Origin of the sequence: Pseudomonas sp. FeS53a, from assembly GCF_000931385.1 — a bacterium.
GTDB lineage: Bacteria > Pseudomonadota > Gammaproteobacteria > Pseudomonadales > Pseudomonadaceae > Metapseudomonas > Metapseudomonas otitidis.
This window is the reverse complement of record NZ_JYFT01000063.1, coordinates 1-215,824: the sequence shown is the minus strand read 5'-3', so window position 1 is coordinate 215,824 and position 215,824 is coordinate 1. Positions and strand designations below refer to the sequence as shown.

197 protein-coding genes, 3 tRNA genes and 2 pseudogenes are annotated in these 215,824 nt (G+C 66.6%); 103 read left to right on the top strand and 99 right to left on the bottom strand.

What is annotated here, in order from left to right; all coding sequences use genetic code 11:
• A partial coding sequence (locus tag SZ55_RS20690; protein ID WP_044410835.1) for an aldehyde dehydrogenase family protein occupies positions 1 to 495 on the bottom strand: 495 nt, incomplete at its 3' end.
• 323 nt (positions 496 to 818) lie between these two features.
• Here SZ55_RS20690 and SZ55_RS20685 point away from each other — a divergent pair.
• Complete coding sequence (locus SZ55_RS20685; protein ID WP_044410832.1) at positions 819 to 2,723, top strand: sigma-54-dependent Fis family transcriptional regulator; 1,905 nt, start codon at positions 819 to 821, stop codon at positions 2,721 to 2,723.
• 185 nt (positions 2,724 to 2,908) lie between these two features.
• Here the strand turns inward: SZ55_RS20685 and phnX are convergent, their stop codons facing one another.
• The 3 genes from phnX to SZ55_RS20670 form a co-directional block, all read right to left on the bottom strand.
• On the bottom strand, positions 2,909 to 3,736 hold the full coding sequence (gene phnX, locus SZ55_RS20680) for a phosphonoacetaldehyde hydrolase (RefSeq protein ID WP_044410829.1): 828 nt from the start codon (positions 3,734 to 3,736) through the stop codon (positions 2,909 to 2,911).
• Between the two features lie 19 nt (positions 3,737 to 3,755).
• Positions 3,756 to 5,081 carry an MFS transporter gene (locus SZ55_RS20675; protein WP_044410825.1) on the bottom strand — a complete coding sequence of 442 codons (1,326 nt, stop codon included), beginning with the start codon at positions 5,079 to 5,081 and terminating at the stop codon, positions 3,756 to 3,758.
• A gap of 188 nt (positions 5,082 to 5,269) precedes the next feature.
• Entirely contained in the window at positions 5,270 to 6,439 is a 1,170-nt protein-coding gene (locus SZ55_RS20670) for a 2-aminoethylphosphonate--pyruvate transaminase (RefSeq protein ID WP_044410821.1), read from the bottom strand.
• A 120-nt stretch (positions 6,440 to 6,559) separates the two neighbouring features.
• Here SZ55_RS20670 and SZ55_RS20665 point away from each other — a divergent pair, with 120 nt between their 5' ends.
• From SZ55_RS20665 to SZ55_RS20650, 4 genes are all read left to right on the top strand, one after another.
• The gene (locus SZ55_RS20665) at positions 6,560 to 7,435 is read left to right on the top strand and encodes a LysR substrate-binding domain-containing protein (RefSeq protein WP_044410818.1); all 876 of its coding nucleotides are present in this window, start codon (positions 6,560 to 6,562) and stop codon (positions 7,433 to 7,435) included.
• 84 nt (positions 7,436 to 7,519) lie between these two features.
• Positions 7,520 to 8,872, top strand: coding sequence for a UDP-N-acetylmuramate:L-alanyl-gamma-D-glutamyl-meso-diaminopimelate ligase (gene mpl / locus SZ55_RS20660; protein ID WP_044410815.1), 1,353 nt, complete (start codon positions 7,520 to 7,522; stop codon positions 8,870 to 8,872).
• Position 8,873: 1 nt separating this feature from the next.
• Positions 8,874 to 9,503, top strand: a complete 630-nt coding sequence (gene ubiX, locus SZ55_RS20655; RefSeq protein ID WP_044410813.1) for a flavin prenyltransferase UbiX — start codon at positions 8,874 to 8,876, stop codon at positions 9,501 to 9,503.
• A complete protein-coding gene (locus SZ55_RS20650; protein ID WP_044410811.1) occupies positions 9,496 to 9,783 on the top strand; it encodes a YceK/YidQ family lipoprotein in 288 nt (95 codons plus the stop codon). The genes ubiX and SZ55_RS20650 overlap by 8 nt, the downstream gene beginning before the upstream one ends.
• 71 nt (positions 9,784 to 9,854) lie before the next feature.
• On the opposite strand, the gene SZ55_RS20645 is transcribed toward SZ55_RS20650, so the two are convergent.
• The 6 genes from SZ55_RS20645 to SZ55_RS20620 all read right to left on the bottom strand — a co-directional run bounded on the left by SZ55_RS20645 (position 9,855) and on the right by SZ55_RS20620 (position 14,987).
• On the bottom strand, positions 9,855 to 10,322 hold the full coding sequence (locus SZ55_RS20645) for a YbaK/EbsC family protein (RefSeq protein ID WP_044410808.1): 468 nt from the start codon (positions 10,320 to 10,322) through the stop codon (positions 9,855 to 9,857).
• A 22-nt stretch (positions 10,323 to 10,344) separates the two neighbouring features.
• Complete coding sequence (locus tag SZ55_RS20640) at positions 10,345 to 11,211, bottom strand: MBL fold metallo-hydrolase (RefSeq protein WP_044410805.1); 867 nt, start codon at positions 11,209 to 11,211, stop codon at positions 10,345 to 10,347.
• A 57-nt stretch (positions 11,212 to 11,268) separates the two neighbouring features.
• Positions 11,269 to 11,880, bottom strand: coding sequence for a class I SAM-dependent methyltransferase (locus tag SZ55_RS20635; RefSeq protein ID WP_044410802.1), 612 nt, complete (start codon positions 11,878 to 11,880; stop codon positions 11,269 to 11,271).
• A gap of 91 nt (positions 11,881 to 11,971) precedes the next feature.
• Positions 11,972 to 12,613 carry an oxidoreductase gene (locus SZ55_RS20630; protein ID WP_044410799.1) on the bottom strand — a complete coding sequence of 214 codons (642 nt, stop codon included), beginning with the start codon at positions 12,611 to 12,613 and terminating at the stop codon, positions 11,972 to 11,974.
• 32 nt (positions 12,614 to 12,645) lie between these two features.
• Positions 12,646 to 14,370: a C13 family peptidase gene (locus SZ55_RS20625; RefSeq protein ID WP_044410796.1), complete on the bottom strand. Its 1,725-nt coding sequence runs from the start codon at positions 14,368 to 14,370 to the stop codon at positions 12,646 to 12,648.
• A gap of 161 nt (positions 14,371 to 14,531) precedes the next feature.
• Positions 14,532 to 14,987, bottom strand: coding sequence for a MaoC family dehydratase (locus tag SZ55_RS20620; protein WP_044410793.1), 456 nt, complete (start codon positions 14,985 to 14,987; stop codon positions 14,532 to 14,534).
• A 232-nt stretch (positions 14,988 to 15,219) separates the two neighbouring features.
• On the opposite strand from SZ55_RS20620, the gene SZ55_RS20615 reads away from it, so the two are divergent.
• The 3 genes from SZ55_RS20615 to SZ55_RS20605 are packed head-to-tail and all read left to right on the top strand — an operon-like array spanning position 15,220 to position 16,896.
• Positions 15,220 to 15,582: a CidA/LrgA family protein gene (locus SZ55_RS20615; RefSeq protein ID WP_044410789.1), complete on the top strand. Its 363-nt coding sequence runs from the start codon at positions 15,220 to 15,222 to the stop codon at positions 15,580 to 15,582.
• A gap of 2 nt (positions 15,583 to 15,584) precedes the next feature.
• Positions 15,585 to 16,295 carry an LrgB family protein gene (locus SZ55_RS20610; RefSeq protein WP_139233705.1) on the top strand — a complete coding sequence of 237 codons (711 nt, stop codon included), beginning with the start codon at positions 15,585 to 15,587 and terminating at the stop codon, positions 16,293 to 16,295.
• 10 nt (positions 16,296 to 16,305) lie between these two features.
• The gene (locus SZ55_RS20605) at positions 16,306 to 16,896 is read left to right on the top strand and encodes an LON peptidase substrate-binding domain-containing protein (RefSeq protein WP_044410785.1); all 591 of its coding nucleotides are present in this window, start codon (positions 16,306 to 16,308) and stop codon (positions 16,894 to 16,896) included.
• A gap of 41 nt (positions 16,897 to 16,937) precedes the next feature.
• Here SZ55_RS20605 and SZ55_RS20600 read toward each other — a convergent pair whose 3' ends face one another.
• Positions 16,938 to 18,257: a bifunctional DedA family/phosphatase PAP2 family protein gene (locus tag SZ55_RS20600; protein ID WP_044410782.1), complete on the bottom strand. Its 1,320-nt coding sequence runs from the start codon at positions 18,255 to 18,257 to the stop codon at positions 16,938 to 16,940.
• Positions 18,254 to 18,964, bottom strand: a complete 711-nt coding sequence (locus SZ55_RS20595; RefSeq protein ID WP_044410779.1) for a DNA-3-methyladenine glycosylase — start codon at positions 18,962 to 18,964, stop codon at positions 18,254 to 18,256. Before SZ55_RS20595 ends, SZ55_RS20600 begins: the two co-directional genes overlap by 4 nt.
• Positions 18,965 to 19,077: 113 nt before the next feature.
• Between SZ55_RS20595 and SZ55_RS20590 the strand changes: the two genes are divergently transcribed.
• The gene (locus tag SZ55_RS20590) at positions 19,078 to 19,938 is read left to right on the top strand and encodes a class I SAM-dependent methyltransferase (protein WP_044410778.1); all 861 of its coding nucleotides are present in this window, start codon (positions 19,078 to 19,080) and stop codon (positions 19,936 to 19,938) included.
• Positions 19,939 to 19,956: 18 nt separating this feature from the next.
• Here the strand turns inward: SZ55_RS20590 and SZ55_RS20585 are convergent, their stop codons facing one another.
• Positions 19,957 to 21,180, bottom strand: coding sequence for an alpha/beta fold hydrolase (locus SZ55_RS20585; protein WP_044410776.1), 1,224 nt, complete (start codon positions 21,178 to 21,180; stop codon positions 19,957 to 19,959).
• Between the two features lie 299 nt (positions 21,181 to 21,479).
• Here SZ55_RS20585 and SZ55_RS20580 point away from each other — a divergent pair, with 299 nt between their 5' ends.
• From SZ55_RS20580 to lipB, 11 genes are all read left to right on the top strand, one after another.
• Complete coding sequence (locus SZ55_RS20580; RefSeq protein ID WP_044410774.1) at positions 21,480 to 22,745, top strand: glutamate-5-semialdehyde dehydrogenase; 1,266 nt, start codon at positions 21,480 to 21,482, stop codon at positions 22,743 to 22,745.
• Positions 22,745 to 23,389 (top strand): nicotinate-nucleotide adenylyltransferase, encoded by a 645-nt coding sequence (gene nadD, locus SZ55_RS20575; protein WP_044410772.1) that lies wholly within the window; start codon positions 22,745 to 22,747, stop codon positions 23,387 to 23,389. Before SZ55_RS20580 ends, nadD begins: the two co-directional genes overlap by 1 nt.
• Before the next feature lie 22 nt (positions 23,390 to 23,411).
• Positions 23,412 to 23,765, top strand: a complete 354-nt coding sequence (gene rsfS / locus SZ55_RS20570) for a ribosome silencing factor (protein ID WP_044410769.1) — start codon at positions 23,412 to 23,414, stop codon at positions 23,763 to 23,765.
• Positions 23,766 to 23,777: 12 nt separating this feature from the next.
• Positions 23,778 to 24,245 (top strand): 23S rRNA (pseudouridine(1915)-N(3))-methyltransferase RlmH, encoded by a 468-nt coding sequence (gene rlmH / locus SZ55_RS20565; RefSeq protein WP_044410767.1) that lies wholly within the window; start codon positions 23,778 to 23,780, stop codon positions 24,243 to 24,245.
• A 9-nt stretch (positions 24,246 to 24,254) separates the two neighbouring features.
• Positions 24,255 to 26,156 (top strand): penicillin-binding protein 2, encoded by a 1,902-nt coding sequence (gene mrdA / locus SZ55_RS20560; RefSeq protein WP_044410764.1) that lies wholly within the window; start codon positions 24,255 to 24,257, stop codon positions 26,154 to 26,156.
• A gap of 38 nt (positions 26,157 to 26,194) precedes the next feature.
• Positions 26,195 to 27,298: a rod shape-determining protein RodA gene (gene rodA / locus SZ55_RS20555; RefSeq protein ID WP_172435039.1), complete on the top strand. Its 1,104-nt coding sequence runs from the start codon at positions 26,195 to 26,197 to the stop codon at positions 27,296 to 27,298.
• A 14-nt stretch (positions 27,299 to 27,312) separates the two neighbouring features.
• Positions 27,313 to 28,323, top strand: coding sequence for a lytic murein transglycosylase B (gene mltB, locus SZ55_RS20550; protein ID WP_044410758.1), 1,011 nt, complete (start codon positions 27,313 to 27,315; stop codon positions 28,321 to 28,323).
• A gap of 3 nt (positions 28,324 to 28,326) precedes the next feature.
• Entirely contained in the window at positions 28,327 to 29,337 is a 1,011-nt protein-coding gene (locus SZ55_RS20545) for a septal ring lytic transglycosylase RlpA family protein (RefSeq protein WP_044410755.1), read from the top strand.
• Positions 29,338 to 29,433: 96 nt separating this feature from the next.
• Positions 29,434 to 30,597, top strand: a complete 1,164-nt coding sequence (locus SZ55_RS20540) for a D-alanyl-D-alanine carboxypeptidase family protein (RefSeq protein WP_044410753.1) — start codon at positions 29,434 to 29,436, stop codon at positions 30,595 to 30,597.
• Between the two features lie 89 nt (positions 30,598 to 30,686).
• Entirely contained in the window at positions 30,687 to 30,965 is a 279-nt protein-coding gene (locus SZ55_RS20535) for a DUF493 domain-containing protein (RefSeq protein WP_044410750.1), read from the top strand.
• Positions 30,965 to 31,588, top strand: coding sequence for a lipoyl(octanoyl) transferase LipB (gene lipB, locus SZ55_RS20530; RefSeq protein WP_082078305.1), 624 nt, complete (start codon positions 30,965 to 30,967; stop codon positions 31,586 to 31,588). Before SZ55_RS20535 ends, lipB begins: the two co-directional genes overlap by 1 nt.
• A 69-nt stretch (positions 31,589 to 31,657) precedes the next feature.
• On the opposite strand, the gene lipA is transcribed toward lipB, so the two are convergent.
• The 6 genes from lipA to leuS form a co-directional block, all read right to left on the bottom strand.
• Positions 31,658 to 32,710, bottom strand: coding sequence for a lipoyl synthase (lipA, locus tag SZ55_RS20525; RefSeq protein WP_044410747.1), 1,053 nt, complete (start codon positions 32,708 to 32,710; stop codon positions 31,658 to 31,660).
• 124 nt (positions 32,711 to 32,834) lie between these two features.
• Positions 32,835 to 34,157, bottom strand: coding sequence for a lytic murein transglycosylase (locus SZ55_RS20520; RefSeq protein WP_044410744.1), 1,323 nt, complete (start codon positions 34,155 to 34,157; stop codon positions 32,835 to 32,837).
• Between the two features lie 57 nt (positions 34,158 to 34,214).
• A complete protein-coding gene (arfA, locus tag SZ55_RS20515) occupies positions 34,215 to 34,367 on the bottom strand; it encodes an alternative ribosome rescue factor ArfA (protein ID WP_044410741.1) in 153 nt (50 codons plus the stop codon).
• 75 nt (positions 34,368 to 34,442) lie between these two features.
• Positions 34,443 to 35,480 carry a DNA polymerase III subunit delta gene (holA, locus tag SZ55_RS20510; protein WP_044410738.1) on the bottom strand — a complete coding sequence of 346 codons (1,038 nt, stop codon included), beginning with the start codon at positions 35,478 to 35,480 and terminating at the stop codon, positions 34,443 to 34,445.
• A 46-nt stretch (positions 35,481 to 35,526) separates the two neighbouring features.
• Positions 35,527 to 36,138 (bottom strand): LPS-assembly lipoprotein LptE, encoded by a 612-nt coding sequence (locus SZ55_RS20505; RefSeq protein WP_044410736.1) that lies wholly within the window; start codon positions 36,136 to 36,138, stop codon positions 35,527 to 35,529.
• A gap of 55 nt (positions 36,139 to 36,193) precedes the next feature.
• Complete coding sequence (gene leuS / locus SZ55_RS20500) at positions 36,194 to 38,815, bottom strand: leucine--tRNA ligase (protein ID WP_044410734.1); 2,622 nt, start codon at positions 38,813 to 38,815, stop codon at positions 36,194 to 36,196.
• A 231-nt stretch (positions 38,816 to 39,046) separates the two neighbouring features.
• Between leuS and SZ55_RS20490 the strand changes: the two genes are divergently transcribed.
• Both SZ55_RS20490 and SZ55_RS20485 read left to right on the top strand, forming a co-directional pair.
• Complete coding sequence (locus tag SZ55_RS20490; RefSeq protein ID WP_044410729.1) at positions 39,047 to 39,487, top strand: hypothetical protein; 441 nt, start codon at positions 39,047 to 39,049, stop codon at positions 39,485 to 39,487.
• 24 nt (positions 39,488 to 39,511) lie between these two features.
• Positions 39,512 to 40,294: a YdcF family protein gene (locus SZ55_RS20485; protein ID WP_044410726.1), complete on the top strand. Its 783-nt coding sequence runs from the start codon at positions 39,512 to 39,514 to the stop codon at positions 40,292 to 40,294.
• Between the two features lie 6 nt (positions 40,295 to 40,300).
• Here the strand turns inward: SZ55_RS20485 and lnt are convergent, their stop codons facing one another.
• The 5 genes from lnt to miaB form a co-directional block, all read right to left on the bottom strand.
• A complete protein-coding gene (lnt, locus tag SZ55_RS20480) occupies positions 40,301 to 41,821 on the bottom strand; it encodes an apolipoprotein N-acyltransferase (protein ID WP_044410724.1) in 1,521 nt (506 codons plus the stop codon).
• A 93-nt stretch (positions 41,822 to 41,914) separates the two neighbouring features.
• Positions 41,915 to 42,754, bottom strand: coding sequence for an HlyC/CorC family transporter (locus tag SZ55_RS20475; RefSeq protein WP_044410721.1), 840 nt, complete (start codon positions 42,752 to 42,754; stop codon positions 41,915 to 41,917).
• Between the two features lie 19 nt (positions 42,755 to 42,773).
• Positions 42,774 to 43,232 (bottom strand): rRNA maturation RNase YbeY, encoded by a 459-nt coding sequence (ybeY, locus tag SZ55_RS20470; RefSeq protein WP_044410718.1) that lies wholly within the window; start codon positions 43,230 to 43,232, stop codon positions 42,774 to 42,776.
• The gene (locus tag SZ55_RS20465) at positions 43,225 to 44,244 is read right to left on the bottom strand and encodes a PhoH family protein (protein WP_044410715.1); all 1,020 of its coding nucleotides are present in this window, start codon (positions 44,242 to 44,244) and stop codon (positions 43,225 to 43,227) included. Before SZ55_RS20465 ends, ybeY begins: the two co-directional genes overlap by 8 nt.
• 87 nt (positions 44,245 to 44,331) lie before the next feature.
• Complete coding sequence (miaB, locus tag SZ55_RS20460; RefSeq protein WP_044410879.1) at positions 44,332 to 45,672, bottom strand: tRNA (N6-isopentenyl adenosine(37)-C2)-methylthiotransferase MiaB; 1,341 nt, start codon at positions 45,670 to 45,672, stop codon at positions 44,332 to 44,334.
• A gap of 128 nt (positions 45,673 to 45,800) precedes the next feature.
• Here miaB and SZ55_RS20455 point away from each other — a divergent pair, with 128 nt between their 5' ends.
• Positions 45,801 to 46,133, top strand: coding sequence for a DUF1820 family protein (locus SZ55_RS20455; RefSeq protein ID WP_044410713.1), 333 nt, complete (start codon positions 45,801 to 45,803; stop codon positions 46,131 to 46,133).
• Between the two features lie 12 nt (positions 46,134 to 46,145).
• On the opposite strand, the gene SZ55_RS20450 is transcribed toward SZ55_RS20455, so the two are convergent.
• The 4 genes from SZ55_RS20450 to SZ55_RS20435 form a co-directional block, all read right to left on the bottom strand.
• On the bottom strand, positions 46,146 to 46,694 hold the full coding sequence (locus SZ55_RS20450) for a tetratricopeptide repeat protein (protein WP_044410710.1): 549 nt from the start codon (positions 46,692 to 46,694) through the stop codon (positions 46,146 to 46,148).
• A gap of 174 nt (positions 46,695 to 46,868) precedes the next feature.
• Entirely contained in the window at positions 46,869 to 48,158 is a 1,290-nt protein-coding gene (gene hemL / locus SZ55_RS20445; RefSeq protein WP_044410707.1) for a glutamate-1-semialdehyde 2,1-aminomutase, read from the bottom strand.
• A gap of 32 nt (positions 48,159 to 48,190) precedes the next feature.
• Positions 48,191 to 48,820 carry a thiamine phosphate synthase gene (gene thiE / locus SZ55_RS20440; protein ID WP_044410704.1) on the bottom strand — a complete coding sequence of 210 codons (630 nt, stop codon included), beginning with the start codon at positions 48,818 to 48,820 and terminating at the stop codon, positions 48,191 to 48,193.
• Positions 48,817 to 49,614 (bottom strand): hydroxymethylpyrimidine/phosphomethylpyrimidine kinase, encoded by a 798-nt coding sequence (locus SZ55_RS20435; protein ID WP_044410701.1) that lies wholly within the window; start codon positions 49,612 to 49,614, stop codon positions 48,817 to 48,819. Before SZ55_RS20435 ends, thiE begins: the two co-directional genes overlap by 4 nt.
• 265 nt (positions 49,615 to 49,879) lie before the next feature.
• On the opposite strand from SZ55_RS20435, the gene SZ55_RS20430 reads away from it, so the two are divergent.
• The 3 genes from SZ55_RS20430 to SZ55_RS20420 all read left to right on the top strand — a co-directional run bounded on the left by SZ55_RS20430 (position 49,880) and on the right by SZ55_RS20420 (position 54,672).
• The gene (locus SZ55_RS20430) at positions 49,880 to 52,270 is read left to right on the top strand and encodes a hybrid sensor histidine kinase/response regulator (RefSeq protein WP_044410876.1); all 2,391 of its coding nucleotides are present in this window, start codon (positions 49,880 to 49,882) and stop codon (positions 52,268 to 52,270) included.
• A gap of 105 nt (positions 52,271 to 52,375) precedes the next feature.
• Positions 52,376 to 53,026 (top strand): TetR/AcrR family transcriptional regulator, encoded by a 651-nt coding sequence (locus SZ55_RS20425; RefSeq protein ID WP_044410698.1) that lies wholly within the window; start codon positions 52,376 to 52,378, stop codon positions 53,024 to 53,026.
• Entirely contained in the window at positions 53,023 to 54,672 is a 1,650-nt protein-coding gene (locus SZ55_RS20420; RefSeq protein ID WP_044410695.1) for an acyl-CoA dehydrogenase family protein, read from the top strand. Before SZ55_RS20425 ends, SZ55_RS20420 begins: the two co-directional genes overlap by 4 nt.
• Before the next feature lie 332 nt (positions 54,673 to 55,004).
• On the opposite strand, the gene SZ55_RS20415 is transcribed toward SZ55_RS20420, so the two are convergent.
• From SZ55_RS20415 to SZ55_RS20410, 3 genes are all read right to left on the bottom strand, one after another.
• Entirely contained in the window at positions 55,005 to 56,156 is a 1,152-nt protein-coding gene (locus tag SZ55_RS20415; RefSeq protein ID WP_044410692.1) for an MFS transporter, read from the bottom strand.
• A 118-nt stretch (positions 56,157 to 56,274) separates the two neighbouring features.
• On the bottom strand, positions 56,275 to 56,418 hold the full coding sequence (locus tag SZ55_RS28360; protein WP_160158606.1) for a hypothetical protein: 144 nt from the start codon (positions 56,416 to 56,418) through the stop codon (positions 56,275 to 56,277).
• Positions 56,419 to 56,531: 113 nt separating this feature from the next.
• A complete protein-coding gene (locus tag SZ55_RS20410) occupies positions 56,532 to 57,260 on the bottom strand; it encodes a hypothetical protein (RefSeq protein WP_044410690.1) in 729 nt (242 codons plus the stop codon).
• Between the two features lie 125 nt (positions 57,261 to 57,385).
• Here SZ55_RS20410 and amn point away from each other — a divergent pair, with 125 nt between their 5' ends.
• Positions 57,386 to 58,858, top strand: a complete 1,473-nt coding sequence (gene amn, locus SZ55_RS20405) for an AMP nucleosidase (protein WP_044410687.1) — start codon at positions 57,386 to 57,388, stop codon at positions 58,856 to 58,858.
• 148 nt (positions 58,859 to 59,006) lie between these two features.
• Positions 59,007 to 59,816 carry a hypothetical protein gene (locus SZ55_RS20400; protein WP_044410685.1) on the top strand — a complete coding sequence of 270 codons (810 nt, stop codon included), beginning with the start codon at positions 59,007 to 59,009 and terminating at the stop codon, positions 59,814 to 59,816.
• A gap of 66 nt (positions 59,817 to 59,882) precedes the next feature.
• Here the strand turns inward: SZ55_RS20400 and SZ55_RS20395 are convergent, their stop codons facing one another.
• Complete coding sequence (locus SZ55_RS20395; RefSeq protein ID WP_044410682.1) at positions 59,883 to 60,965, bottom strand: MBL fold metallo-hydrolase; 1,083 nt, start codon at positions 60,963 to 60,965, stop codon at positions 59,883 to 59,885.
• A gap of 145 nt (positions 60,966 to 61,110) precedes the next feature.
• Between SZ55_RS20395 and SZ55_RS20390 the strand changes: the two genes are divergently transcribed.
• Entirely contained in the window at positions 61,111 to 61,680 is a 570-nt protein-coding gene (locus SZ55_RS20390; protein ID WP_162484941.1) for a pseudouridine synthase, read from the top strand.
• Between the two features lie 32 nt (positions 61,681 to 61,712).
• On the opposite strand, the gene SZ55_RS20385 is transcribed toward SZ55_RS20390, so the two are convergent.
• The 6 genes from SZ55_RS20385 to SZ55_RS20360 all read right to left on the bottom strand — a co-directional run bounded on the left by SZ55_RS20385 (position 61,713) and on the right by SZ55_RS20360 (position 65,232).
• Entirely contained in the window at positions 61,713 to 62,105 is a 393-nt protein-coding gene (locus tag SZ55_RS20385; protein ID WP_044410677.1) for a globin, read from the bottom strand.
• A gap of 78 nt (positions 62,106 to 62,183) precedes the next feature.
• Positions 62,184 to 62,387: a DUF2788 domain-containing protein gene (locus SZ55_RS20380; RefSeq protein WP_021221994.1), complete on the bottom strand. Its 204-nt coding sequence runs from the start codon at positions 62,385 to 62,387 to the stop codon at positions 62,184 to 62,186.
• Between the two features lie 191 nt (positions 62,388 to 62,578).
• The gene (locus SZ55_RS20375; protein ID WP_044410664.1) at positions 62,579 to 63,058 is read right to left on the bottom strand and encodes an Lrp/AsnC family transcriptional regulator; all 480 of its coding nucleotides are present in this window, start codon (positions 63,056 to 63,058) and stop codon (positions 62,579 to 62,581) included.
• Between the two features lie 365 nt (positions 63,059 to 63,423).
• Entirely contained in the window at positions 63,424 to 64,311 is an 888-nt protein-coding gene (locus SZ55_RS20370) for a cation diffusion facilitator family transporter (RefSeq protein WP_044410660.1), read from the bottom strand.
• Positions 64,308 to 64,811, bottom strand: a complete 504-nt coding sequence (locus SZ55_RS20365) for a DinB family protein (protein WP_044410658.1) — start codon at positions 64,809 to 64,811, stop codon at positions 64,308 to 64,310. Before SZ55_RS20365 ends, SZ55_RS20370 begins: the two co-directional genes overlap by 4 nt.
• 1 nt (position 64,812) lies before the next feature.
• Positions 64,813 to 65,232: a hypothetical protein gene (locus SZ55_RS20360; protein WP_044410656.1), complete on the bottom strand. Its 420-nt coding sequence runs from the start codon at positions 65,230 to 65,232 to the stop codon at positions 64,813 to 64,815.
• A 129-nt stretch (positions 65,233 to 65,361) separates the two neighbouring features.
• On the opposite strand from SZ55_RS20360, the gene hrpB reads away from it, so the two are divergent.
• Entirely contained in the window at positions 65,362 to 67,878 is a 2,517-nt protein-coding gene (hrpB, locus tag SZ55_RS20355; RefSeq protein ID WP_044410654.1) for an ATP-dependent helicase HrpB, read from the top strand.
• Here hrpB and SZ55_RS20350 read toward each other — a convergent pair whose 3' ends face one another.
• The gene (locus tag SZ55_RS20350; protein WP_044410650.1) at positions 67,879 to 68,922 is read right to left on the bottom strand and encodes an endonuclease/exonuclease/phosphatase family protein; all 1,044 of its coding nucleotides are present in this window, start codon (positions 68,920 to 68,922) and stop codon (positions 67,879 to 67,881) included.
• A 213-nt stretch (positions 68,923 to 69,135) separates the two neighbouring features.
• Here SZ55_RS20350 and SZ55_RS20345 point away from each other — a divergent pair, with 213 nt between their 5' ends.
• On the top strand, positions 69,136 to 69,897 hold the full coding sequence (locus SZ55_RS20345; RefSeq protein WP_373874427.1) for a substrate-binding periplasmic protein: 762 nt from the start codon (positions 69,136 to 69,138) through the stop codon (positions 69,895 to 69,897).
• A gap of 4 nt (positions 69,898 to 69,901) precedes the next feature.
• Here SZ55_RS20345 and SZ55_RS20340 read toward each other — a convergent pair whose 3' ends face one another.
• The 3 genes from SZ55_RS20340 to SZ55_RS20330 all read right to left on the bottom strand — a co-directional run bounded on the left by SZ55_RS20340 (position 69,902) and on the right by SZ55_RS20330 (position 71,794).
• Positions 69,902 to 70,321 carry a VOC family protein gene (locus SZ55_RS20340; protein ID WP_044410647.1) on the bottom strand — a complete coding sequence of 140 codons (420 nt, stop codon included), beginning with the start codon at positions 70,319 to 70,321 and terminating at the stop codon, positions 69,902 to 69,904.
• Positions 70,322 to 70,448: 127 nt separating this feature from the next.
• Positions 70,449 to 71,111, bottom strand: a complete 663-nt coding sequence (locus tag SZ55_RS20335; RefSeq protein WP_044410644.1) for a membrane protein — start codon at positions 71,109 to 71,111, stop codon at positions 70,449 to 70,451.
• Between the two features lie 128 nt (positions 71,112 to 71,239).
• On the bottom strand, positions 71,240 to 71,794 hold the full coding sequence (locus tag SZ55_RS20330; RefSeq protein ID WP_044410642.1) for a cysteine hydrolase family protein: 555 nt from the start codon (positions 71,792 to 71,794) through the stop codon (positions 71,240 to 71,242).
• Between the two features lie 155 nt (positions 71,795 to 71,949).
• Here SZ55_RS20330 and SZ55_RS20325 point away from each other — a divergent pair, with 155 nt between their 5' ends.
• A complete protein-coding gene (locus tag SZ55_RS20325; RefSeq protein WP_044410639.1) occupies positions 71,950 to 72,423 on the top strand; it encodes an NYN domain-containing protein in 474 nt (157 codons plus the stop codon).
• Here the strand turns inward: SZ55_RS20325 and SZ55_RS20320 are convergent.
• Complete coding sequence (locus SZ55_RS20320) at positions 72,387 to 72,905, bottom strand: Lrp/AsnC family transcriptional regulator (RefSeq protein WP_044410636.1); 519 nt, start codon at positions 72,903 to 72,905, stop codon at positions 72,387 to 72,389. The two genes, SZ55_RS20325 and SZ55_RS20320, sit on opposite strands and share 37 nt — an antisense overlap.
• Positions 72,906 to 73,062: 157 nt before the next feature.
• Between SZ55_RS20320 and yedA the strand changes: the two genes are divergently transcribed.
• Positions 73,063 to 73,959 (top strand): drug/metabolite exporter YedA, encoded by an 897-nt coding sequence (gene yedA, locus SZ55_RS20315; protein ID WP_044410633.1) that lies wholly within the window; start codon positions 73,063 to 73,065, stop codon positions 73,957 to 73,959.
• 89 nt (positions 73,960 to 74,048) lie between these two features.
• Positions 74,049 to 75,365 carry a DEAD/DEAH box helicase gene (locus SZ55_RS20310; RefSeq protein ID WP_044410630.1) on the top strand — a complete coding sequence of 439 codons (1,317 nt, stop codon included), beginning with the start codon at positions 74,049 to 74,051 and terminating at the stop codon, positions 75,363 to 75,365.
• A 573-nt stretch (positions 75,366 to 75,938) separates the two neighbouring features.
• Here SZ55_RS20310 and SZ55_RS20305 read toward each other — a convergent pair.
• From SZ55_RS20305 to SZ55_RS20275, 11 genes are all read right to left on the bottom strand, one after another.
• The gene (locus SZ55_RS20305; protein ID WP_044410628.1) at positions 75,939 to 76,406 is read right to left on the bottom strand and encodes a PAS domain-containing protein; all 468 of its coding nucleotides are present in this window, start codon (positions 76,404 to 76,406) and stop codon (positions 75,939 to 75,941) included.
• 3 nt (positions 76,407 to 76,409) lie between these two features.
• Positions 76,410 to 77,417, bottom strand: a complete 1,008-nt coding sequence (locus tag SZ55_RS20300; protein ID WP_044410626.1) for a response regulator — start codon at positions 77,415 to 77,417, stop codon at positions 76,410 to 76,412.
• 99 nt (positions 77,418 to 77,516) lie between these two features.
• Positions 77,517 to 78,128: a GNAT family N-acetyltransferase gene (locus tag SZ55_RS20295; protein WP_044410624.1), complete on the bottom strand. Its 612-nt coding sequence runs from the start codon at positions 78,126 to 78,128 to the stop codon at positions 77,517 to 77,519.
• 65 nt (positions 78,129 to 78,193) lie between these two features.
• Positions 78,194 to 79,429 carry a TIGR03862 family flavoprotein gene (locus SZ55_RS20290; protein ID WP_044410621.1) on the bottom strand — a complete coding sequence of 412 codons (1,236 nt, stop codon included), beginning with the start codon at positions 79,427 to 79,429 and terminating at the stop codon, positions 78,194 to 78,196.
• Positions 79,430 to 79,579: 150 nt separating this feature from the next.
• Positions 79,580 to 80,116 carry a hypothetical protein gene (locus SZ55_RS28170; RefSeq protein WP_152644526.1) on the bottom strand — a complete coding sequence of 179 codons (537 nt, stop codon included), beginning with the start codon at positions 80,114 to 80,116 and terminating at the stop codon, positions 79,580 to 79,582.
• A 372-nt stretch (positions 80,117 to 80,488) separates the two neighbouring features.
• Positions 80,489 to 81,019, bottom strand: a complete 531-nt coding sequence (locus SZ55_RS28165; protein WP_152644525.1) for a hypothetical protein — start codon at positions 81,017 to 81,019, stop codon at positions 80,489 to 80,491.
• A gap of 1,976 nt (positions 81,020 to 82,995) precedes the next feature.
• Positions 82,996 to 83,661 (bottom strand): hypothetical protein, encoded by a 666-nt coding sequence (locus SZ55_RS28160; RefSeq protein ID WP_152644524.1) that lies wholly within the window; start codon positions 83,659 to 83,661, stop codon positions 82,996 to 82,998.
• Between the two features lie 146 nt (positions 83,662 to 83,807).
• Positions 83,808 to 84,218, bottom strand: a complete 411-nt coding sequence (locus tag SZ55_RS27650) for a lysozyme inhibitor LprI family protein (protein WP_082078304.1) — start codon at positions 84,216 to 84,218, stop codon at positions 83,808 to 83,810.
• Between the two features lie 10 nt (positions 84,219 to 84,228).
• Positions 84,229 to 86,835: a hypothetical protein gene (locus SZ55_RS28530; protein WP_044410619.1), complete on the bottom strand. Its 2,607-nt coding sequence runs from the start codon at positions 86,833 to 86,835 to the stop codon at positions 84,229 to 84,231.
• A 35-nt stretch (positions 86,836 to 86,870) separates the two neighbouring features.
• Complete coding sequence (gene tssI / locus SZ55_RS20280; RefSeq protein ID WP_044410616.1) at positions 86,871 to 89,003, bottom strand: type VI secretion system Vgr family protein; 2,133 nt, start codon at positions 89,001 to 89,003, stop codon at positions 86,871 to 86,873.
• A gap of 165 nt (positions 89,004 to 89,168) precedes the next feature.
• Entirely contained in the window at positions 89,169 to 90,089 is a 921-nt protein-coding gene (locus tag SZ55_RS20275; RefSeq protein WP_044410613.1) for a histone deacetylase family protein, read from the bottom strand.
• Positions 90,090 to 90,154: 65 nt separating this feature from the next.
• Between SZ55_RS20275 and SZ55_RS20270 the strand changes: the two genes are divergently transcribed.
• From SZ55_RS20270 to SZ55_RS20260, 3 genes are all read left to right on the top strand, one after another.
• Complete coding sequence (locus SZ55_RS20270) at positions 90,155 to 90,715, top strand: GNAT family N-acetyltransferase (protein WP_044410610.1); 561 nt, start codon at positions 90,155 to 90,157, stop codon at positions 90,713 to 90,715.
• Positions 90,716 to 90,915: 200 nt separating this feature from the next.
• Entirely contained in the window at positions 90,916 to 91,785 is an 870-nt protein-coding gene (gene tesB, locus SZ55_RS20265; protein ID WP_044410606.1) for an acyl-CoA thioesterase II, read from the top strand.
• The gene (locus SZ55_RS20260; RefSeq protein ID WP_269082612.1) at positions 91,782 to 92,411 is read left to right on the top strand and encodes an HAD family hydrolase; all 630 of its coding nucleotides are present in this window, start codon (positions 91,782 to 91,784) and stop codon (positions 92,409 to 92,411) included. The genes tesB and SZ55_RS20260 overlap by 4 nt, the downstream gene beginning before the upstream one ends.
• Positions 92,412 to 92,418: 7 nt before the next feature.
• On the opposite strand, the gene ypfJ is transcribed toward SZ55_RS20260, so the two are convergent.
• From ypfJ to SZ55_RS20240, 4 genes are all read right to left on the bottom strand, one after another.
• Positions 92,419 to 93,273, bottom strand: coding sequence for a KPN_02809 family neutral zinc metallopeptidase (ypfJ, locus tag SZ55_RS20255; RefSeq protein ID WP_044410603.1), 855 nt, complete (start codon positions 93,271 to 93,273; stop codon positions 92,419 to 92,421).
• A gap of 66 nt (positions 93,274 to 93,339) precedes the next feature.
• Positions 93,340 to 94,197 carry a PhzF family phenazine biosynthesis protein gene (locus SZ55_RS20250; protein ID WP_044410601.1) on the bottom strand — a complete coding sequence of 286 codons (858 nt, stop codon included), beginning with the start codon at positions 94,195 to 94,197 and terminating at the stop codon, positions 93,340 to 93,342.
• Positions 94,198 to 94,256: 59 nt separating this feature from the next.
• Positions 94,257 to 94,691, bottom strand: coding sequence for a DUF411 domain-containing protein (locus SZ55_RS20245; RefSeq protein WP_044410598.1), 435 nt, complete (start codon positions 94,689 to 94,691; stop codon positions 94,257 to 94,259).
• A gap of 82 nt (positions 94,692 to 94,773) precedes the next feature.
• Complete coding sequence (locus tag SZ55_RS20240; protein ID WP_044410595.1) at positions 94,774 to 95,193, bottom strand: DUF4136 domain-containing protein; 420 nt, start codon at positions 95,191 to 95,193, stop codon at positions 94,774 to 94,776.
• Positions 95,194 to 95,330: 137 nt separating this feature from the next.
• Here SZ55_RS20240 and SZ55_RS20235 point away from each other — a divergent pair, with 137 nt between their 5' ends.
• The 4 genes from SZ55_RS20235 to ilvA all read left to right on the top strand — a co-directional run bounded on the left by SZ55_RS20235 (position 95,331) and on the right by ilvA (position 98,902).
• Complete coding sequence (locus SZ55_RS20235) at positions 95,331 to 95,846, top strand: DUF4345 domain-containing protein (protein ID WP_044410592.1); 516 nt, start codon at positions 95,331 to 95,333, stop codon at positions 95,844 to 95,846.
• A gap of 93 nt (positions 95,847 to 95,939) precedes the next feature.
• Positions 95,940 to 96,761 (top strand): HDOD domain-containing protein, encoded by an 822-nt coding sequence (locus SZ55_RS20230; protein ID WP_044410589.1) that lies wholly within the window; start codon positions 95,940 to 95,942, stop codon positions 96,759 to 96,761.
• A gap of 201 nt (positions 96,762 to 96,962) precedes the next feature.
• Positions 96,963 to 97,379: a YybH family protein gene (locus SZ55_RS20225; protein ID WP_044410586.1), complete on the top strand. Its 417-nt coding sequence runs from the start codon at positions 96,963 to 96,965 to the stop codon at positions 97,377 to 97,379.
• A gap of 8 nt (positions 97,380 to 97,387) precedes the next feature.
• Entirely contained in the window at positions 97,388 to 98,902 is a 1,515-nt protein-coding gene (gene ilvA, locus SZ55_RS20220; RefSeq protein WP_044410867.1) for a threonine ammonia-lyase, biosynthetic, read from the top strand.
• 68 nt (positions 98,903 to 98,970) lie between these two features.
• Here the strand turns inward: ilvA and trmA are convergent, their stop codons facing one another.
• From trmA to SZ55_RS20210, 3 genes are all read right to left on the bottom strand, one after another.
• Positions 98,971 to 100,065: a tRNA (uridine(54)-C5)-methyltransferase TrmA gene (trmA, locus tag SZ55_RS20215; protein WP_044410583.1), complete on the bottom strand. Its 1,095-nt coding sequence runs from the start codon at positions 100,063 to 100,065 to the stop codon at positions 98,971 to 98,973.
• Between the two features lie 53 nt (positions 100,066 to 100,118).
• Positions 100,119 to 100,259, bottom strand: coding sequence for an SEC-C metal-binding domain-containing protein (locus tag SZ55_RS29175; RefSeq protein WP_366519979.1), 141 nt, complete (start codon positions 100,257 to 100,259; stop codon positions 100,119 to 100,121).
• A gap of 171 nt (positions 100,260 to 100,430) precedes the next feature.
• Complete coding sequence (locus SZ55_RS20210; RefSeq protein ID WP_044410577.1) at positions 100,431 to 101,723, bottom strand: NCS2 family permease; 1,293 nt, start codon at positions 101,721 to 101,723, stop codon at positions 100,431 to 100,433.
• A gap of 293 nt (positions 101,724 to 102,016) precedes the next feature.
• On the opposite strand from SZ55_RS20210, the gene SZ55_RS20205 reads away from it, so the two are divergent.
• From SZ55_RS20205 to SZ55_RS20195, 3 genes are read left to right on the top strand one after another with little or no spacing between them, the layout of a single operon-like run.
• Positions 102,017 to 102,547, top strand: coding sequence for a (2Fe-2S)-binding protein (locus tag SZ55_RS20205; protein WP_044410574.1), 531 nt, complete (start codon positions 102,017 to 102,019; stop codon positions 102,545 to 102,547).
• On the top strand, positions 102,544 to 103,530 hold the full coding sequence (locus tag SZ55_RS20200) for an FAD binding domain-containing protein (RefSeq protein WP_044410572.1): 987 nt from the start codon (positions 102,544 to 102,546) through the stop codon (positions 103,528 to 103,530). Before SZ55_RS20205 ends, SZ55_RS20200 begins: the two co-directional genes overlap by 4 nt.
• Positions 103,527 to 105,734 (top strand): xanthine dehydrogenase family protein molybdopterin-binding subunit, encoded by a 2,208-nt coding sequence (locus tag SZ55_RS20195; protein ID WP_044410570.1) that lies wholly within the window; start codon positions 103,527 to 103,529, stop codon positions 105,732 to 105,734. The genes SZ55_RS20200 and SZ55_RS20195 overlap by 4 nt, the downstream gene beginning before the upstream one ends.
• Here SZ55_RS20195 and SZ55_RS20190 read toward each other — a convergent pair whose 3' ends face one another.
• Positions 105,735 to 106,952: an MFS transporter gene (locus tag SZ55_RS20190; RefSeq protein ID WP_044410567.1), complete on the bottom strand. Its 1,218-nt coding sequence runs from the start codon at positions 106,950 to 106,952 to the stop codon at positions 105,735 to 105,737.
• A gap of 326 nt (positions 106,953 to 107,278) precedes the next feature.
• On the opposite strand from SZ55_RS20190, the gene SZ55_RS20185 reads away from it, so the two are divergent.
• The 8 genes from SZ55_RS20185 (at position 107,279) to SZ55_RS20150 (ending at position 116,544) form a co-directional block, all read left to right on the top strand.
• Positions 107,279 to 110,110, top strand: a complete 2,832-nt coding sequence (locus SZ55_RS20185) for a xanthine dehydrogenase family protein molybdopterin-binding subunit (RefSeq protein WP_044410564.1) — start codon at positions 107,279 to 107,281, stop codon at positions 110,108 to 110,110.
• Complete coding sequence (locus SZ55_RS20180; protein WP_044410561.1) at positions 110,103 to 110,642, top strand: (2Fe-2S)-binding protein; 540 nt, start codon at positions 110,103 to 110,105, stop codon at positions 110,640 to 110,642. The genes SZ55_RS20185 and SZ55_RS20180 overlap by 8 nt, the downstream gene beginning before the upstream one ends.
• 2 nt (positions 110,643 to 110,644) lie before the next feature.
• Positions 110,645 to 111,868, top strand: coding sequence for a cytochrome c (locus SZ55_RS20175; protein ID WP_044410558.1), 1,224 nt, complete (start codon positions 110,645 to 110,647; stop codon positions 111,866 to 111,868).
• A 13-nt stretch (positions 111,869 to 111,881) separates the two neighbouring features.
• Entirely contained in the window at positions 111,882 to 112,853 is a 972-nt protein-coding gene (locus SZ55_RS20170) for an XdhC family protein (protein ID WP_044410555.1), read from the top strand.
• Positions 112,854 to 113,071: 218 nt separating this feature from the next.
• Positions 113,072 to 113,644, top strand: coding sequence for a nucleotidyltransferase family protein (locus tag SZ55_RS20165; protein WP_044410552.1), 573 nt, complete (start codon positions 113,072 to 113,074; stop codon positions 113,642 to 113,644).
• A 283-nt stretch (positions 113,645 to 113,927) separates the two neighbouring features.
• Positions 113,928 to 115,370, top strand: a complete 1,443-nt coding sequence (locus SZ55_RS20160; protein ID WP_044410549.1) for a cytochrome ubiquinol oxidase subunit I — start codon at positions 113,928 to 113,930, stop codon at positions 115,368 to 115,370.
• 2 nt (positions 115,371 to 115,372) lie between these two features.
• Positions 115,373 to 116,380, top strand: a complete 1,008-nt coding sequence (gene cydB / locus SZ55_RS20155) for a cytochrome d ubiquinol oxidase subunit II (protein WP_044410546.1) — start codon at positions 115,373 to 115,375, stop codon at positions 116,378 to 116,380.
• 17 nt (positions 116,381 to 116,397) lie between these two features.
• Positions 116,398 to 116,544: a DUF2474 domain-containing protein gene (locus SZ55_RS20150; protein ID WP_044410543.1), complete on the top strand. Its 147-nt coding sequence runs from the start codon at positions 116,398 to 116,400 to the stop codon at positions 116,542 to 116,544.
• Positions 116,545 to 116,897: 353 nt separating this feature from the next.
• On the opposite strand, the gene SZ55_RS20145 is transcribed toward SZ55_RS20150, so the two are convergent.
• Positions 116,898 to 118,022 carry a methyltransferase gene (locus tag SZ55_RS20145; protein WP_044410540.1) on the bottom strand — a complete coding sequence of 375 codons (1,125 nt, stop codon included), beginning with the start codon at positions 118,020 to 118,022 and terminating at the stop codon, positions 116,898 to 116,900.
• A 297-nt stretch (positions 118,023 to 118,319) separates the two neighbouring features.
• Between SZ55_RS20145 and SZ55_RS20140 the strand changes: the two genes are divergently transcribed.
• Both SZ55_RS20140 and SZ55_RS20135 read left to right on the top strand, forming a co-directional pair.
• Positions 118,320 to 119,312, top strand: a complete 993-nt coding sequence (locus SZ55_RS20140) for a TRAP transporter substrate-binding protein (protein ID WP_044410538.1) — start codon at positions 118,320 to 118,322, stop codon at positions 119,310 to 119,312.
• A 105-nt stretch (positions 119,313 to 119,417) separates the two neighbouring features.
• The gene (locus tag SZ55_RS20135) at positions 119,418 to 120,194 is read left to right on the top strand and encodes a ferredoxin--NADP reductase (protein ID WP_044410535.1); all 777 of its coding nucleotides are present in this window, start codon (positions 119,418 to 119,420) and stop codon (positions 120,192 to 120,194) included.
• Between the two features lie 119 nt (positions 120,195 to 120,313).
• Here SZ55_RS20135 and fabV read toward each other — a convergent pair whose 3' ends face one another.
• From fabV to SZ55_RS28355, 4 genes are all read right to left on the bottom strand, one after another.
• The gene (gene fabV / locus SZ55_RS20130) at positions 120,314 to 121,510 is read right to left on the bottom strand and encodes an enoyl-ACP reductase FabV (protein ID WP_044410532.1); all 1,197 of its coding nucleotides are present in this window, start codon (positions 121,508 to 121,510) and stop codon (positions 120,314 to 120,316) included.
• A gap of 175 nt (positions 121,511 to 121,685) precedes the next feature.
• Entirely contained in the window at positions 121,686 to 121,928 is a 243-nt protein-coding gene (locus SZ55_RS20125) for a cytochrome Cbb oxidase CcoQ (protein ID WP_107328859.1), read from the bottom strand.
• A 10-nt stretch (positions 121,929 to 121,938) separates the two neighbouring features.
• Entirely contained in the window at positions 121,939 to 123,363 is a 1,425-nt protein-coding gene (gene ccoN / locus SZ55_RS20120) for a cytochrome-c oxidase, cbb3-type subunit I (RefSeq protein WP_044410529.1), read from the bottom strand.
• Positions 123,364 to 123,473: 110 nt separating this feature from the next.
• Positions 123,474 to 123,632, bottom strand: a complete 159-nt coding sequence (locus SZ55_RS28355) for a hypothetical protein (RefSeq protein ID WP_160298850.1) — start codon at positions 123,630 to 123,632, stop codon at positions 123,474 to 123,476.
• Here SZ55_RS28355 and SZ55_RS20115 point away from each other — a divergent pair.
• The 3 genes from SZ55_RS20115 (at position 123,631) to SZ55_RS20105 (ending at position 127,635) form a co-directional block, all read left to right on the top strand.
• Entirely contained in the window at positions 123,631 to 125,301 is a 1,671-nt protein-coding gene (locus tag SZ55_RS20115; protein WP_044410526.1) for a nitrite/sulfite reductase, read from the top strand. The two genes, SZ55_RS28355 and SZ55_RS20115, sit on opposite strands and share 2 nt — an antisense overlap.
• Entirely contained in the window at positions 125,298 to 125,834 is a 537-nt protein-coding gene (locus tag SZ55_RS20110; RefSeq protein ID WP_044410523.1) for a DUF934 domain-containing protein, read from the top strand. Before SZ55_RS20115 ends, SZ55_RS20110 begins: the two co-directional genes overlap by 4 nt.
• Positions 125,835 to 126,060: 226 nt before the next feature.
• Positions 126,061 to 127,635 carry a TerC family protein gene (locus SZ55_RS20105; protein WP_044410519.1) on the top strand — a complete coding sequence of 525 codons (1,575 nt, stop codon included), beginning with the start codon at positions 126,061 to 126,063 and terminating at the stop codon, positions 127,633 to 127,635.
• Between the two features lie 55 nt (positions 127,636 to 127,690).
• On the opposite strand, the gene mscL is transcribed toward SZ55_RS20105, so the two are convergent.
• Both mscL and SZ55_RS20095 read right to left on the bottom strand, forming a co-directional pair.
• Positions 127,691 to 128,107 (bottom strand): large-conductance mechanosensitive channel protein MscL, encoded by a 417-nt coding sequence (gene mscL / locus SZ55_RS20100; RefSeq protein ID WP_044410517.1) that lies wholly within the window; start codon positions 128,105 to 128,107, stop codon positions 127,691 to 127,693.
• A 65-nt stretch (positions 128,108 to 128,172) separates the two neighbouring features.
• Positions 128,173 to 128,460 carry a DUF1272 domain-containing protein gene (locus SZ55_RS20095; protein WP_044410514.1) on the bottom strand — a complete coding sequence of 96 codons (288 nt, stop codon included), beginning with the start codon at positions 128,458 to 128,460 and terminating at the stop codon, positions 128,173 to 128,175.
• 158 nt (positions 128,461 to 128,618) lie between these two features.
• Between SZ55_RS20095 and SZ55_RS20090 the strand changes: the two genes are divergently transcribed.
• The 3 genes from SZ55_RS20090 (at position 128,619) to radA (ending at position 130,617) form a co-directional block, all read left to right on the top strand.
• On the top strand, positions 128,619 to 128,867 hold the full coding sequence (locus SZ55_RS20090) for a YdcH family protein (RefSeq protein ID WP_044410511.1): 249 nt from the start codon (positions 128,619 to 128,621) through the stop codon (positions 128,865 to 128,867).
• A 67-nt stretch (positions 128,868 to 128,934) separates the two neighbouring features.
• Positions 128,935 to 129,207 (top strand): hypothetical protein, encoded by a 273-nt coding sequence (locus SZ55_RS20085; RefSeq protein ID WP_044410508.1) that lies wholly within the window; start codon positions 128,935 to 128,937, stop codon positions 129,205 to 129,207.
• A 42-nt stretch (positions 129,208 to 129,249) separates the two neighbouring features.
• Positions 129,250 to 130,617, top strand: coding sequence for a DNA repair protein RadA (radA, locus tag SZ55_RS20080; protein ID WP_044410504.1), 1,368 nt, complete (start codon positions 129,250 to 129,252; stop codon positions 130,615 to 130,617).
• Positions 130,618 to 130,620: 3 nt separating this feature from the next.
• On the opposite strand, the gene SZ55_RS20075 is transcribed toward radA, so the two are convergent.
• Genes SZ55_RS20075 through SZ55_RS20065 form a run of 3 tightly spaced genes read right to left on the bottom strand, consistent with a single transcriptional unit; the run spans position 130,621 to position 134,426 of the window.
• Entirely contained in the window at positions 130,621 to 130,989 is a 369-nt protein-coding gene (locus SZ55_RS20075) for a PilZ domain-containing protein (protein ID WP_044410501.1), read from the bottom strand.
• Positions 130,990 to 131,044: 55 nt separating this feature from the next.
• A complete protein-coding gene (locus SZ55_RS20070; RefSeq protein WP_044410498.1) occupies positions 131,045 to 133,225 on the bottom strand; it encodes a hypothetical protein in 2,181 nt (726 codons plus the stop codon).
• Positions 133,212 to 134,426, bottom strand: coding sequence for a DUF3142 domain-containing protein (locus tag SZ55_RS20065; RefSeq protein ID WP_044410495.1), 1,215 nt, complete (start codon positions 134,424 to 134,426; stop codon positions 133,212 to 133,214). Before SZ55_RS20065 ends, SZ55_RS20070 begins: the two co-directional genes overlap by 14 nt.
• 210 nt (positions 134,427 to 134,636) lie before the next feature.
• On the opposite strand from SZ55_RS20065, the gene SZ55_RS20060 reads away from it, so the two are divergent.
• The 7 genes from SZ55_RS20060 to SZ55_RS20030 all read left to right on the top strand — a co-directional run bounded on the left by SZ55_RS20060 (position 134,637) and on the right by SZ55_RS20030 (position 142,917).
• A complete protein-coding gene (locus SZ55_RS20060; RefSeq protein WP_044410492.1) occupies positions 134,637 to 135,143 on the top strand; it encodes a DUF3015 domain-containing protein in 507 nt (168 codons plus the stop codon).
• A gap of 273 nt (positions 135,144 to 135,416) precedes the next feature.
• Positions 135,417 to 137,483, top strand: coding sequence for a carbon starvation CstA family protein (locus tag SZ55_RS20055; RefSeq protein ID WP_044410490.1), 2,067 nt, complete (start codon positions 135,417 to 135,419; stop codon positions 137,481 to 137,483).
• Positions 137,484 to 137,496: 13 nt separating this feature from the next.
• Entirely contained in the window at positions 137,497 to 137,700 is a 204-nt protein-coding gene (locus tag SZ55_RS20050; protein ID WP_044410488.1) for a YbdD/YjiX family protein, read from the top strand.
• 257 nt (positions 137,701 to 137,957) lie between these two features.
• The gene (yjiA, locus tag SZ55_RS20045; protein WP_044410485.1) at positions 137,958 to 138,932 is read left to right on the top strand and encodes a GTPase; all 975 of its coding nucleotides are present in this window, start codon (positions 137,958 to 137,960) and stop codon (positions 138,930 to 138,932) included.
• Between the two features lie 82 nt (positions 138,933 to 139,014).
• A complete protein-coding gene (locus tag SZ55_RS20040) occupies positions 139,015 to 139,530 on the top strand; it encodes a sigma-70 family RNA polymerase sigma factor (RefSeq protein ID WP_044410482.1) in 516 nt (171 codons plus the stop codon).
• Positions 139,527 to 140,462: a DUF4880 domain-containing protein gene (locus tag SZ55_RS20035; protein ID WP_044410479.1), complete on the top strand. Its 936-nt coding sequence runs from the start codon at positions 139,527 to 139,529 to the stop codon at positions 140,460 to 140,462. Before SZ55_RS20040 ends, SZ55_RS20035 begins: the two co-directional genes overlap by 4 nt.
• A gap of 64 nt (positions 140,463 to 140,526) precedes the next feature.
• Positions 140,527 to 142,917 carry a TonB-dependent receptor gene (locus SZ55_RS20030; protein WP_044410475.1) on the top strand — a complete coding sequence of 797 codons (2,391 nt, stop codon included), beginning with the start codon at positions 140,527 to 140,529 and terminating at the stop codon, positions 142,915 to 142,917.
• Between the two features lie 350 nt (positions 142,918 to 143,267).
• Here SZ55_RS20030 and glyA read toward each other — a convergent pair whose 3' ends face one another.
• From glyA to SZ55_RS19990, 8 genes are all read right to left on the bottom strand, one after another.
• The gene (glyA, locus tag SZ55_RS20025) at positions 143,268 to 144,521 is read right to left on the bottom strand and encodes a serine hydroxymethyltransferase (RefSeq protein WP_044410472.1); all 1,254 of its coding nucleotides are present in this window, start codon (positions 144,519 to 144,521) and stop codon (positions 143,268 to 143,270) included.
• Positions 144,522 to 144,621: 100 nt separating this feature from the next.
• A complete protein-coding gene (locus SZ55_RS20020) occupies positions 144,622 to 146,502 on the bottom strand; it encodes a hypothetical protein (RefSeq protein ID WP_044410469.1) in 1,881 nt (626 codons plus the stop codon).
• Between the two features lie 122 nt (positions 146,503 to 146,624).
• Complete coding sequence (locus SZ55_RS20015; protein ID WP_082078306.1) at positions 146,625 to 150,836, bottom strand: EAL domain-containing protein; 4,212 nt, start codon at positions 150,834 to 150,836, stop codon at positions 146,625 to 146,627.
• Positions 150,837 to 151,029: 193 nt separating this feature from the next.
• Positions 151,030 to 151,992 carry an AraC family transcriptional regulator ligand-binding domain-containing protein gene (locus tag SZ55_RS27640; protein WP_082078303.1) on the bottom strand — a complete coding sequence of 321 codons (963 nt, stop codon included), beginning with the start codon at positions 151,990 to 151,992 and terminating at the stop codon, positions 151,030 to 151,032.
• Between the two features lie 8 nt (positions 151,993 to 152,000).
• A complete protein-coding gene (locus SZ55_RS20005) occupies positions 152,001 to 152,996 on the bottom strand; it encodes a fimbrial protein (protein ID WP_044410467.1) in 996 nt (331 codons plus the stop codon).
• A 13-nt stretch (positions 152,997 to 153,009) separates the two neighbouring features.
• Positions 153,010 to 155,481, bottom strand: a complete 2,472-nt coding sequence (locus SZ55_RS20000; protein WP_052807636.1) for a fimbria/pilus outer membrane usher protein — start codon at positions 155,479 to 155,481, stop codon at positions 153,010 to 153,012.
• Between the two features lie 6 nt (positions 155,482 to 155,487).
• Positions 155,488 to 156,198, bottom strand: a complete 711-nt coding sequence (locus SZ55_RS19995) for a fimbrial biogenesis chaperone (RefSeq protein WP_044410464.1) — start codon at positions 156,196 to 156,198, stop codon at positions 155,488 to 155,490.
• A gap of 61 nt (positions 156,199 to 156,259) precedes the next feature.
• Positions 156,260 to 156,799 carry a fimbrial protein gene (locus SZ55_RS19990; RefSeq protein ID WP_044410461.1) on the bottom strand — a complete coding sequence of 180 codons (540 nt, stop codon included), beginning with the start codon at positions 156,797 to 156,799 and terminating at the stop codon, positions 156,260 to 156,262.
• A 332-nt stretch (positions 156,800 to 157,131) separates the two neighbouring features.
• Here SZ55_RS19990 and ettA point away from each other — a divergent pair, with 332 nt between their 5' ends.
• The gene (gene ettA, locus SZ55_RS19985; protein ID WP_044410459.1) at positions 157,132 to 158,799 is read left to right on the top strand and encodes an energy-dependent translational throttle protein EttA; all 1,668 of its coding nucleotides are present in this window, start codon (positions 157,132 to 157,134) and stop codon (positions 158,797 to 158,799) included.
• A 57-nt stretch (positions 158,800 to 158,856) separates the two neighbouring features.
• On the opposite strand, the gene SZ55_RS19980 is transcribed toward ettA, so the two are convergent.
• On the bottom strand, positions 158,857 to 159,492 hold the full coding sequence (locus tag SZ55_RS19980; protein ID WP_044410456.1) for a hypothetical protein: 636 nt from the start codon (positions 159,490 to 159,492) through the stop codon (positions 158,857 to 158,859).
• 403 nt (positions 159,493 to 159,895) lie between these two features.
• On the opposite strand from SZ55_RS19980, the gene gdhA reads away from it, so the two are divergent.
• Positions 159,896 to 161,230 carry an NADP-specific glutamate dehydrogenase gene (gene gdhA / locus SZ55_RS19975; protein WP_044410853.1) on the top strand — a complete coding sequence of 445 codons (1,335 nt, stop codon included), beginning with the start codon at positions 159,896 to 159,898 and terminating at the stop codon, positions 161,228 to 161,230.
• Between the two features lie 119 nt (positions 161,231 to 161,349).
• Here gdhA and SZ55_RS19970 read toward each other — a convergent pair whose 3' ends face one another.
• The 7 genes from SZ55_RS19970 to SZ55_RS19940 form a co-directional block, all read right to left on the bottom strand.
• Positions 161,350 to 161,724: a hypothetical protein gene (locus SZ55_RS19970; protein WP_044410453.1), complete on the bottom strand. Its 375-nt coding sequence runs from the start codon at positions 161,722 to 161,724 to the stop codon at positions 161,350 to 161,352.
• Between the two features lie 102 nt (positions 161,725 to 161,826).
• Positions 161,827 to 162,852 (bottom strand): RNA 3'-terminal phosphate cyclase, encoded by a 1,026-nt coding sequence (gene rtcA / locus SZ55_RS19965; RefSeq protein ID WP_044410449.1) that lies wholly within the window; start codon positions 162,850 to 162,852, stop codon positions 161,827 to 161,829.
• 209 nt (positions 162,853 to 163,061) lie between these two features.
• The gene (locus SZ55_RS19960; RefSeq protein WP_044410446.1) at positions 163,062 to 163,964 is read right to left on the bottom strand and encodes a hypothetical protein; all 903 of its coding nucleotides are present in this window, start codon (positions 163,962 to 163,964) and stop codon (positions 163,062 to 163,064) included.
• Positions 163,965 to 163,993: 29 nt separating this feature from the next.
• The gene (locus SZ55_RS19955) at positions 163,994 to 164,791 is read right to left on the bottom strand and encodes a nucleotidyltransferase domain-containing protein (protein ID WP_044410443.1); all 798 of its coding nucleotides are present in this window, start codon (positions 164,789 to 164,791) and stop codon (positions 163,994 to 163,996) included.
• Positions 164,792 to 164,812: 21 nt separating this feature from the next.
• Positions 164,813 to 165,391 carry a hypothetical protein gene (locus SZ55_RS19950; protein ID WP_044410441.1) on the bottom strand — a complete coding sequence of 193 codons (579 nt, stop codon included), beginning with the start codon at positions 165,389 to 165,391 and terminating at the stop codon, positions 164,813 to 164,815.
• A 54-nt stretch (positions 165,392 to 165,445) separates the two neighbouring features.
• Positions 165,446 to 166,669: an RtcB family protein gene (locus SZ55_RS19945; RefSeq protein WP_044410438.1), complete on the bottom strand. Its 1,224-nt coding sequence runs from the start codon at positions 166,667 to 166,669 to the stop codon at positions 165,446 to 165,448.
• A gap of 802 nt (positions 166,670 to 167,471) precedes the next feature.
• Positions 167,472 to 169,022 (bottom strand): TROVE domain-containing protein, encoded by a 1,551-nt coding sequence (locus tag SZ55_RS19940; protein WP_044410436.1) that lies wholly within the window; start codon positions 169,020 to 169,022, stop codon positions 167,472 to 167,474.
• A gap of 265 nt (positions 169,023 to 169,287) precedes the next feature.
• On the opposite strand from SZ55_RS19940, the gene rtcR reads away from it, so the two are divergent.
• From rtcR to SZ55_RS19925, 3 genes are all read left to right on the top strand, one after another.
• Positions 169,288 to 170,889: an RNA repair transcriptional activator RtcR gene (rtcR, locus tag SZ55_RS19935; protein ID WP_044410433.1), complete on the top strand. Its 1,602-nt coding sequence runs from the start codon at positions 169,288 to 169,290 to the stop codon at positions 170,887 to 170,889.
• A gap of 107 nt (positions 170,890 to 170,996) precedes the next feature.
• The gene (locus tag SZ55_RS19930) at positions 170,997 to 171,578 is read left to right on the top strand and encodes an NADAR family protein (RefSeq protein ID WP_044410430.1); all 582 of its coding nucleotides are present in this window, start codon (positions 170,997 to 170,999) and stop codon (positions 171,576 to 171,578) included.
• On the top strand, positions 171,575 to 172,519 hold the full coding sequence (locus SZ55_RS19925; protein ID WP_052807635.1) for an SMI1/KNR4 family protein: 945 nt from the start codon (positions 171,575 to 171,577) through the stop codon (positions 172,517 to 172,519). The genes SZ55_RS19930 and SZ55_RS19925 overlap by 4 nt, the downstream gene beginning before the upstream one ends.
• On the opposite strand, the gene SZ55_RS19920 is transcribed toward SZ55_RS19925, so the two are convergent.
• Positions 172,513 to 174,366, bottom strand: a complete 1,854-nt coding sequence (locus SZ55_RS19920) for an Lnb N-terminal periplasmic domain-containing protein (protein ID WP_044410427.1) — start codon at positions 174,364 to 174,366, stop codon at positions 172,513 to 172,515. The two genes, SZ55_RS19925 and SZ55_RS19920, sit on opposite strands and share 7 nt — an antisense overlap.
• Positions 174,367 to 174,555: 189 nt before the next feature.
• Here SZ55_RS19920 and SZ55_RS19915 point away from each other — a divergent pair, with 189 nt between their 5' ends.
• The 4 genes from SZ55_RS19915 to SZ55_RS19900 all read left to right on the top strand — a co-directional run bounded on the left by SZ55_RS19915 (position 174,556) and on the right by SZ55_RS19900 (position 179,035).
• On the top strand, positions 174,556 to 177,069 hold the full coding sequence (locus tag SZ55_RS19915; protein WP_044410424.1) for a Lon protease family protein: 2,514 nt from the start codon (positions 174,556 to 174,558) through the stop codon (positions 177,067 to 177,069).
• 208 nt (positions 177,070 to 177,277) lie between these two features.
• Positions 177,278 to 177,619, top strand: a complete 342-nt coding sequence (locus tag SZ55_RS19910; RefSeq protein ID WP_044410422.1) for a PA4575 family protein — start codon at positions 177,278 to 177,280, stop codon at positions 177,617 to 177,619.
• A 181-nt stretch (positions 177,620 to 177,800) separates the two neighbouring features.
• Positions 177,801 to 178,295, top strand: coding sequence for a TIGR00645 family protein (locus SZ55_RS19905; protein WP_044410420.1), 495 nt, complete (start codon positions 177,801 to 177,803; stop codon positions 178,293 to 178,295).
• A 122-nt stretch (positions 178,296 to 178,417) separates the two neighbouring features.
• Positions 178,418 to 179,035 (top strand): FKBP-type peptidyl-prolyl cis-trans isomerase, encoded by a 618-nt coding sequence (locus SZ55_RS19900; protein ID WP_044410417.1) that lies wholly within the window; start codon positions 178,418 to 178,420, stop codon positions 179,033 to 179,035.
• 136 nt (positions 179,036 to 179,171) lie between these two features.
• On the opposite strand, the gene SZ55_RS19895 is transcribed toward SZ55_RS19900, so the two are convergent.
• Both SZ55_RS19895 and SZ55_RS19890 read right to left on the bottom strand, forming a co-directional pair.
• The gene (locus tag SZ55_RS19895) at positions 179,172 to 179,420 is read right to left on the bottom strand and encodes a PA4570 family protein (protein WP_044410414.1); all 249 of its coding nucleotides are present in this window, start codon (positions 179,418 to 179,420) and stop codon (positions 179,172 to 179,174) included.
• Positions 179,421 to 179,567: 147 nt separating this feature from the next.
• Positions 179,568 to 180,536, bottom strand: coding sequence for a polyprenyl synthetase family protein (locus SZ55_RS19890; protein ID WP_044410411.1), 969 nt, complete (start codon positions 180,534 to 180,536; stop codon positions 179,568 to 179,570).
• Positions 180,537 to 180,780: 244 nt separating this feature from the next.
• On the opposite strand from SZ55_RS19890, the gene rplU reads away from it, so the two are divergent.
• From rplU to SZ55_RS19865, 5 genes are all read left to right on the top strand, one after another.
• Positions 180,781 to 181,092 carry a 50S ribosomal protein L21 gene (rplU, locus tag SZ55_RS19885; protein WP_044410409.1) on the top strand — a complete coding sequence of 104 codons (312 nt, stop codon included), beginning with the start codon at positions 180,781 to 180,783 and terminating at the stop codon, positions 181,090 to 181,092.
• A 24-nt stretch (positions 181,093 to 181,116) separates the two neighbouring features.
• Positions 181,117 to 181,374: a 50S ribosomal protein L27 gene (gene rpmA, locus SZ55_RS19880; protein WP_044410405.1), complete on the top strand. Its 258-nt coding sequence runs from the start codon at positions 181,117 to 181,119 to the stop codon at positions 181,372 to 181,374.
• A gap of 137 nt (positions 181,375 to 181,511) precedes the next feature.
• On the top strand, positions 181,512 to 182,732 hold the full coding sequence (gene cgtA / locus SZ55_RS19875) for an Obg family GTPase CgtA (protein WP_044410402.1): 1,221 nt from the start codon (positions 181,512 to 181,514) through the stop codon (positions 182,730 to 182,732).
• Positions 182,733 to 182,815: 83 nt separating this feature from the next.
• On the top strand, positions 182,816 to 183,934 hold the full coding sequence (gene proB, locus SZ55_RS19870; protein ID WP_044410399.1) for a glutamate 5-kinase: 1,119 nt from the start codon (positions 182,816 to 182,818) through the stop codon (positions 183,932 to 183,934).
• Between the two features lie 12 nt (positions 183,935 to 183,946).
• Positions 183,947 to 184,411: a CreA family protein gene (locus tag SZ55_RS19865; RefSeq protein ID WP_044410397.1), complete on the top strand. Its 465-nt coding sequence runs from the start codon at positions 183,947 to 183,949 to the stop codon at positions 184,409 to 184,411.
• Positions 184,412 to 184,526: 115 nt separating this feature from the next.
• Here SZ55_RS19865 and rpsT read toward each other — a convergent pair whose 3' ends face one another.
• Positions 184,527 to 184,802, bottom strand: a complete 276-nt coding sequence (gene rpsT, locus SZ55_RS19860; RefSeq protein WP_028629627.1) for a 30S ribosomal protein S20 — start codon at positions 184,800 to 184,802, stop codon at positions 184,527 to 184,529.
• A 233-nt stretch (positions 184,803 to 185,035) separates the two neighbouring features.
• On the opposite strand from rpsT, the gene murJ reads away from it, so the two are divergent.
• The 6 genes from murJ to ispH all read left to right on the top strand — a co-directional run bounded on the left by murJ (position 185,036) and on the right by ispH (position 192,403).
• Positions 185,036 to 186,574: a murein biosynthesis integral membrane protein MurJ gene (gene murJ, locus SZ55_RS19855; RefSeq protein WP_044410389.1), complete on the top strand. Its 1,539-nt coding sequence runs from the start codon at positions 185,036 to 185,038 to the stop codon at positions 186,572 to 186,574.
• A 105-nt stretch (positions 186,575 to 186,679) separates the two neighbouring features.
• On the top strand, positions 186,680 to 187,618 hold the full coding sequence (ribF, locus tag SZ55_RS19850) for a bifunctional riboflavin kinase/FAD synthetase (RefSeq protein ID WP_044410386.1): 939 nt from the start codon (positions 186,680 to 186,682) through the stop codon (positions 187,616 to 187,618).
• 15 nt (positions 187,619 to 187,633) lie between these two features.
• Positions 187,634 to 190,465 (top strand): isoleucine--tRNA ligase, encoded by a 2,832-nt coding sequence (gene ileS, locus SZ55_RS19845; RefSeq protein WP_044410383.1) that lies wholly within the window; start codon positions 187,634 to 187,636, stop codon positions 190,463 to 190,465.
• The gene (lspA, locus tag SZ55_RS19840; protein WP_044410378.1) at positions 190,458 to 190,964 is read left to right on the top strand and encodes a signal peptidase II; all 507 of its coding nucleotides are present in this window, start codon (positions 190,458 to 190,460) and stop codon (positions 190,962 to 190,964) included. The genes ileS and lspA overlap by 8 nt, the downstream gene beginning before the upstream one ends.
• Positions 190,957 to 191,409: an FKBP-type peptidyl-prolyl cis-trans isomerase gene (locus SZ55_RS19835; RefSeq protein ID WP_044410376.1), complete on the top strand. Its 453-nt coding sequence runs from the start codon at positions 190,957 to 190,959 to the stop codon at positions 191,407 to 191,409. The genes lspA and SZ55_RS19835 overlap by 8 nt, the downstream gene beginning before the upstream one ends.
• A gap of 49 nt (positions 191,410 to 191,458) precedes the next feature.
• Positions 191,459 to 192,403 (top strand): 4-hydroxy-3-methylbut-2-enyl diphosphate reductase, encoded by a 945-nt coding sequence (ispH, locus tag SZ55_RS19830; protein ID WP_044410372.1) that lies wholly within the window; start codon positions 191,459 to 191,461, stop codon positions 192,401 to 192,403.
• A gap of 99 nt (positions 192,404 to 192,502) precedes the next feature.
• On the opposite strand, the gene clpB is transcribed toward ispH, so the two are convergent.
• The 3 genes from clpB to rluD form a co-directional block, all read right to left on the bottom strand.
• A complete protein-coding gene (clpB, locus tag SZ55_RS19825; RefSeq protein WP_044410370.1) occupies positions 192,503 to 195,067 on the bottom strand; it encodes an ATP-dependent chaperone ClpB in 2,565 nt (854 codons plus the stop codon).
• Between the two features lie 132 nt (positions 195,068 to 195,199).
• On the bottom strand, positions 195,200 to 195,925 hold the full coding sequence (gene pgeF / locus SZ55_RS19820; RefSeq protein WP_044410367.1) for a peptidoglycan editing factor PgeF: 726 nt from the start codon (positions 195,923 to 195,925) through the stop codon (positions 195,200 to 195,202).
• On the bottom strand, positions 195,925 to 196,896 hold the full coding sequence (gene rluD, locus SZ55_RS19815; RefSeq protein ID WP_044410847.1) for a 23S rRNA pseudouridine(1911/1915/1917) synthase RluD: 972 nt from the start codon (positions 196,894 to 196,896) through the stop codon (positions 195,925 to 195,927). Before rluD ends, pgeF begins: the two co-directional genes overlap by 1 nt.
• A 147-nt stretch (positions 196,897 to 197,043) precedes the next feature.
• Here rluD and SZ55_RS19810 point away from each other — a divergent pair, with 147 nt between their 5' ends.
• The 4 genes from SZ55_RS19810 to SZ55_RS19795 all read left to right on the top strand — a co-directional run bounded on the left by SZ55_RS19810 (position 197,044) and on the right by SZ55_RS19795 (position 201,350).
• Complete coding sequence (locus SZ55_RS19810; protein WP_044410365.1) at positions 197,044 to 198,042, top strand: outer membrane protein assembly factor BamD; 999 nt, start codon at positions 197,044 to 197,046, stop codon at positions 198,040 to 198,042.
• Between the two features lie 146 nt (positions 198,043 to 198,188).
• Complete coding sequence (locus SZ55_RS19805; RefSeq protein ID WP_044410363.1) at positions 198,189 to 198,425, top strand: PP0621 family protein; 237 nt, start codon at positions 198,189 to 198,191, stop codon at positions 198,423 to 198,425.
• A complete protein-coding gene (locus SZ55_RS19800) occupies positions 198,412 to 200,007 on the top strand; it encodes a sensor histidine kinase (protein WP_044410360.1) in 1,596 nt (531 codons plus the stop codon). The genes SZ55_RS19805 and SZ55_RS19800 overlap by 14 nt, the downstream gene beginning before the upstream one ends.
• Positions 200,008 to 200,009: 2 nt before the next feature.
• On the top strand, positions 200,010 to 201,350 hold the full coding sequence (locus SZ55_RS19795; RefSeq protein ID WP_044410357.1) for a sigma-54-dependent transcriptional regulator: 1,341 nt from the start codon (positions 200,010 to 200,012) through the stop codon (positions 201,348 to 201,350).
• Between the two features lie 12 nt (positions 201,351 to 201,362).
• Here SZ55_RS19795 and thiO read toward each other — a convergent pair whose 3' ends face one another.
• A complete protein-coding gene (gene thiO / locus SZ55_RS19790; RefSeq protein ID WP_044410354.1) occupies positions 201,363 to 202,445 on the bottom strand; it encodes a glycine oxidase ThiO in 1,083 nt (360 codons plus the stop codon).
• Between the two features lie 105 nt (positions 202,446 to 202,550).
• Here thiO and SZ55_RS27635 point away from each other — a divergent pair, with 105 nt between their 5' ends.
• The gene (locus SZ55_RS27635) at positions 202,551 to 203,036 is read left to right on the top strand and encodes a GspH/FimT family pseudopilin (protein WP_160298849.1); all 486 of its coding nucleotides are present in this window, start codon (positions 202,551 to 202,553) and stop codon (positions 203,034 to 203,036) included.
• A 212-nt stretch (positions 203,037 to 203,248) separates the two neighbouring features.
• Here SZ55_RS27635 and SZ55_RS29170 read toward each other — a convergent pair.
• Positions 203,249 to 203,744 (bottom strand): annotated as a pseudogene (locus SZ55_RS29170) (transposase); the annotation flags it as partial.
• Between the two features lie 358 nt (positions 203,745 to 204,102).
• On the opposite strand from SZ55_RS29170, the pseudogene SZ55_RS19780 reads away from it, so the two are divergent.
• From SZ55_RS19780 to SZ55_RS19755, 8 genes and pseudogenes are all read left to right on the top strand, one after another.
• A pseudogene (locus SZ55_RS19780) lies at positions 204,103 to 205,266 on the top strand (IS3 family transposase).
• A gap of 354 nt (positions 205,267 to 205,620) precedes the next feature.
• Complete coding sequence (locus SZ55_RS27630) at positions 205,621 to 206,094, top strand: pilus assembly FimT family protein (protein ID WP_082078299.1); 474 nt, start codon at positions 205,621 to 205,623, stop codon at positions 206,092 to 206,094.
• 7 nt (positions 206,095 to 206,101) lie between these two features.
• Positions 206,102 to 206,674, top strand: coding sequence for a type IV pilus modification protein PilV (gene pilV / locus SZ55_RS29165; protein ID WP_044410348.1), 573 nt, complete (start codon positions 206,102 to 206,104; stop codon positions 206,672 to 206,674).
• On the top strand, positions 206,671 to 207,411 hold the full coding sequence (locus SZ55_RS27620) for a PilW family protein (protein ID WP_082078298.1): 741 nt from the start codon (positions 206,671 to 206,673) through the stop codon (positions 207,409 to 207,411). Before pilV ends, SZ55_RS27620 begins: the two co-directional genes overlap by 4 nt.
• Complete coding sequence (locus SZ55_RS27615; RefSeq protein ID WP_082078297.1) at positions 207,408 to 207,983, top strand: pilus assembly PilX family protein; 576 nt, start codon at positions 207,408 to 207,410, stop codon at positions 207,981 to 207,983. Before SZ55_RS27620 ends, SZ55_RS27615 begins: the two co-directional genes overlap by 4 nt.
• A 9-nt stretch (positions 207,984 to 207,992) precedes the next feature.
• Positions 207,993 to 211,499, top strand: coding sequence for a pilus assembly protein (locus SZ55_RS19760; protein ID WP_044410838.1), 3,507 nt, complete (start codon positions 207,993 to 207,995; stop codon positions 211,497 to 211,499).
• 3 nt (positions 211,500 to 211,502) lie between these two features.
• Positions 211,503 to 211,832 (top strand): PilY2 family type 4a fimbrial biogenesis protein, encoded by a 330-nt coding sequence (locus SZ55_RS28145; RefSeq protein WP_152644523.1) that lies wholly within the window; start codon positions 211,503 to 211,505, stop codon positions 211,830 to 211,832.
• Positions 211,822 to 212,235 carry a type IV pilin protein gene (locus tag SZ55_RS19755; RefSeq protein WP_044410346.1) on the top strand — a complete coding sequence of 138 codons (414 nt, stop codon included), beginning with the start codon at positions 211,822 to 211,824 and terminating at the stop codon, positions 212,233 to 212,235. The genes SZ55_RS28145 and SZ55_RS19755 overlap by 11 nt, the downstream gene beginning before the upstream one ends.
• Before the next feature lie 45 nt (positions 212,236 to 212,280).
• On the opposite strand, the gene SZ55_RS19750 is transcribed toward SZ55_RS19755, so the two are convergent.
• Positions 212,281 to 212,613, bottom strand: coding sequence for a PilZ domain-containing protein (locus SZ55_RS19750; RefSeq protein ID WP_044410343.1), 333 nt, complete (start codon positions 212,611 to 212,613; stop codon positions 212,281 to 212,283).
• A 9-nt stretch (positions 212,614 to 212,622) separates the two neighbouring features.
• Positions 212,623 to 214,920 (bottom strand): DUF1631 domain-containing protein, encoded by a 2,298-nt coding sequence (locus tag SZ55_RS19745; protein WP_044410340.1) that lies wholly within the window; start codon positions 214,918 to 214,920, stop codon positions 212,623 to 212,625.
• 202 nt (positions 214,921 to 215,122) lie between these two features.
• Here SZ55_RS19745 and SZ55_RS19740 point away from each other — a divergent pair.
• The 3 genes from SZ55_RS19740 (at position 215,123) to SZ55_RS19730 (ending at position 215,372) form a co-directional block, all read left to right on the top strand.
• Positions 215,123 to 215,198, top strand: a tRNA-Asn gene (locus SZ55_RS19740).
• A 10-nt stretch (positions 215,199 to 215,208) separates the two neighbouring features.
• Positions 215,209 to 215,285: transfer RNA gene (locus SZ55_RS19735), tRNA-Pro, on the top strand.
• Positions 215,286 to 215,296: 11 nt separating this feature from the next.
• Positions 215,297 to 215,372: transfer RNA gene (locus tag SZ55_RS19730), tRNA-Lys, on the top strand.
• Positions 215,373 to 215,824: the final 452 nt, after the last annotated feature.

Here is a 215,824-nt window from a genome sequence, read left to right as displayed (position 1 = left end):
GTTCCAGGGGATGATCTGGCCGACCACGCCGAGGGGTTCGTGGATGTGGTAGGCGACGGTGCCGTCGTTGATTTCGGCGGCGCCGCCTTCCTGGGCGCGGATGCAGCCGGCGAAGTAGCGGAAGTGGTCGGCGGCGAGCGGGATGTCGGCGTTGAGGGTTTCGCGCACGGCCTTGCCGTTGTCCCAGGTTTCGGTGACGGCGAGGACTTCGAGGTTCTGTTCGATGCGGTCGGCGATCTTCAGCAGGATGTTGGAGCGGTCCTGCACGGAGGTGCGGCCCCAGGCATCGGCGGCGGCATGGGCGGCGTCGAGGGCCTTGTCGATGTCTTCGGCGGTGGAGCGGGGGAATTCGGCGATGGGCTGGCCGTTCACCGGGGAGGTGTTGGTGAAGTACTGGCCTTTGACCGGGGGCACGAATTCGCCGCCGATGTAGTTGCCGTAGCGGTCCTTGAAGGAAACGACGGCGCCGGGGGTGCCGGGTTGTGCGTAACGCATGGTCTATCTCCTTGGCTCTTGTGCTTGTTGGTGGAGGACGCGCCGAAGCGCTGTGAGCAGCATAGAGCAAGGGGCGGGCCAGGCCAGCGCAAGCCCCGGCCGGCGTGGCCTGCGGCCATTGCCGGGGATATCGCGTCGGTGTGGCTGTGGCAGGGCTGGTACAGGCCGGGTGACAGTTTGTCACGCATCTGGCACAGCCCGATGACCCATGGGTCATCCGGGCGTTGCAAAGGGCGTGGCGCTGGAGGATGCTGCGGCGACGTGGGTGCCCGTCCTGGGCGCCGGGCTGCCTCCCGGACCCCCGCTGCGGAGAACAACAAGACATGCACGACCACCTGAGCCGCCATGCTCAGCAAGTGCTGACCCTGGCGCAGGGCAAGGCCCAGTCGAGCGGGCCCGCTGCCGACCCTTCCATCGCCCGCTCCTGGCTGCGTTGCCTGGAGGACTACAACCTGGACCCGGCCCTGCCGCGCCCGCCCGCCGTGCTGGAGCACGCGCGGATGCTGGAATGCCGCGAGCGCATGCAGCAGGTGCTGGAGATCGCCAACGGCGAGATGAACAGCCTCTATCACCAGCTCTCCGGCACCGGCCACGCGGTGCTGCTGACCGATGCCCGTGGGGTGATCCTCAACTGTGTGACGGCCGCGGCCGAGCGCAACGCTTTCGAGCAGGCCGGCCTGTGGCTGGGCGCCGACTGGAGCGAGGCCCGCGAGGGCACCAACGGCATCGGCACCTGCCTGGTGGAGCGCCAGGCGCTGACCATCCACCAGGACGAGCACTTCCGCAGCCTGCACACCGGGCTGACCTGCTCGGCGAGCCCGGTGTTCGACCCCCATGGCGAGCTGCTGGCGGTGCTCGACGTCTCCTCGGCGCGGCGTGCCATGTCCCGCCAGAGCCAGTTCCACACCATGGCGCTGGTCAACCTCTCGGCGAAGATGATCGAGAGCTGCTACTTCCTGCGCCGCTTCGAAGGCGAGTGGCTGCTGCGCTTCCACCTGCAGGCCGAGTACGTCGGCCTGTTCAGCGAAGGGCTGATGGCCTTCGACGGCGAGGGGCGCATCCGCGCGGTGAACCAGGGCGCCATCAACCTGCTGGACAGCAGCCGCGAGCGCCTGTTGGGCACCACGGTGGAGGCCTGCTTCGACTGCCGTCTGGACGACCTGCTGGCCCGCGCCCAGCCCCAACCCAATGCCAGCTGGCCGCTGCGGGCACGCAATGGCCGGGTGCTGCATGCGGCGCTGCGCGGCCAGGCGCCCCGGCCGATGCCGGTGGCCCCGCTGGTGGTGGAGCGCCCGGCGGCACCGGGCCTGTGCCTGGGGGATGCGGCGCTGCAGGCGGACTTCCGCCGGGCCGTGAAGGTCTACGAGCGGGACGTGCCGTTGCTGGTCAACGGCGAGACCGGCTCCGGCAAGGAGGCCTTCGCCAAGGCCGTGCACCGGGCCAGCTCCCGGGCCGAGCGGCCCTTCATCGCGCTGAACTGCGCGGCGATCCCGGAATCCCTGATCGAGAGCGAGCTGTTCGGCTATCGCGGCGGCAGCTTCACCGGAGCCCGCAAGGAAGGCATGCGCGGCAAGCTGCAGCAGGCCGACGGCGGCACACTGTTCCTCGACGAGATCGGCGACATGCCCCTGGCCTTGCAGACCCGCCTGCTGCGGGTGCTGGAAGAGCGCCAGGTGGTGCCCATCGGCGGAGAGGCCCAGGCGGTGGACGTGCGCATCATCAGCGCCACCCACCGTGCACTGGAGGCCCGCGTGCAGGCCGGCGACTTCCGTGAGGACCTGTACTACCGGCTCAACGGCCTGGTCATCGACCTGCCGCCGCTGCGGGAGCGCAGCGACCGGGAACCGCTGCTGGAGCACCTGTTGCGGGAGGAGGCGCGTGGCCAAGTGGTGCGCCTCGACGATGCCGCCCGCCAGGCCCTGCTGGCGCATCCCTGGCCGGGCAACGTGCGCCAGTTGCGCAACGTGCTGCGCACCCTGGTGGCGTTGTGCGAGGACGGGGTGATCCGCCTGGCCGACCTGCCCCGGGACATCCGCGAGCAGGCTGCACCGGTGACGCGGGCCGAAACGCCGGCCAACCCGCTGGACGATGCCGAGCGCGCCGCGCTGCTGGGCGCGCTGGAAAGCCAGCGCTGGCACATGACCCGCACCGCCGAGCAACTGGGCATCAGCCGCAACACGCTGTACCGCAAGCTGCGCAAGCACGCCATCGAGACCCGCAGCCTGTGACACGGCCTGCGTAGCCCGGGCTTCAGCCCGGGAACCTCCCGCACGTGAAGAACCCGCCGATTGGCGGGTTCGTTCATTACCGGGGTCACCTGGTGGCAGGGGGATGACGCGCTGTTCATCCGCCAGGTGATGTCGCCGGGGGAGTCTCTGCGAGGGCCGCCCCTACGGGGTGCCTCGACAGGGCTTCAAACGGCCTGTGGCATTTCCCCCCGTGCCAGCCGGGCGTTGATGGCGTCGATCACCTTCGGCAGGTCGGCGATGGTGTCGATCAGGTAGTGCGGGCGGGCGCCTTCGAAGAGCTGGCCGATGCGCTGGCGCGCCCGCTCCAGTTCCGTGGGCGAGAGGGCCTTGAACTGGTCCCAGGTCAGGCCCAGGGCGTTGCCGGAGCAGGTGAGGGCCACCGTCCACATGCCGGCCCGGCGGCCTTCGAGGATGCCCGGCCAGGTGTCGTCCACCTTCACGCAGGCGGCCACGTCCTCGATGCCGAGGGCGATGACGTTGGCCAGGGCCTGGGCCGGGTGCGGGCGGCCGTTGGGCACTTCGTCGGTGGCCACCACGTGGTCGGCGACGTAGCCGTTGCTCCGGGCCAGCTCCACCACCTTGTCCATCACCGCCGTGGGGTAGCCGGAGCAGGAACCGATCTTCAGGCCGCGCTGGCGCAGCGCGGCGATGGCCTCCAGGGCGCCGGGGATGAGCGCCGAGTGGACGCCGATCTTCTCGATCTGCAGCGGCATGAAGCGTTCGTAGATGGCCGTGACGTCGTCGTCGGTCGGCAGCCGGCCGAAGGCGGCGCGGTAGCGTTCGGCGATGGCGGGCAGGTTGCAGAGCGTGCGGATGTGGTCCCACTTGCCCATGCCCATCGGGCCACGGGCCTCTTCCAGGGAGACGGCGACGCCGAACTCGGCGAAGGCCTCGACGAAGATCTGCGTCGGGGCGAAGGAGCCGAAGTCGACCACGGTGCCGGCCCAGTCGAGCACGGCGGCCTGCAGGCGGGTGGGGTGTTGGTAGTTCATGGTGATTCTCCGTCGGGGTTCAGGTTCGGGCGTTGGCCAGGCCGCCTGGGAGCGGTATGGCAGGGGGTGTTTCGGGTTGCGGCCGGCTGTTCCAGAACGGCACCAGCAGCAGGCTGGCCAGCAGGGCGGCGAAGGTGAAGGCGAGGAACACGGTGGTGGTGTCGAAGTAGCCCGGCAGCAGGCCGCCGAGGATGGCGCCCACCGAGCCGCAGCCGTTGACGAAGCCGGCGGCGGTGCCGGCCGCTTCCTGGGTGCCGAAGTCGACGGCGGCGGAGCTGCTGATCATCGAGTCCGGGCCGTAGAGGGTCATGCCCATGAGGAACAGCAGGCCCACCACCAGGTACAGGCTGCCGCTCTGCATGGCCGGCACGAACAGCGCGAGGCACAGGGTGAGGGCTGCCAGGCTGAATACGCAGGCGGGCATGCGGCGGGCGCCGAAGAGCTTGTCCGAGGCAATGCCGATGAGGATCGGCCCCACCAGCCCGGCCACTTCGAACGCCGCGGGGACGACGGCAGAGGCCACCTTGCCGATGGCCGGCATGCGTTCGTAGACGATCACCGGGCCCCACAGGAGGATCGCGTAGCGCGCCGGCTTGAGCAGGAAGTAGGCCAGGCCCAGGGCCAGCACCGGGCGGTTGGCCAGCACCCTGCGCAGCACCCGCCAGTGCCCGGGGCGCACGGCGGTCGGGTCGGCGGCCGCTGCGCTTTCCAGCGGTGGCAGGCCGACGTCCTCCGGGCGGTTGCGCTGCAGCAGCCAGAACAGCACGGCCACGCCCAGCACCACCAGTGCGCAGGAGACGAACGCCGCGCGCCAGTCGTGGAATACCTCGTAGGCCCACCAGCCGGCGAAGGGCGTGGCCACCAGGCCGCCGAAGGCGTAGCAGGTGCTCCAGTAGCCCAGCACCCGGCCGCGCTCCTGGGTGGCGAAGAAGCTGCCGATGTTCTTGCACAGCCCCGACCAGCCGGTGGACTGCGCCAGGCCCTGGACGAGCATGCAGCTGACGAAGATCGGCAGGGTGGCGAAGGTGCCCATGGCCAGTGCCGCCAGGGCCGAGATCAGCAGGCCGCCGAAGACCACGACCCGTGGGCCGAAGCGGTCGGCGAACAGCCCCCAGGTGAACTGGCCCACGGCGTAGGCGCCGAGGTAGAGCGCATCGAGGTTGGCCATGGCGGCCTTGTCCAGCTCGAAGGTCGGGTCCTCGGCGATGCCGAGCTTGGCCACCGAGAAGGCCTTGCGGGTGAAGTAGAAGGCGGCGTAGGCCAGCCAGGTGATGAGGAAGATCTGGACCCGCCAGCGGTGCAGCGATTGCCAGCCGCGGGCGGTGGAGCCGGGTGAGGTGTGCATGGGTTCTGACCCCTGTGGACAGTGCATGAGGAGAGGTTGTTGTTCTTGTGGTGTGTCCTGGCTGTCTAAACGCCCGGCCTGGTCAGAAGGGCAGCGGTCGGGGCGTCAGGCGTGGGTGGGCTGTGCGCTAGGCAACTCCTCGCCGGCATGGCCGGCAGTGGGCCGCGCCGGGGCGCGGCCGGTGGGGTTCAGGCCGCCTGGCCGGGGAGGGTGACCTGCATGGCGGCGAGGCTGTCGGCGATGGCGGCCAGCAACTGGCGGACGATGGCCTCGTCGATCTGGCCGATGCAGCCGATGCGGAAGCTCTCCGCTTCGGTGAGCTTGCCGGGGTAGATGACGAAGTGGCGGGCCTTGAGTTCGTCGTAGAAGCGCTTGAAGGCGAAGCGGGGATGATCGGGGCTAAAGAAGGTGGTGATGATCGGCGACAGCCAGCGGTCCTCCAGCAGCGTGCGGAAGCCCATCTGGCGCATGCCGGCCACCAGCACGTCGCGGTTGCGGGTGTAGCGCGCCAGGCGCCCGGCCACGCCGCCTTCCGCCGCGTGCTGGGCCAGTGCGGCACGGAACGCCACCACGCTGTGGGTGGGCGGGGTGAAGCGCCACTGGCCGGTGCGCTCCATGTAGCGCCACTGCTCCAGCAGGTCGAGGCTGAGGGAGTGGGCGCGCCCGGCGGAGGCCTCCAGCAGGCTGCGGCGGATGATCACGAAGCCGAAGCCGGGAATGCCTTCGATGCATTTGTTGGCCGAGGACACCAGCACGTCGAAGTCCACCGCCTGCACCGTGAGCGGCACGGCGCCGAACGAACTCATGGCATCGACGATCAGCACCTTGCCGTGGCGACGCACCACGGCGGCGATCTCGGCCAGGGGGTTGAGGATGCCGGAGCTGGTCTCGCAATGGACCAGGAACACGCTGGTGACCTCCGGGTGGTCGCGCAGCAGGGCGTCCACTTCCTCCGGCTGGGGCGGCAGGTAGTCGCCCTTGTCGAGGCTGATGTGGGCACGGCCGAGGTAGTCGAGGATCTTGCCGGCACGCTGGCCGTAGGCACCGTTCATCAGCACCAGGGCCTTGCCGTCACGGGGGATGGCGGTGGCCAGGGCGGCCTCGACGGCGAAGGTGCCACTGCCCTGCAGCGGCACGCAGGCGTAGCGGTCGTCGTGCACGCCGGCCATGGCCAGGAGCTGCTGGCGCACCTCGGCGGTGACGCGGTTGAAGTCGGCATCCCAGGAGCCCCAGTCCTGCAGCATGGCCTCCTTGGTGGCGCGGGAGGTGGTCAGCGGGCCGGGGGTCAGCAGGTAGGGCTCGCCCAGCGCCGGAGCGGCCAGCGGGGCATGGGCAGTGGGGAATTCGGCGTGGGTCATGGTCGTCTCCAGCGGATGCGGGGTGGCGGTGCTGGAGGGGATGAGACCCGTTTCAGTGCGATAACTGAAATCGATTTATGGTATTTCACTCAGAAGCTGAGCTTATTTATCGGGGGTGATATGTCGGTTTCCCAGGCCCAACTCAAGGCCTTCCATGCCGTGGCCGTGCACGGCAATTTCACCCGTGCGGCGGAGCAGCTGTTCCTCAGCCAGCCGGCGGTGTCCGACCAGGTGCGCAAGCTGGAGGAGCGCTTCGGCGTGCTGCTGTTCAACCGCAACAAGCGCTCGGTGCAATTGACCGAACTGGGCGGGCAACTTTTGGCCATCACCCAGCGCCTGTTCGCCGCCGAGCGCGAGGCACTGGAGCTGCTCACCTGCTCCCGCGCCCTGGAGAGCGGCAGCCTGACCCTTGCGGTGGACGCGCCCATGCACCTGCTGCCGCACCTGGCGCGCTTCTGCGAGCGCTACCCCGGCATCCGCGTGCGGCTGGTGACGGGCAACAGTGACGAATCCCTGCGCCGGCTGTTCGACTACCAGGCCGACTTCGCCGTGCTCGGCCGCCCGGTGGACGACGAGCGGTTGATCAGCCACGTCCTCAGCAGCGGCCCCCTGGTGGCCTTCGTCGCCGACAGCCACCCCTGGGCCCAGCGCGAGTCCCTGCACCTGGCCGACCTGCACCGCACCCCGCTGGTGCTGCGGGAGGAAGGCTCCATGACCCGGCAGATGCTGGAGGACGAAATGCACCGCGCCGGCCTGGAGGTCCTCCCCGCCATCGAAGTGGAAGGCCGCGAGGCGGTGTTCGAGATGGTCATGGCCGGCCTCGGCGTCGGCATCGTCTCCGCCGCCGAACTCGGCGCCGGGCGCGGCGTGCGTGTCCTGCCTATCCTCGACTTCGAATCGCGCATGACGGAAACGCTGGTGTGCCTGAAGGAGCAGGGGGCGAGGCGGGTGATTGGGGCGTTTTTGGCATCACTTGACCAAGGGGGACAACCGTAGCCGGCCCGCATTCCACGGCGGGCCCCTGTGCTAACCTGCGCCAAGTTTTCCCGGGCCCCGTCGGCCCGTTTCCAGAGGTCATCCATGCATATCCACATCCTCGGCATCTGCGGCACCTTCATGGGGTCGCTGGCGGTGCTGGCCAAGGAGCTGGGCCATCGCGTCACCGGCTCCGATGCGAACGTCTACCCCCCCATGAGTACCCAGTTGGAGGCCCAGGGCATCGAGCTGATGCAGGGCTATGACCCGGCTCACCTGGAGCCGGCGCCGGACCTGGTGGTGATCGGCAACGCGCTGTCCCGCGGCAACCCGGCGGTGGAGCACGTGTTGAACAAGGGGCTGCCCTACGTCTCCGGCCCGCAATGGCTGGCGGACCATGTGCTGCAGGGGCGTTGGGTGATGGCGGTTGCCGGCACTCACGGCAAGACCACCACCACCAGCATGCTGGCCTGGGTGCTGGAGCATGCGGGCATGAGTCCGGGCTTCCTCATCGGCGGGGTGCCGCAGAACTTCGGCGTTTCCGCGCGCCTGGGCGGCACGCCGTTCTTCGTGGTGGAGGCGGACGAGTACGACAGCGCCTTCTTCGACAAGCGCTCGAAGTTCGTCCACTACCGCCCGCGCACCGCGATCCTCAACAACCTCGAGTTCGACCATGCGGACATCTTCCCGGACCTGGCGGCCATCGAGCGGCAGTTCCATCACCTGGTGCGGACCATCCCCGGCGAGGGGCTGATCATCCATCCCACTGCCGAGAGCGCCCTGGTGCGGGTGCTGGGCATGGGCTGCTGGACCCCGGTGCAGACCACCGGCGAGGGCGGCCAGTGGCAGGCGCGCCTGCACAGCGAGGACGGCTCGCGCTTCGAGGTGCTGTTCGAGGGGCAGGTCGCCGGCACGGTGGACTGGAGCCTCACCGGCCAGCACAACGTGGCCAACGCCCTGGCGACCCTGGCTGCGGCCCGCCATGTGGGCGTGGTGCCGGAGCTGGGCGTGGCGGCACTGTCGGCCTTCCAGAGCGTCAAGCGACGCATGGAGAAGGTGGCCGAGGTCAGGGGCGTGACCGTCTACGACGACTTCGCCCACCACCCCACCGCCATCGCCACCACCCTGGACGGCCTGCGCAAGCGCGTGGGCGATGCGCCGGTGATCGCGGTGATCGAGCCGCGCTCCAATTCCATGAAGCTGGGCGCCCACCGCGACGGGCTGCCCGAGTCGGTGAAGCTGGCCGACCAGGTGTTCTGGTACGCGCCGCCGAACCTCGGCTGGGACCTCGCCGCCACGGTGGCCGGCTCCAGCGTGCCGACCCGGGTGTGCGATTCGCTGGAGGCCATCATCGAGGGCGTGAAGGCACTCGCGGTGCCGGGCACCCAGGTGGTGATCATGAGCAACGGTGGCTTCGGCGGCCTGCACGGCAAGCTGGCCCAGGCGCTGGAGGGCTGAGATGAGCGGCCCTGAACGCGTCACCCTGGCGATGACCGGCGCCTCCGGAGCCCAGTACGGCCTGCGCCTGCTGGACTGCCTGGTGCGGGAGGATCGCGAGGTGCACTTCCTCATCTCCAAGGCCGCGCAGCTGGTGATGGCGACGGAGACCGACGTCACCCTGCCGGCCAAGCCCCAGGCCATGCAGGCGTTCCTCAACGAGTACACCGGCGCCACGCCGGGGCAGATCCGTGTGTACGGCAAGGAGGACTGGATGGCCCCGGTGGCCTCCGGTTCCGGCGCACCGGCGGCGATGGTGGTGGTGCCCTGTTCCACCGGCACCCTCTCGGCCATCGCCACCGGGGCCTGCAACAACCTGATCGAGCGGGCGGCCGATGTGGCCCTGAAGGAGCGCCGCCAGCTGATCCTGGTCCCCCGCGAGGCGCCGTACTCCAGCATCCACCTGGAGAACATGCTCAAGCTGTCCAACCTCGGCGCGGTGATCCTGCCGGCGTCGCCGGGTTTCTACCACCAGCCGCAGACCCTCGATGACCTGGTGGACTTCGTGGTCGCGCGCATCCTCAATCTGCTGGACATCCCCCAGGACATGCTGCCGCGCTGGGGCGAGCACCACCGGGTGAGCGATGAATAAAGGCGCACTCGCGCTGTTGCTGGCGCTGGCCCTGCCGGGCTGCGCCAGCGTCACCACCCTCAACGCCGCCAAGCCCGGCGCGCCGATCATCTACTCCGGCACCCGGCTCGATTGGTACGCCCTCCATGACGGTTGTTGCCCCATCGACCGTTTCGGCACCGAACCTCCGGCCTACCCGGCCGTCGATCTGCCCGCCAGCGCGTTGCTGGACACCCTGCTGCTGCCGCTTTCCTTGGCGGCGGAGCTGGGGATAGGGCTGGGGATTCGCGGCGGCAACTGATTGGGCGTGTTGCGTGCTCCCGGGCTGAAGCCCGGGCTACGTCGCTGTCTGGCGCGAGCGTGAGCCGAGGCTCAGGCCAGGTCCTGGCACACGTCCACCCATTGGGCGGCGACGAGGTCGGCCAGGCGTTCGGGGGTGATGCGGACGGCGCTGTGGATGGCGCCGGCGGCGGGGACGACTTCTTCGAAGGCTTGCAGCGAGCGGTCGCAGTAGACCGGCAGCGGGGTGGGCAGGCCGAAGGGGCAGACGCCGCCCACCGGGTGGCTGGTGAGGGCTTCGACGGTTTCGGCGTCGAGCATCCGCGCCTTGGCGCCGAAGGTTTCCTTGAACTTGCGGTTGTCGATGCGGGCGTCGCCGCGGGCCACCACCAGCACGGCATCCTCGCCGACGCGGAACGCCAGGGTCTTGGCGATGCGGCCGGGCTCGACACCGTGGGCCTCGGCGGCCAGGGCGACGGTGGCGGTGCTGGTTTCGAGTTCGATGATGGCGATGTCCGGCGCCTTGCTGGCGAAGAAGGCGCGCACGGATTCCAGGCTCATGGGATCGGTCCTTGGTCGGGGGTCAGCACGCCAGGTCGCGGACGTCTGGCAGGCTGCCGGCGAGCCCGTAGCGACCCTTGGCGTCGCGGGTCACCCGGCCGATGGCGACGGCCGGGTCGTGGGTGAAGACCAGGCGGCCATTGCGGGCCAGGAGGTCGGCCAGCAGGGCTTCCTTCTCTTCGATCAGGCCCTCGGGGAAGCGGTCGTAGCCCATGGTGATGGGCAGGTGGACCCAGGGGGCGCCGGGGATCAGGTCGCCGCTGAACACCACCGGGCCGTCGGGCATCTGCACTTCCGGCAGGAGCTGGCCGGGGGTGTGGCCATCGCTCCAGTGGAAGCGCCAGTCGGCGCCGAGGGTGGCGCTCTGTTCGCCGTCTTCCAGCAGCTCCAGCCGCTCGCTGGCCTGCAGCAGCTCCAGCAGTTCGGGAATGTAGGAGGCGCGGTCGCGGGCGTGGGGCGTGCAGGCGCGCTGCCACTGGCGGCGGCCGGTGATGAAGCGGGCATTGGGGAACAGCAGGCGCAGCGGCTGGCCGTCTTCCCAGGGGGCGAGCAGGCCGCCGGCGTGGTCGAAGTGCAGGTGGGTGAGCAGCACCACGTCGATGTCGGCATGGCCGAGGCCCACGGCCGCCAGGCTGTCGAGCAGCACGTGGTGGCTCTCCTGCACGCCGTAGCGCTGCTTCAGGTCCGGGGAGAAGAAGGCGCCGATGCCGGTTTCCACCAGCACGTTGCGTTCGCCTTCACGCACCAGCAGGGCGCGGCAACCGAGGTCGATGCGGTTGAGGGCATCCGGGGCCATCCAGCGTTCCCAGAGGGCGCGCGGGGCGTTGCCGAACATGGCGCCGCCGTCGAGTTTCTGGCTGTTGCCGGTGAGGGTGGTGAGGGTGCGCATGTCGGTCCCTGTCTGCGGGCGGAGCGGGCAAGGCTAACCCGAATGCCGGGGCGCCGGTCAATCCGCCCAGCCGCTGTAGACGAAGGTCATGGGGCGCGGGCCGGGCAGGTAGCGGGTGTTCAACTCGCCGATGCGGAAGCCGCCGGCTTCGATCAGGCGGGGGATGTCGCGGTCCAGGTGGCAGCCCCCGGCCAGCGGTTTCCACAGCGGCGTGAGGCGTTGCTGCCAACGCACCACGCCGGGGTCCGGGGCCAGGCCGTGCTCGGCAAAATGCAGGCGGCCGCCGGGCTTGAGCACGCGGCGCATTTCCCGCAGGGCGGCGACGGCGTCGGGGATGGTGCAGAGGGTGAAGGTGCAGACGATGCTGTCGAAGCGGCCGTCGTCAGCGCGGATCTCGCCCAGTTCCAGGGCGATGGTCTCCACCGGGATGGCGATGGCGGCGGCGCGCTGCCGGGCCAGGGCCTGCATCTGCGCGGCGGGGTCGACGCCGGTCACCCGGCTGACCCGCTGCGGGTCGTAGAAGGCGAGGTTGAGGCCGGTGCCGATGCCGATCTCCAGCACCTCGCCCTCGGCGTTGGGCACCACCTGGGAGCGGGTCTTCATGACGTGGCCCATGCCGCAGGCGTAGTCGATCAGGCGCGGCAGGATGTGGCGGTCGTAGAACTGCATGGGCGTTCCCTTCCTGGGGCTGCGGAGCTGTCCACCCTACAGGCGCGGTCGGTTGGGTGTCGCGGGCGTTCCGGCCAAGGCCTGGGGCGCTTCAGCGGCCCAGGCGGCGCAGCTCGTCCGACTCCACCACGCGGGTGCCTTCGCCGGTCTCCAGGGCCAGGCGCCAGAGCGCGCGGGCTAGGGTGCAGGCTTCGATGCCCCGGTACTTGCCGGGGATCAGGCGCATCAGCGGGGCGGCGAGACGTTCGCCGAGGCGGAACTCCTGGCGCGGGCCGAGCAGCAGGGAGGGGCGGGCAAGGGTGAGTTGCGGCCAGCCCTGGTCGCGCAGGGCGTCTTCCATCTCGCCCTTGACGCGGTTGTAGAAGACCGAGGAGCCGCGGTCCGCGCCGAGGGCGCTGATGACCAGGTAGTGCCGTGCCCCCAGCTCCCGGGCGCGGCGGCCGACGGCCACCACCAGGTCGAGGTCGATGGCGCGGAAGGCCTCCTGGGAGCCGGCCTGGCGGATGGTGCTGCCCAGGCAGCAGAAGGCGGTGTCGACGGGGCCGCCGAGCTGGGGCAGCAGGTCGGCCAGCTCGCCCACCGGATTTTCCAGGCGTGGGTGGGCGGCGAGCGGGCGGCGCGAGGGGGCGAGCACGCGCTCGACGGTGCGCTCGTTGAGCAGGCGGTCGAGCAGGTGCTCGCCGGTGAGGCCGGTGGCGCCGGCGAGCAGGATGTGCTGGGGCGTCAGGTGCATGGTGGCTGTCTCTCCGCTGACACAGGTACAGCTTAGTGGCTGGCCGGGGTTTTGGCCCCGTCCGCCGGCTTGTCGGCCAGTGCCTGCAGGGCCTGGTTGGCGCGCAGGCGCTTCCAGTGGGCGAGCACGGCCTTGGGGGCCCAGATCTGCGGTTCGGAGGGTTCGAAGTCGTCCTCCTTCTCCCATTTGGCGACTTCCTCGCGGGCGAGCTTGAAGGCGCGCTCGAGGTCGTCGGTCTGGTTCAGGGCGTCGGCCAGCAGGGCGCGGCCGAAGTAGGTGAAGTCGTTGTCGTCGGAGCAGCCGAAGGACACGCGATCGGCGCGGGCGGCGGTCATCACCAGGGTCTTGTCATCCTTCAGGGCGGGGATGAAGCCGCCGGAATAGCAGGCGGAGATCACCAGCACCTTGTGACGGTCACGCAGGGGGGCGAGGAGGGTAGCCAGGTCGGCGGCGGCAAGGTCGGACAGTTGCAGGCCGGGTTGCTCCAGGGCGAGCTGGTGGTCGGCGGAGCCGTGGCTGGTGAGGTAGATGAACACCAGGTCTTCCGGGCCGGTGCGCTTGGCCAGGGTCTCGACGGCGCGGGCGAGGCTTTCGCGGGTGGCCAGGGGGCGGTCGGCCATGTGGTCGCGGTGGTTCACCAGGGTGATGTGGCCACGGGCGGCGAAGCGGTCGCTCATCAGCTTGGCGGCGTAGTCGGCTTCCCGCAGGAACACGCTCTGGCGGCCATCGCCACCCAGGCTCAGGCTATACAGCTCGGGGGCCGGGGTGGACGGCGGGACGGCGGCGAGGGCTTCGTCCAGCAGGCGCCCCTGTTGCAGCAGGCCGACCTCCAGTGGATCGGGCAGTGCCTGGCCGGCGGCATCCCGCACGCGGCGGCCGTTGCGCCAGGTGCCGCGCTCCTGCTCGCCACTGGCCAGGGTGAGGGTGCCGTCGCCGGCGTAGCGGCCGTTGGCGAAACCGCCGACGTAGTGGCTGCCGTCGGCCAGGCGCAGGTCGCCCTGGCCGTGGTAGCGCCAGGTGCGGAAGGCGCCCTGGTAGTGCTCGCCGTCTGCCCCCTTGTATTCGCCCTTGCCGGTCAGTGCGCCGTTGCGGAACTCGCCGCTCCACACCGCGCCTTCGGCGTTCTGGTAGCGGCCCTTGCCGTTGAAACGGTTGCTGGCGAAGCCGCCGCTGTAGCGGTCTCCGTCGCTGCCCTGGTAGTCGCCTTCACCGTTCAGCTGGCCCTGCTTGAAGGTGCCGCTGAAGCGGTTGCCTTCGCTGTCGGTGAGCACGCCGGGGCCGTCGGGCTGGCCGTTGCGGAAACGGCCCTGGTGTTCGCTGCCGTCGGGCATGCGCAGGGTGCCGAGGCCGTGGTACTGGTCGTTGCGGAAGCCGCCCTGGTAGACCATCTCGCCCCGTGCGAGGCGGCCTTCGCCGTCGAAGCGGTTGCCCTTGAAGCTGCCTTCGTAGACGGTACCGTCGCGGTAGGTCATGCGGCCCTTGCCGTCGAACAGGCCGTTGCGGAACTCGCCTTCGTACTCCACGCCTTCCGGGCCGTGCCAGCGACCCTGGCCATTGGCCTGGCCGTCCTTGAAGCGGCCTTCGAACCAGGTGCCGTTGGTGTAGTCGAGGCGGCCGGGGCCTTGCAGCAGGCCGTCGACCACCTCGCCCCGGTAGCGGGCGCCATCGGGCAGTCGGGCGTCGGGCGGGGTGATGGGCTCGCCTTCGCCGCAGGCGGCGAGCAACACGGCAAGGCTGAGGGGAAGAAGGGCTTTCATCGGCAGTCCCTGGCTGAATGGCTGCCCTAGTGTGGCGTAAAAAAGCCCGCGTGAGCGGGCTTTTGTAGCGGACGTGCGAGACCGGTCAGGTCCACTGGGTGATCTTGTTGCCCTGTTTGTCGGTGAAGGCGCCGGCTGCTTTCGCAGCGGCGCCGGGGGCGTCAGACGAAGCAGAGGCTGAGGGACTCGGCGACGTAGGCCGGCTTGGCCTGGCCTTCGATCTCGAGGGTGGCGCGGGCCTTGATCAGCCACTGGCCGGGGTTCTTCTCGGTGACGTCGAGCACGGTGAGGGCCAGGCGTACCCGCGAGTTCACCGGCACCGGCTGGATGAAGCGGACGCTGTCCAGGCCGTAGTTGATGCCCATCTTCAGGCCTTCGGGCAGCACCAGCAGTTTTTCCGACAGCACCGGGATCAGCGACAGGCTGAGGAAACCGTGGGCGATGGTGGTGCCGAAGGGGGTGCGCTTGGCCTTTTCCGGGTCGACATGGATGAACTGGTGGTCGCCGGTGCATTCAGCGAACTGGTTGATGCGTTCCTGGTCGATGGTCAGCCACTCGGAGTGACCCAGGTCCTTGCCAATGTAGCTTTTCAGTTCTGCAACAGGTACGAACGGCATGCTTCATCCTCCGTGGACGGTTTTTTCTTCTTCTTGTGGCGGGCTGGCTCGCCCGGCGCGTTGGCGTAGATCAGCACGGGCCCGGGGCCCGGTCAAGCCGGCATGGCCCCTGCGAATGGCGGGTTATAGCGGGCGGGGCAGGCGTGCCTATAATGGCCCACCCTGGCTCCGGCCCGTCTGCGACGGGCCTGTGGAGACGGAGCAGGGACGGAAGACTGTCTGGAGACCCCTCATGCTGCTGCGTGGCTTGACCTGGCTGGTGCTGTTCCAGTTGCTCGGCACCGGGCTGAACGCCCTGTTCCTGCACATGCTGCCCGGGCCCATCATCGGGCTGGTGCTGCTGTTCGTGTTCCTCGTCGTCCGGGGCGAGGTCGGGGAGCCGCTGACGGTGGCGTCCGGCGCCCTGCTGCGCTACCTGCCGCTGCTGCTGGTGCCGCCGGCGGTGGGGGTGATGGTCTACGCGCGGGCGATCTGGGAAGACGCCTGGGCGGTGGTCGGTGCGCTGGGGCTGTCGGTTTTCTTCTCGTTGCTGTTCGTGGGCTGGCTGATGCAGCGGCTGATCGACCGCCGCGGCGCCGAGGAGGGCAAGGCATGAGCCTGGCATGGCAATCGGCCTGGCAGGCCGTGGCCCACCACCCGCTGTTCGGCGTGGGGCTGACCCTCGCCGCCTACCAGTTGGCCAGCTCGCTGTACGAGCGCTCCCGGCTGATGTTCCTGCAGCCGGTGCTGGTGTCGATGGCACTGGTGATCGCGGTGCTGGTGCCGCTGGGCATCGGCTATGACGAGTACCGCCAGAGCACCACGCTGCTCAACCTGCTGCTGGGCCCCGCCACGGTGGCGTTGGCGGTGCCGCTGTTCCTCAACCTCAAGCGCATTCGCCAGCTGTTCTGGCCGACATTGCTGACCCTGGCCCTCGGCGGGCTGGTGGCGACGGTGATGGGCGTCGGCCTGGCCTGGGCGTTCGGCGCCGAGCACATGGTGCTGATGACCATGGCGCCCAAGTCGGTCACCTCGCCCATCGCCATGCTGGTGGCCGAGCAGATCGGCGGCGTGGCGGCGCTGGCGGCAGTGTTCGTGCTCATCACCGGGGTGATCGGGGCCATGCTCGGTCCGGAGATGCTGCGCCGCATCGGCGTTCACCACCCGGCTGCGCAAGGCATGGCGCTGGGCATCACCGCCCATGCGGTGGGTACGGCCCGCGCGCTGCAGGAGGGCGAGGAGTGCGGCGCCTTCGCGGCGCTGGCGATGAGCCTGATGGGGGTGGCGACGGCGGTGCTGCTGCCGTTGGCCGTGGCGATGATCGTGTGAGGGACGAGGGATGGAACTGCCGCTGTTTCCGCTAAATACCGTGCTGTTTCCCGGCTGCATGCTCGACCTGCAGCTGTTCGAGGCGCGCTACCTGGACATGATCGGGCGCTGCATGAAGCAGGGCACCGGCTTTGGCGTGGTGGGCATCCTCGAAGGCGAGGAGGTCGGCAGCGCCGCCCAGCGCATTGCGCCCCTGGGCTGCGAGGCGCTGATCCGTGACTGGCAGCAACTGCCCAACGGGCTGCTGGGCATCCGGGTCGAGGGCGGCCGGCGCTTCACGGTCGAAGGCACGCGTGTGCAGGCCGACCAGCTCACCCTGGGGGATATCGCCTGGCTGGACGACGATGCCGACCGGCCGCTGCTGCCGGAGCACGCCGACCTGGCCGCGCTGCTCAATGCCCTGGCCGAGCACCCGCTGGTGAAGGGGCTGGGCATGGGCGGCCTGGCCCACGGCCAGCAGGAGCTGGCCAACCAGTTGGCCTACCTGCTGCCCTTTTCCCTCGACGAGAAGCTGGAGCTGCTGGCCCTGGGCAGCCCGGATGCGCGGCTCGATCACCTGCAGACGCTGCTGAACCGCCTGCAGGGCGACGTCATCGCCTGATCACGCCGGGCGTGGCCCTTCCGCCACGCCCAGGCGCCTTCCTATTTGTAGCGATACAGGCTGAAGGCCTCCGGCAGCGCCCAGGTGGCGAAGCCGCCGAGCAGGGCCAGCGCGGCCGGCAGCAACAGCCACCAGACCCGTGGGCTAATCGCCGGCAGCGAGGCCTGGCGCTGGATCAGCGCCAGCCAACCGGCACACACGCAGCTGGCCAGCAGGGCGCCGGCGATGATGTCGGTCGGCCAGTGCACCCCGAGGTAGACCCGCGACAGCGCGATGCTGGCAGCCGGCAGGCAGGCCAGCAGCATCCAGGTCAGGCGCAGGCGCGGCGGTTGGCCACGGCCTGCCAGCACCCCCAGCACCAGGAAGAAGGCGAACGCGGCGGAGCTGTGGCCGCTGGGGAAGCTGAAGCTGCTCAGCGGTTCGGCCAGTACGTCCGGTCGGGCGCGGGCGAACAGGTGCTTGAGGGCGCCGTTGGCCAGGGCGGTGGTGATCAGCGTGCCCCCGGCGAACAGCGCGTGGCGCCATTGCCGGGCCAGGAGCAGCAGGCCGGTGATCAGCGCGCCGGCGAAGAACTGGGTGCGGAAATCGCCCAGGCGCGTCACCAGCACCGCCAGGCTGTCGAGGGTGGCCTGGCGCTGTTCCTGCACCAGCGCCATCAGGCCCTGGTCGAAGTCATGCAGCGACGACCAGCCGAAGAACAGTGCCACCAGCAGCACCAGGCTCAGGCCGGCGGCGAGCGAGGTGGCCCAGCGCTTGTGCCGCAGGCTGCCCTGGACGATCAGGCCGATCATCACCAGCACCGCGACCACCACCACGGCGGCCTCGCTCCAGAACCCCTCCGGCAACGGCAGGCGCAAGGCCGCCCCGGTGGCCCAGCCGGGCAGCAGGTAGGCCACGGACCAGCCGGCCGCCGCCACCAGGCTGACGGCGATGAAGCGCGGCAGCGGCATGTCCAGCATGCCGGCCACCATGGGCAGCATGGGCCGCAGCGGGCCGATGAAGCGCCCCACCAGCAGGCTGGCCACGCCGTAGCGCTGGAAATAGGTCTCGGCCCCGGCCAGCCACTCCGGGTGGTGGCGCAAACCGGGTAGCCGGCGGATGTTCTGGTGGAAGCGCCGCCCCAGTCCATAGGAGATGGCGTCTCCCAGCAGGCCGCCGAGGTAGCCCAGCAGCAGCGTCTCGCCCAGGCCCAGGGCGCCGCTGCCGGCCAGGGCCGCCACGGCGAACAGCAGCACGGTGCCGGGCACGATGATGCCGGCGATGGCCAGGCATTCGACGCAGGCGATGGTGAAGATGGCCAGGCCCAACCATTGCGGGTTGGCGCTGAGCCAGTCGGTGATGGCGTGCAGCCATTCGGTCATGCGGGCGTTCCTTCGATCAGGTGGTAGTGCTCGCCTTCGACCTGCCCCCGGCGCAACGGGTTGCGCGTGCAGTGGCGGGCGTAGGTGGCGTCGACGAAGCGGTAGGGCAGGTGCTCGTCGCGGCCGCTGGGGATGCCGAGGCGGGTGGTCTGGATGATGGCGGTGGGGCGTGCGCCCGTGTCGTCGACGAACAGCCGGGCGGGGTCGAAGCGTTGTGCGTCCCAGTCCGGCACCTTCAGCCCCAGCGCCTTGCACAGCAGCGTCTGACCGTTGCAGAGGCGCTCGGGCGGGCGCGGGCGACCCTGGGCATCGGGGTTGTTGGCCTGCATCACGGCCATGGCCTCGGGGCCGGACACGGCATCCACCCAGGGGTAGGCGGATTTGATCAGCACCGCGTTGCCGGGCCCCTGGGCGCTGAAGTTCAGCGAGTCGCCACCCCGGGCGTAATACATGTAGATGTGGCCGCCATCGAGGAACAGCGCCCGGCGCTTCTCGGTGTAGCCGAGGGAGGCGTGGCTGCCTTTCTCGGCCAGGTAATAGGCTTCGGTCTCGATGATGCGGGCCGACAGCCAGCGCCCGTTGACGCGGTGGCGGATGACCTTGCCCAGCAACTCACGGGCCAGCAGTTGTGCGTCGCGGTCGAAGAACCCGTCCGCCAGGGGGCGGGCGCCGGGCCAGGGCAAACTTAGGGTGGGATCGTCGGGCATGGGCTGTTGGTGGGCTATGGCTCGGAATAGGCTGGCGATTATACGGAAGCCCCGCTTGATCGAAGCTGAACGGCGGGGCGGGAACACACCCAGAAAAACAATAAGAGCCCGCCATGCCCCGAGCCGTTCGCGCCGACAGTGCCCACATCACCCCCAGTGCCCATTACACCGGCTACGTCTGGTACCGCCATCGCCTGGCCGAGGCGCCCTTTGCCACGGCGTTCGGGCGCTGGGTCCACGGCGCGCTCAGCCCCATCGCCTGGGGCGCGCGAGCGCTGTTCGGGCTGGACATCGAGCAGCTCCTGCTGCAGCGCCACCTGCTGATCGACGCCCGCCTGGAGCAGGCGATCCGCGACGAGGGCGTGGTGCAGGTGGTGGAGATCGCCTGCGGGCTGTCGCCCCGAGGGCGGCGTTTCTGCCTGCGCCATCCGCAGTTGCGCTACCTGGAGGCGGACCTGCCGCCGATGGCCGCGCGCAAGCGCCTGCTGCTGCATGCCGAAGGCTGGCTGAACAGCCGTCACCAGGTGCGTGCGGTGGACATCCTTGCCGGGGAGGGCGCCCAAGGGCTGGAGGCGCTGTTCTCCGGGCTGGATACCGGGCTGCCGGTGGTGGTGATCACCGAGGGGCTGGTGAACTACTTCCAGTTGCCGGTGATCGAGGGCTTCTGGCGGCGCCTGGCCGAGCAGATGCGCCGCTTCCCCCGCGCCACCTACCTCACCGACCTCTACCCGGACCTGCGCGAGCACCCGCGCTACCGCCAGGTGCGCTGGGGCGTCGGGTTGGTGGGGCGGCTCACGCGTGGGCACTACCCGCTGCACTACCGCAGTGCCGAGGCCATCGTCGAGGGCTTTTCCGCCTGCGGTTTCGACCGGGTCTCGGTGCTGGACCCGGCTGAACAGGGGGCCGGGCTTGGTTTGCCACCCGGGCGCTGGCCTGCCCTGGTGCGGGTGGTGGAGGCTCGCACCGGGGCCTGAGCCCCGGTGGCCTGCCCGTCAGGCGGCGGCCGCCAGTTGCGCCGGGCGAACGTGCTCAGCTAGGGCGGTGCTGGCGGCGGCGTCCATGTGGGTGAACACCAGGGACAGTGCGTCACCGGCCTGGCGCAGGGGCAGCAGGTCCAGCATTGGCAGGCCCTCCATCGCCAGTTGCCAGCCCCGTACCGGCAACCCCGTCGGGAATGCGGCCTGCAGGCGGGCACCGAAGAAGCCCAGCTCCTGAACCTCCACGGTGAAGCTGCCCAGCTCGGCGTGGTGCAGCCACCCGGCACGCTGGGCCGGCGCGAGTCGGGGCTCCTGGCGGCGCTCCACCTCATTGAGGCGGCTTCGGGCCAGACGGGTCGCGCCGATGGGTGCGGCTGGCAACGCCTGGTCGAGGAAGAAGGGGCGGTACAGCTGGGCGCAGGCGTCGCGTCGCTCGAACTGGGCGAGGTGGTCGCCGTCGTGGATCAGCGCGCAGTCGGCCTGGGTGCAGGCGGCGGCGAAGGCGGCGTGCTCCCAGGGCTGGGTGAAGTGGTCGAACTCGCCGGCCAGCACCAGGGTCGGGCAGCTGGGGTAGTGCGTGAACCCGGCGAAGTCCAGCAGGCGGCGGCTGTTCTGCCGGTAGCGCTCGCGCTCGGCGCCGGTCAGGCGTTGCAGCTGGCGCAGCATGGCCTTGCGAAAGCCGGGGCTGATGCCGGTGCGTTCCAGCCGCAGCGGGTTGATCAGGCCGGTCAGCGAACCCTGGGCGAACTCCGCCAGGCGCTCCTCTTCCAGCAGGTGCAGGCTCTCCTCCAGCAGGGCGCGGGCGCCGGGGCGGCCGAAGGTGGTCACGCCCGCCAGCAGCAGGCGTGCACAGCGCTGGGGATGGCGGCTGGCGAACAGCGCTGCCAGGGCCGAGCCGTAGGACAGGCCGATGGGCATCAGCGGCGGCAGCGCGAGGGCCTCGGCGAAGTCGGCGATCAGGTCGGCCAGCGCCTCCAGCCCCAGTTCCGGGGCCAGTTGCAGGTTGCCGCCCTGGCCGGGCAGGTCGAGGAGGATCACGGGGTGGTGCTCCAGCAGTTCCTCCACCTCGGCGGCGAAGGAGCGGAAGCTCTGGAACGCACCTCCCAGCATCAGGACGGGAGGGCGGGTGTCGTGGGCGTTGCGGGACCAGGCCTGGTAATGCAGGCGCCAGGGCCCTGTTTCGAGGACGGACGGGGGGGTGCCGAGCTGGTCGGCGTGGTAACCGGTGCGGTAATGCATGGCGATTCTCCGGCGCTCGGGCGCCTTGTCGTTGTTCTCGCCGCGGTTCGGGGCGCGGTGGCACGCTTTGAAGGTAAACACCGGTGACGATTTTGTTTACCCATCCTTCGGGCGGGTTCGGTGGGGGGCGGTGTGGCCGGGTGTCACCGTCTCGCCCCGGCCTGCCTGGCCTGGGCGTTCGGGTGGGGTTCGCCGGGGCGCCGGAACGGGCTGTCTACCATCCGCCCGGCGCCGCTGGGCGGCGGCGGCGCGCGCGGGCTATAATCGCCCACTTTTCCCAACCGCCAGACGCCGAGACCATGACCGAGTCCGTTCTCGATTACATGACCCGCCTGGGCCGCGCCGCGCGCGCCGCCTCGCGCGTGGCCGCCCGTGCCAGCACCGCGCAGAAGAACCGCGCCCTGCTGGCCGCCGCCGATGCCCTGGACGCCGCCCGTGCGGAGCTGTCCGCTGCCAACGAGCTGGACCTGGCCAATGGCCGGGCCAACGGCCTGGAGCCAGCCATGCTGGACCGCCTGGCGCTCACCCCGGCACGCATCGACGACATGATCGAGGGCCTGCGCCAGGTGGCCGGGCTGCCGGACCCGATCGGCGAGATCCGCGACATGCGCTACCTGCCCTCCGGCATCCAGGTGGGCAAGATGCGCGTGCCGCTCGGTGTGATCGGCATCATCTACGAGTCGCGCCCGAACGTGACCATCGACGCGGCCAGCCTGTGCCTGAAGTCGGGCAACGCCACCATCCTGCGCGGCGGCTCCGAGGCCATCCACTCCAACCAGGCCATCGCCCGCTGCATCCAGCAGGGCCTGGCGGACGCCGGCCTGCCCGCCGAGCTGGTGCAGGTGGTGGAAACCACCGACCGCGCCGCCGTGGGCGCGCTGATCAGCATGCCGGAGTACGTTGACGTGATCGTCCCCCGTGGCGGCAAAGGCCTGATCGAGCGCATCAGCCGCGACGCCAAGGTGCCGGTGATCAAGCACCTGGACGGCATCTGCCACGTCTACATCGACGTCGCCGCCGACATCGACAAGGCCATCCGCGTGGCGGACAACGCCAAGACCCAGCGCTACGCGCCTTGCAACACCATGGAGACCCTGCTGGTGCACCGCAGCATCGCCGAGCGCGTGCTGCCGCCGCTGGCCGCCATCTACCGCGACAAGGGCGTCGAGCTGCGTGGCGATGCGGCCACCCGCGCGCTGCTGGGCAGCGACGTGCTGGAGGCGACCGAGGACGACTGGCGCACCGAGTACAACGCGCCGATCCTGTCCATCCGCATCGTCGATGGGCTGGAGCAGGCCATCGAGCACATCAACACCTACGGCTCGCAACACACCGACGCGATCATCACCGAGAACTTCAGTGATGCGCGGCGCTTCCTCACCGAGGTGGATTCCGCCTCGGTGATGGTGAATGCCTCCACCCGCTTCGCCGACGGCTTCGAGTACGGCCTGGGCGCGGAGATCGGCATCTCCACCGACAAGCTGCACGCACGCGGCCCGGTCGGCCTGGAAGGGCTGACCAGCGAGAAGTACGTGGTCTTCGGCGACGGGCATATCCGCACCTGATGAGCCAGCGTATCGGCCTCTTCGGCGGCACCTTCGACCCGGTCCACATCGGCCATCTGCGGGGCGCCCTCGAGGTGGCTGAGCTGATGGCGTTCGACCAGCTGCGCCTGATCCCCAGCGCCCGCCCGCCGCACCGCGAGGCGCCGCAGGTGTCGGCGGACGACCGGCTGGCGATGGTGGAGCTGGCGGTGGCCGACCTGCCGCCGCTGCGGGTGGACGACCGCGAGCTGCGCCGCGAGCGGCCGTCCTGGACCATCGACACCCTGGAGTCGCTGCGCGCCGAAGTGGGCGAGTCCGACCAGTTGTTCCTGATGCTCGGCTGGGACGCCTTCTGCGGCTTGCCGGGCTGGCACCGCTGGGAAGAGTTGCTGAACCACTGCCACATCCTGGTGCTGCAGCGGCCGGATGCGGACGCCGAGCCGCCCGAGGAGCTGCGCGACCTGCTGGCGGCGCGCAGCGTGGCCGATCCCCTGGGCCTGAGCGGGCCTGGCGGGCAGATTTCATTCGTCTGGCAGTCCCCGCTGGCGGTTTCCGCCACGCAGGTCCGCCAGTTGCTGGCCGACGGGCGCTCGGTGCGCTTCCTTGTGCCCGACGCGGTGCTGGCCTATATCCACGCGCACGGCCTGTACCGTGCGGCGAACTGATTCATCCGAGGTAATTGAACCGATGCAAAACGAAGAACTGGTCAAGATCGCCCTCGCGGCGCTTGAAGACATGAAGGCCCAGGACATCACCACCATCGATGTACGCGGCAAGACCAGCGTCACCGACTTCATGGTGATCGCCAGCGGCTCCTCCAGCCGCCACGTCAAGTCCCTGGCGGAGAACGTGCTGGAGAAGGTCAAGGAAAACGGCGTGCGCGCCCTGGGCAGCGAAGGCCTGGACGGCGGCGAGTGGGCCCTGCTGGACCTGGGGGATGTGGTCGTGCACGTGATGCAGGTCGCCACCCGCCAGTTCTACGACCTGGAGCGCCTGTGGCAGGGCGCCGAGCAGAGCCGCGCCCAGCATCCCCAGGAATAACGGAGCACCGCCTTGCGTCTGCGTCTGATCGCCGTCGGCTCACGCATGCCCCGCTGGGTGGAGGAGGGCTGGAACGAGTACGCCAAGCGCCTGCCGTCCGAGCTGTCCCTCGACCTGGTGGAGATCCCCCTGACCACGCGCGGCAAGAATGCCGACGTGGCGCGGATGATCCGCCAGGAAGGCGAGGCGATGCTGGCCAAGGTCCAGCCTGGGGAACGCATCGTCACCCTGGAAGTCGAAGGGCGCGCCTGGAGCACCGAGCAACTGGCTGCCGAGCTCGACCGCTGGCGCCTCGATGCGCGCACCGTGAACCTCATGGTGGGCGGCCCCGAGGGGTTGGCACCTGAGGTTTGCGCGCGCAGCGAGCAGCGCTGGTCGCTGTCGCCGCTGACCTTGCCGCACCCGCTCGTGCGGATCCTGGTGGGCGAGCAGATCTACCGCGCCTGGACCGTGCTCTCCGGGCACCCCTATCACAAGTAAGCCGTACCGATGCCGCAACCGATCCGCCTGAAGGACCACGAGAAGGATGCCCGCCTGGTGCGTCGGCGCGTCGTGGTGGGCGCCGTTGCGGTGCTGCTGCTGACCTGCACGCTGATCGCCCGCCTGTATTACCTGCAGGTGATCCAGTACGAGTACCACTCCACGCTGTCGGAAAATAACCGGGTGCACGTGCAGCCGATCCCGCCGACACGGGGGCTGATCTTCGACCGCAACGGCCTGATCATCGCCGACAACCGCCCCAGCTTCAGCCTCACCGTGACCCGCGAGCGCGCCGGCGACTGGAAGAGCGTGCTGGACGTGATCGTCGAGGTGCTGGAGCTGACGCCGGACGACCGGGCGCTGTTCGAGAAGCGCATGAAGCAGGGCCGGCGCCCCTTCGAACCGGTGCCGGTGCTGTTCGAGCTGACCGAAGAGCAGATCGCCCGCATCGCGGTGAACCAGTTCCGCCTGCCCGGCGTGGAGGTGGCGGCCCAGCTGGTGCGCCACTACCCGCAGGGTGCGCACTTCGCCCACTCGGTGGGCTACGTCGGGCGGATCAACGAGAAGGAGCTCAAGGAGCTCGACCCGATCAACTACAGCGGCACCCACCACATCGGCAAGACCGGCATCGAGCGCTTCTACGAAGACACGCTGCACGGCGAAGTGGGTTACGAGGAAGTCGAGACCAACGCCCGTGGCCGTGTGCTGCGGGTGCTCAAGCGCACCGACCCGAAGCCCGGCAAGGACCTGGTGCTGACCCTCGACGCACACCTGCAGGAAGCGGCGGAGAACGCGCTGGGTGGGCGCCGTGGCGCCATCGTGGCCATCGAGCCCTCCAGCGGCGACGTGCTGGCCATGGTCAGCCAGCCGAGCTTCGACCCGAACCCCTTCGTCACCGGCATCAGCTTCAAGCAGTACGCCGAGCTGCGCGACTCCATCGACCGGCCGCTGTACAACCGTGTGCTGCGCGGGCTCTACCCGCCGGGTTCGACGGTCAAGCCGATGGTGGCGGTGTCCGGCCTCGAGGCCGGGGTCGTGACGCCGGATTCGCGGGTGTTCGACCCGGGCTATTACCAACTGCCCAACTACGACCACAAGTACCGCAACTGGAACCGCTCTGGTGACGGCTGGGTGAACCTGGAGACCGCGATCATGCGGTCCAACGACACCTACTTCTACGACCTTGCCCACAAGATGGGCATTGATCGCCTGCACAAGTCCATGAGCCGCTTCGGCTTCGGCCAGAAGGTGGCGCTGGACATGTTCGAGGAAACGCCGGGCCTGATGCCTTCCCGCGACTGGAAGCGTGCGCGCTATCGCCAGGCCTGGTTCCCGGGGGAGACGCTGATCCTCGGCATCGGCCAGGGCTACATGCAGGCCACGCCGTTGCAGCTGGCCCAGGCCACCGCGCTGATGGCCAGCCGTGGCAAGTGGATCCGCCCGCACCTGGCCAAGAGCATCGGCGGTGAGCTGCCGGTGGACGAGAACCCGATGCCCGACATCACCCTGCGCGACCCGAAGTACTGGGACTACGCACGTTCCGGCATGGAGCAGGTGGTGCACGGCGCGCGAGGCACCGCCCGCAAGGTCGGCGACACCTCGGTCTACCGCATCGCCGGCAAGTCTGGTACCGCCCAGGTGGTGGCCATCAAGCAGGGCGAGAAGTACGACCGCTCGAAGGTCCAGGAGCGCCACCGCGACCACGCGCTGTTCATCGGCTTCGCCCCCGCTGACGACCCCAGGATCGCCGTGGCGGTGATGGTGGAGAACGGTGAGTCCGGCTCCGGGGTGGCGGCGCCGGTGGTCAAGCAGGTGATGGACGCCTGGCTGCTCGGCCCGGATGGCCAGCTCAAGCCTGAATTCCGTCCCGCAGGCGCGCCTGCGACCGCTGATGCGAGTGTTCGCCGATGAACAGCAACTTCGACCGCACCCTGTCCAACGAAGACGTGATGCGCCGCCGGGCCAGCCTGCTGCAGCGCCTGCACATCGACGGCCAGTTGCTGCTCCTGTTGCTGCTGCTGGCAGTGGGCAGCCTGTTCGTCCTCTATTCCGCCAGCGGCAAGCACTGGGACCTGCTGATGAAGCAGGCCTCGTCCTTCGGCATCGGGCTGGCGGCCATGTGCGCCATCGCCCAGTTCGAGCCACGCTTCCTCGCCCGCTGGGTGCCCCTGGGCTATGCCGGCGGCGTGCTGTTGCTGGTGGCGGTGGACGTGATGGGCCACAACGCGATGGGCGCGACCCGCTGGATCAACATCCCCGGGGTGATCCGCTTCCAGCCGGCGGAATTCATGAAGATCCTCATGCCGGCGATGATCGCCTGGTACCTGTCCAAGCGGACCTTGCCGCCCAAGCTCAAGCACATCGTGGTCAGCCTGGCGCTGATCGCCGTGCCCTTCGTGCTGGTGGTGCGCCAGCCGGACCTGGGCACGGCGCTGCTGATCCTGGCCTCGGGGGCCTTCGTGCTGTTCATGGCCGGCCTGCAGTGGCGCTGGATCCTCGGCGCGGTGGCGGCGGTGGTCCCGGTGGCGGTGGGCATGTGGTACTTCGTGATGCACGACTACCAGAAGCAGCGCGTGCTGACCTTCCTCGACCCCGAGAGCGACCCGCTGGGCACGGGCTGGAACATCATCCAGTCCAAGGCGGCCATCGGGTCCGGCGGGGTGTTCGGCAAGGGCTGGCTGCTGGGTACCCAGTCGCACCTGGATTTTTTGCCCGAAAGCCACACGGACTTTATCATTGCCGTCCTCGGCGAAGAGTTCGGGCTCGTGGGCATCTGCATCCTGTTGCTGGTCTACCTGCTGCTGATCGGGCGCGGGCTGGTCATCACCGCCCAGGCCCAGACGCTGTTCGGCAAGCTGCTGGCGGGCAGCCTGACCATGACCTTCTTCGTCTACGTATTCGTCAACATCGGCATGGTCAGCGGTCTGCTGCCGGTCGTGGGGGTACCCCTTCCCTTCATCAGCTACGGTGGCACCCACCTGGTGACGCTGCTGTCGGGCTTCGGGATTTTGATGGCGGTCCATACCCATCGCAAATGGATCGCTCAGGTTTGAAACGAGTGGAAGCATTGAACGTACTGCGTAGCTGGATGGTGCAAGGCGCCGCCGGAATCGGCCTGGCAGGCCTGCTGGGCCTCGCCGGCCCGGCATCGGCAGGGGATTACGACGGCAGCCCGCAGGTCGCCGAGTTCGTCTCGGAGATGACCCGCGACTACGGCTTCGCCGGGGAGCAACTGGTCGCCCTGTTCCGCGAGGTGCAGCGCAAGCAGGCCATCCTCGATGCGATCTCGCGCCCGGCCGAGCGGGTCAAGCCGTGGAAGGAATACCGGCCGATCTTCATCACCGATGCTCGCATCCAGAAGGGCGTGGCGTTCTGGAACCAGCACGCCGAGGCCCTGGCCCGTGCGGAGCAGGAGTACGGCGTGCCGGCCCAGGTGATCGTCGCCATCATCGGCGTCGAGACCTTCTACGGCGGTAACACCGGCAGCTACCGGGTGATGGATGCGCTGTCCACTCTGGGCTTCGACTACCCGCCCCGTGCGGACTTCTTCCGCAAGCAGCTCAAGGAGTTCCTGCTGCTGGCCCGTGAAGAGCAGATCGATCCGCTCAGCGTGAAAGGCTCCTACGCCGGCGCCATGGGCCTGCCGCAGTTCATGCCGAGCAGCTTCCGTGCCTATGCCGTGGATTTCGACGGCGACGGCCACATCGACATCTGGGGCAACCCGGTGGACGCCATCGGTAGCGTCGCCAGCTACTTCAAGCGCCATGGCTGGGTCGCCGGTGCACAGGTGGTCAGCCGCGCCCAGGTGCGTGGCGAGCAGGCCGAACAGGGCCTGAGCGAAGGCCTGGAACCGACGAAAAGCGTGGGTGAACTGCGTGCCCTGGGCTGGGCAAGCGGCGATGCCTTGCGCGATGATCTCGCGGTCACTGCGTTCAAGCTCGACGGCGCCGATGGCCTGGAGTACTGGATGGGGCTTCCCAACTTCTACGTGATCACCCGCTACAATCGCAGCGCGATGTATGCCATGGCGGTGCATCAGCTTTCCGAATCCCTGGTCAAAGCGCGGGGCGGGCGTTAATCCATGCGGTCTCTTCCGATCCGAATTGCCACCTACGGCACCCTGGCCCTGTTGCTGGCCAGCTGTTCCAGCAGCCGCAGCCCCCAGTACACCCAGCCGGGCGGCCAGATCTCCGGCCCCGGTGACTACTCCCGCCCGCACAGGGACGGCGCGCCCTGGTGGGACGTGGACGTCTCGCGCATCCCCGACGCGGTGCCGATGCCCCACTACGGCAGCATCAAGGCCAACCCCTACACCGTGATGGGCAAGACCTATTACCCGATGGCCGACGCCCGCCGCTACCAGGCCGTGGGCACCGCCTCCTGGTACGGCACCAAGTTCCACGGCCAGGCCACCGCCAACGGCGAGGCCTATGACCTCTATGGCATGACCGCCGCCCACAAGACCCTGCCGCTGCCCAGCTACGTCCGCGTGACCAACCTGGAGAACGGCCGCAGCGTGATCCTGCGGGTCAACGACCGCGGGCCGTTCTACTCCGACCGCATCATCGACCTGTCCTTCGCCGCAGCGAAGAAGCTCGGCTATGCCGAGGTCGGTACCGCGCGGGTGAAGGTCGAGGGCATCGACCCCCATGAGTGGTGGGCTGCCCAGGGGCGTCCGGTGCCGATGGTGCTGGCCCAGCCGCAGCAGGTGGCCAAGCCCCAGCCAGCGCCTGCTGCCCAGGCGCCCATCGTGGCCGCCTCCACGGTCGAGCAGTACACCCCGCCGCCGGAGCAGCACGCCGCTGCCGTGCTGCCGGTGCAGATCGACTCAAAAAAAAACGCTTCACTCGGAGCCTCTGGCCTGTATCTCCAGGTTGGCGCCTTCGCCAATCCGGACGCTGCGGAACTCCTGAAGGACAAGCTCAGCTCGATGGTGGCTGCCCCGGTGTTCATCAGCTCGGTGGCCCGCAACCAGCAGATCTTGCATCGGGTGCGCCTGGGGCCGATCGACACCCAGGGTGAAGCCCAGCAGCTCCAGGACAGCATCAGGCTGGCGAACCTGGGTCAACCGACCCTGGTCAAACCGGACTGACGCCGGATGGCGGACCCGGAGCAGTGCGCGGTTCCGGGGTCGCCCTCCTTCTTCCCGCAAGGGACTGTTTCACCTTCAACCAATTCAGAGAGACGGATGAACATCATCAGCTTCGCGAAACGCCTCCTACTGCCAGCCGCTCTGCTCATCGCCATGCCGGTGTCGCAGGCCGCCGAGCAGATCCTTCCCGCCCCCCCGCAACTGGCTGCCAAGTCCTATGTGCTGATGGACGCGCAGAGCGGCCAGGTGCTGGTGGAGAACAACGGTGACGAGCGCCTGCCGCCCGCCAGCCTGACCAAGCTGATGACCGCCTACATCGCCACCCTGGAGATCCGCAAGGGCCAGATCGGCGAGAACGACCCGGTCACCATCAGCGAGCACGCCTGGCGCACCGGCGGCTCCCGCATGTTCGTCAAGGTCAACACCCAGGTGGCCCTGAGCGACCTGCTGCACGGCATCATCATCCAGTCCGGCAACGACGCCAGCGTCGCGGTGTCCGAGCACATCGCCGGCAGCGAAGACGCCTTCGCCGACATGATGAACACCACGGCGGAAAAGCTGGGCATGAAGAACAGCCACTTCATGAACGCCACCGGCCTGCCCAATCCGGAGCACTACTCCTCTGCCCACGACATGGCCCTGCTGGCCCGCGCGATCATCTACGAGGACCCGGCCCACTACGCCATCTACTCCCAGAAGGAGTTCTTCTGGAACAACATCAAGCAGCCCAACCGCAACCTGCTGCTGTGGCGTGACAAGACCGTCGACGGCCTGAAGACCGGCCACACCGACGAGGCCGGCTACTGCCTGGTGGCCTCCGCCGTGCGTGACAACCAGCGCCTGATCGCCGTGGTGTTCGGCACCAACAGCGAGCAGGCCCGCGCCGCCGAGACCCAGAAGCTGCTGACCTACGGCTTCCGCTTCTTCGAGACCAAGACCTTCTATCAGAAGGGCACCGAGCTGGCCAAAGCCCAGGTCTGGAAGGGCACCGCCCGCGAAGTGAAGGCCGGCCTGGCCAACGACCTGACCATGACCCTGCCGAAGGGCCAGCTGCAGAAGCTGCAGGCCGCCATGACCCTGTCGCCCCAACTGGTCGCCCCGATTAAGCAGGGTGACGTGATCGGCAAGGTCGAGGTGAAGCTGGACGACAAGGTGGTGCACAGCGCCGACCTGGTTGCCCTGGAAGCTGTCGAGGAGGGTGGTTTCTTCCGCCGCCTGTGGGATAGCATCCGCCTGTTCTTCTTCGGCCTGTTCAACTGAGCCGATCCCTCCACTGACCCAGTGCCGAAGCCCCGTACTCCGCCCGGAGACGGGGCTTCCGCCTCGCGGACTACGGGTCCGCCGCCGCCATGACCGATACCGACGTACAAGCCCCGAAAATCGAATTCCCCTGCGAGCGCTACCCGATCAAGGTGATCGGCGATGCCGGTGAAGGCTTCGCCGACCTGGTGATCGAAGTGATCCAGCGCCACGCCCCCGACCTCGATGTCACCACCCTGGTGGCCCGCGACAGCCGCAACGGTCGCTTCCTCTCCGTGCAGGTGCTGATCACCGCCACCAGCGTCGACCAGCTGCAGGCGATCCACGTCGACCTGCGCGCCACCGGCCGCGTGCACATGGTGCTGTAGTGGCGCCCGAGCTGATCGTGCGTCGCCTCGGGCTGGTCGAGTACCTGCCCACCTTCGAGGCGATGCGCCGCCTGACGGCAGAGCGTAACGAGCAGACGCCCGACGAGATCTGGCTGCTGCAGCACCCCCAGGTGTTCACCCAGGGCCAGGCCGGCAAGGCCGAGCACCTGCTGGCACCGGGGGACATCCCGGTGATCCAGGTGGACCGGGGTGGCCAGGTGACCTACCACGGCCCTGGCCAGCTGGTGGCCTACCTGATGCTGGACCTGCGCCGCCTCGGCCTCGGTGTGCGTGAGCTGGTCACCGCCATGGAGCAGAGCCTGGTGGACGTGCTGGCCACCTACGGCATCGAGGCGGCCCCCAAGGCCGACGCGCCGGGCGTCTACGTGAACGGCGGCAAGATCGCCTCGCTGGGTCTGCGGGTCAGTCGTGGCTGTTCCTTCCACGGCCTGGCACTGAACGTCGACATGGACATGTCGCCCTTCTGGCGCATCAACCCCTGTGGCTATGCCGGGCTGAAGATGGTCCAGCTGAAGGACCTGCTGGCGCAGCCCGCGCCCTTCGACGAGGTGGCGGAGCGTCTGGAGCAGGCCCTGCGTGTCCGGCTCGGCTACGCCGGCTGACCTCATTGCCGTTGACATGAAAAAGCCCCCGCCGGCCTGCGCCGACGGGGGCTTTTTACTGAGCGCGGATCAGTTCAGGTTGAGGGCCGGGATCAGGCTCTCGTCGGTGGACTGGCCGGGAACCGGTACCGGCGCCGCGAGGCCCAGGTTGTTCTTCTCGAATACGCGGTCGGCGCGGTAGCTGGAGCGCACCAGCGGGCCGGCGGCGACCTCCATGAAGCCCTTCTCCAGGCCGATGTCGCGGAAGCGGTTGAACTCTTCCGGGCTGACCCAGCGCTGCACCGGCAGGTGGTTGCGGGTCGGCTGCAGGTACTGGCCGAGGGTGAGGATGTCGACACCGATGGCGCGCAGGTCGTCCATGGTCTCGATGATTTCCTCATCGGTCTCGCCGAGGCCCAGCATCAGGCTGGTCTTGGTCAGGACCGACGGGCGATGGCGCTTGGCGTGGGCCAGCACGTCGAGGGTCTTCTCGTAGCCGGCGCGGGGGTCACGGACGATGTGGGTGAGGCGCTTCACCGTCTCGACGTTCTGGGCGAACACTTCCAGCCCCGAATCCACCACGCGCTCGATGGACGGCAGGTCGCCGTCGAAGTCCGGCGTCAGCGCCTCGACCACCACCTGGGGGGTGCGCTCCTTGATGGCGCGCACGCAGGCGGCGTAGTGACTGGCGCCGCCGTCGTCGAGGTCATCGCGGTCCACCGAGGTCAGCACGATGTAGCGCAGGGCCATCAGCTCGACGGATTTGGCGGTGTTCTGCGGCTCTTCCAGGTCCAGCCAGCCGTTGGGGTTGCCGGTGTCCACGGCGCAGAAGCGGCAGGCCCGGGTGCACACCGAGCCCATCAGCATGATGGTGGCGGTGCCGTTGGACCAGCATTCGCCCATGTTCGGGCAGTGGGATTCCTGGCACACGGTGCTCAGGCGGTGTTCGCCGACGTTGCGCTTGACCGCCTCGAAGCGGCTGCCACCGGGTGCCTTGACCCGCAGCCACTTGGGCTTGGGTTCGAACACCTGCGGCTCGGCGGAGTTGCGGCGCTTCTGGCCGTCCTTGATTGCGGTGATCCCCTGGGCCGTACGGAACTTCTCGCCACTGGCGACGGGTTTGGACGGGCTGGTATCGGACATCGGACGGGCTCCGCTAGAGGCTGATCAGGCTGCCGCAGGGGGCAAGGAGGGTGGCGGATTCTACCACAAAGGCGGTGCTGGTCTGGCAGCCGCCGGGCCGCTCGGGCCCGGCGACAGGAGGGTGTCAGCGGCCGTTGCGCAGTTGCAGCAGCAGGGCTGGCGTGGGGTAGCCGTCGGCGGGCCAACCCAGGCGCTGCTGGTAGCCGCGGATGGCCTTGCGGGTGTTGGCGCCAATGATGCCGTCGGCGCTACCCGGGCTGTAGCCGCTGCTGGCAAGGGCTTCCTGAAGCTCGATGCGCTCGGTGCGGCTGAGGGGGCGATCCTCCTTCGGCCAGGCGCCGGCGATCTGCCCCGCGCCGTCGAAGCGCTGGGCCAGCAGGCCCACGGCCAGGGCGTAGGAGGAGGAGTTGTTGTAGCGCAGGATGGCGCGGAAGTTGTCCAGCACCAGGAAGGCCGGGCCGCGATGGCCGGCGGGCACCAGCAGCGAGGCGCGGTCCTGGTCGAGGCCCGGTGCCAGGGGCACCTGGACCCCGAGCTGGCGCCATTCGCTGACCGTCTTGCGGATGTCCGCGTCGGCCTGGGCGTAGTCGAAGCCGGCCGGCAGCCGCACCTCGGCGCCCCAGGGCTTGCCCATCTGCCAGCCGGAGGCCTTGAGGTAGTGGGCGGTGGACGCCAGGGCGTCGGCGGTGGAGTTCCAGATGTCGCGGCGACCGTCGCCGTCGAAGTCCACGGCGTGGCTGTTGTAGGTGGTGGGGATGAACTGGGTCTGGCCCATGGCGCCGGCCCAGGAGCCGCGCATGCCGGCGGGCTGGATGTCGCCGTGCTGGATGATGCCGAGGGCGGCGATCAGCTGTTCGTGGGCGAAGGCCGGGCGACGTCCTTCATACGCCAGGGTGGCGAGGGAGCGGATCACCGACTTGTCGCCCATGAACTGGCCGAAGCTGCTCTCCATGCCCCACACCGCCACCAGGGCCTGGCGGTCGACGCCGTAGCGGCTCTCGATGGCACTGAGCAGGGTGGCATGCTGTTTCAGCAGGCCCTGGCCCTTGCGCACGCGGTAGGGCGACAGTGCGCCGTCGAGGTATTCCCATACGGGGCGGGTGAACTCGGGCTGGCTCTGGTCGGCGGCCACCACGCTCGGGTCGGGGGTGACGCCGACGAAGGCCTGGTCGAGGATGGTGGCGCGGATGCCGGCTGCCAGGGCTTCCTGGCGGAAACGGTCACGCCATTGTTCGAAGCTCTCGCTGGGCTGTGCGAGTACCGGGGACGGGGTTGCGGCCGTGCTCGACGGGCCGGGCGTGGCCAGCACGGTGGTGGCCGTGGCGGTATTGGGCTGCGGGGCGGGCGCGGTGGCAGTGGGTGTTTCGGCGCAGGCGCTCAGGGCTGCGAGGGTGGAAGCCACGGCCAGGCTGCGGAGCATGGGGCCGGGGGCTGGTGCGCGGAACATGGAGAGGTCTCGACGGCAGGCCAAACAAGCCGCGACCTTAGCACGGATGCCGGGTTTTCAGGCGGCCAGAAGCGAAGAAGCCTCCCAGTTACGGGAGGCTTCTCTGCGGTAGCTGCCTTTGCCTTTCAGTGGCTGTTCCTGGCGGCTGCGGAACAGGGGCTGGGCGACGATGCTCTTCGCTTTGTTGGGTTTCTTGCGTTGCTTGGCCATGGCCGGTTCTCCACTGGGCGCCTGCGGGGTTGCAGGCGCGCGCATCTTGCGCCCGCGTGCGGGCGATGTCCAGTGTCAGGCGGCGGGGATGGGCAGGCGCTGGCCGGCGAGGCTGAGGGCCAGGTGTGCCAGGCCGATCCACGGATCGCCGGGGACCTGGCCCTTGATCTGCGCATCGATGCGCTGGGCATCGCTGAGCAGCTGGTTCCAGCGTGAGGCCGGGTGGCGTTGCAGGGCGCGGCTGACCAGGGGGCGGCGCTTGTCCCAGATGGGGGGGCGGGCCGAGGCGAAGGCTTTCTCCAGCGGGACGCCCTGGGCGTACTGCTGGGCGATGCCGGCCAGCTGGCGCAGCTCACGGGCGAGGGCCCAGAGGATCACCGGGGTTTCCACCCCTTCGCCCCGCAGGCCTTCGAGGGTGCGCAGGGTGTGCGCGGGTTCGCCGTTGAGTGCGGCGTCGATCAGGCCGAAGACATCGAAACGGGCGCTGTCGGCAACGGCCGCCTGGACCGTGGCGGCATCCACCTGGGCACCTTCGGCGAGCAGCTTGAGCTTTTCGATCTCCTGGGCGGCGGCCAGCAGGTTGCCTTCCACCCGGGCGGCGATCAGGTCCACCGCTTCCTGGCTCGCGGCCAGGCCGGCCTGGGCCATGCGCTGGCGGATCCACTGGGGCAGCTGGTGGGCGTCCACCGGCCAGATCTGGATGAACTGGGCGTCCGCGCCGTCGATCAGGGCCTTGGCCCATTTGGTCTTCTGCGTGCTGCCATCCAGCTTGGGCAGGCTGACCAGCAGGACGGTGTCTTCCGGCGGTCGGGCCAGGTATTCCATCAGGGCTGCTGCGCCCTTGTCGCCGGGCTTGCCGGAGGGCAGGCGCAGCTCGATCAGGCGGCGCTCGGCGAACAGCGACAGGCTGGCTCCGGCCTCCAGCAGCAGGCCCCAGTCGAAGTTGTTCTCGGCGTTGAACACCTGGCGCTCGCTGAAGTCGCGGGCGCGGCAGGCGCTGCGGATGGCGTCGCAGGCTTCCTGGCAGAGCAGGGGCTCGTCACCGCTGACGACATAGACAGGGGCGAGGTTGCCTTGCAGGTGCTTGCTGAGCTGGGCGGCGTTGAGCTTCATGGGGGAGGGCTGCCCGGCGGCGCGATCGCGCAACCGGGCGGGGCGCTTACTTGATGGGCAGTTGCAGCGGGGATTGCTGCGGCTGCTGCGCTTCTTCCGCGCGACGGGCGGCTTCCAGCGCTTCTGCTTCGGCCTGGGCCTTGGCTTCCGCCTGGGCCTGCAGCGTGTCCAGCTGCTCAGGGGTGATCAGCTGCAGGCGCATGGCCACTTGCTGGATCAGGTCGCGGCGCATTTCCTGGCGCAGTTGCGCGGACTCCTGGTCGGAGGCGATCAGGTTGTTGCTGTCGTGGGTGTAGTAGCGCTGGACGTCGACGCGGTCCTGCAGCAGCAGCAGGTCTTTCTGGCCGCCACGGATCTCGTAGTCCAGGGTGTTGCTCAGCTGGTATTCGGAGGTGCGCGAGTTGCCGCTGTAGCTGGCGGAGCGGCTTTCTTCCTGTTCGCGGGTCAGGACGATGCGGTAGGGCGCACCGGCATGCACCTTGACGTGGCTGTGCTTGAGCAGCTGGCGCAGTTGCTTGACGGTTTCGCCGTAGGAGTTGCGGGCGGTGACGTCCACTTCCTTGAGGGCGAACTGGGTGTCGCCGGTGCCGCGCAGCTGGAAGCCGCAGGCGCCGAGTGTCAGCGTCAGGCCCAGGACCAGCAGATTCCGTTTCTTCATCGTTGGTTTTCCCCTTGGCGAATCGCCGGGGCTGCGCGGCAGCCCCGGTGTGAAGTCAGTTGGCGACAATGTTGACCAGCTTGCCCGGGACCACGATCACCTTGCGGATGGTCAGGCCTTCGGTGAAGCGCAGCACGTTCTCGTTGGCGCGGGCGATTGCCTCGACGGTCTCGCGGCTGGCGTCGGCCGCCACCTCGATCTGGCCACGGAGCTTGCCGTTGACCTGCACCACCAGTTGCAGGGTGTCCTGCACCAGGGCGCTCTCGTCGACCTTCGGCCAGGCGGCGTCGATGACGGCGTCCGCATGGCCCAGTTCACGCCAGAGTTCGTGGCAGATGTGCGGGGTGATCGGGGCCAGCAGCAGGGCCACGGTCTCCAGGCCTTCCTGGAGCAGGGCGCGGTCCTGGGTGTCGGTCTGGGGCGCTTTCTCCAGCACGTTCATCAGGGTCATCACGGCGGCGATGGCGGTGTTGAACTTGTGGTGCTGGCCGACATCCTGGCTGGCCTGCTTGATGGCCAGGTGGATGGCGCGGCGCACGTCCTTCTGGGCGTCGGAGAGGGCGGCGGTGTCCAGCGCAGCCGGCAGGCCGGCATTGACGTGGGCCTGGGCCAGACGCCAGACGCGGCGCAGGAAGCGGCTGGCGCCTTCGACGCCGGCGTCGGACCATTCCAGGCTCATGTCCGGCGGGGAGGCGAACATCATGAACAGGCGGCAGGTGTCGGCGCCGTAGGCGTCGATCATGGCCTGCGGGTCCACGCCGTTGTTCTTCGACTTGGACATCTTCTCGGTGCCGCCGATTTCCACCGGCAGGCCGTCGGTCTTCAGGCGCGCGCCGATGACCTTGGCCTTGGCATCGCGCTCGACTTCGACGTCGGCCGGGTTGAACCAGTCCTTACCGCCGTTGGAGGCGGTGCGGTAGTAGGTCTCGGCGACCACCATGCCCTGGGTCAGCAGGTTCTTGAACGGCTCGTCGGAGCTGACCAGGCCTTCGTCACGCATCAGCTTGTGGAAGAAGCGCGCGTAGAGCAGGTGCAGGATGGCGTGCTCGATGCCGCCGATGTACTGGTCCACCGGCAGCCAGTGGTTGGCGGCAGCCGGGTCGACCATGCCCTTGTCATAGGTGGGCGAGGCGTAGCGGGCGAAGTACCAGGAGCTTTCCACGAAGGTGTCCATGGTGTCGGTTTCGCGCTTGGCCGCCGTGCCGCATTTCGGGCAGGTGCATTCGTAGAACTCGGGCATCTTCGCCAGCGGGCTGCCGGCGCCGTCCGGTACCACGTCTTCGGGCAGCACCACAGGCAGCTGGTCCTCGGGGACCGGAACGTCGCCGCAGCTCGGGCAATGGATGATCGGGATCGGGCAGCCCCAGTAGCGCTGGCGGCTGATGCCCCAGTCGCGCAGGCGGAACTGGGTGCGCGACTGGCCGAGGCCCTTCTTCTGCAGGGCCACTTCGATGGCGTCGAAGGCGCCCTGGAAGTCCAGGCCGTCGAATGCGCCGGAGTTGATCAGCTGGCCGTGCTCGCCGTAGGCGTCCTGCCAGGGGGCGGGGGTCTCGTCACCGGCGCTGGTGCGCACCACCGGCTTGACCGGCAGGTTGTACTTGGCGGCGAAGGCGAAGTCGCGCTCGTCGTGGGCCGGGACGGCCATCACGGCGCCTTCGCCGTAGTTCATCAGCACGTAGTTGGCGACCCAAACCGGGAGCTTCTCGCCGGTCAGCGGGTGCTCGACGAACAGCGGGGTGGCCAGGCCTTTCTTCTCCTGGGTGGCGATGTCGGCTTCGGCGACGCCGCCACGCTTGCACTCGTCGATGAAGGCCTGCAGCTCGGCAGCCTTGTCGGCCGGCAGCTTGGTCAGGGCGATGGCGGCCAGCGGGTGCTCGGCGGCTACGGCCACGTAGGTGGCGCCCATCAGGGTGTCGGGGCGGGTGGTGAAGACCTTCAGCGCGCCGTCCTGGCCGATGCTGGCGGCGTCATAGGGGAAGCTGACTTCCATCCCGCGGGACTTGCCGATCCAGTTGCGCTGCATGGTCTTGACCTGCTCGGGCCAGCCCGGCAGGTCGTCGAGGCTGCTGAGCAGCTCTTCGGCGTAGGCGGTGATCTTGAAGTAGTACATCGGGATTTCGCGCTTCTCGATCAGCGCGCCCGAACGCCAGCCACGGCCGTCGATGACCTGCTCGTTGGCCAGCACGGTCTGGTCCACCGGGTCCCAGTTCACGGTGCCGTTCTTGCGGTAGATCACGCCCTTCTCGAACAGGCGGGTGAACAGCCACTGTTCCCAGCGGTAGTAGTCCGGCTTGCAGGTGGTGACCTCGCGGGACCAGTCGATCGCCAGGCCCAGGCTCTTCAGCTGGGCCTTCATGTAGGCGATGTTCTCGTAGGTCCACTTGGCGGGGGCGACGTTGTTCTTCATGGCGGCGTTTTCCGCCGGCATGCCGAAGGCGTCCCAGCCCATGGGCTGCAGCACGTTCTTGCCCTGCATGCGGTGGTAGCGGGCAATCACGTCGCCGATGGTGTAGTTGCGCACGTGCCCCATGTGTAGCTTGCCGCTCGGGTAGGGGAACATGGACAGGCAATAGAAGGTGTCCTTGCCGGCCTGTTCGCTCACTTCAAAGGATTTGTGCGCGTCCCAATGGGCCTGCGCGGCGGCTTCGATATCACGGGGCTGGTAGTTTTCGTGCATGGCTACTTGCGCTGATAAATGGGCATCGGATCGGGGCCGCGAAGGGCGCTGAACCGCGTGCGAAACGTAAATTCAAGCGCCGTAGCATACATGAGCGCCATTGGCAGAGGGAAACCCTGATTGCGCGCGGGCCGCGCCCCGCCGCCGTTTGTCGCGGCCACCCTGCGGGGGGCCTCGTGACCGCTAAGCTTCTGCTTCATGAGGGCGCTGCAGTGTGTATCGAGGTGCTGCATGGTGGAGACGAGGCGAGCAGAAACGGCGGGTGGGCTCTATGAGCGTCTGCTGCATCGTCTGGCCCTGGCGCTGGACGAGGCGGACACGGCTGAGCGCCTGCGCAACGAACACCCGAGCGAACTGGAGCTCAAGGGGCTGAGCCCCGCCGAGCTGGCGTTGATTCGGGCTTATCTCGACAAGGACCTGAACTGGTTGCGCGGCTGGCACGCGGCAGCCGAGGAACTCGCCCTCATCGAGCAGCAACCCACCCGTGCGGCGAAGCCCGTGCGCAATCCCAAGAGCGCTCCGCCCGCCCGCGCGGCCCGTCCGCTGTTCAAGCGTCGGCAGCAACTGCTCTGTGCCCTCTGTGGCGCGCCGGCCAACTGGCAACGTGGCCAGGGCGTCCAGGCCTGCGGTACCTGCGGGTCCCAGCTTTTCCGCGCCGGCAATCCCCGATAGGCTTCGCGCACCCTGGAGGTGCCGATGCCGATTCGCTATCTGTTCAAACAACTGTTGATGCCGCCGGGCATCCTTTTGGTCCTGCTGTTGCTGGCCTGGTGGTGGCGTGCGCGTCGCCCCCGCCTGGCGCTCGCCTGTTTCCTGATGGGGTTCGGTGGCCTGTGGACGATGAGCCTGCCGGTGACGGTGGAAACCCTGGCCGGCTGGCTGGAAACCGAACCGCCCTTGCAGGAGGCGCGCTGGGCCGAACTGCCCGGGCGCGCCCAGGCCATCGTCGTGCTGGGTGCCGGGCGGGTTCGCGATGACCCCGCCTGGGACGGCGACCAGCCCAGCCTGCTGGCCATGGAGCGCATGCGCTACGCCGCGCGGATCGCCAAGGCCACTCAACTACCGGTGCTGGTCACTGGCGGGTTCCACTACGGCCAGCCGCCCAGTGAGGCGGCGATCATGGCCGAGTCGTTCGAGCGTGATCTGGGCGTGCCGGTGCGCTGGCGGGAAGAGGCGAGCCGGACCACCTGGGAGAACGCCGTGGAGTCGGCGCGCATCCTCAAGGCCGAGGGCGTCGAGCGGGTGGTGCTGGTGACCCAGGGCTTCCACATGCAGCGCGCACGCTGGTGCTTCGAGCAGGCGGGGCTGGAGGTGGTCACGGCGCCGTCGTCGTTCCTGTCCTCGCCCAATTCACGGCCGTTCGGCGGTTGGCTGCCGGAGACGGTGGCGGTGTGGCACAGCGGGATGTTGCTCAACGAGGCGCTGGGCCTGTTGGCCTACCCGCTGGCATACCGCCCGGGAGCGGTTGCCAGCGAGTGAGCCGGGTCAGACGGTCTTGGCGATGCGGCTGGCCAGCAGGGCCCAGCCGAACAGCAGACCGCAGAGGATGGCCAGCGGCCAGGAGCGCCATTTCAGGTACGGGGTGAGGCCTTGCATGGGCTCCACCTGGCCGTAGAGCGAGGCCTTCTCGAACTGCGGGATGGCGGTTTCGATGCGGCCGAAGGGGTCGATCAGCACGGTGACGCCGTTGTTGGTGGCGCGGATCATCCAGCGTCCGGCCTCCAATGCCCGCATCTGCGCCATCTGCAGGTGTTGCAGCGGGCCGATGGAGGTGCCGAACCAGGTGTCGTTGGACACGGTCAGCAGCAGGTCGCTCTGGGCGGCCAGGTTGGCGGCGAACTCGGGGTAGACCACTTCGTAGCAGATGTACGGCGCGATCCTGTAGCCCTTGGCCAGCAGCGGCGGCTGGTCGGCGGGACCGCGAGCGAAGTCGGACATGGGCAGGTCGAAGAAGGCGATCAGCCCACGCAGCATATCCTGCAGCGGAACGTATTCGCCGAACGGCACCAGTTGCTGCTTGAGGTAGGTGCCCTGGCCGTCGCCGACCACGGTGATGCCGTTGTAGTAGCGCTTCTCGCCCCGCTCGTTGGCCTGGCGGATCGGCACACCGGTGATCAGTGCGGCCTGGCGGTCGTGGGCGACGCGGCCCATGACGGAGAGGAAGCCTTCGGCGTGTTCCTTCAGTACCGGTACGGCGGTTTCCGGCCAGATGATCAGGTCGGTGCGGCGCGCCGCCAGGGTCATGTCGCGGTAGAGCGCCAGCTGGGCTTCCAGCTGTGCCGGGTCCCATTTCAGGTTCTGCTCCACGTTGCCCTGCAGGGCGACCACGTCGAGCTTCTCGCCCAGCGGCCGGGTCCAGGCGTGGTCCTTGAGGGCCAGCCCGGTGATCCAGGGGGCCGCCAGCAGACCCAGGGCGGCGACCAGGAAGGCCGGGGCCCGGCGCAGGCGCACCAGGTTGACCAGCAGGGCAGCGCTCAGGGCGAGGGCAAACGACACCAGCCAGACACCGCCGAGCGGGGCCAGGCCCGCCAGGGGGCCGTCCAGCTGGCTGTAGCCGGCGTAGAGCCAGGGGAAACCGGTGAGGAACCAGCCGCGGAAGGCCTCCTGGGCCAGCCACAGCGCGGCGAAGGCCAGGGCGTCGGCCAGCGGGGCCTCGTTGCGGCGGAACCAGCGTGCCCAGAGCGCGGCGGGAATGGCGAAGAACAAGGCCACGCCGGCGCTGAAGCCGCCGGTGAGCAGTGCCGCCAGCGGCGCCGAGGCGCCGCCGTAGTCATGGATGCTGACGTAGATCCAGCTGGTGCCGGCGATGAACAGGCCGAAGCCGTAGCACCAGCCCCGGCCGAAGGCGGCCTTGGGGCCGAGCCCGCGCAGGCCGAGGTAGAACAGGGCGAGGGACAGCAGCGACAGCGGCCAGTAGTCGAAGGGCGCCATGGCCAGCGGGGTGAGGGCGCCGGCAGCCAGGGCCAGCAGGTTGCCCGGCCAGCCGGGGCGGGTGATCCAGTTCATGCGCAATCCTTGGGCGGGGCAGTGGAGGGCCCGGAACGCCGCGCAGTCTAGCCGGGCCACGCCCGCGCCGGGAAGCGACGGGCGTGGTGGCGGTCAGCGGTTGATCGGGCTGAGGCGCAGCAGGTGCAGGCGGCGGCTGTCGGCGTTGAGCACGCGGAAGCGGAAGCCGCCGATTTCGGTGGTCTCGTTGCGCTTGGGCAGGTGCCCGAAGGCGCCCATGACCAGACCGCCGATGGTGTCGAACTCGTCTTCGGAGAAGTCGGTTTCGAAAAAGCTGTTGAAGGCATCCACCGGGGTCAGCGCCTTGACGATGAAGTCGCCGCTGGGCAGCGGCTTGATGTAGCTGTCTTCCTCGACGTCGTGCTCGTCCTCGATGTCGCCGACGATCTGCTCCAGCACGTCCTCGATGGTCACCAGGCCCGCCACGCCGCCGTATTCGTCGATGACCACGGCCATGTGGTTGTGGTTGGCGCGGAATTCGCGAAGCAGCACGTTGAGGCGCTTGGACTCGGGCACGAAGGTGGCCGGGCGCAGCAGCTCCTTGATGTTGAAGGGGCGCTCGGGGTCCTGGAGGATCAGCGGCAGCAGGTCCTTGGCCAGGAGGATGCCCATGACGTCGTCCAGGCCTTCGCCGATCACCGGGTAGCGCGAGTGCGCGGCGTCGATGATGGCGGGGAGGAACTCGCGGGGTGTCTGGGTGGCCTTGATGCTGATCATCTGCGAGCGCGGCACCATGATGTCGCGCACCTGCAGGTCAGCCACCTGGATGGCGCCCTCGACGATGGACAGCGCTTCGCTGTCCAGCAGTTTGTTCTGGTGGGCTTCGCGCAGCAGCTCCAGCAGCTCCTGGCGGCTTTTCGGCTCATGGGCAAAGGCCTGGGTCAGCTTTTCCAGCCAGGACCTGTGCCCGTTGCTCGATCGATCTTCGCTCATATGTCCTTGCTCGGGTTTCTCACTCGTCGTCGCGGTACGGGTCGGGGTGGCCGAGTTCGGCCAGCAACTCCCGTTCCAGCGCTTCCATTTCTTCGGCTTCCTCGTCCTCGATGTGGTCGTAACCCAGGAGGTGCAGGCAGCCGTGAATCACCAGGTGCGCCCAGTGGGCATCGAGGGCCTTGCCCTGCTCGGCAGCCTCGCGGGCCACCACCGGGGCGCAGATCACCAGGTCGCCCAGCAGCGGGATGTCGAGGAACTCCTCGGGCACGTCGGCGGGGAAGGACAGCACGTTGGTGGCGTAGTCCTTGTGCCGCCAGGTGCGGTTCAGCTCGCGGCCCTCGGGCTCGTCCACCAGGCGGATGGTCAGCTCCGAGTCGCCCTGGCGCTGGCGCAGGGCCAGGGTGCACCAGCGGCGGAAGTCGGCTTCGCCGGGCAGGTCACTGGCCTCGCTGGCCAGTTGCAGGTCGAGTTCAAGCATCGGGATTGATCGCACCCGGATCGTTGTCGGCAGGACGCGGCTTGGCCTGGGCGCGGTTGTCGTAGCGGTCGTAGGCTTCGACGATGCGCTGCACCAGCGGGTGGCGGACCACGTCGTGGGACTTGAAGTGGGTGAAGGCGATGCCGGGCACGTCACGCAGCACGTCGATCACGTGGGCCAGGCCGGAGCGGGTGCCCCGGGGCAGGTCGACCTGGGTGATGTCGCCGGTGATGACGGCCGTGGAGCCGAAGCCGATACGGGTCAGGAACATCTTCATCTGCTCGACGGTGGTGTTCTGACTCTCGTCGAGAATGATGAAGCTGTTGTTAAGGGTGCGGCCACGCATGTAGGCCAGCGGGGCGACCTCGATCACCTGCTTTTCGATCAGCTTGGCCACCTGCTCGAAGCCGAGCATCTCGTAGAGGGCGTCGTAGAGCGGGCGCAGGTAGGGGTCGATCTTCTGGGTCAGGTCGCCGGGGAGGAAGCCCAGCTTCTCGCCGGCTTCCACCGCCGGGCGTACCAGCAGGATGCGGCGCACCTGCTCGCGCTCCAAGGCGTCCACGGCGCAGGCGACGGCCAGGTAGGTCTTGCCGGTGCCGGCCGGGCCGATGCCGAAGTTGATGTCGTGGTCGAGGATGGACTTCACGTAGCGCTGCTGGTTGATGCCGCGCGGACGGATCATGCCCTTGCGGGTGCGCAGGGCGACGCTGGCTTCCATCTTGGGGTTGGCCAGCTCGTCCATGCCGGTTTCCCGGAGGAACAGGTGGACCATGTCCGGGGACAGCTCGGTGGCTTCGGTCTCACGGTAGAGGCGGCGCAGCAGGTGCTCGGTGGCCTGGGTGCGCTGGGGGTCGCCCACCAGCTCGAACTGGTTGCCGCGGTTGCGGATCTCGATGGCCATGCGCTGTTCGATCAGCCGCAGGTGTTCGTCGAACTGGCCACAGAGGTTGGCGAATCGACGTGCTTCGAAGGGCTCCAGGGTGAAGCGGTGCAAATCCAGGGGTGCGTTCAATGTCGTGGGTTCTTGGTCGCCGTTGGCAGGTCAGGAGTTGGAGCATAAACCCAGGTGCCCGGCTGCGGAAGCACGGGCACCGGGATTTCAGTGCAGGGTGTCCTCGATCAGCGTGCCGCGCAGGGAGTGGGGCAGGGCGTCGTCGATGTGCACGTCGACGAACTGGCCGATCAGGCGCGGGTTGGCGCTGCGGAAGTTGACGATGCGGTTGTTCTCGGTGCGGCCCTGGAGCATGCCCGGGTCCTTCTTGGAGAAGTCGCTCACCAGGATGCGCTGGACGGTGCCGACCATGCGGCGGCTGTTCTCGAAGCCCTGCTGGTGGATGCGGGCCTGGAGGATCTGCAGGCGCTGCTTCTTCACTTCTTCCGGGGTGTCGTCGGGCAGGTCGGCGGCCGGGGTGCCGGGGCGCGAGCTGTAGACGAAGGAGAAGGAGAAGTCGAAGCCGACGTCTTCCACCAGCTTCATGGTGGCCTCGAAGTCCTTGTCGGTCTCGCCGGGGAAACCGACGATGAAGTCGGAGCTGATGCAGATGTCCGGTACCGCTGCCTTGAGCTTGCGGATGCGCGACTTGTATTCCAGCGCGGTGTGGTTGCGCTTCATCGCCGCGAGGATGCGGTCCGAACCGGCCTGCACCGGCAGGTGGACGAACTTCACCAGCTCCGGCACTTCGGCGTGGGCCTGGATCAGCGCGTCGGAGAACTCCAGCGGGTGGGAGGTGGTGTAGCGGATGCGGTCGATGCCGTCGACGGCGGCCACCACGCGGATCAGCTCGGCGAAGTCGGCGATGCGCCCGTCGTGGGTCTGGCCGCGGTAGCCGTTGACGTTCTGGCCCAGCAGGGTGACCTCGCGCACGCCGTTCTCGGCCAGGTGGATCACCTCGGCCAGCACGTCGTCGAAGGGCCGGCTGACTTCCTCGCCCCGGGTGTAGGGCACCACGCAGAAGGTGCAGTACTTGCTGCAGCCTTCCATCACCGAGACGAAGGCGCTGGGGCCGTCTACGCGGGGCTCGGGCAGGCGGTCGAACTTCTCGATCTCGGGGAAGCTGATGTCCACCTGGGGCGCGCGGGTGGTGCGCGCGGCGTCGATCATCTCCGGCAGGCGGTGCAGGGTCTGCGGGCCGAAGACCACGTCGACGTAGGGCGCGCGCTCACGGATGGCGGCGCCTTCCTGGCTGGCCACGCAGCCACCGACGCCGATCACCAGCTCGGGGTTCTGGCGTTTCAGCTCCCGCCAGCGACCGAGTTGCGAGAACACCTTCTCCTGCGCCTTCTCGCGGATGGAGCAGGTGTTGAGCAGGATGACGTCGGCCTCCTCGGCACGTTCGGTCATTTCCAGCGCCTGGTGTTCGCCCAGCAGGTCGGCCATGCGCGAGGAGTCGTACTCGTTCATCTGGCAGCCGTGGGTTTCGATATAGAGCTTCTTGGCCATGCAGGTCAGGGTCGGGTGGTTCGAAGAACCGCGCATTATAGTCGCGGCCTGCCCGCGTTCCTAGGGTGGTGCGACCGGTCGCCGTGCTATGCTTCGCGCCCCCATTTTCCTGCCGTACCGACCTTTACATGAGCAAGCACGAACCGATCTTCAAGGTGATCTTCCTCAACCAGGGCCAGGTCTACGAGATCTACGCCCGGCAGATCTTCCAGAGCGAGCTGTGGGGGTTCCTGGAGATCGAGGAGCTGGTCTTCGGCGAGCGCAACCAACTGGTGGTGGACCCCAGCGAGGAGAAGCTCAAGGCGCAGTTCGAGGGCGTGGTGCGCAGCTTCGTGCCGATGCACGCGATCATCCGCATCGACGAGGTGGAACGCCTGGGCACGGCGAAGATCAGCGAGGCCAAGGGCACGGGCAACGTCATGCCGTTCCCCATGCCGCCCATGCCGGACAAACGCAGCTAGGCGGCGCGGTATTCAGGGCAGGGGGGCGAAGGGCGATCCGCCGTCGGCGGTCTGCAGTTCGATGAGGTAGTTGCGGAAGATCTGCCCCAGCACCTGGGTGGCGATCTCCAGCTCGTCGGCGCGCATCTGCCCGGCCACCACGTCCGCCGAGTCCATCGCCTCGTCCGAGCCGTTCACCGCCGCCATCTTCAGCACGATGTAGGCCTGCACGTTGCTGGCCGGCACGCCTTCACCCCGGAAGAACATGTTGCCCAGGCGGAATTGCGCCTGGGCGTTGCCTTTCAGCGAGGCCTGCTCGAACCAGTTGAGGGCTTGTTGCAGGTCGCGCGGGGCGCGCTTGCCGTCGTAGTAGAACTCGCCCAGCTCGTATTGCGCGCCGGTGTCGCCGGCCTTGGCAGCCTGCTGGCAGTTGGAGAGGGCTTCCTGGAGGTCTTCGGGGCGTGTGTTGAGGTTGCAGCGGCCGGACGCCGGGATCAGCAGCGAGTTGCCGCCGGCTTCGGCCAGCAGGGGAGAAAGGAGCAACAGGCTGCCCAATGTCAGGATGCGGCCGGTGCGGTTCATCAGATCACATCGCCTCGGAAAGCAGAGCGGGCTCCCGCCCGGTCGGCGAAACGCGCCGACCGTCACATTATGAAATAAGCAGGGCGCTACTTACAAAGTCTTTGCACGCTTTTCCCGCACCCGGGCGGCAAGGCCGGTGGCCTGCACGCCCGGGCGTAGGGGGGGCGTAACGGATCAGCCCTTTTTCAGCTCTGCGAAGGCGCGTTCGGCGGCGTCCAGGGTGATGGCCAGTTCCTTGTCGCCGTGGGCGATGGAGGTGAAGCCGGCCTCGAAGGCGCTGGGGGCGAGGTAGACGCCGCCGTCCAGCATCAGGTGGAAGAAGCGCTTGAAGCGCTCGACGTCGCTGGCCATCACATCGTCGAAGGTGACGATGTCATCGGCGCCGCTGAAGTACAGGCCGAACATGCCGCCCGCCTGGGTTGTCACGAAGGGAATGCCGGCGGCGTCGGCGCGCTGCTGCAGGCCGTCGAGCATGCGGGTGGTGTAGTCGGTCAGCTCGGCGTGGAAGCCCGGGCGGCTGATCAGCTTCAGGGTGGTCAGGCCGGCGGCCATGGCCAGCGGGTTACCGGACAGGGTGCCGGCCTGGTAGACCGGGCCCAGTGGGGCGATGCAGGACATGATCTCGCGCTTGCCGCCGAAGCAGCCCACCGGCATGCCGCCGCCGACGATCTTGCCGAAGGTGGAGAGGTCCGGGGTCACGCCGTAGTGGGCCTGTGCGCCACCCAGGGCGACGCGGAAGCCGGTCATCACTTCGTCGAAGATCAGCACCACGCCGTGCTGGTCGCACAGGCGGCGCAGGCCTTCGAGGAAGCCGGGCGCCGGCGGTACGCAGTTCATGTTGCCGGCGACCGGCTCGACGATGATGCAGGCCACGCTCTGGCCGACTTCGCCGAGGGTCTTCTCCACCGCGCCGATGTCGTTGAAGGGCAGGGTCAGGGTGTGCTTGGCGAAGTCCGCCGGCACGCCGGCCGAGCTGGGCACGCCCTGGGTCAGCAGGCCGGAGCCGGCCTTGACCAGCAGGCTGTCGGAGTGACCGTGGTAGCAGCCTTCGAACTTGATGATCGCGTCGCGACCGGTGAAGCCGCGGGCCAGGCGGATGGCGCTCATGGTCGCCTCGGTACCGGAGCTGACCATGCGCACCATCTCCATGGACGGCACCAGGGAGCAGACCAGGTCAGCCATCTCGGTTTCCATGGCGGTGGGTGCGCCGTAGGAGAGGCCGTGCTGCAGCTGGTTGCGCACCGCGTCGAGCACGTCCGGGTGGCCGTGGCCGAGGATCATCGGGCCCCAGGAGCCGACGTAGTCCACGTAGCGCTTGTCGTCCTCGTCCGTCACGTAGGCGCCTTCCGCGTGCTTGAAGAACAGCGGCGTGCCGCCGACGCTCCGGAAGGCGCGGACCGGCGAGTTGACGCCACCGGGGATGTGTTTCTGGGCGTTGGCGAACAGGGTTTCGGAACGGGACATGTCGAACTCTCTATGCAAGCGGTTGAAAGGGCTCAGGCCGACGCGAACAGCGCACTGAAGGCGCGGGCGCGGCGTTCCACCTCGGCAGGGCCGTCGGCGGCGAACAGGGCGTGGATCACCGCCACCATGCTCGCGCCACGGGCGATCAGCGCCGGAGCGGTGTCCAGGGTGACGCCGCCGATGGCAACGATGGGCTGCTGGAAGCGCTGGCGCGCCTCGTCCAGCAGCTCCACCGTGGCGGCCGGCGCACCGGGTTTGGTCTGGGAATTGAAGAAGCGACCGAAGGCCACGTAGCTGGCGCCTTCGGCCAGGGCCGACTCGGCCAGGTCCAGGCGCGCATGGCAGGTGGCACCGATGACCGCGTGACGGCCCAGCAGGGCGCGCGCTGCCGCGATGGAGCCATCGGTCTGGCCCAGGTGCACGCCCACGCCCAGGCGGGCGGCCAGCTCGGCGTCGTCGTTGATCAGCATCTGCGCGCCGTAGCGGGTGCACAGCTCGCGCAGCGCCTCGGCCTCACGCAGACGGCGGGCCTCGTCGGAGGACTTGTCGCGGTACTGCAGCAAACGGGCGCCGCCCTTCAGGGCCGCCTCCACGTAGGGCAGCAGCCGGCCATCGGCGAGCAACTGGCTGTCGGTGATGGCGTAGAGGCCGCGCAGCTTCATGAGCAGAAGTCCAGCGGCAGGCGGCGGGGCACGAACTGACCGTGGCCCGGTTGCTCGGCGTCACGCAGGGTGCGCCAGGTGTAGTCCAGTGCCGAGCGAACCGCGCTGGGCAGGGCTTCGCCCAGGGCCAGGCGACCGGCCAGGGTGCTGGCCAGGGTGCAGCCGGAGCCGTGGTAGCTGCCGGGCAGGCGCTGGCAGGTGAAGGTGTGGCGTTCGCCATCCTCGGTGTAGAGGCGGTTGTGGACCTCGGCCTCGTCGCCGTGGCCACCGGTGATCAGCAGGTTGCGGCAGAAAGGCAGCAGCTTCTCGGCGCATTCGTCGGCCGTGCCTTCGGGGAGTTCGGCGAGGATGCGCGCTTCCGGCAGGTTCGGCGTGGCGATGAGCGCCACCGGCAGCAGGCGCTCGCGCATCGCGTAGCCCACTTCGTCCTTGCCCAGTGCACCGCCGCCGCCGGCACGCAGCACCGGGTCGCAGACCAGCGGCACACCCGGCAGGCCCTGCATGATCTCCAGCACGGTCTCCACCATCTCCACCGAGCCGAGCATGCCCAGCTTGACGGCGGAGACCGGCAGGTCGGCGATCACCGCACGGGCCTGGGCCAGCACCCATTCGCGGTCGAGCACGCGGAAGTCGGAAACGTTGACGGTGTCCTGGACAGTCAGGGCGGTCACGGCAGGAGCCGCGTGGCAGCCTTGGGCGATCAGGGCTTCGATGTCCGCCTGCAGACCGGCGCCGCCGCTGGGGTCGTGGCCGGAAAGACAGAGGACGATAGGGCGAGAGGGGGTCGTTTTCATGGTGCGCGAGCTTACCACCTTTCCGCCGTCGGGTCGGCCCGCCGGGCAGGGTGCCCGCCATCCGTCGAAAAGCGCCGAACAGCCTGGCGGGATAGGCCTGTAACGCCCATTCCAGAGCGGTTTACGCGAGATGGCAGAGTGCCTCCTATGGCGCCCCGATGCTGTGCTAGAGTGTGCGCATTCGAACAACCAGGCCCTGCGTGACGCTTCGGCTCCGGGAAGGAAAGGGACTTCCCGAGGCGTGCGACGGCCTTTGCGGGGCTTCATGCGTCACGTTCTCCTTTTCCTGTCCCTTTTCCTCTCCACCGCCGTGTTCGGCGTGGAGTTCGACGAGCACACCCGCCAGCTGCCCCTCGGGCTGCACATGGACGTCTTCGAAGACGTCCGCGGCGATGCCACCCTCGCCGACATCACCTCCCCCGCGCTGGATCGCAGCTTCCGCCGCAGCGACAAGCCTGTGCTCAACGCCGGCTATTCGCGCTCGGTGTTCTGGATCCGGCTCGACCTCAGCTACCGCCCCCGTGACCTCGGCGGCCAGCAGCCCTGGCTGCTGGAGCTGGCCTACCCGCCGCTGGACCACATCGAGCTCTACCTGCCCGACAGCGAGGGCGGCTACCGGCTCGCCCAGCGCACCGGCGATGCCTTGCCCTTCGCCAGCCGCGAGATCAGGCAGAACAACTACCTGTTCAACCTCAATCTGCAGCCCAACCAGCCCCAGCGCCTGTACCTGCGGGTCAACAGCCAGGGCTCGATCCAGGTGCCGCTCACCCTCTGGTCGCCCCAGGCCTACATGGAGGAGCAGCCCGGGCGCGTCTACGTGCTCGGCATCATCTACGGCGTGCTGCTGGTGATGCTCATCTACAACCTGTTCATCTACCTCAGCGTCCGCGACACCAGCTACCTCTACTACATCCTCTATATCGCCTCGTTCGGCCTGTACCAGATATCCGTCAACGGTGCCGGCATCCAGTACTTCTGGCCCGACAACCCCTGGTGGGCCAACGCCTCCACCCCGTTCCTGATCGGCTCGGCCGGGCTGTTCGGCTGCCAGTTCGCCCGCAGCTTCCTGCACACCGCCGACCACAGCCCCTGGATCGACCGCAGCCTGCTGGTGCTGATGGCCGTCGGCGTGCTGGTCATGGTCCTGTCCCTGGTCGCCAGCTACGCCGTCGCCCTGCGCCTGGCCACCATCCTGGCCCTGGTCTTCACCGTGGTCATCTTCGCCGCCGGCATCCTCGCCTGGCTGCGCGGCATGCGCGTGGCGCGCTACTTCATCTTCGCCTGGAGCGCCTTCCTCGCCGGTGGGGTGATCAACACCCTCATGGTGCTCGGCTACCTGCCCAACCTCTTCATCACCATGTACGCCAGCCAGATCGGCTCCGCGCTGGAGGTGGGCCTGCTGTCCCTCGCCCTGGCCGACCGCATCAACGCCATGAAGGAGGAGCGCACCCGCATCCTCCAGGAGTCCGGGCGCAAGCTGGAGGCCCTGAACCGCGAGCTGGCCGACAGCAACCGCCTCAAGGACGAATTCCTCGCCACCGTCACCCACGAGCTGCGCACCCCCATGAACGGCGTGATCGGCTCCCTCGAACTGATGCAGACCCTCCCGCTCGACGTCGAGCTGGAGCAGTACCAGAAGACCGCCGCCAGCTCCGCCAGGGACATGATGCGGCTGGTCAACGACATCCTCGCCATGACCGAACTGCAGGCCGGCAAGCTCTACCCGCGCCGCGAGACCTTCAGCCTGCGCGGCCTGTTCGACAGCCTGCGCGCCCAGTACGCCCCGCGCGCCGAGGAAAAGGGCCTGGCCTTCGCCCTGGAGCTGGACGAAAGCCTGCCCGACACCCTCGAAGGCGACGCCGGCAAGCTCGGGCAGATCCTCGGCCACCTGCTGGACAACGCCGTCAAGTTCACCGCCCGGGGCGGCGTCGTGCTGCGGGTCGCCGGCCACGGCCAGGAGCCTAGTGGCCCCCTGCGCCTGCTGGTGGCCGTGGAAGACACCGGCATCGGCTTCTCCACCCCGCCCGATGGCAGCCTCTACAGCGGCTTCCGCCAGCTCGACGGCTCCATGACCCGCGCCTACGGCGGCCTCGGCATCGGCCTGGCCCTGGCGCGGCAACTGGTCGAACTGCTCGGCGGCCAGCTCACCCACAGCTCCGAGCCCGGCCAGGGCAGCCGCTTCCAGCTGGCCCTCACCCTGACCCGCCCGGCCCAGCGCGAGGCCGCCCCGGTGCGTCGCGCCGTCGCCCAGGCCCAGCGCCGCCCCGAGCAATGCACCGTGCTGGTAGTGGAGGACAACACCATCAACCAGCTGGTGACCCGCGGCATGCTGCTCAAGCTGGGCTACCGCGTACGCACCGCCGACAACGGCGCCGAAGCCCTCGAACTGCTGCGCCGCGAGCACATCGACGGCGTCCTGCTCGACTGCCAGATGCCGGTCATGGACGGCTTCGCCACCTGCCGCGCCCTGCGCAGCCTGCCCGAATGCGCCGAATTGCCGGTGCTCGCCGTCACCGCCCACAGCCACAGCGGCGACCGCGAACGCTGCCTGGCAGCGGGCATGAGCGACTACCTCTCCAAACCGGTGAAATTCGAAGAGCTGCGCACCCTGCTGCACGACTGGGTGCTCTGCCGCGCCGGCGAACACCCGGTCTGATCGGTCACCCGCCGGCCGGAATGCCGCCTTCATCGTCGGGTTCCCCGCTTTCATCCAAAGTCTGAATCCTGATTCACTCGCTGCCAGTGAATCAGGATTCAGACCATGTCCTACCGCGTCACCGCCCAACGAATCGACCGCGACCAGGCCCTGCGCCAGCGCATCCTCGACTGCGCCCTGGCGCGGGTCGCCGAAGGCGGCTTCGCCGTCCTCACCATGCAGGCCTTGGCCGACGACGTCGGCATCGCCACCGGCAGCCTCTACCGCCACTTCCGCAACAAGGGCGAGCTGGCCGCCGAAGTCTTCGCCCGCGCCAGCCAGGTCGAAGTGGACGTGCTCAGCGAGCACCTGCGCGGCCCCGGCAGTGCCACCGAGCGCCTTGCCAGCGGCCTGCAACGCTTCGCCGAACGCGCCTGGCACAGCCGCCAACTGGCCTTCGCCCTGATCGCCGAACCGGTGGAGCCGGAAGTGGACGAGCAGCGCCTGCGCTTCCGCGAGGCCTACGCCGAGCGCTTCATCGAACTGCTCGAAGCCGGCATCGCCAGCGGCGAATTCCAGGTCGAAGCCCCCGCCCTGGTCGCCGCCTGCTTGGTGGGCGCCATCTCCGAATCCCTGGTCGGGCCGCTCTCGCCATCCGCCCGCGCCGCCCGTGATGCCGACCAGTCGCGCAGCGAACTCGAAGCGGTCTGCCGGCACCTCGTCATCTTCTGCCTGCGTGCCGTTGGTGCGCACCCGCCTGCTAGGAGGATTCCATGAGCCAGTCCCAGTACGCCGAAACCCACGACGTGTTCAACCAGGTGCCCACCCTCGACGGCGCCAACCTCTACCGCCTCGACCTGCCCCTGCAGGAATGGGCCCGCCGCTACGGCGCCGGCTGGGCCGAGTCACGCCTCGACGTCTACGGCGCCCTGGCCGGCGGCCCGCTGATGCAGGCGGGTTTTCTCGCCAACGAACACAAGCCGGTGTTCAAGAGCCATGACCGCTACGGCCATCGCGTCGACCTGGTGGAATTCCACCCGGCCTACCACGAACTGATGCGCACCGCCGTCGAACACGGCCTCACCTCGCTGCCCTGGCAGGACCCGCGCGCCGGCGCCCATGTCGCCCGCGCCGGCCTCACCTACCTGCACAGCCAGGCCGAGGCCGCCAGCGGCTGCCCGCTGACCATGACCTTCGCCGCCGTGCCCGCCATCCGCCTGCAGCCCAACCTCGCCGAGCGCTGGCTGCCGAAGATCCTCGCCACCGAATACGACCCGCGCAACGTACCCATGGAGCAGAAGCCCGGCGTCACCATCGGCATGGCCATGACCGAGAAGCAGGGCGGCACCGACGTCCGCGCCAACACCACCCGCGCCCACCCCATCGGCCTCGGTGGCCCTGGGGAGGCCTACGAACTGGTGGGCCACAAGTGGTTCTGCTCCGCGCCCATGTGCGACGCCTTCCTCACCCTCGCCTACACCGACAAGGGCCTCTCCTGCTTCCTCCTGCCGCGCCACCGCCCGGACGGCAGCCGCAACGCCTTCTACGTCCAGCGTCTGAAGAACAAGCTGGGCAACTGGGCCAACGCCTCCAGTGAAGTGGAATACCGCGGCGCCCTGGCCTGGATGGTCGGCGAGGAAGGGCGCGGCGTGCCCACCATCATCGAAATGGTCGCCATGACCCGCTTCGACTGCATGGTCGGCTCCAGTTCCCTCATGCGCCAGGCGCTCACCCAGGCCGCCCACCACTGCGCCCACCGCAAGGTCGGCGGCAAGGTCCTGGCCGACCAGCCGCTGATGCAGAACGTCCTCGCCGACCTCGCCCTGGAGAGCGAAGCCGCCCTGGCCCTCAGCCTGCGCATGGGCCGCGCCCTCGACAACCTGCACGACGAGCAGGAAGACCGCTTCGCCCGCCTGGTCACCGCCGTCGGCAAGTACTGGATCTGCAAGCGCGCCCCCGAAATGGTCTACGAGGCCAGCGAATGCATGGGCGGCGCCGGCTACGTCGAAGAGACCATCCTCCCGCGCCTGTACCGCGAAGCCCCGGTCAACTCCATCTGGGAAGGCTCCGGCAACGTCCAGTGCCTGGACGTCCTCCGTGCCCTGTCCAAGGAGCCCGGCGTGCTCGATGCCCTGTTCAGCGAACTGGGCGACGGCCACGGCGATGCCCGCCTCGCCGCGCAGATCAACAACCTCAAGGCCGCCTTCCACGACACCGCCGACATCCAGTACCGCGCCCGCCAGCTCACCGAAGACGTCGCCGTCGCCCTCCAGGCCAAGCTCCTGCTGGAGGCCGGCAACGCCACCGTCTCCGACGCCTTCATCGCCAGCCGCCTCGGCGGCAGCGGCCGGGTCTACGGCACCCTCCCGCGCGGCATCGACGTCGAAGCCCTGGTCGCCCGCAGCACCCCGCACCTGGCCTGACGCCACCCTGGCAACAAGGGAAAACAGCCGGTAGATTTTCCGCTGCCGGCTTTTCCCTCTGGGATCAGCGGGTTACGGGAAGCGTGTTCCCCACGGGTGTGGGGATGAACCGCTGCAACGGCTGCTACGGATGTATTTCCGCGAGTGTTCCCCACGGGTGTGGGGATGAACCGTAGCTCTTCTTCGCGGTTTCCACGAAGAGCTGGTGTTCCCCACGGGTGTGGGGATGAACCGGCTGCCCAGGGCGTGAACATCGACACGCCGACGTGTTCCCCACGGGGGTGGGGACGAACTCACCCCAAACCGGAACGACCAGGCCCCACTGCGCGGCCCTAGGCCGCCCGCTCCGCCAGCCGGCGCTGGCCGGTCAGCGCCGTGGCCACGAACATCGCCGCCGCCAGGCTCAGCGCCAGGGGCAGGCCGTGGGGGCCGGTGCCCATCAGCGCACCGCTCAGCAGCGGCCCCACCAGGCTGCCGATGCCCCACAACATGCCCACACAGGCGTTGGCGGTGACCAGGTCCTGCCCGTTGAAGCGCTCGCCGATGCGCACCAGCGCCAGGGTGTAGACGCCCCCCGCCACCGCCCCCAGCAACACCAGCGCCGGCCACAGCAGCGTGGGCCGGGTGATCAGCCAGGGCAGCGCCATGCCGATGCCCAGCGCCGCCACCCCGCAGACCAGGTGCAGACGGCTGCGCTCGGTGCGGTCCGACAGCCAGCCCAGCGGCACCTGGCAGACCATGTCGCCGGCCAGGATCACCGTCACCATCAGCGCCGCGATGCCCACCGCATAGCCATGGGCGCTGGCGTAGACCGGGAACAGCGACAGCACCACCGCATCGAAGAAGGCGAAGAACAGCACCCCCGTGCACAGCGCCGGGGCCACCCGCAGGAAGCCCGCCAGGGAGAAGGTGCGCACTTCATCCTCGGCGGCCTGGCCCCAGCCGCCCGGCAGCCCCCGGGCCACCGCCGCCAGGGCCAGCAGGTTGGCCAGCACCACCAGCGCCACCAGCCAGGGGCTCTGCGCCCCGAGCAGGCCGATCAGCGCCGGCCCGCCCAACTGGCAGCCGGTGAAGCAGGCGGCGTAGAAGGCCACCACCTGGCCCCGCCTGGCCTCGTCGCACAGCAGGTTGACCCAGGATTCCCCGAGGATCACCACCACCCCCATCGCCACCCCCAGCAGCAGCCGCGCCGCCACCAGCAGGGGCGTGGAGGCCGGCAGCTCCAGCGCCGCCACCGCCAGGCTGCAGAGCACGAAGCAGCCGAGGTACAACCCACGCCCCGACAGGCGCCGGCACAGCGGCGCCACCAGAAACGCGGCCAGGATCATCCCCGCCGCCGGCATCGCACTCAGCACCCCGATCTCCAGGCTCGACGCACCGGCCTCCATCAGCCGCAGCGACACCAGGGGCAGCGTCGCCCCCATGCTCAGCCCGACCACCGACACGGCGAAGATCAGCACCAGCAGCAACACACGATGGTTCATTTCGACTCCCGCCCGCAGGTAACCGGCCCGGGCCTGGCCATGGATCAACGACAGAGCGACACGCGCACGGACGCATGCCGGGAATGAACGAGGGGAACGCCGCGCGACAGCGCAGGGCTCAGACGGGGAGGGCGGGAGGCGAGAAGGTGAAGGCGAACAGCACGCTGCGGCGGCGCTTCAGCAGGGCATCACGCGGCCAGGCATTGGCTGCCAGCGCCGGATCGGGCTGGGCAACAAGGGCCGGGTGCAGGGGCGTGAACATCGCAGCGGTCTTCGGTGGATAACGCGGGGCGCGCAGTCTATGCGGGGGCAGGAAAAGGGTCAATCGAGCGGCCCGCACGGCGAGTTTCCCTACCGCAGGGAACATCCCCAGCCCTACCGCCGCTGCCAGATCTTCCGGCCGCCCTGGTCCTCGGTCACCAGGTAGGGGGCGCTGAAGCGGTAGCGGGTGGCGGGCTGGTAGTCGGTGCTGCCGTCGGGGCGGACCAGGAGGACGCCGTCGGCGGTCTGCCATTGGCCGGCGTACTGGAGGGTGCCGTCGCTGTCGTAGCTCCAGTCGGAGCCGCCGCCGACGGAGCGGCTCCATTGCTCGACGCGGCCGTCGGGGGTGAGGTGCAGGGTGAGCACGGTGTTGAAGGAGGCGAAGCTGGCGCCACCGCTGTTGATGATGTCTTCGTGGACCCAGGTGCCGACCAGTGCCGGGTCCAGGGTGCCGGCGCTGGTGCGGGTGGCGCCCGTGGCAGTTGAGGGGCTGCGCTGGAACAGCGCCTGGCGCTCCAGCACCTGGCCGCTGACGGGGTCGCGGGCGGCGAGGCGGGCGTTGAGCTGGTCGTTGCCGTAGGTGGCGGCGAGGGTGGCGATCACCTGGTTGGTTTGCGGCAGGACGATCTCGGCGTTGAGCACCTGGCCGTCGTACTGGCCGCGCAGGTCCAGTTGCAGGGTGCCGTTCTCGGAATAGCGGCCAGTGACGACCTGGCCCTGCTGCTGCAGATCGAGCACCGTGTTGGCACCCGCCAGGTCGGCCTGGAAGCGGCCATCCAGCTCGCCGGCGAACAGTGGGGTGCTGGTGGCGACGGCGAACAGCAGGCTGGTCAGACGGTGCATGGCGGCGGGCCTCGCGGGGGCGGTCGGGCAAGCATAGACGCAGCGGCACGCGCTGCTCGGCTTGGCCGCCGAAGGGCGATGGGCGCAAGATAGCGCCCTGTACGCCCAGACAGGATGCACACCTCGTGACCCAGGATTCCGTCGAGTTTCTCGTTGTCCACACCGCCGAAGAGGCGGTCGACCGCCTGACCGCCCTGCACCAGCGGGCCACCACGGCCCTCAGCCAGGCCCTCAAGCTCTTTCTCAAGTCCCGCACCGAGCCGAGCGCCGAGCAGCGTGCGCTGTTCCGCTACCCCGAGCTGCGGGTCACCTACCGCTGCCAGGGCGAGGTGCCGTCCACGGTGCGCGCCTACGCGAAGATCCAGGTGCCGGGCACCTACAGCGTCACCGTCACCCACCCCGATGCCTTCCGCAAATACCTGCTGGAGCAGCTGCGCCCGCTGATGAGCGACTTCACCGTGCAGGTGGAGGTGGGCATGAGCCAGCGGAACATCCCCTATCCCTACGTGGTGGAAAGCGGTGACGAACTGGCCGGCACCGATGTGACCGCTGCGGCGCTGGCGCGGGTGTTCCCCAGCACGGACCTGTCCGCCGCCACCGATGGCGTGGCCGACGGGCTGTACGACTGGGAGAGCGCCGAGGAGCTGCCCCTGGCGCTGTTCGATGCGGCGCGGGTGGACTTCTCCCTGCGCCGGCTGGTGCATTACACCGGCAGCGACTGGCGCCATGTGCAGCCGTGGATCCTGCTGACCAACTACCACCGCTACGTCGACCAGTTCATCCAGCACGGGGTGACCCAGCTGCGCGAGGACCCGCGCTTCGTCAGCATGGTGTTGCCCGGCAACGTGCGGGTGGACCGGGACATGGACGAGGCGACCGTGCAGGCGGTGATCGACAGCGTGGTGTGGCACCGCTACCAGATGCCGGCCTACCACCTGATCGCCAACGACGGCCACGGGGTGACGCTGGTGAACATCGGCGTCGGCCCCTCCAACGCGAAGAACATCACCGACCACCTGGCGGTGCTGCGCCCGCACTGCTGGCTGATGATCGGCCACTGCGGCGGGCTGCGGCAGTCGCAGACCATCGGCGACTACGTGCTGGCCCACGCCTATATGCGCCGCGACGGCATCCTCGACCGGGTGCTGCCACCGCACATCCCGCTGCCGGCTCTGGCCGAGGTGCAGCAGGCCCTGCAGGACGCGGCGGCGCTGGTCACCGGCGAGCGTGGCGAGGACCTGAAGCGGCGCCTGCGCACCGGCACGGTGCTGACCTACGACGACCGCAACTGGGAGCTGCGCTGGGCCCAGGAGCGCCCGCTGATCAACCTGTCGCGGGCGGTGGCGGTGGACATGGAGAGCGGCACCATCGCCGCCCAGGGCTATCGCCTGCGGGTGCCCTACGGGACGTTGCTGTGCGTGTCCGACAAGCCGCTGCACAGCGAGATCAAGCTGCCCGGCTCGGCCAGCGCCTTCTACCAGCGTGCGGTCAGCCAGCACCTGCGCATCGGCATCGCCGCGCTGGACCTGCTGCGCAACCAGCTCACCTCGCTGCACTCGCGCAAGCTGCGCAGCTTCGACGAGCCACCGTTCCGCTGAGCCGCTCCTGATGACACAGGGCCGCGTGATGCGGCCCTTTTTCTGCCTGGACTGAAAAGTCGGACGCTCTTCAGTGAACGGCTCGCCAGTCGCGTGCTCGGGTTTCGATTTAAGCTGCGGCCCCCCAAGGACGAACAAGGTGACACCGATGGAACAGGCCCAACACCTACTCGCAGCATTCTGGGAGCCCTTCAGTTTCCTCAGCCTGTTCGCCTGGATCAGCGGTGCGCTGTTGCTGGGTACGGTCGCCGGCCTGGTGCTGGCCATCCTGCTGCATCGCGGTGGTTGGCTGGCCCGCAGCAAGCGCTGGCACCACTGGACGCTCAAACTGTACTTCCTGCTGCTGCCGCTGGTCGGGGGCGTGCTGGGCTTCCAGGGCGGGCTGCTGTACAGCGGGCAGCAACAGATCAACCGGCACCTGGACAGCTATGCACCGGCGGTGCAGCGGCTGGCCGATGACACCTGGCAGGACTTCCAGGCCTACGTGGCAGCCCAGGACGAGAACCAGCTGCAGGCCCTACGCGGGTCCAGCGTGCAAGCCGCGCTCAATCAGCTGGCGCTGGAGTACCTGCGCAGCGAGCAGCAGGAGGAAGCCGATGCCCGCGCCGAGGCGTCGCTGGCCGAGCGCCTGGCCCTGGATCTGCTCGACCGCCTGCGGGCGAGCCTGATCGGCAAGGCCGTGGGCCAGATGGCGGTGAGCGAGGCGGCGAGCTACAGCGGGCTCGACAAGCAGGTGCTGGCCGGGGTGCTCGATGCGCGTGTGGAGCAGCTGTTCCAGGCCGAGTTCCTGCTGGACCTGCTGAAGCGCCAGGTCGGCCATGTGTTCAAGCCGTTCTACATCGCGCTGCTGCTGCAGCTCGGCCTGCTCCTGGCCTTCATCGCGGGGGAGTGGGCGGTTTCACGCTGGCTCCGTCAGATTCCGTCCGCCGCCCGGGCGGAGCCGGCTGCCTTTGCCTGAGGCTGGGCGTGTCGCAAGCAAAAGGGCCGCATGATGCGGCCCTTTTTCATGGTGCAGGGGTGTGGCTCAGAGGCCGCTGGCCTGGACCAGGTCAGCCGCGCCGAGGCGGTCCAGGGTGGGCACCTGCCACTGGTAGCCGGGGCTGGGGACGCGGAAGCGATCCGGGTCCACCTGCCAGTAGTCGAGGGCCTTGGCCAGCTCGCGGGGTGGGTCGAACTGCCCTTCGTCGGTGAGCTGGAAGGTGCCGAAGTGGATGGCCAGGCTGTGCTGGGAATCCAGCTGCTTGTGGGCCTGCACAGCGTCGTCCGGGTTCATGTGGTTGTCGCGCATGAACCAGCGCGGGGCGTAGGCACCGATGGGCAGTGCGGCGAAGCGCAGCGGCCCGAAGCGTTGGTGGATGAGGCGGAATTCCGGCCCCAGCCCGGTGTCGCCGGGGAACAGCAGCGGGCCGTCCGGGGACTCCAGCACGAAGCCCAGCCACAGGGTGCGGTTGGTGTCGCTGCGGGTGCGCGCCGACCAGTGCTGCACCGGCACGCCGTTGAGGGTCAGCCCGTCGCCCAGGGGCAGGGCCTGCCACCAGTCGATCTCGTCGACGCGGGCGAAGCCGGTCTCGCGGATCAGCGGGCCGTTGCCCAGGCCCGTGACCACGCGGGCCAGGGGGAAGCGCTCGGCGAGGCTGCGCAGGGTATCCAGGTCGAGGTGGTCGTAGTGGTTGTGGCTGACCAGGATCAGGTCGATGGGCGGCAGCTGGTCCATGGACAGGCCGGGCGCCTGGTGCCGGCGCGGGCCGATGAAGCTGAGGGGGCTGACCCGCTCGGACCACACCGGGTCGGTGAGGATGTTCAACCCGCGGTGCTGGATCAGCAGCGTGGCGTGGTTGATGTAGGTGACGCGCAGTTCGTCGCCCTCTACGCGGGTGGGCACTTCGGGGGTGAAGGCCGGGGTGGGCTGCTCGACCCAGTCGGGGCTCTTCTCGCGGTTGAGCTGCCAGCGCATGAAGGACCAGAAGTCCTTGTGCGGCTTGGGCTCGATGTTCTGGAAACGCTGGCCGTCGAAATGATCGCTGACGGGGCCCTGGTAGGGCGTGCCGGCACAACCGGCGAGGGTCATGAGGCTGATCAGCCAGGTGGGGCGCAACGCGCGGGGCATGGTGTCCTTACTCTTGCGGCGGGGAGGGGCACAACCTAGCATGCGCCTCCGCTCCCCTGTCCATATCCGCTGGTAACCAGGCATGTCGCGCCCGCCCCGTCCTTCCCGCCCTGCTTCCCGTCGCCCTCAGGCCGCTCCGCGCCGGGTGGCCAAGGCGCCGCCGGTGGAGCCGCGCCTGGTGCTGCTGAACAAGCCGTTCGACGTGCTCACCCAGTTCAGCGACGACCAGGGCCGGGCGACCCTGAAGGACTTCATCGACCAGCCCGGCATCTACCCTGCCGGGCGCCTGGACCGTGACAGCGAGGGGCTGCTGTTGCTGACCAACGACGGCCGCCTGCAGGCGCGCATCGCCGACCCGAAGCACAAGCTGGCCAAGACCTACTGGGTGCAGGTGGAGGGCACGCCCGACGCGGCGCAGCTGGAACGCCTGCGCAACGGGGTGGAGCTGAACGATGGGCCGACGCTGCCGGCCGAGGCCCGGCTGATCGAGGAGCCCGCGCTGTGGCCGCGCAACCCGCCGGTGCGCTTTCGCAAGAGCGTGCCGACAGCCTGGCTGGAGCTGGTGATCCGCGAGGGGCGCAACCGCCAGGTGCGGCGGATGACGGCGGCGGTGGGCCTGCCGACCCTGCGCCTGGTGCGGGTGCGCATCGGCCCCTTCGGCCTCGATGGCCTGGAGCCGGGGCAGTGGCGCGAGGTGTCGGCACGGCTGGACTGACACCCGCCGCAGCGCGGCGGGCCGTCCGTGGATCAGTAGTGGGACTTGATGACGTTGATGCCCTTGGTGAGCACTTCGCGCCAGGCGGCGCGCACGCCGTCATCGGCCTGCTTGTCGTGCTCGCTGATGGTGCTCAGCAGGGCGTCGACCCAGAGGTCGTAGTACTCGGGGCGGATGTCGAAGCCTTCCCGCGAGTGGCTGGCGCCCAGGGCGCGCAGCTTGGTGTCCGGCATGCCGCGGGCATACATCACCAGGTTGAGGATGCCGTGGCGCAGCAGGTGCTTCTGCGCGGCCATGTCGGTGTTGGCGAACTTCGCGCGGATCATCGGTGAGCTGGCGAGGAACAGCTTGTAGAAGGTGTCGAAAAAACCGGAACTGGCACAGCAGCGTCCATAGCTCTGCATGACGCGATCGGTAGCGTTCATGTGTTCTCCTGGGCAACGGTGAGCGAAACCGCCCGAGCCCCCGCCATCAGGCGGTCCGGACGGATCGGGTGAGGTTGGCTACATGCCTTCGAGGCCGCCGATCACCAGCGACTTGATCACGAAGCCGAGCACGCCGAGGCCGAGGGCGAGGAACAGGATGAAGGTGCCGAAGCGGCCGGCCTTGGACTTCTTGGCCAGGTCCCAGACGATGAACGCCATGAACAGCACCAGGCCGGCGATCATCGCCGTCATCATCCATTCTTCAAATTTTTCGGGGCTCATTGGTCAACCTCGTACAGCGAAACGATTCAGGCCCGGCCGCGAACGACCAGGCTCGGATGCCGTGGAGGGCGAGGGATGCGGTTAGTAGTTATGCGAGCCGGCAGGCTCTTATGGGCGAAACCACGCGGGGCACAGCAAAGGCGGGGCGCATTATACGCGATGCCCGCCCCTGCGCGCTGCCACTCATTGGTTCAATTGCGCAGATGCCCCAGGGGCAGCTCGGTGCTGCTCAGCACCTGGTTGAGCACGAAGCTGGAGCGCACGCTGGTGACGCCTTCGATGCGGGTGAGCTGGCCCAGCAGGAACTGCTGGTAATGGTCCATGTCCGGCACCACCACCTTGAGCTGGTAGTCCGCCTCCATGCCGGTCACCAGGCAGCACTCCAGCACCTCGGGGCACTGGCGGATCACCGACTGGAAGTGCTCGAAGCGCTCCGGGGTGTGGCGGTCCATGCCGATCAGCACGTAGGCGGTCAGGCTCAGGCCGAGCTTCTTGCGGTCCAGCAGGGCGACCTGACGGATGATGTAGCCGTCGTCCTCCAGCTGCTTCACCCGGCGCGAGCAGGGCGAGGGTGACAGGCCGATGCGCTCGGCCAGCTCCTGGTTGGAGATGCGGGCGTCGCGCTGCAATTCGGCGAGGATCTTCAGGTCGTAGCGATCGAGTTTTTCCATTTCAGGCGCCGTTTTATTTTTGATTGCTGATTATCTGCTGATTTTGGTGAATCATTGCGCAGATGATAGTTCAGTCAGCAATCTTCGCAATCCTCTGTCGCGCTGCCCGACGTAAGATTCTCTCCAGTTTCACGGCCCGGACACATGTCCAACCGACCCGCCCAATCAGGCGCGTCGGCGCCGCCGAACCCACCGGTTCGAGCAGGCCCCCGGGTCCGCACTGCCCAACCAGGCAGGCGACGAAAGCAGCGACACAATCGCCAGCACAGGACGAATTACCCCGAGAGGAGGCCCATGGAACGGGCCTCCTTTTTTTATGCCTGCAGTTTGGGGATGGAGATGGGCCGCTGGTGCAGCGAGGCCGTCTAGTGGCCCTGGACCACCTCGATGGGGTCGGCATGGACCAGCACGTCGGCGCGCGGGTAGGCGTCGCGGATGGCGTCCTCCACCTGCACGCACAGCGCGTGGGCTTCGGACAGCGGCATCTCGCCGGGCAGCTCAAGGTGCAGCTGCACGTACCAGTGGTGGCCGGAGACGCGGGTGCGCAGGTCATGGGCGCCGAGCACGCCGGGCACGCCACAGGCCAGCTGGTGCATGTGCTCGCCCACGTCGGGGTCGATCTCCTGGTCCATCAGCACGCCGATGGATTCCCGGGCGATGCCGATGGCGCTCCACAGGATGTAGGCGGCGATGCCCAGGCCGAACAACCCGTCCACCTGGTCCCAGCCCAGGCTGGTGAGCACCAGCGCCAGCAGGATGCTGCTGTTGAGCAGCAGGTCCGAGCGGTAGTGCAGGGAGTCGGCGCGCACGGCGGTGGAGTGGGTGATGCGGATGACGTGCCGCTGGAAGGCCAGCAGCGCAATGGTCAGCACCAGCGACAGCAGCATCACCGCGATGCCCAGCGCCTGGGCGCCGAGGGGCTGCGGGTCGCGGATCTGCTCCACCGCCTGCACACCCACCAGCACGGCGCTGGCAGCGATGAACAGCGCCTGGGCCAGGCCCGCCAGGGATTCCGCCTTGCCGTGGCCGAAATGGTGGTCCTCGTCTGCCGGCTTCAGGGCGAAACGCACCGCCAAAAGGTTGAGGAAGGAGGCGGCGCTGTCCAGCAGCGAGTCGGTCAGGCCGGCCAGCAGGCTGACCGAGCCGCTCAGCCACCAGGCCACGGCCTTGGCCAGCACCAGGGTGAGGGCGACCGAGAGGGAGGCGACGGTGACCTGGCGCAGCAGGCGGGCGTGGTGTTCCGGAGTGGTCATGGCTGCTTCGGCGTGTAGTAGAGGAGGTCCAGGACCGGGGTTTCCAGGCCGAGGGCGCTCATGGCGGCGGTGACCTGGCCCCGGTGGTGGGTCCCGTGGTTGACCAGGTGGGCGAGGATCTCGGTGTGGCTGCGCTGGAAGCGCTCGCCGGCCTGGTTGCGGTACTCCAGGGGCGCCAGCAGGCCGGTGTCGTCCTGCCCGGCCAGCCAGGCGCGCCACAGGCCCACGCCTTCGGCCAGCACGGCGGCCAGCCCGGCACGGTCGGGCGCGGCCTCGGCATCCAGGCGCTCGAAGGGGCGTGGCAGGTGCAGCACCCGGGCGAACCAGATGCGGTCGGCCACGGCGATGTGGTTCAGGGTGGTGTGGATGGAGCCGAAGAACAGCCCGCAATCCGCGCGGTAGCGGGCCTCGTCGAGGCCCTCCAGGCTCGCCAGCAGACGCCGGTTGGCCCACCCGTGGTAGGCCAGGAGCCGGTCGTGGTGGCTGGCGAGGGCGCGCATGTCAGGCGGCCGGGGCCAGGCCGTAGGCGGCCAGTTGTTCCAGGCTGCCGGCGTGGCGGATCAGGCGCGGGTCGTCCAGCGGCAGGTTGCGGCCGGTGTCCTGCTCGATGATCGCCTTCAGGCGGGCGTTGTCGACCTGGCCGTCGCTGCCGATGGCCTCGCGCAGGCGCTCGGGGGCGACGTGGGCGGTCTCGTTGCCCGGCAGGTAGATGGCGCCGGTGGCGAAGTCCACGCCGAAGGCGATCAGGCCGGGGATCACGTAGAACAGCACGCCGATGGCGTTCAGCGCGGCCACCACCGGGTCGATCTTGCCTTCGATCTGGCCACGGCGATCCGGGAAGAACAGCGTGCCGCAGGCGGTCAACTGGGTCAGCAGCGCGGCGGCGACGGCGCCGCCGATCAGGCGGGTTTTCAGGCGCATATACGGCTCCATGCAGAAAAATGGCGTCACTATACCAAGGCGTTCGGGGCAAAACCTGAAGCACACCTGAGACCACACGAAAGGGCTGGCGGTTCGCCGCTATAATCGCCGCCCTGCGTTGGAGCCCCCATGAATCCACTCCCCATCGATGCCGTACTGCCCGCCCTGCGCGAGGCATTGGCCTGTCGCCACGAGGCGGTGCTCGAAGCCCCGCCCGGCGCGGGCAAGACCACCCGCGTCCCCCTTGCCCTGCTGGACGAGCCCTGGCTCGCCGGGCAGACCATCCTCATGCTGGAGCCGCGCCGGCTGGCCGCCCGCGCCGCCGCCGAGCGCCTGGCCGCCGAGCTGGGCGAGGGCGTCGGCGAACGGGTGGGCTACCGCATCCGCCTGGAGTCGAAGGTCGGCCCGCGCACCCGCATCGAGGTGGTGACCGAAGGCATCCTCGCCCGGCGCCTGCAGGACGACCCGGCGCTGGAGGGCGTCGGCCTGGTGATCTTCGACGAATTCCATGAGCGCAGCCTGGATGCCGACCTGGCTCTGGCGCTGACCCTCAACGGCCGCGCGCTGCTGCGCGATGAACCGCTGAAGGTGCTGCTGATGTCCGCCACCCTGGAGGGTGAGCGCCTGTCGCGGCTGCTCGACGACGCCCCGGTGGTGCGCAGCGAAGGCCGCATGCACCCGGTGGAGGTGCGCTGGGGGCGCGCCAGCCAGCCGGGCGAGCACCTGGAGCCCCGGGTGGTGCAGACCGTGTTGCAGGCCCTGGCCGACGAGCCCGGCAGCCTGCTGGTGTTCCTCCCCGGGCAGGGCGAGATCCGCCGGGTGGCCGAGCAGCTCGGCGAGGCCCTGGCCGGGCGTGACGACATCCTCCTCTGCCCGCTGCACGGCGAGCTGGACCTGGCCGCCCAGCGCGCCGCCATCGAGCCGGCGCCGGCCGGCACGCGCAAGGTGGTGCTGGCCACCAACATCGCCGAGACCAGCCTGACCATCGACGGCGTGCGCGTGGTGGTGGACGCCGGCCTGGAACGGGTACCGCGTTTCGACCCGGCCAGCGGCATGACCCGTCTCGACACCCAGCGCATCGCCCGCGCCTCCGCCATTCAGCGCGCCGGTCGTGCCGGCCGCCTGGAACCCGGCGTGTGCTACCGGCTGTGGTCGGAGACCCAGCACGACCAGCTGCCGGCCTACGGCACGGCGGAAATCCTCCAGGCCGACCTCACCGGCCTGGCCCTGCAACTGGCGCGCTGGGGCGTGGAGCCCGGCGAGCTGGCCTGGCTCGACCTGCCGCCGGCGGCGGCCTACGCCCAGGGCCGTGACCTGTTGCAGCGGCTGGGTGCCCTGGACGGGCAGGGCAGCCTGACCCGCCACGGCCAGGCCATGGCCGAGCTGCCGGCCCACCCGCGCATCGCCCACCTGCTGCTGCGCGGCCAGGCCCTCGGCCTGGGTGCGCTGGCGTGCGACGTGGCGGCGTTGCTGGGGGAGCGCGACATCCTCCGTGGCGGCGGCGCCGACCTGCACAGCCGCCTGGCCCTGCTGGCCGGCGAAAGCCCGGCCGCACGTGGCGCCCGGGGCGGCGTGCAACGTGCCCGGCAGTTGGCCCGGCAGTTCCGCAGCTACCTGCGCGGGCAGCCCGGCGAGGCCGTGGCTGATCCCGATCATCCGCGCTGGCTGGGCTGCCTGCTGGCCTTCGCCTACCCCGACCGCGTGGCCCAGCAGCGGCGCGCGGGCGGCGGTGAATACCGCCTGGCCAATGGCCGCGCGGCGCTGTTCACCGAACCCGATGCGCTGATGAAGTGCCCCTGGCTGGTGATCGCCGACCTCGGCAGCCGCCAGGGTCAGCGCGAGGAGCGCATCTACCTGGCCGCCGATCTGGACCCGGCGCTGTTCGAGGGGCCGCTGGCCGAACAGGTCGGCACCCTGGACGTGCTGGACTGGGACGAACGCGAGGGCGTGATGCGCGCCGAACGCCAGCGCCGGGTCGGCGAACTGGTGCTGGCCCGCGAGCCCCTGGCCGGGCTGGACGAAGCGGCCCGCACCCGCGCCCTGGTGGCCCTGGTGCGGCGCAAGGGCCTGGAACTGCTGCCCTGGACTCCGGAGCTGCGCCAATGGCAGGCGCGCATCGCCCTGTTGCGCCGGTTGGACCTGGCCGAGCGCGGCAGCAGCGACTGGCCGGATGTCAGCGATGCCGCCTTGCTGGCGAGCCTGGACGACTGGCTCGGCCCCTGGCTGGGCAAGGTCAACCGCCTGGCCCACTTCGCCAACCTGGACCTGGCCGGCATCCTCACCGGCCTGCTGCCCTGGCCCTTGCCCCAGCGCCTGGACGAACTGGCCCCGCGCACCCTGGCGGTGCCCTCGGGCTCGTCGATCCGCCTGGACTACAACGATGAGCCGCCGGTGCTCGCCGTGCGCCTACAGGAGCTGTTCGGCCTGGCCGACACCCCGCGCATCGCCGGCGGCCGCCAGGTGGTGAAGCTGCACCTGCTGTCCCCGGCGCACCGTCCGGTGCAGGTCACCCAGGACCTGGCGAGCTTCTGGCGCACCACCTATGCGGATGTGAAGAAGGACCTCAAGGGGCGCTACCCCAAGCACTACTGGCCGGACGACCCGCTGGTGGCCGAGCCGACCGCCCGCGCCAAGCCCCGGCGCTGATCAGGGCGCGGCGGGTGGCAGCAGCACCCGCAGCACCAGCGGCAGGTGATCGGCGATGCGCCGGGTGTCCGCGTTGCGCACCCGCGCATCCAGCAATGCCAGGCGCGGGCTGTGCAGCAGGTAGTCGAGGGTTTCGCCGCTGCCGCCGTCCGGCTGCGGGAAGCGGGTGGACCACTGCCCGTCGCTGTCGGCCTGGCTGGCCTGGCGCGACGGCACCAGCGGGTAGCGGTTCCACAGCGGCTCCAGTGCATCGCGTTCGCCCTGTCGACGTACCGCCAGCGGTGGCGCCTGGTTCAGGTCGCCGCCCAGTACCCAGGGTTGCTGCCGGTTCTCCAGCTCATCCAGCACGCTACGAACCATGGCCACCTGCCGCTCCGGCAGCGTGGCGTCGCCCTGGCCGTCGTCCAGGTGGGTGGTGAGCAATGCCAGGCGGCCGCCGCCCTGCACCGCCACATGGCCCAGCAGCAGCGCTGCCTTGGGCCCGAACAGGCCGCCGGCCTCGGGCAGTTGCAGCCGCTCGGCGGCGTCCAGGCGAACCCGGCTGAGCATGACCAGCTGGGTGCCGACGCTGCCCAGCACGGCGGGGTCGGGCACGAAGGCGGCCTTCCAGTAGAAGGTCCGCGTGCTGCAGGGGTAGAGGTCGGCGAGGCGCTCGGCGAGCAGGGCGGCCTGGTCCTGGAAGGCGCTGGCGCGGGCGCCGTCCTGCAGCTCCTGCAGCAGCACCACGTCGGCCTGCTCGTCGCGGATCACTCGCACCGCCTCGTCCAGGCTGTAGGCCAGGTCGGCGGGGGTCAGGTGGTGGGTGGCGTCGTCGCGGTCGGTGAGGTCGTGGGCGAAGCTGAGGCGGGTGCCGGCCAGGGCCTGGAGGTTCCAGGTCATCACCTTCACGGCCTGGCCCTGTCGCAGCGGCGGGGTGTCGGCGCTGCAGGCCACCGGCAACGCCTCGCGCGGGGCGGGGTGCCAGGTCAGTACATAGGCCAGCGCCGCCAGGCCGACGCCGACGACCAGCAGGCAGAGCAGGAGACGGCGCAGGAGGGTGGGCATCGGTCCGGGCTGGCTGGGCATGAGCGGGGCAGCATACCCGAGGCCCGTCCGGTGGCCCAGCGAAGCGAAGGCCAGCGGCTATGCTTCAGGGTGCCCAGGCCGCTGTGCAGCGGCCGATCGGGCCGGCCGGAGGTTATCCTCCAGCATTCGAGGCCGAGCCGAACGGCAAGGGAATTGCAGGCTTTGCCGCTGCGTTCGTTCCCGGGAGCCGGCATGCGCAAGTTCGTTTCACCCTTCCTCGCCATGAGCCTGGCCCTGTTGCTGGCCGGCCCGCTGCTGGCCGACGAGCCGCCGCCGTTGCGGGTGATGACCGATTACTGGCCGCCTTTTCGCATCGAGGGCGAGAACGGGCGCATCACCGGCCTGGACATGGACCTGCTGGCAGAACTCGAGCGGCGCACCGGGCTGCGCTTCGAGGTGCAGCGCGCGCCCTGGGCCCGGGGCCTGGCGGCGCTGCAGGGCGGCACCGCCGACCTGATGACCGGGCTGGCGCGCACCCCGGAACGCGAGCGCTACATCGACTACCTGGCCCAGCCCTACTACGCCTGCGCGCCGCGCCTCTACGCCTCGCCGGAGGTGGCGCCGCGCATCCGCCACTACGCGGACCTCAAGGGCCCCACCATTGGTTTCGTGCTGGAGTCCGCCTACTTCGAGCCCTTCGACTCGGACCGGAACCTGGCCAAGTTCGGCGTGAACAACGAGGCGCAGCTGCTGCAGATGCTCGCCCTCGGGCGCTTGCAGGTGGTGATCGGCACCGATTGCCAGGTGGACTACGAACTGCGTGACCCGCACCTGGCCGGGCGCATCCTGCGCACCGCCTACCAGCCCGAGGCACGCACCGACCTCTACATCGGCTTTTCCCGCCAGCGGCCATTGACGGCGGAGCGCCAGCGCATTGCCAAGGCATTGGAGCAGATGCAGGCGGAGGGCTGGATACAGCGGGCGGCGGCGCGCTACCAGCCGCCGCGGGAGTGAAGGCTCAGTCCACCACCAGTTCGAAGTCCTGGCTGAGGTCCCAGAACGTCGCTTCCACCTTGTGCCCGTCCAGGTCGCGGACGAAGCAGCCGTAGTAGGGCGCGCCGTATTCCTCGCGCGGACCGGGTGCACCGTCGGGGCGGGCACCGGCGGCGACGGCGGCCTGGTAGAAGGCGTCCACCGACTCACGGTCCGGGGCGAAGAAGCCGATGTGGGTGCCGTTGCCGACGCTGGCCGGGGCGCCGTTGTAGGGGCGTTGTATCCAGAACTCCGGGTACTCGCGGCCGTAGGCCACCGCCCCGGGGTGCTCGACGACGCGGCGGCAGCCGAGGGTGGCCAGCACCCGGTCGTAGAAGGCGACGGCGCGGTCGAAATCGTTGCTGCCCAGGGATACGTGGGAAAGGATGCTCGGGTTGCTTTCCATGGCGGGTTCTCCTTCAGGGGGACCCACCGAGCCTAGCAGGCAGTTGAAGAACCAACGGCGTCGAAACGCTCTCTTCAGCCGTTCCCGCTTTGCACCGGCGCGCTTTTCAACGGCCTGCGAACGGGGTTCAGCGTTCCGCTGCCGGCTCTGCCAGGAGGCTGAACAGCCGGTACATCAGCACGCTGGCGAACAGCTGCAGGCCCGCGTCGAGGCAGTCGGCCAGCAGGCTGCCGAGGGGATCAGGGTGTTCGCCGAGCTGTGCGCCGACCCACCACTCGAAGCCCCACATCGGCCCCACTGCCAGCAACAGGCAGCAGAAGACGGTGACGAAGTGGCCGCCGGTCATGCGGTAGCTCTCCTTCATGGCCTCCATGGGGGCGAGGCCGTTGATCACCAGCAGCAGCTCGGCAAAGGCCAGGCGGCTCATGATCCACAGCCCCGGCAGGATCATCAGCGACAACCCGAGCATCACCAGCAACGTGGTGAAGGCCGCCAGCACCGCGTAGCCCGGCCAGCGCCACAGGGCCATGGCCCAGAGCTGCTGGCGGCGCAGGCGCAGGCCGCTGCTGCGGCTGTCGACGAAGAGGATCAGCGCACCGGTGTACATCGGGTAGAAGAACAGCCGGATCAGCAGCTGCGCCGCCGCCGGTGTCGGGCCTTCGAACCACAGCGCGGCCAGTTGCTGGACCAGCGCCTCAAGCAGGATGAACGGCAGGCAGAGCAAGGCGATCTGGCTGGCATGCCGGCTGAAGAAGTAGCAGGAGTCGCGCAGCAGGAGGAGGGGATTCATCGACGGGCGCCAATAATTCAGGGCTGTAAACGAACTCTAGACGATGCCCGGCAACGTCTCAAAAACGCACTGGCACGCTCCTTTGGCGCGTTGGCCTCCGGCAACTTATGTCGGCAGGTGGGCGACGATCATGTGCCCAGCTCTGCCAGCAGGGCGGCGCAGTCCAGCACCCGGCCGTACTCCCCGGCGAGGTTGGCCATGGCCATGTCGTGTACCTCCTCGGCGGTGCGCGGCCGGCCGGACCAGTCGGGCTTGGCGAAGGTGTAGCAGGCGTCGCTGACCACCGTGGTGGCGAAGCCCAGGCAACTGGCGCTGCGGGCCGTGGCTTCCACCGAGTTCTCGCTGGCGACGCCGACCACCACCACCGCGCGCAGCCCGCGCACGTGCAGCCAGCGCTCCAGCTGGCTGTGGGTAAACGCATCGGTGACGTTCTTTTCCAGCACGGCTTCGTCCGCGCGGGGCTCGAAGGCGTCCTGGAAGCGCGCGCCGTCCTGGCCGGGAGCGAACACCGAGGCCGGGTCGCGGGAGATGTGGCGGATGTGCACCAGCGGCCAGCCGCGTTGGCGCCACAGGGCCAGGAGTTCGGCCATGCGGGCTTCGGCTTCAGGGTGGTTGCGGGGCGTGGCGACCCGCCGGATACCGCGTTGCTGGTCGATGATGAGCAGGGCTGCCGGGGTGTGCATGGGTGTGCCGTCCGTTGCGTGGCGAGAGGGGCGATTCTGCCCGCGCCTTTGGGCGCCGTCAGCCCCCGGTGCGCAGGCTGGTGGCAACTCGGCAGGCGCGAGGGCGTCGGGGGCTGGCATACTGCCGCCCTTGCCGCTGTTCACCGAGGTTCCCCGTGAAGAAGATCGCCCTGTTCGCCGATGTGCAGAACCTCTACTACACGGTGCGCCACGTCTACGGCTGCCACTTCAACTACGGCGCCCTGTGGCGCAGCCTGTCGGAGCAGGGCTGCCTGGTGGAGGCCACCGCCTACGCCATCGACCGTGGCGACCCGCGCCAGCGGCAGTTCCAGCAGATCCTCCGCAACCTGGGCTTCCAGGTCCGCCTCAAGCCCTTCATCCAGCGTGCCGACGGCTCTGCCAAGGGCGACTGGGACGTGGGCATCACCATCGACGTGCTGGACGCCTGCGACAGGGCGGATTGCATCGTGCTCGCCTCCGGCGATGGCGACTTCGACCTGTTGCTGGAGCGCGTCCGCAGCCGTGGCCTGGAGGCCGTCGCCTATGGCGTGCCCGGTCTCACCGCGCAATCACTGGTGCGCGCCGCCAGCCACTACGTGCCGATCGACGGCGACTTGCTGCTGCGCTGAGCCTCCGCCGCCTTGCGCCGGGTCGGTTCGGCGCGCGGGGCCTGCACCTGCAGGGGCGCGGGGATGCGCTGCTCGAACGGGGTGGAGAGGATCAGCGAGGTCTTGCTGGCGCCGTACTGGCTGAGGTGGTCGAGCAGGTCCTGCAGCTCCGGCATCGAGGCCACGGCAGCCTTCATCAGCACGCAGGCATCCCCGGTGATGCGGTGGCACAGGGCGATCTGCGGGATGCGCGCCAGGGCTTCGAGGGTGCGCTTGGATTCGTGGTCGGTCAGGCGCAGTTCGATGACGCACTCGATGGGCAGGCCGACCTTTGCCAGGTCCACCGAGGCGTGATAGCCGGTGATCACCCCGGCGCTTTCCAGCTTGGCCACCCGGTCCGCGACGGCGGGGGCGGAGAGGTTCACCCGCCGGCCCAGCTCGGCGAAGGTGGCGCGGCCGTTCTCCATCAGGGCGGCGAGCAGCAGGCGGTCGTACTTGTCCATGGGGGCTCCGGGTGCTTCTGTGGAAAACAAGGCCGATAGACGCAATTGCCTTTTTTTCAAAGGTTCATGAGCTGAACAAGAAGGTTTGTCTTCTTATTGGGGCGCTAGAGCCTTGCATAGAATAGGTGACCCTGTCATCGGAACGACGAGTCCTGCCATGTCTTCGCGCGCATCGCCGCTGTTGCTGATCGCCTCCTTCTTCGCCCTCTACGTCATCTGGGGCTCCACCTACCTGGCCATCCGCATCGGCGTGGAGTCCTGGCCGCCGCTGCTGATGGCCGGCGTACGCTTCGTCATCGCCGGCGGGCTGCTGTTCGCCTGGCTGCGCTGGCGCGGTGCGCCGATGCCGAGCCGGCGCGAGTGGAAGGCCGGCGCGGTGATCGGTGTGCTGCTGCTGAGCTGCGGCAACGGTGGCGTGACCCTGGCCGAGCACCTTGGCGTGGCCTCCGGCGTGGCGGCGCTGGCGGTGGCGACGGTGCCGCTGTTCGCCCTGGTGTTCGGGCTGATCTGGGGCCAGCGCACCAGTGGCCTGGAATGGGCCGGCATCGCCCTGGGCCTGGTGGGCATTGCCCTGCTCAACCTGGGCTCCAACCTGCAGGCGAGCCCCCTGGGGGCGGCGCTGATCCTCTTTGCGGCGGCCAGCTGGTCCTTCGGTTCGATGTGGAGCAAGCAACTGCCGCTGCCCGCCGGCCCCATGGCCAGCGCGGTGGAGATGCTCGCCGGTGGCGTCGCCCTGTTGCTGGGCAGCGCGCTGAGCGGCGAGCGCATGACCAGCCTGCCCACGCCGGCCGGCTGGGGGGCACTGGCCTACCTGGTGGTGTTCGGCTCGATCATCGCCTTCAGCGCCTACCTCTACCTGCTCAAGCACGTGCGCCCGGCAGCGGCCACCAGCTACGCCTACGTCAACCCGGTGGTGGCGGTGCTGCTGGGGGTGAGCTTCGCCGGCGAGCACATCGGCGCCGAGGAGGGGCTGGCGATGCTGGTGATCATCAGCGCGGTGGTGCTCATCGGCCTGCCCCAGTGGCGTCCGTCCCGCGCCAGCGCCCGGGCCTGAGTGCTGCGGCACGCCGGGCGCCAGCCCAGCGTGCCGGCGAGGCCGCAAGGCCCTAGAATGTCGGCTTTCCATCCTGCCGGCTGTTTTCCATGACCTTTGCATCCCTTGGCCTGATCGAACCCCTGCTGCGCGCCCTCGACGGGCTCGGCTACCAGACCCCTTCACCGGTCCAGGCCGAGGCGATACCCGCCGTGCTCAAGGGGCGCGACCTGATGGCCGCGGCCCAGACCGGCACCGGCAAGACCGCCGGCTTCGCCCTGCCGCTGCTGCAGAAGCTCACCCAGGAAGGCCCCCAGGTGGCGGCCAACTCGGTGCGCGCCCTGGTGCTGGTGCCCACCCGCGAGCTGGCCGAGCAGGTCCACCAGAGCCTCCAGGCCTACGGCCAGCACCTCCCCCTGCGCACCTACGCGGTGTACGGCGGGGTCAGCATCAACCCGCAGATGATGAAGCTGCGCAAGGGCATCGACCTGCTGGTGGCCACCCCGGGCCGCCTGCTCGACCTATACCGGCAGAACGCGGTGAAGTTCAGCCAGCTGCAGGCGCTGGTGCTGGACGAGGCCGACCGCATGCTCGACCTGGGCTTCGCCCGCGAGCTGGACGAACTCTTCGTCGCCCTGCCGCGTCGCCGGCAGACCCTGCTGTTCTCCGCCACCTTCTCCGACGCCATCCGCCAGATGGCCCGCCACCTGCTGCGCGACCCGCTGAGCATCGAGGTCAGCCCGCGCAACGCGGCGGCCCGCAGCGTGCGTCAGTGGCTGGTGCCGGTGGACAAGAAGCGCAAGACCGAACTCTTCCTGCACCTGCTGGAGCAGCACCGCTGGCGCCAGGTGCTGGTGTTCGCCAAGACCCGCAAGGGCGTCGACCAGTTGGTGGAGGTGCTGCACGCGCGCGGCATCGCCGCCGACTCGATCCACGGCGACAAGCCCCAGCCCTCGCGCCTGCGGGCCCTGGAGCGGTTCAAGGCCGGGGAGGTGGACATGCTGGTGGCCACCGACGTGGCGGCCCGTGGCCTGGATATCCACGACCTGCCCCAGGTGGTGAACCTGGACCTGCCCATCGTCGCCGAGGACTACGTCCACCGCATCGGCCGCACCGGGCGTGCCGGGGCCACCGGTGAGGCGGTGTCGCTGGTGTGCGCCGACGAGGTGGAGCTGCTCTCGGCCATCGAGGTGCTGATCCGCCAGACCTTGGAGCGCCGCGAGGAGCCGGGGTTCGAGCCGGACCACCGGGTGCCGGTCACCGACGCCAGCGGCGCCATCCTGAAGAAGCCGAAGAAACCCAAGAAGCCGAAGGAGCCGGCGGCCGGTGGCAAGCCCGCGCGCCTGGGCAACTGGATCGACAGCGAGAAGCCCAAGGTCAAGGCGGTGCGCAAGAGCCCCGGCTTCTCCCGTGGCAAGAAGGGCTGATCCGCTTCGGTGTAGTACCCCGGTTCGCCGGGGTATTGCGTTATCGCCAATTGGAATTTGAGCGCGCTGCTCAATAACCGATCAACCCGCTCCAGCCCCCGCCGTGCCTGGCTCCGCCTGGCCTTTCCACGAGTTATCCACAATCCGTTCCACAGGAAATGGGGGCAGAAAACGCCCCCTGCGGCATCCCGCCGCTCTAGTTCGCGGCCTTGAAACGCGACGGCGGGTATTGCCTTTTCCCGCGTCTGATGGCAAGCGCCGGTTCGTCGACAATCCCCAGGGAAATTTCCCTTTTCCGTGTGCTGTACGAAATCTGCTCGCTGGCTGGAACGCCAGTATTCATGGGGCTTGCAGGCAGTTCTCTACGAGTTGTCCACAGGCTCCTCCACAGTTTTTGTGGGCAGCTGCAGGCTTGCCTGGAGCCGGTTGATCTGTTAGCCGGCAGGCGGTTCCGAGGTTTCGGATTTGTACGAAAAATGATCAGTTCGGGCGGGGGCCGGCCCCTGCTGGGGCCGGGCTCGGCATCCACCCGCTGTCCACAAGGTTATCCACAGGTTCTGTGAATAGTCGGGCTCAGGGCTCGCCGCCCTTGCCGGCACGCAGGGCAGCCGCCTGCAGCTTGTAGCGGGCCACTTCGGTGACGTCGTAGATGACGATGCACAGGTGGTCCACCTGGCCGTTGGCGCCCCCCAGGGGGAGCAGGGTGACGTTCTGGTACATGAAGGCTTCCTCGCCGGTGATCGGCTGGTAGTTGTCGAAGCGCATCAGGTACGGGCGCTGTTCCCACAGGCTGAAGGCCCGGGTGCCCAGTTGCACCACGCTGTCCACCTTGCGCCGCAGCCAGGTCTCGTCGATCTCGGCGAACAGCTCGAACAGCGGCTTGCCGTGGACCTCGTCGGGGCCGAGGCCGGAGTGGTTCTCCATGAAGCTGTTCCACACCTCGACGCGGTACTGGCGGTCCACCACCACCACGCCGACGTCGATGCATTGGACGATGTCCAGCAGCCAGTGGATTTCCTTGATATCGATCTGTGCCGGCATGGGTCAGTCCATCAGGTAGCGGATCTTGTGGGTGAGGCGCGGGATGGCCTCTTCGGTGAACAGCACCAGCAGGTCGAAGTGGATGTCGTGGCCCTCCAGGCTGTAGCTGATCTCCACCGCCAGGGTCTTCTTCCAGCGGCTGCGGTTGAGCTGGATCAGCCGCTCGATGGAGGCGTGCTGGCCCAGCAGCTGTGGGTGGCCCTGGGAGAAGCGTACGTCGATCTGCTCGGCGATGCCCGCCAGGCAGGCGCCGATGAGGATGCTGGCGAGGTCCAGCAGCATCTCCGAGGTCTCGTTGTCGTCCGCCGGCTGCCAGCGCAGCAGGCGCGCCATGTCGGCGATCTCCGAGTCGTGGAACAGCAGCAGCGCCTCGCCGGCGATGGCGTCGCCGATGAAGCCCTGGCACACCGCACTCAGCCGCTCGCCGCGCTGGGCGTCGGCCAGGGTCATGTGCAGTTCGCTGACTTCGAAGATGTTCACGTTGGGCACCGGCAACTGCACGAACACCCCGAGCACCTTGGCCAGCAGCGCGGCGGCGCGGCCCATGGCGACGTTGGTCACCTCGCGCAGGGCGTCGCGGAAGTTGACCTTCAGCGACAGCTCTTCGCGGGGCGGCAGGTCCACCGGCGGGGCGTCGTCGGCCGGCGGGCGCATCAGCCCCAGGCGCAGCAGGGTGGCGCGCAGTTCGTCGGGGTCGGCGGGCTTCTTGATGAAGGCCAGCGCGCCGAGTTCCATCACCCGGCGCTGGGCTTCGTCCTGGATGTCGCCGGACACCACCACCACGCGGGCCTTGAGGCCCTCGGCGCGGAGCTGGGCGAGTACCTGGTAGCCGTCCATCACCGGCATCGTCAGGTCGAGCAGCACCACCAGGCCGAGGCCCTGGCGGATCGCGGCCATGGCTTCTTCCCCGTGGTTGGCCTGGGTGATGGACACCGGCCATTCCGGGGGCAGCGCGCGGATCAATTGCTTGCGCGCCATCATCGAGTCGTCGCAGACGAGAAGGGGGATCACTGAGCGGTTCCGCCGTGGACTGCTGGGAGGTGAAAGCAAGCATAGACGCTGTGAGGAGCGCCCCGAAAGCCGTCTTGCACCTTCTCTGTGGGGTGTTCTTCAGCGCGCGTCGAGGGGGCGCACCATGAAGCGGTGGGCAGCGATGCCGGGCACGCCGGACGGGCGCTCCAGCATCACCCGAAAGCCCAGGCGCTCGTACAGCGCCTGAGCGCGGGGATTGGCGGCGGAAACGTCCAGCGCCGCGCGGTGGTAGCCCTCCAGGCGGCCCAGGTGCAGCAGGTGGTCGATCAGCTGGCGGCCGATGCCCTGGCCGGTGAGGTCGTCGGCCACGCCCAGGTGGGCGAGGTAGCAGGCATCGCGCGGTGGCGGCTGGATCACCTGCTCCAGCTGCAGGCCCCGGCGGATCACCGCCGGGGCGCCCAGGTGGTAGAAGCCGAGGATCTGGCCCAGCGCCGCCAGGCTGTTGGCGAGGTTGCGGGCGCCGCTGAAGGCCGCGCCGGTGGCGACGATGCGCCCGTCCAGCTCGCCGACCCAGTGCAGGTCATGGCCGAACTCGCCGGCCGGGCGGGCCAGCGTCCAGCGCAGGAAGTCGAGCGCGTGGCGCTTGCCGTGGCTGAAGGCGTAGTCAAAGGCGGCCGGGCCCGAGCGGTAGACCAGCGGGGCGATGGCGGGGGCATCAGCGGCGACGGCGGGGCGGAAGGTCAACGGCATAGTGACTTCGACTGCGCGGGGGAGAGGCGAAATCTAGCACGATGGTTCCGTTTTCCAAGTGGCCGTCACGCCTGGGCGTCGATCCCCAACCAGTCCAGCATGCCGAGGCCGGCACGCCGGCCGCTGGCGAAGCAGGCGGTGAGCAGGTAGCCGCCGGTGGGGGCCTCCCAGTCGAGCATCTCCCCGGCGCAGAAGACCCCGGGCAGGTCCTTCAGCATCAGGCCCTCGGTCAGCGCCTCGAACGGCACGCCGCCGGCGGAGCTGATGGCCTCGTCCAGCGGGCGCGGGCGCACCAGGGTGAGGGGCAGGCGCTTGATCACGGCGGCCAGGCGCGCCGGGTCCTGGAAATCCGCCTGGCTGGACAGTTCCCGCAGCAGGCTGGCACGGGCGCCGTCCAGGCCCAGCTGGCTGTGCAGGTGCTTGGCCATGGAGCGCGAACCCCGGGGCCGGGCGAGGGCGGCGCGGACTTTTTCCGCCGGCTGGTTGGGCAGCAAGTCGAGGTACACCGTGGCCTGGCCATCCCGGTTGATACGCTCGCGGATCGCCGCAGACAGGGCATAGACCAGGCTGCCCTCGACGCCCTGCTCGGTGAGCACGAATTCGCCCTGGCGCGGCGGCGTGTCGTCCAGGGCCATGGCCACCGGCTTGATCGGCGCGCCGGCGAACTTCTCCTTCAGCAGCGCGCTCCAGCCCGCCACCTCGAAACCACAATTGCTCGGCTGCAGGCGCCGCACCTGAACGCCACGGGCTTCCAGCAGCGGCACCCAGGCCCCGTTCGAACCCAGCCGTGCCCAGCTGCCGCCCCCCAGGGCCAGCAGGCAGGCGCTGGCCTCGACGTGGACTTCCACGTCCGGCGTGGCCAGGCGCAGCGCACCGCCCTCGGCCCAGCCGAGCCAGCGGTGCCGCGTGTGGACCTGCACCCCCAGCTCGCGCAGGCGCTTGAGCCAGGCCCGCAGCAACGGCGCGGCCTTCATGTCCGTGGGGAACACCCGCCCGGACGTCCCGACGAAGGTGTCGATCCCCAGGCCATGGATCCACCCCCGCAACGCCTCGGCATCGAACCCTTCCAGCAGGGCGGCCACTTCGTCCCGCCGCTCGCCATAACGCCCCAGGAAGGGGGCCAGCGGCTCGGAGTGGGTGATGTTCATCCCGCCAACACCGGCCAACAGGAACTTGCGCCCCACCGACGGCATGGCGTCGTAGAGATCGACACGCACACCGGCACGGGCCAGGACTTCAGCGGCCATCAGGCCGGCAGGGCCGCCGCCGATAACGGCGACGCAGGGGAGGGGCTGGGTCATGAAAGGCAGGGGCTGGCTGGAATGGCGCGCATTCTAGCAGGGGTGATGGCTGGGGCGGTGGTGAGGGATGTCAGAGGCTATTTAATAGCTTGTGAAAACTCTGGTTGTAGGCAGTAGAGTGTCATCTTTTGTGCTTGGAGTAGCGTGTTTCTATGGATGGTTCAGATGGCGATCTATATAAGTTTTGACGTCCTCTGCTGTTTTTAATTTGAAGTGTACTGGTTTTCCCTCTTGATATCCTTCCATTCCACTTGTGTCGGGATTTCGATTTATTAAGTCATTGCCTATGAGGCCATGTTTTCCATTTTCATAAGCGTAGACTTGATAGCCTTTGCCATAGGTTCCGAGTCCGCGACTGTTTATGTTCCAAGAAATAATAGCTATAACGTTGATTTTGTGGCCTATCTTATAAAAGAATAGTGATTCAATGATCGGCGGGCCTCCTGCATAATCATATTTGTCGATAACTATTTCTTTTTCACACTGTCCATTGTTTTTTATCGAGGCGATCATGTAAATGGGGTAGTGTTCTTCTTGTGATTCGGAGAAATAAATTTCAGAATTTCTAATTAATTGATTCTTGAAAGGGCCATGCACAATGCTATCGCTGTAATGGCATGGAGTTGTTTCTGATAAAGCGCTCGATGAAAAAATGAACGGAATTGTTGCTATAAAAATCCGGCGCACCTATGTCTCCTCGCTAAAATAAAGAAAGATTATCTTGATAAGAAATTCAGAGTGCCTCATTTCTCTATGAGGTGTTCTTTTTTGCATGTTTTTTACTGGTTTTACTATGGTTTCGTAAAAACCTCTAATTATTGAAAAGATTCTTTATGTCTTGACAGTTGATCCATCCCTGAATAAGTCCGTGTCTTGGGTTTTTGTACCCAGCTAAGCACCATCCGGATGTTTGATCACTTAATTCAACCAGGTCGCCTTCGACTAAGTATTTGTTTGTACTTTTGCTCTCTAGGGGTTCTGCGTGTAAGTAGGTTTTTTGAAGTATTTCTTTTTTGATAGTTTTTCCAGAAACTAAATCGAAATAATCTCTGGTGGTGATTATTTTTTTATTGTCGCGATATCTTTATAGGGGAAGTGGTAGGTTGTTGTGTTTTCTTTTTCGTCATATATATCCCCGCCTGCACCGAAAAAATTTGTTTGAGCATTTTCCAGTTTAAATTCTAGGTTGTGTTTTCTGTATGCGCGAACGCTATAGTAGTCACTTGAATAGTTCACTCCTGTCGCTGTGTTGCTTATTTCTGTGGCTTGAATGATAAATAAAAATTCTCCGCTCTTGCTGGGGTTGTTTATAAAAGTAGCCCCGGCGATTCGTCCAGGGTTTGCTAAATAGTGCAGTCGGTCGAACTCTATAAGTTTTTTTGTGATGCAGTTATAAGTGGATAGGGTGATTTGATAGTTTTCTTCAGAAGGTCCTTCTTCTGGTAGCTGCGCTTTGCCAAAGACAACATATAAGGACTCGGATATTTTTATGGGATTGCTTATTTTTTCATCGTTTACTAGGTTGCACTGTGCTTTACATGTGGTAGAGAAAAATAGCACTGCTATTAAGAGTGATTTGGAAATGCTCATTCGCAGGTGGCTCCATATAGCTCTGAAAATGTAATCGAGATTTCATTAATGAATTGTCTCAATCCGCGAAGTAGGGCTTTAGTGCTGGTTCACTGGAGTGCCGTTGATTGAGATATAACACGATACACATAGATCACTCAGAAAGCCGGCGTAGATATTACTCATTCGATCCGGGAGTCCTTGGCAGCGCGCCGGATGAACGCACCTGAAAAATACCCGCGTCCTGCAAATACTTATAACCACTATCGAATATGACTAAAGGTCACTTGGCTATTTATCTTGGTCCGCAAGATATTTTTTGATGGCACCTGCGTTCTTATAAGTGCAGTTGGTTGCTTTTTTTGTCTCTAGGTAGATGCCCTCATAGCAGCTTTGGAGTTTTGGGTCCTGAGGGTCGCCAGGAAAGAAAATGAGTGACAATGTGTCTCCCTCCGAAATTATAGGTATCGCTAATGTTGAATATAAAACGCCATTAAAATGATTGCTTGAAATGGGGCTTCTAGTTAGAACGTACATTGTTTTCCCAGCTCTGCTGGGTGTCTTCCAATCGTAAAAGAATACTGAGGTAACTTCTTCGCCCTCAATCTTCCAAATGTATTTAAGGTCGGCATTTAGGGGGTGGACTTGGACGTAAAAAATTTCGCCTGCTGCTATGTGTGCTTCTGAAATGCTGTTTTTGAAATTGCTCTTCAAAAAATATACGACCAGTTTTTTGTTGTCTTCAGATACCACTACCGGAGGGTGAAGCTCTCCGATGTAACGTGGGGCGGGTGCAGTCGCAGTTAGTGCTAGCGCTTTGTTTGTTAAGGTTAAGGATAAAATTAGCATGCGGAATAGTGTCTTTAGATGTGTTTTCATCCGTAAGTGTTTTCGATGTTATTGGTAAGTATGCGGAGCCCAAATTTTTTAGCTTTCGATTTTAATGGTGGGTAGTGCTGGTTTGAAGATGTTGTTGTTATTGCTAAAAATTAATTTTCCTTAAGTAACGCTCTGCAGCTTTCGTGGAAAGCTCTTTCTGAAAAAGCAATGCCATAATAAGTTGGGGTGTTATGCAGTTTTTCTCAAATATCCACTTCTTTGGGGCGGTGCTTTCTAGTTCATTAACTATTAAGCTAATTGGGTCGCCTGCAATGCTTGATAGACATGAGCCATAATATTTTTTGAACGAATTTCTCGCGAGATCATTGCTTTCTAGCAACTCTTTGTAATTAATTGACTTTATCGGCATGGGTGGGCTCTTAAAGAAAACGCTCCTTACAGCTAACTCTCCAGAAAACGCTATCGTTTCTTCGCGAGAAATATCGAGGGTTTCACTTAGAAGATTTATGAAAATTTTCCGATCAAGACAAATTGCCGTATCAGGGCTGCAGAAGTAAAAATTCAATAAAAGGTGCTCATTTGCAATTGCTGCGCCACGAAATATTTTCAGCCCTCCCTTGTTGCGAACAGATTTACTTGGGATTAGTTCGTTGTTGTGGATTTTGCGTATTCCATTAATTTTTATGTCAAGCTCGTAGAAGTCTTGTCCTGTGTCTATTAAGTTTACTTCTATTTTTTATTCTCTAGTCTGGATTTTATGGATAGTTCTTCTTCTGCATGACTGTTCAGGGTGAGGGTGGTAACTACAAATATAAAAAATAATCGCTTAATTAAGTGCTCTCTCTTCATCCTGTATTTTCTTGAATTGATTGCTGTCATTAATGGCTGTCATTGGTGGAGAGCTATTGCTTTTTCAAGGTCTTAATAAAAAATTACAATATGTCGGATATTTTTATCCAGGGCTGGTTTTTTTGATTGTGTCTTGTTGGGGACTATGGTGAGCGCTCGTAAACCCTTTGGGGTATGGTTTTTTCTCTTTTCTTAGTTGACATGAGAATTCTGTATTTTCTATAGCTCTCACGTGCTTCTTTGAATTTTTTTGCACTCCAGTAAGTGTCGGCTAAATTCAGCCATGCGGCCGTTCTCTCTGGTCTTTCTTATAATATTTTTCTTAGGAAGTTAATGGCAGTTTCTGGTTGGCCTGAAAGCTGTAAAAAAGAAGCATATTTCTCTATGAAATCACATATTTCATTGCCGCTAGCTGAATTTTCTATCCAGTGCATGGGCATATTTTCTGCGTAGGGCTTAATTATTGTTATCGCACCCTGTTTGTCACCCTTCTGATATAGGTTTTGGGCTATCTCATGAGTTATTTTAAGCGTTTCAAGAAAATTTTCTTTGTAACTTCTGGTGTGTGCTTCTTGTAAAGAATATATATCTGTAAATGTAACTCCTAAGCCGCATATTCCAAATGTGTCAACTTCTATGAATATGGTTGATTTGCTTCTTTTTTCTAGGGTTATGGGTGGGGTATTGGATGAGGCTTCATCATAGCTAAAATATGATGACTTGAACGGATAGAGTTTGCCTTTAATTACTTTTTCAGTGTCTTTGAGTTTAGCCATGATTATGCAGTTTCCTGCAGTGGCACCTCCTGCAGGTCGGCCTCCCGCTATTGCGAGTAACGTATATGTGTTTTCGGTTTTTGATAAGCTTATTATGCCTTGATTTGACTCGTAAAAATTTATGGATGTGTGTGCGAGTGAGGTTTTTGTGTGGATTATTATTGTAAGGGTGATGATTCTTTTGATGATTCTCTTCATTTTTCTGGGTGCTGATATATGAGGGATTAGGTGGTCTGCCCTTTGGTATTTCCCTCAATGGTTCTCTGGATTAGTGTGTGATAGATTCTGATTGGTCTGGAATTCGTAAAAAGTAAGTAGGGTTTACGATGGGGTTTTGGCTTAATTTATGATTGCGTTCCATATGTTGGGGATATTTTCTCTAGATATGTGGATCTCTCTTTGCTCATCCTAGATATGCAGCTGTTTATTGTTGTTTGATGGGCTTCTGCGGTTTCTTCTATTTGGAATGCTTCAAGCTTACAGTCGGCATCACGCAATTTTATCCACGCTTGTTGTGCCTTTTTTAGCGTGTCAATGTACTGCTTTGAGAGCTCTGGTGAACTAGCATATTGGGCCTTTATTCTCTCAATTACTGCCCTGTAAGAGAGGTTAAGGAGGTTGTCGTATTTTTCTTTTTCGTACTCCGCACATTGAGCGACTTGCTGTGAGTACTGAATGTTTTTACAGGGGTTCTCTGCGGCGCTTCCAGTTGTTGGAAGTGTAAAAATTAATATTTTTATTAATTTTCTTTTCATGTGCTGCTCTCTAGTTGTTTCTAAGATAGTTTGCCCTATTTCGGCCTGGTTCATACTGGCTAATGGCTTGCGTGTTTTCTATGTAGTTTATTAGTTCTTCCTTGTTATTTCGCATTCCTGCTTTCATCGGATTCGCTCCCTTGGTAAAGCCCTGATATACAAAGTCAACCAGAATATCCCTTATTGTTTGATTGAGATCTGGCCATTCAACCCTGTCCGGCTCGTTTGCGGTCCAATGATTATAGTTTTCAATGGCACGTTCTACGTATACTGGATATATAAGGTTGAATAGATTGATTTGTTGTTCGTTAGTTATCTCTCCGATGCTTTCTTTATTATTTATTACGAAGTGCTGGGCGTTAGTGCCTTGCTTTTCATATGCTTGAGCGATCTTGCTTGCCTGCTCGTGCTCAATTCCAGCACCTGTCATATGGTTATAGATTTCTTGCTCTGTTCTAAAACCCATGTCGTAGCCTCGGCCAATGGTAACCCCTGACAAGGTGTTTCCTGGCCAGTGAATTACTCGGCTGAAGAATGGAGAGGTGGGTATATCATTTCCTTCGGCATCAAATGTGACTCTTCCTTGTTTAATTAATGGGGGTTTCTTGGTTGCCTGGTTTAAATTAATTAAAAAAGCACACGGCTGAAAATGCCAAGCCTTCCCATCGTCACTAATCCCATGCTTATCCGCCATCTCCGCCCACCAACAAAGTTTCTTGATGCGTTCCTTCTCACTTGCCCAATTGAGATTCGGATCAATACCCGGGAGATGCCCCATCAGGGGATCCAGTTCGTCCCATTTATCGGGTTTCCAGTACCACTCGCTTTCATAGTGAGTCACCAGTTGTGCGATGGATTGGGCGTGCCAGGGTTTTGCTAGGGCGGGGCCTATTTCTTGGGCGGTCAGCAGGCCCTTGGCACCGCCGGGGCGAATGATGTCGTACAGGCGCGCCTTGATCGGGCCCTGGTCTTCCTGGCTGACCAGGGCGCGGTAGTTGGCGCTTTCCTCGTTGGTAAGCCGGCGCCAGGCTTCGTAGAAGTAGGTGGCTTTGCCAACGGGACTGCCGGTTTCCTGAATGAAGTCGTAGCCCTCCCACTCCCAGGGGCTGTGGCGGGTGGTGATGAGGTCCTGCTCGGCCAGCCAGCCGCTGATGGGGTTGCCGTTGCTGTCGGCGAGCAGGTTGTCCAGCCGCCACCAACGGGTCGTTGTGGGCGTGGCACTGCCCGGTAAGGTGGTGTTCTCTTGCAGCTTGCTGTCGGCTGGGAGTTCGTCCAGCAGGCTTTGCGGGATGATCAGGTCGACGCCCACGGTCGTTCCTGCGTCGCTGATCTTCGGGGGATTGCTGGCGTTGATGTCGTCGCGGTGGGGGATAAGTTTGCTCGCATTCTTGTGGACCTTGAGCAAGGTCTTCTGCTCATCGGGAAGGCCGGCAGCCCAGGCTTGGCTTTTGGCGATGAAGGCGGGTACGTCTTCGCAGCTGAACACTTCCAGGTGCAGCAGCCGTTGTGGACTTCGGTCGTTTTCGTTCTGGTAGTGGCCCAGGTGCCCGATCAGTTCGCCAGCCTTGATCGGGTGGGGCGTTGGCAGGACGTACACCTTGTTCGGCTCGGGCGCCGAGCGCGTGCTTTCAAGCGAGCCGAGATGCACGAAGCCCTGGATGTTCCCTGCGCTGTCGGGCGAGAGGGGGGCTATGTCCTTGCCATCCACGATCTCTTTCAGCTTGCAGTAGGTTCCCGTGGAGGACTCCAGGCGGAATGTCGCACCCAGGGGCAGTACGCCGACGATGGGGTCATCACGGCGGCCGTTGCCGTTCTTGCGTACGTTGAGCCCTTTTTCCGGCGCCAAGGTGGGCTCCTGGTCGCTGGCCCGCTCGCCGACCAGGAAGATGCCGGCCTCGGCTGTCTGCTCCATCTCCCCGGGGAAGACCCACATGTTCTCCGTGATCGCCACGGCGGGCAGGGTGCGGCCTTCCACGACCGCCAGGAGCCTGTACCACCCACTGTGGATGGGGTGGGCGTCGCCGACCCTGACCTTGCTGCCCTTGGGGATCAGCGCGACGACCCGGCCGGTGCGTGGCTCGGCCCTGATGCGCAGCCCCTTTACAGGGTCCGTGGCCTTGTCCGCCTTCACCTTGTAGAGGGTTTCCCCCATGAAGGCTGGAGGGTTTGGGGCGTTTGTGCCGGTGTAGCCCTCCCAGTTCAGCAGGTGCATGTAGAGGCTGAAGAAGGTCAGGGACGGCGGCGGTTCGGGGACCGTGCCGGCTGCTGTCGGTTTTGCCGGTGCTTCCAGGTGATGCTTGACCAGCACGAAGCTTCGGGAAAAGACCGCATTGAAGGATGCGCCAGCGGAGGTGAAGTACTGGCTTTCGGGGTGGCGCGTGTCGATCCGGTAGGCGATCACTTCGCCGTCGGCGATGCAGCACACCTGGGATTGATCGAATACCGCTTCAGTATTGCCATCGAAGTGAACCCCACCGTGCCATTGGCCGTTCGCGCCGACCGGGTAGTAGCCGCCACTTGCCTGGGCCATTGCCGTCAGGTGCTGGATGGGATCGAGTTTCCCTGCCTTGGGCTTGAAGGGAAAACTCCAGTTCTTGACCTTCGTTGTGTCGCTCATGTCTACCGGTCCTTGAGTCATTGCGTCCTGAGCGCTCAGCTCGAGAAGTTGAACATCCGTTTTGGCTGCTGGGGCTCTGTGGGGGTGTTCTGCAGGGCTTTCTCCAGCTCACTGCCTGCCTTGGCTCGATCCGCCTTGCCCGGCAGCACCGGCGGCTTGATGCCGATACCCGAGCCCTTGCCCGGCGCCCCGCCGGCGTTGAGCTTGGCCAGCGGGCCGCTGACGGTGATGCCGCCGGGGTCGAGCTTGATGAAGCTGCCGCCGGCCTGGAGGGTCAGTTCCATGCCGGCTTCGATCACCAGCTTCTGCCCGGCCTTGAGGTGGATTTCCTGCCCGGCTTCCACGAGCCGGTTGCTGCCGATGCGGATGTGCTGCTCGTTGCCCACGGTGAGGTGGTCATCCAGCTTCAGTTCGGTCTTGCGGTCCTTGTGCAGGGTGTGGTGCTGCTCGCCGAGGAATTCGCTGTAGACGCTGCCTTCGACGCGGTCGTGGCGCTGGTGGCCGACGCGGATCTTCTGGTCGTGTTCGATGTTTTCGTCCCAGTCGCGCTGGGCGTGGACGTAGATCTGTTCCTGGCCTTTGCGGTCTTCGATGCGCAGTTCGTTGTAGCCCCCGCCGCCGGGGCTGCTGTCGGTCTTGAGCAGGGTGCGGGTCTTGTGGGCGGGGAGTTCGTAGGGCGGTTGGTGGACGCCGTGGTAGAGGCAGCCGGTGACCAAAGGTTGGTCGGGGTCGCCTTCGAGAAAGGTGACCAACACTTCCATGCCGATGCGGGGGATGGCGATGGCGCCGTAGGCGTTGCCGGCCCAGCTGCTGGCGACCCGCAGCCAACAGCTGGTGTGTTCGTCGGCCTGGCCTTCGCGGTCCCAGTGGAATTGGACCTTGATGCGGCCATGGCGGTCGCAGTGGATTTCTTCGCCCTTTGGGCCGGTGACGACGGCGGTCTGGCTGCCGAGGACTCGGGGCTTGGGGTGGTTGAGGTCGGGCCGAGCGGGGACGTCCCAGGGGATGGCCTGGAAGCGGTTGCGGTAGCCCTGTTTGAAGTCGCCGTCGGGGGTTGCGGGTTCACTGGCGGTGGGCAATGAGACGCCGAGGGCTTTGCTGGCGGCGTTGCTGGCCAGGTTGCGCAAGGCACCTTTGGCGCTTTTCACAACGCCGTCGATGGAGGCGAACTCTTCCAGCACCTGGGGCTGCTTGCCTTCGTGGTGGAGGGCGGTGATCAGCCAGAGGTCGTTCCATTCTTGCTTGGGGTGGTCGGAGAGGCTGAGGAGGTGGCCGCTGACCAGGCGCGGTTCGTCGCTGTCGCCGTCGGCGAGGCGGTAGTCGCGGCGGTGGCGTTCCTGGGCCTGGCGGGCAAGGCGGCGGCCGCGATCGCGGTCGGTGAAGCGGCCGGGGTAGTCGTAGTCTTCGAGGTCGGGTTGGGGGAGGTGGTCCTGGGGGGTGTGGGCGGCTTCCATCAGCAGCCTGGGCTTTTCGAAGAAGTAGTCGCGGCGGGTGACGCGCAAAGTGCGGGCTTCCATGCGCAGGCCGAAGCGTTTGATGACGGGTTCGTCGGCGACCTGGCCGGTGTTGGCGAGGTAGGCGACGGAGCGGCCGAGCTTGGGGAAGGCGCTGGCGTCTTCGCCGAAGACCAGCAGGTGGCTGTCGCTCTGGTGCTCGAAGTGGAAGTGCAGGCCCTCTTCTTCGCAGAGGCGGCTGATGAAGTGCAGGTCGCTTTCGTCGTACTGGGTGCAGTAGTCGCGCGGTGGCGGTGCCTTGGGGCCGAGGCGGAAGCGGTAGGCGTCGGCGAGGATGCCGTGGTCTTCGAGGACCTGGCCGATGATCTGCGGGACGCTCAGGTGCTGGAAGATGCGCTGGTTGTGGCGCAGGGCGAGGTAGGCGAGCCGGGGGACGAGGGTCAGGTGGTAGTGGGTGAGGCGGTTGCCGATCTCGCCGACGGCGATGCCGAAGACCTGCCCGTGGACGCCGCGCCCGTCGGGGGTGAAGGCGAGGAAGGCGGGTTTGTGCAGGAGGCTTTCGAGGTCGAGGCGGCTGCGCTCGCTGACCAGTTCGAGGTCGAAACGGAAGGGCTGGTTGAGGGCTTCGTGCCCGGTGAAGGCGAGGACCTTGAAGTCAGGGTTGGCGCCTTCGATGTCGAGGCTGAAGTGCGCCTGGTTGGCGGGGTTGAACATGCGGGGCTCCGTCCATTGGAACTGGGAGGACGGAGCCTGCCGGGTTGGGCAAGGGCGATTCCATCAGGCGCTTCCGATAGTCACGCGGGAAAACGAGCCAACGCGTTGTTGGCGCCCAATGAGGGCTGGTTTGCCGCCCATGCCGAACCCAAGGCGGGATGGGCCTTATGCCAATCCTTCACTCCGCCACACCCGCGCGGCGCTGTGGTGCAGGATGCCGTGGCGGCGGGCTAGGGCGGCGCGGTCCTTGTCGTAGCCGCCGCCGATCACCCCCACCACCGGGATGTCGCGGCCCAGGCAGTGGCGCATCACCGCTTCGTCGCGACGGGCCAGGCCCGCGTCGGTGAGCTGCAGGTAGCCCAGGGCGTCGTCCTTGTGCACGTCGACGCCGGCGTCGTAGATCACCAGGTCCGGCTGGTAGAGCGGCAGCAGGTAGTTCAGCGCGTCGTCCACCACCTGCAGGTAGCCGTCGTCGGCCAGGCCCATGGGCAGGGGGATGTCCCAGTCGCTCTCGGCCTTGCGTGCGGGGAAGTTCTTTTCGCAGTGCAGCGAGACGGTGATGGCCTCCGGGGTGTCGGCCAGGATGCGGGCGGTGCCGTCGCCCTGGTGCACGTCGCAGTCGAAGATCAGCACCCGGCCGACACGCCCGGCCTCCAGCAGGTAGCGGCTGATCACCGCCAGGTCGTTGAAGATGCAGAAGCCCGAGGGGAAGTCGTAGTGGGCGTGGTGGGTGCCGCCGGCCAGGTGGCAGGCCAGGCCATGTTCCAGGGCCAGTTCCGCCGCCAGCAGCGAGCCGCCCACCGCGCGCACGGTGCGCCGGGCCAGGGCTTCGCTCCAGGGCAGGCCGAGGCGGCGCTGGTCCTCCCGGGCCAGCTCGCCCTGCAGGTAGCGGGCGATGTAGTCCGGGCAATGGGCCAGGGCCAGCACCTCCGGCGGGCACAGGGCCGGGCGGTGCAGGGTGGCGTCGGTGGCGATGCCGCTGGCCACCAGGTGCTGGTACAGCAGGCGGAACTTCTCCATGGGAAAGCGGTGTTCCGGCGGGAAGGGCGGGCTGTAGTCGTCGTGGTAGACCAGCGGCAGGTCCATCGGCGGGTTCTCGTGGCGGGGCGCGGCCGTATGATAGGCGCCTTTGCCCCGCCCCGAGAAAGCCCATGCCCGCCCCCGAGTTGCTGACACCCCGGCTGCGCCTGCGCCCCTGGCGCGACGATGACGCACCGGCCTTTGCCGCACTGAACGCCGACCCGGCAGTAATGCGCCATTTCCCCGCCTGCCTGGACCGCACGGAAAGCGACGCCCTGGCCGCGCGCCTGGGCGAGCACGTCGAGGCCCACGGCTTCGGCCACTGGGTGGTGGAGCAGCGCAGCGATGGCGCCTTCGCCGGCATGCTGGCGTTGCTGCACGTGGGCTTCGAGGCGCCCTTCACCCCGGCGGTGGAGATCGGCTGGCGCCTGCTGCCGCGCTTCTGGGGCCAGGGGCTGGCCGGCGAGGCCGCAGGCGCGGTGCTGGACTTCGCCTTCGCCACCCTGGGGCTGGAGGAGGTGGTGGCCTTCACCGTGCCGGCCAACCAGCCGTCCTGGACGCTCATGCAGCGGCTGGGCATGCGCCGCGACGAGGCGGGGGACTTCGAGCACCCGCGCCTGCCGGAGGGTCACCCCCTGAGGCGCCACGTGCTGTATCGCATCAGCCAGGCGGACTGGGCGGCGCGACGCTGAGGGCGGGCGTGCCGCCGGTCGCCTCTATGAAGCTTGCACGGGGCACCCGCTGAAATGGCGTGAACATCCCCGATGTTTTCCCTCAACCCGAAGCGGCCGAACCTTTATCATTTGCCTCCGGCCGCGCTGCTCGGCCCACCCCGAACGATGAAGACCGCCGCACGGCCGATGCGGCGGCGTGCCTTGCTGAGGAGAACCCCATGACCCAGGTGCTCGACGAACTGGTCGCCCTGCTGAGCCTCGAATCCATCGAGGAGAACCTGTTCCGTGGCGTCAGCCAGGACCTCGGCTTCCGCCAGCTGTTCGGCGGCCAGGTGCTGGGCCAGTCGCTGTCGGCGGCGAGCCAGACGGTGGAGCCGGAGCGCCATGTGCACTCGCTGCATGGCTACTTCCTGCGCCCCGGCGATGCCAGCCTGCCGGTGGTCTACTCGGTGGAGCGGGTGCGCGACGGCGGCAGCTTCAGCACCCGCCGGGTCACGGCGATCCAGAAGGGCCAGCAGATCTTCACCTGCAGTGCGTCCTTCCAGCAGGACGAGGGCGGCTTCGAGCACCAGATCACCATGCCCGACGTACCGGGGCCGGAGAACCTGCCGAGCGAGCTGGAGCTGACCAAGCGCAATGCGCACCTGCTGTCCGAGCGGGTGCGTGACAAGTTCCTCTGCGCCAAGCCCATCGAGATCCGCCCGGTCAGCGCCAACAACCCCTACGACCCCAAGCCCGGCGAGCCGGTCAAGCACGTCTGGTTCCGCGCCGATGGCTCGCTGCCGGACATCGCCGCGCTGCACAAGTACATCCTCGCCTACGCCTCGGACTTCGGCCTGCTGACCACCGCCATGCTGCCCCACGGGGTTTCGGTGTGGCAGAAGTTCATGCAGGTGGCCAGCCTCGACCACGCGCTGTGGTTCCACCGCGACCTGCGCGCCGACGACTGGCTGCTCTACGCCATGGACAGCCCCTGGTCCGGCAATGCCCGCGGGTTCTCCCGTGGCAGCATCTTCAACCGTGCCGGGCAGCTGGTGGCCTCGGTGGCCCAGGAAGGCCTGACCCGCCTGCGCGAGGACTGGAAGTGAACGCCCGCCAGGCGCGGCCGCTGGCCAGCTACCGGCACTGGGTGTTCGACATGGACGGCACCCTGACGGTGGCCGTGCATGACTTCGCCGCCATCCGCCGGGCACTGGACATCCCCCCGGAGGACGACATCCTCCATCACCTGGCCGCCCTGCCGGAGGCCGAGTCCCGCGCCAAGCACGCCTGGCTGCTGGAGCACGAGCGCGAACTGGCCCTGGCCTCGCGTCCGGCCACCGGCGCGGTTCCGCTGGTGCGGGCCCTGCACGAGCAGGGCGTGCGCCTCGGCATCCTCACCCGCAATGCCCGTGAGCTGGCGCTGCTGACCCTGCAGGCCATCGGCCTGGATGACTGCTTCGCCCACGCCGACATCCTCGGCCGCGACGAGGCGCCGCCCAAGCCTCACCCGGGCGGGTTGCTGCACCTGGCCGAGCAGTGGACGGTGGCACCGGAGGAACTGGTGATGGTGGGGGACTACCGCTTCGACCTGGACTGCGGCCGCGCGGCCGGTGCCGCCACGGTGCTGGTCAACCTGCCGGAGAATCCCTGGCCGGAGCTGGCCGACTGGCACCTGCCCGATTGCGTGGCGATGCTCGACCTGTTGCGGGCCGAGGCGCTTCCCGCGCGCTGATCAGGCCCTAGAGGCGCTGCGCCGCGAAGGTGTCGCAGCGCTTCACCTGGCCGCTCTCGAAACCGGCCGTGAACCAGCGCACCCGCTGCTCCGAAGTGCCGTGGGTGAAGGCATCGGGGCGGACCTGGCCCCGCTCCTGGCGTTGCAGGCGGTCGTCGCCGATGGCGCTGGCGGCGTTGAGGGCTTCCTCGACATCACCCGGCTCCAGCCATTGCAGGCGCTTCTGCGCGTGGTGCGCCCAGACCCCGGCCAGGCAGTCGGCCTGTAGTTCCTGGCGTACCAGCAGGCCGTTCGCGCCCTCCAGCCGTGCGCCCCGGCGGCGCGCCTCGTCGAGGCGGGCGGTAAGGCCCAGCACGGTCTGCACGTGGTGCCCCACCTCGTGGGCGATGACGTAGGCCTGGGCGAAGTCGCCGGCGGCGGAGAAGCGCTGGCTCATCTCGCGGAAGAAATCCAGGTCCAGGTACACCTGGCGATCACCAGGGCAATAGAACGGGCCCACCGCCGAACTGGCGTGGCCGCAGGCGGACTCCACCGCGCCGCTGAACAGCACCAGGCGCGGTTCCGGGTAGCTGCGTCCGGCCTGCTGGAAGAGCGCCTGCCAGGTGTCCTCGGTGTCGCCGAGCACGGCGCGGACGAACTCCACCTCCTGCTCGTCGCCCACCGGTGCGCCGCTGTGGGGCGGCGCGGTGGCCACCGAGGCCTGGCGCGCCACCTGGTCGAGGATGGTCAGCGGGTCTTCCCCCAGCAGCAGGCCGACCACCACCACCAGGGCCAGCCCGCCGAGGCCCAGGCCCTTGCCGGGCAGGCCGCTGCGGCGGGCGTCCACCAGGTTGTCGCTGCGTCTTGCGCGCTGCCAACGCATCGTTGCCTCCGCTGCCGTCAAACGCCCAAGTCTTGTCGCCCGGCGCCGTGAGCGCCAGGTCGGTCGTCAGGCCAGCGTTTCGGGAGCCGGCAGCAGGGTGGCGCGGGCCAGCAGGTGCACGCCGCCGCCGACATGCACGTGGCCGTCGGCCTCGACGCGAACTTCCAGGCGGCTGGGGCGCTGCAGGAAGCGCCCCTGGGCGAGGGCGAAGGGCTCGCCCCGAGGCGCCAGACCGCGCTCCACCAGCCAGGCGGCGACCGGGCCGGCGGCGCTGCCGGTGGCGATGTCTTCCACCAGGCCGGCCGGGTCCCAGGTGCGGCCTTCGCGGGCGTCCACGTCGATGAGGAACACGAAGGCCGCGCCGATGGCCGTCAGGTCGTCGTCCAGCAGGCGCTGCTGGCGGGCGTTGGCGAGGCCGGCGGCGGTCACTGGCAGCAGCAGGTAGGGCAGGCCGGTGCTGACCACCCGGGGCGGATGGCGGCGGTCCCACTGGCTGCTGAAGGCAGCGGCGAAGGCGTCGGCGGCCGTCGCGTCCAGTGCCTGGCCGAACCGGGCCGGGCCCTGGTCCATCTCCGCGTGGTAGCCGCCGCCGGCCTGGCGGCGGGTCGTCAGTGGCACGTCACGTTCGCCCAGACGCAGGCGCCAGGTGGCGCTCTCGGTGCGGGCATGCAGGTGGTGGAGCAGGGCGGCGGCGCCAAGGAGCGGGTGGCCGGCGAAGGGCAGTTCTTCTTCCAGGGTGAAGATGCGTGCGGAGAACAGGTCGGCCTCGGCACCGGGCGCGAGGAAGATCGACTCGAACTGCCGCAGCTCGCGGGTCAGGCCCTGCATGGCCGCGCCCGAAAGGCCGCGGGCGTCGGGGAAGACCGCCAGGCCATTGCCTGCCAGTACGCGTTCGGCGAATACATCGACCTGCCAGTAATCCATTTTCGGCTCCGTGAAATGCACGCGGCCGCCCTGGGGCGGCCGCGCTGGGAAAGGGGCGCTCAGTGTGCCGGATATTCCGCCAGCACGCTCTCGCGGCCCTGGCTGTCGAGGCCGACCACCTGGTAGGCGTCCTGGCGGTCGCCCATCTCCATGCCCGGGGAGCCGATGGGCATGCCGGGCACGGCGGCGCCGATCAGGTCGGCGCGCTCGCGCAGGCGCAGCACGTCGCGGGCGGGCACGTGGCCCTCGACGAACTTGCCGTCGATCACGCCGGTGTGGCACGAGCCCAGGCGGTGGGGCACGCCGAGGCGCTCCTTGACCGCGACCATGTCGTTTTCCACGTGGTCGTTGACCTGCAGGCCGTTGTCACGCAGGTGGCTGATCCAGGCCTTGCAGCAGCCGCAGTTGGGGTCGCGGTAGACGTCCAGGGTGACCGGATCGGCGGCCTGGGCGAACAGCGGGGCAACGAGCAGGGGGAGCAGGTAGAGGCGCATGGGAGTTCTCCTGGCGGAAATCGGCGGAGCTTAGCGCCATGCGGGCCGTGGCGCGCGCCAAGGCTGTTACCGGATGTGCCGTTCAGCCCACGCGCCGGAGGGGGAAGTCCTGCAGCAGCAGGGCGATGGCCTGGTCCAGGTCGGTCTGCGCCAGGTTGTCCAGGGGCTGGCCGGCGCGGGCCTCGTAGAGCAGCCGCTCGTCGAAGCCGTCGAACACCCGCAGGCTGAAGCCGTCACCCTCCTGCGGCCCCGGCAGGCCGTAGCACAGCGCCAGGTCGCCTTCCTGCTCGCGGTAGCGGTAGCCCTTGGCATCCATGGCCTTGTGCACGGCGTTGTCCAGGCGCTGGCTGAAGGCGGCTTGTTCCGGGGCCAGGCTGCCACGCACGCTGAAGGTTGCCGGGGCTGCCGCCGGGGGCGTGTCGCCACCGCCTTCTGCCGTGGGGGCGAGGCTGGCCCCGAGCAGCATGGCGAGCAACGGCAGGCTCTGGCGCGGGGGCAGCATGGGTGTCTCCTCGGGTGGCTGGAATGTCCGCAGCCTAGTCCCGGCCCGTCTGGCCCGGCACCGTCCGATGGGTTGGCCGAACGATTCGGCGGGGGCCGGGTCTGTTGCTCATTCCGTTACCGCAAGAGGACAAGGCGATGCGGCTGGCCCGCGTGATCCTGGTGATCCAGGTGCTGGTGTTCGCCGGCTTCGGGCTGGCGTACTGGTTCCGTCCCTACGAGATGGCCAACCTCAACGGCATGCTGCTGATGGAGACGGCCTCGGTGAGCAATGTGCGCGTCTACTACGGCGGCCTGCAGATCGGCCTGGCGCTGTTCCTGCTGTGGGCATTGCGCGAACGCGAGCGGGTGCGCGCCGCATTGGTGCTGCTGGTGCTGATGCAGGGCTGCCTGGCCCTGGCGCGCCTGGGGGCGTTGTGGCTGGACGATGCGGCGCTGCCTGCGTTCGATTTCAACGGCCTGGCCTACAAGCTCGCCAGCGCCCTGCTGGCGGCGTTCGCCCTGTCGCGCCTCGCCCGGCCTCCGCTGCCGGACTTGCCGACGAACGGCGATCTGGACGACGACCCGGTGCCGCCGCCGCGCCGGGGCGAAGGCCGCGACACACCGGCGCAGGGGCTCCCGGAAATGGCGCCCGGCACGCCTGGAGAGCGCTGAACAGAGCCTCCGGGGCGGCTTTTCCGGTTCACCGGGCAGGCCTCGGAAAACTGCCTATCCTTTGGCTTACACGCCGATGAGTGAGGTGCTCCCATGGATATAGAAACGCTGTTCGCCCAGCTCCACACCCTGCCCAGCATCCCCAAGGTGGCGCAGGACCTGATCCAGCAATTCGACAACCCCACGTCCAGCCTCGACGCCGTGGCGCGCAACATCCAGCTGGACCCGGTGATCGCCGCCAAGGTGCTGCGCCTGGCCAACTCCGCCCGGTTTCGCGGTGCCCGCGAGTCCACCAGTGTCGAGGACGCGGCGATGCGCCTGGGCTTCAACACCCTGCGCACCCTGGTCATGGCCTCGGCCGTCACCGGCGCGTTCAAGGCGCCCACCAGCTTCGACCTCAAGGGCTTCTGGCTGCACAGCTTCCAGGTGGCCAGCATCAGCCGCCTGCTGGCCAAGCAGCGTGGGCTCGACCCGGACACCGCCTTCACCTGCGGGATGATGCATGACATCGGCGAACTGCTGATCCAGACCGGCGCGCCGGAATTCGCCGAGCGTTTCAACAGCGGCAAGGGCGGCGCTACCGGGCGGGCTGCCAACGAGACGCTGCAACTGGGCTTCGGCTATCCCGAGGTCGGCGCCGAGCTGGCGCGCCGCTGGCAACTGCCGGTGGTGATCCAGCAGGCCATCGCCTACCAGGCCCGCCCCATGCAGGCCCCGGCGGAGGCCCAGCTGTCGCGCGTGCTGGCCCAGGCGGTACTGGTCAGCGAAGCCCTGCAGGCCCATGGCGGCGCCACCGACGAGGCGCGCGCATCGCTGGACGGACCGTTGATGGAGGGGGTGGACCTGGTGGCGCTGTTCAACGCGCTGCCGGCCGTGCTGGAGGCGGACAAGGCGTTCGCCGAACTGCTGGGGTGAACACACGCATGCCGGTGCTTGACGCCGTGGGGGCGGCTGGAATAGTTTCCGAACCCATGAACCCGAACACCTCGATGCCGCGCCAGCAGATTATTACCGCCATTCCGATCATGGCGGGTTAGCGATCATCGACCGGAAACCCGCCCTAGAGGCGGGTTTCTTCTTTCTGTCTCCAGGGTCCCAGCCAAGCCAGGAGACAGCATGAACCCTTCCCCCCTCGTCGAGGCCGTGCAACGGGCCGACCACCTGATCAACAGCGGGCGCTTCGATGCGCTGATGGACTTCTACACCGACGACGCCGTGCTGGTGGTGCGGCCGGGGCTGGAGGTCCAGGGGCGCGAGCGCATCCGCCAGGCCTTCGACGGCATCGCCGCGCATTTCCAGCACAGCCTCTGGGTGACCCAGCGCGACCTGCAGGTGATGGAGACCACGGACACGGCGCTGGTGCTGGGCCGCGCGCGCATCCAGTGGCGGGCCACCGATGGCTTCCTCTCCTTCGTCGAGCGCAAGGCCACCTACGTGTTCCGCAAGGAGCCGGACGGCGCCTGGCGCTGCGCGGTGGACAACTCCTACGGCACCGCCCTGCTGGACGGCACCGCGCCGGAGGTGACCCCATGAGCGAGGCCCTGCTCAAGCACTACGTGCAGAAGATCCTCCGCGCGCCGGTCTACGACGTCGCCATCGAGACGCCCCTGCAACCGGCCCCGCGCCTTGCCGAGCGGCTCGGCAACCGGGTGCTGCTCAAGCGCGAGGACCTGCAGCCGGTCTACTCCTTCAAGATCCGCGGTGCCTACAACCGCCTCGTCCAGCTGGAGCCGGAGGCGCGGGCGCGCGGGGTGATCGCCGCCTCCGCCGGCAACCACGCCCAGGGCCTGGCCCTGGCGGCCCGCGAGCTGGGCATCGAGGCCACCATCGTGATGCCGCGCACCACGCCGGAACTGAAGGTCCAGGGCGTGCTGGCCCGGGGCGGCAAGGTGGTGCTGCACGGCGATGCCTTCCCGGAGGCCCTGGCCCATGCCTGGACGCGCGTGCAGGCCGAGGGGCTGACCTTCATCCCGCCCTACGACGACCCCGAGGTGATCGCCGGGCAGGGCACCGTGGCCATGGAGATCCTGCGCCAGCAGCCCGGCCAGCTCGACGCCATCTTCGTGCCGGTGGGCGGTGGCGGCCTGATCGCCGGCATCGCCGCCTACGTGAAGTACCTGCGCCCCGAGGTGAAGGTGATCGGTGTCGAGCCGGATGACTCCAACTGCCTGCAGGCCGCCATGGCCGCCGGCGAGCGCGTGGTGCTGGGCCAGGTCGGGCTGTTCGCCGATGGCGTGGCGGTGGCGCAGATCGGCGCGCACAACTTCGAGGTGTGCCGCGAGTACGTGGACGAAGTGATCACCGTCAGCACCGACGAGATCTGCGCGGCGATCAAGGACATCTACGACGACACCCGCTCTATCACCGAGCCCTCCGGCGCCCTGGCCGTGGCCGGGATCAAGCGCTACGTCGAGCGCGAGGGCGTGACGGGGCAGGTGCTGGTGGCCATCGACTCCGGCGCCAACGTCAACTTCGACCGCCTGCGCCACGTGGCCGAGCGTGCGGAGCTGGGCGAACAGCGTGAGGCGATCATCGCCGTCACCATCCCCGAGCGGCCGGGCAGCTTCCGTGCCTTCTGCGAAGCGCTGGGCAAGCGGCAGATCACCGAATTCAGCTACCGCTACGACGACGGCGACCAGGCCCGGTTGTTCGTCGGCGTGCAGACCCACCCGCTCAACGACCCGCGCCAGGCATTGGTGGAAGGGCTGCGGCAGCAGGGCTTCCCGGTGCTGGACCTGACCGACAACGAACTGGCCAAGCTGCACATCCGCCATATGGTCGGTGGCCGTGCCGTGGGCGCGCAGGACGAGCGCCTGCTGCGCTTCGAATTCCCCGAGCGCCCCGGTGCGCTGTTCAACTTCCTCGACAAGCTGGGCGGGCGCTGGAACATCAGCCTGTTCCACTACCGCAACCACGGCGCCGCCGACGGCCGCGTGCTGGCGGGGCTGCAGGTGCCGGAGGAACAGATGCACCAACTGCCCGCCGCCCTGGACGCCATCGGCTACCCCTGGTGGGACGAAAGCGACAACCCCGCCTACCGCCTGTTCGCCCGCTGACGCTCGACCCGCACCGCAGGGTGGGCCGGGCGGCGTTCCGCTTCAGCCCACCGCTTGGTGCCCTGGTCTCAGCGGCGCACCAGCAGCACGCCGGATTCCATGTGGTGGGTGTAGGGGAACTGGTCGAACAGGGCGCAGCGCTCGATGCGGTGGGTGTCGTGCAGCTGGGCGATGTTGGCGGCCAGGGTCTCCGGGTTGCAGGAGATGTAGAGGATGCGCTCGAAGCGGCGGGTCAGTTCGCAGGTGTCCGGGTCCATGCCGGCGCGGGGCGGGTCGACGAACACGGTGCCGAACGCGTAGCCCTTGAGGTCGATGCCGGCCAGGCGGCGGAAGGGCCGCACTTCATTGAGGGCCTCGGTCAGCTCCTCGGCGGAGAGGCGCACCAGGGTCACGTTGTCCACGCCGTTGTCGGCGAGGTTGGCCAGGGCGGCGTTGACCGAGGTCTTGCTGATCTCGGTGGCCAGCACCTTGCGGGCGCGAGTGGCCAGGGGCAGGGTGAAGTTGCCGTTGCCGCAGTACAGCTCCAGCAGGTCGTCCTGGCGCTCGCCCATGGCTTCGAAGGCCCAGGCCAGCATCTTCTGGCACACCTCGCCGTTGGGCTGGGTGAATGCGCCTTCAGGCTGGCGGTAGCGGAAGGCGCGGCCGGCGACGGTCAGCTCCTCTTCCACGTAGTCGCGGCCGATGACGATGCGCTTGCCCTTGGAGCGGCCCACCAGGCTCACGCCCAGGTCGGCGGCGAGCGTCTCGGCCTCGGCCTTCCAGGCATCGTCCAGGGGGCGGTGGTAGCAGAGGGTGATCAGCGCATCGCCCGACAGGGTGGTGAGGAACTCCACCTGGAACAGCTTGAACGACAGCACCTGGCTCGCCTGCCAGCCAGCCTTCAGGCGCGGCATCAGCTCGTTGATGCGGCGGCTGGCGATGGGGAAGTCCTCGATCAGCACCGGGGTGAACTTGTCGCCGGCCTCGAACATCGCGTAGTGGCGGGTCTCGCCACCGGTCTCGCGCCACAGGCGGAACTCGGCGCGCAGGCGGTAGTGCTCCCGAGGCGAGTCGAACACCGCCGGTTCCGGCGCATCGAAGGGCGCCAGCAGGGCCTTCAGGCGCTCGGTCTTCTCGGCGAGCTGGGCGGCATAGGTGGACGGGTCGAACTGCGGGCGGCTCATGGGGCATTCACTCTGGGGATCGGGGCGGGCCATCCGAGGATGGCCCGCCTGGCTCAAAGGCGTGTTCGCCTAGCGGAAGTAGTCGTTACGGTTGGCGCCATCGAAAGCAGCCCTGTTTCAGGCAACAGCGCTTGAAACAACCTCCGTGAACCGCAGGGACACAAGTCGTTGCGCCCAAGCTTTTCGGCAAGCACCTTGTCGCCGATGGTCCGGTAGCCTTTTCTCACGCGGGTTTCCGAGGGGAAGCCCTTCCTACGCTTGCTGGTGACCTCGAATCGTCACCTGTTGGTCGTGGTGTTGCATGGTGCACCTCCCGTGCGTCGTGCGGCCCGATCATGCCCGGCGGGCCGCCTCCGGGTGCTTCCTCAGTGGAAGAAGCCCATCTTGATCACGAACAGCACCGCCAGGATCACCAGCGCCGGGCTCAGCTCGTTGAAGCGGCCGGCCAGGGCCTTGATGGCGGCCCAGGCGATGAAGCCGAAGGCGATGCCGTCGGCGATGGAGTAGGTGAAGGGCATCGCCAGGGCGGTGATCAGCACCGGGGCGGCGGTGGTCAGGTCGTTCCAGTCGATCTCGGCCAGGCCCGAGGCCATCAGCACGGCGACGAAGAACAGCGCCGGGGCGGTGGCGAAGGCGGGCACGCTGCCGGCCAGCGGGGAGAGGAACAGCGCCAGCAGGAACAGGATGGCGACCACGATGGCGGTGAGGCCGGTGCGACCACCGGCGCTGACGCCGGCTGCGGACTCGATGTAGCTGGTGGTGGTGGAGGTGCCCAGCAGCGAGCCGCCCATGGCGGCGGTGGAGTCGGCGATCAGCGCGCGGCCCATCTTCGGCATGTGGCCGTCGGCACGCATCAGGCCGGCCTTCTTGGCCACGGCGATGAGGGTGCCGGAGTTGTCGAACAGATCGACGAAGAGGAAGGCGAAGATCACGCTGACCAGGCCGATTTCCAGCGCGCCCTTGATGTCCAGTTGCAGGAAGGTGGGCGCCAGGGAGGGCGGCATGGACACCACACCGCCGAATTTCGACACGCCCATGACGATGCCGGCCACGGTCACCGCGAGGATGCCGATCAGCACCGCGCCGGTCACCTTGCGTGCCTCCAGGGCGACGATCAGGAAGAAGCCGAGCACCGCCAGCACCGGCTCGGGCTTGGCCAGGTTGCCCAGGGTCAGCATGGTCACCGGGTGGGCGGCGACGATGCCGGCCTTCTGCAGGGCGATCAGCGCCAGGAACAGGCCGATGCCGGCGGCGATGGCCGAGCGCAGCTCCAGCGGGATGCTGTTGATGATCCATTCACGGATTCGGAAGATCGACAGCACGAAGAACATGCACGCCGAGATGAACACCGCGCCCAGGGCCACTTGCCAGGTGTGACCCATGTGCAGCACCACGGTGTAGGTGAAGAAGGCGTTCAGGCCCATGCCCGGGGCGAGGGCGATGGGGTAGTTGGCGATCAGGCCCATGATGGTGGAGCCGATGGCCGCCGCCAGGCAGGTGGCGACGAACACCGCGCCCTTGTCCATGCCGGTCTCGCCGAGGATGTCGGGGTTGACGAAGAGGATGTAGGCCATCGTCAGGAAGGTGGTCAGGCCCGCGAGGACCTCGGTGCGCACGTTGGTGCCGTGCGCCTTGAGTTGGAACAGTCTCTCCAGCATGTGTGCTCCCCGTGACGTCTTCGCGTCGTGTTGGCCCGGACTGCAAGCAGTCAAGCACAGCGCCTGCGGATGGGCGCCGTTTCTGTCTGCCCGGCAAAAAAGGCGCGCATCATATCAGCTCACTTTGGGGCGGTGAATTTGTGACCGGACGGGCAGCTTCGGTTTCGTCGAAAAAGTCCGCCGGGGAGAAAACCTGAACCTCGCCAGGCGCGCCCCGGTCCACCGGAAGCGGCGGGCATCCGGCCCGCCAGGCCCCGGGCAGCGGGGCCGGACCAGACGAGCCCGAGGTCGACATGCCTTCTCCCACACCCCAGCGCCGGGACCCGGTCGCCGGCACCCACGCCCTGCAACTGACCGTCAACGGTGCCCCGCACCGGCTGGAGGTCGAGCCCTGGACCACCCTGCTCGACCTGCTCCGCGAGCGCCTCGACCTGGTGGGCAGCAAGAAGGGCTGCGACCACGGCCAGTGCGGCGCCTGCACCGTCCTGCGCAACGGTGTGCGGATCAATGCCTGCCTGGCCCTGGCGGTGATGCAGGAGGGCGCCGAGATCACCACCGTGGAAGGCCTGGAACAGGGCGGCGAGCTGCACCCGCTGCAGGCTGCGTTCATCCGCCACGATGCCTTCCAGTGTGGCTACTGCACCCCCGGGCAGCTCTGCTCGGCGCTGGGCCTGGCGCGCGAAGGGCGTGCCCGCGACCGCGACGCCATCCGCGAGCAGATGAGCGGCAACCTCTGCCGCTGCGGCGCCTACCCCAATATCCTCGACGCCATCGAAGAGGCGCTGCCCGCCTGCCAGGCCGCCGCCAGGGGAGATGCCGCATGACACCCTTCCACTACGAACGCCCCGATGACCTCGACCAGGCCCTGGCGCTGGCCGGCCCCGGTGCCCGCTTCATCGCCGGCGGCACCAACCTGGTGGACCTGATGAAGGAAAGCGTCGAGCGCCCCGAGCGCCTCATCGACATCACCCGCCTGCCCCTGCACGGCGTGCTGGTGGAGGACAACGGCGGCCTGCGCATCGGTGCCCTCGTGAGCAATGCCGACCTGGCCTGGCACCCCGAGGTGCAACGCCGCTACCCGCTGCTGACCGAGGCGCTGCTGGCCGGTGCCTCGCCGCAGCTGCGCAACATGGCCAGCGCCGGCGGCAACCTGCTGCAGCGCACCCGCTGCCTGTATTTCCACGACGTGGCCGCCCCCTGCAACAAGCGTGAGCCGGGCAGCGGCTGCCCGGCCCGCACGGGGCTGAACCGCGACCACGCGATCCTCGGCGGCAGCGAGCATTGCGTGGCGACCCACCCGTCGGACTTCTGCGTGGCCCTGGCGGCGCTGGAGGCCGAGGTGAGGGTGATCGGCCCCTCTGGCCACCGGTCGATCCCCTTCGCCGACTTCCACCGCCTGCCCGGCGATACGCCGCAACGCGACAGCCAGTTGGCGGACGGCGAGCTGATCACCGAGATCGTCCTGCCGCCGTCGCCGTTCGGACGCCATTGCCATTACCTGAAGGTGCGCGAGCGGGCCTCCTTCGCCTTTGCCCTGGTCTCGGTGGCCGCCGCCCTGCGCCTGGAGGGCTCGCACATCGCCGAGGCGCGCCTTGCCCTGGGAGGTGTCGCCCACAAGCCCTGGCGGGTGCCCGAGGCCGAGGCGGAACTGATCGGCCAGCCCTGCACCCCGGCCAGCTACCGGCTCGCCGCCGACCGCCTGCTGCAGGGGGCCGAGGGGCTCGGCAGCAATGATTTCAAGGTGGAGCTGGCCCGGCGCGCGGTGATACGCGCCCTCGCCACCGCCGCCCAGGGAGGACGCCCATGACCCGCTCACCGCTGGGCCGTGCGCTGGACCGGGTGGATGGCCGCGACAAGGTCACCGGCCGCGCTCGCTATGCCGCCGACGTGGCGGTGCCGGGCCTGCTGCACGGGTGGGTGGTCAACGCCCGCGTGCCGCGCGGGCGCATCCTGGGCATCGACAGCCGGGCGGCCGAGGCCGTGCCGGGCGTTCACCTGGTGCTGACCCACGCCAACCGGCTGCCGGTGGCGAGCTACGACGAGCCCTACCAAGACGCCGATGCGGCCGAGGGCTCGCCGTTCCGCCCGCTGTTCGACGAACGCATCCTCTACGACGGCCAACCCGTGGCCCTGGTGGTGGCGGAGAGCCTGGAGCAGGCCCGCCACGCTGCGCGCCTGGTGACCGTGGACTACCAGGCCGAGGCCCACCAGACGGACCTGCTGGCCGCCCTCGACCAGGCCCACCCGGCCCCCACCGAGCTGCCCGGACCGCGTGGCGACTGTGCCGGCAGCCTGGCCGGTGCGGCCCTGCAGATCGACGTGCAGTACAGCTCACCGGTGGAGCACCACAACCCCATGGAGCCCCACGCGTCCACGGTGTGGGTCCAGCCCGACGGCACCCTGCTGGTCTACGACAAGACCCAGGGCACCCAGAACAGCCAGCAGTACGTCGAGCAGGTGTTCGGCCTTGAGCCCGGCCGGGTGCGGGTGATGGCGCCCTTCGTCGGCGGCGCCTTCGGTTCCGGCCTGCGCCCGCAGTACCAGCTGGTGCTGGCGATGATGGCGGCGCTCAAGCTGCAGCGCTCGGTGCGGGTGGTGCTGACCAGCCAGCAGATGTTCACCTTCGGCTACCGGCCGCGCACCCTGCAGCGCCTGGCCCTCGGCACCGCGGCCAACGGCGAGCTGCGGGCCCTGCGCCACGAGGCGCTGGGGCAGACCTCGCGCTTCGAGGACTTCACCGAGCAGGTGGTGCCCTGGTCCGGGATGCTCTACCAGTGCGACAACGTAGAACTGGGCTACCGCCTGGCGCCGCTGGACGTCTACACGCCCCTGGACATGCGCGCCCCGGGCGCGGCCCTGGGGGTGTTCGCCCTGGAGTGCGCCATGGACGAGATGGCCGCCGCCGTGGCCATCGACCCGCTGCAACTGCGCCTGGACAACTACGCCGAGACCCAGCAGAACGCCGGCAAGCCCTTCTCCAGCAAGGCCCTGCGCGCGTGCTACGCCGAGGGGGCCGAGCGCTTCGGCTGGGCGACCCGCGAACTGGAGCCGCGCAGCCGGCGCGAGGGTCATGAGCTGATCGGCTGGGGCATGGCCACTGGCGTCTGGGAGTCCATGCAGAAGCCGGCCAGCGCCCGTGCGCGGATCGATGCCAGCGGCCACCTGCACGTGAGCAGCGCCACCACCGACATCGGCACCGGGACCTACACGGTAATGACCCAGATCGCCGCCGACAGCCTGGGGCTGGGCATGCACCAGGTGACCTTCAGCCTGGGGGACTCGGCGCTGCCCAGGGCGCCGCTGCAGGGCGGCTCCTTCACCGTGTCGTCGGTGGGCAGCGCTGTGCGCGAAGCCTGCCTGGCGCTGCGCGGCGTATTGCTGGAGGCCGCCGCCGCGCGACCGGGTTCGCCCTTCGCCGGCCTGTCGCCGGAGCAGGTGGCCTTCGGCGAGGGCCAGTTGCGCAGCGTGGCCGCGCCGGAGGTGGCGCTGGACTATGGCGAGATCGTCCGGGGCGCCGGTGTCGACGGCCTGGACGCGCTGGTGGAAGCGCAGCCGGGCGCTGAGCGCGAGGCCTTCGCCAGTGCCGCCCACTCGGCGGTGTTCGTCGAGGTGCGGGTGGACGAGGCGCTGGGGGTGGTGCGGGTCAGCCGGGTGGTCAGCGCCATCGCTGCCGGCCGTGTGGTGAACCCGAAGACCGCCCGCAGCCAGATCATCGGCGGCGTGGTCTGGGGCATCGGCATGGCGCTGCAGGAGGAGACCCGCACCGACCATGCACTGGGGCGGCACATGAACCGCAACCTGGCCGAGTACCACATTCCGGTGCACGCCGACATCGGCGAGATCGAGGTGATCTTCGTCGAGGAGGAGGACCGCGTGGTCAACGCCCTGGGCTCCAAGGGCGTCGGCGAGATCGGCATCGTCGGGGTCGCGGCGGCCGTGGCCAACGCCATCTGGCACGCCACCGGCAAGCGCATCCGCGACCTGCCGATCACCCCCGACAAGCTGCTCTGATCAGTCGCCGCCGTGCAGGCGGTCGCGCCTGGCCAGGGTGGGGAACAGCCTGATCCACAGGCCGGTGACCAGCAGGGTGCCGACCCCGCCCATGACCACCGCCGGCACGGTGCCGAACCAGGCGGCGGTGACCCCGGACTCGAACTCGCCGAGCTGGTTGGAGGCGCCGATGAACAGGCCGTTCACCGCGCTGACCCGGCCGCGCATCTCGTCCGGGGTGTGCAGCTGCACGAAGGCCCCGCGGATCACCATGCTGATCATGTCCGCCGCGCCGAGTACCGCCAGCACCGCCAGGGAGAACCAGAAGGAGGTGGAGAGCCCGAAGGCGATGGTGGCGACACCGAACACCCCCACCGAGATGAACATGATCCGCCCCACGTTGCGCTCGATGGGGAAGCGCGCCAGCCAGAAGGACATCGCCAGCGCCCCCACGGCCGGCGCCGAGCGCAGCAGGCCCAGGCCCCAGGGGCCAGTGAGCAGGATGTCCTTGGCGAACACCGGCAACAGCGCCGTGGCGCCGCCCAGCAGCACGGCGAAGAGGTCCAGGGAGATGGCGCCGAGGATGTCCGGCCGGCTGCGGATGAAGCGGATACCCGCCAGCAGCGACTCCAGGGAGGCGCGCTCCTTGTTCAGCACCTGCTGGCTGCTGGCCAGGCCCAGCACCAGCACGCAGGCGATGGCGTAGAGCACCGCCACCGGGCCGTACACCCAGAGGCTGCCCAGGGCGTAGAGCAGGCCGCCGAGGGCGGGGGCGACGATGGTCGCCGCCTGCATGGCCGATGCCGCAGCGGCCACCGCCCGGGGGAAGAGGTCGGCGGGCACCACGTTGGGCAGCAGCGCCTGGGTCGCCGGCATCTCGAAAGCCCGCGCGGCGCCGAGGGCGAAGGCGAGGACGAAGATCATCTCGCGGCTGACGTTGTCGGTGGCACTGCCGAACACCAGCGCCACCGCCACCAGCCCCTGCAGCACCTGGCACAGCGCGGCCACCCGGCGGCGGTCGTAGCGGTCCGCCACGTGGCCGGTGTGGAGCATGAACAGCACCCGCGGGAGGAACTCCACCAACCCCACCAGGCCCAGGTCCAGCACGCTGCCGGTCAGGGCGTAGAGGTGCCAGCCGATGGCCACGGTGAGCATCTGGAAGCCGCTGGCAGTGCACACGCGGGCCAACCAGAACGCCAGGAAGGGGCGGTGATGGCGCAGGAGCAGGGATTGGGACATGGCGGGAAAATGCTTAGGAAGCTACCGGACGCGCAGACTAGCACCGGCAGGCCCGCCGGTGAATGGCCCGCAGCGAACGCCAGGGGCCTGCCACGAATGCGCTGATGGACGGAGCGGCCCGGGTGCGACGCGATGACTCTTGCGAGGGCGAAATCTTTCTGACCGCGTGGACAATTTTTCCTTGTATCGGCGGGGCAGATGGATAGAATCTGACCCCCGAGTCAATACCCTCGACCTTTCCCTGGTTCGGCCCCGCGTGACGGGGCCGACGGATTTTCACGCACAAAGAAAAGGGGCCGGCCTGACCGAGACCCCGAGGAATGGGCATGTCCAACCGTGATTTTTCCCGCCGCGCCTTCCTGCAGGGCAGCGTCATCGCCGGTATCGGCGTCACGCTCGCCCCGCTGGGCAGCCCGGCCTTCGCTGCCTTGTTCGAAGACCGTGTCACCGCTTCGCCGCAATCCTGGTTCACCCCCAACGGCCAGGCCCGCGCCCGCATCGACGGCGTGTCCAAGGCCTGCGGGGCGAAAGTGTTCGCCCGCGACATCCGCGCCCAGGACATGCCTGGCTGGCCGCGCCAGCAGGGCCACGCGATGCTGATCAAGGCCACCCGCGCCGACCACCTCTACGCCGGGCTCGACCTGTCCATGCTCGACGCCGGCCTGCAGCCGGACCGCGTGGTGACCGCCGCCGACCTCGCCCGTGACGGCATCGCCTTCCCCGAAGGCCACAGCCCGGACCCGCTGCTGCCGGAAGGCCAGGTGCCGATGTTCATCGGCCACCCGGTGGCCCTGCTGATCTGGAATGACTTCGAGCGCTTCCGCCGGGCCAAGAACCTGCTGCGCTACAACGACAAGGTGGTGCGCTACGGCGCCCAGGCCGCGCTGTTCGAGCGCGACCCCTACGGCAGCTTCCGCTTCGTCCGCGTCGGCGGCGACACGCCCTACGAGGCGGACCGCTTCTCCAGCCTGAAGGACAGCATGCTGTTCCCCATCATTCGCCAGCGCAAACCGACCTGGAGCCAGCAGGCGGACATCAACGGCGACCTGACCCAGCAGGGCCTGTTCCACGCCCAGCAGATGGAACAGACCCTGGGCGCGCCGCCGGAAGGCTGGCTGGTCTTCGACGAGCGCTACACCACCCAGTCCATCGAGCCGGCGGCCCTGGAAGCCGACAACGGCAACGGCTGGTACGACGCGGCCACCGGCACCCTGCACTTCGTGGTTGCCACCCAGTGCCCGTTCGAGGCCGCCGAGCAGACCGCCCACATGCTGGCGCCGTCGCGCTTCAAGGTGCGCAAGCTGAACATGCACCCCGGCTACACCGTCGGCTACGGCACCAAGGACAACAACATCTTCGTGTTCTACGCCGCCCTGGCCGCGATCTACGGTGAAGGCGTACCGGTACGCCTGGCCAACGACCGCTACGAGCAGTTCCAGAGCGGGATCAAGCGCCACCCCTTCGACATGCACTACCAGCTGGCGGTGAAGAAGGACGACCTGTCGTTCCAGATCTTCCGCGCCCACATGGACGTCGACGGCGGCGGTCGCATCAACTACAGCCCCTCGGTGGCGGCGGTCGGCGCCACGGCGGCGCAGTCCATCTACTACATGCCGCAGAGCGACCTGGCCGCCACCGCCTACCACTCCCGTGGCGTGGAGGCCGGCTCGGTGCGGGGCTATGGCACCCTGCAGACCATGGCCGCCACCGAGATGATGGTGGACGAGGTGGCCGAGCGCCTGGGCGTGGACGCCATCGAGCTGCGCCGCCGTAACGTCTTCAAGTCGGGCATGAAGAACACCCAGGGCGCCATTCCCGCCGGGGCCCTGCGCCTCGACGAGATCCTCGACAAGGCCGCCCAGCACGAACTGTGGAAGCAGCGTGACGCGCGCAAGCGCGAGGAAGAGGCCAAGGACCCGGACAACCTCTACGGCATCGGCTTCGCCATCTGCCAGAAGGACTTCGGCACCGGGGCGGAAGCGCCCATGGCCAGCCTGGAGTTCAATGCCGAAGGGCGGGTGTTCCTGCGCCAGATCGCCATCGACATGGGCACCGGCACCGCCACCTCTCAGGCCCTGCTGGTGGCCGACTACCTCGGTCACCCGGCCGACGAGATCCGCACCGGCGTCACCGAATGGCCGGAGCTGGGCCTCACTACCAGCGGCAACCCCTACCTGATCAGCCAGGCCGAGCAGGACGCCGCCCTGAAGAACCCGCGCTGGGTCGGCAAGCTGGCTTCGCCGTCCTCGGCCACCAACTCCTCCTACTACTCCGGCCACGCCACCCGCGAAGCCGCGCGCGTGCTGTTCAACCACGGCCTGTGGCCGGCGGCCCTGGCCATCTGGGGCCGTGGCGAATACGGCGGCCTGGCCAACCCCTACGTGGTGCGCCGCGAGGACGCCCACTGGGTGGAGGGCAAGCTGACCGCCAACGGCCTGCCGCCGATCCCCTTCGAGCTGCTGGCGCACAAGGCCCATGAACTGGGCCTGGTCACCGGCGTCAGCGTCCACGGCTTCAACCGCTGGGCCTGGGCCGAGGCGGAGTTCGAGATCAACGGCAACCGCGACACCCTGCCCCTGGACGCCCTGGCGGTGAAGTACGGCGACGGCGCCCCGGCGGCCACCCGTGCGCGCATGAACCGCGACGGCTACCACCTGCTGGACCGCACCCGCGTGGAATACCCGCCGACCCAGCTGAACAACGCCATGGTCACCTACTACAGCCCCGTGGCCACCCTGGTGGAGGTCAAGGTGAACAAGGGCAGCGGCGAGGTCCGCGTGCTCAGCCACCACTCCTGGCTGGAATGCGGCCGGGTGATCGTGCCCGAGCTGGTCCATGGCCAGCTCGAAGGCGGCATCGCCATGGGCATCGGCCACGCCCTGCTGGAAGAGATGCCCCGCTACGAGGGCGGCCCCGGCGAGGGCACCTGGAACTTCAACCGCTACGTGCTGCCGCGCGCCAAGGATTGCGCCGTGTGGAACCAGAGCGCCGAGATCCTCCCGCCGCTGTCGCCGAGCGACCCGGCCAAGGGCATCGCCGAGGTGGTGATGATCCCGGTGGTCGGCGCCATCGTGAACGCCGTCGCCCATGCCACCGGCAAGCGCCTGCGAGACCTTCCCCTGAACCCCGCCCGCATCAAGGAGGCCCTCCATGGCTGATCGCGCGCTGAGCATGACCGTCAACGGCCAGGCCGTCGGTCCCCATGACGTGGCGGACGACCTGCCGATGATCGACTACCTCCACGAACACCTGAACCTCACCGGCTCGCGCCTGGGTTGCGGCCAGGGCATCTGCCACGCCTGCGTGGTGATCCTCGACAACCCGGACGGCACCAGCGAGGAAGTGCGCACCTGCATCACCGGCGCCCACTACTTCGCCGGCAAGCGCGTGCGCACCATCGAGGGCCACGCCCGCCGCGATGCCCAGGGCGCCGTGAGCGAGCTGAACCCGGTGCAGCAGAAGTTCGTCGACCGCTTCGCCTTCCAGTGCAGCTACTGCACCCCCGGCTACGTCAATGCCGCCACCGTGCTGGTGGAGAAGGCCCAGCGCCAGCCCATCCCCCGCAGCCAGGTGGAAGACGCCATCGAGCAGGCCCTGGGCAGCCACATCTGCCGCTGCACCGGCTACGTGCGCTACTACGAAGCCGCAGCGGAAGTGCTGGAAGACCTCGGACTGGTGAAGGAAGGCTGAGCATGAAAGCACTGATGATCGCGGCGGGCCTGACCCTGCCGCTGCTGGCCAGCGCCGCCGACGCCCCCCGGGACGCGGCGCAGATCGAGCACGGGCGCTACGTCGCCCGGGCCGCCGACTGCGTGGCCTGCCACAGCATCGAGGGCGGCGCGCCCTATGCCGGCGGGCTGCCGCTGGCCTCGCCGTTCGGCACCATCTACGGCACCAACATCACCCCGGACAAGGAACACGGCATCGGCCGCTACAGCGCCGACGACTTCTTCCGTGCCCTGACAGAGGGCGAGAAGCCCGATGGCACCAAGCTCTACCCGGCGATGCCCTACACCTCCTACCACCTCATCAGCCGCGAGGACTCCGACGCCCTCTACGCCTACCTGATGAGCCTGGAGCCGATCGCCCGGCCGAGCCCGAAGACCGAGCTGGCCTTCCCCTTCAACCTGCGCTTCGGCCTGTCCTTCTGGAACATGCTCTACAAGAACCGCGTGCAGCTGGAGCCGGCGGACGGCAAGAGCGAGCAGTGGAAGCGTGGCCAGTACCTGGTGGACGTGCTCGGCCACTGCGGCGAGTGCCACACCCCGCGCAACGCCCTGGGCGCCCTGCAGCAGGAACAGCGCCTGGAGGGCGGGGTGATCCTCGGCTACCTGGCGCCGAGCCTCAAGGCCGATGACATGGCTGCGCGTGGCTGGAGCACCGAGGACCTGGCCACCTTCCTGCGCCACGGCGTCAGCGCCCAGGGCACGGTGTTCAACGAGATGTACCCGGTGCTGCACCACAGCCTGCAGTACCTGCCGGAGGTGGATCACAAGGCCATGGCGGTGTTCCTCATGGGCGACCAGCCACCGGCCCCTGCGGTGATCGCCACCCGCCCGCTGGCGGAGCTGAGCCCCAGCGCCCAGGCCGGTCGGCAGGACTACCTGAACGTCTGCGCCGGTTGCCACGGCGCCGAAGGGCAGGGCATCCCCCACGTGGCGGTGGCCATGGCCGGCAACACCACCCTGCGCCAGGCCGACTCGCGCAACCTGCTGCGGGTGATCGACGACGGCATCCGCGAGCAGCAGTTCACCGGCTTCGAGCGGATGCAGCCGATGCCCGGTTTCAGCGATAAACTCGACGACCCGCGCCTGCGCGACCTGCTCAACTACCTGCGCCAGACCTGGGGCGGGCTCGATGACGAGCTGACCCTGGAGCAGGTGAAAGCCCTGCGCGCGGACGCGCCCACCCACTGATAGGTCCCTGTCGATGCAACACCTCGATCTGCTGGTCGTGCGCAAGGCCCTGGAATGGTCGGTTTCCGGGCGCACGGTGTGGCTGTGCACCGTGCTCGCCACCTACGGCTCGGCGCCCCGCGCGCCGGGCTCGCTGCTGGCGGCCACCGCCGACGGCCACTGGATCGGCTCGCTGTCCGGCGGCTGCGTGGAGGATGACTTCCTCGAACGCCTGGCCGCCGGTGTCTTCGAGCGGCCGGTGCACGTGGTGCGCTACGGTGACGGCAGCGACACCCACGCGTCCATCCGCCTGCCCTGCGGCGGCATCCTCGATGTGCTGGTGGAGCGCCTGCCGGCGGACTGCGAGGCCCAGGCGCACCTGCGCGAGCTGGAAGGCGCCCTGGCCGGCCAGCGCCGGCTGATCCGCGAGGTGGCCCTGGGCGACGGCACGCGCCGCCTGCTGCCGGACCGCGACCAGGGCCCCCGGGTGCTGCGCGAGGCCGAGCGGGTGCAGCTGCGGGTTGGCGCGGCCCAGCGCCTGCTGCTGGCGGGCTACTCCAGCGTGGCCCAGGTGTGCGCTGAGTTCGGCCTGAGCCTGGGCTTCGAGGTGGTGCTCTGCGACCCCCGCGAGGAGGCGCTGCAGGGCGTCGAACTGCCGGGCGTGGAGATCCGCCGCGAGCTGCCCTCGGAATACATCCGCCTGGGCGGCTGCCACGCCGACACGGCGGTGGTGGCGCTGACCCACGACCCGAAGATCGACGACCTGGCGATGATTGAGGCGGTGCGCACCGAAGCCTTCTACATCGGTGTGATGGGCTCCATGGCCACCAGCACCAAGCGCCTGGAGCGCCTGCGCCGGGTGGGCGGGCTGTCGGAGGCGGAGATCGCCCGGATCATCGCCCCCATCGGCCTCAACCTCGGCAGCAAGACCCCGGCGGAAATCGCCCTGGCGGTGATGGCGGACATCGTCCGCGTGCGCAGCGGGGTTGCCCGCGAGCGGGTGTGAGTACCTGGCTCCCGTAGCCCGGGCTTCAGCCCGGGGCCGTGCAACTCGGCAGCGGCCCGGGCAGCCTGGCGGCTGCCATCGCGAATGAATTCGCTCCCACGCTTGTACCCTACCGTCCTTGCCGGGGTGAACGGCCTTGTTCCCGGGCTGAAGCCCGGGCTACGTTTCGCGCCTGCACATTCAAATTCGCCCCCTTCGTCCGAACCCCTGGAGTGCTTATGCCCAAGGTCGTCGCCCTGATCCTCGCTGCCGGTTTCGGCACCCGCTTCGGCAGCGACAAGCGCCAGGCTGCGCTGGGGGACGGTCGCACCCTGCTGGCTGCCAGCCTGGCGCGGGCAGAGGCGGTGTTCGGCGAGGTGCACTTGGTGCTGCGGCCCGAGGACGATCCGGCCCGCCTGGGCGTGCCCGACGGGGCGCGGATCATCCGTTGCCAGGACGCGAACCGGGGCATGGGCCACAGCCTGGCGGCCGGCGCACGCGCCCTGGCCGGTCACCCCGCCGAGGCGCTGGCGGTGCTGCTGGGGGACATGCCCTGGATCACCGAGGCCAGCCTGCGGGCACTGCAGGCCCAGGCGGCACCCGGGCGCATCGTGTTTCCCCGCTACCAGGGCGAACGGGGCCACCCGGTGCTGTTCGGGCGGGACTTCTGGGCGGAACTGCAGGGCCTGGGCGGCGACCAGGGCGCCCGCCCGGTGCTGCAGGCCCACCCGGATGCCTGCGTGGCGCTGGCGCTGGACGACCCCGGCGTGCTGCGCGACGTGGACCACCCCGACGCCCTCCGCTCCGACTAGTCGCAGCCGCTCAAGGACGGCGCCGCGCCGTGCGTGCTGCGGCGTTCGGTCGCGCGGCAGCCTGTCGCGCGGCAACGAACCACAGCAACCCCTGCGCTACGCTTGGTTAATCTTCAAGCGCATTGATCCGCATCAATAAGTCGTGGGCGGAAATGGTATTGGGCTGTCCGGCCCGCCCCCCGCCCGCCTGCGATTCCATAAGAACAATTACGACCTGGCGCGGTTCCAAGTGCGATGGAACCCGCTGGCCCGTGCCTGTTTCAACCTGATTAGAGGAATCGTCATGTTCGGTTTGGAGGCTCTCGATCTTGCCCGAATGCAGTTCGCCTTCACCGTGTCCTTCCACATCATCTTCCCGGCCATCACCATTGGCCTGGCGAGCTACCTCGCCGTGCTGGAAGGCCTGTGGCTGAAGACACGGCAGGAGGTCTACCGCGACCTGTACCACTTCTGGTCGAAGATATTCGCCGTCAACTTCGGCATGGGCGTGGTGTCCGGCCTGGTGATGGCCTATCAGTTCGGCACCAACTGGAGTGCGTTCTCCGACTTCGCCGGCTCGGTGACCGGGCCGCTGCTCACCTACGAGGTGCTCACCGCCTTCTTCCTTGAGGCCGGCTTCCTCGGCGTGATGCTGTTCGGCTGGAACCGTGTCGGCCCGGGCCTGCACTTCTTCTCCACGGTGATGGTGGCCATCGGCACGCTGATTTCCACCTTCTGGATCCTCGCCTCCAACAGCTGGATGCAGACGCCCCAGGGCTTCGAGATCGTCGACGGCCGGGTGATCCCCACCGACTGGTTCGCCGTGGTGTTCAACCCGTCCTTCCCCTACCGCCTGCTGCACATGGCCACCGCCGCCTTCCTCGCCACGGCGTTCTTCGTCGGCGCCTCGGCGGCCTGGCACCTGCTGCGCGGCCGGGACAACCCGGCGATCCGCAAGATGCTTTCGATGGCCATGTGGATGGCGCTGATCGTGGCGCCTGTGCAGGCCTTCATCGGCGACATGCACGGCCTCAACACCCTCAAGCACCAACCGGTGAAGATCGCTGCGATCGAGGGCCACTGGGAGAACCGCGAGGGTGAGGCCACGCCGCTGATCCTCTTCGGCTGGCCGGACATGGAGCGCGAGGAAACCCGCTTCAAGGTGGAGATCCCCTACCTCGGCAGCCTGATCCTGACCCACAGCCTGGACCAGCAGGTGCCGGCGCTGAAGGAGTTCCCCAAGGAAGACCGGCCGAACTCCACCGTGGTGTTCTGGTCCTTCCGCATCATGGTGGCCCTGGGCCTGGCGATGATCCTCGCCGGCGTCTGGAGCCTGTGGCTGCGCTGGCGCGGCGGGCTGTTCCGCTCCCGGCCGTTCCTCTACTTCTGCCTGTGGATGGGGCCCTCCGGGCTGATCGCCATCCTCGCCGGCTGGTTCACCACCGAGATGGGCCGCCAGCCCTGGGTGGTCTACGGTCTGATGCGCACCAGCGAGGCGGTGTCCCACCACAGCGTGGCCCAGCTGAGCCTGACCCTGGTGATGTTCGTGGTGGTCTACTTCGCCGTTTTCGGCGCCGGCTTCGCCTACCTGCTGCGCCTGGTGCGCAAGGGCCCGGTCACCGACGAGGGCAAGGAGCAGGGCACTGGCGGCCCCGGCCAGCAACGCACCCCGGCGCGGCCCCTCTCGGCGGCCGACGAGTCGGCGGACGATGACACCAGCGGCGATGCGCTGGGTACGAGGAATTGAACATGGGTATCGACCTTTCTCTGATCTGGGCCGTGATCATCATCTTCGGCGTGATGATGTACGTGGTGATGGACGGCTTCGACCTCGGCATCGGCATCCTCTTCCCCTTCGTCAAGGACGACACCGAGCGCGACGTGATGATGAATACCGTGGCGCCGGTGTGGGACGGCAACGAGACCTGGCTGGTGCTGGGCGGGGCGGGGCTGTTCGCGGCCTTCCCGCTGGCCTACTCGGTGGTGCTCTCGGCGCTGTACCTGCCGCTGATGTTCATGCTCATCGGGCTGGTGTTCCGCGGCGTGGCCTTCGAGTTCCGCTTCAAGGCCAAGCCCGCCAAGCGCCACCTGTGGGACAAGGCCTTCATCGGCGGTTCCATTGCCGCCACCTTCTTCCAGGGCGTGGCCCTGGGCGCCTACATCGAGGGCCTGCCGGTGGTGAACCGTGCCTATGCCGGCGGCTCCTTGGACTGGCTGGCGCCCTTCCCGCTGTTCTGTGGCCTGGGGCTGATCGCCGCCTATGCGCTGCTGGGCTGCACCTGGCTGATCATGAAGACCGAGGGGCGCCTGCAGCAGCAGATGCATGACCTGGCGCGGCCGCTGGTGCTGGTGATGCTGGGCACCACCGGCATCGTCAGCGTGTGGACGCCGCTGGCCCACGAGGCCATTGCCCAGCGCTGGTTCAGCCTGCCCAACCTGTTCTGGTTCCTGCCGGTACCGATCCTGGTGCTGATCTGCACCTGGGCGCTGCTGCGGGCGGTGGCGAACAACGCCAACCACCTGCCGTTCGTGCTCACGCTGGTGCTGATCTTCCTCGGCTACAGCGGCCTGGGCATCAGCCTGTGGCCGAACGTGATCCCGCCGGCGGTGAGCGTCTGGGATGCCGCAGCGCCGCCGCAGAGCCAGGGCTTCGCGCTGGTGGGGGCGCTGTTCATCATCCCGTTCATCCTCGTGTACACGGCGTGGAGCTACTACGTGTTCCGCGGCAAGGTCACCCCGGACCAGGGCTACCACTGATGGACAGGAGAGCGGCCATGAACTTCGACGACACCCCGAAGAAGCCCCTGTGGCAACGCCTGGGCTGGCTGGTGGGCATCTGGACCCTCAGCGTCCTGGCCCTCGGCGTGGTGGCCTACCTGCTGCGCATGGTGATGACGGCAGCGGGGCTCAGCACCCACTGAGCAGCCCGGGCGCGGCGCCGAGCATTCCCGGACTGAAGTCCGGGCTACGGTCGGCGCTGCGTCGTGTGCGCTTCATGTCGTGCGCCAGGCTGTGGAGTTTCGTCTGGCGCACGGTGGATGCCGCTTTTGGTATCCATCGTGCGGGGCTCGGCGCAGCGGGGTGGTGGATCGATGGAGCGCGAACCACCCTACGGCTGTAGCCCGGGCGCGGCGCCGAGCATTCCCGGACTGAAGTCCGTGCTAGGTCGTGTGCTGCGTCGTGTGCGCTCATGTCGTTCGCCAGGCTACGTCCCCGTAGGATGGCGCTGAGCGCAGCGATGCCCATCAATCCGCGCGCACCCTGTCCCGCCTCCTTACTTGCTGGCTTTGAGGATCACGAACTTCGGTGTGGCGGCGACCTGTTCGACGCCCCGGAACAGCCGCTTGAGCTTGGCGTGGTAGCCCAGGTGGCGGTTGCCGACGATCCACAGCTCACCCCCCGTCACCAGCGCGTTGCGCGCCTGCACGAACATCCGCCAGGCGAGGAAGTCGCCCACCACCTGCTGCTGGTGGAACGGCGGGTTGCACAGCACCAGGTCCAGTGAGTCCGCCGGCTGCTCGGCCAGCCCGTCGCCGGCGCGGATGTCCGCCGGGCGCTCGCCCAGGGCCGCCTGCCAGTTTTCCCGGGCCGATTGCACGGCCATGTAGGACTCGTCCACCAGCGTCAGCTCGGCCTCGGGGTTGGCCAGGGCGTAGGCGATGCCGAGGATGCCGTTGCCGCAGCCGAGGTCGGCGGCTCGCACGCGGGTCAGGCCGCGCGGCAGGTGCGGGAGGAAGGCGCGGGTGCCGATGTCCAGCCCGTCGCGGCAGAACACGTTGGCGTGGTTCAGCAGTTCCACGCGCGGTTCGTCCAGCCGGTAGCGGGTCGGGTAGGGTGAGGCGACGAACGGCTTCGCTTCCGGCGTGGCGATCAGCAGGCGCGCCTTCTTAACTGCCAGAGAGGGCTGCATCGGGCCGATGTACTTCGCCAGCAGGTCGCCGGCGGCATGGGGCAGGTGCTTGACCATGCCGGCGGCCACCACCTGGGCGCCGGGGGCCAGTTGGCCGTGCAGGCGGATGAGCTGTTCCTCCAGCAGGGCGAGGGTCTTGGGCACGCGGATCAGCACCCGGTCGAACGGCCCGCTGAGCGGTTCGCTGGCCGGCACGAAGCGCACCGGGGCGCCCTCCAGGCCGTTGCGCGCGAGGTTGCGCGAGAGGCCGAGGAAACCCAGGTGCGAGTCACCGCTGCTGGTGACCTGCAGGTGCGGAGCGAGGCTGGCGGCAAGGGCGCCGAAACTGTCGTTGAGGACCAGGACGCGGGTGTCGGGTGACGGCGCCTGGGCATGGAGGTGGTTGAGCAGGTACTCGTCAGCGGCGTCGAAGGCCTGCAACGGCTCGCCCTGCTGGTCGGGCACGCGGACAAGGTCGAGCTGGGCGAAAGGGGTTACCAGGAGGGCCATGAAAGAATCTGCTGAAACTGAGAGGTGGTTGGGGAAACCGGCGCTTGTCTATTGCCCCGATATCACTAGAATTCCGCGCTTCCGCTGCGGCGGGCCCGGACGGGCCCCGTGCGCCAAGGCGGCACCAATAATAACCAGGCCTCGGGCTTTTCTCTGCCCTGAACGACCTGGTACGCCGTTTGACGGTGCGAATCCGCTGGTTGGGGGCGGGTCGACCACCGAACCACACATCGAATCCGGACGGGGCTCGCGCCTTCCTGCGCGGGCTTCGCCGTTTCCATTTGCATAGGTGCTTGCATGTACAGGTCTCTGCTGGGGGCGGTCTTCGCCTCGCTGTTCGTCTTTTCCAATGCGGTGCTGGCCGACGAGCCGGTGCTGATCAAGTTCTCCCACGTGGTGGCCGAGGACACCCCCAAGGGCAAGGGCGCCCTGCTGTTCAAGAAGCTGGTGGAGGAGCGCCTGGCCGGCAAGGTGAAGGTCGAGGTCTACCCGAACTCCACCCTCTTCGGCGATGCCAACGAGATCGAGGCGCTGAAGAAGGGCGAGGTGCAGATGCTGGCGCCGTCGCTGTCCAAGTTCGAGGCCTACACCAAGCAGCTGCAGGTGTTCGACCTGCCTTACCTGTTCAACGACCTGGAGGCGGTGAAGCGTTTCCAGAAGCGTGAGAAGAGCCGCGAGCTGCTGCGCTCCATGTCCAAGGATGGCATCTATGGCCTGGGCTACTGGAACAACGGCATGAAGGTGCTGACCGCCAACCGCGAGCTGCACAAGCCCGAGGACGCCAAGGGCCTGGCCTTCCGTATCCAGCCCTCCTCGGTGCTGGAGGCGCAGTTCGCCCAGCTCGGTGCCACCACTGTGAAGATGCCCTTCGCCGAGGCCTTCAAGGCCCTGCAGGCCGGCACCATCCAGGGCACCGAAGGCCCCTGGTCGAACGTGGCGACCCAGAAGATCGACACCGTGCAGCCCTACGTGATCGAGACCGGCCATGGTTCGATCAGCTACATGCTGATCACCAACCACAAGTTCTGGATCAGCATCCCCTACGAGACCCGCACCGAGCTGGAAGCGATCGTCGACGAGGTCACCGCCCAGGTGAACAAGGAAGCCGAGGCGATGAACGAGAAGGACCGCGAGAAGGTGATCGCCGCCGGCAAGGCCAAGGTCATCACCCTCACTCCCGAGGAGCGCGAGGCCTGGCGCCAGGCGATGATGCCGGTGTGGAAGAAGTACGAGGCCGAGATCGGTGCCGACGTGCTGCGCGCCGCGCAGACCGTCAACCGCAAGCACTGATGCCCCCAGGCTGTCCGCCGTCCGGCGGATAGCCACATGGCCCGCGGGTGTTTGCCGGGCCTGCTTTGCGCGAGACTGGCGCGGTATCCGACCCGGAGCCGTGCCATGTCCGCCAGCGACGAGAAGTTCACCCGCCAGACCCTCCGTGAGGTCCGGCCCCTCACCCAGAACCTGTTCACCCTGCGTACCACCCGTGATCCGGGCTTTCGCTTCCGCGCCGGCCAGTTCGCCCGCCTGGGCGTGACCAAGGCCGATGGCATCACGGTGTGGCGGGCCTATTCGATGGTCTCGGCGCCCCATGACGAGTTCCTCGACTTCTTCTCCATCGTCGTGCCCGGCGGCGAGTTCACCTCCGAGCTGAGCCGGCTGGCGGTGGGCGACACCCTGCTGGTCGACAAGCAGGCCTTCGGCTTCCTCACCCTCGACCGCTTCGTCGACGGCCGCGACCTCTGGCTGCTGGCCACCGGCACCGGCGTGGCGCCGTTCCTGTCGATCCTGCAGGACCTGGAGGTGTGGCAGCGCTTCGAGCGCATCGTGCTGGTGTACAGCGTGCGCCACGCGGCGGAGCTGGCCTACCAGCCGCTGATCCACGGCCTGGCGGGGCTGGAGCATCTGGAAGGCGTGGCCGAGAAGTTCCTCTACCTGCCCGTTGTCACCCGCGAGGCCCGCCCGGGCGCCTTGGGTGGGCGCATCACCACCCTGATCGAGAACGGCGAACTGGAGCGCGCAGCCGGGCTGGCGCTGGAGCCGGAGCACTCGCGGGTGATGCTCTGCGGCAACCCGCAGATGATCGAGGACACCCGGGCGGTGCTGAAGGCGAGGGGGATGAACCTGTCGCTGAGCCGGCGACCGGGGCAGGTGGCGGTGGAGAATTACTGGTAGGGGGTGTGTCGCTTATCACTTCGGAACCCAGCGGATTACCGGGGTCTGTGGGGGCTTCCTGTTTCGCCCAAACGAAAACCGGCGCCCTGGGGCGCCGGTGGGTGAAGCGGTGAAGCCGGTCAGAGCTGGATCAGGTTGGGGATCTGCACGTCCGGGTTCACGTCCTGCTCGTAGTCCACGCCGTCGATCTCGAAGCCGAACAGGCGCAGGAACTCGGTCTTGTAACCGGTGAAGTCGGTCAGCTGGTACAGGTTCTCGTTGGTCACCTTGTTCCACAGGTCCTTCACGGTGTCCTGCACGTCCGGTTGCAGTTCCTTGTAGTCGGCGCGCAGGCGGCCGTCGGCGTCCAGGTGTGGCTCGGTGCCGTAGAGGCTCTCGCGGAACAGGCCGTCGACCTGTTCGATGCAGCCTTCGTGGGTGCCCTTTTCCTTCATCACCTTGAACAGCAGCGATAGGTACAGCGGCATCATCGGGATGGCCGAGCTGGCCTGGGTGACCACGGCCTTCAGCACGGAGACGCGGGCGTCGCCACCGGTGGCGGCGAGTTTCTCGCGGATGCCGAGGACCTTCTGGTCCAGGTCCTTCTTGGCGGCTCCGATGGAGCCGTTCCAGTACAGGTCGTGGGTGATCTCTTCGCCCAGGTAGGTGAAGGCGGTGGTCTTGGCGCCGTCGGCCAGCACGCCGGCTTCCTGCAGGGCGTCGATCCACATCTGCCAGTCTTCACCGCCCATGACCGCCACGGTGTGGGCGATCTCGGCCTCGGTGGCCGGCTCCATCACGCTTTCCTTGATCACTTCCTTGTCGGTGTCCAGGCCACGGAAGTTGACGGTCTTGCCGACCGGCTTGAGCACGGAGTTGAAGACTTCGCCGGTCTTGGGATGGGTGCGGCGCGGGGCGGCCAGGCTGTAGACCACCAGGTCGACCTGGCCCAGGTCCTGCTTGATGGTCTCGATGGTGACGCGCTTCACCTCATCGGAGAACGCGTCGCCGTTGATGCTGCGCGCGTACAGGCCCTTGGCCTGGGCGGCTTTCTCGAAGGCGGCGGAGTTGTACCAGCCAGCGGTGCCGGCCTTGGTCTCGCTGCCCGGACGCTCGAAGAACACGCCCAGGGTGTCGGCGCCCGCGCCGAAGGCGGCGGTGATGCGTGCGGCCAGGCCGTAGCCGGTGGACGAACCGATGACCAGCACCTTCTTCGGGCCGTTGGCCACGGGGCCCTTGGACTCGACGTAGCGGATCTGTTCCTTGACGTTGGCCTCGCAGCCGGCCGGATGGGTAGTGACGCAGATGAAGCCACGCACGCGCGGTTTGATGATCATGGAAACCTCGGTTGCTAGATGCGGTAACAGCACATTCAGAAGCGGGAGACGTCGCGCATCGTAGATAAGACACCTCGGTTGTGGCCAGCGGCAGCCGGGTGAGTCGGCAAAAGCCGGCCCACCCGGCATGACCGGGACGGGAGAGAGGGCCGCCCCGGCGCGCTCGTTGAGGTCCTCAGGCCTCCAGATCGGTGCGCGTGGCGCAGCTGCCGTCGCAGCGGCCCGGGCAGCTGCAGCCGGTGCTGCTGCGCCCGGTGGCGCGTTCCATGCGCCGGGCCACGGGCTCGTCGTCGGCGAACGGCAGCATGGTGGCCTCGTCCAGCTGGCGCTGGCTGCGCCCGAGGCTGAGCTGCACGGCGACGAAGAAGAAGGCCACCGTGCCCAGGCCGAACAGCACGTTCAGGGTTTCGGCATCCATGCTCCGCTCCTCAGGCCGTGGCGCCGGCCGGGGCCGTCGCACGGTCGGTGGTGCGCACGGTGTGCCAGGTGTTCCAGGCCATCAGCAGCATGCCGCTGAGGAAGAACAGGCCACCGACGAAGCGCACGATGAAGCCGGGGTGGCTGGCCTCCAGCGCCTCGACGAAGGAGTAGGTGAGGGTGCCGTCGTCGTTCACCGCCCGCCACATCAGGCCCTGGGTGATGCCGTTGACCCACATGGAGGCGATGTAGAGCACGGTGCCGATGGTGGCCAGCCAGAAGTGCGCGTTGATCAGCCCGGTACTGTGCATCCGCTCGCGGCCGTAGAGGCGCGGGATCAGGTGGTAGAGCGAGCCGATGGAGATCATCGCCACCCAGCCGAGGGCGCCGGCGTGCACGTGGCCGATGGTCCAGTCGGTGTAGTGGGAGAGGGCGTTGACGGTCTTGATGGCCATCATCGGGCCTTCGAAGGTGCTCATGCCGTAGAAGGCCAGGGACACCACGAGGAAGCGCAGGATGGGGTCGTCGCGCAGCTTATGCCAGGCACCCGACAGGGTCATCATGCCGTTGATCATGCCGCCCCAGCTGGGGGCCAGCAGCACCAGGGACATCACCATGCCCAGGGACTGCGCCCAGTCCGGCAGCGCGGTGTAGTGCAGGTGGTGCGGGCCGGCCCAGATGTACAGGGTGATCAGCGCCCAGAAGTGCACGATGGACAGGCGGTAGGAGTAGACCGGGCGCCCGGCCTGCTTGGGGATGAAGTAGTACATCATCCCGAGGAAGCCGGTGGTCAGGAAGAAGCCCACGGCGTTGTGGCCGTACCACCACTGGACCATGGCGTCGGTGGCCCCGGAGTAGACCGGGTAGGACTTGAACCAGCTCACCGGGATGGCGACGTGGTTGACGATGTGCAGCATCGCCGTGACCAGGATGAAGGCGCCGAAGAACCAGTTGCCGACGTAGATGTGCTTGGTCTGGCGCTTCATCACGGTGCCGAAGAACACCACCGCGTAGGCGACCCAGACGATGCCCATCCACACCGCCCCGGCGAATTCCACCTCGGCGTATTCCTTGGTGGTGGTCAGGCCCTGGGGCAGGGTCACCAGCAGGCAGATCACCAGGGCCTGCCAGCCCCAGAAGGTGAAGGCGGCGAGGCTGCCGCCGAACAGCCGCGCCTGGCAGGTGCGCTGCACGGTGTAGTAGCTGGTGGCGAACAGCGCGCTGCCGCCGAAGGCGAAGATCACCAGGTTGGTGTGCAGCGGCCGCAGGCGGCCGAAGCTGGTCCAGGGCAGGTCGAGGTTCAGGGACGGCCAGACCAGCTGGGCGGCGATGAACACCCCCAGGCCCATGCCGACGATGCCCCAGACCACCGTCATCAGCGCGAACTGGCGCACCACCCGGTAGTCGTAGGCGGGTTCGATTTCTGCAGTCTTCATGCGGAAAACCTTCAGGAGTGGGAATGGCTGGCCGGCACTGCCGACCGGGGCGCCACTCTAGGAAGGCGGGGCGGGACGAAACAGCCTCAGTTTTGGCTGCTTTTAGGAGATCAGATGAGCGCCATCTGCGCCCAGGCGACGCCAGGGGCGGCCTGGGTCATCTGATATCGGATTTCTGCTTCGATCTGATTCTGTTTCTGCGCCGGGTGGCTCGCCATAGTGGCTACCCGGACGATTGCCGCCTCCGGCGGCCCGATGAGGATCCCCATGTACCGATACGACGACTACGATCGCGCCCTGGTCCGCGAACGCGTCGCGCAGTTCCGTGACCAGGTGGCGCGGCGGCTGAGCGGCGAGCTGAGCGAGGAAGAGTTCCTGCCCCTGCGCCTGCAGAACGGCCTGTACCTGCAGAAGCACGCCTACATGCTGCGGGTGGCCATCCCCTACGGCACGCTGTCGTCGGACCAGCTGCGCACCCTGGCCCTCATCGCCCGGGAGTACGACCGGGGCTACGGCCACTTCACCACCCGGCAGAACATCCAGTTCAACTGGATCGACCTGGAGCGGGTGCCGGACATCCTCGAACGCCTCGCCGATGTCGACATGCACGCCATCCAGACCTCCGGCAACTGCGTGCGCAACATCACCACCGAGGCCTTCGCCGGGGTGGCCGCCGACGAGGTGCTGGACCCGCGCCCGCTGGCCGAGATCCTCCGCCAGTGGTCCACGGTGAACCCGGAATTCCTCTTCCTGCCACGCAAGTTCAAGATCGCCCTCTGCGCCGCCGAGGAGGACCGCGCAGCCGTGCAGATGCACGACATCGGCCTCTACCTGTACCGCGACGGGGACGGCGAGATGCGCCTCAAGGTGCTGGTGGGCGGCGGGCTTGGGCGTACGCCGATCCTCGCCCAGGTGATCCGCGAGGGGCTGCACTGGCGCCACCTGCTGTCCTATGTCGAGGCGGTGCTGCGGGTCTACAACCGCCACGGCCGCCGCGACAACAAGTACAAGGCGCGCATCAAGATCCTGGTCAAGGCCCTGGGCATCGAGGCCTTCGCCCATGAGGTGGAGGCCGAATGGGAGCACCTGCGCGACGGCCCGGCCCAGCTGACCGAGGCGGAGTACGCCCGCGTGGCGGCCTCCTTCACCACGCCGGCCTACGCCACCCTCGATGCCGCCGACCTGGAACATGGCCGGCGCCTGGCCGAGGACCCGGCCTTCGCCCGCTGGTGCGCCCGCAACCTGCAACCACACAAGGTGCCCGGCTATGCGTCGGTGGTGATCTCCACCAAGCCCGGTCCCGAGGCCCCGCCGGGTGACGTGACCGCCGCGCAGATGGAGGCGGTGGCGGAGTGGGCCGAGCGCTTCGGCTTCGGCGAGATCCGCATTGCCCACGAGCAGAACCTGGTGCTGCCGGACGTGCCCAAGCGCGACCTGCACGCCCTCTGGCTGGCCGCCTGCGAGGCGGGCCTTGCGACCCCCAACGTCGGCCTGCTGACCGACATCATCGCCTGCCCCGGCGGCGACTACTGCGCCCTGGCCAATGCCAAGTCGATCCCCATCGCCCAGGCGATCCAGGCGCGCTTTCGCGACCCGGCGCGGCTGGAGGCCCTCGGCGAGCTGAGCCTGAACATCTCCGGCTGCATGAATGCCTGCGGCCACCACCACATCGGCAACATCGGCATCCTCGGCGTCGACAAGGGCGGCAGCGAGTGGTACCAGGTGACCCTCGGCGGTGCCCAGGGCATGTCGGCGGCCCTGGGGCGGGTGATCGGCCCGTCCTTCAGTGCCGCCGAAGTGCCCCAGGTGATCGAGCACATCGCCGACACCTACCTGGCGCACCGCGAGGGCGACGAGCGCTTCGTCGACACCCTCGGCCGCATCGGCCTGGAGCCGTTCAAGGCACGGGTCTACACCCGTGAGGAGGAACCGGCATGAACAACCTGATCCGCCTGCGCCAGGGTGTGCCCGGCCTGGTCGAGGACGACCCCTGGACCCTGGTGCGCCCGGACGAGGCGCTGCCGGACGGCGGGCCGCTGATCCTGCCGCTGGCGCTCTGGCAAGCCCGGCAGGACGCCGCCGTGCTGGCGGGCGAGCGCGTCAGCGAGGATGCGCTGCTGTTGCAGCCGGACGACGACGTGGAAGCCCTGCGGGACTGCCTCTACAGCCTGCCGCTGATCGCCGTGGACTTCCCCAGCTTTCGCGATGGCCGGGGCTACAGCCAGGCCTACCTGCTGCGCAGCCGGCTCGGCTGGGCCGGCGAGTTGCGCGCCGTGGGGGACGTGCTGCGGGACCAGTTGGCGCACATGCGCCAGTGCGGCTTCGACGCCTTTGCGGTGCGTGCCGACAAGTCCGCCGAGGACGCCCTCAAGGGGCTGGCCGGGCTCAGCGTGCTCTACGGCCGCTCGGTGATCGAGCCGCGCCCGCTGTTCCGGCGCCGCGAGGCCGATGTCACGATTGGTAAAAATTGACGGCTCGGGGGAAGGCCGCGTTCTGTCCTACGATGCACGTCCGTTTTTTCTGATCGGACCCCAATGGACAGCGACAGTACCCGGCCTCCCCCGGCCCCCTCCCTCTCCGGCGCCTCGCGCCTTCCCGTTCCCCGGCTCCCTGCCGTGAATCCCTTCGGCCTCCCGTTCCGCGCCCCTTCGGCGTACCGGATGGCGGCTGCCCGTCGTTGCGGCGAGGAGGGCTGACATGGAGTGGATCGCCGACCCCACGGCCTGGCTGGGCCTCCTCACCCTGGTGGTGCTGGAGATCGTGCTGGGCATCGACAACCTGGTGTTCATCGCCATCCTCGCGGACAAGCTGCCGCCCCACCAGCGTGACCGCGCGCGCCTGATCGGCCTGTCGCTGGCACTGCTGATGCGCCTGGGCCTGTTGGCCAGCATCTCCTGGCTGGTGACGCTGACCGAGCCGCTGTTCGAGGTCTTCGGCCACGCCTTCTCGGGCCGTGACCTGATCATGCTGTTCGGCGGTGTGTTCCTGCTGTTCAAGGCCACCGTGGAGCTGCACGAGCGCATCGAGGGCCATGCCCAGCCGAGCACCGGCAGCCGCACCTATGCCCTGTTCTGGCCGGTGGTGGCGCAGATCGTGGTGCTCGACGCGGTGTTCTCCCTGGACGCGGTGATCACCGCCGTCGGCATGGTGGAGCACCTGGAAGTGATGATGATCGCGGTGGTGATCTCCATCGGCCTGATGATCGTCGCCAGCAAGCCGCTGACCGCCTTCGTCAACGCCCACCCCACGGTGATCATGCTGTGCCTGGGCTTCCTGATGATGATCGGCTTCAGCCTCACCGCCGAAGGCCTGGGCTTCCACATTCCCAAGGGCTACCTGTACGCGGCCATCGGCTTCTCGATCCTCATCGAGCTGGCCAACCAGACGGTGCGCTGGCGCCGTCGCCGCCGCCAGGAGGAGGCCGGCGGCCTGCGCGAGCGGACCGCCCACGCGGTGCTGCGCCTGCTGGGTGGCCGTGGCGTGGAGGCCGACGAGGTGGGCGATGAGATCGCCGATCTGGTGAAGGACAACGGCCGTGGCCAGGTGCCCTTCGACCGCCGCGAGCGGGTGATGATCAGCGGCGTGCTGGGCCTGGCCGAGCGCCCCATCCGCACCCTGATGACCAACCGCGTGGAGGTGGAGCGCATCGACCTGGCCGACAGCCGCGAGACGGTGCACGACGCGCTGCTGCGCTCGCCCTATTCGCGCCTGGTGGTGGTCCGCGATGCGGACGTGGACGAGCCCCTGGGCTACGTGCACAAGAAGGAACTGCTGCGCACGCTGCTGCAGGGCCAGGTGCCGGAGATCGAGCCCTTGCTGCGCATCCCGCCCAACCTGCCGGAGAGCGCCTCGGTGCTCAGTGCCCTGGAGGAGATGCGCAAGGCCTCGACCCACGTGGCCTTCGTGGTCAACGAGTTCGGCGGCTTCGAGGGCCTGCTGACCATGACCGACATCCTCGAATCCATCGCCGGCGAACTGCCGGACGCCAGCGAGGTGGACGGCCTGGATATCGAGCCCGTGGACACGGGCTGGAAGGTCAGCGGCGCGGTGAACCTGAGCCTGCTGAACGAGCGCCTGGGCTTCCCGCCCCGTCCTCAGGAGCTCTACCAGACGGTCGCCGGCCTGGCCATGAGCCTGCTGGACCGCCTGCCGGTGGTGGGCGACGCGCTGGAGGTGGAAGGCTGGCGCCTGCAGGTGATCGAGGTGAAGGAGCGTCGGGTCAACCGGCTGCTGCTGGAGCCGCCGCCCGGCCACCCGCGGCGCTCGGGCTGAGCCTGCCCCATGAAGAACGGCGCCCTCGGGCGCCGTTCTTTCATTCACCTGCTGCTCAGGGCTGCTGTTTCTGCTGGGCCTTGAGCAGGTCGCGGATCTCGCTGAGCAGCTCCTGGTCCTTGGTGGGGGCCGGCGGTACTTCGGGGGCGGCGGCTTCCTCGCGCTTGAGCTTGTTGATCACCTTGACCCCCATGAAGATGGCGAAGGCCACGATCACGAAGTCGAGCACCGTCTGGATGAACTTGCCATAGGCCAGGACCACGGCCGGGGCGTTGCCCTCGGCGGCCTTGAGGGTGATGGCCAGGTCGGAGAAGTCCACGCCCCCGACCAGCAGCCCCACCGGCGGCATGACAACGTCGCCGACGAAGGAGGACACGATCTTGCCGAATGCAGCGCCGATGATGATGCCCACGGCCATGTCGACCACGTTGCCCTTGACCGCGAAGGCCTTGAATTCCGACAGCAAGCTCATGCGATTTCCCCCGGGGATTGGACTGATGGGCTGAAAGTGTAACCGAGTGTTCTGACAGCGCCATCCTACCGGTGTTGCGGTTCGGTGTAGCGGTAGAGCCTGCAGAAGTCCTCGTGTACCTGCGGATCGGGGTGCTTCTGCACCCGCACGCCGGCTGCCGGGTAGCGCCCCAGCAGCACCTTCGGGCGCACCGGGCGCGGGTAGAAGCCGCCACCGCAGTTGGGGCAGACGTTGTGCAGCCGCTCGACGCAGTCGGCGCAGAAGGTGCATTCGAAGGAGCAGATGCGGGCTTCGGTGCTGGCGGGCGGCAGGGCGCGGGCGCAGGCTTCGCAGGTGGGGCGCAGCTCGAGCATCGGGGCTCTCCTGGGGGGCGACCGCTCATCCTAGTGCGCCCGCCAGGCGGCGCCCAGTTACGAGCGTTCACTGTAACGCCGGTGAAACAGGTGGCTGTCCGGTCGCCCAGGCTGGTCTAGCCTCTAGCTGCTGCTTCGGTCTTGCAAGGAGCCTTGCCATGCCTCTCGAACACCACGCCCTGGAACGCGAATTCCCTGATGATCACGCCACGATGCACGAACTTCTCCAGCACAACGTGCACTTTGCCCGCCTGGCCGCCGAGTACCACCACCTCGACACGCGCATCTACGAAGTGGAGGACGGCCGGCATGCCCTGGATGACCTGCAACTGCACAGCCTGAAGATGAAGCGGGTCGCCCTGAAGGACGAAATCGCCCAGCTGCTCAGGGCCCATCAGGGCGGTTGACCGGCGTCAACGCGGTGCCCGGGGCGGCTGGCTAGGCTGGCCGCCTTTCCCCTTCGGAGCACTCGCCATGACGGCCTACGACACCCTTCCGAGCGCCACCCCCGAATCCGACCGCAAGGCCCAGTACGAGGCGCGCCGAGCCGAGGAACGACGTGACCGCCTGCGCCAGCAGCTGGACCTGCTGGACAAGCGCATCGCCCGCGTCCAGGCCGGCACCGAGCCGCTGGACGGCTCCAGCCTGCAGGCCCTGCAGATGCGCCGCGAAGGTCTGGCCCAGGACCTGGCCCGCCTGCCGCGCAAGGAAGGCTGCTGCGGCTGCGGGCGCGCCTGCAAGGGGTGATCCGCTATCATGCGGGCTTCGTTTTTCTGACGGAGTCCGCTGATGGCCAAGGCCAAGCGCATGTACGGCTGCACCGAGTGCGGCTCGACCTTTCCCAAATGGGCTGGCCAGTGTGCCGATTGCGGGGCCTGGAACACCCTGGTGGAAACCGTGGTGGAAGGGGCTGCCGCCTCGTCCTCCAGCGGGCGCGCCGGCTGGGCCGGCGGCCAGGCGCAGATCAAGACCCTGGCCGAGGTCAGCGTCGAGGAGATGCCGCGCTTCTCCACCGCATCGGCCGAACTGGACCGGGTGCTCGGTGGCGGCCTGGTCGATGGTTCGGTGGTGCTGATCGGCGGTGACCCCGGCATCGGCAAGTCCACCATCCTCCTGCAGACCCTCTGCAACATCGCCACCCGCTTCCCCGCGCTCTACGTCACCGGTGAGGAATCCCAGCAGCAGGTCGCCATGCGCGCCCGCCGCCTCGGGCTGCCTGAGGACAAGCTCAAGGTGATGACCGAGACCTGCATCGAAAGCATCATCGCCACCGCGCGGGTGGAGAAGCCCAAGGTGATGGTGATCGACTCCATCCAGACCATCTTCACCGAGCAGCTGCAGTCCGCCCCCGGCGGCGTGGCCCAGGTGCGCGAGAGCGCCGCGCTGCTGGTGCGCTATGCCAAGCAGAGCGGTACGGCGATCTTCCTGGTCGGCCACGTGACCAAGGAGGGCGCCCTGGCAGGCCCCCGCGTGCTGGAGCACATGGTCGACACGGTGCTGTATTTCGAGGGCGAGTCCGACGGCCGCCTGCGCCTGCTGCGGGCGGTGAAGAACCGCTTCGGCGCGGTGAACGAGCTGGGCGTGTTCGGCATGACCGATCGCGGCCTGAAGGAGGTTTCCAACCCGTCGGCGATTTTCCTCACCCGCGCCCAGGAAGCGGTGCCCGGCAGCGTGGTGATGGCCACCTGGGAAGGCTCGCGGCCGATGCTGGTGGAGGTGCAGGCGCTGGTGGACACCAGCCACCTGGCCAACCCGCGCCGGGTCACCCTGGGCCTGGACCCGAACCGCCTGGCGATGTTGCTGGCGGTGCTGCACCGCCACGGCGGCATTCCCACTCACGACCAGGATGTGTTCCTCAACGTGGTGGGCGGGGTGAAGGTGCTGGAGACGGCCTCCGATCTGGCGCTGATCGCCGCCATCATGTCGAGCCTGCGCAACCGGCCGCTGGAGCATGACCTGCTGGTGTTCGGCGAGGTGGGCCTGTCTGGCGAGGTGCGCCCGGTGCCCAGCGGGCAGGAGCGCCTGAAGGAGGCGGGCAAGCATGGCTTCAAGCGGGCCATCGTGCCCAAAGGGAACGCCCCGAAAGAGGCGCCCCCCGGCTTGCGGGTCATCGCGGTGACGCGCCTGGAACAGGCGCTCGACGCGCTGTTCGAGTAGCTGTCAGGCGTCCACGAGGGCGGCCAGGTCGCGCTCCAGCAGCGTCTCGTCGCCCAGGTTCAGCTCCATCAGCCGGCGCAGGTGGGCGATGGAGTCCAGGTCGATGTGCTGGCAGACGAAGCCCAGCTGATCGTCGTGGATCCGGGTGAGGACCACGTCCATGCGCACCAGGGCGTCCCGGGACAGGTGGATGACCGCCTGGAAGGGTTGGTCCCCGTCCCCGTTCCAATTATTCGGGCGGCTCAGCAGCAGGCCTTTCAGGGAGATGTCCTGCAGTTCGGCCTGCCATTGGCGCTCGCCCTGGATCAGTTCGGTCACGGCGTCGAACGCGACCCGGTGGAAGCGCCGTCGTTCGTGTTCTTTCTGGCTCATCGCTCAAGACTCCTGGGCAGTTTGGATCACTATAGACAAGGGCTAGAGTACCCGCTCATCCCCGACGACGACGCCAGGCCAGCAGCAGGCCGCCGGCCACCAGCAGTGCGCCGAGGCCATAGGCGGCATGGCGTCGGGATGGCGCCAGGGCGGTGATGGCGGCCCAGCGTTCTTCCCATTGGCGGGGCTTGGCCCGCTCGAAATCCGGATCTTCACACGTCTTGCCGAAGTTGCCGGCCCACTCCACGAACGGACCGTTCTCCACGTAGCGGCGGTAAATGCGCCGGGCGCTGTCCAGATCGCGGTACTCCAGCCACCCGCTGGCCTGACACAGTGCAGCGGCGAAGGCCTGGCTGGTGTGCGGCAGTCGGTCGGCGGCGCGTTCGGCCAGGTCCGCCGCCACCCAGCGGTAGTGGAAGCGGCGGTTGGGCTCGGCCAGTGCGCTGTTCTGGCGCCTGGCTTCGTCTTCGCTCAGCCAGCCGGCCGGGTCCTGTCGTTCCACCTGGAGCTGGTAGTAGTTGCCTTCGTAGACCTTGAAGTCCGGCGACATCTCATAGCCCAGCAGCTCCATGCCGCGCCAGCGTGCCAGGACGGCGGCGGTGTAGTAGGCCTCGGCCTGGCCGATGTCGGTCCAGCGGCTCTCCGCCTCCCGGCGTGCCCGGGCGTACTCGCGGGCGATGGTGCGCAGCTCCTCGGTGGCGAAGTAGGCCGGTGCCTCGTCGTAGCGCCCTTCGCGCATCAGGCGACGGCCCAGCAGCTCCCGCAGCAGGGTGGCAATCGGGCGAGGCAGGTAGGCGTCGCCTTGGGCTTGGTCCTGCGGATTGGGCGCTGGCACCTTGGCGTCGACGAAGCCCTTCAGCTCGTCTGCGGTGAGCACCCGTTCGGCGAGGGTGGCGGTGTCCTCCCAGTAGATCTCGCCGCTGCGGTAGAGCATGTCCAGGGCGTCCAGGTAGTCGCCGCGCTTAAGCGCGAGTACGGCGCGTTCGCCGTCGACCCGGCAGTGAGGCTTCACCGTTTCCAGGTAGCCGTCGTCGTCGCGCCGGTAGGCCCAGCTCTCGTTCTCGGGGAAGGCCTGGGAGGCCTTGGCATAGGCCTGGGTGGCCGTAGTGATGTCGCCGTCGTGCAGTGCCACCTTGGCGCGGATCCACCAGGCGAGGCCCGAGTCGCCGGCCTTTTCCAGCAAGCGCCGGGCGGTGTCGTACTGGCCGCTCTGGTAGGCCAGGGTGGCGAGGCGGTCGGCATTGGGCAGGGCCGGTTCGTCCAGCGACAGCAACAGCTGGACGAGGGGCTTCTCGGCCTCGGTCTGGCCCTCGTAGTCCCAGCCGATTCGGGTCAGCAGGCGGATGGTCAGCAACTGCTGGACCTCCGGAACCTCCAGCAGCGGGCGCAACTGATCCACCGGCATCTGCGCCAGTTCGCTGGAGAGGAGCTTGAGGGAGCTGATGCCGACGCTGGAGTTCAGCGCCGCCTGGTTGGAATAGAAGCGGATGGCCTGGCCCCAGTCGCCGGCGTCCTTGGCCACGCGGGCCTCTTCCCCGAGGCTGGCGGCGGCCAGTTCCAGCGGGTCGGGGAAGCCGTCCAGGACCAGTTGGCGGGTCAGCTGGAAGGCTTCGCGGGCGGCTTGGGCGTGGGCCTGCCGGCGCTGCTCGGCCCCGGCATCGGTGGTCACGTCGTCGGAAGCGGGCAGATTGCGGCTCATTTCCGCCTGTGCGCGCCCAAGGGAATAGGCCGCCCAGGTGCTGCGGGCCCGGCGTTGGTCGGCGGGCAGGGCGAGCAGGCGGCGGAAGTAGCCGCTGGCCTCTTCCCCGTCACGGCGGAAGGCTACGGCGCCGGCGATGTAGAGACGCTGCTCTTCTGGCAGGTCGCCGGCCTGGGCTTCCACCTGGGCGGGGTCATCCAGGGCACGCAGCTGCTCGACGCGCTGGGCGACGTCGCGTCCCAGTTCGTCCCGCTCCACCCACTCCCGCTGGCGCACGTAGTTCTCGTTGTCCGCCTCCCAATAGATCACCAGGGTGGCCTGGCTCACCGGCTTGAGCCCGGCGATGGGCGGGGCCAGGTGGGTGGCTTCGAAGACGAAGTTGTTCTCCGGCATCTCGGCCAGGGTGCGGGCGCGGTTGTCCAGCAGGGTCAGGCTGAAGTCGGGCCCGCAGGCCAGGGCCTGGTTGGCCAGCGGCAGGGCCAGGGCCAGGGCGATGGCCAGGGCCAGGCGGGCGAGGGGCCGATCAGGGTTGTGCATGGAGTCCTCCTTGAGCAGGTGCATGGCAGCGGGCCCAGCCCAGCGCTCGGCGCTGGCCCGCTTGCAGGTAGAGGGTGGGGCCGGCCTCGCGTTCCAGGCGCAGGCCGGCGTCGTCCGTGACGAGGCGATAGCCCGGCAGGGCGTCATGGGCGAAGCAGTCATGGGCGGCCAGTTGCAGGCGAGCGGGCAGCGCTGCCGGGGCATTGCCGAGGTTGGCCAGGGTCAGTTCGTTGAGCTGGGGGTCGTTGTCCGGGCGTCGCACGTCCAGGCGCAGGTCGGCCGCCAGTGCTTCGCCCCGGGCCACCGCCATCAGCGTCGCCAGCGGCCAGGCGCGGCGATCCCCGGGCAGGGGCAGGCGGAACCAGATCAGGCCCGCCAGGTGTGTGGGCGGGTCGCGGCGCAACTGGGCGACGAGCCCGGCGACGCGTTGGGGATCGGCCATCCATTCCTGGCGCGCCCCGGCGATGGGCAGCGGTGCTTCGCTCTCCACCTGAACGCCTTCGTCGGAGCGGATCAGGCCGGCGCCGTAGGCGGGCAGGGCGAGGAGGAAGGGCGTGGGGCTGACGGCATCCCAGCGGCGCGCCCATTCCAGGGCCTGGCGCTCGTCGAACAGGCCCTTCTCCGGCGCGCTGACACCGTGCACCTGGAGGACGCTGCCGTCGACCTGGGCGAGCACGTCCGGCAGGCGGGGGCTCGACAGCCAGGCGGGCAGGGCGGTGATGCCGAGCTGCATGCCGGTGGGCAGGCTGGCGCGCAACTCGCCGAGGAAGAGGGCGTAGTCCGCCAGGCGCGCGCTGGCGCAGTCGTGGTCGATTTCCACGGCCACCGGGGTGAGCCCGGTGCGTTGCCAGTCCGCCAGCAGGCTGCCGATCTCGTCCCGTGCGCGCTGGCTGTCCAGTTGCSGCAACTGGCCGTCCAGGCGCACCACGGCGACCCAGGGGCGGCCGTCCTGGCGCAGCAGGTCGGTGTCGATGCGGGCCCGCGACCAGCCGGCGCCCGGGTGGGCCTGGAGGGCCAGTACGCGCAGGGTGGAAAAGGTGGCGTGGCTGGCGCGCAGGGCCTCGGCGTGGGCCGGGGTCCATTGGCGTTGCCAGACGTAGAGCTGCTGGTCGAGCGGCGGCGAGTGTCCGTCCCGGCAGGCGGCCAACATCAGCAAGGCTGCGAAGAGTGCCGCGATCCTGCGGCGGAGGGGGCCGGTCATGGACGGTCATCGATGGGGCAGGCGGGCCTGCTGGCCCGGTCGCGGCGGATTAGACTCCCAATCCCCGGCGCCGGCAAGGGGCGCCCGCCAACCCGTTCACATCCCCGGCGACCGCTCGCCGGATGGTTGACCGTTCGGTTTGACAGCCGCTTTCCTGTCACCAAAGCTGCATGAGCTATTCACCTTCTGATTACCTGTGGAGTGCAGCTAATGGACAACCGACTGCTGGTCAAAGGTCTGATTGCGGGATTGCTCTGTGTTGGCAGCGTGGCGGCTCATGCCGATGCTGCCGGCGGCAACGGATGCGGCTGGGGCAACATGCTCTTCGAAGGGCAGCGCGGCATGGCCCCCCACTTCCTCGCCACCACCACCAACGGCACCTCGGGCAACGCCACCTTCGGTATGACCTCCGGGACCAACGGGTGCGACACCAGCGTCAAGCTGGGCTATGGCGGCCGCTCGATGCTGGCCATGAACGGCATGCTCGACAACATCGCCGAGGACATGGCCCAGGGCCAGGGCGAGGCGCTGGACGCCTACGCCACCCTGCTGGGCGTGGAGAAGGCCGACCGTGCCCACTTCGCCAAGATCACCCAGGAGAACTTCGCGCAGATCTTCTCCGCCCCCGACGTGACCGGCGAGCAGGTACTGGCCAACACCCTCGACGTGATGAGCCGCGACCAGCAGCTGGCGCGCTACGCCAAGCAACCGGCCTGATCGGCAGGAGCAATGAAGAAGCCGGGCGATGCCCGGCTTTTTCATGCCTGCGGGATACGTGAGGGGGCATGCGCGGCGCGTGCCGGCGTGACGGGCGGCGTTGCGGGTGTCCTCAGACCCTTCCTGCAATTTTCTGCGTGAGGAAGGAAATTCATCGAAGGTGTCTTCCGGCGCGGTTGTCGGAAGGCTCTAGACCAATGTCTAGACCTCAATCGGGACGGATGGGGCTAAGCTTGTGCGGCAGCTCGTCTGTCCATCCATTGGGAGTCTCCTATGAACAATAACAACAGCGTCGCGCGCCACCTGCCCTGGGCAGTGCTGGCCGTCATCGGCGCCAGTGCCTTGGGCGTGGTCGCGTTGCGCCGCGGCGAGGCCATCAACGCCTTGTGGATCGTGGTGGCAGCCGTGGCGCTCTACCTGATCGCCTACCGCTACTACAGCCTGTTCATCGCCAGCAAGGTGATGCAGCTCGATCCGACCCGCGCCACCCCGGCGCTGATCAACAACGACGGCCTGGACTACGTCCCGACCAACAAGCACATCCTCTTCGGTCACCACTTCGCCGCCATCGCCGGCGCCGGCCCGCTGGTGGGCCCGGTGCTCGCGGCGCAGATGGGCTACCTGCCCGGCACGCTCTGGCTGATCGCCGGGGTGGTGCTGGCCGGTGCGGTGCAGGACTTCATGGTCCTGTTCATCTCCACCCGCCGCAACGGCCGCTCCCTGGGCGAACTGGTGCGCGAGGAGATGGGCCAGGTACCCGGCACCATCGCGCTGTTCGGCGCCTTCCTGATCATGATCATCATCCTCGCGGTGCTCTCGCTGATCGTGGTGAAGGCCCTGGCCGAGAGCCCCTGGGGCATGTTCACGGTGATGGCGACCATCCCCATCGCGGTGTTCATGGGCGTGTACATGCGCTACATCCGCCCGGGCCGCATCGGTGAGATCTCGCTGATCGGCGTGGTCCTGCTGCTGGCCTCCATCTGGCTGGGCGGCCAGGTCGCCGCGGACCCGGTCTGGGGGCCGGCGTTCACCTTCACCGGCATCCAGATCACCTGGATGCTGATCGGCTATGGCTTCGTCGCCGCCGTGCTGCCGGTGTGGCTGATCCTCGCCCCGCGCGACTACCTGTCCACCTTCCTCAAGATCGGCACCATCATCGCCCTGGCCATCGGCATCCTGGTGACCATGCCGATGCTGAAGATGCCGGCCCTGACCCAGTTCATCGACGGCACCGGCCCGGTGTGGAAGGGCAACCTGTTCCCCTTCCTGTTCATCACCATCGCCTGTGGTGCGGTGTCCGGCTTCCACGCGCTGATCAGCTCCGGCACCACGCCCAAGCTGCTGGCCAGCGAGACCCACGCCCGCTACATCGGCTACGGCGGCATGCTGATGGAGTCCTTCGTCGCCATCATGGCCATGGTCGCCGCTTCGGTGATCGAGCCGGGCGTGTACTTCGCCATGAACAGCCCGCCGGCCGTGGTCGGCACCGACGTCGCCGCCGTGGCGGCCACCGTCAGCAGCTGGGGCTTCACCATCACCCCCGAGCAGTTGGAAGCCACCGCCCGTGACATCGGCGAGCACACCATCCTGGCCCGTGCCGGTGGTGCGCCGACCCTGGCCGTGGGCATCGCGCAGATCCTCCACCAGGTGCTGCCGGGCGAGAACACCATGGCGTTCTGGTACCACTTCGCGATCCTCTTCGAGGCGCTGTTCATCCTCACTGCCGTGGACGCCGGCACCCGTGCCGGGCGCTTCATGCTGCAGGACCTGCTGGGCAACTTCGTCCCGGCGCTGAAGAAGACCGACTCCTGGTTCGCCAACGTGCTCGCCACCGCCGGTTGCGTGGCCCTCTGGGGCTGGCTGCTGTACCAGGGCGTGATCGACCCGCTGGGCGGCATCAACACCCTGTGGCCGCTGTTCGGCATCTCCAACCAAATGCTCGCCGGCATCGCCCTGATGCTGGGCTGCGTGGTGCTGATCAAGATGAAGCGCCAGCGCTACGTGTGGGTGACGCTGATCCCGGCCACCTGGCTGCTGATCTGCACCACCACCGCCGGCCTGATCAAGCTGCTGGACCCGAACCCTGCCGTCGGCTTCCTGGCCCTGGCCAAGAAGTACAGCGACGCCGCCGCCGCCGGCCAGGTGCTGGCACCGGCCAAGGACATGGCGCAGATGCAGCACGTCATCTTCAACGCCTACACCAACGCCACCCTGACCGTGCTGTTCCTGTTCGTGGTGCTCAGCGTGCTGTTCTATGCCTTCAAGGTCGGCCGTGCCGCCTGGAGCAAGCCCGAGCGCAGCGACAAGGAAACGCCGTTCCAGCCGATCCCGGACGCCTGAGGAGTGAACGCGCATGTTCAATGACCTGAGCCGCATGGGTAAGTACCTTGGGCAGGCCGCCCGGATGCTGGTGGGCATGCCCGACTACGACACCTACGTCGAGCACATGCGCAACAAGCACCCGGACCAGCCGGTGATGAGCTACGAGGCGTTCTTCCGGGAGCGCCAGGAAGCCCGTTACGGGGGCGGGAAGGGGCGGCCCATTCGCTGCTGCTGAAACCTGCCCCGCCAGGCTGCTGCGCTTGGCATCTTGGAGGCGGGCAGTGCTCGGAATCCTCATGTACTGGAGTACATTGCGGTTCCTGCGCGCTGGTCGCCACCAACCTGCCTGCGCTCGCGACGCCTGGCGAGACAGGTTGATAGTTACCCACGCGCCACGACTCGTCGTGGCGCTGTTCTTTCTGCTCCGCGCACCGCCGAAACACCCATGGCCTGCCTTCCGCGCAGGTCACCGCCACATTGAGGAATGCCCTGATGTCCGCACACCTCCCCATCCCCGTCACCGTGCTCACCGGCTTTCTCGGTGCCGGCAAGACCACGCTCCTGAAGCACATCCTCAAGGCCGAGCACGGCCTGAAGATCGCGGTGATCGAGAACGAATTCAGCGAGACGCCCATCGATGGCCAACTGCTGGGCGACGAGCCGGTGCAGGTGATGACCCTGGCCAACGGCTGCGTCTGCTGCTCCATCCACGTCGAGCTGGAAAAGGCCCTGTTCCTCCTGCTGGAGCGCCTGGATGCCGGCGAACTGGCCTTCGACCGCCTGGTGATCGAGTGCACCGGCCTGGCCGACCCGGCGCCCGTGGCGCAGACCTTCTTCGCCGATGAAGCCCTCTGCGAGCGCTACGTGCTGGACGGCATCATCACCCTGGTGGACGCCGTGAATGCCGAGCGCCACCTGGCCGAACCCATCGCCCAGGCCCAGGTGGGGTTCGCCGACCGCATCCTGGTGAGCAAGCGCGACCTGGTGGACGAAGCGCACTTCGAAGGCCTCAGCCAGCGTCTCTCGCGGATCAACCGCCGGGCGCCGGTGCGCGTCGTCGATCACGGCCGCATCGACCTGGCCGAACTGCTGGACGTGCGCGGCTTCAACCTCAACGCCGACATCGGCCCCGTGCTGACCTTGCGCCCCGTGCGCCCGGCCGCCACCCCGGACCGCATCGGCACCCTGGTGCTCAAGAGCGACAAGCCGCTGGACATGGAGCGCCTCAGCGCCTTCATGGAAGGCCTGCTGGAGCGCCACGGCAACGCCCTGCTGCGCTACAAGGGCGTGCTCGCAGTGGCCGGCGAAGCCCGTCGCCTGGTGTTCCAGGGCGTACTGCGCCTGTACGGCTTCGACTGGGATCGCGAATGGGAGGCGGACGAGCCGCGCGAGAGCGTGATGGTCTTCATCGGTGACAACCTCCCGGAAGACGAGATCCGCGCCGGATTCGAAGCCGCCGTCCACTGAGCGTCATCGGTGATTGGAATGCCGCTTGAAAGTAAATAGAATCACTCGCATTTGATTCTTTTCCTCTTTCGGCGTGCCCCGTATGACCGATGCCGTAGCGGCACCCGGCGACACCCCCGGTTCGCTCTACCGTGAGCACCGCAGCTGGCTCGAAGGCTGGCTGCGGCGCCGCCTGGGCAACGCCTGGGATGCCGCCGACCTGACCCAGGACACCTTCGTCCGCGTGCTGGCGGCCCACCAGCAGCGCACCTTGCCGACCCTGGCCGAGCCCCGCGCCTACCTGCTCACCATCGGCCGCCGCCTGCTGATCAATCACCACAAGCGCCGCAGTCTCGAACAGGCCTACCTGGACGCCCTGGCCTGCCTGCCCGAGGCCGAGGTGCCGTCGCCGGAGCAGCGCTGGCTGGTGCTGGAAACCCTGCACGCCCTCGACGAACTGCTGGACGGCCTGCCCCTGGCGGTGCGCCGGGCCTTCCTCTGGTCGCAGCTCGAAGGGCTGGACTACGCCCGTATCGCCGAGCGCCTGGCGGTGTCCGAGCGCACGGTGAAGCGCTACATGGCGCGTGCCTACGAGCACTGCCTGCTGGTGGAGCTGTGAGCGCCCACGCTGCGGAACCGGCGCGGCGCATCGCCCGCGAGGCCGCGCAATGGCTGGTGCTCCGGGACGCCGGCGGGCTGGGCCCGGAGCAAGCGGCTGCGCTGCAGCACTGGCGCGCCCTCAGCGAGGCCCACGAAGCCGCCTGGCAACGGGCCGAGGCGCTGCGCCAACGCTTCGCCGGGTTGCCCGCGCCCCTGGCCCTGGCCAGCCTGGACCGCCCCGACCTCGGCCGGCGCCGTGCGCTCAAGCAGGTGCTGGCCCTCGCCACCCTCGCCCCGGCAGCCTGGCTGGCCTACCGCCAGGCGCCCGTGGCCAGTTGGCGCGCGGACCTGCGCACCGCCACCGGTGAACGTCGCGACGTCGACCTGCCCGGTGGGGGCCGCCTGCACCTGAACACCGCCAGCGCGGTCAACCTCGGCTCCGGCGTCATCGAGCTGGTGGCCGGCGAGATCGCCGTGGAAACCCCCGGCCCGCTGCGGGTCGAGCGGGCCGAAGGCCGGCTGCTGACCGACGCTGCGCGCTTCTGCGTGCGGCAACTGGAGGTGGGCTGCCTGGTGTCGGTGGAAGCGGGCACGGTTCGCCTGCACCCTGCGACCGGGCAGGTGGTGGCGCTGTCTGCGGGCCAGCGTGCCGGCCTGCTCCCGACAGGCACCACGCCGGTGACGCGCTTCGACCCCGAGCAGCCCGACTGGCGCCAGGGGGTGCTGATCGTCGAGAACCGTCCCCTCGGCACCGTGCTGCGCGAGCTGGATCGCTACCGCCCCGGCCTGCTGCGCTGGGACGCGGCACTGGAGGCGCTGCCGGTGACCGGCACCTTCCGCCTCGACGACACCGACCGCGTGCTCGCACTGCTCGCCGCCACCCTGCCGCTGGAGGTGCACTACCGCACGCGCTACTGGGTCTCCCTGGTGCCGCGTACCCATGTCGGGTGAAGGCTGTCCCTTTTTTTCGCGTCGCTTGTCATCCCAGGAGACAACACGAAAAAGAGAGCCTTTCATGACCTCCCGTTCCCCATCCTTCCCCCTGGCCCGGCACCTGCTGCGGGCCAGCCTTCTCCTGGCCCTCGGCCTGCCCAGCGCCTGGGCCGATGACGGCGCCCGGCGCAGCTACCAGGTGCCTGCCGGCAGCCTGGCCAGTGCCCTGACCCGTTTTGCCGGCCAGGCCGGCGTGAGCCTGTCCGTGGACCCGGCCCTGGTGGACGGGCTCGACAGCCCCGGGCTGCAGGGTGAATACGGCATCGACGAGGGCTTCGATGCCCTGCTGCGGGGCTCGGGGCTGATGCTGCTGCCGGCCGGGGAGGGGGGCTACACCCTGCAACGCCTGCCGCCGCGTGCCGAGGGGGCCGAGGAGCTGCCGACCATCGCCGTCACCGGCGAAGGCGTCGGGATGGGCGGCGATGCCTACGCCGGCGGGCAGGTGTCGCGCCGCGGCAGCCTCGGGCTGCTGGGTGAGCGGGACTTCCTGGAAACGCCCCTGAGCCAGACCTCCTACACCAGCGAGATGGTGAAGAACCAGCAGGCCCGCACCCTGGCCGACCTGGTCGCCAGCGACCCCTCGGTGCGCAGCACCAACCCCTCGGCGGGGCGCTTCGAGCAGTTCTCCATCCGTGGCTACAGTCTCTACAACAGCGATGTCGCCTTCGGCGGCCTGTACGGCGTGCTGCCCACCTATTCCATCGACATGGAGATGGTCGAGCGAGTGGACGTGCTCAAGGGCCCGGGCGCCCTGCTCGGCGGGCTGGCACCCAACGGCAGCGTCGGCGGCTCGATCAACATCGAGCCCAAGCGCGCCGGGGCCGACCCGGTCACCGAATTCACCGCCATGCAGGCCTCCACCGGGCAACTGGGCGGTCACGTGGACATCGGCCGGCGCTTCGGCGAGGACCAGCGCTTCGGCCTGCGCTTCAACGGTGTGAAACAGTCCGGCGACACCGAATGGGACCACCAGCACCTGGACCGCGACTCCGCCGTGCTCGGGCTCGACCTGCGTGCCGAGCGCGTGCGCCTGTCCCTCGACCTCGGGCGGCAGACCCGTGACGTGGACGGCCCCATGGAGCGGGTCGGCCTGAACGCCGGGGTCAAGGTGCCCGACCCGAAGGACATCCACGACAACTTCGCCCAGCCCTGGACCTACTCCCGCGCCAAGGACACCTTCGGTGCCCTGCGTGGCGAGTACGACCTGGGGGACTCCACCCTGCTCTATGCCGCCGTCGGCGCGCGCAAGGGCGACTACGACTTCCTCCGCCATGCTGTGCAGGTCACCAACGACGCCGGGCGCTTCGTGGTCAGCCCCCGCGCCTTCCAGCGCGAGGAGGACGTGCGCACCGCCACCGTCGGCCTGCGTCACTGGTTCGCCACCGGCCCGGTCAGCCACACCCTGAACGCCAGCCTCAACCGCTACGAGATGACCTTCGACAACAGCGGCGCGCGCTACGCCAACGGCGTCAGCAACCTGTACAACCCGGTGACCCTGCCGGTGCCGGGCACGCCCACCGCCCCGGACAACCCCACCCACACCGAAAGCGTGCTCAGCAGCCTGGCCCTGGCCGACACCCTCGGCTTCGCCGACGACCAGGTGTTGCTGACCCTCGGTGCGCGCCTGCAGCGGGTGGAAGTGGACAGCTCCGAACCCGGCGAGCCCGACCAGCGCTACGACGAACGCGCCACCTCGCCGGCCCTGGGCGTGGTCTGGCGCACCACCGAGTCCCTGTCGCTCTACGCCAACTACATGGAGGGCCTGACCCAGGGCCAGACCGCGCCGGAGACCGCCAACAACGCCGGCCAGGTGTTCGCCCCCTACCGCAGCAAGCAGGTGGAGGCCGGCATCAAGTACGACATGGGCAACCTGACCAGCACCCTCAGCGTCTTCCGCATCGAGAAACCGGCCTACTACACCGAGAATGGCTTCCTGCGGCCCGACGGCGAACAGCGCAACCAGGGCGTGGAGCTGAACCTGTTCGGCGAACCGCTGGAGGGCGTGCGCATCCTCGGCGGCGCGATGCTGCTGGACGCCGAACTGACCCGCACCGCCAATGGCACCAACGACGGCAACCGCGCGGTCGGGGCGCCGATCCTCAATGCCAACCTGGGGTTCGAATGGGACCTGCCCCAGGTCCAGGGGCTGACCCTGACCGCACGGGCCATCCACACCGGCGCCCAGTACCTCGACCAGGCCAACACCCAGAAGGCCGATGCCTGGCAGCGCTATGACCTGGGCGCGCGCTACGCCTTCAGCGTCGGCGAGACGGACGTCACCCTGCGCGCCAGCGTGGAGAACGTCATGGACAAGGCCTACTGGGCCTCCGCCAACGTCCCCGACGGCACCGCCACCGGCTTGACCCTCTCCACGCCGCGCACCTGGCTGATGTCGGCGACGTTCGGTTTCTGAGGAGCGTTCCCGGGCTGAAGCCCGGGCTACGGCATGGCGTGCAGGGTGGGCTTCAGCCCACCATCGGAGCTGCCGGCAACACCTCTGGTGGATGGAAAAAGCGCCATCCACCCTGCGCCTGAGGTGCTTTCCCGGGCTGACGACCGGGCTACGGCATGGCGTGTAGGGTGGGCTTCAGCCCACCATTGGAGCTGCCGGCAACACCCCGGTGGATGGAAAAAGCGCCATCCACCCTGCGCCTTGTAGGGGCGAATTCATTCGCCAAGGGCTGCATAGCGGCCCCAGGGCGTGTACGACAGGCACAAAAAAGCCCGGCATGTGCCGGGCTTTTTCGTTCACCGTTCAGGCAATCAGTTGCCGTACACCGGGAACTTGGCGCAGATGGCCTTGACCTGCTCGCGCACGCGGTCGACCACGGACTCGTCGCCCATGTTCTCCAGGATGTCGCAGATCCAGCCGGCCAGTTCGCGGCACTCGGCTTCCTTGAAACCACGGGTGGTCACGGCGGGGGTGCCGATGCGCAGGCCGGAGGTGACGAAGGGGGAGCGCGGGTCGTTGGGCACGCTGTTCTTGTTCACGGTGATGAAGGCGCGACCCAGGGCGGCGTCGGCGTCCTTACCGGTGATGTCCTGCTTGATCAGCGACAGCAGGAACAGGTGGTTCTGGGTGCCACCGGAGACCACGTCGAAGCCGCGTTCGATGAACACGCCAGCCATGGTCTGGGCGTTCTTCAGGACCTGCTGCTGGTAGGCCTTGAACTCGGGCTGCAGGGCTTCCTTGAAGCACACGGCCTTGGCGGCGATCACGTGTTCCAGCGGGCCACCCTGGGCGCCGGGGAAGACGGCGGAGTTCAGCTTCTTCTCGATCTCTTCGTTCTTGCGAGCGAGGATCAGGCCGCCGCGCGGGCCGCGCAGGGTCTTGTGGGTGGTGGTGGTGACCACATCGGCGAACGGCACCGGGTTCGGGTACACACCGGCGGCGACCAGGCCGGCCACGTGGGCCATGTCGACGAACAGGTAGGCACCGACCTTGTCGGCGATGGCGCGGAAGCGGGCGAAGTCCAGCACCTGGGAGTAGGCGGAGAAGCCGGCGACGATCATCTTCGGCTTGTGCTCGACGGCCAGGCGCTCGACTTCGTCGTAGTCGATCAGGCCGGCGTCGGTGATGCCGTACTGCACGGCGTTGTACAGCTTGCCGGAGGAGGAGACGGAGGCGCCGTGGGTCAGGTGGCCGCCGTGGGCCAGGCTCATGCCGAGGATGGTGTCACCGGCCGACAGCAGGGCCAGGTAGACGGCGGCGTTGGCCTGGGAACCGGCGTGGGGCTGGACGTTGGCGTAGTCGGCGCCGAACAGCTCCTTGGCTCTGTCAATCGCAAGCTGCTCGACCACGTCGACGTGCTCGCAACCGCCGTAGTAGCGCTTGCCCGGGTAACCCTCGGCGTACTTGTTGGTCAGCACGCTACCCTGGGCTTCCATCACCGCCGGGCTGGTGTAGTTCTCCGAGGCGATGAGTTCGATGTGCTCTTCCTGGCGCTGGGCTTCCTGCTCCATCGCGGCGAAGAGTTCGGCATCGTAGCGGGCGAGGGTCAAATCACGGCTGAACATGGCGGTCCTCTCAGGGATCGGTACGTGGAAAGGCGCGCATTCTAACCCATAGGTCGCTGGCTGACACATGAAGGTCGGTCATGCGACAGACAAGTGGCGCTCACGCGGATTCCTCTTCTGCGCCGTGCAGCTCGGCGAGCTTTCCTTGCAGGGCTTCGCGTTCGTGGTCGGCCAGCAGCGGCAGCTGCTGCCAGCATTCGTAGAGCGGCTCCAGCCAGCAGCAGTAGCCGGCATCGGGGCGCTGGCGCTCCAGTTGATCGAAGGCGGTGTGGATCGCCAGGGCGTGGGCGGGTTCCTCCTGGGCCAGGGTGGTGAGCGCGCGGATGGCGGCCACCGTGGTCCAGTCGGTGGGGCCGAACAGGGCACTGAGCAGCAGGGCGCTGCGACGCGAGCCCTCCCATCCGCCGTCGAGCTGGGCGAGGACCTGGGCGGCGGCGGTCTGCACGCGGGTCAGCCAGACCAGCGCAGGGGTCGAGCGGTCGGGCACCGCCGGTGGGTGCACCAGGCACGCCAGCACCTGCAGGGCCTCGTCCTCGCCCAGGCCGGCGGCCACATGGCTGGCCTGGGCCCAGTTGCTGCGGGCGTAGGGTTGTGCGGCCAGGCCGGCGATCATGGCGCTGACCCGCTCGCCGGGCGGCGGCAGGGCGGGTCTGGGCTGGTCGCCTTCGTAGCGCCACAGCAGGTGGTCCACCGGGCCCAGCGGCTGGCGCGGATCGGGGTGGGCGATGGCCTCGGTGGTGACCTCCACCGTGCAACCGGTGAGGCCGTGGGCAGCCAGTTCGAGGGCGATGGCCAGGGTGTTGCTGGGCGCCTCCAGGGAGGAGGTGCGCAGGCTGATGCGGTCGTTGGCCGAGCCGGAAAAGGCCCCCTCCAGCAGCTTTTCGCGGATCTGCCGCAGCACGTTGGCGCTGGCGTCGCTCGGCTCCGGCGGGGCACCGGCGGCGAGGAACCACAGCTGGTAGGCGCGCTCGTTGCCGGCCCGGGCGGCGTCGATCACCCGCTGCAGCCGGGCGTCGTCACCGCTGGCCCGCCATTGGCAGTAGTCCAGCGAGGGCTGCGCCCAGTCATGCTCGGGTTGGCGGGCCAGTACCTGTTCGTACCAGCCGCTGGCCTGGGCCCAGCCCCGTTGCTCCAGCCAGGTGTCGCCGGCCTCCAGGTAGGCGCTGATTTCCTCGGGCTGCTGGCGCACCGCCAGGCTGAAGGCGATGTCGGCCTCGGCAGCCCGCCCCTGCTGGCGCAGCAGCAGCCCTCGGGCGACGGCCAGGTGCCAGTCCCGCTCGGCGCTGGCCAGGTCGGCCAGCGCCAGGGCCTGCTCGAAGCAGGCGGCGCGGCGCAGCAGGCCGATGTGCAGCATGGGCCACTGCGCGGCCAGGTCCGGGGAGGGCGTCACCCGTCCGGCGAGGGCGGCCCAGCGGCGCGCGGCGGTGAGCTGGCGGACGCTGGCCTCACGGGCCTCCGGGGTGGCCTGGATGACCCGGGAGAACAGGCGCATCTGCAGCGCCGGGTCCAGTCGCTCCAGGGCGCCGGCCGGCTCCAGCCAGCCGAGTGCCCAGGCGTTGAGGTAGTCGGTGCCCGGGGCGACGTCGATCACCTGCAGCAGCAGGTCGACGGCCTCCGGCAGGCGTTCTTCGCGGGCCATGAGCCAGCTGCGCAGGGCTTCGCTGGCGTAGTAGCGCTGCTCGCCGATGGGCAGCAGCTCGGCGTCGGCCGGACGGCCGACGCGGGCCCGGTACTGCTCGGCCAGGGCCAGCCATTCGGGGTTGCCGGGGGTGTAGCGCAGCAGTTCCGCCAGGTGTTCGGCGCCGTGGACGAGGTTGCCCTGCTCCAGCTCGGCGAGGGTGATGAAGTGCTCGTACTCGGCGGTGCCCTGGCGCAATTCGATGCTGCCGCCGGTGGCCTCGGGCGACTCGGGCACGTCGTGGTCGCTGTCGGTGGCGGGCGTGGCGTGCGGGGTGCGGAGGAAGCGTTTCCACCAGGACATGCGGGCTCCTTGTCGTGTCGTGTGCCGGTCGATGGCGCGAGGTATGACGGTGGCGGTGCGGGTGGCGCGATCTTACGGCAGGCGGGCGGCCGGGSCCCGGCCGCAGGTCACGAATCGCAGGCTCAACTGAGCATGAACAGCGCGGCGCCGCCGAACTGGGCTTCCAGCTGGTCGGCGGGCATCGGCCGGCCGAAGAGGAAGCCCTGCACTTCGTCGCAGCCGTGCTCGCGCAGGAAGTCGAGCTGGGCGTGGGTCTCGACGCCTTCGGCGATCACTGCGAGGTTGAGGCTGTGGGACATGGCAATGATGGCGCGGGCGATCTGCGCGTCGCGCTCGCCGTCGGGCAGGCCGTCGACGAAGCTGCGGTCGATCTTCAGCACGTCGATGGGGAAACGCTTGAGGTAGTTGAGCGAGGAGTAGCCGGTGCCGAAGTCGTCCACCGCGATGCACAGGCCGAGGCGCTTGAGGTTGGCGAGGATCTCCATGGCCTCGGCCACGTCGCGCATGAGGATGCTCTCGGTCAGCTCCAGCTCCAGGCAGGCGGGCGGCAGGCCGCTCTCGGCGAGGATGCCGGAGATGCGCTGGACCAGTTGGCCGTCGGCGAACTGGCGGGCGGAGATGTTCACCGAGACCTTGGGCAGGCGCATCTTGCGCTGGTGCCAGGCACGCAGTTGGCGGCAGGCCTCGCGCAGGACCCAGTCGCCGACTTCCACCACCAGGCCCAGTTCTTCCAGCACGGGGATGAACTCGCCGGGCGGCACCAGGCCGCGCTCGGGATGGCGCCAGCGCAGCAGGGCCTCGACGCCGGTCAGGCGCTTGCCGTCGCCGGAGAACTGCGGCTGGTAGTAGAGGACGAACTCGCGCTGTTCCAGGGCGTGGCGCAGGTCGCTCTCCAGCTCCAGGCGCTCCAGGGCGCGGGCGTTCATCTCGGCCTGGTAGAACTGGAAGTTGTTCTTGCCGCGTTCCTTGGCGTGGTACATGGCGGTGTCGGCGTTCTTCATCAGCTGGCTCGGCTCGTGGCCGTCCTGCGGGCCGAGGGCGATGCCGATGCTGGCGGTGACGAAGAATTCGCGGCCTTCCAGCACGAAGGGCCGGGCCAGGCGCGAGAGGATCTGCTCGGCGACGGTGATGGCCCGGTTCAGGGCCGTTTCGCGCCCGGTGCAGGGCGACAGCAGCAGGGTGAACTCGTCGCCGCCCATGCGCGCCACGGTGTCGTCGTCACCCACGCAGTCGGCCAGGCGCACGGCCACGTCCTTGAGCATGCGGTCACCGGCGGCGTGGCCGAGGGAGTCGTTGATCGGCTTGAAGCGGTCCAGGTCGAGGAACATCAGCACCACCCATTCCTCGCGCCGCTCGGCGTGCTGCAGGGCGGTGTGCAGGCGCTCCTGGAACAGGGTGCGGTTGGGCAGCTGGGTGAGGGCGTCGTAGTAGGCGAGGCGGTGGATGCGCTGCTCGCTGGCCTTGCGCTCGCTGATGTCGCTGAAGAAGCACACGTAGCTGACCAGGTCGCCTTCCTCGTCGTGCACGGCGGTGATGCCGACCCAGGCGGGGTAGTGGTCGCCGGCGCGGCGCTTGAGCCAGATCTCGCCCTCCCAGCTGCCGCGCTGGTTGAGCTGGCGCAGGATGTAGTCCAGCTGGGTGGCCTGCTGGCGGTCGGCGGTGAGCATCGAGGGCAGCTGGTCGAGCATCTCGGCGGACTGGTAGCCGGTGATGCGGGTGAAGGCTTCGTTGACCTGGACGATGTAGCCGGCCGGATCGGTGACCAGTATGGCCGAGGTGGAGTGCTCGAACACCGTGGCGGCCATGCGCAGGTCCTTCTCGGCGCGGCGCTGCTGGCTGATGTCGCGGCCGACGCCGAGCAGGCCCTCGAAGCGGCCGTGCTCGTCCCACATGAGCATGATGCGCAGCTCCACCGGGATCTTGCGGCCATCGGCGCGCAGGCAGTCGAACAGGAACAGCTGCGGCGGCAGCTGGCTGCGCAGTTCCGCCAGGCGCTGGGGGTCGCCCAGGGCGTGGTTGACCTTGTCCATCAGCACGAACAGCGAGGCGAGCTGGCGCGGGTTGGCCACGGTGCCGTTGAAGCCGTGGTCGATCACCCATTCCGGGCTCAGGCCCAGCACCGGCTGCACCGAGGGGCTGATGTAGTTGAGCTTCAGTTCGCGGTCACTGGTGAAGATGACGTCGCTGATGCTCTCGGCCAGCAGGCGGTAGCGCCGCTCGCTGTCGCGCATCTGCTCGCTGGCTTCGATCTGTTCGGTGATGTCCTTGGCCACGCCGATCAGCCGGCTGACCCGGCCCTGGTCGTCGCGGGTCAGGGCCTGCTCGCGGATGTCGAACCAGTGCCAGCTGCCGTCGCGGTGGCGCCAGCGCAGCAGGCATTGCAGCAGCTGCCCGTCGCTGACCACCTGCTGCAGGCTGCGCATGCGGGCGTACTGCTCCTGGTCGTCGGGGTGGAGGATCTGCTCCCAGAAGTGCTCGCCCATCTCGCGCAGTTCGCGGCGGCTGTAGCCGAGCTGCTGGCCGAGGCGGTTGTTGCTGAGCATTACCCGGCGCGCGCCGATGTCGTGCACGTAGAGGGTGTCGGGCACCGCCAGCACCACGTCGGACCAGAAGCGCTCGCGCTCGATCAGCGACAGCTCCATGCGCTTGCGGCTGGTGATGTCGCTCATGCTGAGGGTGACGGCGTGCAGGTCCTGGATCATCTCGGGCATGCGCAGCACCACCCAGAGGTGCCGTTCCACGCCCTGGGGCGTGACGATGCGGGTTTCCAGCTCCAGCTGCTGCTGGGTGCCGAGCACGGCGGCGATGAGCTGCATGCGCATGCCACCGGGGCGCAGCGGGCGGTCGCCGATGATCAGCTGCCAGACCTGGTCGGCGTTGCGTGCGCCCAGCAGGCGCAGGGCGAACTGGTTGACCTCGGTGACCCGCAGGCGCTGTTGCAGTGGCAGGTGGCGCTCGGGGTGGCCCTGCAGCCAGTGCTCCAGGGCCTGGGCGTCGCGGATGCCGTTGTGCAGCAGGTGCTCGCGCAGGCTGGCGAGGTCGAGCACGCAGAGGGCGACGCCGGTGCCTTCGAAGATTTCCTGGTAGCGCCGACGGGTTTCCTGGAGTACCCGCAGGGCTTGCTGCTCCTCGGTGACGTCACGCAGGACCCAGACGTAGCCGATGAGCTTGGCGCCATCGTTGAGGTCGCTGCGGGTCACGGTGAACAGCCGCTGCACGGTGCCGACGCTGACCTGCACCAGGTCGGGACCGAGGTCCTGGCTGTAGTGGATGGTGTGCAGCAGCAGCGGGTCGAGGTTGGGCAGCAGGGCCAGCAGGTGGACCTGCTGGGCGTCCTCGCTGCTGAGGCCGAACATGGCTTCGGCCTGGGCGTTGAGGTAGCACACCAGGCCGTCGGTCCAGGTCACCACCACGCGCTCTTCGATCACCCCGAGGGCGCTGGCGGCCTGGCGCAGGGAGCGCCGCGAGGCGTCGTTGAGGGCCTTCAGGCTGCGTTGCTCGCGTTGCAGGACGAACAGCGCCAGCAGGGCCATGGCGGCGCAGACGGAGAACAGGGCGAGCTTGCCGATCAGGCCGGGCAGCATCGTGGCGCGGGCCTGGCGCTCGTCGTACAGGGCGCGCAGTTGCCAGTCGCTGTTGGCCAGGGGCAGTTGGGCGAGGGTCTGGGCCTGCTCTTCGGCGGTGAGGGGCACGCCGGTGGGTTTGCTCTGGTCCGCTTCGGTGCCGCCGTGGATCAGCACGCGCTGGTTGAGCCGGTCTTCCAGCAGCCAGCCGCAGCTCAGGCCGCGTTCACGCAGCCAGGCCTGCAACGTGGAGGCATCGAGGCGCAGCACCCAACTGCGCCCCTGGCCGTCGTGGAGCATCAGGTAGACGCGGCCGCCGGCCTCGGCGGTGAAGGCGAAATGGTAGGGCTGGCCGGCGCTGCGCTGGGCCAGGGCGGCGATGTAGAGGCTGTCGTCGCTGGCGGGGTCGCTGTCGTCGAGCACGCCGCCCCGGGGCGAGACCCGGGCGATGCTGCGCATCTGCGGATAGAGCACGTGGAGGCTGTCGAGCAGGGCCGGCTCGCTGATCTCTCGACCGCTGTACTGCAGCAGGGCGAGGCCGGCCTCGGCTTCCTGCTCCATGGTGCCTTCCAACTGTCGCGCCAACTGCTCGGCGAGCGTCCGGTCGTACTGGCGCTGATCGGTCTGCAGGCGGTGGTACTCCTGCAGCAGTTGCCAGAACAGCAGCCCGATCATGATCACCACCAGCACCCCGAGCAGGCCCTTGACCGAGCGCTGCAGAGCGGGCCCCTGGGGCTCTCCGGGCGCGCGGTGGGTGAGGGCGGGCGACATGTCGGGCACGGGGCAATCCTGATCCATCGGCGCGAAGGCCGAACGGGCTGGTCGGGGTTGTCTGGGGAAAGCGGGCTAGCATGCCTGGGGTTACGGCAAAGTGCCAGCACAGCCGACGAGCGTCCGGCGGGCCGCAATCACTGGCGCGCCACGGCGGGAAATGCCCACGGCTGGCGTGCGAACGGGGCCCCGATCAGTCCTCTTCGTCGCGCGCTACCGTCGTTCGGACGTTGGACGCGGTGGACGGGCCGGTTGTTCCCAAGGTGGGGTGCCGGCGTTCCGGCCAGATCTGTGCCGGCGCCAGTTCCAGGAGCGCAGCGATGGCCCGTTCGACCCGGGGATAGGGCTGGCGCTTGGCGTTCTTCACCGCCGCGCTGGAGACGCCCAGTTGGCGGGCCACCTCGGCCAGGCTGTGGCCGCGGGTGCGCAGCTGGTACTTGACCCATTCCCAGCGCTCGTCCTCGTCCTGGGGGATGTCGGGGGCCAGCGGGGCGGGATGCGGAGGGTGCTCCAGGTAGGCCAGCAGGTGCTGGTGCAGGGCGGGCTGGGCGGTGCGCAACGGTCGTTCGAGGGCTTCGCGGGGGACGTGCAGGCGGTTGTGCAGGCGCTCGAAGGTGATCGGGCAGACGAAGGCCTGACGGTGGAGCCGCTCGTCGTCCGGAGCGGGGTGGGCCAGTTCCAGCTGCAGGGCGTGGGTCGGGGGCAGGGTCAGCGGGGCCAGGGCATTGGCCAGCAGGGCCAGGATGAGTTCGTCGAACTGCCGGGTGCTGGCCGTTCCACCGGGCAGCAGGCGGAAGTCGACCAGCAGAACCTGGGCATCGAGCCGCAGGTCGAGCCGGGCGGGGGTGACCAGCCAGGCCAGGTGGCGCTGGGCACACATCAGTGCGTCGCCGAAGGTGCTGGCGCTCTGCACCGCCAGGCCGTAGGGGCCGAGCGCGCCCAGGTCCAGCCGGGTGCCCTGGTGCAGGCCGATCTGGGGGAGGGGGCCCTCGTCGGCGTGCTGCAGGAGGTGGAGAAAGTCGTCCAGTGGCCAGTGCGAGCCCGGCAGCAAGGCATCCGGGCCATGGCCGAGTGCCTGGGCGAGGGGGGGAAGCAGGTGGTGGCAGCCCAGCAGCAGGCTGGCGGCGATCACCCGCCCCTGGGTCGTGTCGGTCATTGGCGTGGTCAGTAATAGATGAGGGTGAACACTAACGCGCCGTTGGCGATACCGGCGCTGAATGGTTCGTTCAGCCGTAGATAACGCGCGCTGTAGGGAAAGGCGTACGACTGGCCGGGGGTGTCGGTCAGTGCCAGCACGCCCCGCACCACCCGGTTGTCCAGCGGTGCGGGCCCCGCCTGCCCTTCGAAGCGTTGGCGCACCTCGATGGCCACGCCCTGGGCGCTGTCCGGGCCGGGGCTCAGGCGCATCAGGCCACGGGCGGCGTCCACGGCGCCATCGCTGGGGCGCAGGGCGATGCCGATGTCGTTCTGCTGCCAGCCGGCCTGGCCGTTGAAGAGCCGGCGGGTGCCATGGAACGAGGGGCAGTTGACCAGCCGCACGGCGAAGTCGACCCAGGGTGTGGCATCGCCCGGCCGGGCCAGGGCGCTGGCGGGGAAGGTGCCGAGGGGCACGTCGACGTCGGTGGCCATGCAGGTGCTGCTCACCAGGTTGAGGCTGCCGCTCAGTTCGGTGCGCCCTAGCTCGCTGTGGCCGCAGTAGAGCGCCAGGGCCGGCAACTGGTCGCCGGCCAGGGTACCGGGCTGCAGGGTCGGCTCGGTCTTCACCAGTTGCAGGACCACGGCCGAGCCCCGCGCGGTGGCCAAGGCACCGCCGTCGGGGGCGCTGTAGCGCACGCCGACGCCGGGCAGGTTGGTCTGGTACACCGGTGACTCAGCCGAACGGGCGTCCTGCCAGAGGGCCTGGGCAGGGCGCGGGGTGAGGGCCAGGGTCAGGGGCTGGCCTTCGCTGTCGTTCGCCACCTGGGGCACCGGCAACCATTGCTCATAGAGGACGGTGCCGATCGGGGCAGCGGGTGGCTGGCTGATGGCGGGCGCACCAAACGGCACCTGGCGGCTGGCTGCCACGGGGGCCGGGCAGTCGGCCCAGGCAGCAAGCGGCAGCAGGCCGGCGAGCATGAGGGGCAGCCAGGTGGCCAGGTACGGGGGACGCAGGTTCGGCATGGTCGGCTCCGGGTCAGGGGTGGCAGGTGAGGTCGCGAGGGGCTTCGTCGACGGGCGGCAACGGTTGCGGCACGGCGAGGCTGCAGGACTTTCCGGGGGCCCAGTTGGCCCGCAGGGTGGCGGGCGCGCCGTCCAGGCGCAGGTAGATCAGCCCGCCCTGGCCGATCACGCCCAGGGCTTGTCCCTGTTCGTCCTGCAGGTTGGTGCCGAAGGGCAGGGGTTCGCCATCGGGCAGCAGGCCGCGAGCCAGCAGGACGCTGCCGGAGCGGGTGGGAAATTTCACCAGCACCACGGCGCCACTCCGAGGGGCAACGCGTTGCTCGGTTTCTTCGAACTCGACGCTGTCGGCGGCGCCGGCCGGGTCGAGGATCAGCTCGTTCATCTGGTAAGGCTGCAGCCCGGCCACCACGGCCTGTCCGTGGCCGTCCAGGGCCAGGCCGGGTTGCTGGGCGACTCTGGCGCCGGCTCCGCCAGGGGCCACCAGCACGGCGAAGGTGTCGCCCTGCATGGGCGTCAGGGTGATGCCTTCGGGGTGGGCTAGCAGGCTGCCGGTCAGGCCAAGTGAGGCAGTCCGGTAGTCGTCGCCCTGGCTCACTGCGCCGCTAAGCAAGGCCCGGGAGGATTGATAGCTGCCACCGAGGCTGCTGGCGTTCGAGCCCTGGCTGTTGCGGCTGGTGGACAGCGTGTAGGCCAACTGGCGGGATTCACCCGCGCTGCCTCGCAGCGACAGGCGTTCGTCATGGGTGCCGTCGCGGCGCCGGGTGTAGGTGGCAGAGAGGCTCTGGCTGCCGCCGAGCCGGTTGCCCAGGGGGATGCTGAGGCTCAGTCGCGCCTGGTTGTCGGGCTGGCCCTGGGCATCTTGTGCGCGGATCACGTCCAGGCTGAGGCTGAAACTGCGGAAGCGTTGGGTGTAGCCCACCTGATACTGCCGGGCCCAACGCGGGGCTTGCCAGTCGCGCTGCAACAGCAGCCCGGCGCTGAGCTGTGCATCCGGGCCGGTATCCAGTGTCAGGTTCGCAGTGGCCCTGTCGCGCAGGCCCGCAGGTCGGGCGTCTGCCGGGAGCGTGGCGGGCTGGTCCTGGCGCTGGGCGGCGCTGGAGAGGGACTGATAGCCCGGTGACGGAGCGTGGCGCAGCTCCAGGGCCAGGGCCGGGCCGCCGGCTGGCCAGCTGCGGGAGTAAGCCAGGCCGAGGCTTTTGCCTGCTTCGTGCTGGCCATGGATCTGTGCCCGGCTGTGGGTGAGGTCGGCGGCGACAGCCCCCAGGGGGGTGTTGAACGCCGCCCCGATCATCAGTGCGCTGTAGTCGGAGCTGGCCTGGCTGCCCAGGTAGGCGGTGGTGCGGTTGTCCAGGCCGCGCCGGAAGACGCCGTCGATCACCAGCGGTTGGTGCTTGAGCGCGGCGTCGCGCAGGCGCCCGGCGGCCAGACTGAAGCGTACCTGGCCCGGCCTCAACAGTTCGACGGCGGGGCTGTAGGGCAGGGCAAAGCGTTGTTCGCTGCCATCCGCTTCCAGGACCCGCACCTCCAGGTCGCCACCGCGCCCAGGGGGCGCGAGGTCGTCCAGTTCGAAGGGGCCCGGGGCGACATTGAGTTCCTTCAGCAGCGTTGCGCCCTGCCAGACCTGGATGCGCGCCTGGGTGCGGGCAACACCGCGGAATACGGGGGCGAAGTTGCGCTGGGAGTAGGGCAGCATGCCGGGGTCGCTGTGCAGGTGCAGGCCGCTCAGGGGCACCCCGGGAAGCAACTGGCCACTGCTGTTGACCTCGCCGATCTCCAACTGGCTGCCCCAGTCGTCCAGGTCGTGTTGCAGGTAGGTGGCAGCGTTGCGGTAGGCGCTCGTGGCGCCGCTCTGCCAGGCCTGGGAACCCTGGTGGCGCAAACGCCAGCGGTCCAGGTTGAGGCCGCCGTCCAGGTTGAGAAACAGGCTGTCGCTACGGCTGCCGGTCTGCTCCTGGTGGCTGGCGTTGAGGGTGTAGCCGAGGATGGCGGCAGTGGCGCCTTCATCCCAGAGCGTACGGTCCACGTAGTCGTAGGCATTGCGGCGCAGGGCCACCTGGGGGACCTGCAGCTCCAGCACCAGCTCGGCCATGTCGAAGCGCGCCTGGGCACCGTCCACCTGGTCCTCCAGGCGGCCGCAGGTTGCGGGTTCGATGGAGCGCAGGTGGGCGGGGTCGACGCCGACGAGTTCGAGCAGCTCCGGTGGCAGGCAGGGGAAGGCGCCGCGCGCGTCGCTCGCGACTTCCATTTCACGGCGCAGGGCGATCCGCTCGTTCAGGCGGATGTCCACCTGGTAGTTGCCCGGTACGACGGGAGATTCGTCCTCGAACTGGCTGAGGTCGAAGTTCCGTGCTTCAGGGGGCAGGAAGGAGTCGTCGAAGAGGACACGTTCATCGCTATGGCCTTGCCTCGTGAGGACCACCAGCATGCCCACGAGCAGCAGTGCGGACAGCAGGCCGCGACAGGGCCGCTGCAGGGCGTGGCGCATCGAGCGTCAGGGCGACAGGCGGGCGGTATGGCTGGCGTCTGCTCCGAAGTCGTTGATGATCCTGAAATCGACCACTGCATTGGCGGAGCCGGGTGCCCGTCCCTTCAATGGCAGGCGCAAGGTCTCACGCGGGGCGACCATGGCCGAACCCTTGGCTAGCGGGACGTCGCGGCCGTCCAGGCTGATACCGACGAAGGTGATGTGGAACGCGCCGGGATTGGTGCATACCAGCTCGTCCCCCTGCACCTTCCATTGCAGGGCGCCGATGCCGGTTTCCAGCGTGCCCAGGCCCTTGGGGCGGTAGAACAGCTTGAGGCGACTGGCGAATGCCATCTGCAGTTTGTTGGCGGCGCTGCCTTCCGCCGGCTTGGGTGGCAGCTCCAGGACGGTGAGCCAGTACAGCGATTCGCGGTCCTGGGGCAGGCCCTGCTCGATGAGGCGAATCCGCAGACTCTGGCCCTTGCCGGGGTTGACTCGGGTCACGGGGGGCGAGAGGAGGAAGGGGCTGCGGGCCTTGGCGACGTTATCGGTATCCGGTTTTTCGTCGATCCAGGCCTGGGCCAGGGCAGGCACGTCGCCGTTGTTGGTGAGCTGGACGGTGATCTCGCGTTGCTCGCCGGGGTAGATCACGCGGGTGCCGGTGATGACGATGCCGGCCTGGGCAAAGGCGGGGCCGAGCATGGCGAGCATGCCCAGCCAGAGGTGGATGCGTTTCATGTTGACTCTGAGTACTTCACTGGGGAGGGGAAGGCAGGCGTTGCGCCTGCCTTCCTATGCGTCACGGGTAGCCGATCATGTACATGGCGGTTGCTTCGACAGCGCCCGGGGTGGCGATGCCCGTGGCGTAGTAGCGCACCTTGTAAATGGCGCTGCCCTGGCCGGCGTTCAGCTGCAGGGCGGTCGGGGTCATGCCCCGCAGGTCAACCGGGGTACCTGCGTCGTCGGTGATTTCCAGGGCAACGTTGTTAGCGGCGTCCTGCGACGCGACGTTTTGCAACTGGTCGCCATCCAGGTAGGCCGAAGTGAAGACGACATCGGCCGAGCTGGCGTTGGTCTTGCAGTCCTTGAGGCTGATGGTGAACGGGGTGTCGCCGGCGGTCTGGCCCGCGACGCGCAGCTCGGCAGCCTTGGTTTCCGGCAGGGTCACGCTGGCGTTGCCCGGGGTCACCACACCGTCGACGGCCACGGTGCAGGTCTTCTCCTGGATCTTCCCGAAGAAGTGGATTTCGGCACCGTCGGCGTCGGTGTAGGCGTAGGCCGAGAGGGTGGAGGCAGAGAGCGCCAGCGCGGCGGCAGAGGTCACGAATTTCCTGATCATGTTGCGTTCCTTTGTGGTTTGCATGAAGGCCTGGATCGCTCGTACGAGAGCCCTGAAGCAGGCGGCAACATGGTAGAAAGCGCGCCCTGTGGGACGCTGGCCGGCATCGCGTAGGGGGGCAAGATAGTCTCAGGGGAAAAGGGCTATCACCTTGGACATAGGTGTCGGCGCAGGTGACCGAAGCGACGCGTGGCGAATGGGCGCGTGCGGCGTTTGCACAACCCCAGGGGAGCTAATAAGCTGACGCACTTTCCTGTCCATTCCGTCTGCGGCCAATGCCTTGCCACGCAAGCCATTGGCCCGATTCCACACGTTCAGCGAGGTCAAACAGTTTGGCTCAGTACGTCTACACCATGCATCGGGTCAGCAAGGTCGTGCCCCCGAAGCGTGAAATCCTCAAGGACATCTCGCTGTCCTTCTTCCCCGGCGCCAAGATCGGCGTGCTTGGCCTGAACGGCGCGGGTAAATCCACCCTGCTGCGCATCATGGCCGGCGTCGACACCGAGATCGACGGCGAAGCCCGCCCGATGCCGGGCATCAAGGTCGGCTACCTGCCCCAGGAACCGCAGCTCGACGCCAGCAAGACGGTCCGCGAGATCGTCGAAGAGGCTGTCGGCGAGATCAAGCAGGCCCAGGCCCGCCTGGACGAGGTCTACGCCGCCTATGCCGAGCCGGATGCCGACTTCGACGCCCTGGCTGCCGAGCAGGCCAAGCTGGAGGCCATCCTCCAGGCCGCCGACGGCCACAACCTGGAGCGCCAGCTGGAAGTGGCCGCGGACGCCCTGCGCCTGCCGCCGTGGGACGCGAAGATCGAGCACCTGTCCGGTGGCGAGAAGCGCCGCGTGGCGCTCTGCCGCCTGCTGCTGTCGGCCCCCGACATGCTGCTGCTCGACGAACCCACCAACCACCTGGACGCCGACTCCGTCGCCTGGCTGGAGCACTTCCTCCACGACTTCCCCGGCACCGTGGTGGCCATCACCCACGACCGTTACTTCCTCGACAACGTCGCCGGCTGGATCCTCGAACTGGACCGTGGCCACGGCATCCCCTTCGAGGGCAACTACTCCGGCTGGCTGGAATCCAAGGCCAACCGGCTGGCCCAGGAAGCCAAGCAGGAAGCCTCCCACGCCAAGGCCATGAAGGCCGAACTGGAGTGGGTGCGCCAGGGCGCCAAGGGGCGCCAGGCCAAGTCCAAGGCCCGTCTGCAGCGCTTCGAGGAAATGCAGTCCCAGGAATTCCAGAAGCGCAGCGAGACCAACGAGATCTACATCCCGGCCGGTCCGCGCCTGGGCGACAAAGTCATCGAGCTGCACAACGTCACCAAGGGCTACGGCGATCGTGTGCTGATCGACGACCTGTCCCTGAGCATCCCGAAAGGCGCCATCGTCGGCGTGATCGGCGGCAACGGTGCGGGCAAGTCCACCCTGTTCCGCATGCTCACCGGCAAGGAGCAGCCGGACTCCGGCCGCATCGAGATCGGCGAGACCGTGCAGATCGCCAGCGTCGACCAGAGCCGCGACAGTCTGGACGGCAGCAAGACCGTGTGGCAGCAGGTTTCCGATGGCTTCGAGCAGATCAAGATCGGCAACTACGAAGTCCCGTCCCGCAGCTACGTCGGCCGCTTCAACTTCAAGGGCGCCGACCAGCAGAAGTTCGTCAAGGACCTCTCCGGTGGTGAGCGCGGTCGCCTGCACCTGGCCCTGACCCTGAAGCAGGGCGGCAACGTGCTGCTGCTCGACGAACCGTCCAACGACCTCGACGTGGAAACCCTGCGCGCCCTGGAAGAGGCGCTGCTGGACTTCCCCGGCGCCGCCATCGTGATCTCCCACGATCGCTGGTTCCTGGACCGTATCGCCACCCACATCCTGTCCTACGAGGACGACGGCAAGGTGACCTTCTTCGAAGGCAACTACACCGAGTTCGAAGCGGACCGCAAGAAGCGCCTCGGCGAGGCGGCTGCCCAGCCGCACCGCGTGCGCTACAAGAAGCTGGCCCAGTAAGCCGGCAGCACCACGAAAAACGGAGCCCTCGGGCTCCGTTTTTCATTCCGGGGGCGCTTACTTCACCTTGCGGCTCAGGTCCTCCAGGCTGCGTTGCAGCTGATCGATGCGGCTGTCCTGGCTGTCCACCTCACGCTTGAGGCCGGACAGGTCGCTGGAGGAGGAGCTGTTGCGCTTGGCATCCTCCAGGCCACGCTGCAGCTGGTCGATGCGGTTGTCCTGGCTTTCCAGCTCGCGCTTGAGGCTGGAGACATCGCTGGACGACGAACTGCCACGCTTGGCGTCCTCCAGGCTGCGCTGGAGTTGATCGATCCGCCCCTTCTGGCTGTCCAGGTCGCGCTGGACGTTGGACAGGTCCGACGAGCCGGTGGTGCGCTTCACCTCCTCCAGCTGGCGGTTCAGGGTGCTGATGGTGCTGGCCTGGTCGCTGATCTGCCGGGTCAGCTTCTCCAGGCTTTCCTGGGTTCTCTTCAACTGCTCCTGCATCTTCTCGAGGGTGTCGATGCTGATACGGGATTCCTTCAGCGTTGTGCCACTGACCGGGTTGCGATCGACCGTAACCAGGTTGCTGTAGCTGCTGGACGAACTGCCGACCTCGATGCCCGCCTGAGCCGCCCCGGCAAGACCCGCCAGGACCAGGGCGGCCAGGGAAGCGGTGAAGGGGCGGACAGAACGCTTGGGCAAGCTGGACATGAACAGGTGCTCCTGAGTGGGTGCCGATATGGCACATCGCTATGACTGGAGCGCCGGGGTGCCGTTCCGTTTGTCGGGAAGGATCAGTTGTATCCAATCATGACGGTCGCTGACGACACCATGGCAGTGGAACGCCGAGCCGGTTTCACGGTGTCGTGAAAACGTCACTTTCTGGTGCTGGAAGCGCTCGAAAAAAGTGCAAAAACGCAAGAATCCACTGGCACGGGTATCTGCCGGAACAGAGCGTTCGGAGCGTAGGTTTATGGCGTGTGGCGGTGTGGATTTACAGCAAATGCACCAAAAAGTTTCATCAATGCGTCATTTTGCCCTGTTTATGTGCCGGATCGCTTGCTAGAGTCTCGCGCTACCGATTGTCCACAAAAGAAAAATACTGGTGAGCATCATGACTCCTTCCCTGGACCTGTTCCTGCAACGGCTCAAGCAACGCGACCCCCACCAGCCCGAATTCCACCAGGCGGTGGAAGAGGTGCTGCGCAGCCTCTGGCCCTTCCTCGAAGCCAACCCCCGTTACCTGCGCGACGGCCTGCTGGAGCGCCTGGTCGAGCCCGAGCGCGCCATCCTGTTCCGCGTACCCTGGGTCGACGACAAAGGCCAGGCCCAGGTCAACCGTGGCTTCCGCGTGCAGATGAGCAGCGCCATCGGCCCCTACAAGGGCGGTCTGCGCTTCCACCCCTCGGTCAACCTCGGCGTGCTGAAGTTCCTGGCCTTTGAGCAGGTGTTCAAGAACTCCCTCACCTCCCTGCCCATGGGCGGCGGCAAGGGCGGTTCGGACTTCAATCCCAAGGGCAAGAGCGACGCCGAAGTGATGCGCTTCTGCCAGTCGTTCATGAGCGAGCTGTACCGCCACATCGGTGCGGATCTGGACGTACCCGCTGGTGACATCGGCGTCGGCGCCCGCGAGATCGGCTACCTGTTCGGCCAGTACAAGCGCCTCTCCAACGAGTTCACCTCGGTGTTCACCGGCAAGGGCCTGGCCTACGGCGGCAGCCTGGTGCGCCCCGAAGCCACCGGCTACGGCTGCGTCTACTTCGCCCAGGAAATGCTCAAGGGCCAGGGCCGTGGCTTCGATGGCGCACGCGTGGCCATCTCCGGCTCCGGCAATGTGGCGCAGTACGCCGCGCAGAAGGTCATGGAACTGGGCGGCAAGGTGATTTCCCTGTCCGACTCCGGCGGCACCCTGTTCATCGAAGACGGCCTGACCCCCGAGCAGTGGGATGAGCTGATGGAGCTGAAGAACGAGCGTCGTGGGCGTCTGGAGTCCCTGCAGGGCGCCGGTTTGCGCTTCCTGCCCGGCGAGCGGCCGTGGAAGCTGGCCTGCGACATCGCGCTGCCCTGCGCCACCCAGAACGAACTGGACGCCGAAGACGCCCGCACCCTGCTCGCCAACGGCTGCATCTGCGTGGCCGAGGGTGCCAACATGCCCTCCACCCTCGAAGCGGTGGATGCCTTCCTCGAGGCCGGCATCCTCTTCGCCCCGGGCAAGGCCTCCAACGCCGGCGGCGTCGCCACCAGCGGCCTGGAGATGAGCCAGAACGCCATGCGCCTGCACTGGACCGCCGGCGAAGTGGACCAGCGCCTGCACGGCATCATGCAGAACATCCACCACGCCTGCGTCCACTATGGCGAGGAAAACGGCCGGATCAACTACGTGAAAGGCGCCAACATCGCCGGCTTCGTCAAAGTGGCCGACGCCATGCTGGCGCAGGGGCTGGTCTGACACGACCCACCCGCACTCGGACGAACAAGGGCAGCCAATCGGCTGCCCTTTTCATGTCGCCCTGACGGCAAGGGCTGTTCACTGCAACGGACCGTCCAACCCGCACATGGGGCTCGCACTCAATCGCTGTGCCCGCCCAGGGCGCGTGCGGCCGCGCGGTCCTTGTCCCGCTTCCACTCGTCATCGCGGTCGCGCGTCACCTGCTCGCGGAACTCCCGCAACTCCTGGCTGCGCATCTGCTCCTTGCACTGCTCGAAACCGTCGCCCCAGCCCTCGGCGTAGGTGCGGTCGCGCAGGTAGCGGGGCACGTCCTTGCGGAACTCGCCGGTGATCGCCCCGGCAGCCTGGCGGCCGCTGCTGCAGCCGTCCTGGTAACCGTCGGCGAACGCCGGTGGATAGCCCTGGGCAACCAGGTAGTCATGGGTGGTCTCGCAGCCGGCGAGAAGCAGGGCCGCGCAGAGCAGGACAGGCAGGGTGGCGCGCATGCACGCCATGGTGAGCTCCCATGCGCCGATAGGGCGGGCGCATTCGCCGGATGGTCGGGGCGCGGACCGGGTCCGCGCGCCCATTCTCGGCAGCGGGATGTCGTCTTTTCGTCAAGACGCCGTGAGCGTGACGTTGTGGAAGTCCTCCCGCTCGCTCTGGATCAGACAACGCACGGGCAGGAATTGCTGGATCACCTCGATGTTGCTGGTCAGGTGGTCGCTCAGCACGCAGGTGCTGAACTGCCCGCCGCCGGCCAGGGCCATCGGCAGCAGCAGCTGGTCGGCCAAGTACTCCGAGGTGGCCGCTCCGCTGGCGAGCCAGGCCAGCAGCGGGCGGATCGCCAGGTCCGCCACCCGTTCGGCCGACAGGCGCGTCTGGCCCAGGGCGCAGAACAGCTCGGTCACCGCCTCGCAGCCCACCTTCAGCAGCAAGGCATTGCCCGGTCCCATGCCGGGTGCGAGGTAGGCGCGTTTCAGCGCCTCCTCCGGCCAGCCCAGGCGCATCGCCACCTGGCGCAGCTCGCGCTCACCGACATGGTGCGGGATGTTGGCCAGCACGGCCGTGGCTTCCTGCTCGCGTACCTCGCCGCGTGCCGGCAGCACCAGCGGGCGCAGCTCGCCCGGCTGCACCTGCAGTGTCACCTCACCCCCGCCTGCGGGCATGAAGCCGTGGCGCAACAGCTTCATCTCCACCTGGGCGCCCATGCGCCGCAGCAGGGGCAGCCATGCATGCTCGATGAAGTCCGCTGGCGGGGCCAGCGGGTTGTGGGTGCCACCGCTTATCCACAGGCGAGCCGGGCTGTCGGCGAACAGCAGGGCCGGCAACAGGGTCTGCAGCACCAGGGTGCAGCTGCCCGCACTGCCGATGGCGAAGCGGTAGTCGCCCCCGCGAATCGCGCCGGGAATGAAGGTCAGCTCCATCGAGCCCAATTCGGCCCCCTGGGTATGTGCGCCACAAATCTGTGCTGCGGCCTGGACCGCCGTCAGGTGCTGGCGCAACAGGCCCGGACGACCGCGCTGCTTGCGGATGTTGCGGATGCGCATCGGGCGGCCGGTGATCATCGACAGGCTCAGCGCGCTGCGCAGGATCTGGCCACCGCCGATGGCGCCGTCGAGTTCGAGAAAATCCGTGTTCATCTTCAGTGTTCCAATCAGTTGCTTCCGCCTGGGGCGGTTGGCCAGGTCATGGCTATTTCAGTCGGTTGTATGGGTTCCGGGTGCTCGCCGGAGAAGTCAGCCAGTTGCGTCCATTCGAGGCTCTCAATGGGGCGCGGACATACCAGTACCTGGCCCTTTCGTCCCAGGATGCTCCTTGGACGGGGATGGCCCATCCGCCTCCCGCCGGCTTACTGCGTCGGTGCGGGCGTGGTCGATAGCTGTGCCAGCGGCACGGTCTCCGGGCGCAGGGTCGCTGCGCACGCGTGCAGGCGGGTGGTTTCCGCCTGGGCTTCGGCGTCGCTTTCCGCCACCTGTGCCAGGGCGTAGCGGGCGGCTGCCGGCGTGCCGGTATCGATGACCGCGTAGGTTGCCAGGCAGCCTTCCTGCTGGCCCCGGGCGACCATGGCGCTGGGGTGGCGTTCGGCGACCACGGCGCGCAGGGCCGGCGAGGGCGGTGCCATCGACTCGCTGAAGGCCGTGCGATCCGGGTGCCAGGTCAGACGGCGCGTCTCCAGGCGGTCCGCTGCGTTCAGCGCGGCGGCATGCTCATGCACCAGCAGCACCGGGTCGTCGCCCGAGGGTGCCAGCACCCAGCTCTGGTTCGGCCCCGGAGCTTCGTCGTGGGACCAGGCCACGTGCGGGCCCTGGGGCGTGGCGAGGTACAGGGCGTGATGGCGCTTGGGGTGCTCGAAGCCGCCCATCTGGCTGACCAGCAACGCGGGCGTGCCATCCGCCAGCCGCAGCAGGCGAGCGGCCGCGCTGACCTGCCCCTCTTCCTCGCCGGTTATCCACACCCTGGGCGCCGCGCCAGCCCCCAGGGGCGTGCCGGCGCCGTACAGGGGATCGGGCGCTGCCTGGCTGGCGGGTGCCGCTGTCGCTGCCCAGTGCAGCGCCACAGTGGTGCCGAGTGGGCGGCCGTCTTTCAACAGGCGCAGCTCGAACGGGCAGGGCGCGGTGGTGCAGGCGGGCAGCGACAGCTCGTAGGCTATCGCCGAGTCCAGGGGCAGGGTGTCCAGCACCTGGCGCTCCTGGGCGGCGAGGCCGCTGGCCAGGCCCAGGAGCAGCAGGCCGGTGAAGGGTTTGACGTCCATTTCAGCTGTTCTCCATTGATGCGATGGCCTCAGGTGGCGTGGGTGTGCACGCAGTGCCGCATGAATTCATCCAGCAAGGCGTCGTCCCCCTGGCCGCGCGGCAGTTGCGGGGCTTCGCCGGCACTGGCCAGCTGGGCCTCGATGAAGGCGTGCAGCACCTCGCGGCGCGGGCCGTGGGTGGCTTCGGTGGCGGCGCGCTTGAGCTGCAGCAGCTCGTCGATCTCCGCCAGCAGCGCCGGGTCGTCCAGGGTCACCAGCAGGTCCTCGAAGGGCATCGGCGGGCGGCCACGGCCCTGGTCGAGCCAGCGTACCGCCAACAGCGGGCGCAAGACGTAGAGGTACTTCTTGAAACGCACCTCGTCGCCTTGCAGGTAACCACGGAAGTTCTTCTTGGCCATGGACAGGTAGTGATGGCGCACGGCCCGGGGCGACCAGAAGGCTTCGGCCAGTTCGCGCAGGCGCGCGGTGGCGGCGTCGTCCTGGCGGTAGACCAGGGGCGAGTCGAGCCACTCCAGCAGCGTGGGGTTGGAGTTGCGCAGCAGGCGCAGGGCCTTGCGCAGCTCCCAGCCGCTCACATCCAGTTCGTCGTCCAGCGGGCGCTCGATCACGTCGCGCGGCTCGCGTACCTGCAGGTACCAGTCGGGCTGCTCGACGTAGACGAAGCGCACGTCGTAGTCGCTGTCGCTGGAGGCGAAGCCCCAGGCGCGGCTGCCGGATTCGCAGGCGTAGAGCACGGTGACGTTGCGCTCGCGCTCGACCCGTTGCAGTTCCTCCAGCACCCGCTCGCGCATGGCGGCGGGGAGGGGATGGCGGTGGTCGCTGGTCATTTCGTTTGTTCCCTAACTGCTTCAATCGGTGGCGCTGGCGGCCAGCGCGCTGAGTGTTCGTCGTCTCGGGTTGTACAGGGTGAGGCACCAGATGCCCCACCATTCCTTGCCGTCATCGAAGTAGCGGCTCCAGGTGCTGCGCTGGGGCTCGCGGTCGGCGTTGCCGACCCAGTCCAGCACCTGCAGGCCTTCGTCCGGATAGAGGCGCAATACGTCGCGCCACTCCTGGAAGTCCGCTGCCTGCAACGGGGTGCCGTAGGGCGGGTCGACCAGGGCGCGGTGCAGGGGGCCGTTCTCACGGGACAGTTCGGCGATCCGTGCGCTGTCCAGGGCTTGCGGGCGGGCCTGTGCCAGGTCGGGGCTCAGGTCCGGCCACGGGTGGTTGGCGTACCGCGGGTGTTGTTCCACCAGCTTTCGCCGCCAGACCTGGGTGCGTTCGTCGATAGCCTCGAACAGCACCCGCAGCGCATCGCGGTGCTCGGCCTCGCCGGGGCTGGCGGTGGCATCCAGGCTCAGCACGACGAAATCGAAGACGCTGCCGGCTTCGTCGAGCCGGGCCCGCAATTCGGTGACCCGGCGGTTTTCCAGTTTCTGCAGCATCAGCCGCTCTCCCTCAGGGTCGAAAGGCGTTGGCGGGGCAACGCCGATCGTTTTTCATCCTTTCACGCAGACCACCTGACGCAGGGTGTGCACCACTTCCACCAGCTCGCGCTGGGCGTGCATCACGGCGTCGATGTCCTTGTAGGCCATGGGGATTTCGTCGATCACGTCCTCGTCCTTGCGGCATTCCACATGGGCGGTGGCGCGGATCTGGTCGTCCACGGTGAACAGCTTCTTCGCCTTGGTACGGCTCATGGTGCGGCCGGCGCCGTGGCTGCAGGAGCAGAACGCCTCCTCGTTACCCAGGCCGCGCACGATGAAGCTGCGCGCACCCATGGAGCCCGGGATGATGCCCAACTGGCCCTTCTGCGCTGATACTGCACCCTTGCGAGTCACCAGGACTTCCTGGCCGAAGTGCTGCTCCTTCTGCACGTAGTTGTGGTGGCAGTTCACCGCTTCCAGGTTGGCCTCGAAGGGTTTCTTGATCACCGTACGCGCCGCCGCGATCACGGCGTGCATCATCAGTGCGCGGTTCTGCTTGGCGAAGTCCTGGGCCCAGCCCACGGCCTCCACGTAGTCGTCGAAGTGCTGGCTGCCTTCTTCGAAGTAGGCCAGGTCGCGGTCCGGCAGGTTGGCGATGTGCTGGCGCATATCGGCCTGGGCCAGTTCGATGAACAGGCTGCCGATGGCGTTACCCACACCGCGCGATCCGCTGTGGAGCATGAACCAGACGCGCTGGGCCTCGTCCAGGCAGACCTCGATGAAGTGGTTGCCGGTTCCCAGGGTTCCCAGGTGCTTGCGGTTGTTGGTCTTCTCCAGGCGCGGGTACTTGTCGGTGATCACCTTGAAGCGCCCGGCCAGGGCCGACCAGGCGTGGTCCGCCAGCTCCGGCACGTCTTCCCAGGACCCCTTGTCTCGGCCACCGCGAGACACGCTGCGCCCGTGGGGCACGGCCTTCTCGATGGCGCTGCGCAGGCCCGCCAGGTTGTCCGGCAGGTCGGAGGCGGTCAGCGAGGTGCGCGCGGCGATCATTCCGCAACCGATATCCACACCCACGGCGGCCGGGATGATGGCGCCGACGGTGGGGATCACGCTGCCGATGGTCGACCCCTTGCCCAGGTGCACGTCCGGCATCACGGCCAGGTGCTTGAAGATGAAGGGCATCTTCGCGGTGTTGATCAGTTGCTTGCGCGCGTCCTCCTCCACCGGTACGCCCTGGGTCCAGAGCTTGATCGGCTTGCCGTTGGTGACTTCCAGCAGGTTGTAGTGCTTTTCCATGGTTCCTTCTTTCCTTTCAAAACGGCGACAAGTCGGGTGAAACGGCATCGCGCTCTATCCGATTGAGCTACGGCCCCGGAGAGCCGGCGGGAGTCGAACCCGCAACCACGACGTCCTGTAGTTCCACCGGCATTCGCCGGGCAAATTCGGTTGGCCGCCTGGGCGGCCGTGGTGCAGCGACAAGGGATGTGGACATGAATTGCTCTACCAACTGAGCTACCCGTTGCCGGGGCGGGGCTCGAACCCGCGACACATGTAGTGCCCATTGCATTCGCTGCCAGCCCTTGCGGGCACCTCAAAAACTACCTGCGTTGCCATCGCGGCGTTAAAAACAGGCTCAAAATGCTCATTTACACTGCGTAAACTGCGCTTTTTCGCCTGTTTTTGCCTTGCGCTGGCGGCCTCGCCTACGTTTTTGAGGCGCCCTTGCGGGCTGTAGTGAAACAGGTGCGACGACAAGTGGTGGTGAAACGTTTTCGTGTTCTACCGTTGAACTACGGCCCCGCAGTATTGGAGCCGACGGGATTCGAACCCGCATCTCGACCGTTGGAGGGTGTAGTTCCACCGGCATTCGTCGCAAAACTCAAGGTGGCACGACAAGGGAAGGTGACTGTTCCGCGTTGCCGCGGGCCGGAATCGAACCGGCTCAACCGATGTACAGCCGCCTGCATTCGTGCCGCGCGATACGGTGACAAGAGTGTGCAGGGACATCGGTGATGGAGTCCCGGCTGCATTCGCCGTCTCGCGCTTCAACGCATTGCGGGCCCCGCCCCATTGCGGGGCCCTTGATTACTCCGTATCGCTACAGCTCGGTCGCCTCGATCAGCTCGACCCAGTGCCGCGCGCCGTATTCGCCACTGGCGAACTGGGCGATCACATCGAATACCGCATCGCCGAAACCGCCGACGTTGAGGATGTCCTGCTGCTCCTGCGCCTGGGTGGTGCCGTGGGGCTGGATGTCGATGCAGATCATCTTCGCCTTCGGGTTCAGCCGCTTCAGCTGCTGCCACTGGAGCATGGTTTCGGTGGCGCCGCGCCGTTTGGCGTCGATCCAGGATTCGTTGTCCGAAACCAGGATCAGCGTGTCCACCTTGGCCTTCTCCTTCACCAACTGCGCCAGCGGTGCCGAGCAGTTGGTGCCACCGCCGCCGATCGAGGCCAGCTTCTGCGCGTTGCTCATCACGCTGTCACGCGGGTTGAGGCGCACGTCCACCACCTGGTTCTCGAACGGCATCACCCGCGCCGCCGGCTGCTTGCGCAGCACCGCCGCCGCCATCAGGGCCGCCACGTCGATGCAGCGCACCGTGCTGGTGGCGCCCTGGCGGTAGCCGGTGGCCGGGCTCTGCATGGAGCCGGACACGTCCGGGCACACCACCACGTTGCCGCTCAGCGCCGGCACGTTGGCCAGCGACAGTTCCAGGGCGTCCTGCAGCGCCTCGCGCACCGGTCCCGGTACGTCGTTGCCGGCCATCGTGTAGGCGGTCAGCAACTGGTACGGGTAGACCCGTGACTTGGCCACCGCTTCCCGGTCTGCCAGCCGCGCGGCAACCGTGTAGGCCGCGTCGGGCAACTGGAACACACCGTGGCGCGCCAGGGTGTTGAGGTTCATCCGAAGGGCCTGCCAGCCCATGCGCTGTGCCTGTTCCAGCCATTGCGCGGCGCTCAGTTGACGGTCGCCCAGCAACTGGAAGGGCACGTCCGGCAGCTCGTCGCTGGCGCCGCTGCGGAAGGCCAGCAGGGCACGGGTCAGCGGCGGCAGCGCGTCGGCGTCCGCCGGCTTGCCGAGTACCCAGGCGAAGAAGGCTTCGCGCCAGGCTTCGCTCGGTTTCGGGTGGACCATCTTCAGCACGTCCGCCAGGGACGGCTGGTTGCCGATCGCGGCCTGCAGCAGCTGGCGCTCGCTGGCGCTGTTCAGCCACGCCTGCACCAGGCGCTTGGGCTGCGTACCGAGCGATTTGCGACCGGTCACGCCGCTGCGCAGGATCTGCACCACGTTGCGCAGCATCTTGCCGTTGTCCACCACCTGGCCGAAAACCGCCGGCAGCAGGGAGGAGCGTTGCGCCGCCAGGGCGGCCACCAGCAGGGCCGGCATGTCCTTCATGTGACCGGCACGGCGGGCGTACACGGCGGTCTTGGCCACGAAGGCCGCGTCCAGCTGGGCCACCAGGGCCAGCACCTCGGCCAGCTGCTCGGGGGCGTCGGCGTAGAAGGTCTGGTTCAGGCAACCGGTCATCGCCAGCTGGGCCAGCTTGTGCTTCGGTTGCAGGGCGTAGGCACCGGCCTTGCTGCGGTTGTATGCATCCACCTGCGGCAGGCTGGCTGCCTGGGTGTTGAAGAGGGCGGTGTTGGCCATCGTGGCGTCTCGCTCTGTTGTCCTTTCGTTGACAGGGATAAAGCGAGGCGCGTGCCAACTTCGTTTTTTGTGCCGAGAATATTTTTCAATTCATTGATATTTAAGGTTTTTATTTTTATTCGAGATTTTCGGGTGCAGAATCTCAAGCCGACTGCTGCATGATTTTCCTATTCCTGGATATACGAATTTATCTTTTTGGATAAACTGCCGATCTTTCAATCGTCTTCGAGTCGCCAGCGGCAAGTGCCGTTGCGGAGGAATGAACATGAGCCGCAAGACCGTCGCCATCGGATTCGTCGGCGCGACCCTGGACCGCATGGGCAAGGGCGCCGACCGCTGGAACAAATGGCGCCCCACTGTGGGCCTGTGCCAGCAGCCGGACCTGCTGGTGGACCGGCTGGAGCTGATCCACGGCAGCGATGCCCGCGACCTGGGGCTGTCCCAGCGCATCAAGGGCGACGTGGAGCAGGTGTCGCCGCAGACCGAGGTGCGCCTGCACGAGATGCCGCTGCGCAACCCCTGGGACTTCGAGGAGGTGTATGGCGCGCTGCATGACTTTGTCAGCGCTTACCGCTTCGACACCGAGCACGAGGACTACCTGGTGCACATCACCACCGGTACCCACGTGGCGCAGATCTGCTGGTTCCTGCTCACCGAGGCGCGCTACCTGCCGGCGCGGTTGGTGCAGACCTCGCCGGGCCGGCGTCGTGAGGAGGATCGCCACGCCATCGGCACCCATTCGCTGATCGACCTCGACCTGTCCCGTTATGACCGCATCGCCTCGCGCTTCCAGCGCGAGCAGCTGGAAGGGCTGGAGCTGCTGAAGTCGGGCATCGCCACGCGCAACCCGGCGTTCAACCGCAGCATCGAGCAGATCGAGCGGGTGGCAGTGCGTTCGCGGGCGCCGATGCTGCTGATCGGCCCCACCGGTGCGGGCAAGTCCTTCCTGGCGCGGCGGGTGTACGAACTCAAGCGGGCCAGGCACCAGGTGGCGGGGCGCTTCGTCGAGGTGAACTGCGCCACCCTGCGTGGCGACGGTGCCATGTCGGCGCTGTTCGGCCACCTCAAGGGCGCCTTCACCGGCGCGCAGAGCGCCCGTGACGGCCTGCTGCGGGCGGCGGACGGCGGCATGCTGTTCCTCGACGAGATCGGCGAACTGGGCCTGGACGAGCAGGCCATGCTGCTCAAGGCCATCGAGGAGAAGCGCTTCTTCCCCATGGGCGCCGACCGCGAGGTGGAGAGCGACTTCCTGCTGATCGCCGGCACCCACCGCGACCTGCGCACGCGGGTGGCCGAGGGGCTGTTCCGCGAGGACCTGTTCGCCCGCATCAACCTCTGGACCTTCGAACTGCCGGGCCTGGCGGGGCGCCGCGAGGACATCGAGCCGAACATCGACTTCGAGCTGGAACGCCACGCCCGCGACCAGGGGCGTCTGGTGCGCTTCAACCTGGAGGCGCGGCGTCGCTACCTGGCATTCGCCTGTTCCGCCGAAGCGCGCTGGAGCGGCAACTTCCGCGAGCTGTCGGCGTCCATCACGCGCATGGCGACCCTGGCCGACAGCGGCCGCATCGACGAGGCGCTGGTGCAGGAGGAGATCGACCGGCTGCGCCGCGCCTGGGGCCATGAGTCCGGTCCGGACGATGGTCTGGCGGCGCTGCTGGGGGAACGTCTGGCCGAGCTGGACCGCTTCGACCGCCTGCAACTGGCAGCGGTGGTGGCGGTGTGCCACGAGGCGAGCAGCCTGTCCGAGGCCGGACGGCTGCTCTACGACGTGTCGCGCCAGGCCAAGGCGCAACCCAATGACGCGGACCGGCTGCGCAAGTACCTGGGCAGGTTCGGCCTGGAGTGGAAGGACCTGGCGCGGTAGGGCGTGAAGGCGCGGGCTCACGGTGAGCGTGCCGATCCGGGCACAGCCGGTGCCGGCGTGCTCGGCTATCCTGTCGGCCTTTTTCACCCGCCATGCAAGGACTGCCCATGAGCCTTCCCCTGTCCGTCGAGCAGTTGCGCGAGCGCTGCGCCGCCGGTGACACCTTCGATTACCTGTACTTCTGGGGCCATACCTCGGCACCGGGCGCGCCGTTGGGCAAGGCCTGCTTCAGCCAGTGGTTCAAGTCGCCCTTCGTTCTGGATGGCGTCCGCTATGCCACGGCGGAGCACTGGATGATGGCCGGCAAGGCGCGCCTGTTCGGCGATGAGCGCGCATTGCAGGCCGTACTCGCGGCGCGCACACCGGCCGAGGCCAAGGCCGTCGGGCGGGAGGTGCGCGGGTTCGATGAGGCTCGCTGGCTGGCCGCCCGTTTTGACCTGGTGGTGGCAGGCAACCAGGCCAAGTTCGAGCAGAACGCCGAGCTGCGCCGGGTGCTGCTGGCCACGGCTGGTCGGGTGCTGGTGGAAGCCAGCCCGGTGGACCCGGTGTGGGGCATCGGCCTGGCCGAGGCGGATGTAGCGGCCCGTACGCCGGCTACCTGGCGCGGGCTCAACCTGCTGGGCTTTGCGTTGATGGTGGTGCGCGAGCGCCTGGCGGTGGCGCAGCCGGTGCAGGAGGAGTGCGAATGAACGCCTTCAGCGCGGAAGACCTCCAGCGCCTGGCCCGGCATGGCCTGGTGCTGTTCGGCGGGCGGCTGATCCACCAGGCGCAGCCGCCCGTCACCGACGAGCAACTGGCCGAGGTGGAGCGCCGCGTCGGCCGCCCGCTGCCACCGACCCTGGTGCGGCTGTGGCGCGTCGCCTATGGCGGCGTGCTGGATTACGACCTGCGGGTGGATTACCAGGGCCACATTCATCCCTATTCGCTGCGGGAGCTGTTCTACCCCGGCAGCGATGGCTACAACGACCTCTGGGGCTGGCTGGAGCACGAGCAGGAATGGGCCCGGCAGATCGCCGAGGAGGAAGGCCGCGAGTGGGACGGGCGGCTGGACTTCCTGCCCATCGGCGGCTTCGAGTACCTGGAGCGGCTGTATGTCTGCGTCGAACCCGGGGACTACTTCGGCCGCGTCTACGCCTGGAGCCAGGGCCTGCCGCCGGCCTGGGCGATGCGCCTGCACGAGGATGCCTTCGCCCGGGTGGCCGATGATCTGGAGGGGCTGTTCGCCCAGCTGGCCTACGAGCGCGACCCGCTGGCGGAGGATGCCGACGGCTCCGGCCTGGAACTGCTGGAGGCGCTGATCCCGCTGGAGGAAGGCGATGCCGCCGACCAGGCCCTGGCCGAGCGGGTGAAGGCCTGCCTGGGCGCTCTGGTGCTGGATTGGCAGGCGGCGCTGGAAGCTGGCTCCATCGCTGCACGACCCGACCTGCAGCGGCTGGCCCTGGAGCGGGCGGTGGAGGCCGACGACACGGCGCTGCTGGAGCGGCTGGAGGCGTCAGGTATTGAGCTTGGCCAACTGATCCGCGGCGGGGTCAACGGGCCGGTGTTCGCCCGCCTGCTCAAGCGGGACGCGGTCCAGGCCTGGTTCGCCGCGCGCGGCATCGCGGAGCGCCAGCGCGAGGACGCTCAGTAGTGGTACCAGCGCAGTTGCAGCATCACCTGGTTGTCGTCCCCGGCGAGGTGGCTGAACGAGCGCTCCGCCGACAGACGCAGGCCCAGTTGCTGGCTCAGTTCCCACTGCTGGGCCAGTGACAGCCGGCGGCGCACTTCGCCGTTGTGGAAGTAGTCCCCGGTGGCTTCCAGGCTGAGGGTGCCGAGGCGGTTGTGCCAGAGCAGGCCGGTGTCGAAGCCGCCCGCGCCGGCGACGAAGGCGGCGAAGTCCGGGTTGTGTTCCACGCGGGCCGTGGCCAGTGCGTAGTAGAGCGCATCGTCCCCCAGTTGCCAGGTGGCCCCGGCGCCGCCGTTGAGGTGGCTCACCAGGGTTTCGTCGCCGTCCTTGCCGGGCACCCGTTCCAGGCCGCCGGCGACCTGCCAGGACCAGGGCTGCAGCAGGGCGGTGCGGGGCGTCAGCGAGCGGATGGTGGCGAAGTCCAGCTGCTGCAGTTGCCAGTGGTTCTCCTCGTACTGGCGCAGCTTGAGCTGGAGGATTTCGATCTGGGCCCCGAGGGGGAAGCCCGCCAGGTTGTCCTGCAGGTCGTGGTAGGCCATGCGCAGGCCGTACTCGGCATAGGCGCGGTCTTCGCGGCTGCCCAGGCCCAGTTGCCAGGTGCGCGAGTCGTGGCCGTCCTCGGGCAGGGCCGGGCGTTCCACGTCGAGGGCGGGCGGCGGGTTGCGGTTGATCGCCTGCAGCAGCTGGAAGCCACGCCGTGCGCGGTCCTTGTCGCGCTCTTCACCGGCGCTGCGGTAGCGGTCCAGGCGGAAGGCGGCATCCTGCACCAGCGCCCGGCGCGGGGCCGGCAGGGCCTGGAACTCGGGGGCCTGTAGCAATGAGGCGTCGTCGGCCAGGCGCAGGGCCCACTGCTGTTCCACGGGCTCCAGCGGTTCGGCACGGGCGGCCAGCTCCCGCTCGCGGGAGGGGCGGAAGTCGATGCGGTCCACCAGCCCGGCGTTCTTCACCGCGCGCACGGTGTCGGTGGGGATGGCGGTGAGGGGGAACTGCTCGGTCAGCTCGGTGCCGGGGCGGGCGATCTCCAGCAGCTCCAGCAGGCGGTAGGAGCAGTTCTCGTCGAAGAAGAAGTAGTCGAAGCGCACCTGCTTCAGTTCCCAGACGTGCTCGACCATGCGCCCGGTCTCCTCGGGGCTGAGGTTGAGCCGGTACTCCCACAGGTCGCGGTTCTCCAGGCGGCTGTATTCCTTGAGCTTGTCGCGGTAGGGGACCAGGGCGAAGAGCCCGGGGTAGCCGCCCATCAGGCCTTTCCAGGCGTAGAGGATGCTGTTGTCGGCGCCTTCGATGAAGGCACCGAAGTTGAGGGCGTAGCTGAGCAGGGCGGTGTTGTTCTCGTCTACATCGCTCTGGTCGATGCGCAGCAGGGTGTGGCCGAACATCGAGGAGGGGCTGTTGAGGTAGGCCGCCGGGAACACCAGCACGGTGCTGTGGGGGTTGATGTCCTGGAACCACTGGCGGTATTCGCTGCACGCCGGGGCAGGCAGGTCGCGCAGGTCCAGCTGTTCGCGCAGCCAGCGGGTGCGGGCGGGGTAGACGCACTGGGGGTGGCGGTCGCCGAGGGCCGGGTCACGGTACAGCGCCTGGACGGTGGCGCCGAGTTCCGCTTCCGGGCTGTGTGCGCCGTCAGGCGAGAGGAAGAAGCGCCCGTCGTCGACGTAGCTGCGCCAGCCGCCCAGCTTGCCGCGCTCGTAGTGGCCGAGTGCGATCCAGTAGGGGTCGTTGGCCAGGCGCTGCAGCCTCTCCACGGGGATGGGCGTGGCGGCCAGCAGGACATTGCAGGTGAGCAGCAGCGGGAGAAGGAGGATCCGTTTCAACGGGCGGCTCGCTTTGCCTGGGGAAGGGGGCGAGCTTTCGTGAAGGGCGGGGCGGGTGTCAAGCAAGGTCAGGCGAGGGATTTTCGCAAGCCGTGACGGGGCTCGCCGCCACACGCGGAACGCCTTGCCACGCGCTTCCGGCGAGCGCCAGAATGCGGCCATCTCCCGCGTCGCCCACAAGGATTCCCGATGCCCGCTCCATTCGCTGCTTCCCTTCGCCTGGCTCCTGAGGCGCTCACCCGCTGCTTCGACGCCGGTCAGTTCTCCTTCACCACCACCGACGACCTCGAGCCGTTCCGTGGCGTGCTCGGCCAGGAGCGCGCGGTGGAGGCCCTGCAATTCGGCGTGGCGATGCCCCGCGCCGGCTACAACGTCTACGTCATGGGCGAGCCGGGCACCGGCCGCTTCTCCTTCGTGCAGCGCTACCTCAAGGCCGAGGGCAAGCGCCTGGCGACCCCGGAGGACTGGGTCTACGTCAACCATTTCGACGAGCCCCGCGAGCCCCGCGCGCTGCGCCTGCCGCCAGGCGAGGCGAACGCCTTCATCGCCGACATCGGCCAGCTTGTGGATAACCTGCTGGCCACCTTCCCGGCGGTGTTCGAGACGCCCACCTTCCAGCAGAAGAAGAGCGCCATCGACCGCGGCTTCAACCAGCGCTACGACCGTGCGCTGGACGTGATCGAGCGTCTGGCCCTGGAGAAGGACGTGGCGCTGTACCGCGATGCATCGAACATCGCCTTCACCCCGATGAAGGATGGCAAGGCGCTGGACGAGGCGGACTTCGCCCAGTTGCCGGAAGCCGAGCGCGAGCGCTTCCACGATGACATCGCGCTGCTGGAGGAGCGCCTCAACGAGGAGCTGGCCAGCCTGCCGCAATGGAAGCGCGAGTCGAGCAACCAGCTGCGCCAGCTCAACGAGGAGACCATCACCCAGGCGCTGCAGCCGCTCTTGGCGCCGCTCTCGGAGAAATACGCGGAGAACGCCGGGGTGGTGGCTTATCTGCAGGCGATGCAGGTGAACCTGCTGAAGACCGTGGTCGACCAGTTGCTGGACGACAAGCCGGACGTGCAGCGCCGCGAGATGCTGGAGGAGCAGTACTGCCCCAGCCTGGTGGTGGGGCACCCCGATGGCAGCGGGGCACCGGTGGTGTTCGAGCCGCACCCGACCTACGACAACCTGTTCGGCCGTATCGAGTACGGCACCGACCAGGGCGCGCTCTACACCAGCTACCGCCAGCTGCGCCCGGGTGCACTGCACCGCGCCAACGGCGGGTTCCTGGTGCTGGAGGCGGAGAAGATGCTCAGCGAGCCCTTCGTCTGGGATGCGCTGAAGCGCGCGCTGCATTCGCGCCAGCTGAAGATGGAGTCGCCGCTGGCCGAGTTGGGCCGCCTGGCCACCGTGACCCTGACGCCCCAGGTGATCCCGCTGCAGGTGAAGGTGGTGATCATCGGGTCGCGCCAGCTCTATTACACGCTGCAGGATCTGGACCCGGACTTCCAGGAGATGTTCCGGGTGCTGGTGGACTTCGATGAAGAGATCGACTTCAACGAGGAGACCCTGGAGCAGTTCGCTCAGTTGCTGAAGACCCGCACCACCGAGGAAGGCATGGCGCCGCTCAGCGCGGATGCCGTGGCGCGCCTGGCGACCTACAGTGTGCGCCTGGCGGAGAACCAGCGGCGGCTGTCGGCGAAGATCGGCGACCTGTTCCAGCTGCACAGCGAGGCGGACTTCCTTCGTCAGCTGGCCGGTGAGCCGGTGACCAACGCCGAGCACGTGGAGCGGGCGCTGAAGGCCAAGGCCACGCGCACCGGGCGGGTGTCGGCGCGCATCCTCGACGACATGCTGGCCGGCACCATCCTGATCGACACCGAGGGCGCGGCCGTGGGCAAGTGCAACGGCCTCACGGTGCTGGAGGTGGGGGACTCGGCGTTCGGCGTGCCGGCGCGGATCTCTGCCACTGTCTACCCGGGTGGTTCGGGCATCGTCGACATCGAGCGCGAGGTCAACCTGGGCCAGCCGATCCACTCCAAGGGGGTGATGATCCTCACCGGCTACTTGGGCAGCCGCTACGCCCAGGAGTTTCCCCTGGAGATTTCCGCGAGCATCGCGCTGGAGCAGTCCTACGGCTATGTAGACGGCGACAGCGCCTCCCTGGGCGAGGCCTGCACGCTGATCTCGGCGCTGTCGCGCACGCCGCTGAAGCAGTGCTTCGCCATCACCGGTTCGATCAACCAGTTCGGCGAGGTGCAGGCCGTGGGCGGGGTGAACGAGAAGATCGAAGGCTTCTTCCGCCTGTGCGAGGCCCGGGGGCTGACGGGTGAGCAGGGGGTGATCATTCCCCACGCCAACGTCACCAACCTGATGCTCGACGAACGGGTAGTGCAGGCCGTGCGCAAGGGCCAGTTCCATGTCTACGCCGTGCGCCAGGCCGACGAGGCCCTGAGCCTGCTGGTGGGCGAGCCGGCCGGTGCGCCGGACGAGAAGGGCCGCTTCCCGGCGGGCAGCATCAATGCACGCGTGGTGGCCCGCCTGCGGGAGATCGCCGAGATGGGCATGGAGGAAGAGGAGAAGGCCCCCGCCAAGGACGCGGAGGCTGTTGCTGCTGCCGTCGCTGCCGAGAAGGCGCCGGAGCCCGCCAAGCCGAAGCGCAAGGCGCCCACCCGGAAGGCACCTGCGGCCGACGCTGGCAAGGCGTCGGAATGATCTGACAGACGGTTTGACGCCGTGCCAGGGAGGGCGCGGCTGGTCAGGCTTCGAGCAAGGCCCCACAGCACAGGCAGGGCGGCGCTTCGGCGGTTTTGCCGACATTCATTCCACAGGGTTATCCACAGAAGGCGTGGATAAGAATTCCTCGCTTTCCCAGGTTTTCGGGGTGTAGGCTGGGCGCCAGGTCCACGCGAGGAATGCCGTCATGTCCCGCACCCTCTGCCTTACCCGTCAATGCCTGGGGCTGGTCACCCGTATCGAATGCGTGATCCTGCCGCTGGCCGGTGACAACGGTCTGTGGACCCTCATCTGTGCAGCCGGCATTTCCGGCACCCAACCGTCCGCCATTCGCGCCCAGGGCCCGTTCCATGGGCCTTTTGTCGCCGAATCGGTGATGGCGAGCATCGCGGATTGCCTGGGCGAGCTGGGCTACTGCCCCTGCGAGGAGCCCATGACCTGGCGCCTGCACCAGCAGGCGGAGCTGCGTCGCCTGAACCAGACGCGAGGGCGCACGCTGGGGAATTGCCTGTCACGCCCGGACAGTTGATGGCGGTTTTTCGAGCATCCGTTGCAGCGCCGCAGGCGCAGGCGGCGGCAGCGATCCTTGCAGTGCTCATGCACAGGGTTATCCACAGCTTTCGGGGATATTTCCGGGCGTTTCATTCTGTTTTTCTGTAGGAAAGTGCTCGCTATACTCGCCGCCATTTCCACCCCTGCTGCGAGGCTTCATGGAACGCTTTTTGGAAAACTCGATGTACGCGGCGCGTTGGCTGCTGGCGCCCATCTACTTCGGCCTGTCGCTGGCGCTGCTGGCGCTGGCGCTGAAGTTCTTCCAGGAGATCTACCACGTCATTCCCCACGTCTTCGAGAAGACCGAGGGTGAGCTGATCCTGGTGCTGCTCTCGCTGATCGACATGTCCTTGGTGGGTGGCCTGCTGGTGATGGTGATGTTCTCCGGCTACGAGAACTTCGTGTCGCAGCTGGACATCGACGAGAACAAGGAGAAGCTCAGCTGGCTCGGCAAGATGGACTCCGGTTCGCTGAAGATGAAGGTGGCGGCGTCCATCGTGGCGATCTCGTCCATCCACCTGCTGAGGGTCTTCATGGATGCGCAGAACATCGATAACGACAAGATCCTCTGGTACGTGGTGGTGCACATGACCTTCGTGGTCTCGGCGTTCGCCATGGGCTACCTGGACAAGATGAGCAAGAGCAGCCACTGAGCCTTGCTGCAACGGCCGCCCGCTCGCCTTCCAGGCCGGCGGGCGGTTTCGTTTCCGGGGTAGGGCGGTGCCAGGGGCTGTGCTAGTCTGGCCGACCTTTTTTCCCTGTGCGGAGCCCGGCCATGTCCGAACTCGATCTTTCCAGTGATGAATCCCGCGTCAGCTACGGCATTGGCCGCCAGCTGGGTGACCAGATCCGTGACAACCCTCCGCCCGGCGTGAGCATCGATGCGGTGGTCGCCGGCCTGCGCGACGCCTTTGCCGGCCAGGAAAGCCGCGTCGACGCGGCCGACCTGAACGCGGCGTTCCGGGTCATCCGCGAGCGCATGCAGGCCCAGGCCCAGGCCAAGGCTGAAGCGGCGGCTGGCGAAGGCCGCGCCTACCTGGCAGAGAACGCCAAGCGCGAAGGCGTGACCGTGCTGCCGTCCGGCCTGCAGTTCGAGGTGCTGGTGGCAGGTGAGGGCGCCAAGCCGTCGGCCGAGGACACCGTGCGCACCCACTACCACGGCACGCTGATCGACGGCACCGTGTTCGACAGCTCCTACAACCGTGGCGAGCCGGCCGAGTTCCCGGTGGGTGGCGTGATCCCGGGCTGGGTCGAGGCCCTGCAACTGATGAATGCCGGCAGCAAGTGGCGCCTGCACGTGCCCAGCGAGCTGGCCTATGGCGCGCAGGGCGTGGGCAGCATCCCGCCCCACAGCGTGCTGGTGTTCGACGTGGAGCTGCTGGCGATCCTCTGATCCCGCAAAGAGCGATGCCTGGGCTGGCCGTCCTGGCCCGCCCGGGCACCTGCGGGGCCTTGTCGGCCCCGTTTGCAAGCGGGCGCCCCGGGGCGCCCGCTTGCGGGTGGCGCGTCCTGCACCACCCGGATCTCCGTCATGCCAGGTGGGCGTCCTGTTGCGGCCTCAAGGCCCGCGCGTAGCAGAACAGGAAGAGGTTGCGCACCAGTTCCTTGAGCACCAGCGGCTCGCTGGAATTCAGCCCGGCCAGGTCGAGGTCGCCCTGGTCACGCAGTTCGTCGAGGGCTTCTTCTTCCAGCACGGCGCAGATTTCCCCGGTTTCACGGTGGAGGATGCGCAGGTAGGGGTGGGGGCGATCCAGCCAGGCATCGATCAGGTAGGTCATGGCTCATCTCCTTGAAAAGCTGTGAGATGAGAATAATTCCTATTATCAAAATAGCAAGGGTCTATCGGTGCCTTTCGTCGCCAGCCGTTTCCTGCGGGCATGAAAAAGCCCGCCATGTGAGGCGGGCTTCCCGGTGAGCGCTTTGGCTCAGTGTGTGCGGGCGACGGCGAACTGCGTCAGCTCGATCATGGCGTCGCGGTGCTCGCTGGGCGGCAGGGCGTCCAGGCAGGCGATGGCGCGCTCGGCATAGTCGCGGGCGAGGCGGGCGGTGTAGTCGAGGGCGCCGGCGGCTTCCACGGCTTCACGGATGCCTTCCAGGTCCTGGCTGCCGCCTTGCTGGATGGCCTTGCGGACCAGTGCGGCCTGCTCGGGGCTGCCGTCCCGCATGGTGATGATCAGCGGCAGGGTCGGCTTGCCTTCGGCGAGGTCGTCACCGACGTTCTTGCCGAGGGTGGCGGCGTCGCCACGGTAGTCGAGCAGGTCGTCCACCAGTTGGAAGGCGATGCCCAGGTAGTCACCGAAGGTCCGCAGGGCTTCGGCCTGGGCTTCGCTGGCGCCGGCGAGTACGGCGGCACTGTGGGTGGAGGCCTCGAAGAGCATCGCGGTCTTGCCGCGGATGACTTCCATATAGGTCTCTTCGGTGGTGCTGGCGTCGCGGATCTTCGACAGCTGCAGCACTTCGCCTTCGGCGATGACACGGGTGGCCTGGGAAATGATGCGCATCACCGGCATGGAGCCCAGCTCGACCATCATTTCGAAGGAGCGCGCGTAGAGGAAGTCGCCCACCAGCACGCTCGGCGCGTTGCCCCACAGGGCATTGGCGGTGGAGCGGCCGCGACGCAGGCCCGAGGCATCGACGACGTCGTCGTGCAGCAGGGTGGAGGTGTGCAGGAATTCGATGGTGGCGGCCAGCAGGCGCAGCTGGTCGCCGCCGAATCCGAGGGCATTGCCGCTGAGCAGGACCAGCAGCGGGCGCAGGCGCTTGCCGCCGGCGGAGACGATGTAGTCGCCGATTTTCTCGACCAGGGGTACGCGGGAGGTGAGTTGCCGACGGATGATGTCGTCGACTGCGGTAAAATCGTCCGCCACCACGCGGTAGAAGGCCTGGGGTTGCATCAGCGAGGGGTGCTCCTTTGAGAATGCGCGGCATGCTAGGGGGCGGGTAGGGGGCTGTCAAGGCAAGCCCCGCCGGTGCTTGCGCGGCTTTTGCGGCTTGCGTACAATCGCGGCCCCTGAACTTCCTTGGGCATTTCCCTGCCTTACGCAATTGCACGGGTTCCAGTTCCGGCCCCATGCAGCCATGCCGACCCATTCCTCTTTCTATAAAGCGTCGGGTGAGCAGGTTTAACGGAGAAAATCCATGTACGCAGTTATCGTTACCGGCGGCAAGCAGTACAAAGTCGCTGAAGGTGAATTCCTGAAGATCGAGAAGCTGGAAGTCGCCACTGGCGAATCCGTGACTTTCGATCGCGTTCTGCTGATCGGCAATGGCGACGACGTGAAAATCGGCGCTCCGGTTGTCGATGGCGCCAAAGTGGTTGCCGAAGTGGTCTCTCAAGGCCGTCACGACAAGGTTCGCATCATCAAGTTCCGTCGTCGTAAGCACCACATGAAGCGTCAGGGCCACCGCCAGTGGTTCACTGAAATCAAGATCACCGGCATCCAGGCCTAATTTCCTTTTTGGAGGATTTGACTCATGGCACACAAAAAAGCTGGCGGTTCTACCCGCAACGGTCGCGACTCAGAAAGTAAACGCCTTGGCGTGAAACTGTACGGCGGCCAGGTCATCAAGGCCGGCAACATCATCGTTCGTCAGCGCGGCACCAAGTTCCACGCCGGCGTCGGCGTTGGCCTGGGCAAGGACCACACCCTGTTCGCGAAAGTGGACGGCGTTGTGAAGTTCGAGGTCAAAGGCGCCTTCGGTCGCAAGTACGTGAGCGTCGTCGCGGCCTAATCGCGATCTCGCTGCAAAAGCCCTGTCTCGCGACGGGGCTTTTTTGTTTCTGACAGCGGAAACTGCGCGTAGCGCCGGCTCCCTGTATCCTTGTGTTCCTTTTTAATTGGCCCGCCACCGTGGCGGGAGGCTTCCTGATGAAATTCGTCGATGAAGTTTCGATCTTTGTAAAAGCAGGCGACGGCGGCAATGGCCTGATGAGTTTCCGTCGCGAAAAATTCATTGAGAAAGGCGGCCCCAACGGTGGCGATGGTGGCGACGGCGGTTCCGTGTACATGGAAGCCGATCCGAACCTCAACACCCTGGTGGATTACCGCTATACCCGTCGTTTCGATGCCCAGCGTGGCGAGAACGGCGGCAGCAAGGACTGCACCGGCCGCAAGGGCGAAGACCTCGTCCTGCCGGTGCCGGTCGGCACCACGGTGATCGATGCCGGTACCCAGGAAATCATCGGTGACCTGACCGTGCCCGGTCAGCGCCTGCTGGTGGCTCAGGGTGGTTGGCACGGGCTGGGGAATACCCGTTTCAAGTCCAGTACCAACCGCGCGCCGCGCCAGACCACCAAGGGCAAGCCGGGCGAGTCCCGCGACCTCAAGCTGGAGCTGAAGGTGCTGGCTGACGTCGGTCTGCTGGGCCTGCCGAATGCGGGCAAGAGCACATTCATCCGTGCGGTGTCGGCCGCCAAGCCGAAAGTGGCGGATTACCCCTTCACCACCCTGGTGCCGAACCTGGGTGTGGTCAGCGTCGGGCGCTTCAAGAGCTTCGTCGTGGCCGACATCCCCGGGTTGATCGAGGGTGCTGCCGAGGGTGCTGGCCTGGGGATTCGCTTCCTCAAGCACTTGGCGCGTACGCGCCTACTGCTGCACATCGTCGACATGGCGCCGCTGGACGAGAGCGATCCGGCCGAGGCGGCTGCGACCATCGTCGAGGAGCTGGGGCGCTTCAGTCCGGCGCTGACCGAGCGTGATCGCTGGCTGGTGCTGAACAAGGCCGACCAGCTGTTGGATGAGGAGCGCGAAGCACGCATGAAAGAGGTGATCCAGCGCCTCGGTTGGGAAGGGCCTGTATTCGTCATCTCCGCCCTGGAGCGCGAGGGGACCGAGGCACTTTCCCAGGAGATCATGCGTTACCTCGACGAGCGGACCCTGCGCATGGAAGAGGACCCGGCCTACGCCGAGTCGCTCGCCGAGCTGGATCAGCGCATCGAGGACGAGGCGCGTGCTCGCCTGCAGGCCCTGGATGATCGTCGTGCGCTGCGCCGTGCCGGTCTGAAGAGTGCCGATGAGGCCGACGACGATGATGATTTCTTTGATGACGAGGACGACGGCGACGGGCCGGAGATCTTCTACGTTCCCTGATGACCGCGCCTTCGGGCGCACCGGATGATCGCCATAGGCTGTGCGCCATGGGCCGCACGGCTTTCTAGCTAAGGTTGGAAGATATGCGGGACAAGGTGACTGGCGCGCAGCGCTGGGTGGTGAAGATCGGCAGTGCTTTGCTGACCGCTGATGGGCGTGGCCTCGATCGCGATGCCATGGCGGTGTGGGTGGAGCAGATGGTGGCGCTGCGCAACGCGGGCGTCGAACTGGTGCTGGTGTCGTCCGGCGCGGTGGCGGCGGGCATGAGCCGATTGGGCTGGAACACCCGCCCGAAGGCCATGCACGAACTGCAGGCTGCGGCTGCCGTCGGGCAGATGGGGCTGGTGCAGGCCTGGGAATCCAGTTTTGCCGAGCATGGCCGTGGTACCGCCCAGATCCTCCTGACTCACGACGACCTTTCCGACCGCAAGCGCTACCTCAATGCGCGCAGCACCCTGCGTGCACTGGTCGACCTGGGCGTGATTCCCGTCATCAACGAGAACGACACGGTTGTCACCGATGAGATCCGCTTTGGTGACAACGACACCCTGGCGGCGCTGGTGGCCAACCTGGTGGAGGCGGACCTGCTGGTCATCCTCACCGACCGCGATGGCATGTTCGATGCCGATCCGCGTCACAACCCCGATGCCCAACTGATTTTCGAAGCGCGTGCCGATGACCCGGCGCTGGACGCCGTGGCGGGTGGCACCGGTGGTGCGCTGGGGCGCGGTGGCATGCAGACCAAGCTGCGTGCAGCGCGTCTGGCGGCGCGCTCCGGGGCGCACACGATCATCGTCGGTGGCCGTATCGAGCGCGTGCTGGATCGCCTGAAGAGCGGCGAACGCCTGGGTACGCTCCTGGCGCCCGAGCGCGGCATGCTGGCCGCCCGCAAGCAGTGGCTGGCCGGCCACCTGCAGACCCGCGGCACTCTGGTGCTGGATGCGGGGGCGGTGAAGGCGCTGCGTGCCGATCACAAGAGCCTGCTGCCGGTGGGTGTGAAGGCGGTGCAGGGCAGCTTCCGTCGCGGTGAGATGGTGGTCTGTGTCGACCCCGAGGGGGGCGAAGTGGCGCGTGGCCTGGTGAACTACAGCGCTCTGGAAGCGCAGAAGATCATTGGCCAGTCGTCCGAGATGGTGGAGAAGCTGCTGGGCTATGTCGGTGAGCCTGAACTGGTGCACCGGGACAACCTGGTCCTGGTCTGACGAGGAGGTGTCATGAGGCTTCTGAAGGGATTGCTGGCGGCCGTGGCCGCGATGCCGTTGCTGGTGGCGGCCGAGGAGATCGGCTCGGTCTCCACGGTGTTCAAGTGGCTGGGGCCCAATGACAAGATCGTCATCGAGGCGTTCGACGATCCCAAGGTGGAAGGGGTGACCTGCTACCTGTCGCGAGCCAAGACTGGTGGCGTGAAAGGTGGCCTGGGTCTGGCCGAGGATCGCGCGGAGGCTTCCATTGCTTGTCGGCAGGTGGGGCCGGTGCGTTTCACGGCTGAGCTGAAGGATGGCGAAGAAGTGTTCAAGGAGCGCACCTCGCTGGTGTTCAAGACCATGCAGGTGGTGCGCTTCTTCGATCGCAAGCGCAATACGCTCGTCTATCTGGTCTACAGCGATCGCATCATCGAGGGCAGTCCGCAGAATGCGGTGACGGCCATTCCGATCATGCCCTGGCCGAACAAGCCCTGAGGTAACGATGAAAAGCCCGGTTCGCCGGGCTTTTTATTGCCTGGCGGATGTGCAGTGCCATATCGCGGGCAATAAAAAACCGGCCATCAGGCCGGTTTTTCGTACAAGAACGAACTTAGGCAGCAGCCTGGCCCAGCGCCTTGATGTGCGCGTTCAGGCGGCTCTTGTGACGAGCGGCCTTGTTCTTGTGGATGATGCCTTTGTCGGCCATGCGGTCGATGACCGGTACAGCAGCGGTGTAGGCTGCTTGGGCCTTGGGCAGGTCCTTGGCGTCGAGCGCCTTGACTACGTTTTTGATGTAGGTACGGACCATGGAGCGCAGGCTGGCGTTATGGCTACGACGCTTCTCAGCCTGTTTCGCGCGTTTTTTGGCAGAAGGTGTATTGGCCACCGTCAAGCTCCTCGGAAACTGGGGGATACGAACAAATAAGGCCGCGAATCATGCCGATGCACTGTGGCGATGTCAAGGGCGGTTGAGTGCCCTTGCCGTGGCGGGCGACGAGCGTGCAGCGTGATTTCTTCGCTGCGCAGCTCTACACTCGCGCGCTCCGGGGCTGCCCGGGCGTCGGCTTCTGCGGTCGCGCATTCTTTCCTTCGGCCTCCTGGGATGCAAGCTTTTACGTCATGAATCTGCTCAAGTCGCTGGCCGCCGTCAGCTCCATCACCATGCTGTCGCGGGTACTGGGCTTCGTTCGCGACACCATCGTGGCGCGTGCCTTCGGTGCCGGCATGGCCACGGATGCCTTCTTCGTCGCCTTCAAGCTACCCAACCTGCTGCGGCGGATCTTCGCCGAGGGGGCCTTCTCCCAGGCCTTCGTCCCGATCCTGGCGGAGTACAAGAGCCAGCAGGGCGAGGAGGCTACCCGGACCTTCATCGCCTACGTGGCCGGGCTGCTGACCCTGGCGCTGGCGCTGGTCACGGCGCTGGGCATTCTTGCGGCGCCCTGGGTGATCTATGCCACCGCTCCCGGCTTCACCGACACCCAGGAGAAGTTCGAGCTGACCACCGACCTGTTGCGGGTCACCTTTCCCTATATCTTCCTGATCTCGCTGTCGTCACTGGCGGGCGCGGTGCTGAACACCTGGAACCGCTTCGCGGTGCCGGCCTTCGTGCCGACGCTGCTGAACGTGGCGATGATCGTCTTTGCGGTGTTCCTCACGCCTTATTTCCATCCGCCGGTGATGGCGCTGGCCTGGGCGACCCTGGCGGGCGGGCTGGCCCAGTTGCTGTTCCAGCTGCCGGCGCTCAAGCGCATCGGCATGCTCGTGCTGCCGCGCCTGAACCTGCGCGATACCGGCGTCTGGCGGGTGCTGAAGCAGATGGGGCCGGCGATCTTCGGGGTCTCGGTGAGCCAGATCTCGCTGATCATCAACACCATCTTCGCGTCCTTCCTGGTGGCCGGCTCGGTGTCCTGGATGTACTACGCCGACCGCCTGATGGAGCTGCCCTCCGGCGTGCTTGGCGTGGCGCTCGGCACCATCCTGCTGCCGTCGCTGGCCAAGACCTACGCCAATGACGACCGCACGGCCTATTCCGAGCTGCTGGATTGGGGGCTGCGCCTGTGCTTCCTGCTGGTGCTGCCCTGCGCCCTGGCGTTGGCGCTGCTCGCCGAGCCGCTGACGGTGTCGCTGTTCCAGTACGGCAAGTTCACCGCCCATGACGCGCTGATGACCCAGCGCGCGCTGATCGCCTACGCCGTCGGTCTGCTCGGGATCATCCTGGTGAAGGTCCTGGCGCCCGGCTTCTATGCCCGGCAGAACATCCGCACCCCGGTGCGTATCGCCCTGCTGACCCTGGTGGTGACCCAGTTGCTCAACCTGGCGCTGATCGGGCCCTTGCAGCATGCGGGCCTGGCCCTGGCCATCGGATTGGCGGCCTGCCTCAACGCGGCGTTGCTGTTCTGGCAATTGCGCCGGCAGCGTCTTTTCCTGCCTCAGCCGGGCTGGGGTGTGTTCCTGCTCAAGCTGCTGGTAGCGGTTGCGGTGATGGGGGCGGTCCTGGTGCTGGGCGCTGCCTGGCTGCCGGCCTGGGACAGCGGTGGCATGCCCGAGCGTCTGGCGCGGCTGATGCTGCTGGTGGTCGCCGGGGCGGGCAGTTATTTCGCCACCCTGGCAGCGCTGGGTTTCCGCCTCCGCCACTTCGCCCGACGGGCTGTCCGATAGCGGGGTTGTGCCCTCCGGAGAGCGGCTTTGCGACACGTCAGACGTGCCTGTTGTGATGGCGCGGCTGTGCGTATAATCGGCCACTTTGTGAACAAGACGTGTGCTATGCAGCTGGTCCGAGGTCTTCATAACCTGCGGCCCCGATCCGGGGGCTGCGTTGCCACCATCGGCAATTTCGACGGCGTCCACCGGGGTCACCAGGCCATTCTCAAGCGCCTGCGCGAACGCGCGGCCGAGCTGGGCGTACCCAGCTGCGTGGTGATCTTCGAGCCCCAGCCTCGCGAGTTCTTCGGTCCCGATACCGCCCCCGTCCGCCTGACGCGTCTGCGCGACAAGCTCGAGCTGCTGGCTGGCGAGGGCGTGGATTTCGTCCTGTGCCTGGCGTTCAACCGGCGCTTGCGCGAGCTGTCCGCTGCAGAGTTCGTCCATGCGGTGCTAGTGGAAGGGCTGGGCGTGCATCACCTGGAGATCGGTGACGACTTCCGCTTCGGCTGCGATCGCGCCGGTGACTTCGCCTTCCTCCAGGCTGCCGGGGAGGCCGAGGGCTTCACCGTCGAAGCCGCCGCCACCGTCGAACTGGATGGCATGCGGGTCAGCAGCACCCGTGTCCGCGAGGCCCTGGCCGCCGCCGACTTCCCGCTGGCCGAGCACCTGCTCGGGCGGCCCTTCAGCATCACCGGCCGTGTCCTGCATGGCCAGAAGCTGGCCCGGCAGCTCGGCACGCCGACTGCCAACGTGCAACTCAAGCGACGCCGCGTACCGCTCTCCGGGGTCTTCCTGGTCAGCGTGGAGCTGGATGGCCAGCGCCGGCCCGGTGTCGCCAACATCGGCGTGCGCCCCACCGTGAAAGGGGATGGCAACGCCCACCTGGAAGTGCACCTGCTGGATTTCGCCGCGAACCTCTACGACCGGCGTATCAGCGTCACCTTCCACCGCAAGCTGCGCGAAGAGCAGCGATTCGCCTCCCTGGAGGCCCTCAAGTCGGCGATCGACGCGGACGTCGCCGCAGCCCGTGCCTACTGGCAGGGCGCCCACCTTCAATGATGAGCCTGGACTGACATGACCGATTACAAAGCGACCCTCAACCTGCCGGAAACGGCATTTCCGATGAAGGCCGGTCTTCCCCAGCGTGAGCCGGAGACCCTGCAGCGCTGGGACTCCATTGGGCTCTATCAGAAGCTGCGCCAGATCGGTGAGGGCCGCCCCACGTTCATCCTCCACGACGGCCCGCCCTACGCGAACGGCGAGATCCACATCGGCCACGCGCTGAACAAGATCCTCAAGGACATCATCGTCCGCTCCAAGACCCTGGCCGGCTACGACGCGCCCTACGTGCCGGGCTGGGACTGCCATGGCCTGCCCATCGAGCACAAGGTGGAGACCACCCACGGCAAGAACCTGCCGGCGGACAAGGTCCGCGAGCTGTGCCGCACCTACGCCGCCGAGCAGATCGAGCTGCAGAAGGCCGACTTCATCCGCCTGGGTGTGCTGGGTGACTGGGACAACCCCTACAAGACCATGAACTTCGCCAACGAAGCCGGCGAGATCCGTGCCCTGGCCGAGATGGTCAAGGGCGGCTTCGTGTTCAAGGGGCTGAAGCCGGTCAACTGGTGCTTCGACTGCGGTTCGGCCCTGGCCGAGGCCGAGGTGGAGTACAAGGACAAGCAGTCCGACGCCATCGACGTTGCCTTCCCGGTGGAAGACGCCGACAAGCTGGCGGCCGCCTTCGGCCTGGCCAGCCTGCCCAAGCCGGCCGCCATCGTGATCTGGACCACCACCCCCTGGACCATCCCGGCCAACCAGGCGCTGAACGTCCACCCCGAATTCGAGTACGCCCTGGTGGACACCGGCGCTCGCCTGCTGGTGCTGGCGACCGAACTGGTGGAGTCCTGCCTGGCTCGCTACGGCCTCGAAGGCCAGGTGATCGCCACCGCCAAGGGCGAGGCGCTGGAGCACATTCGCTTCCGCCATCCGTTCTACGAGCGCTTCTCCCCGGTCTACCTGGCCGAGTACGTCGAGCTGGGTGCCGGCACGGGCGTGGTGCACTCCGCGCCGGCCTATGGCGAGGATGACTTCCGCTCCTGCAAGAACTACGGCATGAGCAATGACGACATCCTCAGCCCGGTGCAGAGCAATGGCGTGTATGTGGCCGACCTGCCGTTCTTCGGTGGCCAGTTCATCTGGAAGGCCAACCCGGCCATCGTCGCCAAGCTGGAAGAAGTGGGCGCACTGCTCAAGCACGAGGCGATCAAGCACAGCTACATGCACTGCTGGCGCCACAAGACCCCGCTGATCTACCGCGCCACGGCCCAGTGGTTCGTCGGCATGGACAAGCAGCCCAATCAGGGCGGCACCCTCCGCGAGCGTGCCCTGGCGGCCATCGAGCAGACCCAGTTCACCCCGGCCTGGGGCCAGGCGCGCCTGCACAGCATGATCGCCGGCCGTCCCGACTGGTGCATCTCGCGCCAGCGCAACTGGGGCGTGCCGATCCCGTTCTTCCTGCACAAGGCCACCGGCGAGCTGCACCCGCGCACCGTCGAACTGATGGAGGAAGTGGCCAAGCGCGTCGAGCAGCAGGGCATCGAGGCCTGGTTCAAGCTGGAGCCTGCGGAGCTGCTGGGCGACGAGGCCGGTGACTACGAGAAGATCCTCGACACCCTGGACGTCTGGTTCGATTCCGGCACCACCCACTGGCATGTGCTGCGTGGTTCGCACCCGCAAGGCCACGCCAGCGGTCCGCGTGCGGACCTCTACCTGGAAGGCTCCGACCAGCACCGCGGCTGGTTCCATTCCTCGTTGCTGACCGGCAGCGCCATCGACGGCCATGCGCCCTACAAGGGCCTGCTCACCCACGGCTTCACCGTGGACGAGCGCGGCCACAAGATGTCCAAGTCCCTGGGCAACACCGTGGCGCCGCAGAAGATCAACAACACCCTGGGCGCCGACATCCTGCGCCTGTGGGTTGCGGCCACCGACTACTCGGGCGAGATGGCCGTTTCCGACCAGATCCTGCAGCGCAGCGCCGACGCCTACCGGCGTATCCGCAACACCGCGCGCTTCATGCTGGCCAACCTCAACGGCTTCGACCCGGCCCGCGACCTGCTGCCGCCGGAGCAGATGCTCGACCTCGACCGCTGGGCGCTGGACGCCGCTGCGCGCCTGCAGGACGAGATCCTCGAGGCGTATGGCGAGTACCGCTTCTGGAACGTCTACTCGAAGCTGCACAACTTCTGCGTGCAGGAGCTGGGCGGTTTCTACCTCGACATCATCAAGGACCGTCAGTACACCACCCGCGCCGACAGCGTGGCCCGTCGTTCCTGCCAGACCGCACTGTTCCACATCACCGAGGCGCTGGTGCGCTGGATCGCGCCGATCCTGGCCTTCACCGCCGAGGAGATCTGGCAGTACCTGCCGGGCGAGCGCAACGAGTCGGTCATGCTGAACACCTGGTACGAGGGTCTGGCTCGCCTGCCGGAAGGCTTCGCCCTGGATGCGGCCTACTGGACCCGCGTCATGGCGGTCAAGGGGGCGGTCAACAAGGAGCTGGAAGCCCTGCGTTCGGCCAAGGCCATCGGTGGCAACCTGCAGGCCGAAGTCACCCTGTTCGGCGACGACGCCCTGCAGGCCGACCTGGCCCGGTTGGGCAACGAGCTGCGCTTCGTGCTCATCACCTCCACCGCTGAAGTCCGCCCGGCGGGCGAGGCGCCGGAGCAGGCCGTGGCCACCGAGGTGCCAGGCCTGAGGCTGCGCATCCTCAAGTCCGAACACGCCAAGTGCGGCCGTTGCTGGCACCACCGTGCGGACGTCGGCACTCACGCGGCACACCCGGAGCTGTGCGGTCGTTGCGTGGAGAACATCGAAGGCGTCGGCGAGGTTCGCCACCATGCCTGAGGCCCGTTTCGGTCGGCTGGGCTGGCTGCTGCTGAGTGTCCTGGTGTTCCTGCTGGACCAGGGCACCAAGTGGGCAGTGCTGGACCTGATCCCCAAGCACACCCGCATCACGGTGATTCCCGGCTGGTTCGACTGGACCCACGTCTACAACACCGGCGCTGCCTTCAGCTTCCTGGCGGACAGCTCGGGCTGGCAGCGCTGGCTGTTCGCGCTCATCGCCATCGTGGTGAGCGGCGTGCTGGTGGTCTGGCTCAAGCGCCTGAAGGCCGACGAAACCTGGCTGGCCATCGCCCTGGCCGCCGTGCTCGGCGGCGCGTTGGGCAACCTGTACGACCGCGTGGTGCTGGGCCACGTGGTCGACTTCATCCTGGTGCACTGGCAGGACCGCTGGTATTTCCCGGCGTTCAACCTGGCCGACACCGCGATCACCCTCGGCGCCATCATGCTGGCGCTGGATATGTTCAAGACGAAGAAGTCCGGAGAAGCCGCCCATGACTGAGTCCCTCGCCACCGAGCTGCGCATCGGCCCGGACCGTGAAGTGACGCTGAACTTCGCCATCAAGCTGGAGAACGGCGACGTGGTCGACAGCACCTTCGGCAAGCAGCCGGCCACCTTCAAGGTCGGCGACGGCAACCTGCTGCCGGGCTTCGAGAACGCGCTGTTCGGCCTCAAGGCCGGCGACCGTCGCGAACTGCCCATCAGCCCCGAGCAGGGTTTCGGCCAGCCGAATGAGCAGAACGTCCAGGTCATGCCCCGTGGCCAGTTCCAGGACATGGAACTGTCCGAAGGCCTGCTGATCATCTTCAACGACGCCGCCAACGCCGAGTTGCCTGGTGTTGTGAAGGCCTTCGACGCTGACCGCGTGACCATCGACTTCAACCACCCGCTAGCTGGCAAGACGCTGCGCTTCGAGGTGGAAATCCTGGCGGTTCGCCCGCTCTGATCCGTTTCCCAACAGGGGAGGGCGGCCGGCAGGCCTGGAGGTAACAAGCATGCAGATCAAACTCGCCAACCCCCGTGGGTTCTGTGCCGGCGTGGACCGTGCCATCGAGATCGTCAACCGTGCGCTGGAAGTGTTCGGCCCGCCGATCTACGTCCGCCACGAAGTGGTGCACAACAAGTTCGTCGTCGAAGACCTGCGCGCCCGTGGCGCCGTGTTCGTCGAAGAGCTGGACCAGGTGCCGGACAACGTCATCGTCATCTTCAGCGCCCACGGCGTGTCCCAGGCCGTGCGCCAGGAGGCCGAGCGCCGTGGCCTCAAGGTGTTCGACGCCACCTGCCCGCTGGTGACCAAGGTGCACATGGAGGTGGCCCGCTACAGCCGTGACGGCCGGGAGTGCGTGCTGATCGGCCACGCCGGTCACCCGGAAGTGGAGGGCACCATGGGCCAGTACGACACCGTCAATGGCGGCGCGATCTACCTGGTGGAGAACGAGGACGACGTGGAGCGCCTGGTGGTTCGCAACCCCGAGGCCTTGTCCTTCGTCACCCAGACGACCCTTTCCATGGACGACACCAGCCGCGTGATCGATGCCCTGCGGGCACGCTTCCCTTCCATCGGCGGGCCGCGCAAGGACGACATCTGCTACGCCACCCAGAACCGCCAGGATGCGGTGAAGCAACTGGCTGACGAAAGCGATGTGGTGCTGGTGGTGGGCAGCCCCAACAGCTCCAACTCCAACCGCCTGCGCGAACTCGCCGAGCGCATCGGCACCCCGGCCTACCTGATCGACGGCGCCGAAGACCTGCAGCAGGGCTGGTTCGCCGGTGTGCAACGGGTCGGCATCACCGCCGGCGCCTCTGCCCCCGAGGTGCTGGTGCAGGGCGTGATCCAGCAACTGCGCGAGTGGGGCGCCGAGGTAGCGCTTGAGCTGGACGGGCGGCCGGAGAACGTCACCTTCTCGATGCCCAAGGAGCTGCGGGTCAAGGCGATCTGAGCTACGGCATTAAATAAAAACGGGGGCTTCGGCCCCCGTTTTCATTGCCCATGAAAAATGCCGCCCATCAGGGATGGGCGGCATGGAGGGTGCAATGGATCAGTCGAAGACGATCTCCTCCCCCTCGACCCGAGCGTGGATGGCGACGCCCGGGGCGAACTGGCCGGCGAGGATCTGCTGGGCCAGCGGGTTTTCGATCCAGCGCTGGATGGCGCGCTTGAGCGGGCGGGCGCCGTAGACCGGGTCGTAGCCAACGGCAATCAGCTTGTCGAGGGCTTCCGGGCTCAGCTCCAGGCTCAGGTCGCGTTCGGCCAGGCGCTTGCGCAGGCGTTGCAGCTGGATGCTGGCGATGCCGCCGATCTGGTCGCGGCCCAGGGGCTCGAACACCACGACTTCGTCGATCCGGTTGATGAACTCGGGGCGGAAGTGGCTGCTGACGGCATCCATCACCGCCGCGCGCTGGGCCTCACGGTCGCCCACCAGCTCCTGGATCTGCGCGGAGCCGAGGTTGGAGGTCATCACCACCACGGTGTTGCGGAAGTCGACGGTACGGCCGTGGCTGTCGGTCAGGCGGCCGTCCTCCAGCACCTGCAGGAGGATGTTGAAGACGTCCGGGTGGGCCTTCTCCACTTCGTCCATCAGCACGACGGAGTAGGGCTTGCGGCGCACGGCTTCGGTCAGGTAGCCGCCTTCCTCGTAGCCGACGTAACCCGGAGGGGCACCGATGAGGCGGGCCACGGAGTGTTTCTCCATGAACTCGGACATGTCGATGCGCACCAGCGCCTCTTCGGTGTCGAAGAGGAATTCGGCCAGGGCCTTGCACAGCTCGGTCTTGCCGACGCCCGTCGGGCCGAGGAACAGGAAGGAGCCGCTGGGGCGGTTCGGGTCGGCCAGGCCGGCGCGGGAGCGGCGCACGGCGTTGGCCACGGCGACCACGGCTTCATGCTGGCCGATGACGCGCTTGTGCAGCTCGTCTTCCATGCGCAGCAGCTTGTCGCGCTCGCCTTCGAGCATCTTGGCCACCGGGATGCCGGTCCACTTGGAGACGACTTCGGCGATCTCCTCGTCGGTCACCTTGTTGCGCAGCAGCTGGTTCTCCGGCTTGCCGTGCTGGTCGACCATCTGCAGGCTGCGCTCCAGGTCGGGGATGATGCCGTACTGCAGTTCGGCCATGCGGTTCAGGTCGCCCTTGCGGCGGGCGGCTTCCAGTTCGGTGCGGGCCTGTTCGATCTTCTGCTGGATCTGGGCGGAGCCCTGGACTTCGGCTTTCTCCGATTTCCAGATTTCCTCCAGGTCGGCGTATTCGCGTTCCAGCTTGAGGATGTCGTCCTCCAGCTTGGCCAGGCGCTTAATGGCGGCCTCGTCCTCTTCCTTCTTCATGGCCTCGCGCTCGATCTTCAGCTGGATCAGGCGGCGGTCCAGGCGGTCGAGGGCTTCGGGCTTGGAGTCGATCTCCATGCGGATTCGGCTGGCGGCTTCGTCGATCAGGTCGATGGCCTTGTCCGGCAGCTGGCGGTCGGTGATGTAGCGGTGCGAGAGCTTGGCGGCGGCGATGATGGCGCCGTCGGTGATGGTCACGCCGTGGTGCACCTCGTAGCGCTCCTTCAGGCCACGGAGGATGGCGATGGTGTCTTCCTCGCTGGGCTCGTCCACCAGGACTTTCTGGAAGCGGCGCTCCAGGGCGGCGTCCTTCTCGATGTACTGGCGGTACTCGTCCAGGGTGGTGGCGCCGACGCAGTGCAGTTCGCCACGGGCCAGGGCAGGCTTGAGCATGTTGCCGGCGTCCATGGCGCCTTCGGCCTTGCCGGCGCCGACCATGGTGTGCAGTTCGTCGATGAAGAGGATGACGCGGCCTTCCTGCTTGGACAGTTCATTGAGCACGGCCTTGAGGCGCTCTTCGAACTCGCCACGGAACTTGGCGCCGGCGATCAGGGCGCCCATGTCCAGGGCCAGCAGGCGCTTGTCCTTCAGGCCGTCGGGTACTTCGCCGTTGATGATGCGCTGGGCCAGGCCTTCGGCGATGGCGGTCTTGCCGACGCCGGGCTCGCCGATCAGCACGGGGTTGTTCTTGGTGCGGCGCTGCAGGACCTGGATGGTGCGGCGGATCTCGTCGTCACGGCCGATTACCGGGTCGAGCTTGCCGTCTTCGGCGCGCTTGGTGAGGTCGACGGTGTACTTGTCCAGGGCCTGGCGGGCTTCCTCGACGTTGGGGTCGTTCACGGCCTGGCCGCCGCGCAGGTTGGCGATGGCGTTCTCCAAGGCCTTGCGGGTGACGCCCTGGCTGAGCAGCAACTTGCCCAGGCGGGTGTTTTCGTCCATCGCGGCCAGCACCACCAGTTCGCTGGAGATGAACTGGTCGCCTTTCTGCTGAGCCAGGCGGTCGGCCTGGTTGAGCAGGCGGGCGAGGTCCTGGGAAAGGTTCACGTCGCCGGTGGGGTTCTGGATCTTCGGCAGGCCGTCGAGTTCCTTGGTCAGTCCCGCCCGCAGGGCGGCGATGTCGAAGCCCACCTGCATGAGCAGAGGTTTGATGGAGCCGCCCTGCTGGTCGAGCAGGGCGAGCATGAGGTGCAGCGGCTCGATGGCCGAGTGGTCGTGGCCGACGGCCTGGGATTGGGCGTCGGACAGCGCCAGTTGGAGTTTGCTGGTCAGTCGATCTATGCGCATGGGGCAGTCCTTCCTCTAAGGGGCGGGCTGGGGCGATGAGCGCCCCGAAGACGATGAGCTCGCCGGGATGCAGTGTAGATAAGGACGATTCTGGGCGATTCAAGGTGCCCGGCCTTGATGCAGGTCAGCGGCTCAATCGGCCAGCCAGACGAGGCTCGCGAAGCGCCCGGTGCGGCAGGCACGGCGGTAGGAGTAGAAGCGCGGGTCGCTGACGGTGCAGAAACCGCCGCCATGGACCGCAGTGATGCCACGGGCGGCGAGGCGGATGCGGGCGAGGGCATAGATGTCCGCCAGGTAGCGGCCGGCGTTTGCGCTGGGGCGGAAGGCGGCGTCTGCTTCGGCGTGCTGGGCGATGAAGGCGTCGCGGACCTCCGGGCCGACTTCGAAGGCGTCCGGGCCGATGGCCGGTCCGAGCCAGACCAGGATCTGGTCCGTCGGTGTGGCCAGGGCATCCAGCGTGGCTTCCAGTACACCGTTTGCCAGGCCGCGCCAGCCTGCATGAGCGGCTGCGACACGGGTGCCGTCGCGGTTGCAGAAGAGCGCGGGCAGGCAGTCGGCGGTCATCACCAGGCTGGCGATGCCGGGGGTCTGGCTCCAGCTGGCGTCTGCCGTCTCTACGCGGGTGGGATCGGCTTCGACCACGCGGATGCCGTGTACCTGGCTGAGCCAGGCGGGCTGGCAGCCGAGGGTGGTCGTGAGCTTGAGGCGGTTACTGGCGACGGCGGCGGGGTCGTCGTCGACGTGGTCACCGAGGTTGAAGCTGTCGTAGGGCGGAAGGCTGACGCCGTCGGCGCGGGTGGTCACGCAGGCCCTGACCCGCGCGGGGGCGGGCCAGTCGGGCGTGAGCCAGCCCGTCATCAGACGAAGGACTCGTTGTCCTGCCGCAGCAGGGTCAGCAGCCAGACGAAGTCATCGGGCAGCGGGGATTCCCACTTCATGCGATCACCGGTTTCCGGGTGGTCGAGCTCCAGGAAGCGGGCGTGCAGCGCCTGGCGGGGAAATTCTTTCAGCGTCTGTACCAGGGTCGGGCTCGCTGCCGGCGGAATGCGGAAGCGGCCGCCGTACACCGGGTCACCCACCAGTGGGTGGTTGATGTAGGCCATGTGCACGCGGATCTGGTGGGTGCGGCCGGTCTCCAGCTTGACCCGGGTGTGGGTGTGGGAACGGAACCGTTCCAGCACGCGGTAGTGGCTGACGGCCTGCTTGCCACCGGCCACCACGCCCATGCGCTGGCGTTGCTGGGAGCTGCGGCCGATGGGCGCGTCGACCTTGCCACCTGCGGTGATCACGCCGACGACGATGGCTTCGTAGATGCGGCTGACGGTCCGGGCCTGCAACTGGGCGACCAGCTTGGTGTGGGCTTCGAGGGTCTTGGCCACCACCATCAGGCCGGTGGTGTCCTTGTCGAGGCGATGCACGATGCCGGCCCGGGGCACGTTGGCCAGGTCGGGGGCATGGTGCAGCAGGGCGTTGAGCAGGGTGCCGTCCATGTGGCCTGCCGCCGGGTGCACCACCAGGCCGGCGGGCTTGTCCAGCACCAGCAGGTGGTCGTCCTCGTAGACGATATTCAGCTCGATGTCCTGCGCCACCCACTCGCCCTGGGACTCCAGCTCGGCATCGAGCGCCAGCACGGAACCGCCATAGACGGTGTCGCGAGGGCGGAGCACCTGGCCGTCCACAGTGAGTCGCCCTTCCTTGATCCAGGCGGACAGGCGGGAGCGGGAGTGTTCGTCGAAGAGTTGTGCGGCAACCTGGTCCAGGCGTTGCCCGCCCAAATCGGACGGCACCTCGGCACTCAGTTGGATGGCCTGTTTGTTGGTCGGGGACATGCTCGAAAACGGCGGGGCGCAGCCTTTGGTTTCGGCCACGCGCTTGTGGTTAAATACGGCGTCTTTGTCCTGGGAAAGCCCAGGGCGCCCATCATAACAGGACGGCTCCGCCCAAGACAGCGGACCGTCACAGGGACGCAAGCCACCATGCAAGTGAAACACCTGCTGCTGATCGCCATTCTCGCCCTCACCGCCGCGTGTTCCTCCAAAGAAGTGGTCGACGAGAACCTGAGCGAGTCCGAGCTGTACCAGCAGGCTCAGTCCGACCTGGACAACAAGAGCTATTCCAGCGCCGTCGCCAAGCTCAAGGCCCTCGAGTCCCGCTACCCCTTCGGGCGCTACGCCGAGCAGGCCCAGCTCGAGCTGATCTACGCCTACTACAAGAACGTCGAGCCGGAGGCCGCCAAGTCGGCCGCCGAGCGTTTCATCCGTCTGCACCCGCAGCACGCCAACGTCGATTACGCCTACTACCTGAAGGGCCTGGCCTCCTTCGAACAGGATCGTGGCCTGCTGGCGCGCTTCCTGCCGCTGGACATGACCAAGCGTGACCCGGGTGCCGCCCGCGACTCCTACAACGAGTTCGCCCAGCTCACCAGCCGCTACCCCCACAGCCGCTACGCGCCGGACGCCAAGCAGCGCATGGTCTACCTGCGTAACCTGCTGGCCGCCTACGAAATCCACGTCGCCCACTACTACCTGACCCGCCAGGCCTATGTCGCCGCCGGCAACCGCGGTCGCTACGTGGTGGAGAACTTCCAGGGCACCCCCGCCGTGGGCGATGGCCTGGCCGTGATGGTGGAGTCCTACCAGCGCCTGGGTCTGGATGACCTGGCTGCGACCAGCCTGGAAACCCTGAAGCTGAACTACCCCGAGCACCCGAGCCTGGTCGATGGCCAGTTCGTGCCCCGCGAGGACGAAGCCGACAACCGCAGCTGGCTGGCCAAGGCCACCCTCGGCCTGATCGAGAGCGAAGCGCCGCTGCCCCCGGGCCAGACCCGCGCCAACCAGGACGTGATCAAGCAGTACGAAGATGCCAGGGAAGAAATCCCGGACGAGCTCCAGCCCGAGAACGCCTCGGCTGGTGGCGATACCGGCGGCAAGAAGCGCTCCTGGTTCAGCTACATGACCTTCGGCCTCTTCGACTGAGGCGGATGGACAGTAAAAAGAGGCCTGCGGGCCTCTTTTTTCATGCCTGCGAGGACACAGTGCACAGCACTGCCTTTAGCTGCTGGGCGTGGGGAAACGCCTTGGCTTAAACTGCTGGCCTTTCCCCGGACACTCGAGTTCGACGCATGTTGCGCCTGATCTTCTGGATTGCCGTCATTTTTGCTGCCGTATGGGTATGGCGCCGCATGAAGGCCCGCCCGCCCCGCCAGGAGGCTCCGCCCTCCGAGCCGGCCGCCAGCCCCATGGTTCGCTGCGCCCAGTGTGGCGTCCACGTTCCCCAGGCCGAAGCCCTGCCCAGTGCCCAGCGCTGGTACTGCAGCCAGGCCCACCTCGAACAAGGCAAGGCCAGTGGCGAGCACTGAGTCGCCCTCCCTGGCGAGCAATCAGATCCGACGGATCTTCCGCCTTTACAACCTGTACCGCCTGCTCATCGGCCTGGCGCTGGTCGGGCTGATTTCCAGTGAGCTGGACAGCGAGTTGCTGAACCTGGCCCGTGTCCAGCTGTTCCGCAATGCCAGCTGGTTCTACCTGCTGTTGAACATCCTCATTGCGCTGATGGTGCGCCGCCCCCAGCACATGCTGCAGGTGTTCAGCCTGGCGCTGGTGGACGTCATCCTGCTGTCCTGCATCTTCTATGCAGCAGGCGGTTCGCCCAGCGGCATCGGCAACCTGATCATCGTTGCGGTGGCCATTGCCAACATCCTGCTGCGCGGGCGTATCGGGCTGCTGATCGCCGCCGTCGCCGCCATCGGGATGATCTACCTGACCTTCTACCTGAGCTTGTCCCGCCCGGAAGCGGCCAACCAGTACGTACAGGCCGGTGCGCTCGGTGCCCTGTGCTTTGCAGGCGCCCTGTTCGTGCAGGGCATCAGCCGGCGCCTGCAGTTGAGCGAGACCCTGGCCGAGCAGCGTGCTGCCGACGTGGCCAATCTGGAAGCGCTCAACGCGCTCATCCTGCAGCGCATGCGCACGGGCATCCTGGTGCTGGACAGCCGCCACCGGGTGTTGCTGGCCAACCAGGCTGCCCAGGCGATGCTGGGGCACGACGGGCTGGCGGGGCGCCTCCTCGGGCCGCACTGCCCGGAGCTGCTCAAGCGACTGGAGCAGTGGTGGGACAACCCGACCCTCCGCCCCCAGAGCCTGCAGCCGGTACCCGACGGCGCAGTGCTGCAGCCCAGCTTCGTCCAGCTGCAGCGTGGCGAGCAGCTGGATACGCTGGTCTTCCTCGAAGACATCTCGCAGATCGCCCAGCAGGCGCAGCAGCTGAAGCTGGCTTCCCTGGGGCGGCTGACCGCCGGTATCGCCCATGAGATCCGCAATCCCCTGGGCGCCATCAGTCATGCCGCCCAGCTGTTGCAGGAGTCCGAAGAGCTGGAGGGGCCCGACCGCCGCCTGGCGCAGATCATCCAGGACCATTCCAGGCGGATGAACCTCGTCATCGAGAACGTCCTGCAACTGTCGCGGCGCCGCCAGTCGGAACCGCAGTTGCTGGATCTCAAGTACTGGCTGCACCGATTCGCCAGCGAGTTCCGCAGCGCTTCACCGGTGGGGCAGACCCTTCACCTGGAGACGAACCCGGGCAGTATCCAGACCCGCATGGACCCCCACCAGCTCACACAGGTGCTGACCAACCTGGTGCAGAACGGCCTGCGCTACAGCGCGCAGAAAAATCGCCAGGGGCAGGTCTGGCTGAAGCTCTTCCGTGACGCCGAGAGCGACCTGCCCATACTGGAAGTGATGGACGATGGCCCCGGCGTCGCCGAGGAGCAGCTCCATCACCTGTTCGAGCCCTTCCACACCACGGAGAACAAGGGCACCGGACTCGGCCTGTACATCTCCCGCGAGCTGTGCGAGAGCAACCAGGCCCGCCTTGACTATCGACCCCGCGAAGGCGGCGGCAGCTGTTTCCGCATCACCTTCGCCCATCCGCGAAAACTGAGTTGACCATGACCCGACAGAGAGCCCTGATCGTCGACGACGAGCCCGATATCCGCGAACTGCTGGAGATCACCCTCGGCCGGATGAAGCTGGACACCCGCAGCGCCCGCAACGTCAAGGAGGCCCGCGAGTGGCTGGCCCGCGAACCGTTCGACCTCTGCCTGACGGACATGCGCCTGCCCGATGGCACCGGGCAGGAGCTGGTGCAGTACATCCAGCAGCGCCATCCCCAGGTGCCGGTGGCCATGATCACGGCCTACGGCAGCCTGGATACCGCCATCAATGCCCTCAAGGCCGGTGCCTTCGACTTCCTGACCAAGCCAGTGGACCTTGGCCGTCTGCGCGAGCTGGTGGCGACTGCCCTGCGGCTGCGCAGCGGCGAGTCGGATGAAGAAGCCAGCGTCGACAGCCGCCTGCTGGGCGAATCGCCCCCCATGCGGGCGTTGCGCAACCAGATCCAGAAGCTCGCCCGCAGCCAGGCGCCCGTCTACATCAGCGGCGAGTCGGGCAGCGGCAAGGAGCTGGTCGCACGACTCATCCATGAGCAGGGCCCGCGCGCCAGTCACCCCTTCGTGCCGGTGAACTGCGGTGCCATTCCGTCGGAGCTGATGGAGAGCGAGTTCTTCGGCCACAAGAAGGGCAGCTTCACCGGCGCCATCGAGGACAAGCAGGGCCTGTTCCAGGCTGCCCACGGCGGCACCCTGTTCCTCGACGAAGTGGCGGACCTGCCGCTGCCCATGCAGGTCAAGCTGCTGCGGGCCATCCAGGAAAAGGCGGTACGTGCCGTCGGCGGCCAGCAGGAGGTGGTTGTGGATGTGCGCATCCTCAGTGCCACTCACAAGGACCTGGCTGCCGAGGTGGCTGCCGGGCGATTCCGCCAGGACCTGTTCTACCGGCTCAACGTGATCGAACTGGGGGTGCCACCGTTGCGTGAGCGCCGCGAAGACATTCCCCGCCTGGCGGACGTGATGCTCAAGCGCCTGGCCGAAGCCTGCTCGCTGCCGGCCGCGACCCTTACCCGTGATGCGCTGGAGAAGCTCAAGACCTACCGCTTCCCCGGCAATGTGCGCGAGCTGGAGAACATGCTCGAGCGGGCCTACACCCTGTGCGAGAACGACCAGATCCAGCCCCATGACCTGCGCTTCACCGAGGCTGCTGGCGCGGCAGAAGGCGGCGAGGCAGACCTCGCCAAGATCGACAACCTCGAGGACTACCTCGAGGAGATCGAGCGCAAGCTGATCATGCAGGCCCTGGAAGAGACCCGCTGGAACCGCACGGCAGCAGCCCAGCGCCTTGGGCTGACCTTCCGTTCCATGCGTTACAGGCTGAAGAAGCTGGGGATCGACTGATCCCCAGGCAGGTCAAAGACGAGCGCTGGGCGCGTAGGGGGTGGGGTCGACAATCGGCTCGCGCCCCAGCATGAGGTCCGCCAACAGCCGGCAGGAAGCCGGCGCAAGAACCAGCCCGTTGCGGTAGTGGCCGCAGTTGAGCCAGAGCCCCTCGAACCCCGGTACCGGCCCGATGAACGGGATGCCATCGGGCGAGCCCGGCCGCAACCCCGCCCAGTGCCCGACGATGGGCTGTTTCGCCAGCGCAGGAATCAGCTCCTCCGCAGAAGCCTGGAGACTCTCCCGCGCCACGTCGGTAGGCGTCTTGTCGAAACCCTCATGCTCCAGGGTGCTGCCCACGAGGATGTGGCCATCCCGGCGCGGAATGGCATAGCGCCCCTTGGCCAGCACCATGCTGGGCAGGAAGCCCGGCTCGCACTTGTAGAGGATCATCTGCCCCTTCACCGGCTCGACCGGCAGCGAGAGGCCGAGCGTTGCAAGCAGCTTGCCGCTCCAGGCGCCAGTTGCAACTACAATCTTGTCGAGATTTATATCGCCCAACTCGGTTTTTACTTTCCATCGTTTTTTTTCTGAAAATATACCCCGTACTGTGCAGTTTTCATGTAGTTGCGCACCCTGTTTCAGTAGATATTTTTTAAGTGATTGGGCTAGTCTCGGATTTCTGATATTCGATATTTGAGGGGAGTGAAGTGCGCTTGCATAATTTGGAGCTATAAAGGGTAGTGAATTTATTAGTTTTTTGTTGCTGATTATTGTTGTTTTGAAGTTATTCAAATTCGCCCAAGAAAGAGCTGCTTGAATATCTTCAATATCTAGCCAGTAAATTCCGCACTGGTAAAGTTCAGGGTCGATATTGGTTGCATTGTAAATTCTTTTAGTGAGAGGTTTGTATAGTTCTTCTGAGTGATTCGCCAGTGTGGTGATTGGATGGCTGTATCTCCAAGGGTATAGGGGAGAAATAATACCGCCACCTGCCCAAGAGGACTCTTTCCCCGTATTGCCTTGTTCGAAAATACTTATTTTTATGCCGCTCTCGATCAGCTCGTAGGCAGATAGCAGCCCGATGATCCCACCACCAATGATGCCTATATGCATGATTTCTCCTTGATTTTGAGAGTTTACGTCAGGCGCTAACGGGATTTTCTCATAGAGCACTCGCGCTGTCCCCGCTACCGTTAAATATTTTGACGGGGAATGACCATGCGAGGATTCACATTAACTGAGCTTTTGGCTGTTACGGTACTTGTTTTTTTGTTAGGTGCGGGTTGTGTGGTGGTCTTTCATTGGTTTGCTGGCGTTCGTATGAGCATAGCTGCCGATGATTATGTCGCGGGGATTCGGCTTGCAAGGGAGCTGGCAGTAGTGCGGGGTAATAGATATTGCTGGACTCAAGTTGAAGACAAGAGTTCGCAGGGGTGGATGGTGGCTGAGGGTGGTGAAAAGGTAATTATGGAAAGTAAAAGTAATTTTAATAAAAAAATGCAGGTGCGTAATACGCGTACTTTAGTGGCTGGGGTATGTTTCGATTCGACTGGTGTTGCGCTTATGCCAAACGGGGCCTTTCAAGCTGGGTCTATTTATCTTTGTGATCACATGGGTAAAGGAGTCAGAATCACAGTAAATCGAGGTGGAAGAGTGAGGCGATCTTTCGGTCTTACAGAACTGGAAGGTTGCAATAGCTTATAGAGGTTTTGGGGTTAGAAATTAAGATTGATCACTATGCGAATTTTATGGCGGCTGATAGTGTAATAGCTTGCTGCCTAGGGGGGTTAGGCATATACCCGGCTTTCCTGAAGAAACTTGGAACAAGACAATGACAGGTGTGACCGAATTCCTTTTTAGCTCGTTTCGGCGACAGGCTTCACCAGGAACTTGGTTTTTGACCGGGTTTCTGCGTCTCACAGGCACAGTTTACCTGTATTCGTCAGCAAGCGCCGGCGCGCCATCCACAGCCAATAGTGTGACCAATTGAGCAGTTTTTTGTAACCCCCAGGAAGCGCACTCTGAGGTAGTCGAACTGCCGTTTGTTTGTCCGGATATATGGTCAAGCTTGGTCCGTACCTGGGCTTTTGCCTTCTCGACTTTGCGCTGTGTCTTGTATAAAGCAAGGCGTCTGCTCAGCTGTTTAGGTGCTGCGCCGGGCGGCGATTTTTCAGATGACGTCATGCCTTGCGTGCTCGGAACGCTTCTCCACCCCGGTGTAGCCAGCACCGGTACATATCATGTTCTTCTCGCCCTTAGCAATTTGTCGATATGGGTAACTTTGGCCGCATTGGCCACCGTGCCCACGGCGCTGCACCAGGCCAACCCTAGCATCGGCGCCTATATATAGGCCTATATGCCGAAGCAGTATTGGCCGCTCTTCTGCAATCTAATGTATCTCGGATCACGCTTTAGCGATGGTGTCGAACAGTATTCCCTCCGTAGCCGGATTGCGGAGGGCAAACCAGTTTTGCAGTGGGTGAATACGCAACATAGGTTCAGCAGATACGGTGGAGGGCCACTTGCCCGCCTTGGGGGCGCGCAATCAGCGACAACAGCACTGTCCAAGGCTGATCCTTCCCTGCCAGAAATTGTTCGCGTCGGGATGTTTGATTTTGCTAGCGTAAGCCAGAAAAGCTCATTTGGGTCATGCGGCACGAACCAGGGGCTGTGGGGGCATTGCAGCTGATCAGGCGGGACCTTTCTGTAGTGGTCTACTGATCCCGGACACCCATTTAGGGCGAGAATGCTCGCCATAGAGAGGTGTCTGATGACCAAGCAACGTCGTTCCTTTACGCCCGAATTCAAACGAGAGGCCGCTGGTCTGGTGCTCGATCAGGGCTACAGCCATATCGAAGCAGCTCGCTCGCTGGGGCTGGTTGAATCGGCGCTTCGTCGCTGGGTAAAACAGCTCCAAGAGGAGCGCCAGGGCGTTACCCCGAAGAGTAAGGCATTGACTCCCGAACAGCAGAAAATCCAGGAGCTGGAAGCCAGGATCGACCGACTGGCACGGGAGAAAGCGATCCTAAAAAAGGCTACCGCTCTCTTGATGTCGGACGAGTTCAATCGTACGCGCTGATAGACCAGTTGAGTGAGCGGGAGTCGGTGGAAGTGGTCTGTTCAGCCTTCGACGTGGTGCGGTCTTGCTACTACGCCCATCGTCTACGCCGCTGCCGTGTTGATGCACGCTGGGCTGCCCTGCGCAGTCAGGTCAATCAGCTGTTCAACCAGAGTCGAGGCTCGGCTGGCAGCCGCAGTATTCTGGGCATGCTGCGTGAGGATGGCGTAAGCATTGGCCGCTTTAGCGTGCGTCGGTTAATGCGCGAGTTGGGCTTGGTCAGCATACAACCAGGCTCGCACGCGTACAAGCAGGCTACGGTTGAACGGTCAGATATCCCGAACCGGCTGAACCGTGCGTTCGCCACCGAACGACCTAACCAGGTGTGGTGCGGCGACATCACCTACATCTGGGCGCAAGGCCGCTGGAATTACTTAGCTGTGGTGCTGGATCTGCATGCACGACGAGTAATTGGCTGGGCATTCTCCGCCAAGCCGGATGCGGAGTTGGTCATCAAGGCGTTGGATATGGCCTACGGGCAACGAGGCAAGCCGCAGCAGGTGCTGTTTCACTCCGATCAGGGTAGTCAGTACGCCAGCCGCCTGTTTCGGCAGCGGCTGTGGCGATATCGAATGGAGCAGAGTATGAGCCGTCGAGGTAACTGCTGGGACAACTCACCGATGGAGCGGTTGTTCCGCAGTTTGAAGTCGGAGTGGGTTCCGCCGACCGGTTACCTAACGGCCCAAGAGGCACAACGGGACGTCAGATCACTATCTGATGCATCGCTACAACTGGGTCAGGCCGCATCAATTCAGCGACGGGCTGCCGCCCGCCGTTGCCGAAGAAAAACTTAACCCACTGTCCGAGATGGGTTGACCACAACATTCGGAGCTTCTCTTGGTTACTCGGACCAACTTGCGCTTGGGGGCAGACCCTTGTCTCGCGCCCAGCTTGTGAGCCGGTTCGGGGTCGCATCAGGCTCGTGGCCACAGTACGATAGCTCGTTTCTTAACGTCGATTAAGTTCAAGACGGTATTCTTGCGCTCATGAACGTTCCTTCAGTACGGTTTGAGCCTGCTCGAAAGCGGCCTTATTTAAGGGATAGAGCCCAACACTAAGGTTAAATAGTGAGCCGACCGTCGCCTCGAAAGATCCGCATGTCGGCAATCCGTAGAGGCTAAAGAGGTATGATGGGAGTATTGCGATGGGAAAAATACTAGAGAGCTTTCCATGCTGCGTCTAAAGGTAAATGGATTTACTCTGATTGAAATGATCATTGTGGTTGCACTTCTGGCAATATTTCTCGCTCTAGCTGTTCCGAATTTTAGTAGCTTTGTGAGAGATAATCGTCTACAGGCTGCCGCCGGTAATGTCAGATCTTTGGCAGAGTTCGCCCGAATGGAGGCGGCAACGAGGGGAGGGCAAACTAATTTTGCAATCTCGGGCTCTCTGATTACGGTCTCTTATAATGTAGATCTAGTCAAGAAGTTTGATCTTCCCTCGGGAGTTTCAATTTCAAAATCTGCTGACTCTACTAGTTTCTCTCTTAATGGCGGTGCTTCTAAGGCTTTGGCTTTGATTTTGTGCGAGCGCGATGATGCCTCAAGCGCTTACAAAGTAGTGATTGAGAGAAGTGGAAGAGTGCGTGTGAGCTCTAGGGGTAGAGATGAAAGTGGTAAAGCCTTAGTCTCGTGCACATTGTGAGGAAAGTATGAAGCAAGAGTTTGGATTTAGCCTGGTTGAAGTGCTTGTTGCGCTTATCGTAATTAGCGTAGGCGTGCTAGGGTTAGTGGCTCTTCAGGGTAGAACTTTGCAGTATACTAACGAATCTTCGCAGCGTACAAATGCTGTAATGCTTGCCAATGATTTGGTTGAGCTAATGAGGAGCAATAGGGCTGCTCTTGTTGGTGCTAATGGTTTGATTCGGCCGGATTCTCCATATTTTAAATTGTCTGGGTCCGGTTTTCCTAATAGTGTTGTCGCATCGTGCGCAACCTCAGCGGGTTGTAGCTCGGCAGAAATGGCTCAAACGCATTTAGCAAATTGGGCCACGCAGGTTAGGAATACCTTGCCGCTAGGGAATGATGCGGCAGGTTTTTTCTCTGGGCAGTATGTGATTTGCAGGACGCAGTCTCCCACAGTCGCTAGCCCTTGTTCTGATACCGGATCTAATATAATGATTCAGATAGCATGGCAGGGAAAAGAGGCATGCCCGGCGGGAGCGACGTGCACTTCCATTGATCAAGGTAGACGTGAGTTCTACAGGGTGACTTTTCAGCCATGAGACATAAAATTGATTTTCAGGCGGGTTTGTCATTGGTTGAGTTGTTGATAGCTCTGGTTGTAAGTGCATTTCTTATTTTGGGAGTGACACAGATTTATATTGATAACAAGTCTAGCTATCTCGCTCAGCAGGCTGTAGGGGAATTACAAGGTAATAGCCGTTTTGCCTTGCGTTTTCTGGAGCAACTGATAATGAAGGCAGGCTATAAATCTTTGCCACAGGATAGTCGAGAAATGGCTTTCCCCGCTCTTGTAGCTCAAGGTGGATGTCCGTCTTTTGCTGCTGGCCAAGTTGTAGGAGTGACCTCTTCTGGGAAAGGTGTTTGCTTGCGTTATCAGCGGCGTAGTGTCGGAGAGTTGGACTGCCTAGGAGCACCTATAAGCGTTAGTGCTGCAATAACGACTAAAATTGAATTGAGCAGTAATGGCGAGCTCCTTTGCTCGGCGCAGGGCAGTGCTTCCCAAGCGATGTTTTCGGGTGTATCTGATCTTCAAATTGTTTTAGGTGTTGACTTGAATTCGGATAGAATAGTCGATGCCTACATCGCGAATCCAACAGTTGGGTCTGTTGTTTCCGTCCGGATGGCTTTTCTCCAGAGAAGTGACAACACAAACGTAGCTTTAGGTAAACAGGATTATAATTTTCCGCTCTCGTCAGCTGCATCTACTACCGCAGTGGATAAACGCGTATATAGGTCAACTCAAAGTACATTTACTGTGCGGAATTATGCTCAATGAGTAATCAACTTAAAGATGTTGGGTTGCAGCGAGGTGCCGCGCTGTTTATAAGCTTGATACTCTTGCTTGTGGTAACTTTGCTTGCTGTGGCAAGTATTAAGGGAGTGGCTCTTGATGAGCGTTTAGTCGGTAATCTGAGAGAGCTTCAGATTGTCAGTCAGGCTGCTGAATCTGCGTTGCGGGAGGGAGAGTATCGATTGACCGTGACTCCGTCGCCTCCTTCCACGGCGACCGTGTGCGATGCTTCAGTAAGCTTGTGTGTTCTTAAAAAACCAATACTAAGTCTTCATGCTCAGGATTGGAGTTGGTGGGATAACGACGCTAACTCGAAGAGCTATAAAGGTTCTGCAGGAGTTAAAAATTTGATTTTTGGCTTGCAGACGCAGCCGAGGTGGTTTGCGGTCTTTATCGGTTTCGATCCTCAAAATTCACAGGGCACAGTTGAGGTGACGGATATCGACGAGCGCCGCCGTGGTGTGGGACCATATTATTATGAAGTCAACGCGGCCTCAAGAGGTTCATCTCAACGAGTAATGACAGTTATTCAAAGTAAGTTAGTTCAGCGTTTCTAGGGTGTGTTTATGACCATTGAATTTAATGTTAAGAGTATTTTGTCGGCCGGTTTTTCTGTGGTGATTTTGCTTTCGGCTGAACAATTGCAGGCAGCTGCACTAACTATCAGTCAGCAACCGCTTTTTTTGAATGAATCAGTCGATCCTAATATATTGGTTACAATTGATGACTCGGGTAGTATGGCATTTGCTTATGCGCCGGACGCAATATCGGCTAATAAGGCTCGAGTGTATTTTAAGTCTAGTGCATATAATCCTATGTACTACAATCCGTCTGTTGTGTACAAGCTTCCAAAAAAAGTAACAGTGGTGAATGGTAACTTACAGGTTTCCGATTATCCTGCGCCCTCTTTTACCGCAGCATGGCGTAATGGCTTTACTCAAGCCGGAAGTGTAAATTTATCTAATGCTTACCGAGCGACTGTCGAATACGGGCGAGGTTACGATGAGGAGACCGGAAATTTCTCTTCTGCTTACTACTATAACTATGTGCCTTCAGGCTGTGCAAATCCTTCTCTGACTAACGAGGCGTGTTATAAATTAGTCACTGTAGGGGCTGCCGAGCAAAGCAATTTCGCAATTTGGTATTCTTTTTACAGGACTCGCTCGCTCTCAACGCAGTCAGCAGCTAGCCTAGCCTTCTACAGCCTTCCTGAGAATGTGCGTGTTACTTGGCAGGTTCTAAACAACGGTAGCTGCAATAATATCGGATCAGGTTCAGCTGCTGGGAACTGCTTTACTAACTATCTTCGTCCATTTTCCGGTAGTCATCGCGCAAATTTTTACAGCTTCCTTGAGCGTTTGACCGTTACAGGTGGAACGCCCTTACGCTCAGCTCTACAACGAGCTGGTAGTTTTTTGTCTAAAACAGGGGTTAATGGCCCCTATGCCGCAGTGCCTGGCACTAGCTCTAGCCCGGAATATGCATGCCGTCCAACTTACAATATTATGATGACCGATGGCCTCTGGAACGGAGATACCATTAATATTGGCAACTACGATAATGTTGCAAGGACGCTTCCTGATGGTACTAGCTATACTGCTAAAGCGCCTTACAAGGATGAGGCTAGCAATACGTTGGCTGACCTTGCGTTCCAATACTGGGCTACCGATGCGAGGCCTGATCTCGCTAATCGTTTGGCGCCCTATGCCCCTTATAAGAATACCGATGCTATAGCTCAGTATTTTGATCCAAGAAATAATCCAGCCACTTGGCAGCATATGGTTACTTACACTTTGGGGCTCGGATTGACCACTAGCCTTACTAACCCACGGTGGGGGGGGAGTACGTTCAGTGGTGATTATTCGCAGTTGTCGTCGGGAGGTAAAGTATGGCCCAATGCCGCTGATAATAGCGCTAATAACGTGTATGATTTGTGGCACGCAGCGATAAACGGTCGTGGAGAATTTTTTAGTGTTGACAGCCCCGATGCAATGGCAGAAGCATTTTCAACTATTCTCAGTCGAATTGCTGATAGAGACACCTCTGCTGCCGCCGTGTCTTTGGAGTCAGCAGTAACAACAGCGGGTAATGAAGCTTACTATGCTCGCTTTTCAAGTCAAAACTGGAGTGGGCAACTTATTAAGTATGATGTTGTTAGTGACTCGCTTACTGGTGGCGTGACTTTGTCACCCTCTTGGGATGCGCGTGATACATTGAATGCGCAATCTCCTGCGTCGCGTAATATTAAGTTCGCCTCCGGCGGCCAACTCAGAGATTTTCTTTGGAGTAACCTTAGCACTGTTCAGCGAGCTTTATTGCAAAAAGATGAAGATGGAAACGCCGAGGCGAATAGTGCAAATGCCCAACTTCGCGTCAGCTATATCCGAGGCGATAGGTCTAATGAGGGCACGGTAGCCGGGCGTTTTCGTGAGCGCACTGCAGTGCTGGGGGACATCATTTATTCAAGCCCCGTGATCGTTGCCAAGCCAGATAGTCTCCCCGCTCTCATGGATCGCGCGCGAGGTGTTGTCAGTACGGCAAGCGAAGTGCAGTCATATGCCGATTTTTTATCGGCGCAATCGCAACGATCAAAGCGGATCTACGTAGGAGCTAACGATGGAATGCTCCACGGCTTTGACGAGAATGGCATTGAGCGCTTCGCTTTTATACCTACAGCGGTGCTAGACAAGCTTTATCTTCTTTCAGGGCAAAGCTATAAGGGTACTAAACATCGCTTCTTCGTTGATGGAACACCGGTTGTTTCGGATGTCCTGATTAACAATCAATGGCGCACTATACTGATTGGTACTTTGCGCGCAGGCGGCCGTTCGGTTTTTGCTCTTGATGTTACCGAGCCTGGCGATGAAAAATTGCTTTGGGAGTTTAGTGATTCAACCGATGGAGATCTGGGGTATACCTTTACTCGGCCAGTAGTAACTAAGCTCCATGATGGTAACTGGGGAGTTGTGCTTTCTAATGGCTATAACAGTACTAATGATAAGGCAGTATTATTTGTTCTAAATGCCAGTACAGGAGCAGTGATTAAGAAGTTTGTTCTCCCCACAGGCAATGCTGTTAATGGACTTTCTTCGCCGAGAGTTGCGGATATTAATGGTGATTTGATTGCCGACTACGTCTATGCTGGCGACCTACAAGGGAATGTCTGGCGGTTTGATCTTTTTGCAAGTAATTTAACGAATTTTGATGTCATCTCTGCTGATGGCAGCATGACGAATGGCTCTTCGAGCGACTGGCGTATAGCGTTCAACTCCAGTCCCCTATTTGTCGCTACGGTTATAAATACCTCTAATCAAAACGTTAGGCAGCCAATTACTGCGGCGCCTACTCTCATTCGCCATCCGAGTGGGAAGGGCTTCATCGTCACGTTTGGTACTGGTAAATATGTAGAAAGTAGTGATGCGCAAGCTGATACCAGTAAGAACATGACACTTTATGGAGTTTGGGATACTCAAACGGCGCCAACGGGCACAGCGGTTAGCAGCACGCCAACACTTACACGCACGAATCTAGTAGAGCAAACAGTATCAACTCGGAGTTCTGCAACGTTCACAGATCTCGATGCGAGCACTAGTCGTAGCCTGGAGTATCGAATTTTTAGCAGAAATCCCGTGCAGTGGTTTGTTAACGGGGATCCATCCCAAGGCGTGAATCGGTATGGGTGGTATATCGACCTTAAAGAAGGTGGCTCTCGTAAGGGGGAGATGTTAACCACAGATCTCACGGCTCGTGCAAATGTTTTAATTGCGACGACTACCATTCCCAATACTGACCCCTGTGAGGCGGGTATTGATCGCTGGGTCAATGCTATTGATGGTGTCACCGGAGGGGCGACATCTTTTAATGTTTTTGATCTTACAGGTAACAACTACGTTACTGCCGAAGATAGTTATAGTGGGCAAGTTGTTTCAAGTATTCGTACGCCGGGTTATGGTTCGCCAAGTGTTGTTGGTCAAGATGCCTTTATCAATGAGCCAGATGGAATTAGGCGTGAGAGACTGTCTTTTGGTGAGCTAAGCAAGGGGCGTCAGTCATGGCGTGTTGTGGAGGAATAGCTTATGAAATCTACTTTATCTTACTTGAGCTATAGCTTGTTGGCTTATTCAATTGGCTGCTTTGCGAGTGACTTTGAGGATGGTGGCGTGGTTCAGGAAGTAGATGTTCCTCGAAATATGGTTTTGGTCGACGGTGCTTCGTACCACTTGCCTAATTCTGTGAAAGAAAGCTCTGCGCCAACTGGCTTGCCTGCAATTATGCAGTTAGAGAAAGGTATGTATGTTTTTTTCTACTGCAAAGATTCTTCCAAAAAAGAAATAGACTCCATATCAATTCACTCCAGAAGGGCGGCAGCCACCACCGATGGCAAGTGGAGTACTGATGAACAGTAAAGGTTTTACACTTATAGAGTTAATGATTGCGGTAGTAGTGCTTTCTGTATTGCTGGCTATAGCAATACCAAGCTACTCACAGTATGTACTCAGGAGTAATCGTACTGAAGCTCAAGCCTACCTAAGTGATGCGGCGGCTAGGCAGGAGCGTTACTTTACGCAAAATAACTCTTATGTAACTAATACATCTGATATATCTAAATTGGGTATTTCTACCCTGTCGAGAACAGGGCTCTACCAGCTTACCGTTTCAGCCGGAAACAGCTCAGACGGTGGTTTTGTTCTTACTGCTACCGCTACCGGTACGCAGTCCCGCGACAAAGACTGTAAGGCTTTAACACTTAATGCAATTGGTTCGCGAGGTTTTACAGGTAGTGGAGCGCTGAATGATTGTTGGAGATAAGCTCTGCTCTGCCTGAACTCTTCCTACACGTATATGTTGTGACGCTCAGATCAGCCCCAACACCACCTCCAACGCCCTGGCCTGATCCTCCGCCAGGTCGATGATGTGGAACCCCGCCCAGGCGTGCTGGCCGTCGGCGCCGGGGCGGCTCCAGAGGCAGTCGGCGCCGAGGCGGACCTCGGTGATGCCGTCCACGGGGTCGGCGGGGACCAGGCGGCACTCCCAGACGGAGTCGGTGGCCAGCGGCGCTTCGCTGAACAGCATGAAGCCATCCAGGGAGAGGTCCACCACGCGGCCCAGGCGGTTGCCGGAATGCAGGTCGTAGACCTCCACCTGGATGCCCGCGTTGTGGCGACTGTGATGACGGCGGTCTTCCATGGTGGCTCCTCAGTTGGCTCGCGGGCTGCGGCCGGTGAAGCGCTGCAGGACCCGGTAGATGGCGCCCAGCGCCCGGTCCATCAGCGGTACGTTGTGTTCGGGGGCGACGATGCGTGCGTTGCCGCGCTCCATGTCCTGTGCCAGCTGGGTGATCGGCTTGATCGCCACGCGCTGGCCGCTGTGGTCGACGAACATGTAGTTGCGGGTCGTCGGGCTGTACCAGGACAGCTTCAGCGTGCGGCTCTGGCCGTTCTCGACGAACTCGAACCAGGTGTTGAACTCCAGGCTTTCCAGCTCCTTGACCAGCGCCTGCGCGCGGGGTGAAAGGGTGGCGGGCAGACGTTCCGCGAGGCTGGCGTCTTCACCCAGCATTTCGCTGAGTGGGCTTTTCGGCAGTTCCGGGTTGAGTTGTGCCGCGACCTGCGGCTGCTTGCCTTGCACGGCGTGCTGGCAAGCCACCAGGTCCTGCAGGAGGCGGCGGATACCGTCCTCGTGGTAGCCACCGAGCAGCTCCAGCCCCTTGCGCAGGTCTTCCAGCATCCCGACCCGCAGCCCCTGGAGGCGCTCACGCCCCCGGGCATCGAGCGGGGTGCCGCTCCAGGCCAGTTGGTCGGCCACCTCGCAGGCGCGTCGCCATTCCTCCCCGGCGTCGCCGTGGCGCAGCAGCACGAACACCAGCACGTCGCTCCAGGTCTGCTCCAGGAAGTGGCGGATGATCTTCGGCAACTCGCGGCCTTCGAGGAGGCGCGCGATGGCGTCCACCGAGCGCTGACGGGCTTCCAGCAGGCGGTCGCGGCCTTTGGCTGCTTCCACCGCGCGGCGCTCACGCAATTCGACCTTGTGGCGCAGTGTGGCGACGTATTCGTTGAACTCGTCCTGCAGGGAATCGAACAGCTGGAGATCGCCGGCAAAGCCGTGGATCACCCGCTCCACCACCCACTGCATCTTCGCCAGCAGACCTTTCTCCTCGCTTTCACCGCCGTACAGCGCACCGGCCTGGGCCATGGTGTTGAGCAGGCGGCGGGCCGGGTGGTGATGCTGGGTGAACAGCGCCTTGTCCTGCAGCGCCACCTTCAGGTAGGGCGTGTGCAGGTGGGAGAGGGCGGTCTTGCAGGTGTCCGGCAGGCTGTCGTCGTCGAGGATGAAGTCGAACAGCATGCCGACCAGGTCGATCACGTCCGCTTCCTGCTCGGCCACCTTTTGTTGGCCCGGCTGCGCGCTGTGGCTTTCCAGTTGCTGGTGCAGGTCCGCCTTCAGGCCCTCGACCCGCTGGGGTTGCTGCAGGCGTGAGGCCAGGTCGTGGGCAGATTGTTGCTGCAAACGATTGAGCGCCTCCAGCAGGTCGGCCGCGCTATAGGTCCGCGTTGCACCCTGCGGGGCATAGCTGGCGATGCTGGGTGTGCCGGTGAAGGCGACCCCGGCTTCCTGATTGAGCCGGCGATGCTCCTCCAGCAATGCCGACAGGCCGCTGTACAACGCACCGGGCTCCTGGGGCGGTGGCGCCGAAAGATCGGCCGGCGGCGCCACCGGGCCGGAGGCGGCGGGCGCCGGAGCATCCTGGCGTGGAGCCGGCTCGCGGGGCTGCGGCTTGGCAGGGGCTGCCTGGCGTTGCGCGGTGTACTTGAGGTTGGGCAAGACGCCGGCATCGATCAGGCGCTTGTTGAGTCCGTCGTACAGGCCATCCAGCCCCTGCATCACCTGCTGGTCGAAGAGCATATAAAGGATGGTCTTGATGCGCAGGGGAAACGGCATGTTCTGCAGCGCATCGCGGAATGACTGGGCGATGACCTGGGGGCCGAAGGGGTTGCTGTCCTCACCGAGCTTGCGGCCGTTGTTGAGCAGCGCCAGGCGCTGGTCCAGCGCAAAGAGTGGCTGGGCACAACGCGCCTTGACCCGGCTGACCATGTTGGTGACCAGCAGGCTTTCTTCGTAGACCTCGTTCTGGATCAGCTCCAGATGGTCGGCGTCCAGCTGGGTGACCTTCGCCTCGGGCTCGCGGCCCTCCATGAAGTCGCCGAACTGCTGGGCGATGCGCTGGTGGTAGAGGCGTTCGATTTGAGGTCGCTGTCGACGGATCTCGCGCATGCTGTCGAAGAACAGCGTCTGCACCTGATTGTTCTCGGCTTTTTCCGCGCATTCGAAAAGGGTGTCGTCGACCTGGGCGAAGACGCCGGTCAGGTGCTCGGCAAGGTGGTTCATCACCAGCTTGCGACAGCCCAGCACGAGATCGCCGAAGCGCGGTTGGATACCTCGGTTGGCCAGCGTGGCGACCGGGCGGGGAGGAGGCGGTGTATCTTGGCGGCTCATGGGCCCTGTCGCCTGGGCCTTGCGGCCGGCGCGTCCTGCGTTGTGTCGGATGAGGCACAGATATAGCAGCGGGCGCATCAACTGCAAAGCACTGAATAAAATCGCTTTTAAGGGGTTGACAGCCGATTCGCCATACGTAAAATGGCGCGCCTCTGCAGCAGCAATCTGAAAGACGAAGCCGCAGAGATTGGAAATGTGAAGTTCCGCGATAGCTCAGTCGGTAGAGCAAATGACTGTTAATCATTGGGTCCCTGGTTCGAGTCCAGGTCGCGGAGCCAACTTCCAAAACGGGGTATAGCGCAGTCCGGTAGCGCGCCTGCTTTGGGAGCAGGATGTCGGGAGTTCGAATCTCTCTACCCCGACCAATCCAAGTTTTGGGTCGTTAGCTCAGTCGGTAGAGCAGTTGGCTTTTAACCAATTGGTCGTAGGTTCGAATCCTACACGACCCACCATATAGACGATCGCCCAGGCATTTCCTGGTCGACGACGAGAAGCCCACCTGAACAGGTGGGCTTTTTCGTTTCTGCTCGTTCGATCCGGCGCGCCGGGTCATCGACCAGACCTTCCGCGACTTCCTTCCTGCTGCCTCCGTCGCCTGCCTGCGTCCGGTTGTCGCAGTTACCCATTCTTTTCAGGTCTGCTGGCCGACATCGTCTGTCTGGTGCGTTCCGTCGAGCGCCGTTTCGCCTGCCCGTCTTCCGCTGCATCCGCTCAGGTCTGGAGTCGGACCTGTCGGGTCTGAGTCCCCCGCCTTATCCACCGCGAATGCCCTGTCATGCACATGGTCTTTCCTCGTCCCAGGGGCTGGGAAAGACTCCGCCCCACGTCAGAACGGCCCGGGACACCACCACCCCCCGGCCGGGCGTGCCGGGCCGTTCTGACGTGGGGCGGAGTCTTTCCCAGG

Bases quoted from the DNA above. Each gene is read 5' to 3' on its own strand.
- clpB (WP_044410370.1), bottom strand. From the start codon at position 195,067: ATGCGCATAGATCGACTGACCAGCAAACTCCAACTGGCGCTGTCCGAC.
- SZ55_RS20450 (WP_044410710.1), bottom strand. From the start codon at position 46,694: ATGAACCGCACCGGCCGCATCCTGACATTGGGCAGCCTGTTGCTCCTT.
- SZ55_RS27650 (WP_082078304.1), bottom strand. From the start codon at position 84,218: ATGAAAAGAAAATTAATAAAAATATTAATTTTTACACTTCCAACAACT.
- SZ55_RS20630 (WP_044410799.1), bottom strand. From the start codon at position 12,613: ATGCACCTGACGCCCCAGCACATCCTGCTCGCCGGCGCCACCGGCCTC.
- SZ55_RS19900 (WP_044410417.1), top strand. From the start codon at position 178,418: ATGTCCGAACTCGATCTTTCCAGTGATGAATCCCGCGTCAGCTACGGC.
- SZ55_RS20005 (WP_044410467.1), bottom strand. From the start codon at position 152,996: ATGCCGAACCTGCGTCCCCCGTACCTGGCCACCTGGCTGCCCCTCATG.
- SZ55_RS20110 (WP_044410523.1), top strand. From the start codon at position 125,298: ATGAACAACCTGATCCGCCTGCGCCAGGGTGTGCCCGGCCTGGTCGAG.
- ileS (WP_044410383.1), top strand. From the start codon at position 187,634: ATGACCGATTACAAAGCGACCCTCAACCTGCCGGAAACGGCATTTCCG.
- SZ55_RS19865 (WP_044410397.1), top strand. From the start codon at position 183,947: ATGAGGCTTCTGAAGGGATTGCTGGCGGCCGTGGCCGCGATGCCGTTG.
- pgeF (WP_044410367.1), bottom strand. From the start codon at position 195,925: ATGACGGGCTGGCTCACGCCCGACTGGCCCGCCCCCGCGCGGGTCAGG.
- SZ55_RS20600 (WP_044410782.1), bottom strand. From the start codon at position 18,257: ATGACCGAATGGCTGCACGCCATCACCGACTGGCTCAGCGCCAACCCG.
- SZ55_RS20165 (WP_044410552.1), top strand. From the start codon at position 113,072: ATGCCCAAGGTCGTCGCCCTGATCCTCGCTGCCGGTTTCGGCACCCGC.
- nadD (WP_044410772.1), top strand. From the start codon at position 22,745: ATGAGCCAGCGTATCGGCCTCTTCGGCGGCACCTTCGACCCGGTCCAC.
- SZ55_RS20320 (WP_044410636.1), bottom strand. From the start codon at position 72,905: ATGGACAAGTACGACCGCCTGCTGCTCGCCGCCCTGATGGAGAACGGC.
- SZ55_RS20145 (WP_044410540.1), bottom strand. From the start codon at position 118,022: ATGGCCCTCCTGGTAACCCCTTTCGCCCAGCTCGACCTTGTCCGCGTG.
- hrpB (WP_044410654.1), top strand. From the start codon at position 65,362: ATGAATCCACTCCCCATCGATGCCGTACTGCCCGCCCTGCGCGAGGCA.
- SZ55_RS28355 (WP_160298850.1), bottom strand. From the start codon at position 123,632: ATGGGGATCCTCATCGGGCCGCCGGAGGCGGCAATCGTCCGGGTAGCC.
- SZ55_RS19805 (WP_044410363.1), top strand. From the start codon at position 198,189: ATGTTGCGCCTGATCTTCTGGATTGCCGTCATTTTTGCTGCCGTATGG.
- ubiX (WP_044410813.1), top strand. From the start codon at position 8,874: ATGAGCGGCCCTGAACGCGTCACCCTGGCGATGACCGGCGCCTCCGGA.
- SZ55_RS19915 (WP_044410424.1), top strand. From the start codon at position 174,556: ATGCCCGCTCCATTCGCTGCTTCCCTTCGCCTGGCTCCTGAGGCGCTC.
- pilV (WP_044410348.1), top strand. From the start codon at position 206,102: ATGAAGCAAGAGTTTGGATTTAGCCTGGTTGAAGTGCTTGTTGCGCTT.
- fabV (WP_044410532.1), bottom strand. From the start codon at position 121,510: ATGATCATCAAACCGCGCGTGCGTGGCTTCATCTGCGTCACTACCCAT.
- rsfS (WP_044410769.1), top strand. From the start codon at position 23,412: ATGCAAAACGAAGAACTGGTCAAGATCGCCCTCGCGGCGCTTGAAGAC.
- SZ55_RS19995 (WP_044410464.1), bottom strand. From the start codon at position 156,198: ATGAAACGCATCCACCTCTGGCTGGGCATGCTCGCCATGCTCGGCCCC.
- SZ55_RS20650 (WP_044410811.1), top strand. From the start codon at position 9,496: ATGAATAAAGGCGCACTCGCGCTGTTGCTGGCGCTGGCCCTGCCGGGC.
- SZ55_RS19835 (WP_044410376.1), top strand. From the start codon at position 190,957: ATGACTGAGTCCCTCGCCACCGAGCTGCGCATCGGCCCGGACCGTGAA.
- ypfJ (WP_044410603.1), bottom strand. From the start codon at position 93,273: ATGCGTTGGCAGCGCGCAAGACGCAGCGACAACCTGGTGGACGCCCGC.
- SZ55_RS20425 (WP_044410698.1), top strand. From the start codon at position 52,376: ATGTCCTACCGCGTCACCGCCCAACGAATCGACCGCGACCAGGCCCTG.
- holA (WP_044410738.1), bottom strand. From the start codon at position 35,480: ATGAAGCTCAACGCCGCCCAGCTCAGCAAGCACCTGCAAGGCAACCTC.
- SZ55_RS20635 (WP_044410802.1), bottom strand. From the start codon at position 11,880: ATGCAGTTCTACGACCGCCACATCCTGCCGCGCCTGATCGACTACGCC.
- SZ55_RS20580 (WP_044410774.1), top strand. From the start codon at position 21,480: ATGACCGAGTCCGTTCTCGATTACATGACCCGCCTGGGCCGCGCCGCG.
- SZ55_RS20125 (WP_107328859.1), bottom strand. From the start codon at position 121,928: ATGGATGCCGAAACCCTGAACGTGCTGTTCGGCCTGGGCACGGTGGCC.
- SZ55_RS20115 (WP_044410526.1), top strand. From the start codon at position 123,631: ATGTACCGATACGACGACTACGATCGCGCCCTGGTCCGCGAACGCGTC.
- SZ55_RS19940 (WP_044410436.1), bottom strand. From the start codon at position 169,022: ATGGCCAACACCGCCCTCTTCAACACCCAGGCAGCCAGCCTGCCGCAG.
- SZ55_RS19895 (WP_044410414.1), bottom strand. From the start codon at position 179,420: ATGACCTACCTGATCGATGCCTGGCTGGATCGCCCCCACCCCTACCTG.
- SZ55_RS20365 (WP_044410658.1), bottom strand. From the start codon at position 64,811: ATGCGCGCCCTCGCCAGCCACCACGACCGGCTCCTGGCCTACCACGGG.
- SZ55_RS20375 (WP_044410664.1), bottom strand. From the start codon at position 63,058: ATGGAAAAACTCGATCGCTACGACCTGAAGATCCTCGCCGAATTGCAG.
- SZ55_RS20380 (WP_021221994.1), bottom strand. From the start codon at position 62,387: ATGAGCCCCGAAAAATTTGAAGAATGGATGATGACGGCGATGATCGCC.
- SZ55_RS20540 (WP_044410753.1), top strand. From the start codon at position 29,434: ATGAACATCATCAGCTTCGCGAAACGCCTCCTACTGCCAGCCGCTCTG.
- SZ55_RS20310 (WP_044410630.1), top strand. From the start codon at position 74,049: ATGACCTTTGCATCCCTTGGCCTGATCGAACCCCTGCTGCGCGCCCTC.
- SZ55_RS19945 (WP_044410438.1), bottom strand. From the start codon at position 166,669: ATGGAAAAGCACTACAACCTGCTGGAAGTCACCAACGGCAAGCCGATC.
- SZ55_RS20290 (WP_044410621.1), bottom strand. From the start codon at position 79,429: ATGACCCAGCCCCTCCCCTGCGTCGCCGTTATCGGCGGCGGCCCTGCC.
- murJ (WP_044410389.1), top strand. From the start codon at position 185,036: ATGAATCTGCTCAAGTCGCTGGCCGCCGTCAGCTCCATCACCATGCTG.
- SZ55_RS19990 (WP_044410461.1), bottom strand. From the start codon at position 156,799: ATGATCAGGAAATTCGTGACCTCTGCCGCCGCGCTGGCGCTCTCTGCC.
- SZ55_RS20645 (WP_044410808.1), bottom strand. From the start codon at position 10,322: ATGAGCCTGGAATCCGTGCGCGCCTTCTTCGCCAGCAAGGCGCCGGAC.
- SZ55_RS20340 (WP_044410647.1), bottom strand. From the start codon at position 70,321: ATGGAAAGCAACCCGAGCATCCTTTCCCACGTATCCCTGGGCAGCAAC.
- SZ55_RS20350 (WP_044410650.1), bottom strand. From the start codon at position 68,922: ATGCCCACCCTCCTGCGCCGTCTCCTGCTCTGCCTGCTGGTCGTCGGC.
- SZ55_RS20625 (WP_044410796.1), bottom strand. From the start codon at position 14,370: ATGAAAGCCCTTCTTCCCCTCAGCCTTGCCGTGTTGCTCGCCGCCTGC.
- SZ55_RS20590 (WP_044410778.1), top strand. From the start codon at position 19,078: ATGCCCCGAGCCGTTCGCGCCGACAGTGCCCACATCACCCCCAGTGCC.
- SZ55_RS20395 (WP_044410682.1), bottom strand. From the start codon at position 60,965: ATGCCCCGCGCGTTGCGCCCCACCTGGCTGATCAGCCTCATGACCCTC.
- SZ55_RS20295 (WP_044410624.1), bottom strand. From the start codon at position 78,128: ATGCCGTTGACCTTCCGCCCCGCCGTCGCCGCTGATGCCCCCGCCATC.
- SZ55_RS19755 (WP_044410346.1), top strand. From the start codon at position 211,822: ATGAACAGTAAAGGTTTTACACTTATAGAGTTAATGATTGCGGTAGTA.
- SZ55_RS20640 (WP_044410805.1), bottom strand. From the start codon at position 11,211: ATGCGCACCCTCACCACCCTCACCGGCAACAGCCAGAAACTCGACGGC.
- SZ55_RS19890 (WP_044410411.1), bottom strand. From the start codon at position 180,536: ATGCAACCCCAGGCCTTCTACCGCGTGGTGGCGGACGATTTTACCGCA.
- SZ55_RS20270 (WP_044410610.1), top strand. From the start codon at position 90,155: ATGCCCGCCCCCGAGTTGCTGACACCCCGGCTGCGCCTGCGCCCCTGG.
- SZ55_RS20675 (WP_044410825.1), bottom strand. From the start codon at position 5,081: ATGCACACCTCACCCGGCTCCACCGCCCGCGGCTGGCAATCGCTGCAC.
- SZ55_RS20170 (WP_044410555.1), top strand. From the start codon at position 111,882: ATGCAACACCTCGATCTGCTGGTCGTGCGCAAGGCCCTGGAATGGTCG.
- SZ55_RS20505 (WP_044410736.1), bottom strand. From the start codon at position 36,138: ATGAAGAAACGGAATCTGCTGGTCCTGGGCCTGACGCTGACACTCGGC.
- SZ55_RS20160 (WP_044410549.1), top strand. From the start codon at position 113,928: ATGTTCGGTTTGGAGGCTCTCGATCTTGCCCGAATGCAGTTCGCCTTC.
- rodA (WP_172435039.1), top strand. From the start codon at position 26,195: ATGCGCCGCCGGGCCAGCCTGCTGCAGCGCCTGCACATCGACGGCCAG.
- rpmA (WP_044410405.1), top strand. From the start codon at position 181,117: ATGGCACACAAAAAAGCTGGCGGTTCTACCCGCAACGGTCGCGACTCA.
- SZ55_RS19970 (WP_044410453.1), bottom strand. From the start codon at position 161,724: ATGGCGTGCATGCGCGCCACCCTGCCTGTCCTGCTCTGCGCGGCCCTG.
- SZ55_RS20190 (WP_044410567.1), bottom strand. From the start codon at position 106,952: ATGTCCCAATCCCTGCTCCTGCGCCATCACCGCCCCTTCCTGGCGTTC.
- SZ55_RS27630 (WP_082078299.1), top strand. From the start codon at position 205,621: ATGCTGCGTCTAAAGGTAAATGGATTTACTCTGATTGAAATGATCATT.
- miaB (WP_044410879.1), bottom strand. From the start codon at position 45,672: ATGGCCAAGAAGCTCTATATCGAAACCCACGGCTGCCAGATGAACGAG.
- tssI (WP_044410616.1), bottom strand. From the start codon at position 89,003: ATGTTCAACCCCGCCAACCAGGCGCACTTCAGCCTCGACATCGAAGGC.
- ybeY (WP_044410718.1), bottom strand. From the start codon at position 43,232: ATGCTTGAACTCGACCTGCAACTGGCCAGCGAGGCCAGTGACCTGCCC.
- trmA (WP_044410583.1), bottom strand. From the start codon at position 100,065: ATGAGCCGCCCGCAGTTCGACCCGTCCACCTATGCCGCCCAGCTCGCC.
- SZ55_RS20520 (WP_044410744.1), bottom strand. From the start codon at position 34,157: ATGTTCCGCGCACCAGCCCCCGGCCCCATGCTCCGCAGCCTGGCCGTG.
- SZ55_RS20665 (WP_044410818.1), top strand. From the start codon at position 6,560: ATGTCGGTTTCCCAGGCCCAACTCAAGGCCTTCCATGCCGTGGCCGTG.
- SZ55_RS20030 (WP_044410475.1), top strand. From the start codon at position 140,527: ATGACCTCCCGTTCCCCATCCTTCCCCCTGGCCCGGCACCTGCTGCGG.
- SZ55_RS20545 (WP_044410755.1), top strand. From the start codon at position 28,327: ATGCGGTCTCTTCCGATCCGAATTGCCACCTACGGCACCCTGGCCCTG.
- SZ55_RS20670 (WP_044410821.1), bottom strand. From the start codon at position 6,439: ATGACCCACGCCGAATTCCCCACTGCCCATGCCCCGCTGGCCGCTCCG.
- SZ55_RS19960 (WP_044410446.1), bottom strand. From the start codon at position 163,964: ATGGACGTCAAACCCTTCACCGGCCTGCTGCTCCTGGGCCTGGCCAGC.
- SZ55_RS27635 (WP_160298849.1), top strand. From the start codon at position 202,551: ATGCGAGGATTCACATTAACTGAGCTTTTGGCTGTTACGGTACTTGTT.
- SZ55_RS20210 (WP_044410577.1), bottom strand. From the start codon at position 101,723: ATGCTGGAGAGACTGTTCCAACTCAAGGCGCACGGCACCAACGTGCGC.
- SZ55_RS20230 (WP_044410589.1), top strand. From the start codon at position 95,940: ATGGATATAGAAACGCTGTTCGCCCAGCTCCACACCCTGCCCAGCATC.
- mrdA (WP_044410764.1), top strand. From the start codon at position 24,255: ATGCCGCAACCGATCCGCCTGAAGGACCACGAGAAGGATGCCCGCCTG.
- mpl (WP_044410815.1), top strand. From the start codon at position 7,520: ATGCATATCCACATCCTCGGCATCTGCGGCACCTTCATGGGGTCGCTG.
- SZ55_RS20090 (WP_044410511.1), top strand. From the start codon at position 128,619: ATGCCTCTCGAACACCACGCCCTGGAACGCGAATTCCCTGATGATCAC.
- SZ55_RS20060 (WP_044410492.1), top strand. From the start codon at position 134,637: ATGGACAACCGACTGCTGGTCAAAGGTCTGATTGCGGGATTGCTCTGT.
- SZ55_RS20105 (WP_044410519.1), top strand. From the start codon at position 126,061: ATGGAGTGGATCGCCGACCCCACGGCCTGGCTGGGCCTCCTCACCCTG.
- SZ55_RS20150 (WP_044410543.1), top strand. From the start codon at position 116,398: ATGAACTTCGACGACACCCCGAAGAAGCCCCTGTGGCAACGCCTGGGC.
- yjiA (WP_044410485.1), top strand. From the start codon at position 137,958: ATGTCCGCACACCTCCCCATCCCCGTCACCGTGCTCACCGGCTTTCTC.
- ribF (WP_044410386.1), top strand. From the start codon at position 186,680: ATGCAGCTGGTCCGAGGTCTTCATAACCTGCGGCCCCGATCCGGGGGC.
- SZ55_RS27620 (WP_082078298.1), top strand. From the start codon at position 206,671: ATGAGACATAAAATTGATTTTCAGGCGGGTTTGTCATTGGTTGAGTTG.
- SZ55_RS28360 (WP_160158606.1), bottom strand. From the start codon at position 56,418: ATGTTCACGCCCCTGCACCCGGCCCTTGTTGCCCAGCCCGATCCGGCG.
- SZ55_RS19950 (WP_044410441.1), bottom strand. From the start codon at position 165,391: ATGCTGCAGAAACTGGAAAACCGCCGGGTCACCGAATTGCGGGCCCGG.
- SZ55_RS20040 (WP_044410482.1), top strand. From the start codon at position 139,015: ATGACCGATGCCGTAGCGGCACCCGGCGACACCCCCGGTTCGCTCTAC.
- SZ55_RS20370 (WP_044410660.1), bottom strand. From the start codon at position 64,311: ATGACCACTCCGGAACACCACGCCCGCCTGCTGCGCCAGGTCACCGTC.
- SZ55_RS20095 (WP_044410514.1), bottom strand. From the start codon at position 128,460: ATGCTCGAGCTGCGCCCCACCTGCGAAGCCTGCGCCCGCGCCCTGCCG.
- SZ55_RS20335 (WP_044410644.1), bottom strand. From the start codon at position 71,111: ATGAATCCCCTCCTCCTGCTGCGCGACTCCTGCTACTTCTTCAGCCGG.
- ccoN (WP_044410529.1), bottom strand. From the start codon at position 123,363: ATGAAGACTGCAGAAATCGAACCCGCCTACGACTACCGGGTGGTGCGC.
- SZ55_RS20330 (WP_044410642.1), bottom strand. From the start codon at position 71,794: ATGCACACCCCGGCAGCCCTGCTCATCATCGACCAGCAACGCGGTATC.
- SZ55_RS20175 (WP_044410558.1), top strand. From the start codon at position 110,645: ATGAAAGCACTGATGATCGCGGCGGGCCTGACCCTGCCGCTGCTGGCC.
- SZ55_RS20225 (WP_044410586.1), top strand. From the start codon at position 96,963: ATGAACCCTTCCCCCCTCGTCGAGGCCGTGCAACGGGCCGACCACCTG.
- lnt (WP_044410724.1), bottom strand. From the start codon at position 41,821: ATGAACTGGATCACCCGCCCCGGCTGGCCGGGCAACCTGCTGGCCCTG.
- SZ55_RS20240 (WP_044410595.1), bottom strand. From the start codon at position 95,193: ATGCTGCCCCCGCGCCAGAGCCTGCCGTTGCTCGCCATGCTGCTCGGG.
- SZ55_RS20535 (WP_044410750.1), top strand. From the start codon at position 30,687: ATGACCGATACCGACGTACAAGCCCCGAAAATCGAATTCCCCTGCGAG.
- SZ55_RS20200 (WP_044410572.1), top strand. From the start codon at position 102,544: ATGACACCCTTCCACTACGAACGCCCCGATGACCTCGACCAGGCCCTG.
- hemL (WP_044410707.1), bottom strand. From the start codon at position 48,158: ATGTCCCGTTCCGAAACCCTGTTCGCCAACGCCCAGAAACACATCCCC.
- rtcR (WP_044410433.1), top strand. From the start codon at position 169,288: ATGAGCCGCAAGACCGTCGCCATCGGATTCGTCGGCGCGACCCTGGAC.
- SZ55_RS20430 (WP_044410876.1), top strand. From the start codon at position 49,880: ATGCGTCACGTTCTCCTTTTCCTGTCCCTTTTCCTCTCCACCGCCGTG.
- SZ55_RS20305 (WP_044410628.1), bottom strand. From the start codon at position 76,406: ATGCCGGCACAGATCGATATCAAGGAAATCCACTGGCTGCTGGACATC.
- SZ55_RS20485 (WP_044410726.1), top strand. From the start codon at position 39,512: ATGCCGATTCGCTATCTGTTCAAACAACTGTTGATGCCGCCGGGCATC.
- SZ55_RS20000 (WP_052807636.1), bottom strand. From the start codon at position 155,481: ATGCGCCACGCCCTGCAGCGGCCCTGTCGCGGCCTGCTGTCCGCACTG.
- SZ55_RS20235 (WP_044410592.1), top strand. From the start codon at position 95,331: ATGCGGCTGGCCCGCGTGATCCTGGTGATCCAGGTGCTGGTGTTCGCC.
- SZ55_RS28145 (WP_152644523.1), top strand. From the start codon at position 211,503: ATGAAATCTACTTTATCTTACTTGAGCTATAGCTTGTTGGCTTATTCA.
- SZ55_RS20070 (WP_044410498.1), bottom strand. From the start codon at position 133,225: ATGCACAACCCTGATCGGCCCCTCGCCCGCCTGGCCCTGGCCATCGCC.
- thiE (WP_044410704.1), bottom strand. From the start codon at position 48,820: ATGAAGCTGCGCGGCCTCTACGCCATCACCGACAGCCAGTTGCTCGCC.
- SZ55_RS20455 (WP_044410713.1), top strand. From the start codon at position 45,801: ATGAGCAAGCACGAACCGATCTTCAAGGTGATCTTCCTCAACCAGGGC.
- cgtA (WP_044410402.1), top strand. From the start codon at position 181,512: ATGAAATTCGTCGATGAAGTTTCGATCTTTGTAAAAGCAGGCGACGGC.
- SZ55_RS19955 (WP_044410443.1), bottom strand. From the start codon at position 164,791: ATGACCAGCGACCACCGCCATCCCCTCCCCGCCGCCATGCGCGAGCGG.
- rplU (WP_044410409.1), top strand. From the start codon at position 180,781: ATGTACGCAGTTATCGTTACCGGCGGCAAGCAGTACAAAGTCGCTGAA.
- yedA (WP_044410633.1), top strand. From the start codon at position 73,063: ATGTCTTCGCGCGCATCGCCGCTGTTGCTGATCGCCTCCTTCTTCGCC.
- mscL (WP_044410517.1), bottom strand. From the start codon at position 128,107: ATGAGCTTGCTGTCGGAATTCAAGGCCTTCGCGGTCAAGGGCAACGTG.
- SZ55_RS20055 (WP_044410490.1), top strand. From the start codon at position 135,417: ATGAACAATAACAACAGCGTCGCGCGCCACCTGCCCTGGGCAGTGCTG.
- SZ55_RS20020 (WP_044410469.1), bottom strand. From the start codon at position 146,502: ATGTCCTGGTGGAAACGCTTCCTCCGCACCCCGCACGCCACGCCCGCC.
- SZ55_RS20140 (WP_044410538.1), top strand. From the start codon at position 118,320: ATGTACAGGTCTCTGCTGGGGGCGGTCTTCGCCTCGCTGTTCGTCTTT.
- SZ55_RS20245 (WP_044410598.1), bottom strand. From the start codon at position 94,691: ATGCGCCTCTACCTGCTCCCCCTGCTCGTTGCCCCGCTGTTCGCCCAG.
- SZ55_RS19930 (WP_044410430.1), top strand. From the start codon at position 170,997: ATGAGCCTTCCCCTGTCCGTCGAGCAGTTGCGCGAGCGCTGCGCCGCC.
- SZ55_RS20585 (WP_044410776.1), bottom strand. From the start codon at position 21,180: ATGCATTACCGCACCGGTTACCACGCCGACCAGCTCGGCACCCCCCCG.
- SZ55_RS20015 (WP_082078306.1), bottom strand. From the start codon at position 150,836: ATGTCGCCCGCCCTCACCCACCGCGCGCCCGGAGAGCCCCAGGGGCCC.
- SZ55_RS28160 (WP_152644524.1), bottom strand. From the start codon at position 83,661: ATGAAGAGAATCATCAAAAGAATCATCACCCTTACAATAATAATCCAC.
- SZ55_RS19980 (WP_044410456.1), bottom strand. From the start codon at position 159,492: ATGTCCAGCTTGCCCAAGCGTTCTGTCCGCCCCTTCACCGCTTCCCTG.
- SZ55_RS19925 (WP_052807635.1), top strand. From the start codon at position 171,575: ATGAACGCCTTCAGCGCGGAAGACCTCCAGCGCCTGGCCCGGCATGGC.
- SZ55_RS27615 (WP_082078297.1), top strand. From the start codon at position 207,408: ATGAGTAATCAACTTAAAGATGTTGGGTTGCAGCGAGGTGCCGCGCTG.
- gdhA (WP_044410853.1), top strand. From the start codon at position 159,896: ATGACTCCTTCCCTGGACCTGTTCCTGCAACGGCTCAAGCAACGCGAC.
- lipA (WP_044410747.1), bottom strand. From the start codon at position 32,710: ATGTCCGATACCAGCCCGTCCAAACCCGTCGCCAGTGGCGAGAAGTTC.
- SZ55_RS20180 (WP_044410561.1), top strand. From the start codon at position 110,103: ATGGCTGATCGCGCGCTGAGCATGACCGTCAACGGCCAGGCCGTCGGT.
- SZ55_RS19910 (WP_044410422.1), top strand. From the start codon at position 177,278: ATGTCCCGCACCCTCTGCCTTACCCGTCAATGCCTGGGGCTGGTCACC.
- glyA (WP_044410472.1), bottom strand. From the start codon at position 144,521: ATGTTCAGCCGTGATTTGACCCTCGCCCGCTACGATGCCGAACTCTTC.
- SZ55_RS19750 (WP_044410343.1), bottom strand. From the start codon at position 212,613: ATGGAAGACCGCCGTCATCACAGTCGCCACAACGCGGGCATCCAGGTG.
- SZ55_RS20085 (WP_044410508.1), top strand. From the start codon at position 128,935: ATGACGGCCTACGACACCCTTCCGAGCGCCACCCCCGAATCCGACCGC.
- SZ55_RS28165 (WP_152644525.1), bottom strand. From the start codon at position 81,019: ATGAGCATTTCCAAATCACTCTTAATAGCAGTGCTATTTTTCTCTACC.
- SZ55_RS19760 (WP_044410838.1), top strand. From the start codon at position 207,993: ATGACCATTGAATTTAATGTTAAGAGTATTTTGTCGGCCGGTTTTTCT.
- phnX (WP_044410829.1), bottom strand. From the start codon at position 3,736: ATGAACTACCAACACCCCACCCGCCTGCAGGCCGCCGTGCTCGACTGG.
- SZ55_RS19745 (WP_044410340.1), bottom strand. From the start codon at position 214,920: ATGAGCCGCCAAGATACACCGCCTCCTCCCCGCCCGGTCGCCACGCTG.
- SZ55_RS20250 (WP_044410601.1), bottom strand. From the start codon at position 94,197: ATGGATTACTGGCAGGTCGATGTATTCGCCGAACGCGTACTGGCAGGC.
- SZ55_RS20605 (WP_044410785.1), top strand. From the start codon at position 16,306: ATGGAACTGCCGCTGTTTCCGCTAAATACCGTGCTGTTTCCCGGCTGC.
- SZ55_RS20360 (WP_044410656.1), bottom strand. From the start codon at position 65,232: ATGCGCCTGAAAACCCGCCTGATCGGCGGCGCCGTCGCCGCCGCGCTG.
- arfA (WP_044410741.1), bottom strand. From the start codon at position 34,367: ATGGCCAAGCAACGCAAGAAACCCAACAAAGCGAAGAGCATCGTCGCC.
- SZ55_RS20410 (WP_044410690.1), bottom strand. From the start codon at position 57,260: ATGCACCGTCTGACCAGCCTGCTGTTCGCCGTCGCCACCAGCACCCCA.
- SZ55_RS20275 (WP_044410613.1), bottom strand. From the start codon at position 90,089: ATGGACCTGCCGCTGGTCTACCACGACGACTACAGCCCGCCCTTCCCG.
- ispH (WP_044410372.1), top strand. From the start codon at position 191,459: ATGCAGATCAAACTCGCCAACCCCCGTGGGTTCTGTGCCGGCGTGGAC.
- SZ55_RS20415 (WP_044410692.1), bottom strand. From the start codon at position 56,156: ATGAACCATCGTGTGTTGCTGCTGGTGCTGATCTTCGCCGTGTCGGTG.
- rtcA (WP_044410449.1), bottom strand. From the start codon at position 162,852: ATGAACACGGATTTTCTCGAACTCGACGGCGCCATCGGCGGTGGCCAG.
- SZ55_RS20345 (WP_373874427.1), top strand. From the start codon at position 69,136: ATGCGCAAGTTCGTTTCACCCTTCCTCGCCATGAGCCTGGCCCTGTTG.
- SZ55_RS19795 (WP_044410357.1), top strand. From the start codon at position 200,010: ATGACCCGACAGAGAGCCCTGATCGTCGACGACGAGCCCGATATCCGC.
- SZ55_RS20595 (WP_044410779.1), bottom strand. From the start codon at position 18,964: ATGCCCGACGATCCCACCCTAAGTTTGCCCTGGCCCGGCGCCCGCCCC.
- SZ55_RS20490 (WP_044410729.1), top strand. From the start codon at position 39,047: ATGGTGGAGACGAGGCGAGCAGAAACGGCGGGTGGGCTCTATGAGCGT.
- SZ55_RS20685 (WP_044410832.1), top strand. From the start codon at position 819: ATGCACGACCACCTGAGCCGCCATGCTCAGCAAGTGCTGACCCTGGCG.
- SZ55_RS20205 (WP_044410574.1), top strand. From the start codon at position 102,017: ATGCCTTCTCCCACACCCCAGCGCCGGGACCCGGTCGCCGGCACCCAC.
- SZ55_RS20385 (WP_044410677.1), bottom strand. From the start codon at position 62,105: ATGAACGCTACCGATCGCGTCATGCAGAGCTATGGACGCTGCTGTGCC.
- SZ55_RS27640 (WP_082078303.1), bottom strand. From the start codon at position 151,992: ATGACCGACACGACCCAGGGGCGGGTGATCGCCGCCAGCCTGCTGCTG.
- SZ55_RS20435 (WP_044410701.1), bottom strand. From the start codon at position 49,614: ATGAAAACGACCCCCTCTCGCCCTATCGTCCTCTGTCTTTCCGGCCAC.
- leuS (WP_044410734.1), bottom strand. From the start codon at position 38,815: ATGCACGAAAACTACCAGCCCCGTGATATCGAAGCCGCCGCGCAGGCC.
- SZ55_RS28530 (WP_044410619.1), bottom strand. From the start codon at position 86,835: ATGAGCGACACAACGAAGGTCAAGAACTGGAGTTTTCCCTTCAAGCCC.
- SZ55_RS19905 (WP_044410420.1), top strand. From the start codon at position 177,801: ATGGAACGCTTTTTGGAAAACTCGATGTACGCGGCGCGTTGGCTGCTG.
- lspA (WP_044410378.1), top strand. From the start codon at position 190,458: ATGCCTGAGGCCCGTTTCGGTCGGCTGGGCTGGCTGCTGCTGAGTGTC.
- proB (WP_044410399.1), top strand. From the start codon at position 182,816: ATGCGGGACAAGGTGACTGGCGCGCAGCGCTGGGTGGTGAAGATCGGC.
- SZ55_RS20075 (WP_044410501.1), bottom strand. From the start codon at position 130,989: ATGAGCCAGAAAGAACACGAACGACGGCGCTTCCACCGGGTCGCGTTC.
- thiO (WP_044410354.1), bottom strand. From the start codon at position 202,445: ATGCATATAGGCATCATTGGTGGTGGGATCATCGGGCTGCTATCTGCC.
- SZ55_RS20420 (WP_044410695.1), top strand. From the start codon at position 53,023: ATGAGCCAGTCCCAGTACGCCGAAACCCACGACGTGTTCAACCAGGTG.
- SZ55_RS20620 (WP_044410793.1), bottom strand. From the start codon at position 14,987: ATGCCGTTCGTACCTGTTGCAGAACTGAAAAGCTACATTGGCAAGGAC.
- SZ55_RS19810 (WP_044410365.1), top strand. From the start codon at position 197,044: ATGCAAGTGAAACACCTGCTGCTGATCGCCATTCTCGCCCTCACCGCC.
- SZ55_RS20475 (WP_044410721.1), bottom strand. From the start codon at position 42,754: ATGAGCGAAGATCGATCGAGCAACGGGCACAGGTCCTGGCTGGAAAAG.
- tesB (WP_044410606.1), top strand. From the start codon at position 90,916: ATGACCCAGGTGCTCGACGAACTGGTCGCCCTGCTGAGCCTCGAATCC.
- SZ55_RS20400 (WP_044410685.1), top strand. From the start codon at position 59,007: ATGGAACAGGCCCAACACCTACTCGCAGCATTCTGGGAGCCCTTCAGT.
- rluD (WP_044410847.1), bottom strand. From the start codon at position 196,896: ATGTCCCCGACCAACAAACAGGCCATCCAACTGAGTGCCGAGGTGCCG.
- cydB (WP_044410546.1), top strand. From the start codon at position 115,373: ATGGGTATCGACCTTTCTCTGATCTGGGCCGTGATCATCATCTTCGGC.
- SZ55_RS20135 (WP_044410535.1), top strand. From the start codon at position 119,418: ATGTCCGCCAGCGACGAGAAGTTCACCCGCCAGACCCTCCGTGAGGTC.
- SZ55_RS20185 (WP_044410564.1), top strand. From the start codon at position 107,279: ATGTCCAACCGTGATTTTTCCCGCCGCGCCTTCCTGCAGGGCAGCGTC.
- radA (WP_044410504.1), top strand. From the start codon at position 129,250: ATGGCCAAGGCCAAGCGCATGTACGGCTGCACCGAGTGCGGCTCGACC.
- SZ55_RS20615 (WP_044410789.1), top strand. From the start codon at position 15,220: ATGCTGCTGCGTGGCTTGACCTGGCTGGTGCTGTTCCAGTTGCTCGGC.
- SZ55_RS20195 (WP_044410570.1), top strand. From the start codon at position 103,527: ATGACCCGCTCACCGCTGGGCCGTGCGCTGGACCGGGTGGATGGCCGC.
- SZ55_RS20050 (WP_044410488.1), top strand. From the start codon at position 137,497: ATGTTCAATGACCTGAGCCGCATGGGTAAGTACCTTGGGCAGGCCGCC.